This window comes from Vibrio sp. GLN_1 (genome assembly GCF_043106015.1).
GTDB classification, from domain to species: Bacteria; Pseudomonadota; Gammaproteobacteria; order Enterobacterales; family Vibrionaceae; genus Vibrio; species Vibrio parahaemolyticus.
In genome coordinates this window covers 56,521-287,206 of record NZ_JBICMD010000014.1, presented here as the reverse complement: position 1 = coordinate 287,206, position 230,686 = coordinate 56,521, and the positions used below count along the sequence as shown (strand labels likewise).

Below are 230,686 nucleotides of genomic sequence, written 5' to 3'. Positions count from 1 at the left end.
GTGAACCGATATAAATCCAGCTACCCGCGGTCATTTGGCCGTACATCATCAAACCTTGCTTATCAAGCTCGTTGAAGTGTTCCCAGTTTGCCCAATGCGGAACCAAGTTTGAGTTAGCAATGAGCACACGCGGTGCGTTTTTGTGGGTTGGGAAAACACCCACAGGTTTACCTGATTGCACTAAAAGCGTTTGGTCATCTTCGAGTCTTTCCAGTACTTCTACAATCTTGTCGTAACATTCCCAGTTTCGTGCTGCGCGACCAATGCCGCCGTATACCACTAATGAATGTGGATGTTCTGCCACATCAGGATCTAGGTTGTTCATCAGCATACGAAGTGGGGCTTCTGTAAGCCAAGATTTTGCGCGCAGTTTATTTCCGTGAGGTGCACGAATTGTTCTGCTTGTATCAAGTCGTGGATCTTGTCCCTGGCGCTGTGTCATTTTCAGACTCCTTTAGTTTCTCGTGATGACCAAGTGCTTGCTTGGTCTTTTTATTCAAAATTCACTTAGATTTCAAAGTGATGGTTATTTAATAGGTTGAGGTTTATGTTCTTTCTCCGCCATGGCGTTGGCGATGTCCCAACACAAACGGGCAGCTAAGCGAGCGGTTTGACTATCGACATCGTAATTCGGGTTGTACTCTGCGATATCGGCTAACATAAGCTTGTTTTTGTAGTGAAGAATTCGTTCTAAAAAAGGTGCGATTGTGTCGTAACTTACACCTCTAGCCGCAGGAGCACTTACGCCTGGCGCGGTTGCTGCTGGGAATACATCCAAATCAATGGTGAGATAGAGATAGTCACAATCGTCGATAAAGTGTTGCAGTTGGGTTAGGTGGTAGCTGTGATTCAAGTAATTGAGTTGACTATCTTCTACATACCATACGTTCAGCTCGTCCGCTTTTTGGAACAAAGCTTGCGTGTTGCTGCTGCGACTCACCCCCAAACAGGCGTAATGGAAAGCCCAATCATTACGCTGACAAAAATGATGAATTTGGTTGAATGGTGTACCTGAGCTTGGTTTTACATCCGCTAATGAACTTTCGAACGCGCGCAAATCGAAGTGCGCATCGAAGTTAATGATGCCAATTTTTGGCTTTTTCTCTGGATGATGCGTTTTGAAATATTCCGCTAGACCAGAAAACGATGCCCACGCAATTTCGTGTCCGCCCCCCAAAACGATAGTTGGCGTGTGAGGTAGCGCTTCTGAAATGAGGTTTGCACAGCGTGATTGGCTTTCTTCTAACAAGTCATCATCGCAAACGACAGTCCCAAGATCATAAAGCTGGGCATCTTTATGCCAAGCGAGATTCGCTAGCGCTCTACGAATCAAATCTGGTGCTTTTTTTGCTCCAATTCGGCCTTTGTTTCTCGCAACGCCTGCGTCGGTAGCAAAACCCAGAATGGATACGCCTTGAGAGGCTTTCTCTAGCTCGCTTGTTTTTTGATGTTTAACGACGTGGTGAATGCGTTGACCCAATTTGCCATCTTCAGCATCATGACGGCCTTGCCAGTGAAATTTTTGCTGGTGTAAATCTGACTGAGACATATTAAAAGCCTCCGTGTGAAACATATTCACCATTTACTATACGACCTACGAGGCGTTTTGCTCCGACTTGGTAACTTAAATCTGCTGGGTGTTCGATATCCCAGATAGCAAAGTCCGCATCGAAACCTGTTTTTATCACTCCTCGCGAGTTGGTGTAGCCAAGTGCTGTTGCAGCATGTTGCGTTACGCCGCGCAATGCTTCTTGTGGCGTGAGACGAAATAGGGTGCATGCCATATTCATCATTAGAGTCAGGTCGGAAAAGGGAGATGTACCTGGGTTTACATCGGTGGCGATAGCCATTGGCACGTGGTACTTCCTTAGTAGCTCAATCGGTGGTAACTGAGTTTCTCTCAAGAAGTAAAAAGCACCGGGTAGTAGTGTGGCGACGGTATCGGACTTCGAAAGGGCGACCACACCGTCTTCATCGAGATATTCGATATGGTCAGCCGAAAGGCCTTTGTATCGTGCGGTCAATTCAGTGCCACCAAGGTTTGATAGCTGCTCTGTGTGGCCTTTTACGTGTAAGCCATATTGTTTCGCTGTCGCAAATACTTTTTCGGTTTGCTCCAAATTAAAACCGATAGACTCACAAAACACATCCACACTGGTGGCCAAGTTTTCCTCTGCGACGATTGGGATGATTTCCTGACAAACATGTTCGATGTAATCGTCTGCGCGACCTTCAAATTCAGGCGGTAAAGCATGAGCGGCAAGAAGGGTAGTTGTGATCTTGACGTTACGCTCTTGTTCTAAGGCTTTTGCAGCACGCAGCATTTTAAGTTCGTCTTTGAGCGTCAAGCCGTAGCCTGATTTTACTTCAACCGACGTAACCCCACTTGCTAACAAGCCATCTAAACGAGGCAACGCGAGCTCAATTAATTGCTCTTCAGTAGCTGCTCGAGTGGCCTTTACGCTGGAAAGTATACCGCCACCTTGCTTCGCTATTTCCTGATAAGGCACGCCGTTTAAGCGCATCTCAAATTCATTCGCGCGATTCCCCGCGTAAATTAAGTGGGTGTGGCAATCAATGAGTCCCGGCGTCAGAAGTTGACCTTGTAGGTCGATAGTTTGCGAATAGTGCTGAGGAGACAGAAGCGCTTCTATTTGAGGGGTGTCTCTTCCAACTGGATGAGCACTGATAGCCGCGATTTTACCAGCTTGAATACCAACACGGGCTGGCGGCGTTGGTAAGTAACCTGCTTCACCACGTTCCATGCTAACTAGTCGGGCATTCTCAATCAGCAAATCCATTCTCTCATTCCTACTTTGATTTGTATCTTTAAATGTATATACAAATAAATAGGTCAAAAAGAATGCGGTGACAAGCGTGATGTTGCTAAAATGTGATCAAAACGTAGTGGGAAAGGCTGTTTATATGCACCTAGAGCAGAACTTTAGAGCTCAGCTTGTACTTATTACCTGGGTGGTAGAGTAGAGCTGTACTGACCAATTTGTCTTGGCTCCATGTTCTACGATTAAGAAGAAGACAAGGTTCATTGGCCTGCATTTTCAAATCCAGTTTGATGCGATTATCGGGAACAATGGCTTCAACCGTGTGTTCAATCGCGCTCAACGGACAGTTATTAGATAGGTATTGATTAGGAGTAATTTGGGTGAAGTCTTGGTTAAGATAACTCGGGGCGTATTGGCTGTTTACCCAACGCAGTTCTAACTGAATAGGTGTGCTGTCTTCATAGTGGATGATCTCACTGTAAAACACTGTTGTACCAAGCATTACACCAAGTTTTATTGCGATGCCATCGTCCGCTTTTATCGCGACTTGTTGAACTACTTTACTGCTGTATTGGCGTCCTCGGTCACTGACTTCTTCCGCTATATTGCGAATATCTAGTAATGGGGATTCTGATTTCTCACTAGGGTCACAAACGAACGTTCCCAACCTTGGGCGACGTTGTAGTTTCCCTTCATTCACCAAATCTCGTATCGCTTTGTTTACTGTCATTCGGCTTACACCAAACTGTTCAGTCAGCTCGATTTCAGTCGCAATGCGCTGTCCGACCATCCAATCTCCGGAATCAATTTTATCGAGGATAAATTGTTTGATTTGCATGTAGAGTGGCGCAGACATAATGATACCTTTTAAATTGACTATACAAATACTGCTCAATTTAAGTACAAATTGCAAATAGTTATCGAAAAATACGACATTTAGAGACAAATAACGGGCATTTGCTTGCTGAATGATTTGGCTGATTTGATATTTTTTGAATCGATAGTGGAATCAAGCCGTATTCTTGCGGTCTATTGCTTGCAGCTTATAAGGCAATTGTGTAAACAAAGCACAACTAATAAAAACAGTCGCAAAAAAGGAAAGGCATGTTTAAGAAATTAAAAGCATCGTTGGGTATTGGATCTGCAAAAGTGGATACTATTTTGGATGAAATGAGCGTGTTTCAAGGTGCGACGCTGAAGGGACATGTTCATATCAAAGGTGGGGATGTTGAACAGCAGATCGACGCTATCACCATTAAATTGAACACAGAAATGAAAGTTGAAGTGGACGATAGCGTAAGTTATCAAACCTTCACTATCGACCAGCTCAAGGCGGTTGACCCGTTTGTGATTCAACCGAATGAAGAAAAACAAGTGCCTTTCGAGCTAAAACTGCATGATGAAACACCTATCACTGCGGTTAGCGCATTGAAGAACCAGTGCAATGTTTGGGTAGAAACCACTCTGGATATTGATTTTGCTATCGACCCACGAGATCGCGATTACATTGAAGTGAAACCACTACCAGTGGCATCTCGCGTTATTCGAGCGATTGAACAAGCTGGTTTTACTATGGTGAAAGCAGATGTCGAAAAAGGCTTTTTGCGCGGCGGCTCTTTTGCCTCCCGTTCTGGTATCTATCAAGAGCTTGAGTTTCGCAATAGCGGGTTTGTGTCTTCAAAGGAAATTGAGCTGTCTTTCATTTTGGAAGGGCAGGTGATGCACTGTTTGGCTGAAATTGACCGTTCTTTGAGCTTCTCAGGTGATCAGTATCGCTCATTCACATTGCCAATCAATGCCACTGATGCGCAAGTGGCAGCCGCAGTGGCACCAACCTTGAGTCTATAAAAACTCGCTTTCCGAGTCAGATGAAAGTAGGTACCGATATCCAATCGTGAATGCGATATCGGTACTGTTATCCATATTTCTCGCATTCTCTATCGCCATGATTTCAAGGGCAGAGTTGCCCATGAGATAGCGATATCCCATCACAATTTCATTTGACGCATCGGCAAATTCTGCTGGCCCCTCAGTGGAACCTTGATACCAGTGGTATTCAACAATAAAGTGGTGGTTTTCCCAAGGTGCATAACGATATCCACCCGCCATTGCAGCGGTGTTGTGGCGGTAAGGTAAATCGAGAAGAGCACGATCGTCAGAACGAAAAGTCATCCCGAACATTGAATAGAAAGCGTGTGCTCCGTAAAGATAAGAGTAATTGAGTTGCACGCCTTGCTCAAAGTTACTGCCTTTAAAGGTACCGTGCGCGACTTTGTTATAATAGAGGCTTCCTCCTAGCGAAAGACCATGACGTTCATTTTGCAATATTTGGTATTGAACGTACGTCGAGAGGTTGTTCGCGATGGTTTGGCCTTCGAAGCCGTCTTCCAACACATCATATTGCGGCATTGAGATGTAAAAGCGGTTTTTATCAACTTTATCTCGCCCGTTTTGTCCAATTCCAAATAGGTCATGAAAGCTTTCTGTTAAGCCATCCAGATGATTATCCGCAGCAAATACCCAGCGATAATTGAGTTCCCATTGCCATTGAGAACTGACTTGCCACTTAGCTCCAATTTCTAATTGGTTGTGGTAATAATCCAAAGCGTATTCGTCGGTATGAGCCCAAACACTCGCTATTGTCGCCGAGCCATAAGCTTCTATGTACTCTGAAGGCAAGCTAAACCCAGAGCGGAGATGGTTGGTATGACTGACCACTTGCATTGGCGATTGAGCGTAAGATCGAAGTGGTCCGTAAAGGTCGTTAGAGGCAAAAGTGGAAGCAGGCAACCAAAAAGCAAAAGCCAATATTGTAGGTTGCCATCGATTTTTCTTCATGATGAATACCTAAATATAGATTACTCAATAAATTAACTATAGTGTCACTCATTGTTTCGTGCTGGCTATTATACCAATGGTGTTTTTCGCCGAGTAGCTTATTTAGTAGTGAACTTTCAATGACAAACTGAAATCGCGCTTTGCAATCTAAATGTGAGCTAGGTACAATCGCTCTTCCGATAGCGGTCCGGTATTCGTGTTACTGAGCGACCTCTATCGCTTCTCAACTATTTATCAACAAATAGCTTCTAAATTTGAATAACATGTGTTGCTTGGTATGCAACACCACTGTAAAGGACATAGCATGCCTATTATTACTCTTCCTGACGGCAGTCAGCGTCAATTTGACAACCCAGTATCTACAATGGAAGTTGCGCAATCGATCGGTCCCGGTCTTGCAAAAGCAACGATTGCTGGTCGTGTTAACGGTAACCGCGTTGATGCGTGTGATCTAATTGAAGAAGACGCAAGCCTAGAAATCATCACAGTAAAAGATGAAGTTGACGGTCTAGAAATCGTTCGTCACTCTTGTGCTCACCTTCTTGGTCACGCTCTAAAACAGCTATACCCACAAGCTAAAATGGCGATTGGTCCTACCATCGACAATGGCTTCTACTACGACATCGACCTAGACGAGTCTCTAACGCAAGAAGATCTTGAAAAGATCGAAAAGCGTATGAAAGAACTTGCGAAAACCAAGTACGAAGTTGTTAAGAAAAAAGTAAGCTGGCAGGAAGCACGTGATACATTTGAATCACGTGGTGAACCGTACAAAGTGGAAATCCTAGACGAAAACGTATCTCGCGATGATCGCCCGGGCCTATACCACCATGAAGAATACATTGACATGTGTCGTGGTCCTCACGTTCCTAACATGGGCTTCTGTCAACACTTCACTTTATTGAATGTTGCAGGCGCTTACTGGCGTGGTAACAGCGACAACAAAATGCTTCAACGTATCTACGGTACTGCTTTCCACGATAAGAAAGCACTGAAAGCGCACCTAACTCGTCTAGAAGAAGCGGCGAAGCGTGACCACCGTAAAATCGGTAAGCAATTAGACCTATTCCACATGCAACAAGAAGCACCGGGTATGGTGTTCTGGCATCACAATGGTTGGTCTATCTTCCGTGATCTAGAAGTGTTCGTTCGTGACAAACTAAACGAATACGACTACCAAGAAGTGAAAGGCCCACTAATGATGGACCGCGTTCTTTGGGAACGTTCTGGTCACTGGGATAAATACGCAGACGCGATGTTCACAACTTCTTCTGAAAACCGTGAATACGCAATCAAACCAATGAACTGTCCTGGTCACGTTCAGATCTTTAACCAAGGTCTGAAATCGTACCGTGATCTTCCGCTACGTATGGCTGAGTTCGGCTCATGTCACCGTAACGAACCATCTGGCGCACTACACGGCATTATGCGTGTACGTGGCTTTACTCAGGATGACGCTCACATCTTCTGTACTGAGAGTCAAATCCAAGAGGAAGTAACAAGCTGTATTAAGATGGTTTACGATACGTACCAAACATTTGGTTTTGACAACATCGTAGTGAAACTGTCTACTCGTCCAGAAAAACGTGTAGGTTCAGATGAAATCTGGGATCAATCTGAAGAAGCATTGAAACAGTCTCTAGAATCAATGGAAATTCCATACGAGATTCAAGAAGGCGAGGGTGCATTCTACGGTCCTAAGATCGAGTTTACGTTATATGACTGTCTAGACCGTGCATGGCAATGTGGTACAGTTCAGCTAGACTTCAACCTACCAGGTCGCCTAGGTGCAACTTACGTAGGTGAAAACAACGAACGTCTTGTTCCGGTAATGATTCACCGTGCAATTCTAGGTTCTCTAGAACGTTTCATCGGTATCCTTATCGAAGAATATGCTGGTTTCTTCCCAACTTGGTTGGCGCCAGAACAAGCAGTTCTTATGAACATTACTGATAAACAGTCAGGTTATGTTCAAGAAATCGTACAAAAACTACAAAAAAGTGGAATTAGAGCTAAAGCGGACTTGAGAAATGAGAAGATTGGCTTTAAAATCCGCGAACATACTTTGAAGCGTGTACCGTATATGCTTGTTGTTGGTGACCAAGAAATGGAAGCTGGCGAAATTGCAGTACGTACTCGTAAAGGCAAAGATCTTGGTAAATTTAAAGTGGATGACTTCATCGCATACATCCAAGACGAGATCTCTAGCCGTAAGCTCAATCTGGAGGAATAAGCTATTAAAGGCGGAAGACGTGGCCAACAGCCGGTAAAACAAAACCCGCACCGTATCAACGGTGAAATTCGTGGTATTCGTGAAGTTCGACTAACAGGCGCTGACGGTGAATCAGTTGGTGTTGTATCGATTCAAGAAGCCATTGCAGCTGCTGAAGAAGCTGGTATGGATCTCGTTGAGATCAGCCCTAACGCCGAGCCACCAGTTTGTCGTGTGATGGACTATGGTAAGTTCCTCTTCGAGAAGAGCAAATCTGCTAAAGAGCAGAAGAAGAAGCAAAAGCAGGTCCAGATCAAGGAAGTAAAATTCCGTCCTGGAACTGATATTGGAGACTATCAGGTAAAACTACGCAACCTGACGCGTTTCCTTGAAGAAGGCAACAAAGTGAAGGTAACAATTCGCTTCCGTGGCCGAGAGATGGCACACCAAGACATCGGTGTCGACGTTCTAAACCGCTTGAAAGAAGACACTGCAGAAATTGCTGTAGTAGAAGCTTTCCCTAGCCGTATTGAAGGTCGTCAGATGATCATGGTGCTAGCCCCTAAAAAGAAGTAATTAACGGCTCATAAAGTAATTGAAACCCAGCCGTTTCCCTTTGAATAAAAGGTAACGGATGGGTTTTGTTCGCCCTAATTACATTGTTTATTAAACTACTCAATGCGGAGTTATTCATCATGCCTAAGATGAAAACCAACAAAGGTGCTGCTAAGCGTTTTAAGAAAACTGCTGGTGGTATTAAGTACAAGCACGCTACTAAACGTCACATCCTGACTAAGCGTACTACTAAGAACAAGCGTCAACTACGTCCAAATGCAATCCTTCCACGTTGTGAAGTGGCTGCAGTAATCCGTATGTTGCCATACGCTTAATTCTTTTTAGTTATCAATCGTTTAGTTTAGGAGAAGCATAATGCCTCGCGTAAAACGTGGTGTACAAGCTCGTGCACGTCATAAGAAAGTTCTAAAACAAGCTAAAGGTTACTACGGTGCACGTTCACGTGTTTACCGCGTAGCTTTCCAAGCAGTTACTAAAGCTGGTCAATACGCTTACCGTGACCGTCGCGCTAAGAAACGTCAATTCCGTCAACTATGGATTGCACGTATCAACGCGGCATCTCGTCAAAATGGTCTATCTTACAGCCGTTTCATCAACGGTCTTAAGAAAGCATCTATCGAGATCGACCGTAAGATCCTTGCGGACATCGCAGTATTCGACAAAGCTGCATTTGCAGTTCTAGTTGAAAAAGCGAAAGCTGCTCTTTAATTAGCAGTTTAGGTTTAAGGAAAGGAGAGCATTCGCTCTCCTTTTTTATTATCTGTAATTTCTCTTCTGTGTGTTTTCTTACTTGTTTGCATCACTTCTGGTTACACTCCTCTCACATTGAATACTTTCAATAAAGGTACTCACGCACAGCCACTTCTATATAACTTACTAACACTATCCTGATTTCATATTTAAAGGCTTGGTGGTAACGTACTGTACTTACTTCATAGCATTAAGGGCACGACATGATTTACACAACAACAGATACGATTCCAGGCAAGGAAATAGCAGAAGTTAGAGGAGTGGTGACGGGCAACGTTGTTCAATCTAAGCATATCGGCAGAGACCTAATGGCTGGTCTAAAAAGCATTGTTGGTGGAGAGATCCGCGGATACACCGAAATGATGACCGAAGCACGTGACATTGCTATTCAACGTATGGTCGAGCAAGCGAACCAGAAAGGCGCTGATGCGATTGTAGGAATTCGCTTTACTACAAGCTCAATTGTCGATGGTTCATCTGAAATCCTTGCTTTTGGTACCGCTGTAAAGCTCGTGGAATAGAATTGCTTTTGATTGGCGAGGCAACATCGGTTCTTCGCCTTCTTTAGACTCTCCCTTAAGTGGTTTGAGTAAGCCATAGCTTCACTCCTAAATGTTAAAAAACTCAAATTCTAATCCTAGGGTTTTATTGGTATATTTTTTATGAATGTGAATTTTTATTCATTTTATTGGCTGACTTTAAGTAGGGTAAATATTCTAAAACTAGTTATGTGATCTGGTGTTATCTTCTTGTTTTAATTATCTAAGCCATACAAATTGCGATCAGGCAAACTGATTTTATTTCTTTTATTATTAAATGACTTAGATATATATAACCAAGTTCAATGTCTTTTGAGTTATGTCATTTGCGTGTTGAATGGTGTTGTTGGTATATTAATTCAAGAATTTATTATAAAAATATGAACTTATAGCTTGCTAATAAGCTCTAAATTGTTACAAATATTATAAAGCTGTAACATTGCCAAAAGGAATAGTAGATGAGAGATCTGACTCCCGAATATTTGCTAGCCGCTCTACGACAAGCGATTAAAACAAAGGGGCTAACATATCGAGAGCTATCTGAAAAAATGGGCATGCCATTGTCCACTTTTAAGAGACATTTAACCAGTACCAACCTCGCGTTAGATAAACTGCTTGAATACTGTCGTGCGATTGACTGTACATTGGATGAATTGCAAAAGTTAGCCAATCAGTTGCAAGGTGAAGATGAAGATTATTTTAGTCGAACACAAGATGAAGTGTTTTTTCAGTTCCCACATCTTTACGATTTTTATCGTGAACTGAGGATGTTGCGCGGAAAAGATGGATACACAATTTTAAAGAAGAAATACGACTTATCAGAGCAAAGCATGTCTGATTATCTGGGTGCACTAGAGTTGCTAGACCTTGTTTACGTAGATGAAAACAAAAGTATTACGTTGCACGGCCCGCTGTACTACAGCTACGCAGAAAACTCGAAGTTAAACGATAAGTACACCGAGATAATCAAAGAGCAAACAACGACACATGATAAATGCGTTCGTGTTGCTTTGGCGCGAATGAAAATTACGGAAGAACAGTTGCTGGAGCTTGAAGATCAAGTAGCGAAAACGGTGATTGATTTTCACTCGAAGAATGTTGTCGCTGAAAACTTTAATGTTTCCGACTTTACAAACGTAGTTCTACTTGCTGGGCCACATCAACCAGTGACATTCTCTGATGGAATTGTAGAAACAGAATCTCGTTTTATTGACGATATTCGCTACGCAATTGCAGCAGCAGGGGATAAACCAAGCCTTTCAATCTAATCCATTCACTTATCTCTCAGAGCCAATGGCTTGCATCTTAGGTATTGGGAAATATCGAGTTTGTAAGCTCTTGGCTTAACGTCTATCTCTCGCCTAAATCTTCAGCACATCAGTTTGTCTAGCCTTTGTTTTTGCATTTTAATGATAAAACTATAGTTTTTTGTAATTTTTCGTTATGGATAAATTCATACTTGTAATGTTTGTTTTTTGATCTATTATGACGAAGTGTCAATTATGACGGTTCGTCAAAAATGGTGGCGTTCCTGTTTTACATAATCGTGTTACAATTATCAGGAGTGTGTGGGTATACGGATCAAAGGATTATGTTTAACTTTCGCTGTAAAAAGGATGGTAAGCGAGACGGGTGTCGTGTCTCGTCCGGGCTAACCAAAAAGCAACAAGCGATTGCGGATAGAGAAGTTGAGCTTATTCAACTGGCTAAGTCACTCGTCCAAGAGCAGGGGTTTGCGAACCTCACTATGGATAAGCTGACCTCGGCTAGCTCTTATTCTAAGGGCACCATCTACAATCATTTTTGCAGCAAAGAAGACGTAATACTTGCGCTTTGTATCCATTCGTTAAAAAGCGAAGCGATATTTTTCGAGCGCACGGCAAACTTCGATGGCAATACTCGAGAGAAAATTATTGCGATGCATGTAGGCTATCGTATTTACGCTCGAATGGAGCCAGTGCTGTCGACTTGCGCGATTGTAGCTAAAACGCCTTGGGTGTTGGAAAAAGCATCACCTGAACGTTTGAATGAGCTGAATCGGCTAGAAGAAGAAGTGATTTCCGGTGCAGATGCGTTGGTCAATAATGCAGTAGAGTGCGGAGATCTAAAGTTTTCTCCTGCTATAGGTGCGGATGCTATTGTGTTTGCTAACTGGTCTATCGCGTTTGGTTCTAACGCGCTTGCGCAAAACGCATCGAATAGTCGCTGTATACAACGAATCCAAGACCCATTTTCTGTGTTGCACAATGCGAATATGTTATTAGACGGCTTAGGTTGGGCGCCACTTTCTACAGAGTGGGACTATCGTAAAACCTGGCGTCGAGTAGAACAGGAACTCTTTAGCGAAGAGATTGCTTACTTAGAAACAGTGAACCGCTAAATCGGTTACAGAAGCCAATCCAAACGATGATTGGCTTTTTTATCACACTAAAGTGACGAATCGTCAATATTTGACTTAAAAGATGATGCTTAAGGTGAAGAACCTAGAGAGGCATTTGAAAAGTTACGTAAAAACTAGAAAACAGCGCTGGCTGATTTTTTTAGTTTTTAAATTTGACGAAACGTCACAAAGGAGAGTGTGATGCCACACCGTAAAGCTCAGCAACACCAAGGAATTGGTTTGGGGAAGATACCCACCAAATACAGTTTGCTCGTTCTACTAGCAACTATTTTCTTGATTACTGTCGCTACAATAGGAGGTAAAAACCTGTATTTCAGAGGAGATTACGACATTTTCTTTGATGGTACTAACAAGCAACTGCTTGCGTTTGATGAAATCCAAACCACGTTCGCAAAAACGGACAACCTTGCCATCGTCATCGCGCCTGAAGATGGCGACATTTTTACCCCGCAGACCTTGTCTCTTATCCAGAAAATAACAGTCGACGCTTGGCAAGTCCCATACTCGAGCCGTGTTGACTCTATCGCTAACTATCAACACACAGAAGCCTCTGATGATGATCTGTTGGTTGAAGATCTTCTATACAGTGAATACGAACTGACCCCAGAACGAATTTCCAAGGTCAAAAGCATTGCACTCAGCGAACCTGTTTTAAAAAGCGCATTGGTGTCAGAGAAAGGTGATGTCACCGTGGTGAATATTACTGTCCAGTTGCCCGAGATGGATAAGACCGCAGAAGTGGAGGAGGTGGTGTCGAGTATCAATGCCATGATTGACCGCTACCAACGTGCGTATCCTGACGTGACTTTTCATAAAGCGGGCATTATTGCTATGAACCACGCTTTTATGACTGCTGCGCAAGATGACAGCTCGACATTAGTGCCAACCATGCTCGTTGTGATTTTGGTCTTTTTGACTATCATGCTGCGTTCCATTCTAAGTGTGATAGCGACGCTGATTGTCATCATTGGTTCTGTGATGGCGACCATGGGCATTTCTGGTTGGGCTGGAATGTTCTTAAGCACTGCGACGGTAAACGTTCCAACGTTGATCATGACGCTTGCGGTTGCTGACTGTGTTCATGTGATTGCGACCATGCGTCAATCAATGAAAAACGGGTTCACGAAAGTGCAGTCAATCGAGCGCAGTATCGCTTTGAATTTCGTGCCTATTCTGATTACATCCGTAACAACCGCGATTGGCTTCTTGATGATGAATATGTCCGATTCTCCTGTCCTGCGAGACTTCGGTAACTTGTCTGCATTAGGTGTTATGGTCGCCTGTTTTCTTTCCGTTACCTTGTTGCCGGCGTTGCTCAAGTTGCTACCTATCCACGTAAAAATGGAAACGTCACAAGACCAAAAACATGTCATGGATCGCTTAGGTGACTTTGTGGTTTCGCAACGAAGAGCCTTGTTGCCACTTTCGGTTGCTGTCATTGTCGTGTGCGCGAGTCTTATCCCACTTAACAAGGTGAATGACGAATCGGTAGAGTACTTTGGTCAACGTAACGCGTTTCGTCAGGCTGCTGATTTTATGGAAGAGCGAATCAGCGGTATGACCAACATCAGCATTGCGATTAAAACCAACGAGTCTCAAGGTATTGCCGCTCCTGATTTTCTTAACACGATAGGTGAGTTTTCTAGTTGGCTACGAGACCAACCTGAAACAGACCATGTGGCGACATTGGCAGATGTTTATAAGCGTCTCAACAAGAACATGCATGGTGATGATGAGGCGTATTACTTGCTCCCTCAAGAGCGAGAGCTCGCAGCGCAATATCTACTGCTTTACGAAATGTCTTTGCCGTACGGCCTAGACCTCAATAATCAAATTAACGTCGATAAATCCTCGATAAAAATGGTGTTGACCGTGGCAAACCTCGGCAGTGTGGAACTGGTCGATTTAGAAAACAGAATCTATCAATGGTTTGCAGAGCATGCCCCTCAGTATCAAGTGGTTGCATCAAGCCCGTCATTAATGTTCGCCCATATTGGAGAGACGAATATGGCGAGCATGCTGTCCACTTTACCGATCACGCTTGTTTTAATTTCTGCCTTGCTGATTTTTGCACTTCGCTCCGTGAGATTAGGGCTAATTAGTTTGATGCCCAATATTGCGCCAGCGGTCATTGGCTTTGGTTTGTGGGCACTGATATCGGGTGAAATCAACCTCGGCTTATCCGTTGTTGTGACATTGACGCTTGGGATTGTGGTCGATGATGCCGTTCACTTCCTTTCCAAATATCAAAGAGCGCGCCGCGAGGGGCAAACTGCAGAGCAAGCCGTTCGTTACGCGTTTCATACCGTTGGCCGCGCACTGTGGATCACTACGGTGGTTTTAGTGGCAGGTTTTTCTGTATTGGCAATGTCTAGCTTCAGGCTGAATGCGGATATGGGGCAGCTCAGCGCCATTGTTATCTTCATCGCTTTGGTTGTGGACTTCTTATTCCTCCCAACCTTACTAATGCTATTCGATAAAAAAGCGTACTTACAAGAAAGTCCGTCTGATAACGCGCGTTTGAAAGAGTCGTCTACCATCACGGCAACTCAGTCATAACTCAGAATTAAAAGGAATTGAACCATGAAAAAAATGAACCACGTATTACAAGTTTTGATGTTGTCGGTTTCGCTAGTTGCATCGCCATTCACTTATGCGAATGAAGAAAAAGGGCTGGAAATTGCTCAGGAGCGAAAAGCAAGAGATGAAGGTTGGGGCGACTCTATCGCAACCATGGAGATGATTTTAAAGAACGCACAAGGTGAAAGCAGTACGCGTCTTATGCGATTGAAATCTCTCGAAGTTGAAGGGGATGGCGACAAAGGGCTGACCATTTTTGACCAGCCTCGGGATGTCACGGGCACGGCTTTTCTCAACCATTCTCATACCATTGGTGCGGATGACCAATGGTTGTATTTACCTGCCTTAAAGCGAGTAAAGCGAATTTCGTCACGTAATAAGTCGGGCCCGTTTATGGGAAGCGAGTTTGCGTATGAAGACTTGAGTTCATTTGAAATCGAAAAATACCGCTTTAACCACCTCAAGGATGAGAAGTTTAACGGGCAAGACGTATTCGTTCTAGAGCAAATCCCAACGGACGAGAACTCCGGTTATACCAAGCAGGTAGTATGGCTTGACAAGGCGCATTATCGTCCTCTCAAAGTCGAGTTTTACGACCGAAAAGGCGCGTTATTGAAAACTCTAACTTTCGCTAATTATAAGCAGTACCTCGATAGATATTGGCGTGCACATACCATGGCAATGACGAATCACCAAACTGGCAAAAGTACAGAATTGAACACTAGCGATTTGCGCTTTCAAACAGGGTTGGAAGAGAATGACTTCAACAAAAACGTGCTCAAGCGAGTTAAATAAGGGAGTAGTATGCATATGGGCAAAGGAGTAAACCAACTTGGCGGAATACTCGCGATGTTGGTAACGCCCTCGCTGTTCGCATTTGAGCTTGCGGGGCAATTGAATGTTGAGCATCGACAATTTCTCTCTCAAGGGCTGCAAGGGCAGAGTAAAGGCCAAAGCTCTGTTGTAGTTCAGCCTGAACTTTACTGGGACTTCCAAAGCGGAGAGAGTAGCTTCACCTTCACACCGTTTTTTCGAGTCGATAGCCTCGATGATGAAAGAACCCACGGTGACATTAGAGAAGCGCTTTTTCTCACGTATTGGGATGATTACGAGCTTAGAGTTGGGATCAGTAAAGTGTTTTGGGGCGTCACCGAGTCCGCGCATCTGGTTGATGTTGTGAACCAAACAGATGCCGTGGAAGCGGTTGATGGCGAAGATAAACTGGGTCAGCCAATGGTACATTTTACGGCGATTAAAGATTGGGGCGCTTTTCATGCCATGGTACTTCCTTATTTTCGGGAGCGTACTTTTGCTGGTCAAGACGGACGTTTACGTACGGAGCCTGTTATTTCTGACAACGCTATTTATGAATCGAGTAGGGAAGAGAAACACATTGATGTGGCATTTCGATATTCCAAAATGCTAGGTGATTGGGATATTGGTTTGAGCTATTTGTATGGGACCAATCGAGATCCCTATTTTCGATTCGAGCAAGGTGAACTCAAACCATATTATGCGCTGATGAGTCATGTCGGTATTGATGTTCAAGGCATTGTCGGAGATTGGTTATGGAAGCTTGAAAGTGTATATCGAGATAGTTATGACCATCATGTTGGCGTGGTGACGGGTTTCGAATATACCATCGTCGGCGCTTTTGATACGGTTTGGGATGTCGGCCTTATTGGAGAGTACCTCTATGACAGTCGGGGAAATAACGCACAGAACATTGGTCAAAATGATGTGTTTGCAGGTGTCCGCTTTGCCTTAAATGATGAGGATGGAACTGAAATTCTCACTGGGATTACGCAAGATTTGGATAACTCAGATGTTTATAACGCAAAGTTAGAAGCCTCTAGCAGAATATCGAACCATCTGAAGTGGCAAGTTGATGCGTGGTTATTTAAAAATGATACGCCGACAGACTTACTTTATTTTGCTCGATACGACGATTTTATTGAACTCTCTATACAGTATTATTTTTAGATTGGCTGAATTGCTTAGCGAAAATAATCCATCATGGAGATCTTTGTCATTATTTTGACTACTCAGTGAGGCGTTAGAAAACTTTTATCGTTACTATTCCCTATATTTATTGTGGTATTTCAGGTTGCGGCATGGTGACTTGATATAGACTCGTTGATATTGGGAGTAGTAACGTTGAATTCATTTCGTTGGGACATCTATTTTGAAACAGGAATCGAAGATGTTGACGATCAACACCAGTATCTCGTTGAGTTTATTAATAAGTACGGCAAACTTTTGACGCGAAACACGATTTCTATAGCGGATATTCAGAGCGCGTTATTTGAACTCTCTCGTTACGCCGAATTTCACTTCAAAGAAGAGGAAAATTTAATGAGAGAAGTGGGGATTCATCACGAGCATCTCCAAAAGCATATTCAAGTACATCGCACTTTTATGGGCGATATTGTCAGCATGCAGAGTTTTATTAACGAAGATAATCGGCAATCAGCGGAGCAGTTGTTGGATTTTCTCATTCATTGGTTGGCGTACCACATTCTTGGCATCGATCAAAATATGGCGAAACAGATCAAAGCCATCGAACGAGGCGTTTCTCCTTTAGAAGCTTATCGCGAACAAGAGCAACAAGCTAACGCGTCTACCGAGCCATTACTAGAAGCACTCAATGCGCTGTTTTCTCAAGTGTCCGAACGTAATCGTGATCTCTTAAAACTCAATTTGGAATTAGAAGAAAAAGTAGAAGCAAGAACGAACCAGTTGTTAACGGCAAATAAGCAGCTGGAAGCGCTGTCATTAACGGACTCATTAACTCAACTTCCTAATCGACGCAGTGCAATCAAAACGTTGAAAAAGCTTTGGGATGACACGGAGCACAAAACACTGCCTTTGGTTTGTATCATGATTGATGCGGATTATTTTAAACAAGTCAATGATACGTGTGGGCATGAGGCCGGAGACTTGGTGTTAATCGAGCTTGCACAGGCACTTAAATATCATTTTCGTAGCGATGATATCGTGTGCAGATTGGGAGGTGATGAGTTCTTTGTTATTTGTCCAGACACAGGATTGGACGGCGGGTTATATGTTGCGGAAATGGTAAGAAAACAGGTGTCTCAAATGCTCGTTCCAACGTGTTATGAACCGTGGAGAGGGAGCATCAGTGTTGGTGTTGCAGAACGAACAGAAAACATGAGTACGTACACCGATTTGATTCGCGCAGCCGATGAATCCGTTTATTTAGCGAAGCAAGAAGGTAAAAATAGAGTTCGGGCTGTTCAAAAGTACGTAACGCAAGAGCCGGTTTCTGTCCGACAAAACTAATCAGTTCAGAATGATTTGAATGGTGAGATTCTGCTACCAAGTTAATGCATTTTCCCCTTCTATGTTTGTAAGCTTATTTATGAAACTGGTGCTTGTTACACAAGCGCTCGCACACTGTTAAGTTCGATAACAGTGCTTTTTTTACGTTTTTGTGTTCTTTTTATTCAATAACCTCTTCTTTTCATAATTCAATTTGGCATTGGTGTCTGGTTTGGCTACTATGTACAGCTATCAAAAAACCAATCACTCCCTTATGGACACTACCAACAGGTAGATGAGGAAACGATGCAACATCTAGAAGAGATCATTGCTAGCGCGAGCACTGCAATTGAAGCTGCCGAATCGCTAGTCGCACTTGATGAAGTGCGTGTTCAGTATCTGGGTAAAAAAGGTGAGCTAACTGCTCAACTTCAAAGCCTAGGTAAACTACCACCAGAAGAGCGCCGTGAAGCTGGTCAAGAGATCAACAAAGCGAAAGGCGTAGTTCAGCAAGCTATCGCAGCTCGTAAAGACGCACTACAACGTGCAGAGCTTGAAGCGAAACTAGCAGCAGAAACAATCGACGTAACACTGCCAGGTCGTCGTATTGAAAACGGTGGTTTACACCCAGTAACTCGTACTGTAGAGCGTATCGAGAAGTTCTTTGGCGAACTTGGTTTTAACACCGAAGCAGGCCCAGAGATCGAAGATGCATTCCACAACTTCGATGCGCTAAACATCGCCGCTGATCACCCAGCGCGTACTGACCACGATACTTTCTTCTTCAATCCAGATTTGATGCTTCGTACTCATACGTCAGGCGTACAGATCCGTACGATGGAAAATGGTAAACCACCATTCCGTTTCATCGCACCGGGCCGTGTATACCGTAACGACTACGACCAAACTCATACCCCAATGTTCCACCAAGTGGAAGGTATGCTGGTTGATGAGAACGTAAACTTTGCTCAGCTGAAAGGCATTCTGCACGATTTCCTATGTAACTTCTTCGAAGAAGAAGTAGAAGTACGTTTCCGTCCATCTTACTTCCCATTCACTGAGCCTTCAGCAGAAGTAGACGTGAAAGGCAAAAACGGTAAATGGTTAGAAGTACTAGGCTGCGGTATGGTTCACCCGAACGTATTACGTAGCGTAGGCATCGATCCTGAAAAATACTCTGGTTTCGCATTCGGTATGGGTGTTGAGCGTCTAACAATGCTTCGTTACGGCGTGAACGACCTACGTGCGTTCTTCGAGAACGACCTTCGTTTCCTAAAACAGTTCAAGTAATCCAGAGGGTTCATCAACATGAAATTCAGCGAATCATGGCTTCGTGAGTGGGTAAACCCTGCGGTTACTACTGACGAGCTAACTCACCAAATTACAATGGCCGGCCTAGAGGTAGACGACGTTCTTCCTGTTGCTGGTTCTTTTACTGGCGTTAAAGTCGGTCACGTTGTTGAATGTGGTCAACACCCAGATGCAGACAAACTGCGCGTAACTAAAGTTGATGTTGGCGAAGAAGAGCTTCTAGACATCGTTTGTGGCGCGCACAACTGTCGCCAAGGTCTGAAAGTAGCAGTAGCAACAGTTGGTGCTGTTCTTCCTGGTGACTTCAAAATCAAAAAAGCGAAACTACGTGGCCAACCATCTCACGGCATGCTTTGTTCATTCACGGAACTAGGTATCGACGTTGAGTCAGACGGCATCATGGAGCTAGCAGAAGACGCAGTAATCGGTACCGATTTCCGTGAATTCCTAGGTCTAGACGACGTAACTGTAGACGTAGACCTAACAGCAAACCGCGCTGACTGTTTCAGCATTCGTGGTCTAGCTCGTGAAGTCGGCGTACTAAACCGCGCTGACGTGACTGAGCCATCAGTAGAAGCAGTAGCGACTTCAATCGAAGACAAAGTGTCTATCGAAGTGAAAGCGCCAGCTGCGTGTCCACGTTACCTAGGTCGCGTTGTTAAGAACGTAAACGTTCAAGCTGAAACACCACTATGGATGCAAGAGAAACTGCGTCGTTGTGGTATTCGCTCTATCGACCCTGTGGTAGATATCACTAACTACGTTCTTCTAGAGCAAGGCCAACCAATGCACGCATTCGATCTAGCGAAGATCGAAGGTGGCATCGTAGTTCGTATGGCTGAGCAAGGTGAGAAGCTAACACTTCTTGACGGCAGCGAAGCAGAACTAAACGCAGATACACTAGTAGTAGCGGACCACAGCAAAGCACTTGCAATCGCAGGTATCTTTGGTGGTGAAGAGTCTGGTGTAACAACTGAGACTAAAGACGTTCTACTTGAGTGTGCATTCTTCGCGCCTGACCACATCCGTGGTCGTGCACGTAGCTACGGTCTGCACACTGATTCTTCAATGCGTTTCGAGCGTGGTGTGGATTACGCACTACAAGTGAGCGCAATGGAGCGTGCAACTCAGCTTCTAGTTGAGATCTGTGGTGGTGAAGTAGCACCTGTTGTTGCAGTAGAGTCTGAAGCAGACCTACCTAAGCCAAACAAAGTTGCTCTACGTCGTACTAAACTAGACAACCTACTAGGTCACCACATCGCTGATGCTGACGTAGTAGAAATCCTAGAGCGCCTAGGTTTGACTGTTGAAGCTTCTGAAGAAGGTTGGGTGGCAGTAGCGCCAACATGGCGTTTCGATATCGCTATCGAGCAAGACCTGATTGAAGAAGTTGGCCGTATCTACGGTTACGACAACATTCCTAACCAAAACCCAGCAGCAGCACTTAAGATGCACAACCACGTTGAAGCGGATCTTCCACTGAAACGCGTTCGTGATCTTCTTGTTGACCGTGGTTATCACGAAGCAATCACATACAGCTTCGTTGAGCCTGAGCAGCAAAAGCTAGTTGTACCTGGTGTTGAGCCTCTAGTACTTCCAAACCCAATTTCTGCAGACATGTCAGCAATGCGTCTTGGTCTTATCCAAGGTCTGTTGAACACGGTTGTTCACAACCAGAAGCGTCAACAGCCACGCGTTCGTCTATTCGAATACGGCCTACGTTTCATCCCATGTGAATCTGCAGAAAACGGCATGCGCCAAGAGCCTATGCTAGCGGGTGTTATCGCTGGTACTCGCGGTGAAGAACATTGGGATATCGAAACTAACACGGTTGATTTCTTCGACCTTAAAGGCGACCTAGAAGCAGTTCTAGAACTGTCTGCTAACGAAAAAGCGTACTCTTTCGCTGCACTGTCACCTGAAAGCAAAAAAGCTAACCCAGCTCTTCACCCAGGTCAATCTGCGGCAATCATCGTAGATGGCAAAGAAGTGGGCGTGATCGGTACTGTTCACCCTGAGCTTGAGCGTAAGTTCGGTCTAAACGGTCGCACTATCGTATTCGAAATCGAATGGTCTGCAATCAACAGCAAAGTGATCCCAGAAGCGGTAGCGCTTTCTAAGTTCCCTTCAAACCGTCGTGATATCGCAGTAGTCGTGGACGAAGCTGTTGCATCTGGTGACATCGTTAACGCTTGTCTAGAGCAAGGTGGCGAGTTCCTTAAAGATGCGAAGCTGTTCGACGTTTACGTAGGTAAAGGCGTTGAAGAAGGTAAGAAGAGCCTAGCTATCGCTCTGACTCTACAGTCACTTGAGCGTACGCTTGAAGATGCAGACATCGCTGGTGCGGTTGATGCTATCGTTGCTCACGTATCTGAGAAGTTTGGTGCAGCTCTGCGCGACTAATTAACGCAGCGTAACAAACTGTTTAAGAGACTGAAAACCCTGCCAAGTTGGCAGGGTTTTTTTATGCCTATTCCACACATACAACCATAGATTGTGAAACAAGATTACATAGAAAGATTGTGTCGAAAATCCAAACCTTCAGGTTTGCCTACCAACAGCAACGATGGACTCTCAAGGTTCACTTACGCCAACGACAGCGTGTAACTTAGGAGCAATGGCAACGTCAATATGCTAAAGAAGTTCCCAAACAACACCATGGATGCCACTGTCATCGGTTCGATATTCAGTCGCTCTGCAAATAGATAATTCATGACCGCCGGAGGTAGCATGGTGAACAGCACCATCATTTGTAGTTGCATGGTTGGTAAAGGAATAAGCCAATAAATGATTGCAAACGCGATTGCGCCAGTCGTTAACGATTGAACGGTACACAAAACGCCAACTTTTAATCCATCCAGTCTTAGATGACACATTTGTGAGCCAAGAGAAAGCAGCATTACCGGAACAGCGGCTTGCCCTAGTAGTGCTGTTGCTTCATGCAACGGTGTCCACGCGCCAATACCTGATAAGTTCAAACATAATGCGAGCGATGCCGATAAGAAAATTGGCATCTTCATGATTTGTTTCAATGGATTCCCGTTACTTAACAACATCACACCTACGCTGATATGTAAGCAAGCTGATACTACAAACAGCAGTACAGCAGAAGAAAGGGCAACTTCGCCAAATGTATAAGTGAACAACGGTATCGCAAGGTTCCCGCTATTTCGAAACATATGAGGTGGAGCCCAAGCTTTAAATGTTAGCCCAGTGATTTTACAAAGCGGAATCATGAGTAACCCCGGAATTAAAACCGCAATGATGGCGGCTAAGAGTAGGGGGCCTTGTTCAGAGTCGAGCGGCATGCTCACTAATGAGGAAAACACCAGAGCTGGCGTGAATACATCGATATTAATTCGATTGATGGGGCGAAAATCAGGTTTGATATGGCGTCCGACTAGATAGCCCACACCGACAAGGGCGAACACAGGAAAAAGAATATTAATGATCTGATTAATCATGGTCGCCTTAGTGTATATGAGGTAGATGTGCGCTTAGTTGGTTAATCAACTAAGTGGTAATCACAGTATCAAACCTTTATGCATTGCGTCATGGTGAAACAATGAGAACCGTGGATTAAATCAAGCTTTCTCAAAGCACATTAGCTATATGGAGTGGTCGTACCTTTGAACTAATTGTTACGTATCAAGTTACATACAAATCACTGAAATACCGACAAGTTTTATGTCATGTGTCTGTAAAATAGCCAATCTCTGATATTTTTATTAAATAGTGATTAATGTTGTTTTGTTATTATTGTTTAGTCATATTGACTGGATATTTTTTGTAATTAAGCATTCACTAAACAAAAAATATTGAAATGTCGCTATTTAACAATAATTTATACATCGGCATTCCTTTTATTCGCAAAGAAAAAAGTTGGCGAAAATCATAAGCTTGTCATACACTTCCTGATGTAACCCCGATATGTTGTTGAATTGGTAGGGTAAAACTGCTCTGGCGCTACACTAGGTAGCATTGTTTAACATAGCTTTGAGGAAAGTTTTATGGCGCTCACAAAAGCCGAATTGGCAGAAAACCTGTTTGATAAATTAGGATTTAGTAAACGGGACGCCAAGGAAACGGTGGAAGTGTTCTTTGAAGAGATTCGTAAGGCACTGGAAAGTGGCGAACAGGTAAAACTGTCAGGTTTTGGTAACTTTGATCTTCGTGACAAGAATGAACGACCTGGTCGTAACCCGAAAACCGGTGAAGATATTCCAATTACTGCTCGACGTGTAGTTACGTTTCGCCCGGGCCAGAAGTTAAAAGCTCGTGTAGAAAATCTAAAAAAAGAACAGTAAAACCAATCAAATAGATCACGCTTAGTCGTGGTCTTTTGTTATGTATGAAATTTGATGTTTCATACAAACGAAAACCACCGCATTGCGGTGGTTTTGTTGTTTCTCAGGCTGCGTTTTGTTTACGCCGCTTCTAAATGCGTCGTTAAGTAAGGCTGCCATGCTTGTTGGTATAAGTTTTTCGCTTGGCTACGCATATTCTTAATGGAAGCCATTTCAATCTCGCTTAGATTTCGCTTTTCCATTGATGCTTGACGTTCAAGCTTTTGAATTTGCTCATACAGGTCGTGTTCAGGACCATTTTTTACATCCGCAATCGCTTTTAAGTGCAGCTGTACTTCTGCAATCAAATTCGTTTTTGGCAAACGGACTAACAAGTTCAGATCACGGTAGCCAGAAGGGCCAGGTTTCTTAAAGCGGTTTTTGACTTTAACGATAGTTGTTTCGCGCTCTAGCGTTTCGTAAATAGAGACCAAACTTGCCACATCTTCCGCCACAATAGTCGCACGAGCTAAGTCAGTAATGCGTTCTACTTGGCCATCCAGTTCATGTTTGATTTTTTCTTCGGCGCGATGTTTAGATTTTACGCCAGCGAAATATGGCTTAGCATCGTTGAGTAGAGCGGTACTTTTACAAATGGTTTCAAGCTCGAATTGGGCTTGATGCGCTTTGCTGTAAAGAATATCGAAATCTGAATAAGGCTGGGTTGGACGAGAGTCGATGGATTGGATTCCATACAAGCCGCTAAGGCTGTGTTTAAATAGCTTAGAACAAACCTCGTTTTGACTAGGGGAACGATTTTGTTCATTACTTGGGGCATTAGGAAGTGCGGCGAATGCCGGCGCACGGCTTAGTACCAAAAGCATCAATGCTGTAGTACGTAGAAATAAGCTCATTCACTCTCCTTAACTTGCTTGCACTTAGAAAATGGGAACATAAAAGTCGCTAAGACTGGGCAAATTAGGTACTAACTTATTTATGGGGACTTTCCGAAAGATCCCAAGGCTAAAAATTAACCTTTTGGAGGAATCGTGCGTTAGATCACCATTTCTCTCTTCTTTATTCTGCATAGAGAATAAAGAGTTTGTTCTCCAAGGAACGATGACATCCTATCATCGCAGTATTAACCAAAGATGAACGGCATAGACAAATTTAAAAAAATCATTAGTCTTACCCCACAAAACGAAAATCAGCCAACAAGTAGAAAGTAAGAATGAGAGATCAAGAATTTTGGCACAGTAAGTGGGCCAGTAATCAAATCGGTTTTCATTTGGAAGATGTGAACCCTCTATTGCCAGCGTACTGGCACCATGCGAATCCGAAACGTGAAGACAAAGTCTTGGTTCCTTTGTGTGGTAAGTCTGAAGATCTCGTTTGGTTAGCAACGAAACATGATTCTGTGGAAGGGGTTGAGCTGAGCCAAATAGCGGTGCGTTCTTTCTTTGCTGAACACTTTTATACACCAACTGTGACCCCAATTAGTGGTATGCACGAGTTGTATCAGTTTGATGAACTGTCGATTTATACTGGTGATTTCTTTACTGCTCCGGTTTCTCAAGCCGATATTGTTTATGATCGCGCTGCGTTGGTGGCTTTGCCGCAAGATATGCGAGAAGAGTACGTAGCGCGCTTGAAGCAGCTTTTGAATCCGGGCGGTCGTATTTTGCTTGTGACATTGAACTATCCGCAAGAGGAAATGGCTGGTCCTCCATTTAGTGTGCCATTGGAAGAAATTCAACAGTTGTTTGCAGGCTACAAGGTAACATGCTTAAACGTCGATCAAGCTGATGAACATCATCCAAAGATCGCGAAAAAGGGTTTAAGCCGTTTCTCTGAAGAAGTGTACTTAATTGAAGCTCAGTAAGACGATTTCCGTACTAGTGAGTTTATAAATAGAACTCGCAAATAAAAGAAAAGCGCAGCGATATAAAGCTGCGCTTTTTTGGATTGTTGAGAACTCAAAGATTAGTAAACGATTTTTACTTTCTTTGCGTTTTCGACCGCGTCTTGAACCGACTCTTCAATAGTTTTACGGCGAGTTAACACGACACCCAAACGACGACGACCATCGATTTCTGGTTTGCCAAATAAGCGCACTTGAGTTTGAGGTTGCGCTAAAGCCTTCGCAAGGTTGTCGAAACGAATGTCCGTTGATGCGCCTTGACCTAGGATCACCGCTGATGCAGAAGGGCCATACTGAACGATTTTGTTAATCGGCATTTCAGTAAATGCGCGAACATGAAGAGCAAACTCGGAAATCTCTTGAGAGATCATCGTAACCATGCCAGTGTCATGCGGACGAGGAGACACTTCATTGAAAATAACCTTGTCACCTTTAACAAAGAGCTCTACGCCGAAAATACCGTACCCACCTAAAGCGTTTACGACTTTCTCTGCCGTGTACTCTGCTGCTTTGATTGCATTTTCCGACATTGCTTGTGGCTGCCATGATTCACGGTAATCACCATCTTCTTGACGGTGGCCAATTGGCGCACAGAAGTGAACACCGTCCACTGCTCTAACGGTCAACAAAGTAATCTCGTAATCAAAATCGATAAAGCCTTCAACGATGACTCGACCTGCGCCAGTTCGGCCGCCTTCTTGTGCGTAGTCCCATGCTTTTTCAATATCGTCTTCCGTTTTGATGACACTCTGTCCCTTGCCAGATGAACTCATGACAGGTTTGACCACACATGGGATACCTACGTGCTCTACTGCGGCTTTAAAGTCATCGTAGTTGTCTGCAAATCGGTAAGGGGAGGTGGATAGGTCTAGTTCTTCTGCGGCTAAGCGACGAATACCTTCACGGTTCATTGTGAGCTTGGTCGCTTTCGCAGTTGGCACAACATTCAGGCCTTTCTCTTCAAGCTCGACAAGTTTATCGGTCGCGATAGCTTCTATTTCTGGAACAACGTAAGCTGGCTGCTCTTTGTTTATGATCTCTTCTAGAGCCTTACCATCTAACATATCAAGCACGTAGCTACGATGAGCGACTTGCATCGCAGGTGCGTCGGCATAACGGTCACAAGCAATCACTTCTAGACCTAGTCGTTGGCATTCAATTGCCACTTCTTTACCAAGCTCACCAGAGCCTAATAGTAATACACGGGTAGCATTTGCGCTGGTTGCAGTACCGAACATAGTGTTCCCTTACAAAATAAAGTGATGAGACAGAAATTGCAGGGGATCATACTGATTTTTCATTGTGAAGCAAACGTTTGCTTGTGGTTTTTTGCCAATAAAAAAGCTCTACATGTTGTAGAGCTTTTAATGACATATTAGTGAATTTTATACGTTAACAAAACTGACTGGAATATCTGGGTTTAACGCTTCTAACGTAGACTGTGTGTCTGCTAGGTGACTGATTTTCCCCTTAGAGTTTTCCACTAGAGCGGCAGCCTTAATGCTGTCGAAGGTTTCGCCTGCCAACAACACTTGAATCAGTGCTACTTGTAGCGGTGGAAGGCTTGGGTTAAATGCGGCGTTTTCTGCATAAGCACCTTTAAACACACGACCGTTCGCGAGCTCTAATGCCAAACCACTGAGGTTATTGGTATACGGCGCATGGCTCATGTTCATCGCTTCGACGGCTTGTTGAATCAATGCGTCTTCATCATCACACACAAATTGGTGTTTTACTTCGGCCATCAAACCAGACTCAATACCAAGGTCTGCTGGACCGAAAGCTTCTGGTAAGTATTCATGTAATGACTTTTCGTCGCGCTCAGGTAGCTGAACTTTCAACTCTTTAGCAGTCGACAGTTCGTTCATAAACTGGCGGCAGTGACCACAAGGGCTAAAGTTGATGGTGATGTCTTTGACACCGTGTTCGCCTTTCATCCAAGCGTGGCTAATTGCAGATTGTTCTGCGTGAACAGTTTGGCCTAACTGAACACCAAAGAACTCCATGTTTGCACCAAAGTACAGACGGCCAGACAAGCCGCGAACAATTGCACCAACATAGAACTCAGAAATAGGAGCGTAAGAATATGCAGCGGCAAAAGGAAGTAGAGCAACACGCAGCTCTTTATCTGATAGGCTGGTAGCTGAAAGCAATTGCTCAAACTGCTGCGCTGAAAGAGTAGCATCAAAATCGTCGGCTAGGACGATAGGAGCAAGTTGTTTTGAAAGTGCTTCAGGAGCGCTTGCTAGCGCCTGTTCAATGCGACTTTTCATGTTGAATCCTTGTTATTGCATGGACAGTTATTCTATGCAAAGGAGAGAAATGTTCCGTGCTTTGGATCACGTTAAATAATGCAATTGATATTTCTGTTACATAATTAGAGTGAGCTCACACATGTATTCGATTGCAATCGTGTTGAGCGTTAACTTCGTCTCATAAATAACTATATCAATGGATATTCATATACCCAAGTAATGAAAATATGCTAGCAGCGAAAGATAGTGTTTAGTTATGAATCTTGTTGGGACACGTTAGATGGGAAGCGTGCTTTGTAGCGAAAATCGTTTTCAACAGCGTACTACGATGAGAAAAGGAAAGTGACGGCCTGTCGGAAGGAGGACAAACCGTCACAATGACTTATTGATATAGCCAGACTGCTAAACCAAAAAAGCTCGGAGCGAGAATGGAAGTGATGATGCCGCATAGCACCAACGCTAACGATGAAAATGCAGCGTCGCCAGGTTGTTTCTCTGCGCAAGTTGCAGTACCAAGCGCGTGCGATACTGTGCCCATCGTCAAACCGCGAGCAATTGGATGCTTAATGCCGATTAGGTTGTAGATTGGGTACGCCAAAATAGCGCCAAGAAGACCTACGATCAGTACTAAGATTGCAGCGACTGCCGCTTCGCCACCAAGGTGGCTTGAGATTTCCATTGCAATCGGAGTGGTCACTGACTTACCTACTAGGCTCGCGATTAAACTGATGTCAGCTTTAAATGCAACGGCGATGAGGGTTGTGGTTGCCATTGACATAATACTACCGAGCGTACAAGCAAACGTGATGATTCGCCAGTTGGCTTTGATTTGAGGGAGTTGCTCGTACAAAGGGTAAGCCAACGCTACAACAGCTGGTTGTAGTAAAAAGCTGATGCCTTCGTTGTCGGCGTAGTATGTCTCAAACGGTACATTGAGGTACGTTAATAAAGGAATCAGTACTGCAATACTTATCAACAAAGGGTTTGCAAGTGGGCTGTTGATCTTAATTGCGATTTGGCGAGCAATCAGGAAAACGACAATAGTGACAATTAACCACATATTAATGTTTCTCCTTTAGCAAGTAGTCCAGTAGCCAAGCGAGGCTGACCAAGACAATGAGTGAACCACCGACTGCACTAGCTATGATTGGCAATGCATTCGCAAGTAGCATATCGAAGTGCTGCATGAGTCCCACACTGATTGGGACAAAGAGTAAGATCATGTAGCGAATGAATAGCGTTGCGCCCGGTTTGACCCAATCCACTTTGACAAGGCCAAGTGTCATGGAGAAAAACAGTACAAGCATACCGATGACACTTCCGGGAACAGAAACGCCAGTGAATTTTTGAATAGTAATTCCGATTCCAAGTGCTCCCATGATGAGGAAGAGGGAGATGAGCAGTTGGATCAGTTGTAAGAATCGATCTTTTATCATTTTGACAGCATATAAACGACAAGCACACCATAAGGTGCGCTTGGATAAGTAGAAATTAGGAGGCTAGGCTCTCTACATAACGGTAAACGGATTTTAATATTGCAATCTTCTTTTCGTCACTTTCATGTTCGTGAACTAAGTTTTCTAAATTCAGCATATACTCTTCGATTTGGCTTTCAAATACCTCTCGGCAATGAAGTGCCCAGCGTCGTTGCTCTTGCTCATCGAGAGTGCTTGGGAAGTTACGAGCACGGTATCTGAATAGCAGCGGTTTGATGCGTTTATCGTCAAACTCGATATCTAAGGCAGCAAGATTGTTTGGATCGGTTTCGCGGATAATATCCATCGCTGCACGGTCAGCTGGAGAGAAGAACCCATCGTAAAGTTGAGTGTCCACATCATCGCTTTTTTCAAATTGACGTTCGATAGAGAACAAGCCGATTAGTTTTTCTCGAATCTCAGGGTGCTGGCGAAGTAGTGCCAAATTATCGAGACACTTCTGACGATCAATACCGATGTTTTCTGCGTTTTCCGCCGTCAACGTTTTCGCTGGTGCTAAAATAGGGCACTTATTGAGGTGAACCAGTTTCACCGGTACGGGTAGTAGGTCGCCGAGGTCTTCACGCTTGGTGTAGAGACGTTCGTGCAACTCTTCGGTTGAAAGTTCAAGAATTGGCTGCGGATCTTTGGCTAAATCAATCGTAATAACCGCGTTGTTATTCGTTGGATGCCACGCGACAGGCACAATCCAGCTGGTGTATTGGCATTCGCGACCTAACATGCCTGAGACATGCATCAGCGGTGTCATGTTTACAATATCAACCAGTTCATTCAGCTTACGTTTGTGGCGCATAGAGAAGAAGTAATCGAACAGTTTTGGCTGTGCGGCTTTGACTTTCTTTGCCATCTCAATCGTTGCGATAACGTCAGCCATCGCGTCGTGCGCATTACTGTGCTCAATGCCATTTTTAACCGATAAATGTTCTAACTTGAAACTGGTGAAGCCGTCTTCATTCTCGGGCCATTCTACGCCTTCAGGACGCAACGCATGGCATGCACGCAATACATCGAGCAAGTCCCAACGCGAGTTGCCGTTTTGCCAGCTCCACGCGTATGGATCGACAAAGTTGCGGTAACAGGTGTAACGCGTCACTTCGTCATCAAAACGAATGCTGTTGTAGCCTAGGCTGGTGGTTTTGGGTTTCGATAACTCGGCGTGAATCTTAGCAATGAACTCAGGCTCGGATAGACCCTCTTGCATCGCCTTTTGCGGCGTAATACCCGTAATTAATGCGGCTTCCGGAGAAGGTAGATAATCAGCAGGAAGCTGGCAGTACATCACCAGAGGTTCGCCGATGATATTGAAGTTTTCATCTGTGCGAACACCAGCAAATTGGCTTGGACGATCTTTCGCGGGATTTGTACCCCAAGTCTCGTAGTCAAAGAAGAAAAAAGTGGGCTGATTATCTTGGTGCATTCTGCTTACCGTTTACGGAACCGATAAGAGTATTAGACCATTCAACGCCTTGACTAGCAACGAAAGATGCAAGGTGAAGTTGTGAAAATGAAAAAGCCGATGGCGAACCATCGGCTTGAAGTTTTGCATTTGTCTGCTTAGGCAGCAAATAAGGATTAGGCTTTCGTTTCTTCAAGAGCCGTTTCAGCTTCTGAGGACTTCAACACTCGGCTTGCAATGGTGCCTGCCGTCATTGAGCCAGAAACGTTCAGCGCAGTACGAGCCATATCAATCAGAGGTTCAATTGAGATCAAAAGTGCAGCGATCGTTACAGGCAAGCCCATTGCTGGAAGAACAATCAATGCCGCAAATGTTGCACCGCCACCAACGCCCGCAATACCAAACGAGCTGATAGTAATGATCGCAATCAGAGAAAGAATGAAGTTTACGTCTAGTGGGTTAATACCCATTGTTGGGGCAACCATCACAGCTAGCATCGCAGGGTAGATACCCGCACAACCATTCTGACCAATTGTTGCACCGAAAGAAGCAGATAGGTTCGCGATCGCTGGTGGCACATTGAGCTTGGTCACTTGCGCTTCAATATTCAATGGGATGGTTGCCGCCGAACTGCGAGAAGTGAACGCAAACGTCAATACAGGCCAAATTTTCTTGAAGTATTCAACAGGGCTAACGCCAACGAATGAAACCAAAATGCCGTGCACAACAAACATCAAACCAATAGCGACGTATGACGCGACGATAAAACCAAGTAGGTTTAGGATGTCGGATGCATTTGAGGTTGCAACCACTTTCGCCATCAATGCAGCAATACCGTAAGGTGTAAGCGCCATGATCATTTTTACTAAGCGCATAACGATAGATTGAGCCGCTTCAACAAACGTGCGAATTGGTGATTCCAATTCCTCTTTTTCCATCATTACTTTGCGAGCTGCAATACCAGTTAGTACACCAAAAATGACAACAGCAATGATTGAGGTTGAGCGTGCTCCCGTTAAGTCTGCAAATGGGTTTGTCGGAATAAAGCTTACTAGCATTTGTGGAATGGTTAGATCGCTTACTGTACCCGCTCGGCTTTCAAGAACCGCAATTCGAGCCGTTTCACGAGCGCCTTCAGTTAGCCCTTCCGCTGACAGACCAAACGCAGAAGTAACAAGAATACCGATCAAAGCCGAAACTGCTGTGGTGACTAGCAACACAGAAATCGTCAGACCAGAGATTTTGCCAAGTGATCCGCCTTTCTCCAGTTTTACTACCGCAGAAATCATCGAAACCAACACAAGTGGCATGATCACCATTTTTAGCAAGCCGACATAGCCGCTACCAACAATACCAACCCATTCTAGTGTTTTCGAAATGACGTCGCTGCCTTCACCGTGAATAAGCTGAAGAGCCAAGCCAAAAAGAGAGCCAGTAACAAGACCAATTAAAACGAGACGAGAAAGGGTGTTCTGTTTTTGTTGCTGGGTAAAAAGAAAGAATAATATGCCTATAAACACGGCAAGAGAGGCTATCACTGCAAAATCCATAATCTGACCTTATCAATCTGGCGTGAAACGCCGACTGTTTTTTATACGGGGTTATATACTGATGCCGTAAGATAACGCTCAGAATATAACTTTAAAAATGACAAACAGGTATTAGATAGATCTAAAATGAATATAAAAATGAGAGATAAATCTCGTGAACTTACTGTTTAGCGTGATTTTTAAGCAAAATGACTAGTCATAATGATGCAGTAGGTCGAGCATTTCTTTTCTTTGTAGATAAACAACCGAATTTTCCTGATAACTGTAAACTTGATAAATCATCGCTTTGGCCACTTCTTCGGCTTTAATCGGCAGAAAGTTAGACAATTTCCCTATCATAAGTGGGCGAATGACTTTGAATAAAGCTTGAACAAGCTTTTCATCACTTCGCGGGTGATCGCGTTCACCAACTAAAGGGCCTGGACGCACAAACACCACTTCATCAAATCCCATTTTTTCAATGTTCTGCTCCATTTGTCCTTTGCAAGCAAGATAGTGAGAAGGAGAGGAACGGTTGGCACCTAAACTAGACACCACCGCAAGGCGTTTTACGCCGACCATTTTCATTTGCTGTGCGACCGAAGTGACCAGTTCGACATCTACTTTACGTAGGTTTTCTTTACTGCCTGCTTGCTTGAGAGTCATGCCCAAACAAATGAAACCTATATCGGGCGTTGTTTGATTTTCATTCCATTGATGAATAGTGAGCTCTGCATCAATGATTGGAATGATTTTGTTTGTTGGGTCATAAATGTCTTTAAGTGGGCGTCTGGAGAGGGAGTACAAATGAGAAATACCTGACTGAGCAATGAGGTTTTCGACCACTTTGCTGCCGACTAACCCAGTTGCGCCAGCGATGATTACGCAAGTGTTAACATCGTTTGTCATTGTATGCTTCCTCTTTAGAGAACAAGTGCTTAGGCATTAGTAGCTTATGCCAACACGCTGAAAGAGCAAGAATAAGCCGCAACTCACCATCAAATTTGTGCAGTGGCGAGCTCGATATCGCATGTTAAAAAAAGACCCGTTATTTACGGGTCTTAGGCTCAGGAGAGTGATAAGGGAATTGAGCGCCGGGTTTTGCGCTGCGGTTTGGGCTTGCTTCTCTTAGCAGGGCGACGACTTTGATTGGCAAACATAATTCTCTCTCCATTTTATTGGGACAAGTTAATTCAAGCATTTGTTGTGCCAATCGTTGAGTTTATTAGGTGTTAGACATGTTATAAATGCTTGTTTTTAGTTACTTTGGTTTGTTTTTTGGTTATAGATTTCAATGGTTTGCTTGGTTGTATGGGCTTGGTTTTTTGTGCCGGATATCCAGGTGATATGTATTCGTATCACTTTTCTATTTATGTAAAAACAGCCACCTAGAATCATATTCTTGTCAATATGATAGTCAGAATGCTAAAAACATCAGCAAAAAGAGAAAATCAGATGAAATAGAATGAAAGAGGCGTACACTTATTCTCTCATTCGTCGTCAGCCTTTTATCTTGTCTCGTCGTAATGCATACGCAACTGTAGACAACGTTTCTATCGAACGAACACCAATTACTTGAAGGAATACCAAACATGGATTGCTCTTTTTCCGCAGATATTCAAACGCGCATCGATAACAAAACCAAACCCTTAGGTGCTCTAGGGTTGCTAGAAAAAGTCGCATTGCAATTAGCGTTGATTCAAAGCCAAGATCAAGCACAAGCCGTTGAAGAGATTGTTATTCGCAAGCCAACGATGTTGGTGTTTGCTGGCGATCATGGTGTTGCGAAGGAAGGCATTAGCATCGCACCGAGTGAAGTTACCCAGCAAATGGTTGCAAACTTCCTTGCTGGAGGTGCGGCAATTAACTGCTTTTGCGATGTAAACCAAATCGAATTCAAAGTGATTGACTGCGGTATGCTTGCGCCAATCGAAGCCATGGTTCCTGAGTTTAAATCTCATCCGAATTTAATTGAGCAGCGTTTAGGAAATGGCACTGCCAATTTTTCAAAGCAAGCGGCGATGTCTTCTGAACAAGTGGCGCTTGGTTTGGAATATGGTGCAAGAGTGGCGCAAAGCACCATCTATTCAGGATCTAACTTACTGATGTTTGGCGAGATGGGTATTGGAAATACCAGCTCGGCTTCCGCATTATTGGCGGCACTCAGCCCGCTTGAGGTAAACCACTGTGTTGGTCTTGGTACGGGCATCAACTCAGAGCAGTTGAGCCGAAAGTTAAAGTTGGTTGCTCAAGGGGTAAGTCATTGTCGAGGTCTAGACGCCAAAGCCGTATTATCGCAAGTTGGTGGATTTGAAATCGTACAGATGGTTGGGGCGTTCCTTGAGGCGAAGCGTTTGAAAACGCCAGTGCTTGTCGATGGTTTTATTGTCTCTGTCGCGGCGTATGTTGCCACGTTACTAGACGAAGAAACACGTGACTACATGCTGTTTGCACATCGCTCAGAAGAAAACGGACACAAGTTTGTGTTGGAGTCATTAAAAGCCGAACCTTTGCTGGATTTAGGGCTCCGCCTCGGTGAAGGAACAGGTGCTGCGTTGGCATTGCCGCTATTGAAGGCCGCTGCACAGTTCTATAATAAAATGGCCAGTTTTGAGAGTGCGGGAGTAACGGTTTAGTGTCTGAGTCAAAAAGTTCAAGACAAGCAACGCTACGCTATCAAATGGAGCTATTCCTCTTGGCTGTGAGCTTTTTTAGCCGCTTGCCTGTACCGAGTGACTTACCTTACAGCGAAGAGCGTATGAACCAAGCCGGGCGATATTTTGCCTTGGTTGGTGTGATTCTTGGTGTGCTTTGCGCGCTTGTGTTCTGCTTCACTCAACTTATTTTCCCTGATTCTGTTGCTATTGTATTAACCATGGCGTTCAGCCTGTTGCTCACCGGTGCTTTTCACGAAGATGGTTTGACTGATATGGCGGATGGCATTGGCGGCGGTATGACGGTTGAGCGTCGTCTTTCTATCATGAAGGACAGCCGCATCGGGACTTATGGTGCCGCAACATTAGTGATGGCGTTGTTGGCTAAGTTTGTCCTTTGGAGCGAGTTGGTGCATTTGCCTGATTTTTGGCTCGTTATTGTTGTGGCCTACACCACGAGTCGTGCCCTCGCTGCAACGCTAATTTACGACATGCCTTATGTGAGTGACAGTGACACCTCGAAAAGCAAGCCGCTTGCGAACAAGCAGTCCTCGTCTGAAGTTGCCATTTTGCTGTTTACTGCGGGCGTGGTTTCGCTCTTTCTCGGGGTAATGCAGACATCATTTATCGTCATCGTTTTGTTTGCATTTCGATTTGCATTCAAACGTTGGCTGACTAAGCGCATTGGCGGTTTTACTGGCGATTGCTTAGGTGCAGCGCAGCAGCTTTCTGAACTCTTGGTTTACCTTACTCTAATCGCGTTTTATCAAAATATATGAAGCAGTTAATTCTCGGTGGTGCTCGTTCAGGAAAGTCGAAACTTGCTGAACAAACCGCAAGACAGTTATCCAAAAAGCAGAACAAGTCATTACATTATGTCGCTACTGCGTTGCCATTTGATGATGAGATGCGAGAGCGGATTAAGCATCATCAAGCTCAACGTGGGGAAGGGTGGCATGAACACGAATGCCACCTTCGACTTCCTGATTTACTTGCTCATTTTGATGCTAATGACGTTGTATTGGTTGATTGCTTAACGTTGTGGCTGAACAACTGGATTTTTGAGCTAGGTGAAGTCTGCAGTAACGAGTCATTAGAACAAGAGATAGAAAAGCTCATTCAAGCGGTTGAAAATTCTCGCGCGACACTGATTTTTGTCTCTAACGAGGTGGGAATGGGTATCGTGCCGCTGGGTGCTGTGAGCCGCTATTTTGTTGATAATGCAGGGCGCATGAATCAACAACTTGCTCAAGTATGCTCTCGAGTAACGTTTGTTGCGGCAGGGTTGCCATTGGTTCTTAAAGAATAGGATACGAAGGTAATGAAAACGCTCAATATCTATCTTATGCGTCATGGAAAAGTAGACGCCGCGCCTGGCTTACATGGTCAGACTGATCTCAAAGTGAAAGAGGCCGAGCAGCAGCGAATCGCCATGGCTTGGAAAACCAAAGGATACGACGTAGCGGGGATAATATCGTCGCCGCTTTCTCGTTGTCACGATTTGGCGCAAATATTAGCTGAGCAACAATTGTTGCCAATGACCACCGAAGAAGATCTGCAAGAAATGGACTTTGGTGACTTCGACGGCATGCCATTTGATTTGCTTACTGAACATTGGAAAAAACTCGATGCCTTTTGGCAATCACCCGCTCACCATTCGTTGCCTAATGCCGAGAGCTTAAGCACATTTTCTCAGCGCGTTAGTCGCGCTTGGTCTCAAATCATTAACGATATCAATGACAACTTGTTAATTGTCACGCATGGTGGCGTAATTCGAATAATTCTCGCTCATGTTTTGGGCGTGGATTGGCGCAATCCTCAATGGTATTCAACATTGGCGATAGGAAATGCCTCAATAACTCATATAACAATTACTATTGATGACAAAATTTACGCCTCAGTTCGTTCAATAGGCGTGCCCCTTGTAGAAGATTAAAATCAGGCGCTGTTGGCCTTCAACGCGAAACAAATCAAGGAAGAAAAGCAGCCCTAGTCATGGAAGAAATCGGCTTTCTAAATTCTATCTTGTCAGGAGGAAGAGGAAAGACCGATTCGATTACATCAAAAGGAACTCTAAAAAATGACCACTCCTAGTTGGGACTTATCCATCGTTTACAACGACCTTGCCGATCCTCGAATTCAAGACGATATCGCTCTTGTTGAGCAATGTATTGACCTGCTGAATAAGCAATCGCAAGATTGTGAAAATGTTGAAGTGATGCAAAATGCCATTCTGACCAACGAAGCAGCAAGTCGCTTGGCGGGCACGGTCTACAACTTCGCCAATTGCTACTCCTCAGTGAACTCTACTAACGCCGAAGCGAAAGCGCTTTCTGGTCGTATGATGCGTATTTTCTCTGAATTGTCTCAAGCGTTTAGTGCTTTTGAACTTACCTTAACGCATGCAGATGATGAGTTCATTGCTCGCGTTCTCGATCACGAAAATCCAGACATCAGCGGTCAAGCTTTCTCTATTATGGAGTCGAGAAAACTGGCAGATACACGCTTGAGTATGGAAGAAGAAAAGCTTTTAGCTGCGATGAGTGTGGACGGAAAATCCGCGTGGGGCAATTTGTACGACAACTTGACGGGTTCGTTAAAGGTTACGTTAGACCATGCTGATGGCACTACTGAAGAGCTCGGTTTCTCCCAAGCTGCAAGTATCCTTTACGGTTCAGAGTTTGACCGCCAAGAAGCGGCATGGCGTGGCGTCCAAAAAGCAATGGAAACGCACCAAGAGTCTTTCGCCGCGATTTTAAATGCACTTGCAGGCTGGCGTTTAACTGAAAACAAAAAGCGCTCGACTAAGCGAGAGGTACACTTTTTAGATCCAAGTTTGTACGGTAGCCGCATTCAATCTGAAACCTTGGCTGCCATGATGAAAGTAGCGAAGGACAGTCGTGATATTGGTCAAAAAGCCGGTAAATTGATGGCGCAAGTGCACGGTTTGGATGAGATGAAGCCGTGGAACCACCTTGCTGCAATGCCTGCATTAAGCGGTGATGCTAAAGTCTACGATTTCAATGAAGCAATCGATGTGATTTGCGAAGCGTTTGAAACCGTCAACCCAGAGATGTCTGAGTTTGTGCGTTTAATGGTTCAAAACGGTTGGATAGATGCGGCGCCAAATGCCAATAAACGTTTGGGGGCGTACTGCACTAAGCTACCAGCCACGCGCACACCGTTGGTATTCATGACGTGGAGTGGTAGCCGTTCTGATTTGATGACATTGGCTCACGAACTTGGTCATGCCTTCCATAACTGGGTTATTCGAGATCTGCCGCTTTGCCAAACTTACTACCCAATGACACTGGCAGAAACCGCTTCTATTTTTGCAGAGAATATCGTACGCGATCATTTGATATCGAAAGCAGAAAGTGTGGACGACAAACTCGAAATGCTTTGGGAAGAGCTGTCTTCTGCGCTGGCGTTAATGATCAATATTCCTGTTCGATACGAGTTTGAAAAAGCATTCTACGAACGTCGTCAGGAGGGAGAATTAACCGCTCAGGATTTCTGTAATCTGATGTCAGAAACGTGGGAAGATTGGTACGGAGACGTGATGAGTGAAGCTGACCCCTATTTTTGGGCAAGCAAGCTGCACTTCTCGATTGCCGATGTGAGTTTCTATAACTATCCGTATCTATTCGGCTTCTTGTTCAGTAAAGGCATTTATGCGCAACGTGAAGCTAAAGGTGAAAACTTCTACATTGATTACGTTAATTTACTGCGTGATACTGGCAACATGATGGCAGAAGAGGTGGTTGAAAAACATCTATCGATGGACTTAACCAAACCAGACTTCTGGCAACAAAGCGTGGAGCTTGTACGCGACAAAGTCGATGAGTTTGAACGCCTACTCGCGCAGCGTAGCCAATAAGAGGTTGAGTTCTGTTGACCCTAGTCGATGAATCTTGCTCGGATAGGGCTTCAGTTCGAACTATTTGGTGGAACTGGTGGTTTCTTTGGTTCGCATAGCCGCTTGCTCATAGAAGCAGTGACAAAGCAAATGACCATGTGTTGTATAAAGAATCCGCACACCGCCGAAAAAATCGGCTCAAAAGGTTAACAGACACTCAAACTTGATCAAATCATAATGATCTTACAGAAGGCTGTGGTAAAGTTCACAGCCCTAACACTTTGTAATTGTTTAAAAAATAAACGCCTCAATGCTTGATTTGAGTGCATGGCGCAAATGGGTATCGGATTTTTGATAAATTTAGCGGTTTCTACTCATAAGTGAGATCGCAGCAACAAAAATCCTTTGTACAATTTATTAACATACCCGCCGTGCTATTAAGGAGTAACGCATGACGAAGTCTCTCTTTCGCCAATCGTTTTTAACTGACACGTTAGATGTTCATATTGATGTAGCGCCAGCGGAGCAGGTGCTATCAAACGGCGTACAACTCAAACTCTATCAGCGTGGTGTGCTAGAAGTCATTCCTGAAAACCCGACTCAGGAAACGAAGAACATCATCATCTCTTGTGGTATTCACGGGGATGAAACCGCACCGATGGAGCTGGTGGATTCGATCATTAAAGACATCGAATCTGGATTCCAGAAAGTCGATGCACGTTGCCTATTCATTATTGCTCACCCTGAGTCAACTCTGGCGCATACACGATTCCTAGAAGAAAACCTCAATCGTCTATTCGATGAAAAAGAGCACGAACCAACGAAAGAACTGGCGATTGCTGATACGCTGAAACTGTTGGTGCGAGATTTCTATCAAGATACAGATCCAAAAACGCGTTGGCACCTGGATTTGCATTGTGCAATTCGTGGTTCGAAACATTATACGTTTGCGGTAAGCCCAAAAACGCGCCACCCAGTTCGCAGCAAAGCGTTGGTGGATTTTCTCGATAGTGCGCATATTGAAGCTGTGTTGTTATCCAATTCACCATCAAGTACGTTCAGTTGGTACAGTGCAGAGAATTACGGTGCACAAGCGCTAACGATGGAGCTTGGCCGCGTCGCTAGAATTGGTGAAAACGCTCTGGACAGATTAACGGCATTTGACTTGGCTCTGCGTAATTTGATTGCAGAAGCTCAGCCAGAGCACTTATCGAAACCGTGTATTAAATATCGCGTAAGTCGCACTATCGTCCGCTTGCATGATGATTTCGATTTCATGTTTGACGACAACGTGGAGAATTTTACTTCGTTTGTTCATGGTGAAGTCTTTGGTCATGATGGCGACAAGCCTCTGATGGCTAAAAATGACAACGAAGCGATTGTCTTCCCAAATCGTCATGTTGCTATTGGTCAACGTGCCGCACTGATGGTTTGTGAAGTGAAAACGCGTTTTGAAGAGGGTGAGTTGGTTTACGATTAATCCAACATTACTCTCAGAAGTTAATTGCAATCTACCGAGGCTTAACTGTAAGGTTAAGCCTCGTTTGTTTTTATCGGCCACTATGGATTTTCAACAACTTATCTTGAACAAGGAGCGACGCTGGCAGCATAATCTCGTGATTATGTCAGTCGTACTCGTTTTACTCTCTACTATTCATTTGATGGTCGGAGAGGTTTTCCTTTCTCCTTTTCAATCCCTCTCTGTATTTGAGCAAAAGCTATTACTGGATTTGCGTCTGCCAAGATTGGTCGCAGCAGCAATGATAGGAGCTGCATTGGCCGTATCTGGTGCCACACTACAAGTTTTGTTGGGGAATGTGCTGGCAGAGCCGGGCGTGCTTGGCATTTCTGGGGGCGCAAGTTTGGCGATGGTTTTGGTGATGTTTGCATTGCCTGTGCTGCCAACGCCTATGATCTTTATGTTGGCGGCGATAGCTGGCTCGATGTTGTTCACGCTGATATTGGTTGGTATTGCTCGGGCGATGCATCTCACGACAGCGCGTTTACTGTTAGTCGGTGTCGCGTTGGGTATTTTATCCAGTGCCATCGTGACATGGGCTTTTTACTTCAGTGACGATTTAAGTCTACGCCAGCTAATGTACTGGCTTATGGGGAGCATTGGTGGCGCGAGTTGGTATCAGCACACGGTAACATTAGTCATGTTACCTGTTCTAGTTTGGCTATGTTGCCAAGGTAAACCACTCGATAAGTTAATGCTGGGAGAGATTCATGCTACTCAACTCGGTGTCGATGTTCATCAGATGCGCTGGAAGTTGATTTTAGCCATCTCAGTGTTGGTTGGTTGCTCCGTCGCATTAGGTGGCATCATTAGCTTTGTTGGCTTGGTGGTTCCGCATTTGCTGCGATTAGCATTTGGCACAGAAAACCGTTACTTGTTGCCACTGTCGGCGATATTTGGCGCAGCTTTGCTTGTTTTTGCAGATATTGGTGCGCGACTATTGCTGGATTCCGCAGAACTGCCTTTAGGTGTGATGACGACTTCTATCGGTGCGCCTATTTTCATTTGGATGTTGGTGAAGAGTCATGATGCGCGTTAAGCATATAGCGGTTGGAAGTCGTTTACTGCCACTTTCATTTGAATGCAAAGCTGGCGAAGTCGTCCACGTTGTCGGACCAAACGGCTCTGGTAAGAGTACGTTACTCGCAGCGATTTCTGGCACATTAACTGGCAGGGACGGAGCGAGCGGTGAAGTTCATGTGGATGACAAAAACTTGCTCACGTTATCTTTGTCGGAACAAGCTTATGTTCGCGGTTACTTATGTCAGCAATCTAGACCTGCATTTAACGTCGATGTTTTTCAATATCTTGCGTTGTCGTTGCCAAGTGGTGCTGCGATCACTGATGGTAAAGTTCGTGATGCCGTTAATATGGTGGTCGAGCTCGTCCAACTGCAAGATAAGTTGCACCGCAGCATTCAAACGCTATCAGGCGGCGAGTGGCAACGCGTACGCTTAGCGGGTGTATGCCTACAAGTGTGGAGAACGATAAATCCATACTCGCAGTTGTTGATTTTAGATGAGCCAGCCGCTCCGCTCGACATCGCTCAAGAAGGTTTGTTGTATCAGTTAATCAATGCTATCGCGGCACAAGGTATTAGCGTGCTCGTGGCGAACCATGATTTGAATCGGACCCTTAAACATGCCGATAAAGTGTTATTGCTCAGTAATGGTGTGTTGCATGCGTCGGGCAGGGCGGATGACGTGCTCTCCGAGACTGGTCTCGCTGAAGTGTTCAAAACTCAGGTCAGAAAAGTGATGATAGACGAGAGACCGTATTTGATCTTCGATTAGAGCCTAGGTTTGTGCTGATAAAATAAAAACGACCCGTATAAGGTCGTTTTTTTGTTTCTTGAATACTTAACCAAGTATTTATTGAGTTAGCGGTTTTAAGTCCGCTGGACGGTAGTAAACCGACTTGAGCACTTTGCCTTTACGTACGGTTTTGCCTTCAGACACGAAGTCTTGTGCACATTTTGCGATGATGTATTCGCCTTTTTGTACAGCCATCAACTTGATACCTTGCTCTGCGTAGAAGGCTTCGGTCTCAGTATACTCTTGCTCGTTGCGGCATACTTTGCTCATGTTGCTTGAATGAACTTCGTCCCAACAAGGAATAAAGTCGATTCCGCGGTTTACTGCAACGTTCAGTAAAAGATCAATGAGGTAGCTGATCGCTAGGTTATCTTCTACTTTGCTGTGACCAAGGTGAACTAGACGACCCATTAGAACGTAAACGCTGTCTACAATCGCATCGGCTTGTTCAGTTTTACAATCTGCTTCTGCTAGCTCTGTTAGCTCTTCGATCGCCAAAGAGGTGTGTAGTGTGTCTGCTTGTGCATCTAGGCTTGCAGCGTCTGCGACTGGTAGGTCGAACGTACTACGGAACTCGGTGATGTCACGGTATAAGTGATCAAAAATCTCTTGGGTTAGCTTTGACAGTTGCATTCTAATGTCCATTGAATCGATTGAAGGAGCAATGATACCAAACCGCACTTTAATCCCCAAGAGATCAGAATCTAACTGATTAGAAATCGTCTCTTGAGGTTCTAAACTGTGGCTTAACGAAATAGATAAGGGAAGAGCTTTTTACGTTCTTCTTCTGAAAGAGCAGAAACTCGCGCGATGTTTGTGTCAGGAATAGATTCAGGGTCAGGGTAGTGCTTCAACACCTTTTCCATACTCTCTTCTCGAATAAGATGGAAGATTGGGTATGGTGAACGATTGGTTAAGTTCTCGTCATCTTCTGGCGCTGTACCACCGAAGCAATAGTCTGGATGGAAAGTCGCCACTTGGAATATACCTTCCCAATCCTGTTGTTTGATCAGCCCTTCAACCCAATCGATGCAGAAGTTGTAGTCCCAGAAATCTTGCAGCATGTTAGGTACGACGACCAATGTTGTTTCCAGCTTTTCTGGTTCGGTGGTGCTGAGTTCAATAAGTTGCAGCAGAATATCCTCAAGCAACGCTTCTTCTTGTGTTGCTTCGCTGACAAAAATCTTGATTTGTTTGTTACGCTGCGGCTTTGCAGCGAAAGGACACAAATTCAGACCAATCACGACATCATTAAGCCATTGATCGACTTGTTGAGTGATCGCATTAATATCTGTATTCGGTGTTTCTTGTGTTGAGCGCGTTGGCATACGACTTTCTTGCTTTTATGAATTTGGCGCAAGCATAGCAGAGAAGTCGATTAACTTCTTCCCAAGCTTGCTACATCAGTGTTGCTGTCGGTATCTACGCTTTCACAAATGTGTTTTAAGTAGGCAATGGCAGCAAACATCACGGCATACAAAACGCTTCCGCCAAGCAGTACGGTTGACCAACCGCCATGTTGCCAACAGTAGAGCAATAAAAACCCACCTAAACTTCCGCCGACATAGTAGTGCACCAAGTACAAAGCTGTTGCGGTTGCTTTTGCTTGTGTTGCGTTTTGGCCTACCCAGCCGTAAGCCAAAGTATGGGTAAAAAACGCGCCAAAACTAATCAGCAGAAGACCGATAAGCATAGCGGCGAGGCTTTCAAAAGCCGCAATCCACATGCCTGCCATGCTAACCACAGCGCCTAAGAACATACCTAGAATAGAAGAGTAACGTTTGCTCCAATGCCCTGCGCATCGAGAAGAAAAAGTTCCTCCCAGATAACAGATGAATATCAACGATGCCAGACCGACCGGAACGTTATGCGGCGCACTAACTAAGCGAAACCCCATTACGGAGTAAAGATTGACGAACAACGCAAAGTTAAGGCCGCCGATGAGCATTGCAAACCAAACCCGCTGATTTCGGAAGTGACCAATAATGGCGCGATTTTGGTGTCTTAAGCTGCTGGATGACGGTGTGAAGTTACGTTGTTTTGGCAATAAGTAGTGCACGCAGATTACGCCAATCAGTGTTACAACCATCATGACTTCGATGGCGACATCGACACTAAAGTTCTCCGCTAACAAACCGCCGCTAATACGTCCTGCGATACCACCTAATGAGTTTGCTGCAATGTAAGTACCAATGGCCATTGAAAATGCGTGCTTATCAAGTTCTTCTGCCATGTATGCGACGGCAACAGCGGCAAATGCGGCTAAAGCGATTCCGATTAATGCTCGGCATGCCACCAAAAATATAAATGAGTCTCCGAGTAGCATCAACGCAGAAATGGCAGGAATAGAGAATAAGCCAACCATCATGACTGGCTTACGACCAATGGATTCGGACAAGACCGCCATTGGCACCAAACTGAATGAAAGCGCTAACGTTGAGGCAGCAAACAACCAGTTAACCTGCGTTTCTGAAATGGAAAACAGCGTTGCGAAGGTCGGCAGCATAGGTTGTAAAAGGTATAGGTTAGAAAAAACCAAAAAAGAGCCAAGCGCCAGAGATAGCGTAATGCGTTTGTATTCCGGAGTACCAAAGCTGACCATGTTTCCTGCCTGATAGGAGCAATAAGGGAGATTGTGATCAATCTATCAGTTGGATATGGATTAAAAAAATATATTAAAAATATGGATACGATATATTTTTGATCTTATGGAATCGAAACAACTGAAACATTTTCTGGCTGTTGCTGAGCATGGCAATGTCACTCACGCAGCTAAGGCACTTCATATCGCGCAACCAGCGTTAAGCATTTCGATAAAAAAATTCGAACAGTCACTCGGCGTGACGTTGTTTCGTCGTGAAGATAAGAAAATCAGCCTAACGAAAGAGGGGGAAACCTTACTCATTCACGCGCAGCGAGTGATTCAACAACTGCACGATGCGCAATTAGCGATTGATGAACTAAAAGGTTTAGCGAAAGGAGAAGTTCGCCTCGGCACGCCTTCTATGATGGGGAGTTACTTCTTCCCGCGCATCGTGATGGCGTTTAAGAGTCAGTTTCCCGATCTAAAACTGACGCTTGTTGAGGCTGGCACGCAATCTATTCGTCGAATGTTGCTCAATGGACAACTCGATATCGGCGTGATCAGCTGTGACGATGTACCTGAAGATCTAGAAACGGACCATTTGTTCAGCAGCCAAATGGTGGCCGTTGTTGCTCCCGAGCATGAGCTAGCGCAGCGTAAGGCTCTTACGTTTGATGAATTTTTCGAGCATGAATTGGTGATGTTTCAGCACGGATATTTTCATCGAGAATTCTTAGACCATGTCAGTGAAGAGCACGGTTTCAGCATGAAGTCTTCCTTTGAAACCAACTTGCTGCCGCTGATATTGAGCATCGTCAGGCAGGAGTTTGCCATTACGGCCCTGCTCGAGCTTGTTACTCAAAACGAGAAGGGGGTTGTTGGCATTCCGTTTCATCCACCAGTAACGCTCGATTTGGCACTAGCTTGGCGGAAAGAAGGGTATTTATCTATCGCAGATCGGACGTTTATTGATTTTGTGAAACGTTACGTCTGATACAAAAAGAGCTTCTTAATTCAGAAGCTCTTGTCACTATCCATTTATAGGCGATTAACTGCCACTGTACATCTTTTCGAAGTTCTTCGGATTCCAACCGATCATTACTCGGTCACCAATCTTCAATACAGGCACAGAGCGAGCACCAAGTGCATCAAGCTCTTTACGACCACGTTGCATTTTCGCGTTACAAAGGCGGTAATTAATGTTTTTCGAATCAAGATAACGTTGAGCATCTTTGCAGTGAGGGCATTTGTCTTTGACGTAAAGAACGACACGTTTCATTGAATTTCTCTCCATTATCATTGGGAGGCGAAGTCTACTATATGCTTCTTCAACTCTCCAGAACTTGATTTGTTGAGTAAAAGAATGAGGTTTGGAAAGTGAAAGTCATAAAAATGTAATGCCAATAAAGAACGTAAGGTTGGGAAAAAGTACCAAACGCTTTGATTGGTACCTGTAGCAATAGAACTTAAATATCCTTTTATCTACTATCTGAATGCTAATTGTTGCATTGATATGACGTTTTTATGAATTGTTGTAACTAATTCACTTAAACGTCGAGTTTTACTTTAAATTCGGAAGAGAAAATGTCAGGGAAGCGGGTCGCGAAAAATACTCTTTTTCAGATCGTCAAAATGCTAATTACGACCGTAGTTAACCTGTATATGGTACGTGTTTTACTCCATCAACTTGGTGTTGAAGGCTATGGTATTTTCAACCTTATTGCCGGCGTTTTGGCGTTAATGCTGTTTTTAAATGGAGCAATGACAACATCAAGTCAGCGTTATTTGTCTTTTTACAGTACCCAACAGTTAGAAAAAAGAACTAGCGTCTTTGCTACCACAAAATCGCTACATATTGTTGTTGCTATGATTATTTTTTTACTGTTATTTTCACTGCAAACTTTTATTTTTGAAGATTTAATTAACATACCAGTATCAGTTGTTTCTTCCGCTCAATCTTTATACCAGATTATGGCTGTCGGCGTATTAGCATCTGTAGTAACCGTGCCATTTAATGCGCAAATTAATGCCAATGAAGATCTAGGTATTGATGCTGTGTTTAGTGTTTTTGAATCACTGCTTAAGTTGATTTCGGCATTTTTGATTATCCTCTTTGAAAATCAACTAGTCGCTCTGGGAACGTTGTTTGTCTCAGTTTCTTGGACAATGCTTATTGTGAAGGTGGTTTACTGTCGGATTAAATATGAAGAATGTAACCTTCTAAACTTCAAATTAGATATTGCCTTATTTAAAGAAATGATTGGCTTCACTAGTTGGAACTCGTTTGGCGCCATTTGTGGCGTTGCTAGAGTTCAAGGCTTAGCTGTTGTGCTTAATCATTTCTTTGGCGTTTATATCAATGCTGTTTATGCCATTGCTGTTCAAGTAAATGGAAAGCTAAAGGAATTTAGCATTAACATCATGAAAGCATTCAATCCACGAATCGTAAAGGCAGAAAGCAAGGGTAATAGGGAGGAAATGCTCCACTTATCCATGTTAGCAAGCCGTTTTAGCTTGTTGCTTTACTCAGTCATCGCGCTGCCGATCTTTTTTGAAACAAATTTTATGTTGTCGATATGGTTGGGAGATTATCCTGATGGTGTACTGACTTTTATCAAGCTATTTTTAGTACTTGCGTTTGTAAACCTTACGACGGTTGGTCTTCAAACGGCTATACAAGCAACCGGAGACGTAAAGGCTTACCAGTCAACAATTGGGTCAGTGCTGCTGCTAACTGTGCCATTGGCCTATATTTTCCTATCGTTAGGTTATCCCCCTTACACCGTTATCGTTGTTTCCATTTTTATGGAGGTAGTTTCTTGTGGAATGAGGCTCGCTTTTCTCAAGCTCAAAGCCGGGTTATCCATTAAGAAATATATATTGTTTGTAATCAACAAAGCGCTTCAAGTACTAATACCAACGATAGCCGTATTGTTTTCATTAACGATAAGTTTCGAGCAAAGTATTTTAAGGTTTATTTCTACCACTTTGGTTTCATTCGGGATGATTAGCTTTTTAACGTATTGGCTGGTGTTAGGTGTAGAAGAAAAGAAAATGATAAGACTAAAGGTATAAGAGCATGACAGCGAAAAAGTTGGTGATGGTTGGCTATACACATGACACAAACCTTGGTGATCAAGTGATAGCAGATAGTGCAGAATATCTTATAAAGAAGAATATTATAGATAATGAATTCTCTGTTGAAAGGTTTAACCTAAATTATTCAAACGAATTTAATAGTTTTAAAAAATTAAAAAGAAAAGTAATAAATAAAATTTTAAGCAGACTATCTTCTAGCTCATCGTTTGATTATAAAGTTGGCTGTTATAAACGAGATTACAAAAATAAATTTAATGATGCGTCTGCAATTGTATTTGCCGGCGGAGGAATGATTAAGTTTAAGTACCAAGATTGTTGGGCGCATATTTCTGCTTTAGTTGACACGGTTGCGAATAAGCCATGCCCGATTTTTTTCAACGCTGTGGGCGTCGAAGGTTATGACCAAAGCAACTACAAATGTCGATTGTTAAAAGAAAGTCTGAATCATAGTGCTATAAAAATGGTTACGACACGTGATGATTTGAGCTTGCTCAATGATGGCTACATAGAAAACGGGTACGTCAAAACCGCTCAAGTAGCAGATTCAGCAGTTTTCAGCTCAGAAGTTTATGGGATACAGAAAAAATCGCTAGATGTTGTCGGACTTGGATTGGTGCGTGCAAGGATCTTCAAAGATAACGGTATTGAGCTGGATAGAACGCAAGTTATCGAGCTATATGCCTCGCTTATTTCAGAACTGGAAGCTCGCGAGCAATCTTATCAGCTATTTACTAATGGCTTGAAAAGCGACGTAGATATTCTCGAAGATCTGGAGACCTATCTAGGGAAGCAACTAAACGTTATTGAGCCACAAACGCCAAGAGAGCTGGTTGAGCTTATTTCAACATTTAAATGCACAATCGCCGCTCGACTTCATGCCTGCATTATTTCTTATTCGTTGACTGTTCCTGTTGTAGGGCTTGTTTGGAACAACAAAGTCAAAATGTTCGGTGAGTGTATAGGTTATCCAGAACGTTTCTTTTCCCATCAAGATTTTGATGCAAATGAGATCATTGATCGCTTAACCCTGTCTGTCACGGAAGGTTACGAACCTAATCACTATGAACGATATAGAGAGACGGTGAACACTAGCATTAACAAAATGATATCTATGATTTAGGAGTGAATTATGAATGTTGCCTTGATTTTTGCTGGTGGTGTCGGAACCAGAATGCAAAACAGCACTAAACCGAAGCAGTTTTTAGAGCTATATAACAAGCCAGTAATTATATACACACTTGAGAAGTTTGAAGAGAACAAAAACATTGATGCCATTGTTGTAGTTTGCGTTGAACCGTGGATCGATTATTTACGCAAACTGTTGTTCAAATTTGATATTCAGAAAGTGAAGTTTGTTATTCCCGGTGGTGAAACTGGTCAGGAGTCGATATTTAACGGCTTATGTAAGATAGAAGAAGAGTTTGATCATAACTCTGTTGTATTGATTCATGATGGCGTTCGACCTTTAATCAATGACGAAATTATCAACCGAAATATCGAAGCGGTCAAAAGTCACGGTAGTGCGATCACTACTTGTCCTCCAGTAGAGACCTTTGTCCTTGTCGACAATGAAGACGTCGTGAAAGACGTTCACGATCGTTCGTTATCTCGATTAGCGAAAGCGCCACAAAGCTTTTATTTGCGCGATATTCTTAAAGTACATCGTCAAGCGCGTGAGGACTGTTACACCGAAGCGATCGATTCATGTTCGTTGATGACAAAGTACGGATACGATGTTCGCCTAGTCTCTGGCATTTCTGAAAACATTAAAATCACGTCACCCATCGATTTCTTTATTTTTAAGGCAATAATCGATACGCAGGAAAATCTACAGGTTTTTGGTTAATTATATGAAAAATAATCGGATTAATATCATCAGTGATGATAACGAGCAATTGTACTTGAGCCAAAAGTCATGGGATTTGTTGCGAAATAAAACTGTACTTGTTACGGGTGCGACAGGAATGCTTGCAGCTTGTATGGTTCGCTTTTTTGTTTATCTCAATAGAAAAGATCAACTGAACATCAGAGTTTTGCTGTTAGCCCGTAGTGAACAGAAAGTTCAAAACTTATTTGGTGAGCTAACCGGTGAATTTGAATGTTTTTACCAAGATGTTTGCCAGCCGATTGAGTTTGATGACGAAGTCGATTTCGTTATTCATGCGGCGAGTAATGCAAGCCCACATCACATCAAACATGATCCTGTTGGGATTATTCAGGCCAACGTTGTTGGAACCATGAATTTGCTTGAGCTCGTTAAAAACAAACGAGTAAAAAACTTTTTGTTCATGTCCACTCGTGAAGTGTATGGAAACTTAGAGAGTCAAGAGCTGATCCGCGAAAGGGACTTTGGCAGCTTTGACCCATTGGACTCAAGATCTTGCTACCCAGAGAGTAAAAGAATGGCTGAGACATTGTTACAAAGCTACGCCATTCAGCATGACGTTCCTTTCACTGCAGTGCGAATCGCTCATTCTTACGGTCCAGGTATGTTCCTAAATGATGGACGCGTGATGTCAGATTTAGTTGGTTGCGTGATAGATAATCAACCAATAGTGCTGAAAAGCGATGGAAGTGCGCTGCGCTCATTTTGCTATGTCACAGATGCTGTATCAGCAATGCTTTTGGTGTTGTTAAAAGGTGAGGTAAATACTGCGTACAACATTGCCAATGAAACGGAAGAAGTTTCTATATTGCAACTGGCAAACCTTCTTTCGGACCTAGGCGGTGGCATTTCTTCTGTTAAGCATGAAATATCTAACGACAATGCGTATTGTCAATATAAAAGAACCAAGTTGTGTACGGAGAAAATTGGAGCTTTGAGCTGGAAGCCAAGGGTTGATCTGAAATCTGGTCTAGAGAAAACCATCGAGTTTATTAGGTAAGTTAAATTGAAAAAACTAACATTTGAGCAGCTCAGAAGCGTACAGATGTCTATTTTAGATAGAGTGCATCTGTTTTGTGAGCGTCACGATTTGGAGTACTCGCTGGCGGGTGGAACGCTGTTAGGGGCGATACGTCACAAAGGTTACATTCCTTGGGATGATGACATCGATATTATGATGCCAAGGGAAGATTACGAATACCTGTTGCAAAATTTTGCCAAAGAGTATCCTGATTTCACGTTTTTCAACTTGGACACCAAGCACAATCCTTATCCGTTTTTGTTCAGCAAGCTATCTCTGAATGATTCTGTTATTTCGAACGGGCGAATTAAAGGCGTCGGGATCAATATTGATATATTTCCTATTGATAGCCTTGGTAAAGAGAAGGGGGCAGCAAAGTTACGCTTTTCATTAATGAAAGCGATCAACTTTTTCGCTCGTATTCAACGTTCGAGACATGATAGGGCAAACCCAATAGTAAATATCGCATTCCGGTTGTTTCAAAAGTGTTTAAAGCTTTTGCCTAAAAAATGGTTTCTATCAGCAATCAAAGGGTTGTGTTCAACATGCTCAGTTAATGATGATGGCTATGCCGTGAGCATTGGCAGCAGTTACCTTGCTAAAGAGTTTACGGAGTCATCGCTTTATCATGATTATACTTCGTGCCCATTTGAAGATCGTCAATATAAATGCATCGCTAGATACGATGATTACCTATCCATGATTTATGGTGACTACATGCAGTTGCCAAAAGAACAGGATAGAGAAAACCACGATAACGTAGGTTTTATCAAAGAGCACTTGCTTCCTATGTAGTCTCGTTATGCCTAGCTTCTCTACAAGGTTAGGCAATAACACAACAATTTATCCTTGTTAAAGTTGCGTACAGTTGACTGTTATTGGTATTACCGATTGATAAAAGCTAGAATTAGCGCCTTTATTTTGTCATAGCAGACTTAACACTCATGCATCCGTCACTTCGATACATTCAAGGCTATCCTCAGAACATCGTTGAGCAGGTGAGCTCATTGGTCGACAATGGAAAACTGATCCCTTGGTTCGAAAAGCGCTATCCAGATAGACACCAAATCAAAAGCGAGAAGGCTCTCTACGAGTATGCAATAGCGATTAAAAACCGCTATATGAAGAAAGCCTCACCAATCAGTAAAGTAGTCTACGATAAGAAAATTCATGCGGTGAACAACGCGCTGGGGCTTCATAGTGTGATCAGCCGAAATCATGGCGGGAAGCTAAAGTCAAAAAACGAAATTCGCATTGCGAACGTTTTTAAAGATGCGCCGGAGGCATTATTGCGAATGTTAGTGGTGCATGAGCTGGCTCATACTCGCGAGAAGAATCACGATAAAGCGTTTTACCAACTGTGTTGTTACATGGAACCTGAGTATCACCAACTCGAATTTGATGCTCGTCTGTTTATGATTTACCTCGATTTAAAAGCGAATTCGAATGAAGAACAATAGCCACAACGCGAAACAGGCTCCGTCTAAAGCAGCTAAGCCAAAGCATGATAACGACGTTAACAAGGCCAAGCCGAAGCGTGTAAAAAAGAAAGCAGCAGTGAAAGCGAAACTATCGGCAGAAAAGAGTGATGTGGATTTTATCAAGATTGCTAAAAGTGGCTTGCACGAAAGTAATGCGCATCGTGGTCGCTATGATTTCAAAAAGCTAATCGCCAGTGAGCCTGCGCTGGCATCGTTTGTTATCAAGAACCCTAAAGGCGAGGATTCGATCAACTTCTCTGATCCGAATGCAGTGAAAATGCTGAACAAAGCGCTTCTTGCTGCTTATTACGACATTGATTTTTGGGATATTCCTGAGCACTATTTATGTCCACCAATTCCTGGTCGAGCGGACTACATTCACCGGCTGGCAGAACTGCTTGATGGTGAAGTCAAAGGAAAGTACCGCCATCAGAATGTACGCGCGCTGGATGTGGGTGTTGGAGCAAACTGTATTTATCCGATCGTCGGTGTTACTCAATACGGCTGGCACTATACGGGCAGCGATGTTGATCCGAAATCCATAGACTCCGCAGCCAATATCGTTGAGCGCAACGTCGCGTTAAACGGAAAAATTGAACTCGTACAACAAATGAGCGAGTCACACATCTATCGCGGTGTAATTCAGCCAAATGATCGCTTTGATGTGACGACCTGTAACCCGCCGTTTCATCGTTCAGCAGAAGATGCTGCGATGGGCAGTCAGCGTAAACTCGACAACCTAAAAGCAAACCAGCGAAAAAAAGGGGTCAAGTCGCAAAATAGCCCAGTGAAGCAGGGCAAGCCAACGTTGAACTTTGGTGGTCAAAACGCCGAGCTTTGGTGTGAAGGTGGGGAAGCGGCGTTTATTCGTCGAATGGCCAATGAAAGCCAAGCATTTAGCTCTCAAGTGCTGTGGTTTACGACGTTGATTTCGAAAAAAGACAACGTGCGTCCGATGCGTAAGCAGCTAGAAAAGCTGGGAGTTAAAGCGATTCGTGTGGTGGAAATGAGCCAAGGCCAAAAGATCAGTCGTTTTATGGCTTGGTCATTCATGGACAAGCAGCAAAGAAAGACTTGGATTGAGCTGAAATAATTTTATCTAGTTGTATTTGTTCAGCAGAATAGATAAGAAAAGCCCGCAATTTTCAGCGGGCTTTTTGATCAACGTTTGGTGACTGGTTCACAATTCAGTGCTGTTAGTGGCACAAACTGGTCTGTTTTCGCGTGGAACAGCCCGCAGGTTGTACCGCGAATCTGCAATGTGTACTGGTCAGGAAAATCGGTATAGCTACCGTCTAGTAGCACGTTATCCTTGCCTTTAACTCTGCCTTTCTCAATCAACAAGTGCGGAGACGATTCAAATACGTTGCTTGCGATTCTCGGTGCTGGCGTACCTTGAATTTGTGCAATCGCAGCTTGTACTTCCTTTACGGCCTCCGGCGTGGTTTTAGTGCTTAAGGCTTCAACAGGTTCTCGTGACATTGCTTCACACCCCAAAATCGGTAGTGTTAGTCCAAGACAAGCACAAAGTCTTATAGCTGTTGCGCGCCTTGATCTAGTTGATCTCAACATGTATAGCCTCTGTTCTTAGTGGTGAACGGTGATCCTTAAGTGCTGGAGAGTCGCTGTTAAGTGGCATTGTGTTGAAACTCGCAGGCGACACTTGTGGACAAGTTCCTGTATCCATGTAGTTGAGAGCGGCAGATAGCATGCGCTCGGATGTATCGCCTAGCGGCTTCGTTAAGTCGTCATCTACCCAACAACCTTCAACTCGATTATCTAAACCAAGGTTGCTGCTAATTTGGCTCTTAGGTGTTGGAACAAAACCGTCGGCAAAGTCGCCAAATTGTTTTTCGTTCGCAGATTTAAACTGAATGGTGTAGTACATGGTGCCACAGTTCTGCTCGGGTGCGAATCCATAAGGTTTACCCATTGTGGTTGAGCCAATTTGGATAACATTAACATCAATACCGCGCAGTGCATTCATCAGTAATTCACTTGAAGAGGCAGTACCGCCAGAGGTCAGCACATAAACTTGCTGCTTGCCTAGAGTAGGCAACACTTGGTCTGAGAACTTGCCTGCTGCCCAGTCGATGGCTACGTTAGTAAATGGGTATACATTGTCGCCATTAGGTATGGTTTTCATGATCTTATCGTTGTGAATAAGCTCACTAAAGACACGATTTTTATCCGCGCCGCTGAGCATGTATCCCACTTGAGAAGATTGCAGCACTAAACCGCCGCCGTTGTATCGTAAATCGATAACAATTTCATCAACCTGAGCTTCTGCCAATTTATTAAAGGCGTTAATGAGCGGTGTTTGTGCACTTGGCTCGAACGAGTTGTATTGCAGGTAACCGACTTTTTTACCGTTGTGCTCAATGACTTTCGCATTACGAACCGGAGAAGTCGCAACATCTGCAGCTTTCAGTATTACAGACTTTCTGTATCCATCTACAGTTTCAAATGTAAACGAATACTCTTTATTTATTTCTGGACTAAATAGCGTGGTATTAATCGTGTTAATTTCTGTGTTATTTGAAGTATTCACCACATCGATTGAGCCAATCTTTATTAACTTATCTCCACGAACAATACCGTTTAATGCGGCTGGAGAGTTGTCTTCCGTATAAGAAATACGAACGTCTCGAGGCTCTGTCGCTTGAATGAACGACCAATTAAATCCAAACCCAGCAACCAATCCCGATTGTGAGGATTTCATTTCATCTTCATAAGGAATAGCGAAGTGAAAGCGATCTTTCGTTTTTCCCGTTGCGGTTGTTTCAGAAGTCACGAGTGAGTGGAAATAAGCGATGACACTACTGTAAAAGCTTGGGTTTCTATCCGGTACTTCATCGTACCAAAGGTAGGTTTCATTGGTAAAAGCACGTAAAAAGAGTTTTTCTTGCAACGCTGAACCTGCTTTGTCTGGGTATGGTTGGTAACCCGCGTACGGATCTAAGCCCGTTCTTGGCGTTTCACATCGGTTGGCAAATTCGTTAGAGGTTTTACTGTAATCGCCTTGCGTCCATGCCGAATTGGTTGACGTATTGATGGATGGAGAAGCGCCGTCGCCACCACCACAGCCTTGTAATAACGCTAGAGTAACTGCCGTTGCAATAGAATACTGAAATTTCATATTTGTATGTCCCTACAAGTGATGATTTTATAATTATTTAATCTGCTTATTTTTATTTCCTTAGCATTGATGAATGTATAAATTTCAACTGTTTATGCGCAAATTTATATTTAAATATTGTGATAGGTTTAACGGAAGGTAGGTTAGTGTTTTAGCAGTATATTTATATGTGGATATTTAAATGACGTGTTTTAACAGAATTTAATGTCAATTAAATGGATTGGTTTGAACAAGTATACTGACTTGTTCAATTTATTTTAAGTTTGGAATTAATATTGGTATGTGCGATTTAATTTAAATACGTTGATTGAGCTGAGAAACATACTTTAATAAATCCCCATTAATATTGGGTAATCCGTCAGAGAAAAATATTTGTGTTCCTGGAGTGCAACGCATTAAAACGTTAGTCAACTCGCCATCTTGGTTGGAGGTATTGAGCGCATTGAACTTGACCAGCTTATTGTAAACATCATCTTCTAACTGCAATCGCTGCGCTTCGGTCAGACGAATTCGGCCAATACAAATACCGGGGCTGACTTCATGCGAAAGCGATTCTTTCTGAAAACGTTCACGAAATAGAGAGTCGAGATCTGAGCCTTCTTCCATCAAAAATCGGCGGCCGGAACGATAAAACAAACCATCACCAAAATCTTCCACATAACCGAGAATCTCCGCAATGCGGAGATAAAAACGCAGGCTTGTCTCCGTTAGGTTGTACATTTCCGCAATCTTTTTCGGCTCAAGATTTCGAGATGTCACCATATAGATGAAGTCGAGGAGGTAAGGGTGTTCGAGAAAGAGTGCACTTTGTTCATCCGTCAGCATTTGTTCGTTTTCATGCTGGAGTTGGTTGGCTAAATTGGCTAGCTCGATGAGGTCAGTATTTAGGTAGTTTAGGTAGAGGAGAATTTTATCCAATCCGAGAGAGGGATTGTGAAGGTGTCGTTTAATACTCGAGAGAGGAATGCCACTTTTCTCTGATAAAGAGCTGTAACACAGCCCTTCATCTTTTATTTTTTGTCGCAGCGCCGCCAACAGAAATTTAGGTCCAACATTCATCCGTGATTCCCCTAAGTTATCTGTTTAGTTATTTGGGCTCTGTCTTTCTAACAGCAAGTTACGAATAGCTGTACCTGCTTCTAGAATGTGTTTTTTCAACAGATATTTTGCGCCATCAATATCTCTGTTCTGGCACATTTCAAACAAGGTCAAATGTTCTTGTTCCGCTTTTTTAATGCCTGTGGTGAATAACAACTGCATACGAATGTAGCGATCGCATTTGGTATTTAAGTTGTAAATCACATCCATGGTTTCTGGCATGTTGGCAGGAGCGTATAACGCTTTGTGGAATTCGTAGTTATAGTTACTCCATTCTTCCACTTCGTCGCCACTATTTACCACCGCTTCGAAGCGTTCACGAACTTCACGAGCGCGTTCTAGATCTTCATCCGTCATGTTTTGAATCGCACGTTCCAGAATGTGGCATTCCACAACTGCACGCAGTTCAAATAGCTCATCGATTTTATCTGGAGACAGTTCAGTCACTGTCGCGCCTTTATGTGGCTCGAAACTGACTAAACCCTGCGCTTCCAATTGTACTAGTGCTTCACGCACAGGAATTCGGCTGACATTGAACTCTTTTGCTAACGCATCCTGACGTAAAGGCTGACCAGTTTTTAACTCGCCCTTCAGGATCTGAGTTCGAATTGCTTCTTCAACGAGCTGAGTACGCGTCTTAAAAACAGGTTTTTGTGACATTGAAGGCTCCCCTCAAAAATAAATATTGTATCCAATCCATTTAACTCTAGTAGTTTATTGTTTTTCCGGCTTAAGCCAACTACGAAATAAGGTTTTGAGAAGTAGAGTGAATTTAAAGGCACCAACTGGTGCCTTTTTGAACCATTTGGCTAAGTGTATGTTGCCTGTTATGACGTTTTACCGTCGATAGCGCGTTGGATGTTTAACGGGTTAGACGTTTTTAATGAATCGGGCAACAAGCTTTCTGGCAACGCTTGGTAAGCGACCGGGCGTAACCAACGGTGAATGGCCTCTGCTCCGACAGAGGTTGATGCCGCATGGGTCGACGCAGGATACGGCCCACCATGAACCATCGCATAACCAACCTCTACGCCAGTTGGCCAGCCATTGAACACCAGGCGTCCGGCAATTTCTTCCAGGCATGGAATCAACTGTTCAGCGAGTGATGAATCTGCTTCAGTCGCGTGGATGGTAGCGGTGAGCGTGCCGCCCAGTGTTTCACTTAGATCGAGTAAGTCCTCGAAGTCTTTACAGACAACAATCACTGATTGAGGGCCGAAAATCTCTTCTTCCCATTTTGGGCTTGTGCGCCAGTTTTGGCTGTCGGTGACAAACAGCGCAGAGGCGACATTTGGAGAGTCAGCCTGAGAGTAAGTCACGTTAATACCCTGATCAGCGGCTCGCTTTACGACTTCGTTCTCATAGGTTTCTCGGATACCTTGAGTGAGAAGCGTAGAAGGGGACTGTTGACGAATCAAAGCCTGAGCGGTTTCGATAAAGGCTTGTGTTTCTGGAGTATTCAACGCGAACACTACTCCCGGTTTTGTACAAAACTGGCCGCAACCCATGGTCATTGATGCGACAAACTGCTCTGCAAGTGAGGCGTTGTTTTTCATCGCTTCTGGGAGAATAAAGGTTGGGTTAATGGCGCCGAGTTCTCCATAAAAAGGGATCGGCTCCGGTCTCTGTTGAGCAAGGTTGAATAAGGCGCGCCCTCCGCCAACTGAGCCTGTGAAACCAACGGCTTTAATCTTTGGATGTGTCACTAACGCTTGGCCAAGTTCACGTTTGTTACCTTGAAGCAAAGTAAAAATAGCTGAAGGCAGGTCTTCTTTGTTCAGTGCGTTTTCAATACATTCGGCGACGATTTGGCTCGTTCCCGGATGCGCGGTATGACCTTTAACAATAACCGGACAGCCAGCCGCAAGTGCAGATGCGGTATCGCCACCCGCGGCTGAGAATGCTAACGGAAAGTTCGAAGCGCCAAAGACGGCGACAGGGCCAATGGCAATTTGTTGGCGACGAATGTCAGGCTTTGGTAGAGGTTGGCGTTCAGGATTTGGTGTATCGAAGATAGCTTGATGATAACTGCCCGATTTTACAACATCTGCGAACAATCGAAGCTGGTTAGCCGTTCTGCCGACTTCCCCCTCTAAACGTGCCTGTGGAAGCGCTGTTTCTAAATGCGCACACGCGACAATATCTTCACGTCTTGCTTCTAACTCTGACGCAATAGAGCAGAGTAGGTTGGCGCGCTTTTCGTTGCTGAGTCGGCGAAAGCTGCGTGCAACTTTGGCTGCAGCTTCTGCAGCTTGGTTAACTTCTATCTCGCCATGAACGGGAAACGCCGTCGTTAATCGTTCACCGGTAAAGGCGTTGGTGGCGTAAAACACCTGTGAGTTTTGCGAATTCATTGTTCTTCCTTACTGTCCTTATTTCACTTCAAATCCGTACGCGTACGGGTCTTCGTCATCGACCCAAATGGTGTTGTGGCCATAGACTTGTGCCCAACCTTCAATGCTCGGCAAAATCGCCGTTTGCCCGTTTACTTCGGTGATGCCCTCAATACGGCCGTTAAATAGGCTGCCGATGATGCTTTCATGCACGAAATCTTCGCCTGATTTGAGTTTTCCTTTCGCGTGCCATTGCGCCATGCGTGCGCTCGTGCCAGTTCCACATGGCGATCGGTCGAGCGCTTTATCGCCATAAAAAACGGCATTGCGAGCCGTTGCGCCGTCTTGCGTTGGTTTCCCTGTCCAAAGTACATGGGAAACGCCGCAAACCGTGGGATCATTTGGATGGATGCATTCCACTGCATTAGAAACGGCGGTGCGCACTTTGGGGGAGAGCATTAAAATCTCATCAGGGGAGTAGTGTTCGAGTCCCGCATAATTTTCTTGTGGATCAACAATGACGTAGTAGTTGCCGCCATAAGCGACATCTACCGTGATTTCTCCCAAACCTTCGATTTCAACCGTGACATCTTGATGCGCAAGATAAGCTGGAACATTAAAAATCTTTACTGACGTGACCTTGTCACCTTTGGTTTGGTAGTGGACTTCTATTTGGCCGGCTGGCACGTCGAGGATCAAACGGCCTTCTTCTTTCGGCGTAATCAAACGATTTTCGATGGCGGTGGTCACTGTACCAATAGTGCCGTGTCCACACATAGGCAGGCAGCCGCTGGTTTCAATAAAAAGGATGGAAGCATCTGCATTGTCGCTGCAAGGCGGTAAAACAACGGAGCCCGACATCATTGAGTGGCCACGCGGTTCAAACATCAGTGCTTGTCGAATCCAATCATAATGCTCTAAGAAATACTGACGCTTTTCACTCATCGTGTTGCCCTCAAGTGGTGGAACACCACCAGCCACCAATCTTACTGGGTTTCCGCAGGTATGGGCATCGATACAGAAAAAGGTTCCTTGTCTCATTTTTCTCTCCTTGCTGAAGAAATGGGTTGAATCGAACGAGCTTGATGTTATCGTAATGTAAAATATATTGTATACAATCTGCTTTTTCAAATGTGACTTGGAGCATATTCATGTTGAGTAAGGAAGAACTCAGAAATCAAAGCATCGCGGTTATAGGGGCGGGAATCATCGGTTTGTCGATTGGCTTAAAACTGCAACAGCAGGGGTATCGCGTCACCATTTTTGATCCGAATGGAGTGGGCAATGGGTGCTCGAAAGGTAATGCCGGGCACATCGCGACCGAGCAAGTTTTTCCTCTTGCCACGCCGGCCTTGATCCCTCAATTACCTAAGATGTTATTGAGTTCGACAAGTCCAGTTTCTATTCGTTGGCAAGACTTGCCCAATACCGTCGGTTGGATGATACGTTTTTTATTGAAAGCGAAACCTTCAGCGGCAGAAGCTTCCACGCAGGCGATAACAAGCCTTAACACGCGAGCCGTTCAGAGTTGGAATCTGCTATTAGATTCGATCGGAAAAAGTGGGCTGATTAAGATGGATGGTTCACTGCTGACGTTTGAAAGCGAAAGCTTGTTTGAAGGTTATCAAAGTACGCTTGATGCGTTAGCGGAACAAGGTGTTCGGTACGAACTTTGGACGCAAAACGAAATCCGACGTCGGCTTCCTGAACTCAGCAAAAAGGTTCGGTTTGGCGTCTTTTTTCCAGAAACAGGACATACAATAAACCCTTATGAACTCTGCGTTGATCTAAGTAATGCATTTGAAAAACTCGGAGGTTCACTTGTCCATGAAGAAGTAGACGCAGTAAGTAAAAACGGCGATGTCTTGGTCAATACTCAGCGAATGTCTTTTGACAAAATTGTGGTCGCAGCGGGTGTTCATTCTAAAGCTTTGGTTCGCCAGTTAACCGGTGTGAATGTCCCGATACAAGCTGAGCGAGGCTACCATCTCATGATGAATGACAAGCGTGAGTCATTGCCGTTTCCTATCAGTTCTGCGGACAGAAAGTTCATTATGACGCCCATGTTTGAAGGCTTACGTTTGGCGGGAACGGTCGAGTATGCCGATGTGAAATCGCCACCAAACATGAAGCGCGCAGAGATGTTGTATCAGCAGGGGAACGCGATGTTTGAGTCCGGTTTAAATCCGTTGAAACAGCAGGAAAAGTGGATGGGAAATCGACCTTCAACAATCGACTCGTTGCCGGTAATCGACCAGTGTTTTAATGGCAAGGTATTACTGGCATTTGGTCATCAGCACTTGGGATTGACTCAAGCGGCGATCACTGCAGACCTAATCTCTGAGCTCGTTGCAGATAAGCCAACATCGGTGAATATTGCGCCGTTCACACTACAGCGATTTGCCTAAAAAATTTTAAAATTAAATATTGTATAAAATATATTTAATGCTAATGTTAACGAAAATTTAACAAATGTGGTGTCCAACAGCCGTAACGGATACCTCCAGAAAAACAACCAAAGGAGTAAACCATGTCACGAATGACGAAAACACCACTGGTGATGTTGATTTCGGGAATGCTGTTGGGTACCTCGGCATACGCTGAAGATAAACTAACGGTCGTCTCATGGGGTGGCGCGTTCACCAAAAGCCAAGTAGAGGCTTACCACAAACCATTCGTCCAAAAGACTGGTGTTGAGATCGTATCGGAGGATTTCAGTGGCGGTTTGGCTGAGATAAAAGCGCAAGTAGAAGCAAACAACGTGCGTTGGGATTTGGTCTCGCTGGATAAACCAGACATTGTTCGAGGCTGCGCGGAAGGGCTTTTGGAACCTGTCAACCCCAGTATTCTGCCTCCCGGCGCTGACGGGACACCAGCAAAAGAGGATTTCATCGATGGGGCGATCCACGAGTGTGCGATTAACACCATTGTCGTATCGACCGTCTTAGCGGTGAACGAGGATGCTTTCAAAGGCAAAACGGCTCCAACCAAGTTGACGGACCTTTTTGATTTAACAAACTTTCCCGGTCGACGAGCACTACAAAAGCAACCTCAAGGTAACCTTGAATGGGCATTATTGGCCGATGGCGTTAAACCTGACGAAGTTTACCGCCTACTAGAAACTGAAGAGGGGCGAGCACGCGCCTTTGCCAAACTCGACACCATCAAACCGCAAGTGCTTTGGTGGACGACAGGTGCGCAGCCACCACAAATGTTGGCAGATAAAGAAGTGGTAATCGCGTCTGCTTTCAATGGCCGGATACACAACGCGCGTAAAGATGAAGGCCAACCATTTCGCATCATTTGGGATCACCAAATGGGTTATATGAACGGCTGGGCTATTCCTAAAGGAAGCGCGAATACCAAACTTGCCCTCGATTTCATTGCTTTTTCTTCGGGTACTAAGCCTTTGGCAGATCAAGCTAAATACGTCGCGTATGGCCCAACTCGTAAGTCTTCTTCCGCAGAAGTAAGCCCAGAGATTCTGGCGAACCTGCCGACCGCGCCTCAGAACTTTAAAACGGCGTTTTTGATTAACGACGAATGGTGGTCTGATTATGCCGATGAGTTGAATGAAGAGTTCAATACTTGGCTGCTTAATTAGGCGTTAACTGTAGGGGTTTATTTATCGATTGATGAGTTAAACCCCAAATTGGAACTCAACGTACCTATTTTGGAGAAGTGATGAAAGTCATCGATGCACAGCAAGTCGCGCGAAGTTTGAGTATGCACTCTTTGATTGAAACCATGCGAGACATCTATGCACAGCCTGCCACGATTCCGCAGCGCAGAGTGATGTCATTAGAAGAGGGGAAGTATGAAGCTTTTGCTTTACTGCCTGCATGGAACCAAGAACTGATTGCCGTTAAGGCATTTACTTACTTTCCTGAGAATCCCCTGCAAGGTAAAGATACTTTGGCATCTAAGTTGTTGGTCTTCAAACGCGGAGATGGTGAACCTATCGCGCTGGTGGACGGCAAAGTCTTAACTTTTTGGCGTACAGCTGCCGCATCTGCTTTAGCCGCCGATTACTTAGCGCGCAAAAACGCCTCCCGCTTGTTGATTTGTGGTACTGGCAACTTAGCCCCTTATTTTGCGTGGGCTTACGCAGCGATTCGACCACTCAAACAAGTTTATGTTTGGGGACGAAACCCAGAAAAGGCTGCCTCAACGGTGGATCAGATTCTGTCTTCCTCTGAATATCAATCACTGCCAGAAGAGCGCCAGTTCTCTGTGTCTGTGGTCGAAAACGTTGAGCAAGTGATTGATCAAGTCGACATCATCAGTTGCATTACTGCGTCTGCTCAGCCTTTGTTTAATGGCTCTGATGTGCAGCCGGGAACACACATTGATCTGGTCGGTAATCACGACTTAGACAAGCGTGAATGTGATTCTGTCTCGGTACAACGAGCGAATGTGTATGTCGACAGTCGCATCAATGTGTTGGCGGAAGCGGGAGATCTGCTGATCCCAATTCAAGAGGGTGTATTCACACCTGAAGGCATTTATGGGGAGTTGCCTGAGCTTTGCGCTCAGCAAGTGCAAGGGCGTCAAAGTGACGAGGTGATTACCTTATATAAATCGGTTGGCAGTGCCTTGGCTGATTTAGCCGCAGTAAAAGCGGTGTTGTTAAAACATGGCGTTGAAAGCCAAATTTGAGCATTTTCGCTCGTCTTTATAAATTGCATACAATATACATAAAGGAAAGGAAGTTCATGAAAGTAGATTGGAAAGGTGTTTATCCGGCAGTCAGTACGCAGTTTCGTCAAGATCAATCCATTGACCTAGACGCAACACAAACCGTTATCGATAACCAAATTAAAGATGGTGTGAACGGCATTATTTGCCTTGGTACGGTAGGTGAGAACTGCGCGCTATATCCGGAAGAAAAGCGTCAGGTGCTACAAGCTGCCAAAGAAGTGGTTAATGGTCGTGTTCCTCTTATTGCTGGTACGGCAGAGTCAATTACCACTGCGGCTATCGATTACATGCAAGACGCGCATAAAATTGGTATCGACGGGTGTATGGTGATGCCTGCGATGGTTTACCGCACGTCTGAAAGCGAAACATATGATTACTACCGCACGCTGGCAGAAGCGACACCAGAGATGCCTATCATGATTTACAACAACCCTGTTGCGTACGGCGTCGATGTAAATCTCGATATCATGGCGAAGCTGGCTGAGTTTGACAGCATTGTTGCAATCAAAGAGTCGACTACCGACACGCGTCGTATCACTGAGCTTTACAACAAGTTCGATGATCGTTTTATCGTGTTCAGCGGTGTTGATGACATTGCGCTTGAGTCGCTGATGTTAGGAGCGACAGGTTGGATTTCTGGCTTAACCAATGCGTTCCCAGAAGAATCCGTTGCAATTTACAAGCTGGCGAGCCAAGGCCGGTATGCAGAAGCGTTAGAAATTTACCGTTGGTTCTTACCTCTGCTGCGTCTCGACACCATTCCTACGCTGGTTCAATGCATTAAGCTTGCTGAACAAGTGTGTGGCCGTGGTTCAGAGCAAGTTCGTGCACCGCGCCAACTGCTTAAAGGTGAGGAGCGTCAACAAGTGATCCAGATGGTGGAGCACGCGCTTGCTACCCGCTTAGACCTATCAAAATACAATCTGTAATTGAGCTAGTGAGTAGGGCGCTTTGTGGCGCTCTACTTATTTTCGCTATACAAAAATGAACGGAGGGATGCCATGAGCACAGCAAACAAGGATTATGTGAGCTTTCAACATGTTAAGAAAACCTACGACGGTGCAAACTTGGTGGTTAAAGACTTCAACTTAGACATCGCACCCGGAGAGTTTGTCACCATGTTGGGGCCTTCTGGATCAGGCAAAACAACGTGTCTGATGATGCTGGCGGGTTTTGAAACGGCAACAGGCGGGGAGATTTACATTGATGGCGTTCCGGTAAACAATCTCGCGCCACATAAACGCGACATCGGAATGGTATTTCAAAACTACGCGCTGTTTCCTCACATGACGATTGCGGAGAATCTCGCTTTTCCTCTAAAAGTGCGCAAGCTCGATAATCAAACCATTCAAAATAAAGTACAGAGCGCACTGGACATGGTCGAGTTAGGGCACGTTGCCAGTCGTTATCCCAAGCAGTTATCTGGCGGGCAGCAACAACGTGTCGCGTTAGCGAGGGCGCTTGTGTTTGAACCGAAACTCGTCCTGATGGATGAGCCTTTGGGCGCGTTGGACAAGCAACTTCGTGAGCAAATGCAGATGGAGATTAAACACCTGCACGAAAAGCTCGGTATTACGATTTTATATGTCACGCATGACCAAGATGAAGCGCTCACTATGTCTGACCGAATCGCAGTTTTTAATCAAGGCGAAGTGCAGCAACTTGCCCCGCCAACGGAACTGTATGAATCTCCGAGTAACGCGTTCGTCGCTCAGTTTATTGGTGAAAATAATCAGCTTTCGGGTGTGGTAAAAGAGTGGCAATCAGAGCGATGCCAAGTCCAGGTCGGCCCCGCTCACTTCGTTGCCAAACCGGTTCGAGTGACCCAAAACGGCGAGCACACCACCTTGTCTATTCGACCAGAGAAAATTTCCATCCAACCTGATGACGAATCGTGTGATAACCAAATTGAAGGCGTGCTGCGTGAGCTAATTTATCACGGAGATCATTATCGTCTAGTGGTCGACGTTGAACTGGTTGGTCAGTTTGTTGTGAAAGTGCCGAACGACAACCGAACGCATCTGAACCTTATTCCGGGAACGGTTTGTCGAATTGGGTGGCAAAGTACAGATTGCCATGCGCTAGATGCGATTCAACCAGAAACCGAAGAGGTGGCGGCATGAGTCGAGAGCTAACCTCGTTAGATTCGGTGCTGGAAATCGAACGACATGTGAATCACCAACAGAGCGATCTCAGAGCCCAACTGCAAAAAGCGGAGCGCAATAAAAACCTACGCTCAATCATGCTGACGTTGCCGTTGGTATGCTTTATTTTGCTCACATTTGCGTTTCCTATTTTAGAAATGCTTTATCGCAGTGTCGACAACCGAGATATTCCGCAGGCCTTGCCGAAAACAATCCTAGCGTTAGCGCATTGGGATTATCAAGGATTGCCAGATTCCGAAGTGGTAGAAGCATTTTCGGTTGAGCTGCTGGCACTGTATGAGGCCAAAGCTCTTCCTAAAATCGCCAATCGCATGAACATAGAAGTCTCTGGCATGCGCAGTTTGATGATGAAAACGGGACGAAAATTGTCTCGTTTAGAAGTGCTTCCTACGTCAATAAAAGAACTGAGTAGGCTCGATAAACGCTGGGCGGATGCAAAATATTGGGTTGCTTTTAAGAACCTGAGCGGTGCGATAACCGTCAACCATTACCTTGCGGCATTGGATATGCAGGTGAACGAAATGGGCGAGATTGAAGCGCAACCAGAAAAACGGCAGATCTACGTTGACCTTTTCTTTAAAACCTTTTGGATGTCGATCTTAATTACCGTGATTTGTTTGTTGATGGCTTATCCCGTTGCGTATCTGTTAGCAAACTTGCCAGACAAACGCGCCAACTTGCTGTTGATTGTGGTGCTACTGCCTTTTTGGACGTCACTATTGGTCCGTACGACCTCTTGGATTGTGTTGTTGCAAAATCAGGGGGTGATTAATGATTTACTGATTTGGTCTGGTTTAACGTCTGAGCGAATTCAGATGATACACAATACCTTTGGTACGGTTGTTTCTATGGTACACATCTTATTGCCTTTTATGATTCTGCCGCTCTACAGTGTAATGAAAGGCATCAGTCCAACGTATTTCCGCGCTGCTCGTTCCTTAGGGGCGTCCCCTCTTGTTGCATTCGTCAAAGTCTACATGCCGCTTACTTTACCGGGGATTGGCGCTGGAGCGTTGCTCACGTTCATTCTTTCGATTGGTTTTTACATTACGCCGGCACTCGTGGGTGGAAGGAGTGGGCAAATGATCTCCAATATGATTGCGTACCACATGCAAACCTCGCTCAACTGGGGAATGGCGGGGGCGTTAGGTGGGCTGCTTTTGTTTGTCGTGCTCGCGCTGTTTTATGTGTTTAACCGTGTGGTTGGCATAAATAACATTAAGGTAGGAGGATAACCATGGCACTACCAAACTACGCTTCAAAAAGTGAGAGAATGGCTTACGCAGGCTACTTGGTATTTTGTGGACTGGTGCTGTTCTTTCTCATTGCGCCTATTCTGACAATCATCCCCTTGTCGTTTAATGCCACCCCTTATTTTACGTTTACAGAAGGTATGCTGAACTTGGACGCAGACGCCTATTCTGTACGCTGGTATCAAGAAATGTTCACCAATGAGCAGTGGTTATTAGCACTCAAAAACAGCACGTTTATTGCGCTCATGGCTACTTTGATCGCGACGGGTCTGGGTACGTTAGCCGCATTGGGGCTAGCCAACAGCAATTTGCCGTTTAGAAATGCCATTATGGCGTTGCTGATTTCTCCAATGATTGTGCCTGTGATTATTTCTGCCGCTGCGATGTATTTTTTCTACACTCGGTTGGGTTTATCTCAGACGTATTTTGGCATTATCTTAGCGCATGCCGCGCTAGGTACGCCTTTTGTTGTGATCACTGTGAGCGCGACGCTGAGTGGTTTTGATCAAAGCCTCGTCAAAGCGGCGGCCAGTTTGGGCGCAAATCCGGTTTACACCTTTAGGCACGTAACTTTTCCGTTGATCCGTCCCGGTATGATTTCCGGTGGATTGTTTGCGTTTGGCACGTCGTTTGATGAAGTGGTCGTGGCGTTGTTTTTAACGGGCGCAGAACAAAAAACCGTCCCAAGGCAGATGTGGTCAGGGATCCGAGAACAAATCAGCCCGACAATTTTGGCTGTTGCAACCTTGCTGATTTTTATGTCCGTGTGTTTGCTCGTGACGTTGGAGATCTTACGCAGACGCAATGTCCGTATTCGTGGGATTCAAGAATAAATAAGCCTTTTTCGGTTGCTCAGAGCTTTCTCGTCCAGGAATTACTCACCCTTTGACCGAACGCGCCTCCTTGTGGCGCTTTTTTACGTCTGCGGCTCGATAGGGGGGCTATTTGATTTGTTGAATTTCTATTCCCGCTTGCTCAAAACGGGCGAATACTGGCCTGTGATGCTGCTGATACCAGCTCGCTGGCATGTTAGGTTTAAGCTGTAGCTTCTCCTGTTTGCTGATCACCACATAGTGCAAAAACGCGTTAAGCGTAGCCGTCATTACATCAAACGTCATCTCTCCATCTTTACTGATGGCTTTGAGCAAACCAACCACGGTTTCTTCAGGAACTAAAGGCTCAATAACCGCCTGTTTACGAGTTTTAAGGCTGATAGAGGCTGGCAATGCATCACGGGCGGTTTCCCAACAAACCTTGTTGTTTTTATTTACTAAATTGTTTTTATAGCAGTAGTAACTGAATAAAAAACGGGACACGTTTTGCCAGCGTTGCGTTTGGATTTCTAACCACAGGTGCTGAAGTTCGATATCGGCATCGGTCATAGATTTCATTCTAAATATGTTGGGAGAGCGATAGTGTAGCTTGGTTTTTTCATAACGCCAAAATCCTTCGTTGTGGCGTCTTTAAGTGCTAGTTCATCAAAGTCTATTGAGCAAATCGATTTTAATAAAGTTCGTCGTGTGGCGAATTGGGTACTAAAAAGTGATACCGCTAAATTTGTTTGTTAATGAATTGTTTATTTTAAAGCTCAATCAGATTTATATGAGGATGCTCTTTGTTGTGAAAAGAGCACGAAGTGATGTCACGTGGTATCGGCATTTAAGGAACACATTATATAGAAGAACAAAGATGGAACTGAAAACCCTCAGCGTCGCGATTGCGGCAACCTTGAGCAGCACTGCTGCGTTCGCAATGAGCGAGCCAGTAGCGCAAGTCACAGAGAAAGTTGAACATCATCAGCACGAACACGGTGTAGAAACGGCGCAGCCTGAGTATGCACCGACAGAATTGTTACCACAGCTACCAAAACAGACGTTACGTACGCGGGCTATCCAATCGGTTGAAGCGTCAAGCGTGGTTTGTGACGTAGAATCGTTCACAACCACCAACAGCAACGACTTGATCAGCGCGATAAAAACTCAAGGTGCAAGTTGCATCAACGAGCTGTTCTCTGCTCAAAGCCGAGTGCAAGAAGCGGCGTTTGATTCTGACCACATGTATAACGTGGCAAAGCATACGGTGACTTTGGCGAAGGCCTATACTGGCGGTGGTAGTGATGAGCTTGAAGCCTTGTACTTGTATTTGCGCGCTGGCTATTACGCCGAGTTTTACAACAACAATATCTCGTTTGTTTCTTGGGTCACGCCCGCAGTGCAAGAGGCGGTAGACGCGTTTGTAAACAACGCTAATTTTTACGAAAACAGCGACCCGCACGGCAAGGTATTAAGTGAAGTGATCATCACGATGGACAGTGCGGGGCTGCAACACGCTTATTTACCGCAAGTGACGGAGTGGCTGATGCGCTGGAATGACCAATACGCTCAAAACTGGTACATGCGCAACGCGGTGAATGGGGTGTTCACCATCTTATTTGGTGGTCAGTGGAACGACCAATATTTGCAAACCATCGGTAACCAAACCGAACTTGCAAAAGCATTGGGTGACTTCGCGTTGAGAGAGTCCTCGATAGGAGCGAGCGACGAGTTTATGGTGGCAAATGCGGGTCGTGAATTGGGGCGTCTGACCAAATATTCGGGCAGCGCTGCCACAACGGTGAGTAGCAAGTTAAAAGATATTTTTGCTCGCTATGAGATGTACGGAAAAGGGGATGCCGTTTGGCTTGCTGCTGCGGATACGGTCTCCTACTACGCCGAATGCAGCGAGTACGGAATTTGTGATTTCGAAACCAAGCTCAAAGGTTTGGTGTTATCGCAAACCTACACTTGTAGTCCAACCATCCGTATTTTGTCGCAAAACATGACGCAAGAGCAGCATGTGGCCGCTTGTAGCAAAATGGGTTACGAAGAAGGGTATTTTCATCAATCTTTGGAAACTGGCGAACAGCCAGTCGCTGATGATCATAATACACAGCTTCAAGTGAATATTTTTGATTCCAGTGACGACTACGGTAAATACGCGGGGCCAATCTTTGATATCAGTACCAACAACGGCGGCATGTACCTTGAGGGTGACCCGTCCAAGCCGGGCAATATTCCTAACTTTGTCGCTTATGAAGCGTCTTATGCTAACCCTGACCATTTTGTTTGGAACTTAGAACATGAATACGTGCATTACCTAGATGGCCGATTCGACCTTTATGGCGGTTTTGGTCATCCAACTGAAAAGGTAGTGTGGTGGAGTGAAGGCATTGCAGAATACATCGCAAACGAAAAAGACAATCAAGCGGCGTTAGATACGATTCAAGACGGCTCAACTTACACCTTGAGCGAGGTTTTTGAAACCACATACGATGGTTTTGATGTTGACCGAATTTATCGCTGGGGCTATCTGGCCGTTCGATTTATGTTCGAGCGACATAAAGATGATGTAAACCAAATGCTGGTGGAAACACGCCAAGGTAATTGGAGCAGTTACAAGGCGACCATCAATCAATGGGCAAACCTATACCAGAGCGAGTTTGAACAGTGGCAACAGTCATTGGTTTCAGGTGGCGCTCCTAATGCAGTAATAACCGCAAACAATGAGGGAAAAGTCGGTGAAAGCATTACATTCAGCAGTGAGAACAGTACGGATACAGACGGGCAAATCGTCAGTGTGTTGTGGGACTTCGGTGATGGCACGACCAGCACACAAACCCAGCCGACGCACCAATATGGGAGTGAAGGTCAGTACACGGTCAGTTTAACAGTGACAGATAATGACGGTTTGACAGCTACCGCGACCCACAATGTGACGGTTTCGGCGACTGGCGGTAGTAGTACGCTTCCGCAAAATTGCGCGGTACAAAGCAAAGTGAGTGGTGGTCGTTTAAATGCTGGCGAGCCTGTCTGTTTGTCAAATCAGCAAACCATTTGGCTGAGTGTGCCGGCAGTTAATGAACATGCGAATATTGCTATCTCAACTGGCAATGGCACGGGTGACCTCAAAATTGAATACAGCAATCTAGGCTGGCCAGATGGTTCAAACCTACATGGTTTGTCAGACAATGCTGGTAACAAAGAGTGCATAACCGTTTCAAACCAAGCCAATTATTGGGGCTACATAAAAGTCTCTGGCAGTTTTGAAAATGCCGCGATTGTTGTAGATTTTGACGCGGAAGCTTGCCGAGAGTAACGCGCATTTTGACACAAATAAACGCCCTGTCATATTGGCAGGGCGTTTTTGTATCTGGTCATCGGCGGAGCGTATTTAGTGTTTTCTGTGACGACTAATGAGCGTTAATCATTGGCATTTATTTGTGCAAAGAAAAGCTTTCAGCAACAAGAAGAGGTGCGCACATAGGCGGACAAAAAAGCCAGCCCGAAGGCTGGCAATCAAACAGGGAGTTTGAAATGAAAATGAAATCGGGAGATAGGGCAGTTTGTCTAAAGCTCTACAAACTGAGTTGCGCGCTGAAGCCAAGCTTTGTCGTGCTCATCAAGAGATGGGCTGAGTGCTTGGTAGACGCGAGAATGGTATTGATTTAGCCAGTTAATTTCATCATGGCTTAGCAAAGAGACATCAAGCATGTTCGTGGCGATTGGTGCCAGCGTAATGGTCTCGAAGCCATAAAAAATACCGAACTCATTTTGCTCGACTTCAACCACTTTCATGATGTTTTCGATCCGAACACCGTATTCACCTTCACGGTAAACACCGGGTTCATTGGTGATCACCATGCCAGGTTTTAGCTCAACTTCGCGGTGGCTTTGCGAGAAGTTTTGTGGCCCTTCATGGACATTCAAACAAATACCCACACCATGTCCTGTACCGCATTTGTAATCAATACCATGTTGCCACAGCACACCTCGCGCCATGATGTCGAGATTGGCACCCGTAGAGCCTTTCATAAATCGAGTCTGAGTCAGTCGGATGACCGCTTTCAGCACTAACGTGTAGTCTTTGCGCTGTTTAATGGTCGGTGACCCGAAGTGGAAAGTACGGGTGATGTCTGTTGTGCCGCCAAGGTATTGGCCGCCTGAATCTACAAGGAAGAAATTGCTTTCATTGACAACGGCATTGCTTTCTTCATCGGCGGCGTAGTGCATTTTCGCGCCATGTGCGGCGAAGCCTGCAATCGTGCGGAAACTGTCGCTCACATAATGGCGAGTTTGACGGCGATAGCTTTTCAATTGAGCCTCGGCTGACAGCTCAGTAACAAGCCCGCTTGGGACTTGGTCTTCTAACCAGCTCATGAACTTCACGACAGCCACACCATCGTCCGTCAATGACTGTTCGAGATTGGCTAACTCGGTCTGATTTTTGATGGCTTTCATGTCGGTGACGGGGCAAGCCATTGGCTTTAATGAAAGGTTCTGCTCAATGGAGTTAACCAACAAACTGTCGGTATAAACCGGGCTAAAAGCAAGCGACAAGCCTTCACATTGCTGATTCAAATACTGGCTGACGTACTCGTAGTGACGAACGCTCACACCTTGCGTAGTCAGATTCTTCTCTATCTCGGCTGGTAACTTTTGTTTATCGATGAACGCCGTCGCGCGGTCTCGCTCGACAATAAGGTAGGATTCTGAAACCGGGCAGTAAAGCGTGTCACCGCCACGAATATTCAGTGTCCACATCACATCGTCAAGGGTTGAAACCAATAAACAGTCCGCATGGTTTTCATTGAGCCATTTACGAATATCTGCGAGTTTTTGTTTGGTTTCTACACCAGAAAATGCAACCGGATGGTCAAAAATTCCTGCGCTCGGTCTGCTCGGGCGGTCAGTCCAGATTGGCGTTATCAGATCGAGGTCGAGAACAATCTCGATGTTCTTTGGCTCAAGCGTTTGTTTAAGTTCTTGGTAAAATGCGTAGCTGATCGAGCGTCCATCCACGGCAATCGCGCTGTTTTCGTCGAGGGTATTCGCAAGCCATTTAGGAATGGTGGGGGTTTCCGGCTGACGCGCTTTGAAAAGGTCTAACCCTGTTCCATGCAATTGTTCTTCTGCTTGAATGTAGTAGCGACCATCTGTCCACAATCCACCGCCTTGTTGAGTTATGACGACATTACCAGCCGAGCCAGTAAAGCCAGAAATCCACGTGCGTCCAGCCCAGTGGTCAGCGGAATACTCACTATTGTGGGGATCATTGTTTGTGACGATGTAGGCCGAAACCTTGTAGTTTGCCATTGCGTCGCGTAGCGATGAAAGGCGTTGGTTAACCGAGTTTGTTGTATTCATGAAAACGTCCTAAATCATGTTTGAACAGTAAATATGATGTTGCTCAGTGCCTGTTTTGACTGGGCTTTGCTGCCCACATAGTTCCGTAGCTTCTGGGCATCGGGTTCTAAAAACACAACCGCTGGGTGGGTTGAGCGGAGAAGGGAGGTCTCCGGGCAACAATTGGATGTCGCGGTTGCGTGCAAGTTGCGGATTGGCAATCGGTACCGCAGAAAGCAATGCTTTTGTGTAGGGATGCTGAGCATCGTCGAACACTTGGTCGTAGCGTCCCACTTCCATTGGTTTGCCAAGGTACATCACCATCACTCGGTCGCTGATATGGCGCACAACGCTTAGGTCATGAGCGATCATCACCAGTGTCAGTCCCATTTCTTGTTTAAGGTCGTTGAGCAAATTAATGACCTGCGCTTGAATCGAGACATCCAATGCGCTGACGGGTTCATCACACACCACCAAATCCGGATTGAGGATTAAGGCGCGCGCGATGCCAACACGTTGGCACTGACCGCCAGAAAACTCATGCGGATATCGGTTACGTTGGCTTGCCAACAGACCCACTTTGTCCATCATCGCAATGACGCGTTGTTCGACTTCGGCGCGTTTGAGTTGAGGTTGGTGTGTGAGTAACGGCTCTGCGATACATTCTGAAATCGTTAATCTCGGATTGAGGCTCGCCGATGGGTCTTGGAATATCATCTGAAACTCTTGGCGACGACGCGCTAACTTGTTTTTGCTGAAGCCACGCATGTCTTCACCTTTCCAAGTGAGCTTACCGTGCGTGGGTTCAACTAAGCGCAGCAGAGCACGCGCTAAGGTGGATTTTCCGCAGCCTGATTCGCCAACAATGCCGAGCGTTTCGCCTCGATAAACATCCAAATCGATGCCGTTGACGGCTTGTACGATCTTTCTTCGGCTCGGAATGAGGTGTCGCGAAACAGGAAAATGCACTTGCAAGTCGCGAGCGGACAATAACACTTCTTTCTGATTCATAACGTTTCCTTAAGCCGACTGGTGGATGAGTGAAATGCTGCTTTGGGCTTTGACATGGCAGGCGATGGATTGACGACCATTGAGCGGCATAAACTTCGGCGCTTCGGCGTGGCAGCGAGCGAGTCGGTAATCACAGCGATCTCTAAACGGGCAGCCTTGGTGGTTAATCAAGGCGCTCGGTGGGTTGCCAGGGATGGTTGGCAAACGAGGCATGTCTTCGGTGATCGAAGGAATTGCTCTCAGTAAGCCTTGGGTATAAGGGTGTGCGGGCTGAGCAAAGAGGGTGTCCGTATCCGCTTGTTCCATTTTTTGTCCGCCGTACATCACCAACACGCGGTCACACATTTCGGCGACAACGCCCATGTCGTGCGTGATCAGCAATATCGCGGTATTAAACTCTTTTTGTAACTCACGTAACAACGTCAGGATTTGCGCTTGTACTGTCACATCGAGTGCGGTTGTGGGCTCATCAGCAATAAGCAGTTCCGGTTTACATAACAACGCCATGGCAATCATCACACGTTGGCGCATACCGCCAGAAAGCTCGTGTGGATATTGGTTCATGCGTGTTTCCGGAGAAGGAATCCGCACCGCATCCAACATCTGAATGGATTCCGCAATGGCTTGCTTGCGACTCATGCCTTTGTGCACCATCAACACTTCGCTTAGCTGTTTACCTATCTTCATAAATGGATTCAGAGAGGTCATGGGATCTTGGAAGATCATGCCGATTTTCTCTGCGCGAATACGGTTGAGCTGTTTCTTGGACATTGAGAGTAAGTTCTCGCCATGAAATAAGGCTTCACCGGAGACATTACCGTTGTCGGCGGTGAGCCCCATCAGCGCAAATACCGATTGGCTTTTACCAGAGCCTGATTCACCCACAATGCCGAGCGTTTCTCCTGCTTTAATCGAGTAGGAAAGGTTACTGACCGCTTGGACTTGTCCGTCTGGCGTATCGAAGCGCACGTTCATGTTTTCAATAGATAGCATGGAGTTGTCCTTATCGATCTTTTGGGTCAAGAGCGTCGCGTAAGCCATCGCCGATGAAGTTGAAACAGAATAGGGTTGTGACCAAGAACAGGGATGGAAAAAGCAGCATCCACAAGGCAACGTCAATGGTTTTTGCACCTTCGGAAATCAGTATTCCCCAACTGGTGTCTGGCGGTTGAACACCTAAGCCTAAAAAGCTCAAGAAGGATTCAAACATGATGAAGCCGGGCACCATGAGCGATGAATAGACCATTACAATTCCCAATACGTTCGGCAGCACGTGACGACGAACAATGGTGAACTTTGACACGCCAATGGAATGTGCCGCTTCGATGAACTCGCGCTTTTTAATTCCGAAGGTCACGCCGCGTACCACGCGAGCGATTCCCAGCCATGACACCATGCCAATTACGATAAAAATCAGATAGATGTTGTTGCCAAAGAGGGTGACGAAAAGGATGACCATGAACATAAATGGTACTGAATCCAACACTTCGATGATGCGCATCATCACGCTATCTACAACGCCGCCTAGGTAGCCTGAAATGCTGCCCCAAATCGTTCCGATAACGACGGCGACTAACGCGCCGACAAAGCCAACTAAAATCGAAAGGCGACCGCCTTGCATGGTGCGGGCAAACAGGTCTTGGCCGAGATCGTCGGTACCAAAGTAATGGCCGCTGCTAAGTGATGGCTTTCCTAGTTCGTATGGGTCGGCGAGTACGTCCCAATCAATCTCATCGTGTCCAAAGGCCGCAATCGAGGGGCCAAACGTGATGCACAAAGTGATGAGCGTGAGCACATAAACCGATGTCATCGCGGCGCGGTTTTTTCGAAAACGAGCCCAGGCGTCTTGCCACAAACTACGACCTTCCACCGCTTCGATATTGTCTACGACTTGGTCTTGTAAGGATTGAGTATCCAGTTTCTTAATCGATAACATGTTTGACTCCTAAACTCGGATACGTGGGTCGATCACCGTGTACAACAAATCGACCACAAGATTAAAGAAGATGGTGAGTGAGGCGACAATTAAGGTGATGCCCATGACTAAGCCGTAGTCGCGATTCAGTGCACCAGAGACAAAGTGCTGGCCCATACCACCAGTGCCGAAAAAGATGTCGATGATGACAGAGCCCGTCACGACAGAGACAAACGCTGGCCCGAGCATGGCGACGACGGGGATCAATGACGGACGCAGTGCATGGTGGAACAAGATGTAGGCGGTCGATAATCCCTTCGCTTTTGCGGTGCGAATGTAAGGCTGATTGAGGGTTTCAATCATCGCGCCGCGCATGACACGCGCGATGCTAGCGACTGATCCAATGGCCAGACTTAATACCGGCAAAACAAGAAAAGCTAATTGCCCACCTTCCCAGCCACCAGCGGGGAGCCAACCAAGCTGAATCGCAAAAATGGTGACAAGCACGGGAGCCAAAACAAAAGCAGGAACAACCACGCCCGTCATCGAGAGTGTCATTAATCCGTAATCCAAACGGCTATTGCGCTTTAACGCGGCAATAGTGCCGAGCAGCATCCCAAGTGGGACTGAGATGCTAAAAGAGAGCACCCCAAGCATTGCCGATACGGGCCAAGATTGCGCAACCAACTGAGTGACAGAGAAGTCTTGGTAAACAAAGCTTGGGCCTAAATCACCCTGCACAAAGTTTGTAATGTAAATCCAAAACTGAACCAGAAACGGTTCATCAAGGTGGAATTTTGCTTCGATGTTGGCGCGTACGATTTCCGGCATTGGGCGTTCCATATCAAACGGGCCACCCGGTGCGATGTGCATCAACCAGAAAGAAACCAGTGCAATAAGCAGTAAGGTTGGAACGGCGATGGCTAGCCGTCTCAGAATGTACCAAATCATGATCCATCATCCTTTGGTAAAACGACGCCACATCCTGCCGCGTCGAATAAAAGGTGAAAAAAATTGGCCTGTGCTCATTACCGAGGAAAGAGAGGTTCGAGAAGGTATGCCATGTATTGGCAATGTCAGTGCTAGTTACCTTATCGACACAGGCCGAAACATGCCTTTAGTGGACTTTCACATAGACATTCTTGCGGTAGTACGAGGACTCGGGGTTAGTGCGCTCGTAGCCACCGACATAAGGCTTGATCAGGTATTGATCGTTGCCGGGACGGTAAACTGGAATGATCGCCATATCATCAATCAACATGCTTTCTGCTTGTAGATATAGCTCAGATGGGTCGCTCATGGTCTTAGATTGCGACATCAACTCATCGTATTTCGGGTTGTGGTAACGTGAATCGTTGTACTCACCATTTGAGACGAAGATATCTAACCAAGTCGAGGCCTCGTTGTAGTCGGCAGTCCAACCGCCGCGCGTAATTTCTGTGGGTTCTTTCAAGGCATAGAAGACTTTAGGTTCCAACTGCTTGATAGTGACTTGTGCGCCTAAACGGCTCTTCCACATGCCCGCCATGGCTGTCGCCATTTTTACATCCATCGAGAAAGTTGGGACGGTAAACGTCAACTTAAGTGGGTTACTTTGGTTGTAGCCTGCCTCTGCTAACAAACGCTTTGCTTCGTCAATTCGTTGGATTTGGTCCCACTTTGAATATTCCGGTGTGTGCGATTGAAACCCATCGGTTTGCGGTGGTACTAGCGTGAACATCGGAATGCCACCATTTCTTAAAATCGAATCAGTCAGTAGATTGCGATCAATGGCATAGGAGAGGGCTTGGCGAACTCGACGATCTTTGGTCGGCCCTTCTTGCGTATTTAGGTAGTAAAAAGTCGAACCTAGCGAAGCACTTGTATCAGCCACATCTTGAGGCAGTTTGCTTATTAGTTTCCTTTTTTGTGCGGCAGGAATCGACATGACCTGATCAATTTCGCCTGCTAGGTAGCGATTTAGCACGACATTCGCATCACCGATCGGCAGCCAAGTGATTTTATCTAAGACGACGTTGTTTGCATCCCAATAGTGCGGGTTTTTCTTCATTACCATCTTCTCGTTTACCTTCCACTCCGAAACGGTAAACGCGCCGTTGGTTACGATGTTCTCAGGTTGTGTCCAGTTACTGCCGTGTTCCTCTACCGTTGTTCGATGAACCGGAGCAAGAACGGGGTGGCTCAGGAGTTTTATGAAGAACGGAATTGGCTGCTCCAAAGTGACTTGGAAGGTTTTTTCATCCAACGCTTTCACGCCCAATGAAGCAGGTTTTGCTTCGCCTTTCATAATGGCTTGCGAGTTTAGGATATTCGGTATGGCGGCAAACCAAGCGTAAGGTGATGCCGTGTTAGGGTCGAGCAATCGTTGCCAACTGTAGACAAAATCTTGAGCGGTCACTGTGTCGCCGTTTGACCATTTCGCATCGCGCAAGTGGAAGGTGTAAACGGTATTGTTGTCATTCACCGTCCAAGATTCTGCAATCCCAGGAATCGTTTTGCCTTGTTTGTCCTGAATGGTTAAGCCTTCAAACAAGTCTCGACCAAGGTTGAACGCAGGCTCCGCGGCTTGTTTTGCAGGATCGATAGAGGTGACTTCCGCCCCGTTGTTGAGCGTAATTTCTTGCGTCTCTGCAAGCGTCACACCAGCCGGATACGGCACTGCGTAGCTCGGTGTAGCCAGTATCGGACTCATTATCGATGCTAGCAAAAGTAGTTTAGGTAATTTCATCCTTGTCTCACTCTATTCATCCTGAAAGGTGCTCAAAATGTATATTGTATAAATTGTCTGTACAATCGAGTTTTAACATGGTTGTAACAAGGTGCTAAAAGCCGGGCTGTTCGGTCTCAAAAAGTGAGCTAGTAGAATTTTTATCGCGGTTGATTACCAAGTTGGCATTAAGGGAAGAATGTTTATGGAGGGCAAAAATAAAAATCCCCTTCGCGCAGGGCGAGAAGGGGATGAAAGTCGGAAGTTAATCTAAATATCTGAGCGAGGCTACTTCACCAAAAAATGCTTAACGAACTCAGAGATTTTTACCATATCGTCAACGGCGATGAACTCTTCCGTGGTGTGTACTTTAGCCATACCCGTAGATAGATTCACGGTTGTCAGACCTTTCTTGTTGAAGTTGTTCGCATCGCTGCCGCCGCCAGTGCCTTTCGTGAACGCTTCGATACCCATATCTGCAAACGCCGCTTTGATTGCGGTTACGTGCGCGTTGTCTTCTTCGATAACAAAGGCGTCGTACGCGCGGCTAGATTCGATTTCGACTTCTGCGCCATGTTTTTCACATACCGACTCAAATGTTGAAATCATGTGGTTGACTTGGGCTTCTAGTTTCTCTCCATTTAGAGAGCGAGCTTCAGCAACGATTTTAAGCTCTGGCATCACAATGTTGGTTGCCTGACCACCGTTGACCATGCCGATGTTCGCTGTGGTTTCTTCGTCGATGCGAAGCAGTTTCATTTGGTTGATTGCGTCTGCCGCAACCATGATCGCGCTGATGCCTTCTTCCGGCGCAAGACCTGCATGTGCAGGGCGGCCTTTGATGGTTGCGACGATCTTTTGTTGGCCCGGAGCAGCCGTTACGATAGTTCCAATTGGGCCACCTGTGTCCAGTACGATCGCTTCTGTTGAGGTTACGTGAGACATATCGAAGTATTCAGAACCGAACAGGCCACCTTCTTCATGTACGGTGAACGCCAATTCGAGCGTTTTGTGTTCTAGGTTTTCAGCTTGGATGCAGCGCACTGCTTCCATGATGGCAGCGATGCCAGATTTATCGTCACCGCCAAGAATGGTGTTGCCTTTCGAGCGGATGATACCGTCTTCGATGATCGGCTCGATACCAATGCCCGGCGTTACCGTATCCATGTGACAGCTCATTAGGATTGAGCCTTCTTTTTTCCCTTCTAAACGTGCGTACACGTTGAAGCCATTAGAAATGTGTTCTGGTACAGGAAGTTTGTGAACAGTAAAACCTAACTCGCCCAGTTGCTCAGCCAGCGTTTCTGCAATTTGTTTTTCATTCATAGATTCGCTGTCGATGCGAACCAGTTGGCAGAAATGTTCAACTAGACGTTCTTGATTAATTTGTGTCATTTGGGTGTCTCTTTCTTTTGGGGTCGAGGGCGATACCGAGAAACGATGTGAATTCGAAATCAATGGCACGGACTCTAAAGGGAACAGAACCTCTCTTATTGCACAGCTTTATGTAGGTGAAGCTGCGTTGAATCAAAGAAAATCACTGCCTGACACGATTCTGACCGAGGATAATGCCAGAAGTGACGACGCAATCACGAAAGTGGTTTAGCAAGTGACAATTTGGTAATTGAGAACGGAGACAGTAATGCACTATGGCTCGAAGCAAATATGTAACTGATGAAAGCAGTCAATAATTGCTGCAAGGTGCACTGTAAATAAGTAGGGTGTATTTGAAGCAAAATCACATTTGTGGATTAATGACGTCTCTGTTTACTCATATCCTCGCACTGCCAACTGGATAGGCCAAGTTCAATAAGAACTTGGCCGCTTTTTACGTGCGCTTTGTTGTCTTGAAACTCTCGCTTGTTTCACTCTTTCCAACCTCTCTTTAAATGAAACCAAAGACTTATCTAAAGTCGCTAGGTGCCAATAAAAATCGCCATGGTAACAAGTTGTTTACATTTGGCAGTGTGGCGTAAATCGAAAAATATCAACCTAATTGATTGAAATTCAATTTAATTTTGGTTTCTTTTTAACCGGGCACATTGATGGCTTTGTGGTGTAACATTAATTTTACATTTCTCCGTAAGACCCATCGAAATAGAGATTTCGGCCGATGTATTCCAATTTCTCTCTACCTGCGCCAAGTTAGAAAAATCAGTTCAAACAGCTCAGTGAGGCTGTAAACAAATTAGTGACGCAAGGAGAAAGTCATGGTGGACACATACAACCCATTAGGTACAGACGGATTTGAGTTTGTTGAATACACAGCTGCTGACAGCAAAGGCATTGAACAACTAAAAGCGTTATTTACATCGCTAGGCTTTGCTGAAATAGCCAAACATCGTTCGAAAGAAGCATGGTTGTATCGACAAGGTGACATCAGCTTTATCGTGAACGCCCAGCCTCATAGCCAGGCGGAGGAATTTGCTAAAGTTCACGGCCCATCTGTATGTGGTATGGCGTTTCGTGTGAAAGACGCGACGGTTGCGCTTGAACATGCTATTCAAAACGGCGGCACAGAATACAAAACTGAAATTGGTCCGATGGAACTGAGTATCCCTGCCATTTACGGTATTGGTGAAAGCTTGCTTTATTTCGTTGATCGTTATGGCAAGCAGAGCATCTACGACGTCGATTTCCGTTTTTATGACGATGCAGACGATCGCTTAGCTAAATCAGACGTTGGCTTGTATGAGATAGACCATCTCACGCACAACGTTAAGCAAGGTAATATGGATGTATGGTCTGGTTTTTATGAGCGCATCGGGAACTTCCGAGAAATTCGATACTTCGATATCGAAGGTAAACTGACCGGCCTTGTCAGCCGCGCAATGACGGCGCCGTGTGGCAAAATCCGCATTCCAATCAATGAATCCTCGGATGACAAATCGCAGATTGAAGAGTTTATCCGCGAATACAACGGGGAAGGCATTCAGCATATCGCACTGACAACGGATGACATCTATCAAACGGTGCAAACGTTACGTGACCGCGGTATGGACTTTATGCCAACGCCAGACACCTACTACGAGAAAGTCGATGAGCGCGTTGAAGGCCATACTGAGGATGTCAGCAAACTTCGTGATTTGCAGATCTTGATTGATGGCGCGCCAATGAAAGACGGAATCTTGCTGCAAATTTTTACTCAGACTGTTATTGGCCCTGTGTTCTTTGAAATCATTCAGCGCAAAGGCAATGAAGGCTTTGGTGAAGGTAACTTCAAAGCGTTATTTGAATCGATTGAAGAAGATCAAATTCGCCGAGGAGTACTAAGCGATGCATAAATGGATCACATTTCCGCATCGGGAAGGAGTGTGCTCTAAACAAGCACATGCGGATTTCCCGGATGAGGCAATTTATGAACGTGAAGCTGGCCGAAGTGGATTCTTCGGCCCTGCGGCACATTTTCATCATCAACATGCGCCAACCGGTTGGTGTGAGTGGGAAGGTGACTTACGCCCACGCGCTTTTGACTTCACCTTAGTGGATAAAGCCAGTCAAATCTCTCCTTGGTCAGTATCGCACCTACTGCACAACGCTAACTGTAAAATACGTGTATGGCGCATGGATGAAAAGATGGATTTCTTGGTAAGAAATGCAGATGGCGACGAGCTGCTGTTCATCCACCAAGGTACGGCAGATCTTTACTGTGACTATGGTCATCTGAAAGTGAGCGAAGGGGATTACGTCATGATCCCGCGCTCAACGAGTTGGCGTTTAGAGCCGAGTGAGTCAATGTTCATTCTCATGATTGAAAACACCGATGCAGCGTACTCCTTACCTGAAAAGGGCATGGTAGGGAATCACGCGGTATTTGACCCAGCGGTGTTGGAAGTTCCGTCTATCAATGATGAGTTTCGTGCGCAATATTCTGAAAACCGCACCGAGGTTCAGGTAAAACGCCATGATAAAGTCAGCGTGATTACCTATCCGTTCAATCCTTTAGACGCGATTGGTTGGCATGGCGACTTAGCAGTAGTGAAAGTGAATTGGCGTGATATACGTCCCCTTATGTCACATCGCTACCACTTACCACCGTCGGCGCATACTACATTTGTAGGAGCGGGATTTGTAGTGTGTACGTTTGTTCCTCGTCCAATTGAGAGCGACCCGGGAGCACTTAAAGTACCGTTCTACCATAACAATGATGACTATGACGAAGTGTTGTTCTACCACGCAGGTGACTTCTTTAGTCGCGATAACATTGAAGCGGGTATGGTGACGTTTCATCCGGCAGGCTTTACTCATGGTCCGCATCCAAAAGCGTTTAAAGCGGGTCGAGAATATAAGAAGAAGTTTACGGATGAGGTCGCAGTCATGATCGATACCCGTCATGCACTCCAGTTCTCGGATGAACTGGATAAAGTAGAAAACAAAGAATACGTCTATAGCTGGCAAGAGAAGTAAGGGGCAAGGATGAAATTAGCAACCAAGAAAAATGGGACTCGTGACGGCCTGTTGATGGTCGTGAGCAAAGACTTAACGCGCTGCGTGCCCGCAACAGAAGTTTTCCACCCGAGAAATCTAGCACCGACTATGCAAGTCGCACTTGATAATTGGGAAGCTGTTGCACCACAGTTGGAAGAAATTTACACCGCGCTGAACAACGGCACGGTCGCAGGGTTTGAAGAGTTTGAGGCGCATTACTGTGAGTCTCCGTTACCTCGCGCTTATCAGTGGGCGGATGGCAGTGCTTATGTCAACCATGTCGAGTTGGTTCGTAAAGCGCGCGGCGCAGAAATGCCAGAGAGTTTTTGGACTGATCCTCTGATGTATCAAGGTGGTTCAGATGCGTTTATTGGCCCTTGCGACAATATTGAGTTTGCCAGCGACGAATGGGGTATCGATTTTGAAGGCGAAGTTGCCGTTGTAACTGGCGATGTTCCGATGGGCGCAAGTATTGCTGAGGCGCAAGAGTCTATTCGTCTCATTATGTTGGTGAACGACGTCTCGCTGCGTGGTTTGATTCCTGCGGAGCTCGCAAAAGGGTTTGGTTTCTTCCAATCTAAACCGTCTTCGGCGTTTTCTCCTGTAGCGGTTACCCCTGATGAATTGGGCGATGCATGGTATGAAAACAAAGTTCATTTACCATTGGTTTCCACCTACAACCACAAGCCGTTTGGTCGCCCTAACGCTGGCGTTGATATGACTTTTGACTTTGCAGACTTAATCGTTCATGCCACAAAAACGCGCCCACTATCGGCTGGCGCAATCATCGGTTCTGGCACGGTGTCCAACAAGCAAGGCACTGACCATGGCACTTCGATTGAGGAAGGTGGCGTTGGTTATTCATGTATCGCGGAAGTCCGCATGATCGAAACCATTCGTGATGGCAAGCCAACGACAAACTTTATGTCGTTTGGTGATTCGATCAAACTTGAGATGTTTGATGTTGAAGGTAATACTATTTTTGGTGCTATTGATCAGCAAGTTAGTCAATACTTGAAACATTAAACAGCAAAATAGGGACAAGCCATGGGCGATGACATCATTCTTTACGGATATTGGCGATCTTCGGCGGCATATCGAGTGCGTATATGCTTGAATTTAAAGCAACTGGCGTATGATTCAGTGTCTGTTCACTTAGTTCGCAATGGCGGTGAACAGCACAATGAGCAATACCACGATCTTAACGCCTCAGAGCTGGTACCTGTGCTGGTGGATGGCGACTTACGCTTAAACCAGTCACTCGCGATCATTCAATATCTTGAAGAAAACTACCCAGATGTATCGGTCATTCCTGAACAAACGCCATTACGTTATCAAGCGTTGGCGATGGCGCAGGACATCGCCATGGAAATTCATCCTTTAAACAATCTGCGTGTCTTGCAGTATCTGGAAGGAACACTAGGTTGTGAACAAGCGCAGAAAGAGGAGTGGATTCATCACTGGATCAAACAAGGCTTTGCTGCGTTAGAAGAGAAACTGGCCAAATATCGAGAAGAGCATGGAAACTGTAAATACAGTGTGACTGACTCGCCATGCATCGTTGATATTTGCCTTGTGCCTCAAGTCTACAACGCGCAACGTTTTGGAGTTGATATGTCGCCTTATCCGGTTATCAACGCAATTGTAGATGCTTGCAACCAACTGCCAACTTTCATTGATGCCATGCCAGACAATCAACCAGATGCTAACGCTTAATGATTGTTAATCAGGCACAACGTACAAGAGCCAATCCCTAGAAAGATTGGCTTGTTTTTGTTTATCCTCCGCGAACTTTTCTTCATTGCTTATGTCATCGCACCTCAAAATTGATAGGTTTTGTTGCTCTGTATAGCATTTCCATTTACGCTTTGAGCAACTAGTTGTTTTGGGCGCACTTTATCTATGACCAACATCTTTATCATTGTTGTTCTTCTGGTTGTATTCTTCTTTATTATTCAAAAGTACGTGATTAAGCACGACGACACGCGTGACTATCCATATCGTGCGAAAGGTCCGTTACTAAGAGGGCAAGAAGGTGCTTTTTTCAATGCGCTAAGAGCTGCAGTTGGAGAGCATGCTGTCGTGTTTGCCAAGGTGAACATGTCTACTTTGGTTGCTCCGAAAGACATCAAGAATAAAAAGCAGTTTTTCGTGGCCAATAATCGCATCTCGCGCAGTTATTTCGACTACGTAATTTGTGACCCAAGAACGTTAGAACCGCGCGTGATTATCGAGTTTGATAACGGGCAGCAATTGAATAAAGGTAAGGTGGAGCGTCAGAAGTTGCTGATGCACGTATGTAAATCTGCCAACTTGCCTCTGATCGGGACTTCTGTAAAACACAGTTATCAAGTGGGGCGTTTACGTCGTTTGTTGGCGGCGCATATTGATTTGATCGAGCCTGAGAAAGAAGTGCGTTTTTGTAAGAAATGCGGCAGTCCGATGATCATCAAAACTGCCAGCCAAGGTGAATTTAAAGGACGACGATTTTTCACCTGCAGTCGTCAACCTAATTGTACTTATACTGAAAACTACAATGTGGTGTTTGAGTCTGACGACTAATACAACCAATAAAACGATAAACCTAAAGGCTTTGATTTGTGTAGATCAAAGCCTTTTTTGTATCGCCCAATACGCCAAGACCTATACTTTGAGAAAGAAAGCGGAATAGGGAAGTCGTATGCGATATGGATGGATATTTGCACTGTTGCTGCTAGCTCCACATGTGCAAGGAATGCAGAGCTTAAAGCCGCTGGAGTGCAAACTGACAGAAACGCCACAAGACCACTTTTTGTTTTATCGTGAACAGATGGTTTATCACAGCGAGCAGTTTGTGATTTTCCAAAACTTTAAAGGCAGAGTAAGTACTCAAGTTGATGTCAAAACGGGTAAACTGATCCGCACTACCTACATTGGTGAGCCATTTGAGCCTAAATATCAAATTCTTTTTGGTTTTTGCCCTGATATTTCCCAGACATTACAAATTTGGATGTTAAGTGAAGTGCCTTACGACAATTGAACAAAGTCGTAAAAGTTATATAGATCACACTTTTATCCCCGATAGACGAAGGGCTTGCCGATAAAATCATCTGAAAACGGGTGTTGAGTTTACATTTTCACCAAACGATTCAAAGTTGATGAATTTATGCTTGCACCCCTGATCGGATATAGCTAATATCCTTCTCGTTCCAGAGATATGCGTCCGTAGCTCAGCTGGTTAGAGTATCGCCTTGACATGGCGGGGGTCGGTGGTTCGAGTCCACTCGGACGCACCATTCTGAATTGAATGATCAGGAATGAAAAATTTGGGTCCGTAGCTCAGTTGGTTAGAGTACTACCTTGACATGGTAGGGGTCGGCGATTCGAGTTCGCCCGGACCCACCAAATTTTAGAAAAAGCCCACCTTTATGGTGGGCTTTTTTATATCTGTAATTTATTGATATTTAAGTAAAATTCCTTCTTTTGTCCTTTTTCTCCCCTTGTTATTACTCTGCGTTAGTACTGAGTAAAGTTCGAGAGGGTGGTAAAAGGGTGGTAAAATACAGTAGTTTGTACAGCGCTTGAAATGGGCTATATTGCGACGCTTATGGCTGGTACTTCATGCCATTCTACGTCGAGACTATCAGTGGTTCTATCACTGGCATGTGCCATGCGTTGGCGAGGATTTACACCCTTTTCATCGATGAGATTTGTTGACTTATGTGAATGACCTAAAGTCAGTAACCAATGTCTAAAATCAAAAATAATGTAAGCAAAAAAGGAGACCAGTACCACATACTCGCATGCCATTGACGGACGATGAACACTTGATAGAACAAAGCTGCAAACAAAACCAATTCAAAAAATAATTGAAAAGGAAATATCAGCAGCGCATAAACTATTCCATACCCAGGAGCTTGACCTGCTGTGCTCGCATTATTCATTACACCTTCGATAAAATTCTCAAAATATAAGTAAATAAAATGGTTCAGCGTCAATGCGACTAAAACAACCCTCACGATACTTATGCTCCAAATGTTCCGTTTGAAGCAGTATTTAGATTAGGTCTGCTACTGTCGAGCATCAAATATTAATAAAATCGACGCTAATCTCAGTTTGGTTTATTTAACGCCGCATTAGGATGTGAGTAACGCTACCGACAAATTGTGCCATAAATACGAAGCTCAACTTTGGAACTAAAATGCAAAGTGTTAGGAATCCATCTTGAATGTTGTGTTATGCGCCGCAATCGTTATTTAGTTCTGTCTTCTATTTCGTCGAATGCTTCAACCGAAACACGTTTTGCAATTTTACGCATCTGTTGCATCTTTTCTGGGTTACGATTTCCCCTAAATAACTCCCAGTCTTCACGTGTGTTCCACTTAGCAATGGTCAGAACTTTTTCAGGTGTATCATAGGAGCGCAACATAACGCTACCGAGCGCACCTTCAACTGAATGATGAATTGATTCTGTCGCCGAGCGCCAGACATTTTGAAACTCATCCATTTTCTCAACCGACACATGCCATTCATAGACAACTCTAAACATAAAACTCCCTTTATTTTTGGTCTGAAAATGTATCTAATTTTCAGGTTAGTGCTTTTTGACCAATTTGAATTTTTGGCTCTATACCGGCTTTACGGTACAAACCCAAAGCGGATTTATTAAAGGAATATACCTCTAACCACAATTCTTCTCCGCCGTCAGAAATGGCTTTTGCCTCGAACGCCTTTATTAGCGCTAATCCAACCCCTTGATTCCTATAGCATGAGTCCACTACAATCTGTTCAACGCTTGCGATTTTTCGCTGTTTTAACGTCCAAGACTTACGAACCCATAGCTCACCAAAAACAAAACCAATTACCTTCCCTTCGCTTTCAGCAACGAGAAAAATTGAGCTATCACTTTCGATAATTTTGTGTAAATCGATTTTCTGTTCAATTTCTTCCGGTGTTAGGAAGTCATCTGGAAGATTAGCTTGATGGTATTCATTAAGTTGAAACTGCAGCCTCTTCAGAGTCGTTATATCTTCTATACAAGCTTGACGAATATTTAGCATATAAATCCTTTTAACTTACCGTTGCTGCCTGGCCGCCTATCCAACAGTTGTCAGCAATGGTTATTGGCTTCGCAAATTCTAAACCGCAATTCCTTTCCTGCAGGTTTAGCATATGTGCTGCGGTATAAATTCCAACTTGAGCAGTTATGACCAAATTTGATTTTCGCATCCAAAATCACACAGCCGAAGTTAGCGATCACTGATAGCGACTTTACCTGCTAGTCCAATAAGCAAAACGCCCGATACACCTTCTAGCGCACGCGAATAGCGTTGAGAATTTGAACGACTAAATACCCAACTCCCGACTGAAGCATACAAGACGTTACACATTGTCGCTAATGCACTGAATAGCAAGCCAAGGACTAATAGTTGTGTTGATGCGGAGCCTGTCGAAGTGTCGATAAATTGAGGTAGGAAAGAAAGGAAGAATAGCGCTACTTTCGGATTCAAAACACTAACAATGACACCTTGTACAAATACGTTTTTGTTGCTTCCAATGCTTTCGCTGACCACGAGTTTGCTCTTACCACGCCACATGGAAAGTAGCGCTTGGACACCTAAATAGACCAAGTAGGCTGCTCCTAGCCATTTTACTGCTGTAAAAGCTACCGCAGAGCTGAGAATTATTGCGGATAAACCCAAACACGCTGCTAATGTATGAATAAAGTAACCAATGCCGAGCCCAATCGCTGCCTTCATTCCACTGGCCAGTTTACCTTTCATTGTGTTTGAAACAATGTAGATTACATCTGGTCCGGGTATCATATTGATGGCTAGGCAAGCGATGACAAACAACACTAGTGAATTTAAATCCATTTGTTTTCCTCCATATTGAATACACTATTATGAGATTTTCAAAGGCTTAGCTAGTAAGCCATAGATTGCGGAATCCGACACAACGCCATTAACTTCCCATCGTTGTCTCAGATAACCTTCTTTTACAAACCCTAATCTCTCCAAAGTCTTACCTGAAGCGATGTTGTCTGGATCGATTTCAGCTTCGATGCGGCGCAATTTTAGAGTATGAAATGCGTGCTCAATTAGTGCTGAACCAGCCTCAAGAACAATACCTTTTCCCCAGAAATCACGGCTGACGCCAAAACCGATTTCTGCACGTCTAGACTCTTTGGCAAAGCTAAATAGAATTATCTTACCTAGAAGTTGCCCTGTGCTTTTTAAGTAGATACCTAGAATCACTTCTGTATTGCTATCCATAGCTCGAGCACTATTAGTTATAAATGTTTTAGCCTCATCAACAGACACCCAAGGTTCAGTATTCCAATATTTCATGACTTCATTGTCTGAGAATATACTAAACAAGTCTCCCGCATCTTCTGCGACTAAAGCTCGTAGTATTAATCGTTCTGTTTCAATTTTTGTGGTTAACATCGAAAGGTCTACTTCTTCATTTACTATTGACGTATAACGCCTTGCTGAGGGGAGAGGGGGTAAGCAATACTATTGCTACTACATGCCTCTTCAATTACTAGAATCATTTGGTAAAAATCCCAAGCTTGGGAAGTTACTCTTAAACGCTTTGTTGCATACGTACTAAAGGTACACCACGGATTCCACATTATTACCCTCGGGATCAATCAAAAACGCTGCGTAGTAATTTGGAGCGTAGTGACTTCGTAAACCAGGTTTCCCGTTACATTTGCCTCCAGCAGACAAACCCGCTTCGTGAAATGCTGTAACTTGTCGTTTGTCTAATGCAGAAAAAGCGATGTGGCATGTTGAATTACTGACACCTTTTTCAATGAGAAATCTTACATTTGGCTCGCTCGAAAGCCCGAAACCAGCAGCATTTTCATCTGACCATTTGAGTTCAATGCCCAATGGTTCGAGCGCATTCATGTAAAATGCACGACATTCTTCGAATGCCGCTACCTTAATTTCAAAATGATCTATCACTCTTTGTCCTTTAGAGTCAGTTACAATTTCCCTTGAAGTGCACAACTCCAATGATGGGGTGAGGCATGTCATATCGGTGCTTTTATACAATTTAGCGATTTAACCAGCGCATAGCTCACGCAAGATCTGCTTCTGTAAAGTTAGTTTTAAATGTGAAAGCAAAGGGCGTATCTCCGTTATCGCGCAAATGTTGAAGGCGGAATAAAGCTTCTTGTGGTGTTGGTATATGGCCATCTTCAACCCACCATAGAACATAGCTATCTTCTGTTAATCGATGAAACCATTCGCTTTTTCGGCGCATGAAATCTCTATGGTCAGTACGGAACATAAAGTTTTTGAGTGCGTCAGTACTTTCCCAGACAGACATGTTTACAATCATGTTTGGGTCTTCAAACAATTTAATGCTGGTGGCATCACCGGAGTCGTCTTTTAAACGCCAAACAAAGCCTTCACTTTCTTCAGCAATACCATTAACTAAGTCTAAATTGTCTACAAATTCTTTAATTTCAGGTGCATCCAGAGGATATTTGGCAAGCGCAATATTTAACTGTGCTAATTTCATTTCAGACCCTCCTTGGTCGGTAAGTTAGTGCAATAGCGGTAAACGGCTTCTTATGATGCAATGTATTGCTTATGCCTTCAAAGATAAATTAGAAAGTTAGTGATTTTGACTGCCAATTACATTGTAAAAATCGGTTTGGTACATTGGTCTTGTTGAATTCAAGACGGTACTGATAACGAGAGATTTCTTAGAGACAAACCATCCCATTTGTGCGAGAGTATTTTTAGTCGATTTTACTATTTATTTGATTTTTAATTTATATTTCGAGTTACTATGAATTAATTGCGCAAGTATCACTCGGCGTGTTCAGTTCAAGACGAGCAATACTTAAAGGAGTCGCTATGTATTTTTGGGATGTACAAAGTCTGAAGAACGATATTCGAGCCAACAAACTGTCGGAAAAAGATAAGTTCTTGTATATGTTTTTAAGCATAGCGTTTGTGACTATTGGTATTGAGCTTATTTCCATCTCGCCACTCGAACCACAAAATGTATGGGATGCTGTCGAATCTGTGTCTTATATTCTGATTGTCTTGTTTGGTACGTACTGGGCGTATAAGGCCAATGGTTCCGAACATGGTACGGATTTCCTTGGGCGTTACTTTAGTATTAGCTTTGTTGTGTCAGTGCGGTTTTGTACGTTATTGATTCCGATATCTGTATTTTTGCTTGCCTACTACATGACGGTGATGCCTGAGGATGGCATTGTGGTGAGCTCGTCCGTCGATGTTCTGCCATTCATCGTTTGGTATGCCTTACTTTACGCCAGTATCATCAAGCATATTAAAGCAGTGCAGGTTTAGTTGAGATTCTGCCTGTTTCCGCTTCGGATGTTTCGCCAAACTAAAAAGCCCTGCTCATTGGTGAGCAGGGCTTTGCTTTTAGGGCTAATCTTAACCGATGATGAAGAAGAAAATCGCGGTTGCAACAATACCAATCAGTGCATAAGGGAACTGTGTCGTCGCGTGTTGCATGGACGTACAACCAGAGCCTTGTGCAGACAACACGGTAGAGTCACTAAAGAAACAAGAGTGGCTACCGGCCGCTGATGCCGAAAGTAGAGCCGCAACGGTTAAGTGTAGTGGCACGCCAAGCTGTTCACCCAAAGGCAGAACGATTGGCATCGCTACCGCGAATGTTCCCCAAGAAGATGCCGTAGCAAAGACCAACGCACCAGTAATCATAAAGATAATCGCAGGGAAGTAAGACGCCGATAAGTAAGGGCTTACGGTCTCAATCACGTATTGCGTGACACCTAGCGAGTCATTGACGGATTTCAGCATGAAGCCGCCAATTACGGTTGCAAGCGGCAGTAGCATGACTTTAATGCCATCATAAACAGCTTCGAACATATCGTTCATCGAAATCAGTTTTTGTGCGCCGTAGAAGCTAATGGTGAAGATCAGTGCGACGAAAACCCCCGCCAGTAGGTCGATACCAAAGTACCAGCTGGCAGCAACGAGGACGATCATCGGTAAAAGGAAGTTGATCAAACCCATTGTCGGATTGGTGTGCGCAGAAACTTCAGAACCAAAGTCCACATCGGTTGCGCCGTCTGGACGAACTTGACCATTCTTCGCACGCTCTTCTGCTTTTTTCATTGCGCCGAGGTCAGGGATTTTTTCCATCGCAACCAGCAGAACAATCACCAAAGTTACCCAGCCGTAAGCCATGTAAGGAATTGCTTGCATGTACGTCTGAATACCTTGGCCTGCTTCAGCGACGCCGTTTGCTTCTAGCAGTGAGCTAAAGAAGATAGCCCAAGTTGAAATTGGCACCAGAATACAGATAGGCGCTGCGGTTGAATCCACTAGATAAGAGAGCTTTTCACGAGAGATCTTGTAGCCGTCAGTGACTTTTTTCATCGATGATGAAATTGCAATTGCGTTTAAGTAGTCATCAATAAAGATCAGTATACCCAGAGCAAATGTCATCAACATCGATTGCTTGCGGCTTTTGACCTTGGTGACAAGCATATCGGAGAAGCTCAAAATACTGCCGCCTTTCTCCAACACGGCAATTAGACCGCCCATCAAACCACATACGAGGATGATCCATGCGATGGTTTCATCCATCATCACACTCATCGAAATATCGACAATTTGCTCGACCGCTTCGGTTGGATTGAGCAAAAGTACCCCAGCAATTGCGCCACTAAAAAGGGCTTCCACAGTTCGGTGTGTCGTGAGGGCAAAGACCAAAACCAACGCGGTTGGCAGAAGACTCATCCATCCGTAGGCTTCGCCTTCCTCATGATTTAATCCGATAGTGGTAAAAAAGATAAACGTCGCAACTGAGATTAAAGAAACAATAATATGTTGAGTATTGATTTTAAGCGGCGCATCCAGCGCCTTGGTTTGCGTTGTCATAAAGTGCATTTCCTTTGTTTATGCCGAGTGCAACATCCAGTCGATTTCCAATGGAGTAATCGCTCGCTCAAATTCTGCGAGTTCACTCCGCTTGCAAGCTAGATACAAGTCAATAAAGTCTTGTGAGATGTATTGAGCTAACTCGCTGTGCTCCAGTCGCTCTAGCGCTTCTGACATACGCAGCGGCAGTTCAACAGCATCGTCACTTAAGGTTGGCGGACATTGGTCTTTGGTGTAGTTATCACTCGCTAATACTGCGGAAAGTACTACTGCAGCGAGAATGTAAGGGTTAACGTCAGCGCCAGCGATACGATGCTCAATACGACGGTTTTTACTGTCGCTAATCGGCACACGCAGCGCCACGCCTCGGTGGTTTTCTCCCCAGTCAGCTTTTGTTGGCACATATGCACCCGGTAAAAAGCGGCGGAAGGAGTTAACGTTCGGACAAATCAAACCCATGGCATCGGAGGTTTGTGACAACATGGCTGCCATGGTTTGATAGAAGAAGGGGCTAGCTTGACCATCGGTTTGACTAAAGTGGTTGTTACCATCTTTATCAACCAAGCTGAGGTGAATGTGCATGCCATTACCCGCTTGTTCACTAAAAGGTTTCGCCATAAATGTGGCATCAAAACCGTGCTGGTGAGCCACTTGGCGAATCAAACGTTTTGCAATGATGATTTCATCACACGCTCGCAGTGCATCTTTGGAATGGTTGAAGTTGATTTCGAACTGTCCCGGTGCAGACTCAGAAAGAGCACCGGACGTATTCAACCCTTGTTCTAATGCGATTCGATTAAGATCGGTCAAGAAATCCGCGTAGTCATCTAATCCATCAAGGTCGTAAACCTCGGTGTCTTTTTCTCGTGTTTTCTTCGTTGGATTAATTGCCGTTAATGGTTCGCCATTTTCCCCGCGAGTTTTGTCGATTAAATAGAATTCTAGCTCTAGCGCGACACATGGGTACTGATCTTTGGCATGCAGCGTTTGCAACATAGACGCGAGAATGTTGCGGATGAACAGTGGGTTAGGGTGTTGCCCGGTTTCATCCATCATACTAAGCAGTAGTTGGCCAACTTGTTCCTTTGCCGTTGGCATCAAGGTACCGCTGATTGGGTAACAGAGGTGATCTGGCTCTCCGAGATCTTCGCCCAAGCCTGCAGTTTCGACGACGTTACCTTTAGTATCGAGGGTGATGGTCGAGAGGGGGAGTGCTACCCCTTTATCAAGCTTCTCTAGTGCGTCTATCGGGATGCGCTTTCCTCTTGGAGTGGCATTGATATCGGTAAAGATAAGGTCGATAAACTCTATATCGGGCCATTTTTGTTTAAAATTTTGTACTTCCTGTAGATACGATTCCATTTTCTTCTCCAAATAGCCTGACGAGTAGAAATTAGAAATAACCAAATTAACAAATAAATTACAGCGTTTTAATTAAATTGTTTGTTTTTCAGGTTATTTTTAATTTAAACATGCACTTATACTGTGCTTTTGGTGTTTAACGGCTGGTTTTTATGTCTTTCTGTTAACTATTTTGTAACAGTTGGTTTTGTTTTGTTCAATATAATGAGCATAAATATTCAATTTAGTGGCCTAAATAGTGCGTTAGATCACGTTGTGACGATAATAACGAATATCCGTGTTGATAATTTTGTACATGGTTTGTAGGGTAAATGTTAAATAAATCGAACACGGAAATATCATGTCAGGAACACGCAAACCCATCATTGGTGTGGTTAGCTGCACTAAAGAGTTAGGTGGCTATCAGATACAAGCGGTCAACGACTTTTACTTACGCGCCGTTAAGGATTTTGGAGGGCTACCGATTATGTTAGCTCCAGAAATGTCGGGAGATGACGTAGCCACCATATTAGACATGTGTGATGGCTTCCTATTTCCTGGTAGTCATTCGAATGTTGCTCCGCATCGATACAATGCAACACATGAAGAAAGCCATAAAGATGAAGCGCGTGATGAACTATCACTGACGTTAATTCGTCACGCGGTAGACCAAAACATTCCGTGCCTTGGTATCTGTCGCGGTTTCCAAGAGATGAATGTTGCACTAGGCGGCTCATTAAACCCAGTCGTTCACGACTCAGGCTTTAATGATCATCGCGAAGCGACTGTTGAAGATTTCGAACAAAAATACGCGCCCGCTCATGCGGTATTAGTGCAAAAGCAGAGTTTGTTTGAACAATGGTTGGTACAAAATCACTGGGAAAATACCACCTTTTTTGAAGTGAACACGCTGCACAATCAAGGCGTCGATCAGCTTGCTCCTGAACTGCAAGTTGAAGCTAAAGCCCCGGATGGCCTAGTAGAAGCATTTAGTCTTCCGCAACAAAAATTTTTCGTTGGCGTGCAGTGGCACCCAGAATGGAAAGCAAAAAACAATCATTTCTCTCAAATTTTATTCAATGAATTTATGATGGCAGCCTCTCGTTAAACGTTTGGAGCTGCATGAATGGACAATCATGAGATTGGTAAAAATATTGTTCAGTTACGTAAAAAACATGGATTGTCACAAAGGGAATTAGCCGAACGCGCTGGTATTACCCACAGTGCAATCTCGTCCATTGAAAATGGCAAAGTGAGCCCGTCGGTCAGCTCACTACAAAAAATCGTCAATGTATTTTCTTTATCACTGTCGGAGTTTTTCATTTTTGAACAATCTTCGAATGATGAAGTGAAAGTGGTCTTCAAACCGTCAGATCTCGTGGAAATTGGGAGCGAGACGGTATCCATGAAACTAGTGACGAATGGCGACAAAGATCAAGTTATTGGATTCTTGATCGAAGAATACGCACCACATGGAACAACAGGTGCGGCGGAAATCAGACACGAAGGCGAAGAGGTCGGCACGATTTTAGAGGGAGAAATCACTCTAGAGTACAAAGGCCACTCCTACGTCCTCACAGCCGGCGAGTCGTACATTATTGATACGACGAAGCCACATCGATTTACGAATCACACAGACAAGGCTTGTCGATTGATAAGTGCGCATACGCCAACCACATTTTAGTGGGGGCTTGCCTTGTGTGATCACAAGGAGAGCGTATGAAAACCCAAGAGCAATGGATTGAGCTAAAAAACAATCTAAACATCGAAAACAGGGCGTACATTAACGGTGAATACAGTGCCGCTTTAACAGGGCAAACCATCCCGGTAGTTAACCCAGCAACAGGCGAGATATTCACCGAAATCGCCCGTTGCCAAAGTGAAGATGTCGACCTCGCGGTATCATACGCTCGCCAAGCATTTCAATCTGGTATCTGGAGTGAAAGCAGCCCAGCTCATCGTAAAGCAGTGCTTAAACAGTTTGCTGACCTGATTGATCAACACCAAGAAGAGTTAGCACTATTAGAAACTCTCGATACTGGTAAACCTATCTCTCACAGCTTCTCTACCGATATTCCTGGCGCAGCAAACTCTTTACGCTGGTACGCCGAATCGATCGACAAAGTGTACGGTGAAGTTGCCCCAACAGAAAAAGACGTACACGCTTTTATTTCTCATCAGCCAATTGGCGTGGTTGCCGCGGTTGTGCCGTGGAACTTCCCACTTTGGCTCGCGTGTTGGAAGCTTGGCCCTGCTTTAGCAGCTGGTAACAGCGTGATCTTAAAACCTTCAGAGAAGTCATCACTGACCGCGATATTCTTAGGCCAGCTTGCATCTCAAGCGGGCTTGCCAACAGGCGTTTTCCAAGTCGTGACGGGTTTTGGTCATGAAGCTGGCGACGCGCTGGCGAAACACCAAGATGTAGACTGCATCGCCTTCACTGGCTCAACGCGCATTGCAGGTCAACTGATGGTCAGCTCGGGTGAGAGCAATCTAAAGCGCGTGTTTGCAGAAGCGGGCGGCAAGAACGCGAACATCGTGTTTGAAGATTGTGATGATTTAGACCGCGCAGCAGCAGAAACCGCCGCTGGGTGTTTCTACAACCAAGGTGAGGTGTGCGTCGCGGCAACCCGTCTGCTTGTTCACGAAAGCATCAAAGATCAGTTCATAGAAAAAGTTATTCAAGCGTCGAAAGCGTTCACTCCAAAAGACCCAATGGACCCAAGTTCATCCATGGGCGCGCTTATCGACCAAGATCATAAATCAAAAGTGTTGGAATACATCTCGTTAGGTGAATCAGAAGGTGCAAACGTACGTTGTGGCGGCGATGTTGATGGGCTGGGTGCATTTGTTTCCCCAACCATTTTAGACAACGTCGACAACAAGATGCGTGTCGCCCAAGAGGAAATTTTTGGTCCGGTGCTGTGTGTCATTCCATTCAAAGATGAAGCGCAAGCAATTGAGATCGCTAACGATTCGAAGTACGGCTTAGGTGCTGCACTTTGGAGTAGCAATATCAACCGTGTTCATCGCGTAGCAAAACGACTGCAAGCCGGCTCGGTTTGGGTCAACAACTACAACGAAGGTGACATGACGGTCCCATTTGGCGGATTCAAAATGAGCGGAAATGGTCGAGACAAGTCTCTCCACGCGATTGAAAAATTCACCGAAACCAAAACCACTTGGATTCGCCTCCATCCTTAAGCCTGCTGACGATTACGATAAATAAAGGAATAGTTCTATGAACAAGCATACGGATTCGTTCTACGCGCACTCTGTGCCAAACATGCCGGAATACCCACAATTGCAAGACAACATCGAGTGCGATGTGTGTGTAGTCGGTGCGGGATTCTCTGGTCTTTCTTCTGCGCTGCACCTAGCCGAAAAGGGTTTTAAAGTTGTTGTGTTAGAGAGCGCAAAAGTGGGCTTTGGAGCAACTGGTCGTAACGGTGGCCAAATCGTTAACAGCTACAGCCGAGATGTTGACGTGATTGAAAGCCGTTACGACCAAAACCAAGCCAAAGCTCTGTGCGATATGATTTTTGAAGGCGGCGATATCATCCGTGGCCTGATAGACAAATACGACATCAACTGCGATTACAAGCAAGGCGGCTTGTTCACGGCACTGAATAGTAAACAACTCAAAGGGCTAGAAGAACATAAAAAGAACTGGGAGCGTTACGGCAACGACCAACTGACTCTGCTTGACGCAGGAGAGGTAGAACAAGCGGTAGGTACGAAAGTGTACACTGGCGGTTTGCTGGATATGCGCGGTGGTCATATTCACCCGCTTAAACTGGCATTAGGTGAAGCCGCTGCGTTCATTTCTCTAGGTGGTCAAATCTTTGAGCAGTCGGCGGTCGTGTCGATTGATAAAGGGATGAACCCAGTAGTTAAAACTGCGCAAGGCAGCGTGAAGAGCAAGTACGTGGTACTGGCAGGTAACGCCTACCTTGGTGGTTTGGCACCAAACATCAGCAACAAAGCGATCCCGTGCGGCACACAAGTGGTGGCGACTCAGCCTTTGAGTGATGAGCAGTTAAAACAAGTGCTGACCAGTGACTACTGCGTTGAAGACTGTAACTACTTGCTGGACTACTTCCGCTTAACTGCCGACAAGCGTTTGTTATTTGGAGGTGGCGTGGTTTACGGCGCACGTGACCCAGAAAACATCGAAGCACTGATCCGTCCGAAGATGGAGAAAGTCTTCCCACAATTGAAAGGCATCAAGATTGATTACACCTGGACGGGTAACTTCTTACTGACTTACTCACGCATGCCGCAATTTGGCTCGTTTGCAGACAACATTTACTACCTACAAGGCTACAGCGGTCACGGCGTAACGTGTACTCACCTAGCAGGTAAGTTGTTGGCTGAAACCTTGACTGGACACGCAGAACGTTTTGACGCGTTTGCGGCTCTGAAACATTACTCCTTCCCGGGTGGCCGCCACTTCCAAATTCCGTTTACGGCAATGGGCGCGGCTTACTACAACCTACGTGACAAACTGGCGATTTAAGAGATAAGGAATATCCAATGAGCAAAGTAGTGAAATTTGCAGCCCTTCAACTGACGAAAAGCTGGGATCTGGAAGAAAATCTAGCTAAAGCCAAAAAGGCGATTCGTGAAGCAGCACAAAACGGTGCGAACGTGATTCTTCCTCAAGAGCTGTTCGCCGCGCCTTACTTCTGCAAAAAACAAGAAGCGAAGTATTTCGAGCTCGCAGAAGAGACGGCAAATAGCCACCTTATTCAGGAAATGAGCGCACTGGCGAAAGAACTCGGCGTGGTTATTCCTGTTAGCTACTTTGAAAAAGCGGGCAACACGTTTTTTAACTCGCTAGTGATGATAGATGCCGATGGCACGGTATTAGATAACTACCGCAAGTCACACATTCCTGATGGCCCAGGCTACAGCGAAAAGTACTATTTTAGCCCTGGCGATACCGGTTTCAAAGTGTGGCAAACCAAGTTCGGTAAGTTCGGTGCTGGCATTTGCTGGGACCAATGGTTTCCAGAGCTTGCTCGCAGTTTGGCTCTACACGGCGCGGAAGCGATTTTCTATCCAACCGCAATCGGGTCTGAGCCTCAAGATCCAACACTGGACTCGCGTGATCACTGGCAACGTACAATGCAAGGTCACTCGGCAGCAAACCTCGTTCCAGTGATTGCGTCAAACCGAGTGGGCACTGAGGTCGATGATGGTATCGAGACCACGTTCTACGGCTCTTCTTTTATCACTGACCACACTGGTGCAAAAATTGCCGAAGCACCACGTGAAGGTGAAACCATCATTTACGCAGAAATCGATCTCGCTGCGACAGCGAAAGCGCGTCACGCGTGGGGCTTGTTCCGCGACCGTCGTCCAGACCTTTACACCAGTGTTGGCAAACTAGCTGTTTAAAGAGGCGTTAAAATGAAGTTATCGACAACACCAGCGCAAGATGGCTTCTATTTTCCGGCTGAGTTTCAGCCGGTTAGTGAAGTTTGGCTAGCGTGGCCAGAAAGGAAAGACAACTGGCGTGATGACGCATTACCCGCGCAAGAAACCTTTGCCAGAATCGCGAACTTAATCGCGGAAGTGACCAAGGTGTGTGTGGCGGTATGCTCGCACAACTTTGACCGAGCGCGTCAAATGCTCCACTCAGACGTACGTTTGGTGGAAATCCCATTTAACGATGCGTGGATGCGCGATATTGGACCGACCGTGCTCGTGAATCAGGCGGGCGAGCGCCGTGGGATTAGTTGGCAATTTAACGCGTGGGGCGGCGAATACAACGGGCTTTACGATAACTGGCAGCAGGACGATCTTGTCGCTGGCTCGGTGTGCGACATCATAGGTATAGATTATTACCGCGCACCGTTTGTACTTGAAGGTGGGGCGATTCACACCGATGGTGAAGGCACCCTTTACACCACAGAAGAGTGCTTGCTTAGTCCGGGGCGAAATCCGCAATTGAGCAAAGCGCAAATCGAAGAGCAGTTAAAGGTGTATCTCGGCATCGAAAAAGTCATTTGGTTGCCAAATGGTTTATTCAATGACGAAACAGACGGCCATGTTGACAACCTGATGCACGTTATCGCACCGGGTAAGGTGGTACTGAGTTGGACCGATGACTCAAGTGATCCGCAATACGCGTTGTCTCGTCAAGCGGAACAAGTACTGAAATCTCAGCACGATGCGAAAGGGCGCGAGATTGAAATTGTCCGTTTGCCATTACCAGGTCCGTTGCATTACAGCGAGCGCGAAGCCAATGGCATTGACGCCAGTTCAGGAATGAGCCGACAAGCTGGCGAACGCCTAAGTGCCTCTTATGCGAACTTTCTTATCGTCAACGGCCATGTGTTCTTACCGATGTTGGATGAAGACACCGACGCCATTGCGATCGATATTTTGCAAAACGCGATGCCGGAATACCAAATCATCGCGATACCGTCGAGAGAGGTTCTACTCGGCGGAGGGAACATTCACTGCATTACGCAGCAGATCCCCGCTTAAACACAAGCTCGCCGCTGGCTCAGCGGCGATGATGAGTTGTCAAAAGGAATGACCATGCAACAGATACAAAACCAAAGCCTTGTTTCGTTTATGGTAGCGAACCCACAACAGGGCATTGCAGTGACTAATCCAGCGACCGGAGAGCTTCTCGGGTACGCACCTGTCTCAACTGAGAACGATATTTTAAATAGCATTGAACGTGCCCATGTCGCGCAGAAAGAATGGGCGGCACTGCCAGCAAAAACGCGTGCTGGCATGCTCAATCGTTGGTTCCAACTCCTGTTAGAAAACAAAGCCGACCTTGGCCGTTTGATGACGTTGGAGCAAGGTAAGCCGCTGGCTGAAGCTCAAGGTGAAGTGCTTTACGGCGCGAGCTTTATCGAATGGTTTGCTGAAGAAGCGAAACGTACCTACGGTGAGACGATTCCTGCGCCAAGTGCAGACAAGCGTTTGGTGACCATCAAACAGCCAATTGGTGTTGCCTGTGCGATTACGCCTTGGAACTTCCCAATTGCGATGATCACGCGCAAAGCAGGGCCAGCTTTAGCGGCAGGCTGTAGCTTTGTCGTAAAACCATCTGAATCCACGCCGCTGTCAGCGTTTGCGGTTGCAGAACTTGCCTACCAAGCAGGCATCCCGCGCGATGTGCTGCAAGTGGTTCTAGGTGAAAATTCCCGTCAGGTAGGTGCTATCTTCACTTCACACCCGTTGATTCGTAAGTTGTCTTTCACTGGCTCTACTCAAGTCGGTAGAGTGCTGATGCAGCAAAGCGCGGCTGACATCAAACGTACCTCAATGGAGTTAGGTGGCAACGCGCCATTTATCGTATTCGATGATGCGGATATTGATGCAGCTGTGGCAGGCGCGATGGCGTCGAAATTCCGTAACGCAGGTCAAACGTGTGTGTGTGCGAACCGTTTCTACGTACACAGCAAAGTGTATGACGAGTTCGTTGCTAAGTTCGACGCTGCGGTTCAGCAGCTCAACGTCGGTAACGGCTTAGAAGAGGGCGTAAACATCGGTCCTGTGATCAGCGAATCGGCAAAGCAAAACATTCAAGCGCTTATCGACGGTGCTATTGAGCAAGGCGCGAAGCCAGTTTCAGAACTCAAAAAGCTCGATGGTCTATTTATGCAGCCAGTGATACTCAAAGACGTTACTCACGACATGAAGATTGTCTCTGAGGAAATCTTTGGCCCTGTCGCGCCAGTGATTCGTTTTGACAGTGACGCACAGCTGATCGAAATGGCGAACGACACCATCTACGGTCTTGCGTCGTACTTCTACAGCCAAAACATCCACCGTGTTTGGAAAATCGCAGAAGCGCTCGAATACGGCATGGTCGGCATTAACGAAGGCATGATTTCTACTGAAGTCGCTCCTTTCGGTGGTGTTAAGCAGTCCGGCATCGGACGCGAAGGAGCAAAACAAGGTATCGATGAATACATGGACGTGAAATATCTCTGCTTTGGCGGCAACTAATTAAGGACAAGACAATGACAAACCAACAACTACACGCAAGAAGAAGCCAAGTTATCGCTCAAGGCATGGGCGCACTGTACCCGCTTTACGTCGAGAAAGCTGAAAACGCTTACGTATGGGATATCGAAGGCAACAAATACATCGACTTTGCAGCGGGCATCGCAGTAACCAATACCGGGCATTCTCACAAACGTATCAGTGAAGCGGTAAAAGCTCAGTTGGATAACTTCTCGCACACGTGTGCGATGGTTACGCCGTATGCGTCATTCGTTGAGCTGGCAGAAAAGCTGACAGAACTTGCACCAGGTGAGACTAAGAAGAAAGCGATCTTTCTAACCACTGGCGCCGAGGCGGTCGAAAACGCAGTGAAAGTAGCGCGCGCTCATACGGGTCGTAGCGGCGTGATAGCATTTAAAGGCGGCTTTCACGGTCGTACTAACATGACGATGGGGTTAACTGGTAAAGTTGCGCCGTACAAAGCGGGCTTTGGTCCTTTCCCGAACGAAATCTACCACGCGCCGTACCCAAATGCGTTCCACGGCATCAGTGTGGAGCAAAGCTTACAAGCGATCGACGATCTATTTGCTTGCGATATCGAACCTTCACGCGTTGCGGCGATCATCTTCGAGCCAGTGCAAGGTGAGGGCGGCTTCTACAAAGCACCGGAAGCGTTTGCACAAGGCTTGCGTCAGCTGTGTGATAAGCACGGTATCATGCTGATTGCCGATGAAATCCAAACAGGGTTTGCTCGTACCGGTAAAATGTTTGCCACAGAATACCTAGGCATTGAACCAGACCTAATGACAATGGCGAAAGGCATTGCTGGTGGCTTCCCAATCTCAGCGGTAGTTGGGAAAGCGGATGTGATGGACTCTGCACTGCCTGGTGGTTTAGGTGGCACTTATGCGGGCTCGCCACTTGGCTGTGTTGCTGGTCTTGAAGTACTGAAAATCATCGAAGAAGAAGACTTGTGTGCTAAAGCAATGGGCATCGGTGAAGTGGTCAATGCTCGTATGACGAAACTGCAACAGTCAGTGCCTGCTATCGGTGAAATCCGTACTACAGGTGCGATGATGGCGATTGAATTTACTGATCCAGAATCAGGCAAACCACTGCAAGAGATGACCAAAGCGGTGATTTCTAAAGCGCAAGAAAACGGCCTTATCCTGCTTTCTTGTGGAGTAAAAGCGAACGTGATTCGTCTGTTGCCGCCGCTGACCATTGAGCCTGAAGTGCTTAGTGAAGGCTTAGATAAGTTGGAAAAAGTGATTCTTGAAGTGGCGTAATTCACGCGCTTTTAAATAGAAATAACAAGTAAAGGAAACGATTGGCACCAATCGTTTCCTTTTTGTTTTTGGAAAATCGTCCTTCGCTTGTCTAAATGTCCTGTTTAAGTTGTAAGCGGAATCGATAAAAAAGTGTGTATCGACTCGAAAAACGTTTGCGATTCCAAGAATATCGGGTGAATTGGCAACTCGAAAAAATTACATTTGAATCAATGGTCTATGCAGTACCAATAGTAACTTACCACTCACCATTAAGGACTCAAATGAAACGTTCACTACTTGGATTAACCATGATTGCCTCTTTCAGCTGTTTGGCTGAGGGCGCTTTGGATCTCACCACGCTTTCAAACAATAATACCGACAACCTTGTATGGGTTGGACATTTGAGCCCAGACACCGATAGTGCCGTTTCCGTTATCCTTGCGTCACACATCTACGGCGGAGAAGCAGTGCTAACTGGCGAAGCGAACCCAGAAAGTAAGTTTGTGTTTGAATTTTGTGGCATGGACGCGCCAAAAGTGAAGGTGGATTTCTCTTCTCACCACATTGGTTTGGTGGATTTCAACCAATCGACTCAACTTGCAAAATCGGTTGATCCAACTTCCATCGTGGCAATCATCGACCACCACGCGATGGGCAGTTCGCCAATCAGCATGCCGCAAATCGTCACGATGGACATTCGTGCTTGGGGTTCTGCAGCAACAATTCTTACGGCAAATGCCGAGAAGTTAAACGTAAAACTGCCTAAGAATATTGCGTGTGCAGGTTTAGGGGCTATTTTGTCGGACACGGTTGTGTTCCAATCTTCGACTACCACTGAATATGACAAACAGTACGCGCAAAAGCTGGCGGACATTGCAGGCATCAAAGACATCAAAGGTTTTGGTGAACAAATGTTGTTGGCGAAATCGGATCTGAGCCATTTCTCAGCAGAGACGATTTTGACGATGGACTACAAAAACTTTGAATTCGCAGGTAAAAAGGTAGGCATCGGCGTAGCTGAAACGCTCAACGCGCAGCAGTTGATTGACCGCAAACAGGACTTCAACGAAGCCATTCAAGCGTATAAGAAAGCTCAGAATCTTGATTACTTGTTCTTCTCGATCACAGATACCAAGCACAAACGTGCAAACATGCTTTGGGCGGATGATGCAGATAAGAAAGTGCTATCAAAAGCCTTTGATGTGAAAATTGACAATGACATGTTGGTATTGGATGGCGTGACGTCTCGCAAGCGTCAAATTGGTCCTGCAATTCAACAAGCGATTGAATCACTCTAGTGACTAAGCCACACTGAAAATAATCAAAAAACCACCGTTAAAGGTGGTTTTTTCGTTTTTGGCAAGACAGAGTTGGAAATTTAGATTCCACGTAAAAGAGCAGAAGAAAACAGTCTCCCGCTTGCGATAAGCCATTGCGTATATAATAAAGGTCAATTGCTATCATTCTTAGCTCATAATCTCATGCGAGAGAGTTGTAAAAGCCAATGTGCAGCAGTAGTCTCAGCAAATAATTGCCGCTCAATCACTTATTCTTTGCGATTGAGAGTCCATCCCCACTTTTCCACTTATTAAAGTGAGATAGTGAACCTGCTTACTGAAAATTGTTCGTGGCAGAACATTAGGAGGAGTTTTGGCTAATAAGACAATAAGAAATGCCATCTTAATAGGGCTAGTCCCCATCATTATTTTTGCTGTCGCTTTTAATGCCTTGTCAAATTTATATGTTGGGCATATCAAAGAGGCGAAAATCGAAACATTTGTTGAATACTTAAATCAAAGATCCACGTTTTTAGAGAGTGCCATTACCAAGCAGATCGCCCAGCTCGACTTCAACTGTCAATCTGATGATATGAAAGTGCTGCGTGATCCTCGCTACTACAACCGCTACATTCGGTTTATTGGCATGACCACGGAAGATGGCGACTCGTGCTCAAGCGTAGGGATGCCTGTCTCCAAAGTTACGTCATCTGAACGGGTTCAATTAGATACCAACTTCTATATTTCCTTGATTTTGCCGGAATACAAAGACCAAGCAGAATGGATGGTAATTTATGACAATCAGCACGTTGAGGTGTTTTGGGTTCTCGATAACAGTTGGGTAAAACAGCTTATTGCTGAGCCGTGTGAAGAGTGCTTATTCGTAAAATTTGAATATCACGAACCTATGTTTGGTGACCTTTCAATCAGTCGCGGCATGCCAAACATTATTGATGAAGACAATGCGCTATCGAGCGAGTTTTTCTTCTCTGACGAATCTCAGGCCAACATGCTCATCAAGATTTACAGTGGTGAAGCCTTGGCTGCGTACGCGAATCAGCGTCTTTTCGTGTGGGGTGTGCCTGCTACTTTGATTCTTGGGATTGTGTTTGCGCTGTTTTATATCTCAAGTAAAAGCCTAAGAAAGTCTATCAAAGGGCTGATTCAAAACGGTATCAATAACGGCGAATTTATCCCTTACTATCAAGCTATTGTGGATAGCAGAGATGGCCAAACTGTAGGTTATGAAGCGTTGGTGCGTTGGTCAAGACGCGATGGTTTGGTGCCACCTAATATGTTTATTGGCGCCGCAGAAGAGAGCGGATTGATTGTTCCGATGACGAACCAGATGATTCGCAAAATCATCCAAGATCTTGAGTCACTGCCTGAGTCGATTTGGGTGAGTGTCAATATTGTCTCTTCTCATCTAGAAACCGGTTCGTTAACCAAACTTCTGGCAGATTTGAATTGGCCGTGTGCAAACCGAATTCATTTTGAGCTAACAGAAAGAATTCCGGTTAAAGACGTAGAAGCCGCGAAAAAAGAGATTCTCTACCTCACCAACAAAGGTTACAAGTTCAAAATTGATGACTTTGGAACAGGTTATGGTGGCTTTTCTTACTTGCAGGACTTGGGTATTCGCTGCTTGAAAGTGGACAAAATGTTCGTTGATCCAATTGGCTCAGACGACCAAAAACTCAAAGTGTTGGATTCTATTGTGTCTGCGGCGATGAAAGCGGAATGTGAAATGATTGCTGAAGGTGTAGAAAACAGAAAGCAGATTGAGTATTTGGCTACGCACAATATCTACTTGATCCAAGGTTATGTGTACGCAAAGCCAGAGCCAATCGAGAATATTGCTGAACCAAATCCGGAGGCGTAACTTCTGTTCGTTGATTTTAAAGGTGTCCAATGTGGCACCTTTTTTCTTGCCTATTGTTTACCAGAAAATAGGGAAGTCATTAAAAGTGACTCCCAACTTTAAATCGAAAACTTGAGCTGATTTTTATATCACGATGAGACGATTTTGATATTTGGCATATTGTCGAATTGAGCACTTCCCATTACATTTTTTTGCCATCTCATAGATGGTCGTCGAAGTAAATAAACAGAATGTAATTTCTAAATTTATGTATTGTGAGAATCACGATGAGTGAACATGAGTTCGTGTGCTCGTTTGACGAGCAATTAGCGATGGCCAAAAGTGAATTAATTTCAGCAATTACCCGTTATCGAGAAAACATCTTGATGAGAGATACTAAAAACATAGCTGAGTTGGAGGTTGAATTAGAGAAAAAGTTTCATACATACGAAGCGCTAACCAGTCAGCGGTATTGCTGAGTTGTTTGTATTCATAATTTGAATTTTTAATGTCGTCTAATAATAAAAGTTTGAATGTTTGACTCTATGATAAGCAAAAATACTTTTAATAAGATCGCAATGCTATTACTCGTCTCGAGTCTGTTTGGTTGTAATAGCGACAGTGGAAGCAGCACTAGCCAACCACCAATGAGCTTGCCAGAAGAAGTATTACCTGACGAGCCAGAAATTGAAGCACCAATACCGGAACTGCCAGTGCCTGAGTTTCCTGATGTTTCCAAACCGGAAGTTCCTGAAACGCCAGAGGTGACGCCGCCGGAGCTTTCTGATCCCGTTATTCCCGAGCCGCCAGTACCAGACAAAGTGGTGTCTCGTATTGCGCTAAACCAAAGCCGTGTGTCGCTTGCAGAGGGTGAGCTGACGCAGGTGAAAGTCATCGGCTTTTATAACGATAGCACTCAAGACGACCTTACATCACAAGTTGTTTGGAACGTTGAAAATGCTGACATTGTTAACATCGACGAACGCGGTGTGATTACAGCGCTTAAAACAGGTGTTTCGGTCATTCGCGCAGACCTAGATGAGTTCAGTAGCGAAATGACCGTACAGGTTGTGGACGCGAAGTTGACCAACATTTACTTCGATCTGCCACATAAGGCGATTGCCAAAGGGCTAAGCTTTCAAGCGAAAGCTTACGGTGAATATACTGACAAACAAACCCGTGATATTAGCCATCTCGTAGAGTGGGATTCCACAGATTGTAGCGTTGTCATGCCAGGCACAAATGGCATTTTCACCGCACAAGATGAGGGTGACGCGGATATCTATGCCGAGCTTGATGGCTTAACCAGTACGCATGGTTCTATTACTGTCACGCCTGCGGTATTAGTGAGTATGGACATTTCGTCAACCGCACTGGAAATGCCATTGGGCACACATAAGTCTTTGGTGGTCATGGGAACGTTGAGCGATGGTGAACAAGTCGACCTCACCCGAGGTATCATTTGGCACGTCGATAACGATGTGGTTGAGATTGTCGACAACGTTGTGAAAGCCAAACATAAAGGAACAGCGTTGGTGACGGCTGCGTTAGATGGTGTGCAAAGCGAACCAATACAAGTGCAGGTAACCGATGCAATCCTAACAAATATTGAAGTGACAACGAATGCGTCGAGCGTGGCAAAAGGCAACTCGACCCTGCTGTCTGCACAAGGAGTCTATAGCGATGAAAGCCGCGTTGAGTTGACCGAACAGGTTGCTTGGTGGGTTGATAATCAAGATGTCCTACAACTAGAAGGCGATCGCGTTAAAGGTCTTGCGGTAGGGCAGGCAATGGTTTACGCCACCAAAGATGCGATCACCAGTGCACCATTGCAAATTCAAGTAACGAATGCGGTGTTAGAAAAAATCCATGTTCATCCTAGTGAAATCACTCTAGAGAAAAAGAACGTCCAGCGATTTTATGCCTACGGTGAATATAGCGATGAAACCACTCAGGATGTAACGCATCGAGTGACATGGCGAAGCAGTAATAAAGCGGTTTTAGATTTGATTGCTGGTGGACTCTCAAATAGTGCTCAGCTTGGTTCGGTCACCATTTCAGCTTCCTTTGGGGAGTTAAAAGGCATCTCTGAGGTCAAGGTTGTAGAGGCGGAAGAAAAAGAGTCTGCCATCTCTATTTGCCCACAACCTCGTTCAGGAGAAGGAAGCGCGGAAGCGTGTTTGATGGTAGCGAGTGATGAAGATGGTCGCCTATTTACCGCACCACCATCAGTGAAGCTCATGAACAAACTAGGCTATGAGCTTGTTAAACCTTTGAGCTACGACGCGACAAAACCAAAAACTTACGTTGGCATCAAAACGGAAGACGGTACACGCGGCCCTGTGGGTGACTTTGCGATGTTCAACCAATACGGACGTGATCGCGCAGGCTTAACCAGCCAATACGCAAACTGGTGTCATGATTTGTCTGTAAGAAACTTTGCTGGCCGTGACAATTGGCGTCGTGCCACTCGCAATGAGTTGTTTAGCTTGTATCGTGCATCACGAGGCAGTGTTTGGGACGGGACTGAAAGCATCTATGAAGAAGACAAAGATGGCGGAGGTTTTGGTTGGCCAGCGAATTCGGAATATTGGTCTACTTCGCTAATGGATTTACCGCATCATGAGGGCGTCGTGTATGACATCATTAACCTGCATCGAGGTCGAGCGCAGTTGGTGATGGATGCTCGAGACCCGGCTTATGCTTCCTGCGTGTCTGACGCGCCTGGCGTTCCTCTTAAGTAATTGAAAGTTAGTGAAAGTAAGTGAATAGGCTCCTTCGGGAGCTTATTTTTTATCTCATCAGCATCGCTTAACTTCACTTATTAGCCGCGTAGCATCGATGTACGTCAATATTATGTGCAAAGGAAGGCCATATGACCGTCAAGGTATTTTGGAAAAACCCTTACCAAACAGAACTCACCTCCACGGTAACTCGAATTTCGGACAAAGAAGTCGAGTTATCCCACACTATTTTTTATGCTGAATCCGGCGGACAAGAGAGCGATGCAGGTACGATCGACGGGATTCCTGTCGTCGGTGCAATTAAGTCTGGCTCACGCATTGTTTACACTCTAGAACGTCAACCCACGTTTCGAGTTGGCGACCAAGTGATCACTCAAATTGACTGGCAAAGGCGTTATGCGTTGATGAAGCTCCACTTTGCGGCGGAAGTTATACTTGAACTGTTCACGCAAAAATTTGCAAACATTCAGAAGGTTGGCGCACATATCTCCGCAGATAAAAGCCGAATTGATTTTGAATGGCCTGAAAGCATCACGCCACTGCTGGCGGAGTTTCAACAACGAGCTCAGGCAGTTATCGATTCGGACGCTGAGATTGAGAGCGCATTCTCTGGCGAAGGCCAAGAAAGGCGCTATTGGAAAGTGGAAGGCTTCGCTCAAGTGCCTTGCGGTGGTACACACCTTAAGCGCACCTCTGAAGTCGGCCGCATTGCCTTAAAACGTAAAAACGTTGGTAAAGGAAAAGAAAGAGTCGAAATTACTCTGGTTAGCTAACCGATTTCAGCGTTCAGTATTTCTGAACGCTGATTAAAAAAATTCAAATTGACTCTCTGACTGCGAGAACTAACATTCACGCACTTTGTTCATATCGTTTCAAGATAGCGTTGACACTCATTTTGGAAATGTAAATGAAGGCTTTGATTGAGGTTCTTGACGGGCAGGTGCAACACTGTCCGATAAATCAAAAGTTTGATATTAGCTCGACGGATTTTTACATTGTCTTAAACCATAACTGTGCTTTGGAGTTATGTGATTCTAAAGGCATTAAACAGTTTATCGAACCACCTTGTTTGGTCGCTATTGGCGCGGATTTCAAAGGGCAAATCGCCATCAATTCGTTCGTAGAAAATGCCAATATTTCGGGTTTCAGACTGGCAGCGTGTTTCATTGAAAAACTCAATCAACAGTTGAACTTCCGCGAGCTTTGCGATGGCGTGTTCTCGGGGAATGTGGCGGTGAGTTTCACTTTACGTCCGGGAATCGTGGATATTTACTCAGCATTAAAAGCAATGGTGAAAAAGGGCTGTGGTAACCGTTCAAATGATGAATTGCTCGATATCAACAGCATGCTTTTGTATTTGTTGATGCACTTTGAGCAGAGCGCCAGTCAGGCAGAAACTCGTTCATATTCTTCGTTGTCTTCACGTATTCGCGCGCTGATTTCTAAAGATCTAACGAAGCCGTGGACGCTCAAAGAAATTGCGAAACTGGTTTACATGAGTGAGTCGACGGTAAAAAGAAAGTTGAACAAGGAAGGGACGACGTTTACTGACGTGCTGCAGGCTGCACGACTAGATACAGCACAAAAAATGGTGTGCAATAGCGATGCGAGTGTCAGTGCAATAGCTGAGCTATGTGGTTTTAAGCATGCCTCTTATTTTGGTGCCTGTTTCAGAAAAGAATATGGTGTCACACCGCTTGCTTATCGAAAACAAGCCCAGCTCAGAGCGAATTGAATAACAAAACGCCCGATACAGAATCGGGCGTTCTCTTGAATATGATGGGGGATGATTACTTAAACCGTTATTACTTCTTTTCTTGCGCGCAACGACGTTAAAATTTGAGGCAGTAAAGACATCACAATCATGCCCACCATCAAGCTGTATTGGAGTGGAGTAAAGTTTTCACCCAACAGCAATAACCCAGAGACGATCCCTGCAATCGGGTTGGCAATGCCACCAAACGTAAAGTCGACCACAGACATGCGTTGCAACAACCACACATACATGCCGTAGCCTAGCGCGGTGTTGAGCACAATGACCCACAGCAGCCCGAGTGTGTTGGTCATATCGATATTCTGTAAGGCATGCACATAAGGCTGCGGATTGATGGTAGCTAACACAGCCGCGGCGATAGACAGCAATACACCACCCAAAATCAACTGCCACGTGAGTACCGTCCACCAATGCATTTTTGTGCCGAGTGATTTGGTTACGCTACTGCCAATCACGATGCACATGATGGCCGCCAGCATCGCCCCTAAACCGATAGGGTTCAGCGAGATTGAGCTTGGATCGAACAAGAACCACGCTAACGCAATCAACACTGCGCCGCTAATACCTTGTATTGCGCTAGGCTGACGTTTGTAAACCGCCCAACCAAACAGCATGGCAAAGACGGGGACTGAAATCATGCCGACACCGGAAATTGCAGAAGGTAGGGTCAACGCCATCACAAAAATGAGGCCAAAGAAGAAGGCGATGTTAATCGTGCCCAATACCAATAACACTTTCCATTCGTGCTTTTTAGGCAGCGAAGGTTTGATTGCCAGTAGTAGCAGTCCGGCTGGCAGTGCCCGCAGTGCTCCCAGCAACACAGGCGGCCAGTCTGGAAGAGTGAACTGCGTAACGGCATAAGTTGTGCCCCAGAAAAATGCGGGGATCATTGCGAGTAATATGTTCATGTAAAATATCTTTACGTTGAGATAATTAATTGTAAAGGTACGCGCTAGATTGCTTTTTGTAAAGTATCTTTATGTTAAAATAAATCGTCAGACCGAATTCGTATTGGAGAAAGAAAACTCGTGGACGCAATTGATAGAGTAGTAACGCAGTGGGCGAAGGAAAAACCAGATCTTGATACCGAACCAATGGCTATCATGGGTAGGCTAATGCGCATTGCTAAGCATATGGAGTGTCGAGTCGCTGATCTGCACAAACAATATGACCTGAAAATGGGCGAATTTGATGTGTTAGCCACGCTGCGCCGTGCCGGAGCGCCTTACCGTCTCACCCCATCAGAGTTGATTGCGTCGATGATGCTCACGTCCGGAGCGATGACCAACCGCTTAGACAAGCTAGAAAAGAAAGGCTTTATTGCCAGAGAGCACAGTAAAGAAGACCGACGCAGTGTTACTGTTGAGCTAACGACTGAAGGCTTGGCATTGATTGAGTCGTTGATCCAAGAGCATGTGGATGTACAACATAGTTTGATTAGTGGATTGTCGGCGGATGAAAAGTCACAAGTGAATCAGGCGTTAAAGTTACTACTGCCTCAATTTGAATAGCGAATCTCGTCGCAAAAAAGCTAAGGAATGAGCATGAATATCAAAGAATTGGAATCGTATTTAGAGACATTTATGTGCGCCGAAAGTGACTTCCCCTTTGGCCCTGACGCGCTTGTGTTCAAAGTAAAAGGCAAAATGTTCGCGATAATCGCGGAGCGTGGTGGTCGAGAATACGTCAGTGTTAAAGTGAAACCGGAAGATGGAGAAGTGCTAACGTCCCAGTTTACCGACATCACACCGGGCTACCACCTTAACAAACGCCATTGGGTCACAGTGTATTTCAATGGTGATGCCGAAGATGGTCTCATTCAAGACTTGTGCGAGTGCTCCTACGATTTGGTTGTAGCGAAACTGCCTAAAGCGCAACGTACATTGCTTGGACACTGAAGCCAAATAGTATTTCAGGAAAGCGTTTAGGCAATAACGAAAACCATCAATTGCTCGCTGAAAAACTCGCACCTTTTTTGAGCTCGGACTATATAAAAAGAAGTTGCGTAAAAAGGGAAGTGATATGCGAGCACTATCTGACTGGTTAGAAGCCTACGGTGAAAGCCATCAAAACCCAATTAATCAAAAAATTCACAAAATTGCCGTACCGGGTATTTATCTTTCTGTGGTTGGGCTTATTTGGTCCATTCCTCAACTTTCAATCTTAGGTTTTCAGCTCAACTGGGTTTGGTTCGCTGTTATTCCGGTTTGGGTCTTTTATTTCCGTTTATCTCTCAGTGTGTTCATGATGATGCTCGGTTACACGTTAGCGTGCATTGGTTTGATTTGGTCGTTGGAGATTCTAGATCTACCCGTCTTACACATTTCTATGCTGCTGTTTGGCGCTTTGTGGATTCTTCAGTTCATAGGGCACAAAATCGAGGGCAAAAAGCCATCCTTTTTTGAGGACCTACAGTTCCTATTAATCGGCCCAATCTGGGTGTTTCGAAAGCACTAAATACGCAAGCTGAGTGTGTTGCCACAACACGATTAAGATTTTGAGTGTAGTATTCGGCTCCTTTCGAAGTTTATGTAGTAGAGGCGAGTGGTGAGTGACGCGCATTTCCAAGGGCAGTTTGAAGTCGAGTTAAAGTATCGAGTAAAAAATCTTGATGCATTTTTAAACACGCTCAAACAGATTGAGCATGAAGTCATGTTCGAAAACAACCAAGAGTCAGATTGGTTTTACGATACCCCACAACGCACGATGACTCAGCAGGGCAAGAGTTTAGTGCTCAGAGAAATTCAGCCTGCCGGTATCAAACTGTGGATTGTAAAAGGGCCAGAGGCTGACCGTTGTGAAGCAACAAATATCACTAAGTTAGATTCTGCTCAAAGTATGCTCGAAAACATGGGCTACGAAGTGATTCAACGCAGCAAGAAAATCAGAAGTATCTTCTTTGTCGGCGAGTTCCATATCACCTTAGATTTTCTCGATGGTTTTGGTCACTTTGCGGAGTTCGCTATTATGACCGACGACGAAACTGCATTGGCTCGCTATCGCGAGCGGTTAGTCGCACTTGCGCAGCAGTTTCATCTGAGCGACGCGGATAGAGAGCATCGCTCATACAAAGAGATTTTATCAGCATAGTCGCTATTTCTTTCCTTTCTAAAACGCGAAGCGAATTCTTCTCAAAACACAATGTCATTTTTGTGTTCTTCTCATTGGTTTGACAGGCAACTCCTAGTAAACAGCACTATGATTACCATAGTGCTGATGCACTGAACCCACACTATTACTTAATGAGTGACGCTGTCACTTTGTGGAGGAGTAATGTATAACCGAGAACATAAGTATGTTTATTGGCGAGAGGAGAGAAAGAAAGGAAAATGGCACTACATCATGAAATCGTTTTTTATGATTTGTTGTGCGTTGTTGGTGGGTAAAATTATCGGTTTGTTCATCTTTGGAGAGCTTCACACTTTTCAGGACGTGACGGAGCAGTTTCCGGCAGATTTCTTCATCATGATGTTAGTTGGTTTCCCGATTAGTGTTGTGGGTTGGTATCACGAAGAGTCCAAGTTCTTCCGTGCTCTAAAACGTAAAGATAAGCAGCTAAAGATGAAGCGAGAAAAAGCAAAGCAAAACAATTCATCAGTGAGTTAATTTCATTTTGTGCGATGGCGCAACTTCCTGTTTTTTCGTGCAGTAATCCGCAAGGTTTCTATGATTTTTTGCAAATTTTGTTCATGCAAGGTCTGCTAGTTTCTACAAGACATACTCCGGTCTGTCTACTGTGATTGGTTATTGTAAGACCGAAGGTAATAGAACGTTAAATGAGATGGATACATGGACCGACAATCAATGCTGCATAGTCAGAAGATTTATTTTTGTACTGACGAAGAACTCGCAAAACAGCAAACGCAATGCCTAGAGATTCTCTATGACTACAACCAAACGCGACCTTCAGAGGGCGAAAAACGTGGTGAAATTCTTCAGCGTTTACTTGGGGCTGTGGGCGATAACTGTTATTTAGAGCCACCGCTTCGAGCAAACTGGGGGCGTCATACTTATCTGGGTGATAATGTGTACGCCAACTTCAATCTTACACTTGTCGATGACACCTATATTTATATCGGCAATTCCGTGATGATTGGCCCGAATGTGACGATTGCGACAGCAGGACATCCTATAGAGCCAGATTTACGTCGGGAAGTTGCTCAGTTCAATATTCCTGTTCATATCGAAGACAATGTTTGGATTGGCGCAAACTCAGTGGTGTTACCGGGTGTGACGATTGGTGAAAACTCGGTTATTGGTGCAGGGAGCGTTGTGACCAAAGATATTCCAAGTAATGTCGTTGCGGTGGGAAACCCTTGTCGTGTGCTACGTGAAATCGGCGAGCATGACCGAGAGTTTTACTTCAAGGAGCGTAAAGTCGAGGGCAATGTCTATAGCGACCAAGAAGAGGCTTAACGCTGGGCACATGAAGCGATAGATAGAAACAAGAAAAGGCAGATTGGACCATCCAATCTGCCTTTGTTTGTATTGAGTAGCTAAAAGACGAAATTCAACATTACCGTGTAGAGGTTGGCATTGGTATCGGCTGGTGGGAGAGAAAACGCGCCAGAGTCGTTGTTGAAGGCTTTAAAGTGTTGCCATTCGGCATTCACTGACACGTTGTAATCCACGTCAAACCTTAACCCTGTAAGGACGCTGTCACCGGTCTTCTTTTCGTTGTCGTCAAACTGCTGGCCATAAACCACGTAAGGGGTGAACTTGTTTAGGTTGTAGCTGGCTGCGGCGTACCACGAGGTCGAGATATCGCTGGTTTGTCCTTCTGCTGTGACGGTTATACGGTCAAACTCATATTTTGCACCCAGTGAAAACAGCTGGATGTGTTGGTCTTCATCTTTCAGCCGTATTGTTCCCGCCGCGCTGCCTTGGCCAGGTATGGGCTGCATGGCGTTAGAAAGTACGGTGGTTTGATCGTACTCGGCATTCAAATACGCAAAGTTCCAACGGTAGTTATCACCGCTTAACGTCAAGTTAAGCCCTGCTGAGTAGTTGGTGTCTATACTAATGTCCGTATCTTCACTGATGGTAACGTCGCTGCTGTAACCGTAGCCCACAAACGGCATTGCCGTGATCATCACATTCTCATTAAGGTCGTAGTTCCATCTAACGGATAGGCCATCATACGCCGTAATCCCGAGAATGCTGTCATACACTTCGTTCGGCGGTCTGGCGGTGGTAAACGCTTGTCCCACATAGTTGTATTCAGAAATAAGGAATACAGGCAAACGCAATCGACCACCACGAATTTCGACGTTGTTATAGGTGTAAGCTAGGTAAGCCCATTCTACTTTGGGTTCACTCCAATGATCTTGCGGTCGCTTGACGACTTGAACAGAAGCACGAAAAGCTTGATAGAAGTAATCAAGTTGGAGGCCGAATGTGGTGTCGCAATCGAAACAGCTGTCATCATCAATAAATCGATTCACGAGCAATGAAGTTTCGTTGTCGGACTGCGCCCAAGCAATGGAGCCAAACCCGCTAAGCGATAAGTTATCGGTCAGTTCTACTGTTGCTAAGCTCGGAAAAGCGACACTGCTAATAAGTACTGCGAGGAGCGATCTCTTCATTTCATTTCTCCGAACTGACGACATAAAGAACATGAGCATCCGACGGCAACGAGTCGACGGGGGCATAGCCAATGCGATTAGGTTGTTCTCGCATCCACGCTAACAAGATTTCAATACTGGGTTGATCAATTACTTTGGGTGGACGCGCCTTGCCTGAAAACGAAAGGCTGGCCCAATGCGCATTCATTTGAGCCAAGTTTTTATTAAGCAGGTAGCGATAGAACTCCGTTCGTTCAACGGACGTCTCTGGCCAATCAGAGAGTTCAATTCGTTGGCCTTGTAATAGTCTGGTTTTGCCTCGGTAGAGCTTCCTCGCTTTATTAATGGTCAACGCGTCAAACTGAGCGTTAAGTGAGAAAATGGCGTAACTTTCTGCGGCAAATGCCTGATGGCTCCAAGGCAACAAAAATATAAGCAGCAAACAAGCGGAGACCAGTAGTCGCAGCGCTCGTTGATTATGAGGGGGGAGAATCATGCTCATGTGTGGCTCGCCTACATTACGTTTTCGATTTGATGCAACAGTTTCTCCTTTCTCACTGGTTTAGGCACATAAGCGTCCATCCCGGAGTCAAAACAGCGTTGAATATCGTCGTCGACCACACTGGCTGTTAGCGCGATGATCGGCGTTTTTTCGAGTCCTAAGCTTGCTTCATAAGCGCGGATCTGTTTCGTTGCTTCGAAACCATCCATCACTGGCATCATGCAGTCCATTAAAATGATGTCGAAGCCACCATCGCGCTGGAACATCTCCACTGCGATCTGGCCATTTTCCGCGACTTCAAACTGATAGCCAGCCTTGCTTAAAAGTAAAGAAGCAACTTTTTGATTCACTCGGTTATCTTCCACCAATAGAATCCGTTCACGTCGCATTGGCGCAGCACTTAACGCCTCACCAACGCGTTGTTTAAATTCGGGTTCTTCAAAAGCGGGCAAGTTTGATTGGTTGAGCTTTGTCGACGCAGTTACGGGAAGTCGCAACCCAACGGCTTTATCAAGTTTCTCTTTAAGCAAATCTGCCTTAAACGGTTTTGGTACGTAGTCGTCCATGCCGACGTCAAAACACTTTTGAATATCGTCATCAACAACGCTTGCTGTTAACGCGATGATAGGAATGCGGAACGTTCGATTTTCTTTCAGCTCTATTTGTCGGATCTGTTTTGTTGCCTCAAACCCATCCATCACCGGCATCATGCAGTCCATCAAAATCAGACAGTATTGGGATGTTCTGAACATGTCGACCGCTTCCTCACCATTCGCAGCGACATCAAAACTAAAGCCGGCTTTGGTGACATGCAACCCAGCAATTTTTTGGTTCACAGTATTGTCGTCTACAACGAGCACTTTGGGTAATGTTTCAAGTCGGGTTGCAGGCTGAACGACGGAAATAGATTGAGTAAATCGTTCAGCACAGCTTTCAAGCGCTTTGAGTAGACGTTGTCCTAGCAAAGGTTGAGTAATGATCGCTGCGACACGGTGACCGAAATCAAGCTGTTGGCTGTGTAGATGTTTGATTAGGCAAACTTGTACATGTTGATGTTCCAAATTTCGTATCAAATCTGTGTTCTTCACTGCGGCATCTGGCGTCGTTTCAACATAAAGAATGATGATGCGTTCTTTGTCGTTAATCCATGTTGGAAGAGCACTAAGATCATGAACAGATTGATGCACTTGAATTTGATAGAAGCTCAACTCATTACGTAGTTTTGTTTCTAGGTCACTGTCGTCACAGACGAGCCAGATTTGATTATTCACGGTATGTCGAGCACGAAAATGGGCTTGAGAAATCGGCGCTGTGAGTTGGAAGTAGAAACGGCTTCCGCGGCCTTTTTCAGATTCAAGTTGTATGCTTCCGCCCATGAGTTCGACAAGTTGCGTACTGATGGCAAGGCCTAAACCTGTTCCTCCAAATTGGCGAGTGGTGGAGTCGTCCTCCTGAGCGAATGGTGCGAAGATTCGTTTCTGTTGCTGCTCATCGATGCCGATGCCTGAGTCTTGCACGGAAAACTCGATGGCGGCTTCCGATTGATTACTTTCAAGCGTGGTAATCGAAAGCTCTACACTGCCTCGTTCCGTAAATTTAACGGCATTGGACATGAAGTTCATGATCACCTGACGCAAGCGGTGATCGTCAATGACGATGTGATAAGGCGTGTTCGGACTAATGCTGACGGTTAATTCGATGCCTTTCTCTTTTGCTTTTGGGGATACGATTGAGGCGATGTCATAAATTGATTCTCGCACGCAGGTTGAATGAGGACTTATCAGCAACATGCCGGACTCAATTTTGGAAAAATCTAACACGTCGTTAATCAGGCTGAGCAGCAATTGGGAAGACGTCTCTATTGTGTCGACGTAATCTCGCTGTGTAGCCGTCAACGGGGTGTCTGCCAGCACTTCAGAAATACCTATCACACCGTTGAGCGGAGTACGAATCTCGTGCGACATGTTCGCTAGGAAGCTACTTTTCGCTTTGCTGGCTTCAATCGCGTCGTCTTTGGCGCGCTCGGCATCTTCTTTGGCTTTGGTGAGTTTCTGCTTTGCTTGTTCTCTCTCATGACTGAGTTTTTCCACTTCTTGAGCAAACTTGCTTAACTCATCTTTGCCTTTGATGAGCTCAGAAAGTGGTGAGTCTTCGCTGTAATTTTCGCGGCTTAAAAACTCAAGAACAAGATGCAGGTTGTTGGTCACTTTACGCACCAAGCGAATGGTTAAACTGATAACAAGAATCGTCACCAACGACATGATAACAATGAATACCAACCGCTGTTGCGTGGTTGCTTTAATGGTTTGTGCGAGCTTCGTTTGCAGCTCATGTTCCATCGTATCGTCGATGTCATGAAGTAGCGCCAGTCGCGTGTTCAGCGCAGCAAGTCCAGCTCCCGTTTTAAGAGGAGATAACGCTTGTAGTTCCTCTTGGTTAAGTAACTGATCACGAAATTCTTGGCTAGTTTGAAATACCTTGTTGCTAAAGGTTTCTATCAGCAATTGGACTTGGTTCTGGTTGGCATTGAGCGCGACGAAGCGCTCTACAAGCAGCTGTTGGTTTTGAATCAGAGACTGAATCTCATCACGAACAGCCTCGTCGTAATGAAGACGCTTATTGGCTGAATAAATGAGATATTCACTCAATCGACGCTCTTCCGTCGACCAAAACATTAACCATTCCAATTGCATTAAGGAGGAAAGATGGCGATCGGTTTCGTAACTGACGTTACTAAAATAGACCTTGTCGAGATTAAGTAGGATTTGCTCAAAAGTATCTGCTCGCCATTCTGCAATATCCAGTTTTTCTTCGATATCGATTGTTGTGAACATCGAGAGGCTGGCTTCTTCAAAACTCGCAAGTAGAGGCAAAACCTCAGAATTGTCGCCAAAAACGCGGGGGGTCGTTTCTTTTAATTCTTGAATGAGCTGCGCTGTTTTGTCAGCTTTATTCGGGATGGATAGGTTATTGGGTAAATTAAACAGGTAAGAGACTTTGTCGATGTAAACAGAGAATAATTGAGCTTTTTGTAAATCTTGAGCTTGAGTCGAAAGATTATGAACGTGTTGTCCCGCCAGAAAAAACAACAAAATGATTGGCAGTAAGACAAGGCCAAACAGTTTGTGTTTTACTGACAGGTTATTCCACGAAAAAATTCCGACCACAGCGCATTTCCATATCCAAAGGGTTGATATGAAAAGTGTAGTTTATCTATTTGGGTTGTTAGCGCTGTGAGTGCAATCGGGTTTAAAAGGGGATAAAAATGTGACGTGTTTTGCAGAAAGCTTCTCATAACGCCAAGCAAGAAGCAGAGCGTTATGAGCTTTTCATGCCAGTTTTTAACCTACGATGGAAGAGGCATTGTGCTTCATTGCTTGGCTGGTGTTTTCCAGTTCTAGGAGCTGCGCCGCTGGAACAGGCTTGCCTAAGAAAAAGCCTTGTGCCACATCGCAATTTAGACGCTCGATCAGCGCCAGTTGTGTTTGGGTTTCTATACCTTCTGCCACAACTTTCATTCCGAGGTTGTGAGCCATTGAAATGATGGCGCGTACCAGAGAGTCATCTTTGTTGTCTTGCTGGGTTTGTGCGATAAACGAGCGATCGATTTTAAGCCCATCAAAGTTAACTTGTTGAAGATAGGACAGGGCAGAATAGCCAGTACCAAAATCATCTAACCAGACTTCAATACCAGTGGCTTGCAGTTTGCGCAAAACGAAGTGGGCTTTTTCTATGTCGTCCATCAAAAGTGACTCCGTCACTTCTACGTGAATGTCTGTTGCGGATACATTGTATTGCGATAAAAAGTGCTCAAATATGAGGCTAAGATCCTGACGGTAGATTTGTCGTGGGGACAAGTTCAACGCGATATGAAAATCATGGTCAAATGCTTCTGCCCATTCCGCTCTTTGCTTGATCGCGGTTTCGATCAAATGCTCACCAAGATCGAGAATCAAGTCGTTTTGTTCTGCAATCGGAATAAACTGTTCAGGGCCAATGTAACCTTTCTCGGGATGATTCCATCGCACTAAAGCTTCAACCCCAACCAACTGGTAGGTCTTAAGGTCAAATTTAGGTTGATACCAAAGCTCAAACTGAGATAAGTCGTGGATGGAGCGACTCAGTTCTCTTTCGATATAGAGTCGTTGTTTCACCGTCGCATCGAATGCGGGATCGTAAACGGACATAATGTCTTTGCCGCGACGTTTTGATTCTTGTGCGGCAAGGGATGAAAGTTGCAGCAACGAATCTGCGTTACAGCCAAACTCTGGATATACCGCAACACCAAGGCTGGTGGTTAAGCGGATATTGTGACTGTCGAGCCTCAATGGCGATAGCACTTGTCTATGAATTTGGTTGGCAATCTCGCGCGCTTCTAAGCTGTTGTTGCAAGGGAATACGACGACAAACTCATCCGCTCCAACGCGACTTGCGAGTATCCATGGTCGATAATCTGGTTCGATATAAATTGGCAGTTCCTTTCTCAATAGTGCCGAAAGGTGTACCAGTAATTTGTCCCCAACATTGTGGCCGTAGTTGTCGTTGATGTGCTTAAAATCATCCAAATCGACAAATAGGACGGCAAGCGCTGGCGTTCGCTTGGCGCTGATTTGTTCTTGAAGATCAATCAGCAGCTTTTCACGATTAGAAAGCGAAGTCAGAATGTCGTGATAGGCCATGAACTCAACACGGGTTGTGTAGGTGTTTACCTTGTTAGACATCTTGTTATAGGCAGTAATCAGCTCACCAATTTCATCTTTGCGTTGAATATCGGTAACTGGAAGTGCTTGGGTATCAAATTCCGAAAACTGTTCACTCAACTGTTTGATTGGTTTCACCAACGAGCGACCTACGGCAAACGCGAATAAGCTACCCATGAAGATAGAAATAATGCTGATTGCCAGCAGCAAAATAAACATGTTGTGTTTATCTTTAGACGTTATCGCTGCAACTTGTGCAATGTTTTGCTCTTTTTCTTCTAATAAATGGGCAAGGTTGAGCTCCAAATATACGGCTCCAAGCGTCACATCTGATTGGTGAATAGGCGCGGCAATTTCCAGTTGTTCTCTAGATAGAGCGACTTGGACACGTTCTTGTTCAATTGCCTTAAGAATAAAGTCTGAGCGGTAGTGGGGCTGAGCAAACATGGCAAGCTGAGGTGTACCATCGTGGAATACAAGTCCATCGTTATCTACAACATGGATTTTTGATACGTCCGGTTGGCTTAAGGTTGCCGTAATCTGTCCATAGACTTGGCTGATGTTATCGTTGTAAAGCGGATCAAACAGCTGCTTAGACAACAACTCCGCGTACACTAATCCTTTTTGTTTGACGTAGGATTCCGTCTTATCTTGAGAATTTTGCGTAATCTGCTGCGCGAGATTGTTTGAGTATGTGTCGTAGCCATGCATGTAAAGTACAAGGTTGACCACAACCACCAAAACAACGACGGAGATGGTCGCGAAAATGTATTTGGTTTCTAGCGAAAGTTTGTTCAGCATCAGTTTGCCTTTGGTAGCAAGTTAACAGACTTTCGAACCGTGTCGAGAGACGCTGCCATATCTGGCGTGAGTGCTGATATGCGCTTGGTATTTTGGAATACATCCAAGGCATGCAAACCTTCTGGTGAGGCATCCATTTTCAATAAAATCGATGTAATTTCATTTTGGGTCGATTGGCTCAAAGTAGGCGACGCTAAAACCAAATCACGCGGGATCTCAACCGAGTTATGGAAAATGGTCAGTTTTTCCTTCATGTTTTCTGGCAAATCTTTTGGGTTGTTCCAGTTGAAATTACTGAACGCCCCGGCGGCAACGCGCTGTTTATACACCCAAACGGATAGGTTGATTTCGTTGGATTGTTCCAAATGTTCATCCAAAAACAAATAGCCGATACGGTCTTTCGTTGGGTGATCATCTATAGAGCGAAGGTATTCTAATTTTTCGCCTTGGTTGAGCAATGTAATGGCAGGTAAGTAAAAGCTGCTGGTGGAGTTGCGACTCTCGAAAATGAGCGTTTTGCCGCGCAGATCGGCCAAGGAATGAATGCCACTGTCTTGATGGGTGAAAAATACAGAGTGGTATTTTTCGAGTCCCTTTTTCCACCTTACGGCGAGCACTTGGCTGTTAGATTCTCGTTCTAGGGTTACGGCGTTAAACGGTGTAGCTGTTGCAATTTGAACGCTGCCATTTTTGAGAGCAACTGCAAGTTGTCCATAGTTGTTGAAGACTTGTACCGACCCAGAGGTATAACCGAGGTGATTCAGTCTTCCGGATACATATTGAGCAAAGGGTGTCGCTTTTTTGATTTTACTTTTTGCTTTGTCGGAAACGATACCTACGGTAAATACGAGGTCATTGACGGGTTGAGCACTAGCAAGAAAGGGGGAGCTTAAAGAAGCAAGCAGTAAGAGTGTGCAGGCAGGTTTCATCCGGCGTCAACATCCTTGGGTATGTGTTCTTGAACGACAAGATTCATAATAAAAGCAAATTGCACTTCAACGAAGCACACAATCATTCAGTAATTATTGAGTTAGAACTCAAAAAGTGACTCGGTCACGTATCTTTCAAATAGTACCGATTTTGAATGTTAAGTACAGGAGTAATGTCGCTCTTTCAGTGACTGAAACACAAGTGAAACAGGGGATTTGTCGGCGTTCTGAGAAACAAGGCTCACTTAACTTGAACGGTGTAAGTGAGCCTGAAAATAAAATGAGAGGTTAAGCAAAGACTTATGCTGTTTGGGCTATCAGTGTGGCTAGTTATGACATGCGTTCTAACTGTTTTACGTATTTTTGCTCTAGCGCTTCATTTCCTGCCGCACGTTCTAACTCGATCATAAGTTGCAGTGACGGTTTTTTCACACCGTACATTTGATTAAATCGCATCAGTCGAATTCTTGCATCGGTAAAGTTGCCACTTTCTATTTCGAGTTTAGCCAGTTGGAGAATCGATTTTGGGCGGTGTGGGTCGTGATCGATAGCTCGCGTAAAGTAGTACTTTGCTTTGTCTTTATCTTGTGATTTCAATGCGCAGAAAGCGGCGTTTTCGTAGCTTGCAGGGATGAGGTAGTAATAAGGTTGTTCAATTGCGCGGTTAAACATTTGGTCGGCTTGTTGGAAATCACCTCGTTTACATAGAAATGTTCCGTAGTTATTGAGTACGTTGCCGTTTTTGGTGTGTTGGCGTAAAGAGCGTTTGTACATGTCTTCTGCTTTCGCATCTTCACCAACAGTTTCGTAGTAGTGTGCCATAGAAAGCTGTGCGCGGTAGTATTGTGGGGCGTGGCTCAAGGCTTGTTGCAAGTTGTCGTGCGCTCGGATCATATTGCCACCTTCGAGATAACCAAGCCCAAGAGCAATGCGAGATTCTGCCATAGCAACAGGATCGGCTTTCACGATAGGAGCGCCGTTTTCTTTTACGGTAACACAGCCTACGAGTGCAAACTGAGTCATCAACATTAGTGCACTGAGCGTTACGGTTTTCATTCTTCTTCCCCACATCCCTGAATCTGACAGCATGATATGAATTACGTAGCAAAAGCCCATTGAGGAAAAAGCACTATGCGATCAGGTTTGCAAACTGATATGAAAAAGCCGCCAGATGGCGGCTCGGTTCACAAACTTAATTCGTTGATTTAATCGTCTTTAGTGAAAGCATCTTCGCTGAAGTGATCCAGATCGTAAGGCGTTTGTTGGTATACGCAGTAGTTGAGCCAGTTCAAGAACAGCAAGTGTCCGTGGCTTCGCCAACTCGCAATGGGAGGGTTATCTGGGTTGTTGTTCGGGTAGTAATTGACCGGAATTGCCGGCTCCATCCCTTCACCCAAATCCCGAATGTACTCATTGTGAAGAGTGTGCGAGTCATACTCTGGATGGCCGGTAACAAAAACGTTTCGCTTGTCTTTGGTCGTTGCCAGATATACGCCCGCCACATCGGATGTGGCGAGAATATCTAAGTCAGTATGTTCTTCTAAAAAGTGTGGCGAAAAATCGGCATAACGCGAATGGGGCGCTAAAAACGTATCATCAAACCCGCGCAAAATAGGGTGGAATGGATTATGAATCTGGTGATGATATACACCGGAAAGCTTTTCTTTACGCGTTTTTTTCGGCAAGTCATACAACAACTTTAAGCCAGCTTGCGCCGCCCAACACACATACAACGTCGAGGTAACATGGTCTTTTGCCCATTCCATGATGGTTTTTAAATGATCCCAATAGATCACATCTTCAAATTGCACCAGACCAAGTGGCGCACCAGTGATGATAAGACCGTCGAAATTCTTCCCTTTTACCATCTCAAACTGACGGTAAAACGTATCTAAATGCTCGGTTGGTGTGTTTTTGCTTGGTCGATTATCTATGCGCAGTAGCTCGACGTTTACTTGCAATGGACTGTTTGAAAGGAGGCGAAGAAACTGCGTTTCTGTTTCGATTTTCTTGGGCATCAAATTCAGAATCAGTACTCGCAAAGGACGTATTTCTTGACTCGCGGCACGAGTTTCGCTCATTACAAAGATGTTCTCTGTCCTTAGTACATCTGAAGCAGGTAGTTGATCTGGAATTCTAATTGGCACGACTTTCTCTCCCTAAGCTTAGTCAATCTAGACGTCTATACTTCTAAAGCTAACTTAAATTAAAATGGATGTCGATACGAAATGTGACTTTAGCAAATGTTATTTCAAAACGCTGATAGCAGAAGATGGCGACGCCTATTAGATAGTATGGGAAAGGCACAGCAATGCAGCCAGCAATTGTGATTAAAACAGGGTTTCTGATGAGACGAGGTTGAAACGAGGTGACTATTATTTGATGCGCATTATGCGATCAAGTTAGTATACAAACGTGACTTGAATGTAACTTAGTCTCTAAATCGTGAGCCATACTAAAAACTATTCGCTCGCTCAACCCACGTTGTGTGCGGTATTTGGAGACATCGTCAGTGGAGGACATTATGTTCGGTATTTTTAAGAAAAAAACGAAAATTCAGAGCATTGCTCAAGAGGTTCCAAGCGTGTTGTTGCGTTCGTTTGGCGATAAAAACACTTACGTTCCCGATGAAATTGATCAGGCACTTCAAGAGCTTGGCTATGACAAACAAAAAGATCTAAATCATCATAATTACGCGTATGGCATGTTCGCAAGCGAATCATGTTACGAGCAACTAGGCCTAACCGATGAGCTTGGGAACTACGGCCATTTTCAGCGCGAAGTCGGCAAAATGCTTTTGAACACACCTGAGCCAATAGACATGCATATCTACTTCGAAATTTCTCAGCAATACCAAAGAGAAGGCAAAGGAAATACCCACTAGAGCGCGTGGGATTGCAAGCATGCTTTGCATGATTTTTAGACAAAATATGTAAAAACAAAAAGCCGCGACAGGTAACTGCCGCGGCTTTATTCTATTGCGTATTTCGGAAAAATTAGCTTGCTAAAGCTTCGATTAGTTGAGCTTGCGAGCGAACTTTTCGATTGCGATACATCACCGCCGCGATAGCTGGCAAACTGAATGCGATGAACCCCAATATGAGTGCATACGCGCCCGTTTCTGCGCTGATACCTGCTGGTACGTCGAACGACACCACGATAGTGATCATACAGCTAATTAATCCTAAACCTGCCACCAAGCTCATTCCCACTTTGCCGCCAGGGACACGAAATGGTCGTTCGATGTCTGCGTGTTTGCGTCGTGACACCAAAAAGCTAATAAAGATACACACGTACATCACCATGTATAACTGAGTCATTAAGATGTTCAGCAGCCACATACCTTGATTAACGTTTGGAACCAAAATAAACACTAAGGACAACACGCTAACGATAGCCCCTTGCAATAAGAGTAGGGCGACAGGTGCTTGGTTTTGATTTTCTTTCGACAGTGCGATTGGCATAAACTGGTCTTTCGCCGCCACATGCAGGCTCTTTGTCGGTGCAATAATCCAGTTGTTCAAGCTTGCTAGCGTGCCAAACACAATCGCCAAAGCTATCACAGGCAGCATGAACGAGAGGTTCAAATCATCAAAGAAGGTTTTGAACGCCAAGATCACACCTTCGCTTAAGCTGGCGTGATCGCTTGATACCACCGATGAAATTGACAGCGAGCAAGCTGTTAAAGAAACCAAAATCAGCGCCGTAGAAGCCAAGAGTGCTTTTGGATACGCCTTTTGTGGATTTTCTACTTCACTCGCATATGAGGTGGTAATTTCTAAACCAGTCAATGAAAGCACGACTGCGGTGAAACCTGCCCCAATTCCATCTTGAGAGAAATCGGGTAGCCAGTCAGAGACATGACTAAGGGAGATATGAGACTCACCCGGATTGGTATATGCCCAGTAACCACCCAAGCCAATGATCAGCAAAATTGGGAAAATGAGCCCTAGAGTGCCAAACACGTTTGTGATCATCGATGACAAACGTAAGCCGAATATATTTACCAATGTTAGCGCCCAAAAAATCACATTAATCATGATTAACATGAAAATATTATTCTGCGCCAGTTCTGGGAAAAATGGGTAGGCACCTGTAGCGACAATGAAAGAGATCAGAGGCGGGTAATAAACGATATTTTCCGCATATTGATACCAAACGGTCGCAAAGCCGAAGTTAGGTCCAATCGTTTCTTTTCCCCAAAGATAGACGCCACCCTGTTGAGGGTAAGTCGTGCTTAGCTCGGCACACACTAAAGCTGTGGGAATGAAAAAGCATAAACCAGCAAGTAAAAAGAAAGAGATGGCATGACTACCAAATAAGGCGGCACCCGGTATGTTTCTGATGCTATCAACGGATGTAACCGTAATCATGATCACAGAGAAAACACTGAGTTTAACAGCGGACTTGGCGATATTGCTCATTCGATACCTTTAATAAACGAGCCACGAATTCATGGTTGGAAAACCCGCGTGCTACAAGTAAGACGCGCGTATTGTAGGGTTGTTATAAACGGCGGGTATATAGCGAAAAATGGTATGTATTTACCCAAAAATGAACCGAAAACTCAGTGATTTATTTGTAAGCAATATAAACGTTTGCGTTGGTGTATTGGCGCGCAAAAAGTAAAAGAGACACACAACAAACTGCCTCAGGTTGACCTTCACCCAAGGGTAAGCGTTAAGTTAAAGGGAACGAAGATCGTTAAGGAGAAGTCAAATGGGATGTTGTAATCAAGCGCCAAAAGGTGGAACAGGCAAGCTATCATACTTAATGTTAGTTATCGCTGGATTGTTTGCGGCTATTTTTCTGATCGCCGTTCTTTGGGGGTAATACGCAATCCAAGGTATTGTAAATACACGGTTATGTTTATCCAAACTTTATGAAAGGCGGGTGGATTCATTTCATCAGTAGATGTTAATGTCCGAGCTCGTCTTTGGTGTTTTTGCACGCCCAACATATTCTTGTAAAGTTCTTATTGTGTAGTGTGTCGAAGAACCATAGAATCCGCGCGCTTTAATTTATGTTATTAGCGTTATCAATGATAAAAGTGCTTTTTATTATCATTGTTTCTCCCACTTATAGATGCTCGCATCTGACATTTCATACATGAATAAATACAAAAAGCCTGAATTTAAGGCTAAATTTCTTTTACCTCGTTATTGGGGTACGTTAATTCTCATCGGCGTGATGTACTCATTGAGCCTTCTTCCTTTCAATGTTCAATTAGCGCTAGGACGCGGTATTGGCCGTTTAGCCATGCGAATAATGAAAAAGCGTCAAGTGACGATACGGCGCAATCTTGAGCTTTGTTTTCCTCACATGGGCGAATCTCAACGCGAGGCGATTTTAAAAGATAATATCGACAACTCCGGTATCGCACTCTTCGAAACAGCGATGGCATGGTTTTGGTCAGATAAAAGAGTCAGTAAGCACGTTACGATTAAAGGTATGGAGCATTTAGAAGCGTTAGAAAAGTCCGGTAAGGGGGCCTTAATGTTGGCCGTCCATTCAATGAACTTGGAATTAGGTGCTCGCGCATTTGGTATTCAAAAATCCGGGACGGGTGTCTATCGACCAAACAACAATCCGTGTTTCGACTATTTCCAATACAAAGGTCGTTCTCGTTCTAACCGTACGTTGATCGATCGTAAAAATGTCAAAGCCATGCTTGAAGCACTCAACTCTGGCGAGCGTGTTTGGTATGCGCCGGATCATGATTACGGAAACAGACGTTCGACGTTTGCTCCGTTGTTCGCGGTTAAAAATGCCTGTACAACAACGGGCACTAGCTTGCTAGTCGATAATACAAATTGCGCAATTGTCCCATTTACGATGGTCAGAGGCGAAGATGGGCATTATACCTTGACGATTGATGCGCCAGTGGAAGGTTTTCCAAAAGACGATCCCGATAGTGCTGCGGCTTTCGTTAATAAAATCGTTGAAACATCTATCATGGCAAGCCCAAGCCAATACATGTGGCTCCACCGACGTTTTAAAACCAGGCCAGAAGGTGAAGACTGCTTGTATAAACCAAGACTTGTCCCTGCAATGGATATCAGTATTTAAAAAGAAAAATGCCCAAGGAGCTACGTTCTTTGGGCATTGACTTTCTTGAGTCTTAACTCGTGGGTCTTAACGTTATATTAAGTTCAGCAGTTATAGGTAACGACTTTTTAAGTGGGCTTGGAAGTGTTGAGCATTAAGCGTTTCACCTGTTGCTTGTTTTACGAGCTCATCGGTTGTTAACAAGCTGCCTTTGCTCCAGATATTGTCTGATAACCAAGTAAAGATAGGTGAAAGGTCACCACTTTGAATTACACCATCAACGTCGATAGTCTTCTTCATCGCTGCCATAAACTGTGCCGCGTACATGGCTCCTAGTGTGTACGATGGGAAATAACCAAAAGAGCCGTCTGCATACTGAACACTGATACTTTTTAAAAAAGTATTTATTGACATAGGCTTATCGAACAGTCATAACTATACAGTCACCTCATGGATAGGTTATTTAGATGAAGTTGGAACATTTTTCTCATACTGAACCCCAGATTTATTCTTACAGCAGATTTTCGAATATTAGACAAGAAAAAGGCCGCTCATTAGCGAGGCAAAAGAAATTTATTGATGAGGTTTCAGCGAAGTTTAACTTAAAAATCAATAAAGACTTGGTGATGACAGATAGAGGTCTTTCTGCATTTCATGGTCACCATAAAACAAAAGGAGCTTTAGGAGTCTTTTTAGCTGCTGTTGAAAAACAGTTAATTAAGCCTGGCTCAGTGCTGATTGTAGAATCACTTGATCGTTTAAGTCGAGAACAACCATATATTGCACAAGCAACCCTAGCTTCGCTAGTAAATGCAGACATAGTTGTAGTTACTGCTGCGGATGAAAAAATTTACTCTAAGGAAACTATGGCAAAAGACCCTCTTGGAACGATGATTTTATCAGTACTTGAGATGGTTAGAGCGCACAAAGAATCCTTAAGAAAGACAGAGGCCTCGATTGACTTTCTCCATGGTCAAATAGCAACACATGAAGAAGGAGGGGTTTCGGATTTAGCTGGTCCTCTTCCGTTTTGGATAAGTAGAAAGCAACGACCTCACCCCAAAATAAAGACTGGTTTTGAACTCAATGAGCATGAGGAAATTATTCGATTAATTGTTGATATGCATTTTAAGCAAGGGATGGGACTTCGGCCTATTAGTGTAGAGCTGCTAAACCGTGGCATTAAGCCACCATCACAATTAAAACATTCTCCTGCTAATTCAAGGAAACCAAAGAATGATGTATGGGGTGTATCAACTTTATCACACATTGTTTCTAATCAAGCTCTTTGTGGTAGATATGTGGTTAACCTCAACTATCAGAAGGATGGGAAGAAGCATGTAGAAGACTATGTGTTAAGGTCATACTACCCAGCAATTATGTCTGAAGAGGAATTTGACACCTTTCAAGCGATAAAAAAACGCCGATATGGTTCGAATAAAGGCGACAAAAGCAAGAGAAATGGCTTGGTATATTTATTGACTGATTATGGAAATAAGTCAGTATGTGTAAAGTGTGGCAGAAGTATTGGCTCTCAGCCACAGAAGCAAAAGCATGGAATTAGACGAAGATTACATTGTTCAAAGCACAAGGAAACAGCTAACTGTTGTAAAAGCATCATTCAAGACTATATTGAAGACGCATTTCTTATCTCGGTAGCGAGGCATATAGATTATAATTTAATAAATACTCAAGTTAAGCCAGCTGACATAATTCGCAACTCTGATCGCTTAGAAGAAATTGATTTAGAAATGGCTAATGTCATAGATATGCGTCGTACAGTTAAAGATGAAAAAATTAAATTAAAGTTAAAATTCGACTATGAAACTTTAGAAAATGAAAAGGAGGAATTGATTAAGCAGAAACTTGAATTTAAACAATTTAAGATTGCACCTGACGATATTAAAAAATTCATTCGAACAGTAAATGATGCTCGAAATTATAACAATAATGAAGCGAGGACTTTTGTTAAGAGTATTTTGATGCAATGTATACGCAAAATCGAAGTGCACATGGAAAAAAAGAAGTTAGAATGTTATGGATATCCAAATCTTTTTGAGAATGCAATTGTAAATGTTGTTGACGTGGAATTTTATACGGACAAGAAACTATCAATTTTTGTGAGTGCTGAAACAAACGCACTTTTATTTTCAAAGATAAGTGACGAGTTTGCAGATGAATCATTGGGAAGTTTCACGGAGGAACAACTGAAAGCATGGAACGATGTAGGTTTTGATAACTTCCAGAATCTAGGTGAAAGAGGCACATTAGTTAACGAAAATGAAAATAGTACAGAGAACCTTTGGTTTGCGTCGGATCTTGCTGAAGCCTTTATGAATGAAATGATAAATCAACCTGAAGATGAAAGTTAATAGTTATTTAAGGGTATAAATGACTTTGTTGCTGAATCAAGCTTACGAGCGCACGCTAGCTAAATCGTTCGTCCTTTAAGCGAAATACTGAGTTTTGGGCATACCTATCCAAGTGAACTTATTGAGTGCATTAATCATGGCATAACTGTCCCCAATTTATGCATTGTCATTACTAATGAGTGAGTGATACTCCAAGTAACACATTCACGCGATACATTGCGTTTTCAGACAGTGAACGTCTATGGTAACCATATACTTTTGTTTGACCCATAGAGTCTCTGGCAGCGAACTACAGATTGCATAGATGCCGCTTTTCAGAGAAGGTTGCTTAGGCACTTGGAGGCATCATTTTCTTAACTCTAATCACCTTGTGGTACTCCCTGGTTTCGTAAGCAACGACTCCCGAGATTTCCTTGATTGCTTAAGTGTTTAGGGGAGTACTTCTACACCTGTCCCGCCTGATAGTGTCAGCTAAACTGTGATAATTTCATGAGTATCGGTATCAACAGCAAGATGTGGTTTGCGCCAGGCTCGAAGCTTACCAGTGGTTCCATGCTTTTTCTCTTTCCATTCGCCCTCACCGTATACCTCGAGTCCAGTTGCACCAATGGTTAAGTGCTGAATAGCGCCTCGTGAAGAGGTTTTAAAGCAAACCTCAACATCCTTAGCTCGGCGACTTATATAGGTATAGGGACAAACCAACAGAACATTTGCCAATCTAAAAACGGAGTCGATAGAGCCTTGCAATGCCCTTAAAGGCAAGGTAAACACGCGCTTTACCATGAGAGCAGTCGTGATAGATAGATCACTAAACAACCGTAGTCTACCATGCCTATCCTGCTTAGGTTGTTCCATTCAGTTATCGCAGCTTCGTCAACCCAAAACGTGAGTTAAGCTCGGTAGATTCGTGAGCTATTGTACTTGCGCCAGCTCGTGGTGTTGTACTGAAGCTTCGGAATGAAATTAAAGTAAGTGAATAAGTGTCCCTGAACTGATCGTAAGATTCTGATTTAGTTCATTCGATTTCTACAACAAACCCAGAATCTATAACAAAGATAAAATCTACTTTTATTCAATATAGATTAGTTATTAATTTACAGTAAGTAATAATGATTTAAATTTTACATGCTAATAATTACGGACTGATTATTCCACGAAAATAATATGTCATGACTTCTTAATGATTAAGTAAATTAGACTTATCTTCTACTTATATTGTAAGTAGCTAAAACGTTCCAAGTTAATCAAGGCATATTATCATTATGATTTATATATTCTTTTTCAAGAGTGATGTTTTATTTAAATATTTAGTGCTATTTAAGGTTAAATAAATATTGAAAATATTATTATTTAATTTAATAATATAAGAAATAAGTTTTGAAGCAAGCTGTGTCTGCGCGTTTATTTGTCCCAAATAAAAACGCCGACAAATACTCCGCCCATTCTGGTTGGTTGCTCTAACCCCCTTCGGTGTTAGCGCTGGTTTATCATATGTTGTTAGTCTTAAATCTTAATAGCTATATCTAATTATTTGAGAGGTGAGTATAGATACAATAAAAGGTAATAATTATGAAACACGATATGTTAGACATTTTAAGAAGTGTAGGTGCAAAAGATTTTAGAGCTATTGAAACCGCCATTAAGACAGTAAAAAAAGAGAAATACAAACCTCGTAAAGAACCTGGTGATTTGCAGATTAAATCAGTAAAGACAAATCTCACTGAAAAAGAATATCAAGAACTAGTTAAAAAGCAATGTATGGCTGGTTATTCAAAGCTTTCAGCATTTACTCGTGACGTCATCAATAATGCTGTAAAAGTCAAACCCATCATTCTAGAGGCATCTAAAGAGTTCTTTACAGAAACTTCAGAACTCAGTGATCAAATTAAAACAATTGCCACCGATATTGAGAATAGTAAAGCTCTCACAAGAGATGAAATAGAAAGTACTCTTGTAATATTAGCGGGACTATTAAGAGAGTTTCAGGCAACTCGTCACTTGCTAGTAAATAGCTTTACTCAAGAAGCGGCTTATGAAATAGCAAAACAGCATTTAAGTGAAGACAAGCTTGTTCAGGCACTGAAAGAATTCAGAGGGTCAAGTCATGATCTATAAGGAACCTGCACAAAAAGGCGGTGAGCACACTGAGCAGACCGTAGACGCTCTCATAAAGTATGTGGCTGGTGACGATGAACGAGTGGCTAAATATTTAGTAAATTATGGTGCAGGAATCACTAAAAGCGCTGATGCAGTAACAGAATTTATTTATGCAAATAATATTATACATATCCCTGTAAATGCTAAAAACGCACCAGGGGAGATGTTAGATATGGCACTTGCGATAAGGGAGATGCAGGAGTCTATAAGGCTTAATCCAACCGCCAAACAGCAATTTAAGCACATGATTGTAAGCTTAGATACTAATGAGAGTTTAACTAATTTCCAATGGTGCAAAACAGCTAAAAAGTTGATGAATCATTTGGGTTACGCAAATTGCCGATATATTGCTTTTAAACATAATGATACCGATGAACAACATATACATGTAGTCACATCTACTATCGATATAGTAACAAGAAAACGCATCAAAGACTCTTATAGCAAGATACGAGCACAAGAAGTAATGAGGGAGCTAGAGATAGAGTTTGGTCTGCGACAATTAGTAAGTAGTAATAAGATTGGTTACGATTCCTATGCTGATATTAATGACGCTAAAATATTTAACAAAAAGGCTCAAATAGCTCGTCTGGTAAAAACTGGTATCAATAAGTTAAAGCCACGCTCTAATCTTGCAGAGTTTGTCACTGCTGTTGAATCAACACATTCAAGCCTCAAAGTTGAGCTACAAACAAAGAAGGGGGTTGCGGTGGGGATCGTATTTAATCTCGACGGAGTTCGAATGTCTGCCTCCCAGTTAGGTGGAAATCGAAAATATACACTCGGAAAGCTTATTGGAAACGGTATTCTACATGACGCCTGTAAGGACCTGAGTAACTATGAAGAAGAACTAGAAAGAGCGGCTGCGCACGCTCAAGAACAATCAGATAATGCGCTTAGAGTTTACGAAAGTAAGCAAGATCAAGATATGAGGAGTTATCTTGTGATGCTTTCTGTGAATGTTAGATATCGCAAAGAAGTAGAACAATTCATAGATGACATGAAATGGAATCTGAGAGCACGTAAAAGATTAAAAGGCGCTTCTGATGTCGTGTATGTCGTTGAGATGATTTCTATGCTTAAAGATGTCGAAATGGGTTTTGAAACAGTTATTGAAGCGCTATTTTTGGATACTCTTGATAAAGCATTTAGCTGTATCACTAAGCGAAAAACAATGGAAAATGTATTTGAAAATTTAAGCACAAAACAGATTTCTGAGAGTGACTATAAGACTTTTATTGCTACTGCTCATGTTGATATCTTACACAAGAATGATAAACCACAACGAAGTTCGGTGAACAAACTATTAGAAAGTATCATTAGCCAGGATCACTAAGGTATAAATAATTAGCCTAATATTTATAGCTATCATTAAATGTAATTATATCACTTTCTATATATAATTCACTAGTCATTATTTTTTAATTCCTCACTAATTATTAAAAATCAATGATTCGTCATAGTTAATAAATATTTTATTAAATTTACCCGTCAATAATAATTAAAATTAGTTTATTCGTAATAGATAAATTTTACGAATCAACCTGTTAAAATTATATTTTTTGTAAATTCCAGTTTGTTTACTTATATAAAGTTAACTGGTATCTTGTATTAAAAGATAAGAATAAATTGTAAGGTTTAAGTTATGGCTAATTATGCAGATGCAATGAATGTCGCGATTGATAAGAAAAGAAATAATATACTTGATGATGGTAAGAACTTCACTCCGTATCGACATAGGAAAGGAATGACTCTTTATCTTCGACTAAATATTAAAAGATGTGATGAAGAAGTAAGAAATGGCTGTCCTAAGAATAAGGTTGTCATTGTTGCCAAAAAACGTATTGATGACATTCCAAAGTATACATTTGAAGAGTTTCTAGAAAACGATGTAACTGAATGTGTAAAGTCAGGGGAGTATAATGTTACCAAAGGGGCTTACGACAAGTTTATAGCTAAACACAAATCTTATTATAGAATATATCATGAAGCAAAAGTGAATGAATGCCGTGGTTATTTCGATATTGATAGAGCTGGAATTAAGAAAGAGGCGGCAAAGATATCAAAGCCAATCCATGATGTTGCAGATATTGTTGAAAAGCTTGCTTTAGATGGTCTTTTGACTGCTGTAGAAGCACAAGATCTGTATCAGTCAATGTACAGAATTAAACAAGTATTAGACGCATACGTTATGCCTGATATTCTTTTTCAGAATATGCTTTTCTATGATAAAAAATTAACTGATAAAATTAAGACTTACAATCATTTATCTAACTTCAAAATTTCAAGTAAAGCAAATGCTGATCGTTTTGTTAAACACATGAGTAAAATAGACAGTTTTGAGACTGGTAATAGAGTTAAAAAATTAAGCACTGAAAGAAAGGTGTTAGAGTCTTTGTGTTCCAGTCTTTAATAAAACCTCATTGATATCTGCCAGATCAAAGATCTGGCTTTTCATATTATATTCAAGTGTCCATTTTTAAACATAATGGATGAATAGTATTGTTTTACTGAACATCATGGATTAGTATTCATCATATTCTGCTACCAACATGTAATAGGGATGATTATGAATGATGATATTCATGAGCAGCTTGGCGTCAATAAGTCATTTCTTAACGAAACATTTGCAATGATCCGTATATCAAAAAATGGTGAAGTTTGGGTGCAATACCAAGATAAGATGGATATACCATCAGGCTCTAAAGCAATTAATATTACAGCTGATGTTCTTAAAATTATTGCGCTTTATAAAAGTAGTGAGTAATAATAGTGCGGTTTAATGAAATTAGATTTAGATAATAAGGTTTGAGAAGTCGACTGTAATTTATCATTATTATCACTGTTTTCTCTTTCCATTAAAGGGAAGTATTATATTTTATAGATATGGACAGACTATGAAAGCTCGAATTGGAATAGCCGATGAAGAACTAGTTCGTAAGTATATGTTGGATGTTTCAGCTGGTAAATTAAACCATGTAGAAAATTTTCCTCATTTGTGGTTTACATCATTAACGGAGCTGGCCCAGGTTTTAACTAACGAAAATATTAAGCTTTTGTATATGATTTCTCGTGATAGAGCAAATAATGTAAGGAAGTTATCTGAGATAACAGGTCGCAGTGTCGAAGAACTTTCGATTTCTATTGACGACCTTGCATCTAAAGGTTTTGTTCGTATTGATAGGTGTGGAAACGAAGAGTGTCTTACAGCAATTTATACATCTTTTGAGGTCCTCATGGGTAAAGAACTGGAAGATCTGCTTCTATAGCTCATCAATTTTTAATACATGGAGTTGGTGCGCAGACGTGAGACTGGCGTTATATCGATGAGGTGTATTCGATCCCTGAAACGTGTGCAGAGAGCAATCGTTTACGTTACTAAATTGTAAAAATATGGCGACTTGCTTGAAAAACAACGTAAACGCGATCGAAATCACCGAAATACGAATCTCCCGTTTCTAAAGGGGGAGCTAAAATTAGTTGTGCAAGAACATCAAATCTAGTTCAGGGTTACTTCTTCTTGTAATCGCAAACAGAACGGGTTCATCTCAGAAAGAATGAATTCTTCAAACCAAATATTTACATCATCAAGTAACTTCAACCCTTTCTTGGCCGTATATACCGAAAGTAAGTCAAGCTCTTCAAGGTCGATCATCTCTTCAAGAGGTGAAGACCTTACTAAGTTATGAATCGATCTATTTCGCTCTTTACGCCACGAGTCCACATCACGCTTAAGATTCTTGGGTAAAAACTCATCACACAGTTCTGTGAGCTTTGCAAAGCTCTTTGTCCCTGCTTTTTGCCCTTTCAAGTACAAAACCAACGATAAACGGTCTGAAATGCAACTTTCTTCAAGAGCGATTGCTTCGAGATAAAATTCTTGGTTTATGGCCTCGTTGATACGCTCAACAATGTGCTTAGAGCGCTCTTCTTTCTTGATGATCGTTGAATAAGCAGAAAACTCTTCATCTGGGATGTGTCTTGAGATGTGCAAATTCATCACCATAGGCCTAAAGCTTGGCATAGAATCCAAGATCTCGGTGAATTGTTTCATAAAGGTATCAAGATATGTGTATGTATAGACGTTCTCACGCTTTAACCACCAAGAATAAAGCATATCCTTTTCGGTTCTTGGGATTTGAATAACTCGCTCTCCGATATGGGAAATATAATTGTGTATATTATGAAGAAAGAATGTGCAATGGAATAGAATCGTTTTCCCTTCTGGATACATTGCGTAGGCTTCTGGGGTCATATCATTAATATGAGTTTCAAAGACTTTCTTTTGTTCTACATGCTCATTTTCAATGAGTAAACACAGTGCATTGAGCAGATCTGTAGGGTTCTTTACATCAAAACCATCTAACCATAGTGATTCGAACAGCCCAAAAGCAAAGCTATAACCATCAATGTAACCATCTTTGAAGAATGTGTAGTGTTTGCGACTTTCGAGTTGAGCTTGTTGCTCTTCCAATGAGATATTCACTAGGTTCTTGTTCATTTCACTTCCTGATAATACGCCGAGATATCAAAATCAGACATTAGAAAATCTTAGTCTAGATGAACACGTTAGTTTAGTGAAGAACATCTACCCTAAGTCGAAGTAGGGCACTTTTTAGTTACAAAGTGCCAACTATGCCAACTATTAAGGTTCTGGACAATTCCGAGTTTGGATTTTTAAGAGATAACGAACACTCGAAGAAGATCAGATTGGGCAAAAACAAAACCTGATCCCATTTTCACATTTCTATACTTCTAGTGCTTTATCAAGAGCATCAAGTGATGAAACAATTGTTCCGACTGTTCCATTCTCAAACTCGACTCGATCTGTTTCTTCGTGTGTGCCCTTGTTCAAGTAGACCCAGTGTGGATCTTGACCGCCAACTCCAAGTAAAGAATCTAATGCAACAACAATATCTGCTTTATTTGGTATAGCTGCTTTGGACTTGTTTAATTTAGAGCGCAAGTTATCAGCTAAAGCTCTTAAGTCCCAAGGTGCATGGGGAGTACGCCTAGAAACACTGATTGGTTTATCTGTATTGTCACAATGCTTTCCATAGTGTAGCCATGCCTTTTCACAAAGGTGTTCCAAAGCTCTACGAGATGACATTAAAGCATCTCGATATTCAGCTTGCGCATATAACTCAGAAGCTGCCAAAACATAGTTTTTAGGGCGCTGAAGAGAAAGCACTTGAACGTGTCGTTCACCTTTTTGAGGCATAAAGATGTAGGATTCCGCGCTTTTAGCTGCTTTTGAACCTATCGTTTGATGTGTATCTTTAAAAAACTCCTCACCATGGCACGCCATAATAATTTGCTTGGCATTGAAGAACTCATCTTTAAATAAAGTTTCTCTGATTGCTTGTCTATGTTCGTCATCGATTGCATTAACTGGATCATCGAAGATCAACAGCGGACAATCCGTTTTGATGTTTTTGGCAAGCAATATCGCTAAACCTAAACAGCGAATGTGACCTTCACTGAGTACATGTAAAGCGTCGAAGTGTTTCTCAGGCTCTGCTTGGAAAGAAATCTTCAAGCGTTGGTTTTGTCCAAGTGGTAACTGAACTGCCGCTAGCTTATCGTTTGGAGAATCATAGCGATTGAATGCATTGTATAGCTCCGTTACTTTTTCACTCAAATCAGCAACTAGCTTAACTGGCAAAGCATTTTTATACGCATTAAGCTTCTCTACAAAGGATGCGTAGGCACTAACGATTTCCTTATTTCGTGCAACCACATGTTTTTCACCCTCAACACTAGAGATTAACTCTGCATTCTCCTGATCAAAACTAGCAATTGCTTGAGTTGCTTTTTCAAATGTTGTTTGAGCTGTTTGGCGGCGTGTTTGTAATACAGTTATGCTCTTCGCAAAACCACGTAGTCTATTCAGTTCCTGCTGCTTCGCCGTTCTAACTTGGACTTGTTGTTCAATTGCGGTATCGCTTTGCTCCAATTGTTGTACTTGCGCTTCCAGATGTTGCCAAGCCGTATAACCACCTTGCGACGGTTGAAGCATTGAGTTAAACCACTTAATTGTAGGCTGGATGTTAGAGGCAAGTCTAAACTTATGAAGAGGGTTAGCTGTTAAACGATCACAGGAAACATTAATGACTTGTGATAGTTCCGCCAATGACTGATTAAGGCTCTGATAGTATTCTTGGGATTTAGCTTGTAAAACTGCAAGATGCTGTAGCTTTTGCAGCTCTTCGTCTGCATGTGCATAAGGATTCAGGGCTGTCTGTGTCAATGGAGTTTTACAGGCTGGGCACTTATCAGGGCTATTCGCTTGTAATTTAGATACTGATTCATACAACTGCTTAAATGATACTTGCTGACTGGCATTAACCAATTCTTGTTGGCTAGCATTGTAGTTAGCAAGGTTTGTATTGATTTCACTTCGAATAATAGCAAGCCTAGCTTGGGTCAAGCCGCTTTTCGCATATACTGGCTGTTGCAAATCAGTTTCCAATTTACTAATTAGCCCAGGGTTTTGATCGTCACCGTTTAGCTCTATCATCATTTGATTATAAGTACAGCCTAGACGATATTGTTGTGCCAGCGCAGCCTCTTCACCACCAAGCTGCTTCAAGTTGGTGTTGTTTTGTTCTATTTGTTGTTGATGTCCAACAAGAGTCTGTCGCTTAAGGTTCAACTGAACTGATTTTTCACCAACTAAATCAATATACTTACCATCGATTTCTGGTGAAAAGTTTTTTACGAATTCATTAAATGAATCTAACCCAAACAGTGTTGATATCAGCTCCATTTGTTTAGCTGGTGCCTGCGCTGCAATGCGAGAAAAGCTATCAATTCTGTTCTTTTCTACAAAACAGAAGCGATATAAAGATTCGTCAGGTTGGAGTACTACATCATTTCCTTGATGATCAACACCCAAGATCTGTGGTGGACTAAATGAGTTGGTATGAGCATTTTTCAGGTAATCATCCTGATTACGGAACCGCTTATTTTGCGCTTCTTCAACAGCACCTAGCAAACCATACTCTAACGCCTCGCAGAAACTTGATTTACCTGTACCATTTGGCCCGTAAATCAAAACAAGCAGACTGTGTAGGCTCAAAGACTCTTTTTTGGCAAAACCACGAAAAGGACCAATTTCAATAGACTTTAGCTGCTTGAACATTTTGCCAGCGTTACCAGTCTCGTATGTAACTTCTGCAATGGCATCTGAAAGGTTAGCCCACTGATTTGATGCTAGGCTAGCAACTTTCTTGACTCGTTTGCCTTGTGTCGTGCCTAATGGATAAACCTCTTCAAAGTGCGCAAAAACAAGATTTGCAACTTTTCGTACGCCTGCTGACACCTCCTCGGCATTCAATGTTTGCAAAAAGCGCAAATATTCATTTTTTATCATTACTATTCCCTACCAAACCAATCACAGGTTAGCTATTTTTAGTTTTAAATCTGTTCTAACTGCTCCAAAGTTCACTAACGTTGCAATCAAACAGGGAGGGGGCAGGTCTTGCCTTTGCCTCGATCATAAATTTTATTTATGCGATTATGAGCTAAGAATGAATGCTGTTCTCTCGAGCGTAACACAGTTTGGGCACTTCTGTGTTAAGAAGTGCCAACTGTGAAAGTGCTGGACATTTCTTTGTTATATGTCTTGTTATATTAGTAATCAATGATTTAACTTAGATATGGGAAACTCGTTTAGTTGAGTGTCCAGTCTGGCTGGAGCAGATCCTCCCTCAGCACGGTTCTGGATAAAAAGCATCAAAAGTTGCTTAACTTAGAGTCCAGTATTGATCAGCACCACAAAACCTATTCATTCGACTCCTGCGGCGCGAGCCGCTCATAATCAGCACTGCTTTCGCAGTGCATCAATCGATGTTTAATTCATAGTCAACAAACCATCTTTACCCTTTATAGAGGGTAGTCTGTCGTTTACCCCCGATAAGGGGTAAGACCGTTCCTTTTCAAGGATTTCGTTTTTCTTTTTATATATAAATGAAGTCAAAAGTAAATACTTTATGTTACTTAAGTTATTGTATTTTATAGTAATAATTCATTGACATAATGCTTTTGGTGAGTTCTAATGAAAATGAATGCTCTCTATCTCAATTTGCATAAAGATTGAGTTAAATAAACTAAATAATATCAAATAATTCATCACCTTAGAGGTGAAGGGAGGACTTTACTAGTATATAAATGGAGAAATAAAAATGGTTAAACAAAAAAACAAACTTATCCGTGATCTATGTGACTCAGCAAAACCTATAGTTGCGAATAAAACTGATCAGCGCATCACTGATGATGTGAAAGAGGGCGTAAGAGAAATCGTATCGAACTCTAATAACGACTTTATTGACACAGTAAAGTTGGCTTCAAGTCCCATTGATAGAGAAGATATTGATACAGAAAGAGTTAAGATTATTACTCACTTTCAAGAGGCTTTTCCCTGGGATTATGGAGACGGATTTAACGCCATTGTAACAGCTAGTATACAGAGTGAAGAGCATCAGTGGTCTGGTGACCTATTTGTTCAATTATACGATGGAGAATTCTCATCTGATTGCCAAGTTTCAGCCCTAGATTTAGATCACCAGAATTGTTTAATTTCTGACTATGATAACCTTACAGTATTCAGTTCATATACTGAAGAAACAATGACAGAGTTCTTTGAAAAAGTTATAGAAGCAGCAGAGATGGGGTTTTCTGAGGAGTATACTTTTGAAGCATTGCTTGAGGAGAGAACGGGCCTTGACGTTGAGGATTATGATTTCCAGGTAGCGGGTTGCGGTGTAGGCAATGACATCCGTTTAGAAAACTATAAAGCTGTCAATGGAGAACAAATTGTTTTAGTGGCTGTTGATAATCGAGCAAGAGCAGAGTTACGAATTAACCGCTTCAAACTTTTCGCGAGTAACGACGACTATAATGAATTTCTAGATGAGTGTATGAATCTAAACGGTAAACGATTGCAATGGAATGATTGGAATTATGCTCTAAACATATACCAACACATGGATAAACCAGATAATGATTGGTGATTTTCTAAAAGAGCATGTTTAGAAGTATATAATTAGTTACTATCAGTACTAGTAATAAAGCTAAAGTCATTCACTATGAATTGAATCAAACCAGGATTCATATACTGCTAAAAGCTAGCACCTATTCTTCGGTAAATCGACCCTGCGGGGTCGTAAATTGCGGCGATATCATCTGACGCCGCATTGCCTACTTCGGCGATAACCCTTGTGCTGTTAGGCATACAGTCTCAGTCCCCAAATCCGTTGTTTCATCCTTTTCTCATCCTAGAGTTCAAGAGCTACGCCGTGATACATATGGTGCGCAGGCCAAAGCACGAAGCACCATATCATTGTTTCGGTCAAAGCTATCCTTTAAGCAGCCATAACGAATAGTTTGCCCCCGTGATTGACGACCTTTAAGAGTGCCTTAAGTCACAGCCAAGCAAATCGGTCATTTGTAATCTGCGGCGAGAGCCGCTTCCCGTGAACGAGCACTGTTTACACAGTGCATTGGTCAATAATTGAATAGTTTTAATCAAACCAAAGTTTATAGTGCAATTTACCCCCTCTAGAGGGTAAGTCGGCTTTTACCCCCGATAGGGGGTAAAGAGGTTTCCTCCCACTAGTCCATGTTTCTTATTAGATATAAACAAGCTTAAAAGTAAATGTAAGTCATTGTTTTTAATGCAAATAGTGGTTGACTGGGCAGTTTTTATTGGTTTTAATATACCTGAAAACTCTCTATCTCTACTTGCGTAAAGATTGAGTTAAACAAATGAAACTATATTAAAAACATTCGTCACCCTAGCGGTGAGAAGGAGGGTATTACTAGTCAATAAATGGAGTAAATATTATGAATTTCAATGTAATTAAAAAGAACAGAAAGTACTTTGCTGCGACAACAGACAATAATAAATCTTGTAAGATTTTGATCGACGAGTGCTCAAAAGACTTAGAGTTAGGTGAGCATTTTCTTGCTGTTATAGATATCTCAGTTCGCTCAAAGTATGGGACTGATCTGATTTATAAGTTAGCAGCAAACGTAGAAGAACAAACTAAATTAGGCATTTGTTCTTTAAAATCAGCATATAACACACTGTTGATTGAAGAGTGCCGTAAACTCGGCGGTACTTGGGATAAATCTCAGGGCGCTTGGATATTTTCAAGTATTGTAGAAAAAGAAGTTGAAGAACTCGATCAAACCTTCAATAGCGATCTCATTACGATTGAGATTGAGGCTATCGAGGAAATACAAGAGCATGGCAAGGCGATAGAGTTTCTTGGGTATCCTGTTTGTAAAGCATTTAGTCGTGATTCAGGTGCTCGAATTGAAACTGGGATTGCATTACTATCGGGCTATTGTACTTCGGGTGGCTCAAAAAAACGATGGACAACCGTCTTGAGTGAAGGCGCGACTTTAAGGCTAAAGATCCCAGTGGATTTACTCAATATTTATGAAGACAAAAAATTTCAAGTTAAAACCATATAAATGATTCATAAATAAGAGTAAAAATAATGTCAAATCGCATAATAAATATTATCGAATTTAAAACTGAAGATCTTGCTCATGCAAGTTCCATTATTGAGTGCATTAGTAATGAAAATAATGAGTTAGATTTTAATAGGTTAATTCCTAGCCCTGAGTATCTGAAGGTTTTGGAAGGAAAGAATAGTTCTTGTCATGTTGAGCAAGACAGTGATTGGAATTATAAACATTGGTACTCAAAATGGAACGCTTGGCACAGTGAATTCAAGCTTGAGGAAAAATATGAATATGTTTACGGTAGAATTAGCTTTATTTCCTTTAATAATATGCCATACCCAATATTCATCGCGCTATCAGAGAAGTACCGTGAAATCCGCTTTAAAGTAAAATTTGCTGACCAATATGCTTTTGGTTGTGATTGTGGATTTCTAGTCTTCCAGAATGGACTGGAAATTGACTGTCATGTGTCACCTAATGAGTTTGAGTCAGATGAGCAATACTCGTATTGGCTAGATATCGCAATGAGTGTTTAATAATTTTTCAGCTCAATCGTTAGAGAGCAAGCTACCTCCCTCAAAGTCTAGACGCAGCTTGCTTTTTTAGCGACCCTGTAAATAATTCTGTGTAACTGTCAGGGTTACATGTATTCAGTGAGTCGGTCTTCGAACATAATCATAAAGCGATTTAGAGCTTGTCGCCAGTTTCTAATCGGCATCGTCCACTTCTTGGAAGCATCTCGGATAGCCAGGTAGATCACCTTCCTAGCTGATTCATCCGTTGGAAAGAGCTTGCGCTTCTTAATCGCTTTTCTAATAACGCTGTTGAGAGATTCAATGACGTTAGTCGTGTAAATGGCTCGGCGAATATCCTCTGGGTAGTTAAACAGGGTGTTGAGGTTGTCCCAATGCGCCGTCCAAGAGCGACTGATTTGAGGATATTTACTATCCCATCGGTCAGAGAAGTGCTCTAGAGCAAGCAGAGCCTCATCTTCGGTGGCTGATTGGTAGATTTTCTTCAGGTCAGTCGTCACCGCTTTGTAGTCTTTCCAAGGGACGTACTTGACCGAGTTTCGCACCATGTGGACGATACAGAGCTGTATTTGCGTCTCTGGGAACGCAGTGTTGATAGCGTCAGGAAAGCCCTTGAGTCCGTCAACGCAAGCGATAAGGATGTCTTTTACCCCACGGTTTTGAAGCTCAGTCAGCACGTTGAGCCAGAACTTGGCACCTTCCGTTTCAGAGAGCCACATACCGAGCAGTTCTTTTTGGCCTTCCATGTTGACCCCTAACGCAAGATAGACCGCTTTGTTGATGACTTGCTTGTCTTGGCGCACCTTAACCACGATGCAATCGAGATAGACGATAGGGTAAATTTCGTCGAGAGGTCGCGACTGCCATTCAATCACTTGCTCAAGCACCGAGTCGGTTACTTTTGATATCAGCGTTGGCGAAACATCAGCATCATACATTTCCTTGAACGTTGCGACGATTTCACGTGTGGTCATGCCTTTCGCGTACAGGCTCAATATCTTGTCGTCCATGGATTGGAATCGAGTTTGGTGCTTGCGGACGAGTTGAGGTTCAAAGCTAGCTTCACGGTCGCGAGGGACGTCGATATCGACCTCTCCATCATCGGTGATGATTGACTTGGCCGAGTAGCCATTGCGGGAGTTGGAGCTGGTTCTGGATTGGTGTTTTTGATATCCAAGGTGCTCATCGAGTTCAGCGTTTAACGCTGTTTCAACGGTCACCTTGGTTAACATTTTTCGGAAGTCATCCAGGTCAGATTCTGTCTTAATTGACTTCGCCGCTTCACGAGCAAAAGCTTCGAGTGCTTTCTTATCCATATTGTCTATCCTTAGCCTTTAAGGCTTAAGTTTAGACAGTTACACAGAATTCAGGACACTCTCTTTTTAGCTAGATCAAAGTTTTACTTTGTGCAATCCAGCCTTTCCTTGACCACCAAAAAATCAACCCACCATCATTTGTGATATAAAATGTGCCTTTCTCCTTTTTGCTCATTTGTATGACAGTGTTGCCTTCAACGCCATGATCCAACAAAATCGATAAGCTAAGATCTGATCCACTATGTTTATCCAATAACTTAGCCTAATGCCGAAACCTCGCTACAAAACCACTAATTGGAATCAATACAATCTATCGCTTATTAATAGTGGTTCTCTGACATTCTGGATGGATGAAGAAGCTATTCACAAGTGGAAGCAGAGTAAACAAGGTAAACGTGGTAGACCTCGTCAGTTCGGCGACTTAGCCATTACCACTGCGCTTATGATGAAACGAGTTTTCTCAATGTCGTTGAGAGCATTGCAAGGGTTTATCGATTCTGTTTTTTCATTGGCTAACGTTCCTATAGTCTGTCCACATTACAGTTGTATCAGTCGAAGAACTAAGCAAGTCGAGGTTTTATTTAAACCAAAGACTAGAGTGGTAATACACAGCATCTAGCCATCGATGCAACAGGCCTCAGGTTTATGGCGAAGGTGAATTGAAGGTCAAGAAGCATGGTACTGACGGGAAGCGTAGAGTCTGGAGAAAGTTGCATTTAGCGGTAGACACCAGCACTCACGAAATCGTCGCGGCAGAACTGAGTTTATCTAATGTTACCGATGTAGAAGTCTTTTCTAACTTGCTCAAGCAAACACGCCGAAGAATTATTGAGATATCTGGTGATTGCGCTTATGACACAAGGGATTGCCACGATGCCATACGGATCAAGCGAGCTGTTCCACGAATCCCACCAAGAGAAAAGGCAGCCTTCTGGGAGAATGGTCACCCTAGGAATTTAGCGGTAGGTTGCCAGAAGCTCTACGGAGCCAACAGTAAGTGGAAAAAGTGGTACGGCTATCATAAATGCTCACTATAAGAGACAGCAATGTATCGAGTGAAGCAGTTGTTAGGTGGCCGGTTAAGCCTGAGAAACTACAATGCTCATACGCTATGATTAAAGCGCTGAACAAACTTACAGGGCTTGGTATACTTGAAACGCAGTGTGTTAATTGCTCAATTTCAGGCAGTTTGGTTCTCTGACCGAATTACGCAACAAAGCCCACAACATCATCAAAAACTGACTTTAGATACTCTGGATCTACTAAAAAATCATCTTATGATGAAATGATATTGTCAGTGTGGAAAGCGTTATAGAAACAATTATTAATTTAAGTTTGTTCTTTCGAATATGCCCCTCTAATCAAAGAGGGGCTTGAAAAATATTTTATGTTTTTACTCATTCAAGAAAGGCATCAAGAGCTTGAGTAGGCTGGCGCGTATTTGGATCCCATGCACCCAACGTATAACCTTGCCAACTATATGCCTGTGGCTCCCAATAGAAAATCCCAATGCCTTTATCTTGATTAACATTACGTACTTTTTGGATCATATCGGCAACGATAGTCTTTGCTTGAGGCTCATCCCAAGGCACGCCAATTTCAGTGATCATCACTTCCGTTCCGTAGCGTTCGACCATGTCATTGAGATTAGAGAGGCATTGATTGTTTGCTTCTTGCCAAGTAAGGCCAGTAGCATTCTTGGGATAGGACGATGCGCCAATAACATCCCACCAAGCACTGTTGGATTGTAAGCCATCAAGAATCCATCGGAAATTAGCATTGTCGTGACAGTTTGCTAAATGGACAATGACCTTGGCATCTGGGAATACTTCTTTGGCTGCGTTGCGTCCGCTATTAAACAACCATGCATAGTTACGCATGTTGCTTGAAGCCATTCCTTCATTCCATAGCATTCCGTTGTTGGTTTCATTACCGACTTGAATCCATTTTGGTGTGATACCTGCAGCTTTTAAGGTGTTGAGTGAGTCTCTAGTGTAAGACCATACTTGTCCCATTAAATCTTCGAAGCTCAGTTGTTGCCATGCTGCGGGTTTCCACTGGTTACCTGGATCGGCCCAAGTGTCGCTATAGTGGAAGTCAATCATCACATCCATATTCGCGTCTTTGGCCCACTGCGCTTTGACAATTACATCATTCAGTGAGCTGTAATAACCATCACTGGGGTTAACCCAGACACGAAGACGCACTGCGTTCATGCCATGGTCTCGTAATATTGAAAGGACATCTTGTCGATAGCCCCAATCGTTGTAGAACTCGTAGCCACTGTCTTCCATCTGAGTTATCCAACTAATATCCGCACCTTTAATAAAAGCGTGAGAATAGTTTGAGGCCACTAATGAGCCGAAGATGGCTAGTGTTTTTAGGGTATTGTTCATCGTTTCACCGTTTTTATATATTCACGTTTTAATTGTTTTTAAACGTAAATAATATAGCAAAGGATTTTAGTGTTGAGGTGATGTATAAAAGTGTTAGTGATTATTTTTATAAGGTGATTTATGTAGTTGTGATTGTGGGTAAATTATCTAAGTAAATTTACTTAGATAATTGTGATTATGATCCATCTACAAATTTATTAAGTCAATTTTATCATCCGTGATGTTAAAGAATCATAAATTAGCGCGCAGTTAGTTAATTTTAAAACTGTCTCGCCATATAAACTCATGACCAAATAAAACCGTTTTTTTGTATTTTCTGCCTTCCATTTTTTCAATAAACATATCTATTGCTACTTCTCCCATTTCAAACGGGAACAGTCGCATTGTAGTAAGGCTTGGACTCATATGTCGGGCTGACGAGATATCATTGGTGCCGATGACTTGTATATCGGTTGGAATGGTTAACCCTGCCTCATAAATGGCTCGATAAACACCAACGGCCACCATGTCTGTCGCGGCGTAGACCACGTCGGGAAGCTCATCGAGTTGTAGCATTTCTTTCATTGCTTGATACCCCGACTCGATGCAATACTCTTTACTTACTTTACATAGCGCATCGTGATACAAGCCGTTTTCTTTGGTAACTTTACGAAAAGTATGTAACCGCTCCTCGTTATTGCCAATAAAAGCAGGTCGTTTACAACGGCTTTTTAGTACATTTTGCATAACGTCATTGGACAACGCCAACCGGTCAATTAAGACTGCATCGGTTTTGCTACCTAAAGGGTTAGAATCAACAAATATGATATTGTGGTTAGCTTGATATAAGGTATCTACAATATGTTTGGAGAAATGTCCGACTGCAATGACGGCTGGAGCGTTTTCTATTAGATTTATATTAGTATCGATCTGGTCTAAATGGAGTGTTCTTAAATCGACTCCTTTTTCTAAGCATCGATTTTGAATGCCAGCACGAATAGAAGTGAAATACGGGTCGTCTATTTCCTGTGTCGGCGTTAAAAAGTTCAACATAACAACATCACGTACGCCAAATGGCTCATTCGTTTTGGTTACTTCATGATGAACAAACTGTTTTTTACTGCGTTTAGGGGATTGATAGCCAAGAGACTCTACTGCCTCCAAAATGGCCCGTTTTTTGTCTTCACTTACAGACAAAGTAGGGTCTTCGTTAAGAAAGCGAGAAATAGTGGAAGTAGAAATCTTCGCTCTTTGTGCAATGTCTTTAAGTGTAGCCAAAAGATTACCCTATATTGTTTTTATCGGACGGTCCTAGCATGCCAAAGAGCATTCTGAATGCTCTTTGGCACTAAAGCGCTAATGTGTTGATTGTACAGAATCAAATTTAATGACGTTTCCATCAGGTTCAAAAATGTGTAAATGGGAAGGTGATGTAAATAGCGAAATTGACTCACCAGGCTGTACTTGTGTGTCCCCATGATGAAGGTATTTGAAGTCATCCACGCCGCCACATTGGCCAAAGATGTAAGTCATGCCTCCCAGTCTCTCGACCACTTCACATTGGAATGCAAGTGTGATCATATCTGGATTTGTCGTGAGGTGTTCTGGTCTAATACCTAACGTTAGATTTTTACCTATTTCAACCTGAGCTGTTTTTATCGGTAAAGTGATTGAATGACCCACATCTAGACTCACTGTTAAGCTCGTTTCATCCCAAGCTTCAACGGTACAAGGAAGAAAATTCATTTTAGGCGAGCCAATAAATCCGGCAACAAATCTGTTAACAGGGTTATGGTAGAGATCCATTGGTGAGCCAACTTGCTCAACTTTACCATCACGAAGCACGACGATTTTATCTGCTAATGTCATGGCTTCGACTTGGTCGTGCGTTACGTAGATCATGGTTGACTTAAGTTCTTGATGTAGCTTTGCAATATGTAGACGCATATCCACACGTAATTCTGCATCAAGGTTTGATAGAGGCTCATCGAATAAAAACACTTTAGGATCTCTCACGATAGCACGACCGATAGCAACGCGCTGACGTTGCCCGCCTGACAGTTGGGCTGGTTTACGATCAAGTAGATGTTCTAACTGTAGTGCTTTACCAACCAGCTGTACTTTTTTATCTCGCTCTTCTTTTGGAACTTTGTTTACTTTTAGTGAGTAACCCATATTTTCTGCAACAGTCATATGCGGGTATAGAGCATAAGACTGGAATACCATAGCAACCCCTCGTTCTGATGGTGGAGTGTCGTTAACGACATTTCCCGAAATAGATATTGCTCCATCACTGATGTTTTCTAGGCCTGCAATCATACGCAAGAGCGTTGATTTTCCGCAGCCAGATGGACCAACAAACACCACAAACTCACCTTCTTCTATCGACAAGTTTACGTTGTGAATGGTTTGGGTATCGTCAAAACGTTTTACGACATTGGATAACTGGATCGAAGACATTTTAATTCCTCTTAAATGATAATAAATAAAGTATGTGATCTAATTCGATTTTTATTTAGTAAATTTTATTCTCACTTGTCTGATTAATCACAATAACTGCTAGCTTTAGTGATTTAAATCACATCAATGAATAGCCTGTATGGAAAAAATAACACAAAGGAGCATATTTGCACCATAAATTATTTTTACCAAAACGAAAAGGCGTGAAACTTTATGGATAATAATAAATTTAGTAAAAAACTATCTGCTCTTGCAGTTACCGCTCTATTTTGTTCGCCAATGGCGTTAGCGCAGCAGTCCTTATTAGTCTGGGAAGACATTCAAAAGTCTTTGGGTAATGAAGAGGCGGTCGCAGCGTTTGAAAAGAAACATGATGTGAAAGTGAATGTGCTTGAAATGCCATATGGCGGTCAGGTCGAATCTCTGCGCATGGATGGCCCAGCAGGTACTGGCCCTGACGTCGTCTTGATCCCACATGATCAGATCGGTGGGGCGGTTATCCAAGGTTTACTTGCTCCAATTCAGGTCGATAAAGCCGTTACCGATACATTTAGTCAATCTTCTATTAACGCATTGACTTACAATGGCGTGCTATACGGCTTGCCAAAATCCGTTGAAACCGTATTTATGGTTTACAACAAAGATCTTATTGCTGAGCTACCAGAAACGATGGACGAAATATTTGAGCTGTCTAAGAAGTTTCGCGAAGAAAATAAATACGGTTTGCTAGCAAAATGGGATGAGCTTTATTACACCTACGGAATTTTAAACGGTATGGGTGGTGATGTTTTCGCTAAAAAAGACGACGGTTCGTATGATCCTAATAAAATATTATTGAATACTCCAGGGGCAGTAGAAGGCGCGAAATTCATTCAGAAGTTCTATGACTCTAAAGTATTCCCTACAGGCATCATTGGTAATAACGGGCTTAATGCTATCGATTCACTATTCACGTCGGGCAAAGCAGCGATTGTTCAAACTGGTCCTTGGGCGCTCCAGCCTTACAAAGAAGCAGGGATCAACTATGGTGTAGCCCCACTTCCAAAATTGCCATCTGGTGAGCAAATGGGGTCATTTATGGGCGTGAAGAGTTACAGCATTTCCACTTTCTCGAAAAACAAACCATTAGCGCAAGAGTTTATTACGTTCGTCAATAACTATGACAATGCGAAGCGCCGTTTTGAATTAACTGGAGAGGTTCCGGCAGTGACAAAATTGGTAGACGATCCTGTTATCAAGAATGACCCAGGTGCAAGTGCAGTGGCGATGCAATCCATTCACGCTACGTCTATGCCTTCCATTCCTGAAATGAACGAAGTGTGGGGCCCTGCGAACAGCGCACTTCAGTTGATTGCAACGAATAAACAAGATGCGAAAAGTGCACTCGACTCTGCAGTAGACAGCATCAATATGCAAATAGAAGCTAACCACGCAATGATGGGCCAATAATTTAAAGATATTGTTCTGGCGAAAGCAATTGTCGGCCCTATATAACCATCTTGGGCTGGGGCTGACAGACGCCAGAAGTTTTCCGAAATGGAGTTGTAAGTGATGTCTGACATGAGTGAACATTTTGAGCATAACTCGGGGCTGTATCGATCCCAACGGTTTACTGCCTCTTTATTTTCAGTAATTCCTGGCTTTGGCCAGTTTTATAATCGACAGTTTGTAAAAGGCATGATGTTCTTCATCTTGCTAACAAGTTTTTATGCAGTAACTCGTGATTTTATTTCCCACGGTATGTGGGGGCTTGTCACACTTGGCGAAAACCTACCAGAGGACAACTCAGTTTTCCTACTCGCAGAAGGCATTATTGCTTCGCTAGTGGTGGTATTTGGTTTAGCGGTTTATGTACTCAGCATTAATGACGCCTACAAAAACGGTCAACTGCTTGATGAAGGCCGCCCACTGAACTCACTTCGTGTTCAGTATCGCAATGTCATCAATGCTGGCTTCCCGTATCTGATGATAAGTCCGGGTTTTATCCTTTTAGTCTTTGTTGTTGTGTTTCCGATCATCTTTGGTTTTGCGATTGGTTTTACTAACTACAACCTTTACAACTCACCGCCTGCGAAGCTGGTGGACTGGGTTGGATTGAAGAACTTCTTCAACATTTTCCAAATTAACTTGTGGCGTAACACCTTTATCGATGTGTTGCAGTGGACGGTCGTTTGGACATTAGTTGCATCAACATTGCAATGTACAGTCGGGGTTCTTTTGGCGATTCTGGTTAACCAAAAAGACCTTAAATTTAAGCCTCTGATCCGTACTATCTTTATTCTTCCTTGGGCGGTACCGGGCTTTGTTACCATCCTTATTTTTACCGGGATGTTTAACGACAGCTTTGGTGTCATCAACAACGTGATTCTCGACTTCTTTGGTATTGAGCCTAAAGCTTGGCTGACAGACCCATTCTGGACGAAAGTCGCGCTCATCATGATCCAAACCTGGTTAGGTTTCCCATTTGTATTCGCCATGACAACGGGGGTTCTACAGGCGATCCCTAATGATCTTTATGAAGCTGCGACGATGGACGGTGCAAGTAAACTCCAGCAGTTAAGAACCATCACTTTACCGCTGGTTCTGTACTCAATCGCTCCAATTTTGATTACTCAATATACGTTTAACTTTAACAACTTCAATATTATTTATCTGTTTAACAATGGTGGTCCTGCTGTCATTGGTAGTAACGCGGGCGGCACCGATATCTTGGTGTCATGGATTTATAAACTGACGATGTCCTCATCGCAATACGGTATTGCATCTGCAATCACTTTATTACTGTCGATTTTTGTTGTGGGCATTGCTCTTTGGCAATTCCGTATGACCAAGTCATTCAAAGAAGAAGCGAGATAAAAATATGAGTATTAAACGTAGTAATCGCATCCGATTGACATTGAGTTACGGCCTAATTTTGTTGGTATCAGTGATCATTATTTACCCGTTAGTGTGGACGGTTGGAGCGTCATTCTATCCAGGTAACAGTATCATGGGTGAGTCCATATTCCCGGATAACCCGACTCTGAGTCATTATGCCACTTTGTTTGCTAATGACAAAGTAGCTTACCTGACCTGGTTCTGGAATAGTTTGAAAATCAGCTTTTTGACCATGGTACTAACGCTGATCAGTGTGTCATGTACGTCATATGCGTTTTCACGCTTTCGCTTTAAAGGAAGGAAAAATGGTCTAATGCTGTTCCTTCTGTTGCAGATGATCCCGCAATTCTCCGCCCTAATTGCGATATTTGTCTTAGCTCAGATGTTGGGATTGATTAATAGCCATCTTGCATTAGTACTGGTTTATGTTGGTGGCATGATCCCGATGAACACGTATTTAATGAAAGGTTACTTGGACGCGATACCGAAAGACCTGGATGAATCAGCAAAAATGGATGGTGCGAGTAATATCCGTATTTTTTTGGAAATCATACTGCCTATTTCAAAACCAATTATTGCAGTAGTAGCCTTATTCTCTTTCACGGGTCCTCTAGGCGATTTTATTCTCGCTACAACTATTCTAAGAACACCTGAAAATTATACGTTACCTATCGGTTTATATAATTTGGTCGTAGAAAAAATGGGGGCGAGTTATACCACATATGCAGCGGGTGCTGTGCTTATTTCAATACCTGTAGCGCTTCTTTATCTATCACTACAAAAATACTTTGTATCTGGCTTAACAGCAGGTAGTACAAAAGGCTAATACTAGAGAGAAAAATATGAATACAAAATTTAAGGTTGCACTTATTAGTGCGGCAGTGGCTTTGGCTGGCTGTCAATCTGTAAATACTTCAAATAATAACAGCTCTGATATTAATGCTGATGTGGATAATACTGTTATAACTGCTCCTGTTATAACTGCTCCAACACTGAGAGCTGATTTTATTCGTGGTATGGATATCTCCATGTTGCCTGAAATAGAAAAATTGGGTGGGAAATATTACCAAGTTGGCAATGAAAAAGATCTGATTAAAATATTAAAAGATAGTGGAGTTAATTCTATTCGCGCACGTTTGTGGGTAGACCCAATGTCAGCCACTGGTGATGTATTTGGTGGCGGTAATAACACGTTAGAGCGTTCCATTGAGCTTGGTAAACGCGCACAAGAAAACGGTATGTCATTCCTGCTTGATATCCATTACAGCGACTTTTGGGCTGACCCTAAAAAGCAACAAAAGCCAAAAGAGTGGGAGCAACTTACGTTTGAGAACCTAACACAGAAAGTCTACGACTATACAGCAGAGGTGATGAAAGCACACCAAGCTGCGGGTGTCGTGCCAGACATGGTTCAAGTTGGTAACGAACTGAATGGTGGCATGCTTTGGCCGGAGGGTAAGAGTTGGGGTCAAGATGGTAAGGAGTTCGACCGCCTGTCACTGCTTTTAAAAACCGGCATCCAAGCGGTTCACGACAACGACAGTGGTAAAGACATTCAAATCATGTTGCACCTCGCTGAAGCCGGTGATAACGGTCTTTTCCGTTGGTGGTTTGATGAAATCACCCAGCGTGGTGTCGATTTTGATGTGATTGGTATGTCTTACTACCCGTGGTGGCACGGCCCAATTGACAAAGTAAAAGCCAATATGAATGACGTCATCAGTCGCTACAACAAGCCTGTTGTCTTGGTCGAAACGTCTTTCCCGTTTACCACTGAGAATGGTGATTCGTTAGGTAATAGCTACTCCGAGGCGGGGCCGATTGAGGGCTACAGTGTGTCAATTGAGGGCCAGGCGCAATACCTGGCTGACATCATGACGCTGTTGAATGAACTGCCTAACGAACTAGGTTTAGGGATTTATTACTGGGAACCCGCATGGTTACCAATCGATGGGGCAACCTGGTCAACAGGCGCTGGCATGGACTATAGCGGGGACAAATGGGACATGGGCAATTCATGGGAGAACCAAGCACTGTTTGATTTTGAAGGTAACGCACTACCGTCATTGAAAGTATTTAAAGGTCAATAATGAACAATAAAAAACACATCATTCCAAAGATAAAAGGCTTGCTCCATGGAGCAGATTACAACCCTGAGCAATGGTTAGACAGACCTGATATTTTAGCGAAAGATATTGAACTGATGAAGCAGACGAATTGTAACGTTATGTCTGTCGGTATCTTCAGTTGGTCTGCTCTTGAGCCTGTTGAAGGTGAGTTTCAGTTTGAATGGCTCGATAACGTACTGGATAACTTGGCAGACAATGGGATTTCTGTATTCCTGGCGACACCGAGTGGCGCGCGTCCTGCCTGGTTGTCTGAACGATACCCTGACGTCCTTCGAGTCAACAGCGCACGTATTAAACAACTGCATGGAGAACGTCATAACCATTGTTACAGCTCACCGAATTACCGTGAGAAAGTGAGCATCATGAACGCTAAATTGGCTGAACGTTACAGTCAACATCCTGCGGTGATAGGCTGGCACGTTTCAAACGAATATGGCGGCGATTGTCACTGTAATTACTGCCAAGAAGAGTTTCGTTTGTGGCTGAAAAACAAATACGGCTCCCTATACAATCTTAATAAGCTGTGGTGGAGTGCGTTCTGGAGTCATACTTACACCAGTTGGGAACAAATTGAATCACCATCTCCCGTTGGTGAGAACTCCGTTCACGCACTGAAGTTAGATTGGAAACGATTCTGTACTGACCGCGTCTCGAACTTCTGTGAGCACGAGATTGCACCGCTCAAGTCGATTAATCCTGATCTGCCTACGACGGCAAACTTCATGGAGTACTTTTACGACTACAACTATTGGGAATTGGCAAAGTCAATTGATGTTGTTTCTTGGGACAGCTATCCGCTTTGGCACCGTGACGGCGATGAAGTTGCGCTCGCTTGCTATACCGGGATGTACCATGATTTGATGCGCACACTGAAAAACCAGCCATTTTTACTCATGGAATCAACCCCAAGCCAAACTAACTGGCAGCCAATCACTAAGCTCAAAAAAGACGGTGTCCATCTGCTTTCCTCATTGCAAGCAGTCGCTCATGGCTCTGATTCTGTTCAGTACTTCCAGTGGCGAAAAAGCCGCGGCTCTGTAGAGAAGTTCCATGGTGCGGTGATCGACCACGTTGGTCATGCAAATACTCGCACTGGTCGAGAAGTGACAGCCGTTGGTGAGTATCTTAAACAAATTAATGATGTGGCGGGAACGAACACGCAGGCCGAAGTGGCGATCATTTTTGATTGGGAAAACCGTTGGGCAATGGATGATGCTTCAGGTCCTCGCAATGAAGGCATGCACTACGAGCAAACCGTGTGTGACCATTATCGAGGTTTTTGGCAGCAAGGTATTAGCTGCGACATTATAGAGCAGCTATGTGATTTTACTCCTTACAAGATCATTGTTGCACCTATGCTGTACTTAATAAAACCTGGCGTAGCAGAACGTCTGGAAGCATTTGTGGAGCAGGGTGGGACGTTAGTCGCGACTTATTGGAGTGGCATCGTTGATCAGAATGACCTGTGCTTCTTGGGAGGTTTCCCTGGTGGAGAAGGCAGCCCATTGCGCCGCACGTTGGGTATTTGGACTGAAGAGATTGACTCACTCTATGACCATGAACGCGTATTGTTTGAAATGGAAACGCACTCTGGTTTTGGCTTCAGTGGTGAATTTAAGGCCAAGCACTTAATGGAACATATTCATTTAGAGACGGCAGACGCTCTGGCTTATTACCGTGAGGATCTATTTGATGCTTGTCCGGTCATTACTAAGAACCAGCTTGGTAAAGGTTGTGCTTATTACATCGCTGCACGTACAGAGACAGAGTTTAACGAGTTATTTTACATCTCTCTTGCTAATTTACATGGAATCCGCAAGCCAATTGAAAACGTGCCTTACGGGGTGTCAGTGACAACTCGTGAAGATGAACAGTCTCGCTATTTGTTCATTATGAACTTTTTGAATGATCCGCGAGATTTGAAAGTTCCGCACGGGAATTGGATAAATGCAAGTACAGGTGACGATATTCAGGAGAATATTAAACTTCAACCCTATCAAGTCATCGTTATCAGAAATTATAAATAGCTATCCCGCCTGATTATTTAGGCGGGCAATGAATAACAATATTTAAAAATAAGATGAAATTCATCTTACGGGTAAGTATTGCCTAAACAAAGGATATGGCGATATTTACCCAGCCAATAACTCAAAAGTAATACAAAAGGAAATTAAAATGAAAAAAGCAACATTGACAGTCGCTATTTTAGGTTCTTTATTCGCCACTCAAGTTTCAGCAGTCGATTTCTACGGTTACGTACGTGCTGGTTTGGGAGCCAGTGCTGATGGAGGCGGTACCAAAGGAGGAGATGAGTTTTATAAAACGACATTGGGTCGCTTGGGTAATGAGTTTGATACTTATTCGGAAATTGGATTAGGCCAAGAGTTATTTAATGCAGATGGTCGTTCAATGTACTTTGAAAGTATGTTTGAAATGTCATCGGAGGGGAACCTAGAGTCTGAAAATAGTAAAGATGACAGTGCCAACTTTGGTATTAAGCAGTTAAATGTTCAAGCTAAAGGCTATATCCCATCTTCTCCTGATGCCGTTATCTGGGCTGGTAAACGCTTTTATCAACGTCATGATATCCACATTATAGACACTAAATACTGGAATATTTCTGGCTACGGTGTGGGTATCGAAAACATCAAGTTAAATACCGGTGCGATTTCAGCAGCGGTTATCCGAGCCGATAATGAGTTGGCCGAGTGGGATGATACTGGCAATAAAACGAGTTACGGAGATTTGAATACTTACTTCTTAGATTTACGTTACGCTGGCTTTAGCCCATGGGAAGGCTCCTGGACTGAATTCGGTGTTGACTATGCAATGGTTAACCCAACGGATGAGCAAGAAGACGCCGCTGAGAACTTCGATAACGGTTTAATGTTAACTGCTGAACTTAGCCAGAGTTTTTCATTGGGGTATAACAAGTTTGTGCTCCAATATATGGACAAAGGACTTGCACAGAACGCTATCTCACAAGGGGGGGGCTGGTATGACATCTGGAGTGGTGATGTCAGCGATGCAAAAGGGTTCCGCTTTATCAGTACTGGTGATTTGAACTTAGGCGAGAATGTCGTGATCAACCATGTTCTAACTTACGGTAACGTGAAAGATCATGGGGACTGGTTAGATAAGGAAGAGTTGTTCTCATTTGTAGCTCGTCCAACTTACAACTGGTCGCCATACAATAAGACTATGTTAGAGGTCGGCTACTTTGACCAAGAAAAAACTTGGGATTCAGGCTCCGAAGACAAGTTTAGTGGCACAAAATTCACTATCGCACACGCCATCTCAACGGGAGAGTCTTTCTTCGCTCGTCCAGAAATCCGATTCTTTGCGACTTATTTGAAAGACAATGAGGGCGACTCATTTGACAACAATAAGAGCAACGACACCATCAACTACGGTGTACAAATTGAGGCTTGGTGGTAATAAATAGAAATTGCCATTTTACTACTTAGATAGGCCTGTTTAGCTCCATTCTGGCCTATCACATCGAAATCCTTTGCCATTTGCTCTTGAATTGGGTCGTATTCAGCCGGAGGGGGCGGAAAATATGTCTATATTTCCATTTCAAGAGCCTTTTTACATGGACTGATGTATGAAACCACTGTCGTTAAAAAATAAGATTATAATCTTATTTGGAATATCATTAATAATTACTATCGTAACTGCTTACTTTAGTGTTAAATATATTATTGGTGATTACATCAATAACTCATACGACAGTCGTATGGTTAGCAATGTAAGATTGATTAGCAGTGAAATTAAACAGTCAATCGAACGCGATATATCGGTGATAGAGAGCCTTGATTTTGGCGTAATTGGTATTCGTGATACTAAGCAAAAACTAGGTTATGAACAAGTTGTCAAGCTTGTCAATAAGACTGCATTAAGTGATAAAGGAAGCTTAGATAAAGAGCAATCCCAATATTATATCGATTTGGCTCGTGACCATCAAGAAGGCATAAAAATAACACAAATTTTTTCTGAAAGTGGTCAGGCAAAAGTAATTATTTCGAAAAAGAAACATAGTGTAGTAGATTTTTTCACTATCAACTTGAGTTTGATTGGGGAACTTATACAGCGCTATAGTGTTCCAGGCGTTTACTTTGAACTACTCGATGAACAAAGCAATTCTATTTATTCAACTGGAAAGTTAAATTTAGAATTAAAGCAAACTGATGTTGTTACTGTTGCTGGTTCAAATTGGTATTTACGCTCGTATATTGACTACAGATATATCAAAAAGATTATCGATGGTATAAACCAAGATATTACAAAGTATATGTCACTTTGCGCTTTTATTATGCTGGTTATTAGTTTGATAATTCTTAATTTTCAATTAAACCCGCTATCTAAGTTAAAGAATTTAGTGGAGAATTTGGCAGGTCATGATGCGGACTTAACCCAACGAATTAATATTAATCGCCAAGATGAAATAGGCCATATCTCTAACTCAGTGAATTGTTTTATAGATAATCTACAGGCTTTATTTAAAAAAATATCCAGGTCAAACGTCGCTTTAAACGGCGCCAGAGAAGAACTTGATGTTCAAATTGGACGGAATGTTTCTACTGTCTCCCGTTACAGCAAGCAAAGTGAGAGTCTGTCTGATGCTATAAATGATATTCGACTGTCATCATTAGATATTCAGCAACAAACTCAACAAGCAATGGAGTTAGCGCAGCAAGTAAGTAGTCGGGTGAGTGAAGCGGTCGTTAAAGGCAATATTGCTGAAAATATTGTGATCACCTTAGGTGAGAACACTGACAAAATATCTTCCTCAATCGGCGTGATGGATACTGTCTCTCAGGGGATCAGTAGCATTCTAAGTTCTATTCAGAAAATTGCCGATCAAACTGATTTATTAGCGTTAAATGCTTCCATTGAGGCTGCAAGAGCTGGTGAGTCAGGAAAGGGTTTTGCTGTTGTCGCTGAAGAAGTTCGAATGCTCGCGTCGAAAACTCGAAGCAGCACCATTGAGATTGATGAATTTCTTGTTCAGTTTTCCGACTCGTCGGAGCAACTTATTGGACAAATGTCTCAAGTTCTAAAAAGCAGCGAGCTAAGTCGAAATCGTACGTTAGAAGTTATTGATCAAATTCAACTGGTTGAGAGTGCCGTTAGTGAAATCAATACCATCAATTCTGGCATTTCCCAAGCGTCAGATATTCAGTGTGAAATGATGAAGAAGCTGAACTCGGAGATTGAGCTGTCTAAATCTTTGAGCGATGAAATTACTCACAGTGCAAATGCTATCGCGAGTGTTCATGGAGATATCAGCCGAGTTTCTTCAGCACTAACGAAAGACGTGGCGGTTTTCAAAGTTTAACTACGAAACTAACTAATTTGAAATTATTCAAGGAGAAGCAAAAGTGAAAATTCTTGTTACAGGTGGTCTGGGCTACATCGGCAGTCACACATGCGTGCAGATGATTGAAGCGGGAATGGATCCAATCATCATTGACAACTTGTGCAATGCCAAGGTCGAAGTTCTCAGCAGAATTGAAGCGTTAACAGGCAAGCAACCTACGTTTTATCGAGGCGACGTTCGGGATGAAGACTTCCTGGATTCGGTATTTACGAAACACGAAATCCAAGCTGTGATTCACTTTGCTGGCTTAAAAGCGGTGGGCGAGTCGGTCGTTAAACCATTGGAATATTATGACAACAACGTCAATGGCTCACTGGTATTGGCACGCAGCATGCGTAAAGCGGCCGTAAAAAGTATTGTGTTTAGTTCATCTGCAACGGTTTACGGCGACCCGGACATCGTACCTATCACTGAAGATTCGCCAACTGGCACAACTACCAATCCATATGGCCGCAGTAAATACATGGTGGAAGAGTGTCTGCGTGATCTGTTCAATGCTGAAAATGATTGGAGTATCACTTGGCTGCGTTACTTTAATCCAGTTGGTGCTCATCCGTCTGGCACTATGGGAGAAGATCCACAAGGTATTCCAAACAACCTGATGCCATTTATTGCCCAAGTTGCCGTTGGTCGTCGTGAAAAACTGTCTGTTTTTGGAAACGATTACCCAACACCGGATGGTACGGGAGTTCGTGACTATATCCACGTTATGGACTTAGCTGATGGCCACATTGCTGCACTCAAATCCGTAGGCGCAAAGTCAGGACTACACATTTATAACCTCGGTACAGGTAAAGGCTCAAGCGTGCTCGAAATGGTTGAGGCATTTGGCGTGGCTTGTGGTAATCCAGTTTCTTACGAGCTTTGCCAGCGCAGACCCGGTGATATCGCTGAGTGTTGGGCGAGCACTGAAAAGGCAGAGCGAGACCTTGGCTGGAAAGCAACACGTAGTGTTACGGAAATGACGGCGGATACCTGGTTATGGCAATCAAATAATCCTCAAGGTTATTCCGCTGAGTAATTTAAGCCGATCTGCAGATCCAGTCTCATCGAGATGTGCAGTGAAAAGAACGTATTTTGAAAGTTGAGTAAATAAGATGTCGAATGTTGAATTTAATCCAGTGGATCATCCACACCGTCGTTACAACCCGTTGACTGGTCAATGGGTTTTGGTATCACCACACCGGGCAAAACGTCCATGGAGTGGTGCTGATGAAAAGCCTGCGATGGACGAACTGCCGACTTACGACGGCAAGTGTTTCCTTTGTCCGACCAACGAACGTATTTCAGGTGACGTGAACCCTGATTACCAAGGAACCTATGTGTTCAATAACGATTTTGCGGCTCTGATGGTGGATTCACCAGATGCACCTGAGTCGGACAACCCATTATTCAAAACTCAGGGGGTACGTGGTTTGAGCCGAGTAATCTGCTTCTCACCGGATCACAGCAAAACGTTGCCAGAACTACCAGTGAATAAAATTCGGGATGTGATTGATACATGGAATGAGCAAATTGAAGAGTTAGGTAAAGATTTCATCTGGGTTCAAGCTTTTGAAAACAAGGGTGAGACCATGGGGTGTTCTCAACCACACCCACACGGGCAGATTTGGGCGAACAGCTTTTTACCTAATGAGATCGAACGTAAAGAGCATAACCTAAAAGCGTATTACCAAGAGAAAGGAAGCAACCTACTGGTTGATTACGTTCAGGCTGAGTTAAAAGACGGCTCACGAATTGTTGTTGAAACCGAACACTGGGTTGCGGTTGTACCTTACTGGGCGGCCTGGCCATTCGAAACCATGTTGCTTCCAAAAACACACATTCGCCGCATGTGTGAGTTGAACGATGAGCAACGAGATGATCTCGCTATGGCTATCAAAAAGTTGACCAGCCGTTACGACAACTTGTTCCAGTGCTCTTTCCCTTACTCGATGGGCTGGCATTACGCGCCGTTCTTCGAAGAAGGCACAGATGTTGACCATTGGCAGCTGCATGCGCTGTTTTACCCGCCACTATTACGCAGCTCGACAATTCGTAAATTTATGGTGGGTTATGAAATGTTGGCAGAAAGCCAACGAGATTTAACTGCAGAGCAAGCGTCACAGCGTCTGCGTGATTTAAGTTACGTTCACTACAAAGAGCAGTGATTTAGTAGGTTCTAGGATCCTAGAACCTAAAAAACAGAAAATCAAACAAGTGGTTCACGAGCGCGAATGAACAAAGGGTTCGGGGATCTAAATACAATTTGAAACCGAGATTTAACTATGTCAGATCTAATCCAAAATGTGAAAGCTTCTTTTGAGCAAGTATTGGGCTATGCACCAAGCCATATCATCCAAGCGCCGGGTCGCGTCAATCTGATTGGTGAGCACACTGACTACAATGACGGTTTTGTCCTGCCGTGTGCTATTAACTACCAAACTGTCGTTGCTGCCGCAAAGCGTGACGACAATCTAGTCCGTGTGGTGTCTTTTGATTACGGCAATGCTGTGGATGAATTCGATATTAGCCAGGATATCACTTTTCAAGCAGACAAAATGTGGGTGAACTATATTCGTGGTGTGGTGAAGTGCTTGCTTGATCGTGGTTACTATTTCACTGGCGCTGATATATCAGTCAGCGGAAATGTACCGCAAGGTGCGGGTTTAAGCTCGTCTGCGGCGCTTGAAGTTGTCATCGGTCAAACGTTTAAAGTGTTATTCAATCTGGAAATCAGCCAGACGGAAATCGCGCTTAATGGCCAACAAGCAGAGAACGAATTTGTCGGTTGTAATTGCGGTATCATGGATCAAATGATTTCCGCGGAAGGTCTTGAAAACCACGCAATGCTTTTGGACTGCCGTAGCCTTGAAACGGAGCTAGTATCAATGCCAGCAGATATGGCGGTCGTGATCATCAACTCGAATAAAAAGCGTGGTCTGGTTGATAGTGAATACAACACGCGTCGTCAGCAATGTGAAGAGGCGGCACGTACTTTTGGAGTTAAGGCACTGCGAGATGTGACTATTGAGCAGTTCAACGAAAAAGTCTATGAGCTAAATGAAATAGTAGCAAAACGTGCGCGTCACGTGATCACTGAAAACAATCGCACAGTCGAAGCGGCAAAAGCGCTCCGTTCGCATAATATTAAACGCATGAGTGAACTTATGGCTCAGTCACATGCTTCGATGCGTGATGATTTCGATATTACAGTCAAAGAGATTGACACTCTGGTTGAAATGGTTAAAAACGTGATTGGCGAGCAGGGCGGCGTACGTATGACTGGTGGTGGTTTCGGCGGTTGTGTAGTGGCATTGGTTCCGCAAACGCTGGTTGACGAAGTGAAAGCAACCGTTGAATCTAAGTATGAAGCTGCGACGGGCCTGAAAGAATCAATTTACGTTTGTCAGGCAAAAGAAGGCGCTGGTCTTGTTGAAGTCTATAAGTGAAACAGGTAAGTTACTAAGTAAAGCCAGCTTGCAAACGCTGGCATAGTTCAATCTGGGAAAAGAACAACAAAGAGAAATGTTCACGATTTTATGAAGTTCGATTAGGCTGAACGTGATTTAGCCAGTCGTTAATTGAGAAGGAACAACAGAAACCATCTATTTCGGAGTTGTTATCAACATCATCAAAAAGATAAAGTTGAAGTTGCCCATTATCAGTTATATTTCTAAAGTGAGATTTATTGAGAGCAAACACTACGTTTAAAATGTCTTCCTCACTTTCAATCTGACATAGAAGCATGCTTGAAAAGGTTGCCATAATAGCAGAACCATCATTCAATTTTACATACGAAAGGAGTACTAGCTCCATAGATTGTGCAAAAGTAAGGCACAGGTCTAGTGGCGAAGTGATATGTAACTTTCTGCCGTTTAAACGAATGTCATGACTAGTGAATAGAGGGCGGTTAATCAAAGAAATTTGATTATTTGACTGTTCTTGATAGCTCTTCAAATTTTGCATAATAAATCCTTAATAAACTTACCCCAAAAACTTCGTTTATTGTAGATTTATTAAGTGACACGCGGGGTGTTTAACACGTCTGTTTTTAAATTATAACTGATGATGATTAAAGTCAATTAAATTCTATAAAAAGTGAAGGTTTATTATTTTAATTATTTAATCATCACAATAGAGTTCTTCGTAATCGATAAGATGCATGTTTCTATCAATCCGTTTTAAATCTTCAAAAGCAAAAAATTTCTTAGCTAATCGAATGGCGTAATAAGGTTCGGTCGTATTTGAAAGTATTAACTCTCGACTATGAGGAACATGGACAAACTCAATACTGCCAAATCTAGTCTTATAAAAGCCCGATTCACCCGTTGTGCCGAGAATTAAAATCATCGGGATCTGAGAGATAACACTCCATCTTGAAAGGGCATCTTCGAAAGATATATAACACAGTTCGCCTTCTCGCAGTGACAAAGCTAGTTTGTCAAAGAAATCAGGCGGCAATGTCGAACGCAAGTAAACAAATCGCTCAAAATCAATACTGACGATGTAGTCGTTTTTTGCAATGATCTGCTCAATATCATCACTTCTAAAGATTGAGCAGATCTCATCACGTCTATAGATAAACTTTTCTTTACGCCGATACTGCATTTCGAAAATCATTTTCATAGATTAAAAGGTAGAATTGCTTAAAACCGAACAGAATGATTACATAATAGCTTGTTTTATATCAAGTGAAGTTTCATAATAATCATGTTTATTGAGTATCGATGGATACGCGTGTGAATTTAACCAGATGTTATACTTTCTATAATTCCCGTTTGTTTTATGATCAACTTCAGTGTCAAACCCGAGTTTAGAAAGAAAATCATTTATTGCCCGTGTTTTATAGCCTTCAGAATGTGACTGTGAAGTGATGGGCTTCAACATAGTATTCATCGAACTCAGTTTTTTACAGAGTGCGGAATTACCATTTAATAACTGGTTGATGATATCATAAGCTTCATAATAACTGGATTTAGGGATAGAATGCTTCTGGTCAATACGTTCAATAGATATGTTTAAAGTTTTAAAAAGAACATTCATCAGATTAAAAAGGGGCTGGTCTGATGTTTTAGTCTGGCGCCACTCAGTATATTCTTGCAAATGTTCTAATAACGAAGCTTTGTTTCTAGAAAATGAGATTGCGTCGTCAGTCAAATAATCAATTTGAATATGCAACCTTTCTGAAATCACTCTCTTTTCAGCAGCACTCAGTTGCAAGTTGTTTGCTTGGCCTGATTGAATGACTTCATTAGCTTCATCCAGGTCAGTGACATGTTCAGGCGCGTTATAAATCGATTCGTTAACTGAGGCCCTGTATACTTCTTCAAGCTGCTTTTGCAGCAGAGATTCATTGGCATCTTGTTTTGCGTAGTATTCTTCAGCGTTAACTCGAAAACCTAACGCTGTCGCGGTGCGCTTTAAAGATAAAGGCATATTATGGCGCGTATGCGTCGAGATATGATGGATAACGTGCTGCATGTGTTCGAAAGTAAACGAACTATTGATTGGTTTACCAGAAGAATCTATGTTTTTGTACTCATAGGGGATAACGTTGTCGGTTTGAATACCGTAAGTAATTTCCTTTGCTTGGCGAAACCTTCTCCCCATCTGAATGAGTCCCTTAGGTGTGAGTATGCTATGTGATATAACTAAAACCTTATCTGTGTAATTGGTTTCGATACTGACTGCTGAATCGATGTAGGGCGAGTATAAGATTTGCTTGTACAAGAAACATGAAACGTTTGGGGTAGCTAGATATTTACGTACAGCATCAGTATTACAAGTATCACGGGTAACCACTAGATACCCAGCTTCCAGTGCTTTTTCAGCACAGCCTTTACCTGAAGATTTAAGGCCGATCGAAAACAAATATTGGTACAAAGCTTCTTTCTTATCGAAAGCAATCACCTGATAAGCGTTATCTTCGTTCCTGATTGCGTTCAGTACGGTATCTCTATTCACGAGGTTGATGTTGATGTCAGAATATTTTCCGCCCTCGACTTTATAGAACTGATAATCGTGAATTCCTGTAGACTTAACTAATTCAGCCGTGATGCAGTTAGTGCTGTCAGCATCCATCATGATAACTTGCTTCGCGTAGGTGATGACCGTTTTTAAAGCGTTAAATGATTTTGCTTTCAGTCGTTCATTTTTATAATGATTACCGTCGAGTGATAAGAAGCCTTTTTCGCTCTCATCGAAGATAACTAAATCGCAGCCGAGTACATACTGCAGCATGTTAGGCAGTGAGTTTGTGGTTGAAACGATGATTTGTGCCTCTTCAAGCTTTCTTAATGACTTAGTGTTGTGATTTGCTTCCTTCGCATTGGGTAGCAGCGTTGAGATCTTATAATTTATGTTATTATTGATTTCGTTTTTATGAGCAATGATGGCAACTCTTAAGTTCGAATCCTTTTTCAGAAGATCACGAAGATAATTATCAATGACATACGTTGTTTTCCCCGTCCCTGTTTCAGCAGAGATAACATTAACTCGGTTTAACGATAAGTCGATGTTGTTTAAACAGGAAACCGTCTTTGCTTCTGAAAAGTTCAGGGACAGAGTGATCGCTTCATTCTCCTTTAGCCTGACGGAGCGTAAACGCTGATTGATCTCATCGTCACTGATTTCAAAGAATGTTGAAGCAAAAGACTTCACAAAATCAATAGATGCAGAAGACGTTTGCACAGCTTTTCTGAGCAGCTTGAACGCATGCTCTATTAACTCATCACTGTTGATGTCTAGCTTACATGCCTGAGACGTTAAGTAGACTTCTTGAAATATAGGGAGCATATCGATCAAATCTATCGGGTGGCCTGAGATGAGCAACTCCTTTTTAAATCGGATGGCTGTGGCTATGGCATCGATGATTTCGTGTAAATCAGTCGATGCGTAAATACAGATTGAACTCACACAACGGTTGTAGACGTGGTTATTAATGAGTACTTCACTCGGAGATCGTATAGCTAAGTCATCACGTGCTTCGGTATCTTTTATAACATCCTTTTCATTCTTAGTAATGTGAAGTCTAATATTTTTGTTTTTTAAAGGTGTAGCTGTGCTGATATTTTTATAATAATATTCCATGATTTAATCTCGATTAATTAGTTTTTAAAATTCTAATTAATAAATAACGACAAAATCAATCTATTTTTTAATATTTTTTATAATGTCTATTTATTCTTTGTATTTCAATGATTTAATTGTTATTGGTTTTTATATTTTAATTTTAATATTCGATGATATTAAAATTAAAATATAAAGGCTAAATGAGTTCTTACGTTGTTAATAATATTATTTAAATAATATTACTCCCATGTATAACGAACTGTTCAGGTTGTAACTTAGTGTATTTAAGTTTAGAAATATGACTTACTTTGACTTATGATCGTATAACAATGTGTCCATTTCTGTATTGTATATATAATAGAGAAATGTAGATGTGGACACTGAGAGCCTGTATTCCTAAACATAAACTCTTAATTGTCATTGAATTATTGAAATATGCATGCGGTAGCATGCTAAATTTGCTGGTTGTTCATTTTGAGTAAAAGTTAACCTTTGAATGGCTATCGACCTATGTGTCCACATTCTCAAATGTATATATAATAATAAATGGAGAAGTGGACACTCAAAATTAAGCATTAAATCTATATGCCACTTGCGAGGTACTATGCATCAGTAGGTAGACTCGCTCTTTGAGCGAGAGTTTCAATAGATGAGTACGTGATCATAACTCCAGTAAACGAATGGTGATACTTAATGATATTTAGACTTAAACTCTTAAACTAAAGGTTGTCATCCTCAACGATTTCATCGGTTTTAAAGTCTTTCTTAGTCAGTTTTGTACCATTTTCACTATTGTATCTTTCAATTGCTGCCGCCAGTTCACGTGATGCTTTACCTTGGGATCTTTCTTTAAAAACATCTTCTCCTACTTTAAATTTAACAAGTGGTGCTGGTTTTCGCTTCGTTGCGGTAGAAGACTTTGAACCTGTTAAAATTTTATACTTTTTTTCGAGTTCGTGAGGGATTTCAAAGTCAATTACTTGTAAAGCGTGTATGGCTGCTTCAACAGCCTTCACTTCTTGCGCAGTATTAAGCTCATCTATAACGTGGCTAACTCTATCACGGATTGCTTCTAACTCTCCCAGAGATAGTTCTAAGCCTCGGATATTATTGCGACTATTAAATATTTCTATGGCTGCTTCTTGTTTTTCAGTCAATGTCATTAGTTTTATTCCTATTAGATGTACAATTGCCAATACTCCAATTTTAAACCAAACTTAAAAAGTGTGGAAGTTTTTAATGATTAAAAAATTTTTGTTTGATTTATATTTTTGTTTTTATATTTACAATGGTTTTTAAATGTGGTTTATTAAAAGGGCATTAAGCATCTTATTGATTTAAAGGTTACCAAAATGAATCGTCGTAAATATGTATATAAAAACCCAAAACTAAACCTTGTTAAAAGTCGTTTAAATGATGGTTTAAACCCCAGTGTTGATTTAAATCCTTTTGATGATTATTTAATCTCAGATTGCGAAGCATTACTTAAAGCGAACAGTTTAACTGTTGAAGAACAGCAGCAGCATAGAATTAAACCAAACGCATCATTCTCCAATAAAAAATCGGCTAACTGTATGTTGTCGAGTCAATACCATATTAAAACGGATAGACTCCAATCAGCGCAAAGCAACCAAACACAGAAAGAATCTCGTGTCCCTGGACTCTATGGTTGCAATCGTTACAAATCAAAACGAAAAGAGCAAGTCAAAGAAAGTGAAATGTTTTGTTTCTTTTAATGTGAATCGGGATAGATATTATGACGAAGCAGCATCAATGTGAACAAATGCCTGAGGAAGTTCAAGTGTACTATACAGATCACTACACAACTGAAGAACAATGGTTTTTGTTTGTCTCTGAAACCGCAACAGAAATGGATCTAGAATTAAGTCATGAACTTAATGAGGTAGGAGAGTTGCTGTGGCAAACTGCTTTTAACATCATTCATTGTCCGTATTGCGGCTTGAAATTTGAAAAAACTACACAGAAGGTTACTGCTCATTTTCATAAAGCTGTTAACTATAAACTGATTTAGTCGCTTTACTTTTGTATTTGTCATGCTTATCAGCATGACTAAAACCCTAATTTTGAGAAGCGGTTAGGCCTTGTTTGAGCTTTGATAGAACCGCTCATAGCAATCTATGATCACAGAAATCTATGCTCTCGGTAAACTCAGCTTAGCCCCAAAATGCGTTAGGTCAACACAATATTGAAATTAATATAGATAACGTAAAATATGCTCAATTTTTGAATTTGACCTTTGTAAATGTCTAAAGTAAGTGAAATCCCATATCTTTTAATCTTGTTTTATCAGCATCATTTAAAGTTTTCACAGCCCATATTAAACAGTGTTTAGGCCTTGATGAGGCAACATATGCGAACCTAGCAGCTTCACTGCTTTGACTATCAATCCAACTGCGCCAATGAGAACCAGGCTGCCCGCCCGCGCGTGCCGTTGAAATTAACATGGTGACATCGTGTGTTTCGCCTTTCGCTCCATGAATTGTAGTCTTTCGGTGCAATGTTGTTGTTTTAGTTGTTTGTCCTAAAAATGTGTCAACTTGGTTGCCTGCTTGACCAGAGGGCGATGCCAAATTTACATTATTTAGTGGGGATATGACTTGGGCAATCTCTTGTATGATGAACTTTTGACTTGATAGGTTTCGAACTAATGTTTTAGCACTACGTACCCAATTTGACCAAGAACCTGTCATTTGTTTTAGGTTATTATTGGTGAAATACTTAAGTGATGAACATAAAAACCTTCTCCATGCTAGGTTTGAGTCTATGCTTTGTGGACAATTGAAACTGTTTGGTTTAATGCACTCTTGTAGATGGTGGCGAATAAACTCCGATAATAGTGTCATGGATTTTTCTAATGCATCCATGTCATCGGGGTCAAATAGCTTTATTGCTAATGCTAGCTTCTGGACGTTGTTTAGCTTCGAAGCAGAAGTTTGAAATTTTTGTAGGATTGAGTGCCCTCTAGAGATAATAGTGTTGTTTTTATAACCGTTACATAGTTTTTCAAATGTACTAATCAGTTCCGTTGGGCAGCTATCATACTGGGCAATGAAACACTTTGGTTCCAACCACGTAACTTGCCCAATAATATCTCTACGACCTGTTAGTTTTTCACATAAGTTGATGATATTTTGACAACTTCGGAAATTGCTAGTTAGCTCAAGTGAAACGAAATCGTTGTTTCCTACAAATTTACTGATCTCCTCGGGGTCAACGTCTCTAAATCCATATATAGCTTGGTGAAGGTCGCCAACAAAATGCAGTTTAATACCAACATCTGAGAGACATTGTAGAATCATAAGCTGCTCAAAAGAAAGATCTTGGCACTCATCGACAATTATTAACGGATATTTTTTTGCGAATAGTTGAACAAATTTTTCAAATTTCTCTTCGGTAAGTGCTTTCAGTGCTAAATACTCAATGTCTCTATAAGTTGCGTAGCCAGCAGCAAGCATTCGATTTTTGGTTTCTTTTAGATCTCTTTCTTGCCAGCTTTCAAGGGTAACCGCATTTAGTTCTCGATCTTTGATTGAATCCCCAGTATCGAAGATATATCCACCTTTTTTCAAGTCCATAGAATAGTGATGTGCATGTATATTGCCGCGACGAGCTATGCCCCACCTTGTTCTAAAACCTAAAGTTGAAGTTCCTTCAATGATGCGAATTGTACAATCACCAGCTTGCCCGCTAAATCCAGTCAACTGAGTTGCTAAAGGGTTAACAATATTCTTGTAGATAAAACTATCGAACGTCCCCAAAAAGTGAGGAAAGAGACTGCGTCCAATTGGCAAATATTTCGTAACTCTATTTTTTAATTCGTCAGTTGCACTATTTGCAAAAGATAATACAGCCATACCTCCTGGATACTTACGCCATCTTTTGGCTTCTGTAGCTACTTTTGCTGCTACTACTTCAGTCTTTCCGCTACCTGGGCAAGCTTCTAAAAAAACGTGTCTATTAATATCTGATTCGATATAAGCCTGTTGCTCTTCAGTGAACTCGAACATTACTCTTGCTCCTCTGTTTTCTCCAGAGAACAAGACCAAAGAATGGCATCTTCAATGTATTTAGGAACGCTAATGTTTAGTTTTTCTTTTTCAATTTTATCGGTGAAAACTTGAGCAAAAATACCTTTGCCAACTTTAACGTCATCAATGCGCTTCAGAATTTCGTGGGCAGATACGGATTTTTCCTCAGACGTTTTCGTTGTCCATTCTTGGCCAGCAATCTGATTGAGAGTATCTATTACATCGCTATTCCCTGTTTTAGGTTTTGGCCAAAGCGAAGCGACAACCTCAGCCATTATTGCTACGTTATTACCTTCCATAGCCAAATCGTACTCTAGCGTCTTATACTTACTGACAAACAAGCGAGCGTGTTCAGATGAGTTGATTGAATCAACTAATTTAATAGCATGGTTCATGCCTTCAAGTAGATGTGAATCGTGTGGAATAAAGTCGATTTCTTTATCAATAGTTTCATCTTCATTTTCTTCGCTAGCGACTTGGATAGTTTGTTTCTTTGGAGGGTCTAGATCTGTAACGCCAGCACAGCGAACTGGTATATTTACGCCTTCTTGATCTTCTTCATCTTCGAGGCCTGTTAAATTGCAATATAGTCTTATGAAATGCTTAAAATAAATGCCATTAAGGTTGATGGTTGAAACTCCCAGATCTTCTAAATTCTTTTTCCCGTCACTTTGCTCTTTTAGAACCTCCTTCGCCAGAATGGGAAACAACATTTGTTCTGCAATTCCCTCAACAAGAATGAGACCACTTGCGAACAACAAGTTTGACTTAGTTACATCCAACCATCGGTTGATAAACTGTATACTTCCGTCAGGAAGTCCACATGAACGCAACGGTGTGGCTGTTGGTGAACTAGATTTAGATAGGTGTATTATTGAGTCGATTTCCACAGAAGAAGCCAAGACGGTTGAGTGACTGGTGACTATGACTTGAACATTGTTATTTTTATCTGCAACTGACTTTAGATAATTTAGAAGCCTAATCTGCAATTGAGGGTGTAAGTGAGCTTCTGGCTCTTCAATTAGCAATAATTTAAACAGGGGTTGTTCGTCTTCTCCATCATCGTCATTAAGGGTTAGCTCTGCAAGGATTGATGCTATGTATAGTAGGTTGTTATATCCAAGGCTATTTTGATTTAAGCTTCGGAATAAATCTTGGTCATCCGCTGACATGTCAGGGAAAAATAGGAGCGTCAAACTTTCGGCTATTTTGGTAAAGTCGCTTTCAGCAAACTGAATTCGAGTTTTCTGTCCAAAATGATGACCTATTGCGTTGACTAAGTGTTCAGTAATAAGTTCGTTTGCTCCTTTAATGCTCAAGCTTTCATCTGTAACCAGAGTGTCGTTAAAGTTTTTGAATTGCTCCTCTAAAGGGTGAGGAGTATTGTTTTTTTTACATTCTTTTAATTCTTTGCGGTTAATTGCCTTGAGTAATTTAGATAAGCGTGATTGCCTACCATTGGTGAGTTTAGATTCAGCATCTCTCAATGGTGGCAAGTAAATGCATTGAATTAAGTCGAGTAACTCAGGATCGAATTGTGTGCTTCGAGAGGAGCCTCCCCAAACTAGCTTTTTGTATCTTCCTCTGACTTCTCTATTCTCTGCTTGTAGGTTTAGGACAGCAGTGTCTGTACCACCACTCCAAGGTAGCAATGCAACTTTTTCATCTGAGTCTAAACCTTTGAAATGAGCTTTGATTGAGAAAGATGGAGCTATTGGAGAGCCTTGGGTGAATGCAGAGTAAAAGTCATCCTGGCTAATACTATATCGCCCAGACTCTGAGTCCTGGAACAATTGCCGAATTGCACTAATTATAGCGGTTTTGCCTGCACCATTTTCACCTACGATAACATTCAAACCAGGCGAGAAAGGAATTTTGAACTCTTCATCAAAACAACGAAAGCCTTTTACTCGCAACTCATCTAAGTACATACATTCCTCACAAATTACTCCAATAATTACTATGCGCATACTAACATTCTTTAGTACTGATTTTTGTGAGGTGGACAAAACATAACAACGGTATTTAATTGAAAATGTTGAATAATTTTTGGAATTTCCTTCAAATTAAGGTGCTAATATTTTTGCGGGTTACGAGAGAATACTTAGGTTGTGGCATCCAAATAGTGTTTGCGAATATCACTAACAATGAGCGGATCAGGTCTTGCGTTTGCCTTGTCACTTTACTGATACTATTCCTAATCCAAACTATCCGAGCTATAACAAAACCTCTAGCTTATTTATGTCAAAAAGTGAGTCCAGCAATCAGGTTATGTGATCAGGTAATTATATTTTTATTGGCATAAGCCTATCACTTGACCTATACAGGCACCTTAATGGTAGCGGCACATTATTCATTCAAGGATTATGTTTCGGAAAATGACGCTAATGATGCATCAGAAACCCAGTATGAGAGCGAATTTATAACTATATTGAAGAAAATTGCCAGAACCTATTAATCGTAAGGTCTGAACTTAAGCAGGATCTGGCGGAGATCGTCGGTGATTACAAAATTGATCTCGACGGAGAGTTCTAGAAAACTTACCTTATCCGCTTAGTCAATAACATACGAGTATTTGTTTCTCATCTCAAATTGCCACACACTCCGTGGCGATTCTCAAAGTTTGTCGTAGAGAATAGTGTCGTTAACGATGTCGGTATATCCGCGACAAGTGTGAGAACACTCGATCACACCATATGTACCTTTCGACCTATAGTTGTTACTGTCCAAAAATTTTTTACAAACTGATCGGTTAGAGCTTTATTTTGTCTAGGATTCTAAGCGAATTGCTGGCAATGGAATCTATGATTTGAGCAGGAAAGCCGTTAGGTAGCTGGTTAACTACTTGTTCAATGGCGTTAGGAAATGTGACAACAAACTCGTCAAGTATCTCTTGCATTCGAACTGTGCAGAAACCAACAGTTTCTGCTGTTGCAATAAAGTGACGCGGATAGATTTTTTCTAAATGCCACTTATTGCCGCTTGAAGTGGATTTGAGAGCCATCGCTAGTTTTAGTTTACGTGTGTTAATGCCTCTGCCACTTGATGTGGGGAAGGCTGACATAATGTCGTAGAAGGGGGTTAGTCTATAAGCACCATTGGCCTCAATAAAAATTGAAAAGTTTTTTGCATGCCCGTCGGTTGCACCGATCAACCATTGAAATACTTGAAAGCGCATAAAATCGTCGCAGTCGTTGTCTGCGCATCTAGAACGACTCAGTAGTTGCATGATTTCTTTAATACCAACGCCACTATCACTCTGATATTTCAATTGTGAGGGAAGCGAGAATACTTGGCACATGTCTTCTTGAGTCAATCGAATAAGTGCGTTGCCATCTTGTGAGCAGTGTCTATCGAAACGATCAATAACTAGAGCTTTCATTCCTTCAACTTTTAAGATCTCAATCTTTGGAACTTGGAAGCCCATTGCTTCTGCAAGTTTTATACAGAAATACTCATTTTCAACGCTCCCCGTCATATCAAGTGTTGCCGCTGGCTGCTGAATAAAGCCGATCGGAAATTTGAGAATGTGAGTGCTTGGGTAATCCAAACTGGGTAAAAACCAATCATTTTTGATTTTAAGAAGCGCAGTTTTCTCTTGCGCCCCAGATATTGTGAAGCGGAAGTCGTGCTTATTGGACATGCCAAGAGGGAACTGATACTCATGAGCCGTAACTATATCGTGTAAATTACGAACTGAAAGTGGTTCCAGCCGCGTTGAAGCACGACCATTATGTATTTCATTTGCTGGCAGCAATGAGAGTGAGCCAACGCAATCGTGACCGATTGCATGCAATAAATCAAACACGTCTGTTGAGTCGGTGCTATGGCGACGCTGTATGTTCTGACGTGTTGAAGTTAAATCTGGCAACAGATTATCAAAATAATTTGCTACAGGGTCACCTATGTGCGGTTGACTTTGAAGTGGAAGAGATAGTGAAATTGGGTAGGCATTCGGCTCATCTAACCAATTATCGTCATAGCAAAATTGCAGACTGCCGTCGTCAAGTCTGGTTAGATGGCCAACTTTGGTGTTGTTGATGTGTGCGACTAAGAGGCTCTTCATACTGCTTTTGTTTTTCCATAACTATAAACGATCGCTGAAATCCATGAAATGATTCTAGGAAATTCCTAAACCCGTATACTACTTGTGAAAACTAATTTAACCCAAATAGCGAGATTTAAGATGGTTCTTAAAGTGCTCAGGATTTAATACTTCACCTGTAGCCGCTTTAACCAGTTCATCGGTTGTCAGCAAGCTTCCCTTACTCCAGATATTTTTACTTAACCAAGCGAAGATAGGACTTAAATTACCACTGCGGATTGCATCATCCACATCGATTGTTTTGCGCATCGCAGCCATAAATTGAGCTGCGTACATAGCTCCTAAAGTATAACTTGGGAAGTACCCAAAGCTCCCATCACACCAATGAATGTCTTGCATGCAACCATCTCTATAGTTGTAGTTGTTTGCTCTTTTCCCTTTTTTTTCAGTGAGTTGTCTTTTTGTGATGAGTGTTCGATTACCATCTGTCCAATGGATGTCTTGCATACAACCATTTTTGAAGTTGCCCTCTGTAGATAGACCCAGATACGCTTTCATTTTCTCGTTCCACAATTCAGGGACGTCAGTGTGTTTAATCACACCGTTCATGAGATCTCGTTCAATTTCGTAGCGAAGGATAACGTGCGCAGGGTAGGTCAGTTCATCTGCATCAACTCGGATGAAGCCTTTTTCTACTCGCGTGTATATCTTCGCTAGATTGTCCTTCGCGAACTCGTTGCCAGAGAAATGATTTGAAGCCAAGCGAGCAAGATGATCGATAAAGGCGTTGTTGCGGCCAATTTGCATTTCGAAGAATAGAGATTGTGATTCATGAATGCCCATCGATCGCGCTTCACCCGCTGGTGTGCCAGCCAATTCCTTAGGTAAGCCTTGTTCATAACGAGCGTGACCAGTTTCGTGCACGATTCCCATTAATGATTGCATAAACTCACTCTCATCGTAACGAGTTGTGATACGCACATCGGTAGGAACGCCGCCACAGAACGGGTGGACACTCTCATCGAGTCGACCATGCTCGAAATCGAACTGAAGCAGCTTCATCACTTGCAAGCCCAGTGCTTTTTGTTTTTCAGCAGGGTAATGGCCGTTAGGAAGCAGAATGTTATTTGATTTTTGCTTTTCAATTGCTTCGTCAATTAAAGAAGGCAACCATGTTTTGACGTCAGAAAACAGTGTATCTAAAGAAGCCGACGTCGTGCCTGGCTCGTAAACATTCAGCATCGCATCGTATGGCGTTGTGCCATTTGCGTCTGCACGAATTTGAGCCTCTTCTTGGGATAGCTTTACAACTTCTGCCCAGTTCTTCTCAAAACCGGCCCAGTCATTATTAGAACGCTGTGTGCGCCAAGCGTGCTCACACTTCGAACCGGCAAGAGAACTTGCTTGAACTAATGATTCTGGAAGAAGGTTTGCAAGCTGCCATTCGCGTTTCATTTCACGTAACATGGCTCGCTCTTGCGTGGCGAGGGTTTCTTCTTCTGCTTGTGCAAATAGATCCTCAAGATGCGGCTGAGTCATGAGTGAGTGGATATGTACTTCAAGTTCAGCCATTGCGTTGGAGCGTGCTTCAGCACCGCCTGATGGCATCACAGCAGCTTGATCCCAGCCTACAATTTCTAATAAATGGCCAAAGTTGGCGACTTTTTTTGAATGTTCGACGAGTTTTGTAAATGCATTCATTGTGACTACTCTTATTTTTGTTCTTTCCCTAAACACCCGAAAAGGGTCCTTCACATCAAGTCGCGCTAAGCAACTGAAGTTAATTTACTAATAATTAACATTTAATGACGTCTCATTGTCCACAAATTCATCCGGTTGTATAGCGCTCTTAAAAAAGAAGCTTGCGAATCGAGTTGATTGGCGGTATTGATGACGCATTACCCATTAATTATCACAACAATATGGACATACTAAATTTTGAAGCGTTTCTTATCGCTATCACGATTTTAACGCTGACGCCGGGGCTGGATACCGCATTAGTTCTTCGTAATACAAGTCGTTCGGGCTTAAAAGATGGGTGTACAACAAGTTTAGGCATTTGTTTTGGCTTGTTTGTACATGCGTTTTTCTCTGCCGTGGGCATTTCTGCCATCCTTGCACAATCCGCTGAGCTATTCCAAATCGTTAAAATGATTGGAGCCGCGTACCTCATTTGGCTTGGTATCAGCAGTTTGAAAGCGCTAATGGCTTCAGACGGAGGCATTACTGTCGCTGAACAAATTCAGCAGGTATACAGTGGAAAACGTTCGTTTAGAGAGGGCTTTCTCTCAAATGTACTAAACCCCAAAACGGCAGTGTTTTACTTGGCATTTTTACCGCAATTCGTTAATCCGGAAGGCTCGCCATTGTTGCAATCTATGACGATGGCCGCTATCCATTTTGCTATCGCAATGGTTTGGCAATGTGGCTTGGCAGGGGCTTTAAACTCAGCAAAGAACTTGCTCAAAAATGCCAGCTTTATGAAATGGATGGAAGGAGTAACAGGTGCTGTGCTTGTTGCGCTAGGAATTAAGTTACTGATTGAAGAACCACTTTAAATGCGCAATTTATACCGACTTGCTTTAATGTTGACGCTGTTTTTGTTGGGGTTTGCGAGTGCTGTTGCTTGGATGACATTACCACAAATCAAGTTTTCACCTCGGGGGATGGAGTGGGGGTGGCACTGGGCGCACTTTGAGCCGTTTTCTAATGGTATCCAAAAGGCGCGAACGCACGACACCAAACAGCTCTTGTTAAGACGAGTTTACCTTGACGATGCGATCGTCGTTTTTGTATCTACGACGTTAGACAACAAGTTTGAAATCGATGTTGTGCAGGAGAAAACTTGCAAACCGAACGCCACAACTTGGGCATCCGTATCAGTGAATCGCCAGCGAATGGCGCATGTGCCAATGGTGTGTGATAGCGTCGGACAGAGTTATTTTTACCGTTACATAGGTAAGCATTTAGATTCGCTGGAATTTGGTGTTGATGAGTCTTTCATTACGGAAGATTTTGCCCATTGGCCAATCGCGGATATTAAAGTTGATCAGTTCAAACAGCAAAACGCTAAGTTTTTTGAACAGCGTGGAGAGAAGGTTGAACATCAGTGGTTACGTGATTAACGTTGTCATCTGAATCTAGATAAAAATAAAGCCCGCTAAACATGAGCGGGCTTTGTGTTTTAAGGTTTCTAACTCGTTTAAGTGCAGGCTTAACGGTTCTTTGTAGAGCTATGCTTTTACCGCATCAAGATCATCAGATTGAACTGAAGGGTTAAAGAACAATTTAGTTTCTGCCAGTACAACATGACGAAGCGCAATCAAACCAATAAGGTTAGGGATCGCCATCAAACCGTTTACGATATCTGCCAGAATCCAAATCATGTCTAGGTGCAGGAACGCGCCTGAAGCCACTAGAGCAAGGAAGATAATCTTGTAAGGTAGAACCGCTTTTGTGCCCATTAGGAACACCACACAACGCTCACCGTAGTAGTTCCAACCAAGGATCGTTGTAAACGCAAAGAACATCAGACCGATAGACACCAGCATTGGGCCGAATGTTTCTGCGTTGAGACCAACAGCAAAGGCATGTGTTGTCATCGCGGCACCTGAAAAGTCACTTTGCCAAGCGCCAGTTAGGATCAGGGCTAGACCTGTCATGGTACAAATGATGATGGTATCGAAGAAGGTACCTGTCATCGAAATCAAACCTTGTTTAACACAAGAGTCTGTTTTCGCTGCTGCTGCGGCCATTGGCGCGCTACCCAAACCAGATTCGTTTGAGAATACACCACGCGCAATACCAGATTGGATTGCCAACATGATGCTAGCACCTAGGAAACCGCCCGTTGCTGCGGTAGACGTGAAAGCAGATACCAACACAAGTTCAACAGCATTTAGTAGTTGATCTGCGTTCATGATGATCACGCTAAGACACGCCAACACATAAAACAGCGCCATTGCTGGAACCACTTTACCTGCGACACTTGCGATAGATTTGATGCCACCTAGAGTTACAAATGCAACCAAAAGCGTCAGGATGAAAGCTGCAAGCTCACGGTTTACACCTAGAGAGATTTCACTTGCATCAAGAATCGCATTTACTTGCGGGAACGTACCGATACCAAAACAAGCAACCCCAAGTGAGAATACCGCAAACATGATGGCTAGTGCTTTAGAGCCAACACCATATTGTAGGTAGTACATTGGGCCACCAATCATTTGGCCATTGTCGTCAACGCGTCGGTATTTGACAGCAAGCAGACACTCAGCGTATTTCGTCGCCATTCCGAATAGGGCAGCAAGCCACATCCAGAATAGGGCGCCAGGGCCACCAAGTTTGATTGCGGTTGCAACGCCGACAATGTTACCAGTACCGATAGTTGCAGAAAGTGCAGTACAAAGTGCTGCGAAGCTAGAAACGTCACCCTGTTTATCAGATGACTTATCTTTACTGAATACCATCGCTAACGCGGTTGGTAGGTGTTTAAACTGGATCAAGCCTAAGCTAAAAGTGAAGTAAACACCGGTTCCCACAAGCAAAATAAGCAGTGGTGGACCCCAGACAAAGTTATCAATGGTTTGTAGTAAAGATTGTAGGTCGTTCATGATTTCCCCTTAATAAAACAACTAATAAGGAGAAGAGGGAAAGGACGAGATCAAGGATCTCTAATAGAACTAAGCTATTTAAAGAAGGCGGGAACGCCAAATAGTTAGGTTGTAACTTTCCACTCCTCTGTCCTTTTGCCTGAGAGTTTCACCCCGCACACATGTGCAGGACTTGCTCCTTCGGCGACCGATTTAACGGTTCTCTCCAGAGGTTCCTCCAACTACAGTCCCCGCTACCAAGGTAGCACCTGAAATAGTTAATTCTTCGGCGAGTTAATCCAACCAAATGTTAAAGTTTGGTTAATAACCACTCTCCTGCAGTCTTCATCGGAACATTTACTCAATCAAATGAGTAAAGGTTAGTTAATGATGCTGGTCACCATTAACGTGTGAACTCTATCATGTTTCTTGACCATTTCAACACCCTTGGACGATTTATTTTCAACACATTTTTGAACAAAAGGTATTTTTATGGCGTACTGGATATAGGTTTGTTGAGTAGCGTAGGGAATTGATACTATTTCTATTGGTAATATTCTCACTTACCAACATAATCTTTGGTAATGCATCGCCAGTGGGCCTTAGGTAAGTTATTCAATTAAGAGCACAAAATTGATCCAATCTAGCGCACGCGGATGAAAATCTACGCTAAGTTGACCTTGCGTAACGTAGAAATGAGTTACAATAAACTTTTGTGAAACTGTCTCAGGAGTTAGTCAGTTTTACGCGATTGGACAAGGAGGCTGTATGACCAGATTGTTAGCCATTGCGGTATTGATAGTTGTAGCGTTTGTGCTATTCCGTTATCGAACCAATGAAAAAGTCCAAAAAGCGACCGTCATAACATTGATTGGCGCATTCCTGATTTATACCGCATCCATTGTGATTGCGGAACTGATTCGCTAGCAAGATAGAAGAGTCCTTGGAGTAATATACGGTGACTTCTCAAAAAAATATTGAAGAACAAGATGAAGTGGTTGTCATTGAGGAACGTGACAAACGCACACACATATATATCGCAATTGCAGCGGTACTAGGCTTGGCATTTGGGGGCTTGGCTGGCTCTGTTTTGACGGCGAATAAATGGGAATCTACTTATCAAGTTTTAGAAGATAAATATCAAGCGCTTGCGCAAGATAAAACCGCGTTAGTTTCTCAAGTTAAAACTCGTGAAGAGTCGCTAGACAAAGAAATCCAAGAGAAAGTGGATGCACTGCTCGCAGAAAAGGACGCCGCACATCAGAAAGCGCTGAAAAAATTGCAAACTCAGCTTACCGAGGTCGAGAAGGTTAACTTGTCGTTGGAATCTCAAGTAAAGCAACAGAATGACAAGTTGAGCTCGAGCAAGACAGAGAATGAAAAGCTCACTCGCCAAGCGGATATGCAAGCAACCATGTTTGAACGCTCTCGTGAAGTATTCCAGAAAGAACTCAAAATCTCGCAAGATCTAGAAGCGTTAGAGAAAGAGCGAGAGAAGCTACTGCCGAAAATCGACAAGCTGAAGAAAGAGTGTGATGTGTTCTTGGAAGGGAAGTCGTGGGATGTAAAATCCGATGCTTGCGATAAGCACGATGAAGCAAATTCTCGACTTAGCCAAATCGATCAACTAATTGAAGTCTACAAAATGGATCTCAAACAGATTAAAGAAATTACATCGGATATGGGTTTATAAGCTCAAAAATACACTCGATTGTTCATACAAAAAGGAGCTCACTGAGCTCCTTTCCTTTTACCTATGTTAAGCTAAAACTCGTTAGATACGAGAGGCATCATAACCTGATGCAAGCAAAAGTTCTCGTTCATACCTAATGAGTTGAGCACGATCTTCAATTAATTCGTTCAAAGCTTGAGATGGCTTTCCTGCGAGAGTTTTGAAAGCAGCAAACGTTTCTGCACTGTCGATCTCATCAATCATACTGCTAATGACATTGCGCGCTTCACACGGATTGTTATCTGTAGTGAAGTATTCCACTTGTTTAGCTGCAGCTTTCATTTCTGTTAATAGCTCAAGCGGGCTCGTGTCTTTTGCTACCGCCATGTAGTTGTCTAACACGCGCTTAGCATAAAGCAGTTCTTTTAGTGGGATATCACGTCCACTTTCAATTAGGGATTCGCTAAGGATCATACTTGAGCTCATGGGCATTCCTTTAGTTATATACAACGCAGCTTATAAGTGTCCCCTGAGTCTAATTTATTGAAGCCTAGTTGGGAATGGTAAAAAGCATTTTTAACGCATTTTTATTCACTAATGAACACGCGAATGCGATGCTTATCAGGATCGGTCGCTACAAAATTTACCCCATACACCGAGGTCATTGGTGGCTGAATAAAGTCTACGCCCATCTCTTTCCACTTGTTGTAAACCAGCTCCAGTTGATGTCCGTCTGCTACAGACAACGATAACTCGGCTCCTCCACCTTTCACCATGCTGACTGGAGTAAGCACGTCACTTTGTTTGAGCGTAAGTTTGACGCTATGGGAAAGTGGCATAGAAGCAAACGTAGGAGATAAAAGCGTGACCTCGCAATCAAACAGTTTCGAGTAAAATGTTTGGCTCACGTGAATGTTTTCTACATAGAGAACGAATGAATTGATAGTCAGCATGGATTATTCCTCAACTTTGTTAAATAGATGAGGCTGAATTTACCGAAAGAGCATGACAGGTGCTGTCAGTAGTGAATTTTCACGTTAAAATCTAGTCGCTCTAAAACAAAGAAAAGGAGCCATTTGGCTCCTTTTTTCCTAACTGAATCAACGAGTACTAGTTAGCACGTTTCGAAGAGTACCAGTTGTTTTGATACGCTTTAGATGCAAACAACGCGTTTGCTTTTGCGCGGTCAATAACGGATTCATCGACCTCTAGCGGCTTCATCGTTTGGCTTTCAAAGTCGTATTCCATGGTCGACACTTTTTCGCCAGGAGAAAGTACAACCAAGTTATCTCGGGTTAAGTAACCGAAGTTTTTGTCGTACTGCATCATTGCGCGTTCATCTTCGCGAGCCAGTGGCTTAGTTAAGTCACGGCCAATCATCGGTGTTTTTGCGTCCACACCAATAAGAGACAGCAGCGTTGGCGGCATATCAATGTTGTTGGCGATGCGGTCATCTTTACGTGGTTGAATGTCTTTACCAATGATCAAAGCAGGGATGTGGAAGTGCTTAACAGGAACAAGGTTTGCGCCAAATACACGAGCATCGTGGTCCGCAATTACGATGAAAATCGTGTCATCCCAGTATGATGATTTTTTCGCTTTGTCGAAGAACGTACCCAAAGCGTAATCTGAGTATTTCACCGCGTTGTTACGCGTCATGTGCTCAGAATCGTATTGTTCGATTTTACCTTCTGGGTACTCATAAGGACTGTGGTTGCTTGATGTGAACACAAGGCTGAAGAAAGGTTTGTCGCCTTTTGAAAGGCGCTCAAACTCTTCATCTGCTTTATTGTAAAGATCTTCGTCACTCACTCCCCAAGAGCCAACAAAGCCTGGGTTCGTATAGTTTTTCTCTTCAACAATTTGGTCGAAGCCATTGCCGAAGAAGAAGGTCTTCATGTTATCGAAGTTTGCTTCACCGCCGTAAATGAACTGTGTGTGGTAGCCTTGTTCTTTCAGCAAATCAGCAATAGTAAAGAAACCCGTTTGGCTCTTACTCAGTTTAACAACCGCGCGAGAAGGCGATGGCGGGAAGCCTGTTGTTACCGCTTCGATACCACGAACTGAACGAGTGCCCGTTGCGTACATTTGTGTGAACTGCCAGCCTTCTTGCATTAGTTCATCAAGGTTTGGTGTAAGAGGCAGACCACCCAAAGAGCCCACAAACTGTGCGCCCAAGCTCTCTTGTAACAAGATAACCAAGTTTTTACGCTTGCCTTGGTACGTCGCTGGGTTGCTGTTCATGGTTGGTAGCAATGTAGGATCAAAGTCGACCTTCGTTGATGAAGCGCGAACGAGATCCAACATTTTTTGATTGTCCATCTTGCCGTAGAACTGCTCTGCGCTCTTTTCTGACTTCATATTGTTGACAGCAAATAGCAATGAGTAAGACGAATTCAGTGCTAAGTCGTTAAGCAGTGGATCGTTCGAAAACGCCACCATAGCAGGGTTGAGCGGACGGTGACCCAAAGACGAACGAGCGCCTGCAACACAAAGAAGCACAACGAAAATCGCCAAAAGAGGGCGCCATTTCCAATTGATTTGTTGCGCGCTATCGGTCAGTTTTTTGCTCCATTTCCAGCCTAAAACTAGCGTCAAAGCGGTGCCGATTGCACCAATAAACAGTTCTAGTTTGTAGCCAGTCCAAAGCATGCTCATCACTTCTTTCGGGTAGATGAGGTATTCAACAAACAGGCGGTTCGGACGCAGGTCATATTCTTGAATGAATGGCGCCGTTGCCAGCTCCATGTACACAAGAATCCATAGCCCAGCGACCATCCACAAGCGCAATACCCATTTCCAGCATTCTCCGACCTTGCCTTTTAGTGGCATGAAAGAAGAAAGCAGAGCAGGGAGGATGAACAACCAGCATAACGTTGCGATATCAACACGCACGCCTTGGCCTAGGATGTAAAGGAAGTCGTTGAAGGATTCAATACGATCAAACTGCCAAAAGGCGAGTAAAATGCGTGATATGGACAAAAATGCAAGTGAAAACAAAGAAAAAACAGCGAGAGGCTGCAATGGCCCAAACATGGGTCTCTTAGACGAACTTTTCATATTTATTTTGTGATGGACTTAGTCGTGATGTTGTGTCGTTTCTAGCAAAGCGAGCGTGAAATAAACGTGAATTATAATGAAAATCTATGGACTGAATTGTAAGTATTCGTATGTCTATGTAAGAGTGGGAGGCGTCTCATGCTTGGTGCGAAACAAGGCGATAGAAGTGTGCTCCATATCGCCTTTTTAGTCGTCTTTTTTTGCTAGTACTTTGGGAATGCGACGACAAACGTGTTCTTGCCATTTTCTCTCGTAATCAGCTCTATCGTTGCGCTGTGTAGCGTGGCTATATCTTTGCAAATAGACATGCCCAACCCCGCACCATCGCCTTTTTCTGAGTGACCTCGGTAGAATTGTTCAAAGATCCTTTCTCGCGTTTCTTGTGGAATCTCCGGGCCAGTGTCGGAAACCAAGATTTTGATGGCATTTCTATTTTCTTGCACACTAACTTGGATTTCGCTGTGTGCGCCTGAATAGCGAATGGCGTTGTCTACAAGGTTACGGAACAACACTTCTAACAACATTTTGTCGCCAGAAAGCGCGACTTCCGCTGGTGAGAGGCTGATGTCTTGATCTTGTCTTAAAGCAAGTGGCGCTAAATCGGCGACGACGGTTTGCAGCAATGGGGTTAGTTCGACGTTGTCAAAGACACGTTCAGATAAACTGTCTACTTTAGCAAGTGTAAGCAGTTGGTGGATGAGACGGTCGGTTCTTTCAATGCCTTGAAGGATGTTGTGTAAGTCTCCGCGTAACTGTTCTGGGTCATTACTTTCAAGAGCGTTTTCTACGTTTAGGCGCAGGATTGTCAGCGGCGTTTTGAGTTCGTGTGCGGCGGCTCGCGTAAAGCGCTTCTCTCTCTGCCACGCTTGTTCAAGTTCAGAAAGCAATGAATTGAGTGCTTCCACCAACGGAGCAAGCTCGGTTGTGTTGTCGGTAACATAAATGCGGTCTAAGCGGTGCACGTTTCGTTGCGTGATAGCTGTGCGCAGATCGTTAATTGGTCTGAAATATCTGTCAATCAGCCAGAACAGCAACAGCAGCAAAGTCGGCAATAGTAGTAACTGTTCGATGGACGTCGACAGAGCGATTTCATGGATGATCTCTTTACGTATTTTCTGCTTTTCAGCAACGACAACGTATTCGTTCTCATGCTCGGTCTGTGGTAATGAGAGTTGGAAAGTGCGCCACTGCACGCCGTCTTTGGTAATGTCGGCGTAGCCGTTGTTATCAAAAGAAGAAGAAAGAGAACGCAGATTCGGAGTGGAACTCCAGATCAACTTGTTGTCACGGTAGAATTGAAAAACGAGATTCTGTTCGTAGGGGTGACCAAATTTGGTGGCTTTGTCTTCTTCGCTCTTTGCCAAAGAATCGATGTTCTTCATCCACTGGTCGAATAGCTCTCTGTGGTTGGCGAGAGTGTCCGTTTCGGTTGAAATGGACAGCGTCAGTAGCATCAGCTTAGCGGATTGCCCAAGTCTAGCGTCATAAACCTCTTCGACTTCGTGTTTGGCTGATTGAAAGCTGAAGTACAAAGAAATAAGCAAAAGCGCACTGACTAACAAGCCAACCGAGAGCGTCAGTTGGCGTTTAATGGAGTAAGGTTTTTTATTTTTCAAGAATGTACCCCACACCACGAATGTTTTTGATGGCGACGTTGGGGGCTTTTTTACGTAGGTTATGAATGTGAACTTCTATCGCGTTATCGCTTGAACCTTCATCCCAGCCGTGTAGCGATTGTTGCAATTGCTCCTTACTTTGCACGCGTCCGGCGTTCGTCATCAAGCTGGTGAGGATTTTAAATTCATTGCGTGTGAGTTTAAGCGGCGCGTCATCATAGCGAATGCTTTGTTCCGATAAGGATAAAGACAACTGCCCAACCTGAATGATTTCTTCTGCACTGCCAGATTGACGGCGAATCAACACACGCAAGCGAGCGAGCAACTCTTCGAGTGCAAACGGTTTTCCGAGGTAATCATCTGCGCCGCCATCAAGGCCTTGAACGCGATCGCGAATGTCGTCTCGTGCGGTAAGTATCATCACTGGGAGCTTAAATCCGCCTTTGCGAATATTACGCAGAACTTCCAATCCATCGATATCGGGTAGAGTGAGATCCAAAATTACGGCAGTGAACGCTTCTGTTTTGAGTGCGCTAGTCACGCCAGACCCTTTTTCCACCCAATCCACGGTGTACCCATGGCGACTTAATGAAGTCACCATGGATTGACCGAGTAGTTTGTCATCTTCTACGAGTAATAAGCGCATAGATTATTTCAATCTCCCAAGAGTCGCTTCAATTTCCAGTTTTCGACCTTTGTCAGCTAAAGGTCGGTCAGGGCGAGGTGTCGCCTGCATTGCGCGAGTCAAATACACTTTCGCTTCTTTGTCTCGACCTTCTTCTGCAAGGAAGTCTCCATAAAAATAGTTCGGATCGATGCCTTTTGGATTGATCTCTAACGCTTTTTTCAACATTTCTTCGGCTTTATCGTCATCACCAAAGCCAATTGGCCACCCCGGAACTTTGTAATACAAAGAACCTAAACTTGTGTATGCTGAGCCATCAAGCGTTTGCGGTGACGTTGCAATTACCCCTTCGAGTAAAGATTTGGCTTCTTTGGCGAGTGATAGTGCACCTAAGCCACCTTGAGCACCAGCCAGCGATGCTTTATTGATTGCCAGCCAAACAGTGAGTTCGGGATTGCCGGGTTCTCTGTCGAGATAAATACTGGTTTTGGCAATCGCACGATGGAAGCATTGTTCCTTTTCGTCACCATCGGGCGTGCTGTACTGACATTCCGCCCATTTCTTTTGAACCTGTTGCAGTGGAGCATTACCTGCCAACGCAGCGGTCGAAGCTAACGTTGAACAAACCGTCAAAGCGCAAAGTAGTTGTTTGGTATTCATCGTCCATGTCCTCTTCAATGACTGACTCGGTTTACGTATTGGTGAATGGTTTCTTGTTGCTTACGAATCGCAGAAGAAACCACGCTTGGAAGCAGTTGATTGATGCGAGCAAAAAGTTTTTCTGGCCAACCAATCCATTTCGCGGAAATTTCTTTTTCCAACATGGTGACAACGTGATTGGCAACAACTTGCGGCGAGTCCGTTTTGTTACCCAGTTGTCGATTCATTTCATTGACGGCATCGCTATTGAGTGAGGTTTCTGTCGCTCTTGGTGCCAAATACAGCGCACGGATTCCGGTTGCGAACAGCTCTCTGTCGAGCGATTCGGTAAACCGGTGCAATCCCGCTTTTGCCGCGCAATAGGAGGTATAGCCAGGGTAGCCAATTGAGCCGAATGTTGAACCAATATTGAGAATCACCCCAGGCTGTTTTAACCATGTCAACGCCGATTGGCACAGCAGCATCGGCGCAACGAGATTGAGTTGGATTTCGTCTGCAATCTGCGTTGGTCGTTTGTGGCTTAACAACGAGAAATCGTTGCTGCCCGCATTGTTAATCAGTGCGTCCACTTTTTGATGTTGGCGCGCTCGATCTTTAATCGCTGTTAATCCTTCTGATGAGGTGATGTCTGCAACGACTACGTCATGACGTTCTGGATTTGACAGTTCACGCTGTAGTGTTTGCAAGCTCTCTTCGTTTCGCCCAACAAGAATGAGGCTAGCACCGCGTTTTGCTAACTCTTGCGCGATGGCTCGCCCAATTCCGCCCGTTGCGCCTGTCAGGAGAATGGTGCTGTTGTTAATGATCATGCTTCACCTCACGCCGCTTGTTGGGTTGAGAAGGAAGGCAAAGAGCGCAGCATTTGTCCGTACAATGCGAACACCATTTTTGCGGAGTCGATGATGACTTGTTGATCTTCCACTTTGGTGATTTTGTTCATCAGTGATTCAAAAAATTGCAGATGATCTTGGTCTAACACGCTGTGTGAAACTAGGTAAGTCATTGCTGAAGGCGGTAGGCTTAACGTTGACTGGATTTTTTCTGCCATTTGGCCACCAATACCGACGCTGGTGCCTTCTAATACCCACACCATGCCAAACAGCGCGAGTGGGTTGTGGCGGTCAATGTTGTGGTAAAGGTAGGAAACCATCAATTCAATCGGCGCACCGACTTGACCTACATCTTTGTTGTTGCGCACTGCTTCGGCATCACCGCCACATGCTTTAATGTCATTTAAAATCCATTCTTGATGGCCTTTCTCTTCCTCGATGTATTCGGCAATGGCGTCTCGTACCCATTCGTATTCGCCAGATAGTCGGCCTCCACACGCCATCAGCAAGGGAACGGTGTGCTTAACGTGATGGTAAGCTTGGGTTAGAAAGGCGATATACATATCTTTGGAAATGTTGCCTTGTTGAACGTCTGCGATGACTGGCGCAGTTAACATTGCTTGTTGAGCAGCGGCAGTGCTTTTTTTGAGTTGTTCGAAAAATAAAGTCATAACCTTCTCCTTAAGAAGCCGTTAACTAAGATGCAGTTTGGAAAGACGTAATGTGTTGCTGAAAGGGCAAATCGATGCGTTGGATCTTTTGTGCTTGCAGCGTTAATTCAGACGTTGTGCTCGCTAATAACTGAGCCACATCATGTTCGATTTGATTTCGTTTGAGCTTGCCGTTATCCGTGTACCAACCAGAGATGGCTCGTGGGTTGTCCAGCAGCAATAAGGTTCGGATTTGAGCGTAATCGGGTAGGGTTCGGTTTAATGCATGAACCTTTGCTTCGACGTCTTCGCTATTGGCAATGACAGCACATAATGTTTGTTGGCTATCACCTGTAACGATCAGTGGCGTCATCGGCAAAAACGCCAACGCTTCTGATTCAATCCACTCCGGTGAGACATTTCTGCCGTATGCGGTGACGATAAGGTTCTTCTTGCGTCCTGAGAGAGTGACAAAACCTTGCGCGTCAATTTGGGCTAAGTCGCCAGTCGCTAACCATTCTTGAGTAAACGGCTCATTCAAATAGCCAAGAGCAACGTTGCCTTTGACGAGCAGTTCACCATCTTCTGCGATACGAATCTGTGCGTGGGGAAGTGGTTTGCCACACGTTCCTGCTTTAAATGTGGCTGGTGTATTCAAACAAACAACAGAGCCACATTCAGACAAGCCATAACCTTCAAACGCAGGGATGTTCAGCGCATGCGCGGTATTAATCAGTTGCGACGACACTCTTGCGCCGCCAACGGCGACAAATTTTAGAGAACCCACAAGAGAGGGCTGCTGTTTCGCGATATGAATGAGCGCAAGCAATAAAGCCGGTGTTAGCACTAAGCTTTCTGGTTTGATGGTCGCTAATGCTTGTGCAAACAGACGCGGTTCGAATTGGCTTGAACCGAGTAAGCCAGTTTGCTCTCCGGGTAAAATATATGACGTCACGCCCAACATGAGTGGAACATAAACGCCGGTTATGTTCTCGAGAAGCGTCGATAACGGAAGCAGCACTAAGTGTGAGTGCGCCGTGCCGTTTACTGCGTCGGCGAGCGATTTCGCCACCAAACACAAATGATCATTGCTTAAACAGACGCCTTTAGGCTGACCAGTCGAGCCCGACGTAAATGTGATTTTTCCGGTTTTTGGTAGATAAGCTGCCTGTGTATCTTCATCTCCCAACTGGTTACGACGCAGCAAAGGCAAATTTGCAATGGAAAACGGATGGTCTTGCTGGTTAAAGCTTTGCTTAGGATGAGAAGCCAACCATGCTTGCCAATCGCCAACTAAAGCATCGACGCTTGATTGCTCTAACGTATGTTCAACTTGTGCATCAGAGAAAAAAGTCGGAATAGGCACGACGACTATGTCTGCCGTCATCGCCGCCAAATCAACAATGGCCCAATCAATGCTGTTTTCTGCGCGTAGCGCGAGTGCTTTGATGTTCTGTGTAATAAGCTCGGCGGCAACGAGTTCGATCTTGTTTAACAATTCAGAGTAAGTCAGTTCAACCGTTTGATTCGCTTCGTAGCCGACAAGTGCTACTCGATCTGGTGTCGTTTTTGCCCATTTTGTAATGGCATCGAGGAGAATATTCATACATCACCTATATTCTGCGTTGTGTTTAACCAAGTTGTTGTGGTTGTGTTTGCGTTTTTAACGACGTTTACTTTTCTATCTAGGCTTGTTTGCGTTTTCTTTCTTGGACTAATCGAAGACGCTCTAGTCCTTTTTGCAAATTGCCAGCTAACACACGCGGTTGATGTTCGTAGTACGACCCCCAAGTGGACTCGGCATCGGGGACTTTGTTTTGATCGGCCTGCGCGATGATATGAGGCTCCAATCCTAGGCGTGCCATCATGGCGTGAAGTGGGTCTGTCGCGGTGAAGATGCACCATTCAAAACCGAGGTTGACCAGCATTTCTGCGATGAGGTAGAAGTGCAGAGATGACATGCCCTTAGCGAAAGATGCCAAGTGACCGAATTCCACTAAGTTCGAACGTTTTACGTCGCAGTTAAATACGTTAGAAACCAGCTTTTGGGCGTCGTCTTCTAAATACTGTTCAAGGAACAAGGGCTCATCTTCGGCGATGCGAAAGCCGCATACGGAAATAATTTGGCCGCCTTCAATGAGGGTTAAATACGCCGGCATAAATTGTTTTAGCTCGGCAAAGAATGCTTCTTGATAACGCTGAGAAACATGCTCGATAACTTGGCTCCAAAGCGGATGCATTGGATAAACGATGTCTAAAGTAAAGCCATCTGCAGAAGTTTGTGCATGGTGTTTCATGAGCGCTTCCTTTGTTTGAGTAGTTATCAACAAAATAAAACGCGAAACTTAAGAAATTCTTAAGGAATGAAATTTTGATAAATTATTTAACGACAGGAAGGCTTAAATGGCAGTGCCTTTTGGGGTTTTGTGCTGGTATGTGCTTGATATTAATACGATGTTTTCTTGAGTAATCTAAATAAAAAAGCCAGTCTAAATAATAGACTGGCTTTTCATTTTCTCACTGAGGAACTAAAGATACGCTAAAGCTTTAGCGGTTTCTTAAGGTTTTTGGGCGTTACATTGCCGCTTTCTTCGCTTCTTCAATCCAACCATCAAAGGTTGTTTGGTTGGCTTTAATCCAGCCATTTACGTGCGCTTCGATGTCTGCCGCGCTATTTTTACCTTGGCTCATCATCATGTTTTGAGCGCTGACATCATTGATATTCAGTTTGATGATTTCGAACAGTTTCGCTGCCGATGGGTTCTTCTCTGTGAACTCTTTGTTCGCGACGATGCGCATAGAGTTCATTTCAAAACCGTAGTTTTTGCCGTTTTTCAGTGTGGTGTCGATGTCTTTACGTTCACCAGGAAGAGACGAGAACGGCACCTCTAGCCACACGACGTCTTTACCCGGAACAAGTACGCCACTTACCCAATACGGTGTCCATGTGTAGTAAAGAATTGGGTCACCTTTTTTGTAGCGGGAGATTGTATCAGCAATGATTGCGGCGTAATTACCTTGGTTGTGAGTGACGGTGTCACGAAGTTTGAACGCGTCCAACTGATGCTCAACCACCATTTCACAACCCCAACCTGGGTTACAGCCGGTAAGATCGGCTTTGCCATCACCATTCGCGTCGAATAGTTTCGCCAATTTTGGATCTTTTAACTGACCAATGTTCGTAATGCCGTATTTCTCGGCGGTTTTCTTATCGATGAGGTAGCCTTGCGCTGCGCCACTGACGTATTGGCCTTCTCGGAAAAACTTATCATCACCACCTGACATGGTGTATTTGTCTGCATGAAGCGGAAACCAGCCAACCGCTAAGAACGTTGCGTCACCTTTTGCTATCGAGGTGTAACCGACGTTGTAATCCACTTCTTTGGTTGGTTGGACATCGTAACCCAAAGCTTCCAGAGCACGATTTACGATTAACGTTTGGAACGTCTCTTCAGCGACAGTGGACTGTACAGGTTGAACCGCGACGCCTGCACCCGGTAACTCTCCAGCAATACCGTAAGTCGAAAATGCGATTGTGCTTAGCGCGCCGACAGACAGCGCTTTCTTCCATGAATTATTCATTCGTATTTCTCCTAAGTTTTAGGTCGTTTTGGTTCTTGTTGGTTTTAAATTTGAGCAGATAAGAGATAGGGCCGGTATGGTACCAGCGAAGTTTGGTATTGCCGGCGTTGACGCCAAGCTCTTGTGTAATGCGATCCAACAAAATAGCGAGGATCACAATGCCTAAACCGCCGACAGCGGCCAGACCCATGTCCAGTCGTCCGATGCCTCGTAACACCATCTGACCCAAACCGCCCACGGCGATCATCGAGGCGATAACCACCATCGACAGAGAAAGCATTAAGGTTTGGTTGACGCCCGCCATGATCGTTGGCAGCGCAAGTGGCAATTGAATGCGATACAGCATTTGCTTTTTGTTTGCGCCAAAAGAGTGACCCGCTTCGATAAGCTCTTCCGGTACTTGTTGAATCCCAAGAATGGTCAATCGAACCACTGGCGGTAGCGCGAAAATGATCGTTACGACAACGCCCGGTACGTTACCAATACCAAACAGCATCACTATCGGAACAAGGTAGACGAACGCCGGGGTGGTCTGCATCGCATCCAATATTGGTCTTACAAACTTGGCGGCGGTTTGGCTTCTGGCTAGCCAGATCCCCATGGGTAAGCCAATCAACAAGCAGAAAAACACCGATGTGAGCACCAAGGCGAGCGTGGTCATGGCTTGAGACCAAGCGCCGATCAAGCCAATGAACACTAACGATACTAGCGTTGATAAACCAAGTTTGAAGTTAGAAAACTGCCACGCGAGTAAAAATAGGATCAGCACCATAATTGGTGACGGCGTAGAGACTAACGCGGTTTCGAATGAGGACAAGATAAAATCGATCGGAACTCGTATGGCTTGAAAAACAGGGCGACCATGTTCAACGAGCCAATTCAACCCAGATTCTACCCAATTATCGAGTGGGAGAACGGCATCTTGAAATGGGTTCATGATATCGAAAGGTGTCTCTTGCACGGCTTCGCTGTTCAACCAATCGTTGTTAGTTGCGGCCTCACTACCTTGTGACCACGGGTCTTCTTGTGTTGGTGCGGCTTGCGACCAAGGATCGTTATTTGTTTGCTCTGTAGACATCGTTTAATCCTTATCGAGTGTTTGCAGAAGACGCGACTTCGTCACGACACCAAAATAGGTTCCTTGCTCATCGACTACTGGCACAGCATAAGGAACGCTCGCCACGACGCCGAGAATGTCATTCACAGACTGGTCCGGCTGAAGGGTCACGTCATCTTCTAATTGAGCGCTGGCCAAGGAGCGATTTTCCTTGTGGGCTAAGCGTAAGGAGTCGAGAGAAACGATGCCGGAATATCGGCTAGATTTATCGACGACGATGCCGTAATCGCGGTCGTGATCCATCAAGATTTGCATGGCAGAGCCAGGGCCGTCGTGTTCGGATTTCTTGAATACCGCAGCGGGCTTCTTGCGCGCAATATCTTTGACGGTTAGCACGCTGGCGACATTAACGCCGCGGAAAAACGCCTCGACATAATCATTGGCGGGGTTATGAAGAATTTCATCTGGTGTGCCGACTTGCACAACTTCGCCGTTTTGCATGATGGCAATTCGGTCACCGATGCGCATGGCTTCGTCCAAGTCGTGCGAAATGAATACGATGGTGCGTTTATCGTCATTTTGCAGACGAATCAATTCATCCTGCATTTCAGAACGAATCAAAGGATCGAGCGCTGAGAACGCTTCATCCATCAGCAAAATATCGGGGTCGCAAGCTAGGGCGCGGGCAAGACCGACACGCTGCTTCATACCACCTGATAGTTCATCAGGAAACGATTCAGCGTAGGTATCTAATCCAACTCTCTGCAACGCTGATAATGCACTTTCGTGGCGAGCAGTCACATCGACGCCTGCGAGTTCCAGGCCGAAAGCGGCATTTTCTATCACCGACATGTGGGGCATGAGCGCAAAATTTTGAAAAACCATTGAAATGTTGTTCCGACGAACTTCGCGCAGTTCTTCTTCGGAGATGTGAGCAATGTCTTTCCCTTTGAGGTAAACACTGCCTTTGGTGGGTTCAATGAGTCTATTGAGAAGTCGAACGAGAGTGGATTTTCCTGAGCCAGAGAGACCCATAATGACAAAAATCTCGCCTTCATTGATGGTCAGAGATACATCGTTGACGCCAACGGTTAAGCCAGTTTGTTCAAAAATATCGTCTTTATCAACGCCTTTTTCGATGAGTGAGAATGCTCGCTCCGGAGCTTCTCCAAACACTTTATAAAGTCCCTTAACTTCCAGTATGGGATCCATGTTAATTGTCCTTTGTTATGTGTTTATCACGAGTTAATGTTTTGTACTCTAATTAAATTGATAAGAGTTTTCAAATGATTGGCTTGGCTTATTGGTGTTCTGTGATCATATTTTTCGTAGTAATGAACTTTCGTTGTTTTATTAATAAATCTTTTTAAAACATCTAGTTATGAATGTTTTTGTTTGTGTTTTTAGGCGATAAACACGACGTTGAATTTATTTTTAAGTTTTTAATACATGTTGGTACAGTAGGGTTGCATATTTATTGCTCAGTGTTTATAGGCGGAAAGAACAGTGAAATGATTAGAGTTCAAATCTGTATTTGGAAGAAGCAAACATAACATGATGAGGTAAGCAGAAGTCTTAGCGTTATCTGTTGCTTATGCGAAATCGAGATGATATTGATCTGGTTACTTTAGGCAACGCATGGAATAAAGAATGGAAGCCGAGCAGTTAGAAGTACTCAATTTCATTAGCCAACATCCTCCTTTCGATGAACTGCCAGAAGAGCAGTTAAAAAAAATCGCCATTCATGCAGAAGTGGCGTATTTCCGTCAAGGTACCGACATCCTCAAATTTGGTGATACGATTCGCGACTTGTATATGGTTCGCAGTGGAGCGGTAGAGATTTATCGACGCAAAGGTGAACTTTATAACCGTATTGATGCTGGTGGCCTGTTCGGGCAAATGGGGTTGCTCATGAACAACCGCGTTCGTATGCCAGCAAAAGCGATAGAAGACACCTTGGTGTATTGCATTCCTGAGAACATCTTCAACGAACTTTGCGATGAGTTTGAAAACTTCGCGGATTTTATGGAGCTCGAAGATAGCGCTCGGCTTCGCAATGCGATTTCTAGTCGCTCCGACGGCAATGATTTAACAACCGCAAAAGCGCGTAAAATCCTGACTCGTGACCCTGTGACACTCGAAGCGACCGCTTCTATTCAAGAAGCTGCAAGCCTAATGGCAGAAGAGAACGTCACCGCCTTGCTCATCGTCCGCCCAACTGAAGAACTGACCGAAGAGGATGATGACCAACTGCTTGGCATTCTTACTGACCGCGATTTATGTATACGGGTTTTGGCGCAGGGGATTGATACCAATATATCGGTGAGCGAGGTCATGAGTTACGACGTGGTATCGCTCGATTACAACGCGTATGTGTTTGAAGCGATGCTGACCATGCTTCGCTACAACGTGCATCATCTGCCGATTCTCAAAGACAAAAAGCCAATAGGCATCATCGGTATGACGGACATTGTCCGTTACGAATCTCAAAACAGCTTGTTGCTGGTGAGCTCGATTTTCCAACAGACCAGTGTGGAGGATCTCAAACAAGTTTCCCTACAAGTGAAAGATTGTTTTGTTCGAATGGTCAATGAAGACGCCAACGCACACATGATTGGACGAGCGATGTCGGTGATTGGCAGCAGCTTTAAGCAACGATTAGCGGAACTCGCCGAGCAAGAGCTTGGTCCTGCTCCAATTCCATACTGTCTGGTTGCGATGGGATCGATGGCGCGAGATGAGCAGCTCATCGTCACCGACCAAGATAACGCGCTGATTCTTGATGACAGTTACGATCCTGACAAGCACGGCGAATATTTCGCGCAGTTTGCGAAATTTGTATGTGATGGATTGGCGGCATGCGGCTATACCTATTGTACGGGCGACATTATGGCTACCAATCCTGAATGGCGAAAAACCAAATCGCAATGGGAAGAGTGCTTTGGCGATTGGATCGATCATCCGACCCCAGAGAGGTTGCTAAACAGTAATATTTTCTTCGATTTGCTAGGGATTCATGGCCGGGTGAAATGGGCAGAGCAACTGAGCAGCTTTATTGTCAGACGAGCCAAAAAGAACAATCGATTTTTGGCTTGTATGGCTTACAACGCAATTCGAAGGACGCCGCCGTTAGGATTTTTTAAAGATTTCGTGATGGAGAAAGATGGGCGTCATCGCAACTCTATCAACCTTAAACGACGCGGTACCGCGCCGCTGGCAGATTTGATTCGAGTGCATGCGTTGGCGATTGGTTCGCGCTCGCAAAACTCGTTTGATCGATTAGACGACATCAATGACGCCGGGATTCTGCCAAAAGGGCGAGGAATGGACTTGCGAGATGCGATGGAGCTTATCTATATGGTTCGAATCCGTCACCAAGCCTTGGATATTGAAAATGGCGACGAGCCGGATAACAACATCGAGCCAGAAAATATGTCCGATTTCGAACGGCGTAATCTAAAAGCGGCATTCCAAATTCTAAGCAATGCGCAGAACTTCATTAAGTTCCGCTATCAAAGAAGCAGTAAATGATGTGGTTGGCAAAAAGTAAGGCGAGTACACCGCTGCTCGATACTTCGCAAACGCCGGAGTGGTCAGTATTGTTTGAGCAGTTGGCAGAGCAAGCGCAAGATCAACGGTTGAAGCGATACTATTCGACTCCTATGGTGAATGGGGATACGCCATTAAAAGAGGTGCCGTTTGTCTCGGTAGATTTTGAAACGACGGGCTTAAATGCAGAAGAGGATGCCATTCTTACCATTGGTCTTGTGCCGTTTACGATTGACCGAGTGCAGTGCGTTGGTTCAGCGCATTGGATTGTAAATCCGAACCGAGAGCTTAATGAGGAGTCTGTCGTTATTCATGGCATTACGGATTCTGAAGTGAAAAACGCGCCCCAATTAACGCAAATACTAGGTGAGATTTTGGATGCACTCGCTGGCAAGGTGGTGCTGGTGCACTACAAGAATATCGAGCGGCAGTTTTTTTATAATGCGCTTTTAAACACCATTGGCGAAGGGATTCAGTTTCCCGTCGTCGATACATTGGATATCGAGTACGCACTTCAACGCCGAGAATGTTCAGGCATTTGGAATAAGTTAAAAGGTAAGAAGCCAGGGTCAGTGAGGTTAGGGCATGCTCGGGAACGATATGGTCTGCCTGCTTATCAACCGCATCACGCATTAACGGATGCATTGGCGACGGCAGAGTTGTTTCAAGCTCAGTTGCAATATCACTTTAACCGAGACATGCCAATTTCTGCTATTTGGCAATAAAGGTTATTTACCTTAAACACAAAAACATCAAATGATCGATGGAGGTGTTTCCTTTTAAGATGCTAATGAGAGCTACTACTTTAAGAAAATACATATACTTAAACTTGTGCTTGGTGATGTGAACTAATCATCACTCAAACTCCTACAAAGTATTTAAATTTGGTCACGTATTGTTAAGGAGATTATTCGTGAGCACCGACAATAATGGTGGGATTAAACGTCCCGATGGAAAGGTAAACGCGATAGATACTGACTATCAGATTGGTCAGGATAACGTCGCGTTAAAAGTCGGCCCATTCGGCTTAGACATTCACAACCGAGTTTTCGCAATTTCTGGGATGGCTATCGTCCTCTTTGTTGTGGCAACGCTAACTTTTCGCCAACAAGTTGAACCCTTTTTCGCTGGCTTACGTGCTTGGCTAGTATCCAATCTTGACTGGTTCTTTCTTGCTTCTGGCAACGTATTTGTCATTGTCTGCTTGGTCTTGATTGTGACACCGCTTGGCCGAGTTCGAATTGGTGGTACTGAAGCGACACCAGATTACTCTTATGCAGGCTGGCTAGCGATGTTGTTCGCAGCCGGTATGGGCATCGGATTAGTGTTTTTTGGTGTGTCTGAGCCAATGTCGCACTTCAGCTCTGCACTTGGCGGCGTGAACATTGAAAATGGTGTGCGCACCGACTGGGCACCACTTGGTGGTGCGGTTGGTGATACAGATGCTGCATCTGCGCTTGGTATGGCTGCGACCATTTACCACTGGGCACTTCACCCTTGGTCGATTTATGCGTTGTTGGCCCTTGGCTTAGCGATTTTTTCGTTCAACAAAGGGTTGCCACTGACCATGCGTTCCATCTTCTACCCGCTGTTTGGCGAACGAGTTTGGGGCTGGGTAGGGCACATTATCGACATTCTTGCGGTTGTTGCGACGGTATTTGGTCTGGCGACATCGCTCGGCTATGGCGCTTCACAAGCAGCAACAGGTTTGAACTTCTTGTTTGGTGTGCCAATGACCGACACAACTCAAGTCGTGTTGATTGTAGTGATCACTGCATTGGCGCTGATCTCGGTGGTTGCAGGCCTTGATAGTGGGGTAAAACGTCTGTCTGAAATCAACATGATTCTGGCGGCGATGTTGCTGTTCTTTGTGATCATCGTTGGCCCAACAATGGCGATTCTGACTGGCTTTTTCGACAACATCGCGTCGTACATCACTAACATTCCCGCATTGTCTATGCCGTTTGAACGTGAAGACGTAAATTACTCTCAAGGTTGGACTGCGTTCTACTGGGCTTGGTGGATTTCTTGGTCACCATTCGTGGGCATGTTTATCGCACGTGTTTCACGTGGACGTTCGGTTCGTGAATTTATCATCTGCGTTATTTTGATTCCTTCGACGGTTTGTGTGCTTTGGATGACCGCTTTTGGTGGCACAGCGATCAGCCAGTACGTGAATGACGGTTACGAAGCCGTATTCAATGCTGAGCTGCCGCTTAAACTGTTCGCCATGTTAGACGTAATGCCGTTTGCAGAAATCACATCGGTAGTAGGTATCATTCTGGTGGTTGTGTTCTTTATCACGTCGTCGGACTCAGGTTCTCTTGTGATCGATACGATTGCGGCTGGTGGTAAAGTCGATGCGCCAACACCACAACGTGTTTTCTGGTGTACGTTTGAAGGCTTAGTCGCCATCGCACTGATGCTCGGTGGCGGGCTGGCAGCGGCTCAAGCGATGGCAGTAACTACAGGCTTACCATTTACCATCGTATTGCTTGTTGCGACAGTTTCTTTGATTAAAGGTCTAATGGATGAGCCTCGTCCAAGTACCAAGGCAGTCAAAAAAGATAAATAGCCACGACGACAAAACTAACCTTAAAACGGCATGCGAAAGTGTGCCGTTTTTTTATGTAAAAAACCTTAAGTCCTCTCTTTGAAACCCCGCTGCATTCTGACTCATGTTGAGTTGTTTCGTATTAAATGATGCTTTAATAAATTAGAGTTCAAACTATTTTAAATTTAGGTTAAATGTTGCTTTAGTGTGACTTGAGTCACATCAATCTAGATTAAAACGCCGATTATTTGATTTTTAACCGTAAAGAATGTCCATAATAAATACGAAATTTAATTAGACGTCAAAGGATATGTATTTCAAAATGATCACATCAGCACCTTGGGTGCTTTATCCAGAAATTGGAGAAGACCCAAGCAAAAAATGGATTTTTCGTGAACCTAAAATCTCTGATGGTGACGGCATTTACAGCTTAATTGCAGATTGTCCTCCGTTGGACATGAACTCTTCTTACTGCAATTTTCTACAGTCAACGCATTTCAGCAAAACCAGCATTTTGGTTGAGCACAAAGGCGACATCGCTGGCTTCATCTCGGGTTATCAGAAACCTGACGAACAAGACGTATTATTCATTTGGCAAGTCGCTGTATCACCTCGATTCAGAGGTAACGGTTTAGCATTTCGTATGCTCAAGGAGCTTCTCGAAAGGGAAGCGCTGAGCGAGGTTAAATCGGTAGAAACGACCATCACGGAAGATAACCAAGCCTCTTGGGCGTTGTTCAAAAAGTTAGATTCGATGAACGGCAGTCATGGCCAAGTCAGCACTTTTTTGGATGAAAAAGCCCATTTTAAAGGCAAGCACGATACAGAGTTTTTGTATCGCATTCCTCTCAAATAATCCTCAAACAATAGGAATCAAAAACGGTCTCATCATGGATATTTTCAAAAAGCAGGAATCCAACGTACGCTCATATTCAAACAATTTTCCAGTGGTATTTCGCAAAGCGAAAGGTTGCTGGCTAGAAACAGAACAAGGTGAACGCTACTTAGACTTCCTCGCTGGAGCGGGATCCCTAAATTATGGCCATAACAATCCTGTATTGAAGCAAGCACTACTTGAATACATCGAAATGGATGGCATCACTCACGGTTTGGATATGCATTCAGAAGCGAAAGCGGGCTTTCTCGCTGCGCTGGATAACTACATCTTAAAACCAAGAAAACTGGACTATAAAGTTCAATTCACCGGCCCAACTGGTACGAATGCGGTGGAAGCAGCACTTAAGTTGGCGAAAAAAGTGAAAGGCAGAAGCAGCGTTGTTGCATTCACTAACGGTTTCCACGGTTGTACCGCAGGTGCGTTGGCGGCTACAGGTAATCAGCATCACCGACAAGGTAACGGCTCAAGCCTTACAAATGTAACGCGCATTCCGTTTGAAGGTTATGCAGGCGTTGATGGTTTGGCACTGTTCGAAACTATGCTGAATGACAACTCTGCAGGTATGGACAAGCCAGCAGCCGTATTGCTGGAAACCGTACAAGGCGAGGGTGGTTTAAACGCCGCCTCTAATGAGTGGCTACAGCGCCTGAGTAAAATATGTAAAGCAAACGACATTCTATTGATTGTCGATGACATTCAAGCTGGTTGTGGCCGAACTGGGACATTCTTCAGTTTTGAGCCATCAGGTATTGAACCCGATATTGTGACGCTATCGAAATCGATCGGTGGGTACGGTCTGCCAATGGCGGTTGTACTGCTGAAACCAGAACTTGACCAATGGAAACCAGGCGAGCATAACGGCACGTTCCGTGGTAACAACCACGCATTTATTACTGCGGCAAAAGCACTAGAAATCTACTGGTCAAATGACGATTTCGAAACGCACATTAAGCAATGTTCGCAAAATGTGAGTGAAGTGATTGATCGCTGCGTGCGTCGTTTCCCGCAAATGTTTGTTCAGAAAAAGGGACGCGGCATGATGATTGGCATCGAGTGTATTCACGGTGACTTGGCAGCAGAAATCGCTAAAGCATGTTTTGACGACGGCATGGTGATTGAAACCGCAGGCCCAGATGATGAGGTGGTGAAGTTTTTCTGTCCATTGACTATCAGTGAATCTGAGCTGAACCAAGGACTAAGCATCTTTGAACGTGCAGTAGAAACGATTGCTGCAAAACACTTCAAACAAGCATCTTAATAAGGATTATTAATTATGATCGTAAGAACACTTGACGAGTGTCGAAATAGTGAACGTCGCGTAGTCGCGGATAACTGGGAAAGCGTACGTATGTTGTTGAAAGATGACAACATGGGATTTTCTTTCCACATCACCACGATTTATGAAGGAACGGAAACGCATATTCATTACCAAAATCACCTAGAGTCCGTTTTCTGCATGAGCGGCGAAGGTGAAATCGAAGTGGTGGGGGGCGAAACTTACCCAATCAAACCGGGCACATTGTACATTCTGGACAAGCACGACGAGCATTACCTAAGAGCATACAAAAACAAAGAAATGGTCATGGCGTGCGTTTTCAATCCCCCAATTACAGGTGCCGAAGTGCACGATGAAAACGGCGTTTATCCGCTCGTTGACTAAAAGCTAAGTGTGAGGCGCACGTCGCCTCACATTTCTACGCGCTTTCTTTTTCTCTATTTCACTTAACGTTACCAATCAAAAAAGGCTTATCATGACTTTTACCGTAGAAAAAATCGGCGGTACTTCAATGACAGCATTTGATGCTGTTCTCGACAATATTATTCTTCGTCCTAAAACGCCATACAACCGCATTTTTGTTGTGTCAGCATACGGTGGCATGACCGACGCGCTATTAGAATGTAAAAAAACCAGCAAAGCAGGCGTCTATCAGTTAATTGCGAAACGTGACGATCAATGGCAAGACGCCTTAGCGTATGTGGAAAGCCGCATGTTGCTTACTAACGAAAACATCTTTGCGGATCCAATGAATCGCATTCGAGCGGATAAGTTCATTCGTTCACGCATTGCAGAGGCGAAAAATTGTATCGCTAATATTCTAGAAACCTGCCAATACGGACAGTTTTCTCTGCGTCACTATCTGCCACAAATTCGCGAGTTTCTATCGTCGATTGGTGAAGCGCACAGTGCGTACAATACAGCGCTTAAGCTGAAAAACATGGGCATCAATGCGAGGTTTGTGGATCTCTCTGGTTGGGATAATCAGGAACCAAGAAATCTCGATGATTCCATTCGCGACGCGTTTGCTGATATCGATGTGACCAAAGAACTGCCTATCGTCACGGGTTATGCATACTGCAAAGAAGGTTTGATGCACACTTATGACCGAGGCTACAGTGAAATGACGTTCAGTCGTATTGCCGCTATCACCAAAGCAGACCTAGCCATCATCCATAAAGAATACCATTTGAGCTCAGCGGACCCGCGCGTGGTCGGCCCAGAGAAAGTGTTGCCAATTGGAAGCACGAACTACGATGTAGCGGATCAACTTGCTAATTTGGGCATGGAGGCGATTCATCCCAATGCTGCCGCTGGTTTGCGCGAAAGTGGGATTGAGCTGCAAATCAAAAACACGTTTGAGCCAGAACATGAAGGTACGTTGATATCTTCAGGGTATCGCCCAGAAGAAGACAAAGTGGAAATTATCGCCGGTAAAGAAAAGGTCTTCGCACTGCACTTGTTCGATCAAGCGATAGTCGGCAAGGTTGACAACGTGAGTTACGAATTGATGGAAATCATCTCTGATGCACGCGTCAGCTTGATCGGTAAAGAGATGAACGCTAACTCGATTACGTATTATCTTGGCGGTAGCTCGGACAGCTTAAACAAAGTGTTATACAAGGCCGAAAAACGTTACCCGAATGCTTCCATTAAAGGGCGAATGGTTGCGCTAATTTCAGCCATCGGTTCTCACATCGACACTAACAAAACGTTAGCGAAAGGCGTACTTTCTCTCATGAACAGCGGTGTCACCCCGGTGGCGTTGCACTCGTCACTGCGTAATGTAAACGTGCAATTTGTCGTCAGTGACAAAGAATATCAACGCGCCATTTGTGCATTACACGATGAGTTTTTTACGCCTGTCGAAGGCTCGAACGCAATGGAGCATGTGGCTTAATTGATTCATCGATTTAGACGTTACAAAAGGAGCCTCTCGGCTCCTTTGTTCTGTTTAGTGCCAACTAAATTTTAAATATTTGGCCTTGCGGTTTCATGAGTTGATGGTGGTAAGTGAGGCAAGGTGACTTGTGGTTGCTCACCTGTCAGAGAACGTAAGAATTCAGTGATTTTGGTGGACTCTTCTTTTGTTAGCTTTTGACCAAGTTGCAGATCGGCCATCATTTCTACCGCTTCTTGAAGATCCCAAACAGACCCGTCATGGAAGTACGGGTAGGTCAATTCTACGTTACGTAAGGTTGGGACTTTGAAGACGAACTTATCGAAATCACTTCCGGTAATGGCTTTGCGGCCAACATCTGGGTTGTCTGTCGCAAATGGCTTCACTAACCCCATTTTTTGATACATTTGTCCGCCCGCTAATGGCCCGCTGTGACAAGCAGTACAGCCTTTGTCTTTAAACAGTTGATAGCCTTCCACTTGTGCAGTAGTGAGTGCGTCGTCGTTACCTTTCAACCATAAATCGAATGGAGAGTTTGGCGTACGCAGCGTTTGTTCAAATGTTGCGATAGCATCGGTCACGTTATCAATGGTGATGTTGTCGCTGCCATAAGCTTGTTGAAACCACTCGCGGTATTGAGGGATAGATTGAAGAGTGTCGACCGCGAGTTGGTGGGTAAATGCCATTTCCAATGGGTTTTCGATAGGGCCTGCGGCTTGCTCTTGCAGATCTTTCGCTCGCCCATTCCAAAATTGAACGAAATTCAAATCTGAATTAAACACCGTAGGTGAGTTGATTGGGCCAATTGACCATTTGTGACCAATTGAGCTTGGTAAGTTATCAACGCCACCTTTAGCGATGTTATGGCAAGAATTACAAGAAATGGTGTTCGACGCCGACAGTCTCGGTTCAAACCACAGCGTTTTACCCAATTCAATCTTTTTACTGTCGAGCCCAGAAATGGGTTCGATGACCTTGATGGGTTCGTTGGATTGACGTTCAGCATGGGCACCGAAAGACAATATAGATAAAACACTCACTGCGATAAGAGTTTTCATAATAACTTCCTTTTGACGTGATTTTCGACTCTCACTAGAGCGGCGCACTTCTTGTGAAACCGCTGATAAAACAGTCGTTGGTGCGCTCGAAAATTACGGTATAGGAAAGGTGTTATTCGATAAAATGCAAAAATTCGATGGTTTTTATGGCAAAAAACGATGTTAAAAGTGATGAATTTTTGTACGTCAAGCTGGAGCAGGCCATTGTGAGTGTTGGTTACAAATTTGTCACAAATGTTTAAAGTTATTTATCGGACGAATCCTTGATTAAAGTCAATTTCAATCTGAGGTTGTGAGGCGTTCAAATACAACAAAGGGGGCGATAGTTCGCCCCCTTCGTTGTTCATCTGGTCATGGAATTGTGATTTCTGTCAACTTATCTCTTTGAGCTGCAGAGAAAAATTAACTTAGGCTTTCGGTAACAACGGGTTTGTTGTTACGTTTTGCTATCCAATACGCCACGCCACCCCATAGCGCAACAAGCAACCACAATGCTGTCCAATGTTTGGCAACTTGCTGCCATGTCGCGCCCATTTGGTTGAGCGCCAAGAAGCCTTTTATTGCCCAAGTACTCGGGCTCAAATCGGCTATCCAAAGCAGTGGAGCAGGTATCGATTCAACTGGCCAAATGAAGCCCGCTAAAAAAATGAGAGGCATTGAACTGACTAGAACCACCAAGGTGACCAGTTCTCTTCTTGGTAGTAGATAGCCAAGCCAAAAGCCTAGCCCACAACAACCCAGCAAGAACGGGAAGAGCATGGTTAAGAGCTCACCTGCTTTGGCAATGTGATTCACACTCAGACGTTCGAAGCTAAAACCAAAGTAATACGCGCTCAGTAAGTAATAAATGGCAATAAACACCAACGTTCTTACCAATAACAATGACCCGGTTGATACCTGAGACCAGTAGCCTCGGCCATGACGCTGTGAACCGGTTTGCAAGCCAACTGCCATAATAAGTGTCTGCTGCAAAATCAGCACAAAGACAGCAGGAACCACGTATTCGATATAGCCCATCGTTGGGTTGAAGGTCGGTTTCATGTTCAGCTTGATAGCAGAGTAATTGTGGCTCGCCAAACTAAGGGGTACGCCTTCAATCACCATTTTGCTGACTTTAACTTGTGCGCCTAATGTACCGCCTGCTTGAGCTAAACCTTCAACGACCGTGCCGTAAACCAAGAAGTAAGAGGCGTCTGCGGCGTATGCAAGAGTCGGGCTTTTACCTAACATTACGTCTTTGTAGAAGTGCTCAGGGATCACTAAGAACCCCGTAATTTTGCGATTCAAAAACGCTTGTTTTGCATCCTCAATTGTATGTAAACGCGAGACGATTTTGACTTGAGGTGTCGCATCGACCATACGCTCTAGCTTTAGGCTGGTTTGGCTTCCGTCTAGGTTTACGACCGCAATTGGCTGCTCTCTAGGGGTTTGTTGAGCGTATGGCAGCGGATACAAAAACGAATAAAAAACCACGCCACCAAAAACAGTTAATGTGACGACGGGGTTGGTCAGCACAGAGCGAATCTCTGCTTTAATCAGTTGCCAGAGTGTCATGCTGCCTCCCTTTGCTGAGTCGACACTGCTGCCGCTCGGTTTTTATGAATGAATGCGGCTGTCAGTAAGAGTGGCACCACATACCAGATCATTGGCCACAAAGCACTAAACGATTGAGCGGCTGAGGCTCCGTAGCTTGCCTGACCAACCTGAACTTCGATGTAATGGGTGATAGGTAATAGTGAGCGCCAAGCATGAGCGAGCGTGTTCATGTCAGAAACTGGAAACGTAATCCCCATAAAAGCAAAACTTGGCGCAGTAAATGCACCAGCAAAACTCATTGCGCGGGCAGGGTCCATCGATAAAAAGAAAAACAGTGCGCCCATAATGATACAGGCAACAACGGTGACCAATTGAGCCAGTAACATGACTACGAGACTGCCTTCCATCGGCCATTCCAATAACACATAAAACCAGTAGAGGAACAAGGCACCTTGCAACATAAACACTGGGATGTATTGGCTCAAAATTGCGCTGAGTTTTGTGTATGGTTTATTACCCAAAAACTCAAAGCCATTTTTGCCCCCATAAATGCGAAAGTGCGCCGCAAGGATCAAAATCGTACTCACAACGATACAAATTTGCCAAATCGCGGGCACGATAGCGGTGACCAAAAACTGCGCGTAGTTAGTGTTGCGATTAAACAGCGCGGTGATTTGGGTCGACACTGGCACAGCTTGGCCGAGCGCGGACAACGTCGTTGTATTGCCTTTGGCGAGATTGCCCATCACTTGCACCTGAGCATCAAAGTACCCTTGAGCTTGTGCCACAGCTGAATTAATTAACTTTGCCACCAAAATATATTGGCTGTTAAAAAACACTGAAAGCTGCGGTTGGCGATGCAGCAAAATGTCTTGGTCAAACTTAGATGGAATGACGGCAAAAGCGTAAATATCGCCTTCAATCATGGCATTCTTGGCTTCATTCGCACTGGTGTAGTGATAATCCACAGACAGTGTTGAAGAGGCATCTAACGTTTGGATCAGCTTACGAGAGAGCTGCGAATGTTGTAAATCGACCACGCCAATCGGCAGGTCTCTCGCAATCCCCGCGGAAAACACGCCCCAAATGGTAAGCGAAAGCAAAATAGGCACCCAAGTTAAGCACGACAGTAGCCACTTGTCGCGCCGTAACACATGCCGTTGTGAAATCTTAATCGTCATAGACTTTTTACCTTGAGCGATTACAGCTCAACCACAACGCTCATACCCATGCGCAGTTCTGGTTCTGGTTGAGTAGGGCGAGCTTCTACTTCAAAGGTACGCAGATCGAAACCTTGTGCTGCATCGGTCGCTCGCCAAGTTGCGAAATCGCCCATTACTGCAACGTGCGTGACTTTAAACTCGACACTTTTATCTAGTGCTGGCAGGTATGCGTTAAATGTGGTGTCTTTAGTGAAGTGTTTAAGCAGATCCTCGCGCACGTTCAGTGTTACCCACGCATCTTCAGTGTCGATGACGGTCACGACTGGGAAGCCCTGCGGTGCAAGCTCGCCGCTTTGTAAAAGTACTTGAGATACTTCACCGTCAAACCAACTGTAGATTTGAGTATCTTTCGCATAGGCTTCCACTTCAGCAACTGCGCCAGACGCCATACGAGCTTTCTCCGCCGCGGCCACTTTGGTTTCGCTACGAGCCCCTTCTTTCGCCATCTCATACATCTGGAAAGCTGCACTTTCGGTGTATTTAGAAGCTTGCCATTGGGTTAACGCTTCATCGCGTTTTTGCTCGGCAACCACACCATCTTTATACAGGTTGTTCACGCGGTTATAGGTTTTTTCCATCAAATCCGCTGCGGCTTTCGCTTTTAGCCATTGGTCTTTCGCGGCTTGAATTTGTTGCTCACGTGCACCTTTCTCTGCTTCTTGCGCTAGTGCATCTGCCGCTTTTTCACCAGCTTTTGCTTGTTCAAGTTTCGCTTCGATTTCTGGGCTGTGAAGCGTAAAAATTAACTGGCCTTTTTCAACATCATCGCCTTTGCGAACCATCACTTCGTCGATGCGACCCGGGACTTTCGATGAAATGCTGTATTGCTGAGCTTCAATCAAACCTTGCAAGCGAACGGGTTCTGGCTGATAAGCTTGGTAAAACTGATAGCCAACCCAAGAAGCCACACCCAAGGCGCAAAGTGAAAGTAGAACGGGTTTTAAAGATTTTGCTGCCATGACTTATTTAACCTCTTTGGATATTTTCGCTGGGGCGTAAGCGGTATTTTGATATTGTTCGAAGCTGTTCATTTCACTGCTTAATGCTAATAGTTTGGTTAGTGAAATCAGATAGCGGAAGCGCGCCGCCGAACGTTGAGTTTCTATACTGGCGACATAAAGCTGAGCGTCAACCACATCGAGAGAAGAAGAAAGACCTTGAGTGAATGCCTTCTCTCGCAGAAGCAGGTTTTCATTGGCTAGTGCGATGCTGGATTCTAAGCCTTGCACTTCATCAATCGCTTGCTGCGCTTCTAGATACGTTTTCTGCACAAGTAAAGACAAGTCTTGTTTGGCTTGAGATTTAAGAGCATCAACTTGAGATACAACGCTTTGTGCTGCTTTAACTTTTTCGCTTCGACCTGTGGATTCAATCAATGGAATGTTAACGCCAACCCCTACGAGCCAATCCGGTTTCATTTGGCTGGCCAACGAATCGTCTTCATACAGGCTGTAATCGCCATATAAGTAAACTTCTGGGTAGTATTTGCCTTTCTCAGCCTTAATTAAGCTCGATGCCTGTTTGTGCTTGGCATCCAAAATGTCGAGCCCAGGGTAGGTGAGCAAGGTCTGATCGATAAATGCACTCAGTGGTGGCAGGTTATCGTTAATGAACAAGGTTTCTGCTGGTTCAACAGAATCCTCTTGCGCGAGAAGTTTTCCAAGAGCAGCTTGTGCAATACTCAAGTCACTGGCGGCTTTGCGTGTTTCTACTTTGGCTTTGTCTAATGAGGCTTCAGCTTGTAGGCGTTCAACGCGAGCGATCTGTCCTTGCTCTTCCAGCTTGATGGCAAAATCTCGGTGCTTTTTCAAACCTTGTTCTACTGCTTGGCGCGTAGCGAGCACTTCTTTGGCAAGTACAACTGAGAAGTAGTATTTAGAAAGGTCTTCAAAGCGAGCCTGTTGCTCCATGGCTAACTGACTTTTCGCTTCATCGGTTTTACCCGCCGCGGCAGATTGCGCAGCTGAGATTCGGCCACCAGTAAAGATAGGCCAAATCGCACGGATAGAAGAAGAGAAAATATCGCGCTCAGTAATGGTTGAGGTGGTGTTCGCTAAGGCACCAAAAATGGGTTGAAAAGCAGGTGGCACATTAATGTGTGTTCCAGTGCTATCTAGGATCTGCTTTCCTGAAAGAGTAACGTCGGTGTCCAAGCGTGTGTAGTTAGCACCAATGCTTACTTGAGGTAGATTAAGGTTGCTGGTTGCGCTTTCTTGATATTGATAGTTTTCAACATTTGCACGTTGAGCTTTAAGAGAATAGTTGTTTTCTAGTAACAACTGCCACGCAGTGTCAAACGTGATCGGTGCTGAATGGCAGGCAAGAGAAATGGAGCTACTAATAAGGCCCAATACCCAAAACTTTCCAGTTTGTTTCATAATGGCTACTTTGTTGTAGAGTATTGGCTCTAATATAAAGTAATCAACTCACGCTGTTAAGTGGTTGAAAGGAAGAATTAAGGGTAAATCAGTGCTCAGCATCGCCAATCACTGAGCGCGAGGTTGTTAAGAGTTTATTTCATACGAGGGCAGTGGAATTCCGCTCGCCATTCTAGTTGGCGAGAACCACGCATCGTGTTCAACAAATCTTTACCGCTCATTTGAGGAAACGAGAGTAACACCTTGAGATCCGAAGCATTACCTCCGTTTTTTTCATAAGCCCTGACGTGTGTAAAAGTTGAATACATATTCTCTGACAGCATAGCCTTATTCAGGCAAATTCCAAATGTATCGCGTTCCATGTTTGGTGTTCCTTCTAAACTATAAATTCACCTCTGTTTATAGTTTTCCAGTTTGCAGATGGTGTCTAAGTGTTTGTCATATAGTCAGTATTTGTATTTTTATTAAGTTATTTCCAAATTGCCTGACTTCAATGTTGAGCTAATAATAGACTTCCAGCTTCACTGCTTTCTTATAAGATGCTCTTTGTGGCTTCTTGACTAAAAATTATACGATGGAAAGTCTAAATGTGCCTCAAAAACCGCTAAATTTGGTGTGATCGTAATCATGCTTTAAAGGGCAATTTATGTATGCCATTGAATATCAGCAAGGAATGTTGTGCCTGATGAATGGATGTAATTTTATGTTTCACGCCGCCTATTAATTCACCATAAAAGTCACGCTTTGTTTGCCGTGTTCACAGATTTATCATCTGATCTAAGCCTTGCTGTTAACTCGATGTTAACTTAGAACAACACCACAGTGACGTGGAAGTGGGTTAACGGTAAGGATGTACCATGAGTTGGAGAACCATCAGCTTTAGAAAGCGCATGCTGGTCATTATGACGCTCTCGGGCTTGATCGAGTTACTTCTGCTCGTCGCCGCAGGTTTTACCTACCTCAAAGTCAATCAAGAACACGAAATGGGTGAAAAGGCACTCGGTGTTGCCCGTTTCCTTGCAGAGTCTGAAATCGTCATTGAGATGGTGGAAGCTCAGCAGCCAGAACCTTATCAAGAGTCCTTTCGTGCGCTCACCAAAGCGATTGGTGCAGCCTTTATTGTGATTGGGGATAACCAAGGCGTGCGCTTAATTCATCCGGTAGATGAGCGAATTGGTAAGCCAATGAAAGGGGGCGACAACCAACGAGCTCTGGTCGAAGGTCAATCCTATGTGTCTACAGCGCGTGGTTCTTTGGGCTATTCCGTCCGCGGTAAAGCGGCGATATTCGACACACAAGGTAACATCATTGGTGTGGTGTCGGTGGGGTATTTGCTCGACAGGCTCCAAGATCGCATTGAGCCATTCCTCGCTTTTTTAATTTTGATGGTTGTCGTCGTAGTGGTGGCAAATGCCGTGGTGTCCAATTACGCGTCTCGAAAATTCCAGCGCGCGATTTTAGGCTTCGAACCAGAAGAGATCGGCCGTCTGTATGGTGAACTGGAAGTCACCATGAGTACTATCAAAGAAGGTGTACTCAGCATTGACGCACAAGGTGTGCTTCGTTCCATCAACCGCAGTGCTTGCCAGATTCTCGGCATTGATAGAGATAATGCGCTCAACAAACCGCTTACGGATACATTACGCGACAGCGACTTATATACCGTTCTTGAAACGGGTCAAGAAGATCACGACATTGAAATTTTCCTTAATCATAAGCGGTTAATTGCGAACCGCTCACCCATCTTTGTGGAAGGAAAGATTGTCGGGGCAGTATCAAGTTTTCGTTTGCGCGACGAGATCAATGAGCTTACGGAGCAGCTCTCGCAAACCAAAGAATATGCAGACTTGTTGCGTTCTCAAACTCACGAGCATAGAAACAAGCTCAATACGATCAGTGGCTTAGTACAAATGGGTGAGCTTGAGGCTGTACAAAAGCTCATCGGGCAAGAAACCGCCCATTATCAAGCCATGATTGAGTTTTTGCGAGATACCATAAAAGATCCGCTTATTGCGGGTATGTTGTTGGGCAAAACAGAGCGAGCACGAGAACTGGGTTTGCAGCTGGTGGTTGAGGAGGGCAGTCGCTTGGAGCCGCTTTCTGAATGGTTAAATTCGGAAGATCTGGTCACCATTTTAGGCAACTTGATCGACAATGCGTTTGATGCGACTTTGAGCGTTATTCGCAATGAATCCAACGTTGCATCAGAGCGTCGAAACATCGAAGTCTCGGTTAGCGATTACGGCAACGAAGTGATTTTAGAAGTCAGCGATCACGGATGTGGGTTGCCAGAGAACATTGAACCTCAAACCCTTTTCAAAAAAGGCATTTCGACAAAATCTCGACAAAATAGAGGGGTAGGTTTGCACCTAGTGAACCAATTAGCGACCCGCTATCACGGGCATGTTGAAATGCTACCAAACACAGAATATGGAACGCGAATAACCGTGTATTTGCCAAAGGAAGAACAAGTATGAACATGGCAACGCGAGTGATGATCATTGAAGATGACATTGCCATTGCTGAATTACACCACAAATACCTGAGCCAATTGGCAGGGTTGGATGTGGTTGGCATTGCAACGACGCGATTAGAAGCGGAAATGCAGCTCGAAGTGCTCAAGCCAGATCTGCTTTTGATGGATGTTTATCTGCCGGATGGTACAGGGTTAGAGATACTAAATACGCTGCGCTCAAACAATCAAACTTGTGATGTAATTTTGATTACCGCGGCTCGGGATGTCGACACACTACAGCAAGCGATGCGCGGAGGTGTGGTGGATTATCTGTTAAAACCCGTCATGTTCCCACGCTTGGAAGCGGCACTTAAAAAATACATCACTCAGCGCCAACAGCTGGATGTCGCGAAAAGCCTCGATCAAGGTTTGGTTGACCGCATGTTGCAATCAAATACAGGGACGGACAGTTGCCCTAAACGCTTGCCTAAAGGGATAGATAGCGTAACGCTCGATAAAATTCGCGACTTGTTTGTTGGGGAAGCCGCGCTAACGGCTGATGAAGCGGGAGAAAAGATTGGCGCTAGCCGAACCACGGCAAGACGTTATTTGGAATATTTGATCAGCTCGGGTGAACTAGAAGCGGATCTAAACTACGGCACGGTTGGGCGTCCGGAACGTTGTTATAAAAAAGTGATACGGTAACAAAGCGTGAGCCCAGATCGTATTTTGAGCGTATAAAACAGTTAAAGCGGTGATTTTTAGTCACCGCTTTTTTGTATCAGCTAAAAATAATCTTTAAAAGAAAAGGTTGATGAAGTTGTTTTTGACAGATGAGGGCGTAGTAGTGATTCGTCCCATGAAAACAAATCGGATTAACACATTTGCACAGAGGAAATAGATTTGGTTTATTTCACACTTATTATGTAATGGATCGCAAGTGTGGGTGATTTTTGTTCGAATTAGAGTTTTTGCTTAAATTTTAACTAACTTAAGTGTTACTTTTTTTATCCATAAAATACAAACATTTATGACGTTTTAAGTAAGTTATTTAAACGTTTGCACAGCCAAGTGTTGATGTAAATCAAATAGTCGTAGACAATACTGCCCCGTGTCGGACTTTCCTCCACTGAGCGCAAGGTTGTGCTCTTAAGACATAAGTGACCTAAATGGCCTCAAAACGTCGTGTTTCTGATGATTAGGAGCGCAACTTCTTGAGGTTCTTTGGGCCTATAGACTTTACCTATCAACGTAATAGGTAAGACCAATTTTCTATTTTTGAGTGTCATTGATAGGGTTGGCTCATCCTTTAGCCGTATCCGGGCACACAATAAGTACCTCGTTTTTAAGGGAAAGATGATGGTAATACCAGAAAACAGCAGCATCGTTATTTTTGGTGCTTCAGGTGACCTTACATATCGTAAGCTCATTCCTGCTTTATACCACCTTTATGCGAACAAGCAGCTTCCAGAGAGTTTTGCCATTCTTGGCGTAAGTCGTACTGAATACAGTGACGAGTCCTACCGCGAGAAGCTGAAAAAATCGCTTCAAGAAATGGAAGAAACCGAGCCAGAAACGCTTGATGCATTTATCAACCATCTGCATTACCAAGCAATTAACACTTCTGACACGCAAGATTACAGCAAGCTGGCAACACGTTTAGACCAACTTGCCGACGAATATCAATTCGAACAACGTAATACGCTTTTCTACCTAGCTACACCTCCAAGCCTATACAGTGTGATCCCTGCAAGCCTTGCAGCACATGGTTTGAACAACGAGGAAGATGGCTGGAAACGTCTGATCATCGAGAAACCGTTCGGTTACGACCTTGAGTCAGCACGCACGTTGGATAAAGAGATTCACGAGCACTTCCAAGAACATCAAATCTACCGTATCGACCATTATCTAGGTAAAGAGACGGTTCAAAACCTACTTGTTTTCCGTTTCTCTAACGCGATGTTTGAACCGCTTTGGAATCGTAACTTCATTGATTACGTGGAAATCACAGGCGCTGAATTCCTAGGCGTAGAAGAGCGTGGTGGTTACTACGACAACTCTGGCGCTGTACGCGACATGTTCCAAAACCACTTGCTACAAGTATTGGCAATGGTCGGTATGGAACCACCAGCACAAATCAACGCAGATTCAATGCGTGATGAAGTGGTGAAAGTGCTTCAATGCCTAAAACCACTGGATGAAACAGCACTACGTAACGATCTTGTACTTGGTCAGTACACTGCATCAGACGTGCGTGGCCAACACCTTCCGGGTTACCGTGAAGAAAACGGCGTAGCGGACGATTCTCGTACTGAGACGTACATTGGGCTAAAAGCTTACATCAACAACTGGCGTTGGAATGGTGTACCTTTCTATGTACGCACTGGCAAGCGTCTTCCGACTCGCGTTACTGAAGTGGTTATTCACTTTAAACAAACACCGCACCCAGTGTTTGGCCAAAATGCGCCAGAAAACAAACTGATCATTCGGATTCAGCCAGACGAAGGCATCCAGATGAGCTTCGGTTTGAAAGAACCAGGCGCAGGCTTTAAAGCGAAGGAAGTGAAAATGAACTTCCACTACGCAGACCTGCAAGAGACTCAAATGCTAACTGCATACGAGCGTCTTCTACTTGATGCTCTAAATGGCGACGCTACGCTATTTGCACGTAGCGATGCAGTTGAAGCATGTTGGCAGTACGTTCAGCCAATTTTAGACTTCAAACAAGATCCTCAATCACTCTTCGGATACGCATGTGGTACATGGGGTCCTAAAGAGTCTGATGACTTGCTTCAGCGTGACAACCGCGCTTGGCGTTTCCCATGTAAAAACCTAACAGATACGGACTACTGTGAACTATGATCAACCATAAGATCTATCAAACTGCGGAGCAGGTAGTAGAAAGCCTAGCTAACGACATGAAAGCGTTCAGCGAAATGGGCCGACCTGTTCACATCTCTCTTTCTGGCGGCAGCACTCCTAAAATGCTGTTTAAACTGTTGGCTTCTGAGGCTTACGCAACTTCGATTCAGTGGCAAAACCTTCACTTCTGGTGGGGTGATGAACGCTGCGTGGCACCTGATGATGCAGAAAGTAACTACGGTGAAGCAAACACATTGCTGTTTAGCCAAGTAAATATTCCTGCGGAAAACATTCACCGTATCCGCGGCGAAGATGAGCCTAAAGCAGAAGCAGAGCGCTTTGCAAAAGAGATGGCAGAGGTGATCCCGACTGAAAACGGAACACCTGTGTTTGACTGGATCTTATTAGGCGTTGGTGCAGATGGTCACACAGCTTCTCTGTTCCCTGGCCAAACGAATTATGATGATGCGAACCTGTCTCTTGTAGCTGCGCATCCTGAGTCGGGCCAACTTCGTGTGTCGAAAACCGCACGCGTATTAGAAGCAGCGAAACGCATTAGTTATTTAGTACTTGGCGCGGGTAAAGCGGACATTGTTGAAGAAATCAACAGTTCACCAGCTAACGTACTTCCATATCCGGCGGCGAAGATCCATGCAAAAGCGGGTCTGACGGAATGGTATTTAGATTTGGACGCAGCAGCAAAAATCGCTTAATGCGCTTGCTCGTCAATGAAAGACAATTGGAGAGAAACAATGAAAGGTGATATCGGTGTAATTGGCCTAGCAGTAATGGGTCAAAACCTTATCCTAAACATGAACGACCACGGTTTTAAAGTGGTAGCTCACAACCGTACTGCTGCCAAAGTAGACGAGTTTCTGGAAGGACCAGCGAAAGGCACGAACATCATCGGTGCATACTCTCTAGAAGAACTAGTAGAGAAGCTAGAAACGCCACGTAAAGTGATGCTAATGGTTCGCGCAGGTGACGTTGTCGATAAATTCATCGACGCTCTAGTCCCTCTACTAGACAAAGGCGACATCATCATCGACGGTGGTAACACGAACTACCCAGATACAAACCGTCGCGTTGCAGCACTACGCGAAAAAGGCATCCACTTCATCGGTACCGGCGTATCTGGTGGTGAAGAAGGTGCACGTTTTGGCCCATCTATCATGCCTGGCGGCGCTCCAGAAGCTTGGGAGGCAGTTAAGCCTATCTTCCAAGGCATTTCTGCAAAAACTGACGCTGGCGAGCCTTGTTGTGATTGGGTTGGTAACGATGGTGCAGGTCACTTCGTGAAGATGGTTCACAACGGCATCGAATATGGCGACATGCAGCTGATCACTGAAGCTTACCAGTTCATGAAAGACGGTCTTGGTATGTCTGCAGATGAAATGCAAGCGGTATTCGCTGAGTGGAACAACACTGAGCTAAATAGCTACCTAGTTGAAATCACGGCTGACATCCTTGGCTACAAAGACGAAGATGGTGAACCTCTAGTTGAAAAAATCCTAGACACTGCTGGCCAAAAAGGTACAGGTAAATGGACGGGTATCAACGCACTAGACCTAGGTATTCCACTAACGCTTATCTCTGAGTCAGTATTCTCTCGTTGCCTATCTGCACTAAAAGATCAACGTGTTGAAGCTGAGAAACTGTTCGGTAAGACAATCACGCCAGTAGAAGGTGACAAGCAAGAGTGGGTTGACGCACTACGTCAAGCGCTACTAGCGTCTAAGATCATCTCTTACGCTCAAGGCTTTATGCTAATGCGCGAAGCATCAAACGAGAACGGCTGGGACCTAAACTACGGTAACGTTGCTCTTATGTGGCGTGGTGGTTGTATCATCCGTTCTGCGTTCCTAGGCAACATCCGTGATGCATACGAAGCAAACCCAGATCTAGCATTCCTAGGCTCTGATGATTACTTCAAAGGTATCCTACAAAACAGCCTAGTAGCATGGCGCAAAGTTGCAGCTAAGTCTCTGGAAGCAGGCATCCCAATGCCATGTACGACTTCTGCACTAACGTTCCTAGACGGCTACACAACAGCTCGTCTACCTGCGAACCTACTGCAAGCTCAACGTGACTACTTCGGTGCTCACACTTACGAGCGTATCGACCGTGAGCGTGGTGAATTCTTCCACACTAACTGGACGGGTACAGGCGGCAACACAGCGTCTACAACTTACGACGTGTAATTGTTTTAAGTAGACCGACTGAATATAAAAGGATGCCTAAGTGGCATCCTTTTTTGTGTTTGGCTTTAGGAAACATAAAGAGCGCCTAGGCGCTCTTTTCTGTGGTCGTTTTCTTGTTTTGATAGAATCTGTCTTTGAGGTAGAGAATTGCGCTGACCACAAGAGCCACTACAGAAACAGTGAATAGGGCATACATGCTGAGAATCCATGCGAATGTGGCCGTCAAAAACGCAATGAAGGAAAACATTCTGCTGAAAGACATCACATGGCCAAGTTTGTTACTTTTCATAAACGCCTCCCAAAGCTGAGTGGGGATAGACAAGTGTGGTTATATTCCACACTTAAATTGTCTTCCTTTCTTGGCATTTTCACCCAAAAAAGTGGCTAAAGATTTCTCAAAAAAGGTGAAATATTGAACTAGTAGACAAATTTGTGGATGAAGTTGCAGAGATATGAGCTTATTTGATTATCACGTCAAAAGAATTTTACTTCACAGGCTAGTGACTGTTTTGCATGAATTTGTAATTTGAAACGTCGCCTACCTTAATTTTATAAGGTGCATGGGAAGTGCTTCTCATCCTGTTGATTTATAGAATCAAAAATCACTTTTCTTTGTTTAACAATACTTTATTTAATATGTGTGATTACATCAGTTTTGAGAATGAAACTAAGGTTGCAAGAAAGGCGACAAAGAGTGCTAGGTAAGCCTTTGAACTACGCCTATAATTAGCGCCCACATGGAGGATGTTTAATAAATGAACATCCTTTATTTTTTGAAACCAGCAACAAGGATCCAGTAAAACGTGTTTTTCTGGTGTTGTTTATGTTGACCAAGAAGGTGATTAACACAACAAATTGAGGTTCTAAGATGACTCTTAACAAGTACTTTGTTTTCATTCCGGCAGAATTGGATCAGGAAATACACAAGGACAACCAAGTGATCTCTGAGAAGGAAACTCAACGTCAGGCATTAGTAAAACAGGCGCAGCAACAAGGCGGCCTGTAAGCTAGGTTTCAAATAGAAAGAGCACCGCAAAGGTGCTCTTTTTGTATCTGAGGTTATGGATTAACCCAATATGCCGAGGCTTTTCAGCTTTCTATAAATCGTATTTCGACTCACGCCAAGCATACGAGAGGTTTTACTGATGTTGCCCTGATTTGCTTGATATGTTTTAAGCAGTTTGTCTTCGACGGTTGCACGCAGTTTTAATGTTGGCTCTGCAGCGGTTGTTACGTCTTGAGCTTGGCTGAGCTTCTTACTCAGGTGAGTCGGTACGTGAGCGAGCTCCAACGTTTCTTCACCTTGCGCCATTAACGCGGATACTTTGATTAAACTATCGAGTTCTCGCAGGTTTCCTGGCCAAGAGTAAGAAAGCAGCAGAGAAAGTAGGTGAGGACAGAGTTGTTGTTCAGATTCAGCATGACGTCGATGGATATTCGCGATCAGTTGTTGCTTATCATCTCGTTCTTCAAAGCGAGGCAATTCGATGATCAAACCATTGAGGCGATAGTATAAATCTTGACGGAACAATCCTTCGCTAACCAAGCTATCGAGATCCTTATGCGTGGCCGCGATGATTTGCGTATCGACTTGAACACTTTGGTTTGAACCAACGGGAAGTACAGTCTTATCTTGAAGCACATGAAGCAAGCGGCTTTGAGCTTCTAACGGTAAGTCGGCGATTTCATCCAGAAATAAAATCCCTTTATGAGCCTGACGAATTTTCCCCTGATAGCCTTTGCTGTTTGCGCCAGTAAATGCACCAGCTACGTAGCCAAACAATTCGGACTCAACCAAATCTTTCGGTAGTGCGCCACAGTTGACGGAAACCAAAGGGCCAGTTTTTCTCTGGCTGTTTTTATGTAGCGCTTTTACAAACTCATTTTTACCAACCCCAGTTTCTCCGAGAATCAGTAAACTGATGTCTTTATCGATAACTCGATTGGCTTGTTGCCAGCAATGCTCGACAGTGGAATCACCATAATGCAGATCATTGGAAGCGGTAACGGAACGAGACTTCACTTTTTTGTCGGTCAGCGGCTTTGTTTTGAACACGAAAGGATGGTCGGCACTCTGGATAGAAAGAATGTCGTCGAGCGATTGCCCGATGACGTTTTGTTGCGAGAGGAGCTGAGAAGCAACTTGGTTGTGCGCAAGAATCTGTCCATCTTCATTGGCGATGATAATCCCTTGCCACCCACTGTTCAGTAAGCCTTTCTCACACGCCAAATCCACACGAATATGCCCTTGTGGAATCAAGTTAAGCAATTGATTTTCAACCTGCTGCACCATGTTTTGTACCAGCACCTGCGTTGAGAAGTCATGTTTCTTTTGCTCGCTGGTGATATCTAATACGCCAATCAAATGACCAAGATGATCGAAAATAGGATTGGCCGAGCAGCTAATAAAACGATGGTGTTGGATAAAGTGTTGATCGCCGATGACAGAGACCGGTTTTGCTTCAATTATCGCAGTCCCAATCGCGTTGGTGCCTTTGACCTTTTCTTGCCAACACGCCCCCGAACTAAGCGCTATTTCGGTCAACTTTTCGCGGAACTTAGGTTGCCCCCAACTGCCGATGATGACGCCGTCGGCATCCGTCAGAATTAAGCGGCTGTCACTGTGAGCAAAAAGCTGATTAAACAACGGGAGAGCAAACTGGGTGACGGTTTCCAATAAGAAGTTGAGTTGGTGACGCCTATCTTGAAGTGTCGCTGGTGTCACTCGAATATCTTCAGGGCGTCGACGCTGTTTTAAACCCGCCTGTTCACTTCGGATCCATGACGTAGAAAGCCAGTTGTTATCGCTAATGTGTTGAAGTTCCATGACTGTACCATTTTGTCACAGTGAGGGTGTTCCATTTTGGAACACTTGAACATTGGTGTTCACACCATACATCCGCTCAAACATCGCTCACTTGGTTTGTTATCGCTTGGTAATCATAGTTTTACATTTAATTAACAACAAGTGTGGCGTAGTTGGCGTGTGACTTGCGTAATGCTCTTTGTGAACAGTGCGATACGACACTGTCGTTAATGAACGAGAAACAAAAGGAAGAGTTATGATCTATGCACAGCCAGGTAGTGAAAATGCCATCGTTAATTTCAAATCGTATTACGATAATTTTATCGGTGGGGAATGGGTAAAACCAACGGGTGGTGAGTACTTTGACAATATCTCACCAATCAACGGGCAAGCGTATTGTAAAGTTGCCCGTTCTGGCGAGGCAGATATCAACTTAGCATTGGATGCAGCACACAACATCAAAGCAAAGTGGGCGAAAACCAGTGTGACCGAACGTTCGAACATCTTGCTGAAAATCGCAGACCGTATTGAACAGCATTTAGAAGAACTTGCGGTTGCAGAAACATGGGAAAACGGCAAACCAGTTCGTGAAACCTTGGCGGCGGACTTGCCTTTAGTGGTGGATCATTTCCGTTACTTTGCGGGTTGTATTCGCGCACAAGAAGGCAGTGCAGCGGAGCTGGATGAGCACACGGCAAGCTATCACTTCCCAGAGCCGATTGGCGTAGTTGGTCAAATCATCCCTTGGAACTTCCCAATGCTCATGGCGGCTTGGAAACTGGCACCGGCACTTGCGGCGGGTTGTTGTGTGGTATTGAAGCCAGCAGAGCAAACGCCAACGTCGATTTTGGTTTTGATGGAAAAAATCGGAGATCTACTTCCTCCGGGCGTCATCAACGTTGTAAACGGCTTTGGTTCAGAAGCAGGCCAAGCGTTAGCAACCAGCAACCGCATTGCAAAACTCGCGTTTACGGGCTCAACACAAGTTGGCAATCACATTCTAAAATGTGCGGCAGACAACTTGATCCCATCGACAGTTGAGTTGGGTGGTAAATCTCCAAACATCTACTTCTCAGATATTTTCGACTACGAAGATGAGTATCTCGATAAGTGTATTGAAGGTACGTTACTTGGTTTCTTCAACCAAGGCGAAGTTTGTACCTGTCCATCTCGTGTGCTGGTTCATGAAGCGATTTACGATAAGTTCGTAGAGAAATTGACGGAACGTGCGCAGTTAATCAAGCAAGGTAACCCGCTCGATACCGATACTCAAGTTGGTGCTCAGGCTTCTCAAGAACAGTTTGATAAGATTTTAAGTTACCTAGAAATCGGCCGTGAAGAAGGCGCAAGAGTGGTTTTTGGTGGCGGTGTATCAGAACAGCCAGAGTCAATCAGTCAAGGGTACTACATTCAGCCAACAATGCTGGAAGGCCACAACAAGATGCGAATCTTCCAAGAAGAAATCTTTGGCCCAGTGATTGCTATCACTAAGTTCAAAGATGAAGCGGAAGCACTGGAAATTGCGAACGACACGGAGTATGGCTTAGGTGCAGGTGTTTGGACGCGTGATGCAAACGTGGCATATCGCATGGGCCGTAATATTGAAGCTGGTCGAATTTGGATCAACTGTTATCACGCTTACCCTGCACACGCAGCGTTTGGTGGCTACAAGAAATCGGGGATCGGGCGTGAAACGCACAAGATGATGCTGGATCACTACCAGAATACTAAGAACTTACTGATTAGCTACAGCATTGACCCGTTAGGCTTTTTCTAAGCTTGATATCTTAAGTTAAATACGAACTCAAAACCCCGAATTGTCGGGGTTTTTTATTGGCATTCATTAAACCACAGAAGGGAGTGTGCGTGAGTGATAACTTGTGTTTACTTTTCGCTTCGAGCAATCACATCTATCTTTCGCTCAAAAAGCTTTTCGATAGCAGCGCTTTGCTTCTCAAATCCAGTTGGCTTTTCAAAATCCAACACTTGATTGCAAGATTCAAGGCTCGCGAACTGGTTTAAACATTCGCTCAGTTCTCGCTTTGAGCTCATGCGTGCCTGTTTGTTTTCTGATGAAGAGAGTAGGGTCACTTTGCGACCTTGAAACGTTCCTTGTGGCACAAGTTCACGTTGTTCTACTTGCTCCAATCCGTGAATGGGTTGGCTGTTGCGTGCAGATTGGATGTCATTGGACATAAGACACCTAAACTCTCAAATCTAAACTTTGAGGCATAGCAGGCGTCTCTTCGGCCACTACGTGAGCAGATAGCAACGATTCCCATGACTCGCTTTGCGTCAACAATTCCGCCAACGCATTTTCAAAATATTCATAATCCAATTGCTCGATGCCAATCAGTTTATTCAAACACAGTACGTGCCTATGATTATCTAAACTGAAAAATAATTGGTGTTCTGGCCAATGGTAATTGAACGCCAAAAAAGAACGATAAAGATCAGAATTGACAATTTGTAATCCAACAATTTCCGCTTCCAGCTGCAGCGTATTCGTTTCTGGATGAAAGATGAAATGAACCTTCAAGTGATCATCAAAAGCTAAGCTTAGTTCATTGTCCGTCAAATGCAGTTCAGGCAAGCCTATTTGATGAGCAAACTTCTGTAAAACCTCATCGATAGTTTGGCGTGCTGACATAGAAACAGTCCTTTTGAGAATTTTATCGGGAAACATATTCGATATCGTGGGATGTGTTTATCAATTTTGGTTGTTAGTTATTATATTTTGGCCGGAAACCCAGAATTGACACCTTGCTTCTAATCTTACAAATGAGTGCTGGTGCATATAAAGATTAACGGTTATTAAATTCTATTATGGTGAGATTTTGGTTTATATCGACAAGCGATGAAGAATTAGAATTGTGTTATCTTAAAAATTAAATACTATGTTAATTACGTGTTGTACGTGGAACGTTATTGCTGTCCATCTGTAGAATAAATATAAGCCGAAAATTTAAACGTACACATAAGAAGTTGTGTAAAAATAAATCATAATAAGACGATAAAAATAATTTATGGGAGCCTAAATGAAAAGCAGTAAGTGGGCCGGTCTTATCGGTTTAATGTTATTGACTGGATGCGCTCAATCCGTGGGGACTGCACAGCCATTTTCCGTTCAGAGTCAAGCGAATGTATATGGGTGGATTTCTGTCGAAGGATACCATCCTCCAGTTTCGACCTATATAGAGGTGGAGATGTGTCAGGCTTTTGAAAATCAATGCTTTACTGTTGCTTCTCAGCAATATCAAGGTGTTCAGTTACCAGTTCAATATTCTTTTCTTATTGCGCCAATTCAAGCTGGGAAAGGAGAAATGAAAGTGATAGGGAAACTCTATTCTCAAGGTCAAATTATCGCCCAAAATGAGCAGAAATATATATTCAGAGAAGGAAGTCAGAAAGTGGATTTAAGACTTTTTCCTATAGAAATAGAAACAAAAAAGTAATCGGTTACATTTAATTAGCGCTATCTAATTTATTAAATGTGAATAGAAATAGCCAATTCAATGTGAAAGAATTGTTGAGCGTTTTTATAAATAAAATTGCGAAAAATGAGTCATCGGGACAGTTGGAAATTATATTAATAACTATTGCCACAAGCGTGTGATTTATGATTATATCCTACGCCTTGAACACGTTGGCTTGGCGTTTTGGATTAAAAAACAAACAATTTGAAGGTTTTGGAAATGTGGTTTTCCTAATTTTCATTATCATATTAGTAATTTAATTTATTCTAATATAAAAACAAAGTCAGAGTTTAAATAGCATAACGTTATTTAATAAAAATAGACTTGTAAGAAAGTAAAAGCGCTATCTGAAAATAAAAAAACTACTCATTCAGAAGCCTGTATTTGAGCTTAGGCTGCTTAATTCCTCGAAGGAATGGCAGTTTCTGAGCTATTCGCTATTTATTTCGGGGGGTATGGTAAGTGATATGAACTTCTATGCTCTTTTCTTTGCTTCTTTAATTGAAATTGTACTGCTTAGGAAATAACAACAAACAAAGTAGTGCTTTGACAGTTTCTCTTTTACACACGAGAGAAATTAAAAATTATGAAGGGTAGAAAATGGATGTGTCAGGCCAACTAAACACAGAAACGGTCGGCTCTAGCTTGCGAAAAATTCGCAGTTTTTCTCACTACGAAAAACATGACGAAGTATTTCACTCAGACCAATCTCATATTGTTGTCGTTCACAATGGTCAATTACGAGTTCAAACTGGCGATTGCACCATAGATGTCGTTGCCGGGAGTGGGGTATTTCTCTCTCAAGGTGACTACTTGTTAGAGTACTCACCACAGGGTGGGAATTATCACTCATCTATCATTGAATTCGACAATGAGCTAGTAAGCCAATTACTGCAAAAACACAGCGATCTTCTCATGACGTTGCCAAAAGTGGACAAACTCAACTCGGGTTTGTTTTCTTTTGGTTTGAACATTCTCATTGAGCAAGTGCTTTCCGGCATGAAAACGCTGGAGGAGCAGTCGTACCCAGACGCCATCATGCGTTTGAAGTACGAAGAAATGCTGATTCTATTGCTGCACAGTCAAGGGGGTGAAGTCCTCTATGCCTTGCTATCGCAGCAAACTAACCGAACCTCAGACCGCTTACGCCGCTTTATGGAACAGCACTATTTGAAAGAGTGGAAACTGACGGATTATGCTCAAGAATTTGGTGCCAGTCTCACAACCTTTAAAGAGCTTTTTAATGAGCACTATGGCATCTCTCCAAGAGCTTGGATCAGTGAGCGTCGCTTATTGCACGCACACAAGCTTTTGCTGACGAGCAAAATGAGCATTGTCGACGTGGCAATGGAAGCGGGATTTTCCAGCCAATCTTACTTTACTCAAAGTTATCGACGTCGCTTTGGCACTACGCCAAGTAAGGTCCGTTCCGGTGATGAGCAAGTCGCCATCGCGAATTGAAATGACTTATGACTAAAATTTTCTGACTAATTTTGAAAGTCACCGACGGACATAAAATTCTATTATGTTCAGCGTAAGAACGAATAATTCAAATTTATTACATCCCTTTCATTCTGGAGTGTTCGAAAGGGATGCGGAGAAGAACACAAATGAAAAAGCAGCATTGGCGACGCCGTTCGCTTTTTCCTGACAGCATTGTGACGCAAAGGAAAGTCACTGTTTTGCAAAGAGGAGCACGATATGAGAGTGCGTCTCAGCCATCACAGGATCTCAATGTTGTCCACGTGAATCACCGACAGCTGTTGAGTGAAGGTGTGCTGAATGACGACCAGTTATCGTTGTTGCAACGCTTGTTGGACAGAAGTGTGGTGGACAGTTTGTGCGCCAGCCAATTGGTGAAAACGTATTTGAGACTAGGCACATCGATTGACCGTTTTGCCATGCGTCTGTTTTTAGAAATTGGCGCTCAGTTAAGTGACAATCAACGAGTGGCGACCTTTGAGCAGAGGCTCGAATACATCAACTCTCGATTGGGTTTTCGTTTTAATTTGGCCACGCCAAAAACGCTGATCCTTTGTTGTTACTTGGCGTTGACCGAGTGGATTCATCGACAAACCGACCAAAGTGCGTTGCACGCCTCGGTCAAAGTGGAACAACTGATGAATCAGCTGGATATTCAAAAAGAGTACTGGTCGAAGTTATCGGGTGAAGACTCCAGCGCGATTTTTGTCGAACAACAACTTGCGTTGATTGAGAGCCAGCAAACGCAGTTAAAAGCGCAGCTAAATACACTGAACGAGCAGCAGTCACAAGTAATTGAATCTCATAAAGTGTTGGTCGATAAGTGGCAACCATCGTTAAGCAACTTGAAAGAACTGGCGGACTACCCTTCAACGACGGATATGTTCATCTCTGATTGGAAAACGTGGTGCTCTGAGGCTCGTTTACAAGCACCGGATCTCAATGAAGTCTGGGATGCATGTGACGTGGTTTATAACGACCTCAATGCCGTTGCTAAAGTGTGGCAATGGTTTAAAGACATGCAGATCGTTGGCGATGTTGATCACTACTATTTTGATATTCAAAGTGGCCAATGCGGTCAGGCTTGTAACCATCTCAGCCAGATTTAAATAGGGCAGTATATGTTAGATAAAATGATGAAATCTCTAGCGGAAACGCTAGGGATAGGGCCTTTTATTGCCGGAGAAAATGGCGCTTACACCATCGAAGTAGACCAGTTAACACTGACAATCAAACAGCACTCATCATGGATCTTATGGGAAACTGCCTTACCACTTCGATTCAATGAACATCTCGATTACCAGAAAGAACAAGCATTAAAACGTTGTATGCAGCTATCACTAAAAACGCTTCGAGATACGCCAAGCGTGCTCACCACAAACGCTGATCAACAATTGATTTTGCAAGGCAAAGCGATGATAGAAAACACTTCAAATGAGCAGTTTGCAGAACTTCTTGCGCAACATGCCAACGTGTGTGAACGCTACATGGAATTGCTTGAACACGAGCGTGTTAATCACACCATCAGTCATCATGTGTGGTTACCGTAATGCGAACTCTCATGCCAAAAATAGGGCGCATTGCCGCCAAAATGACATTGTGCGCACTGTGTGTCGTTCCGATGTTTTCTGTACAAGCGACAGAGCTCAATTGGCCAGAACAACCGTTTCGTTACTATGCCGATAACGATTCGCTGAAAGATCTGCTTAACAACTTTGGTGCCAACTACCGAGTATCGGTGTCGGTGAGCGACAAAGTAAATGACCGAGTGAGTGGTCGATTCACGCCAGAAGATCCAGCGGAGTTTCTCGACTACCTAGCGCAAGTTTATAACTTGATGTGGTACTTCGATGGCGCAGTACTGCACGTTTACAAAGCGACAGAAACGCGCTCCCGATTGCTGCAATTGGAACTGCTTACAGCGCGCGAGCTTCGCAGTACCTTGATTTCAACCGGTGTTTGGGATGCTCGTTATGGTTGGCGCGCTGCCGAAAATAAAGGGCTGGTCTATCTAGCTGGGCCGCCACGTTACGTTGAGTTGGTGGTGCAAACCGCAGAAGCGTTAGAGAGCCGATTGCTGCAAAAGTCCAACTCGACGGATGAGCTGTTTGTGGAACTCATTCCGCTTAAATATGCCTCAGCAACGGACAGAAGTATCTCGTATCGCGACCAAAGCATTACCGTTCCGGGGATTGCTTCGGTATTGAGCCGTGTGGTTGGCGGTGTTCAAACTCAAATTACAGATTCTGCGTCTGTACAAACATCGTCTGTAAATGGATTACCCGCAGAAGCAGCGAAACCTCGTGGCAAAACTGCGTCTGTGCACGGCGGTGCAACCGTAGAAGCGGAGCCGGGGCTGAATGCGATCATCATTCGCGATACCCAAGCAAGACTGCCGTTATATCGCAAGCTGGTCGCTCAACTCGATCAGCCACAATCTCGTATCGAGGTTGCGTTATCTATTGTGGACATCAGCGCAAACGATTTACGTCAGCTCGGTGTGGATTGGCGTGCGGGTGTATCGGTTGGAAACAACCGCATTGTCGACATCAAAACAACCGGCGACGTTGATAACGGCGATGTCACATTGGGCAGTGGTCAGAGTTTCAAGTCCTTGTTGGATTCGACCAACTTGAACTACTTGTTGGCACAAATTCGTTTATTGGAATCGAAAGGCAGTGCGCAAGTCGTTTCCAGACCAACGCTGCTCACGCAAGAAAACGTCGAAGCGGTGCTAAACAACAGCAGCACGTTTTACGTCAAATTGGTTGGCAAAGAGACGGCGGCTTTGGAAGAAGTGACGTATGGCACCTTGTTGCGCATTGTGCCTCGTATCGTCGGCGACAGATTCGCGACGCGACCAGAGGTCAACTTGAGCCTTCACTTAGAAGATGGCGCAAAGATCCCAGATGGTGGTGTGGATGACCTCCCATCGGTACGTAAAACCGAAATCAGTACGTTAGCGACGGTAAAACAAGGGCAAAGCTTACTCATTGGTGGCGTATACCGAGACGAAGTTAGCCATCAGCTACGTAAAGTCCCACTGTTGGGCGATATTCCTTATCTAGGTGCTTTGTTCCGCAGTAATACCAACACAACGCGCCGAACAGTTCGCATGTTCATTATCGAGCCGAGAATCGTGGTTGATGGCATTGGCGACAGCGTGCTGATAGGTAATGAGCATGATTTGCGCCCGAGTATTGGCCAGCTCAACAATATCTCGAACAATAGCGCAGAATTTAAATCGGTTGTTGAAGTATTCAGCTGTACGTCAAAAACGCAGGCAGAACGTTACCAGCAAGACTTACTGTCACAGCAAAAGTCCTCGCTGCTAACTCAATGTCAATTGCCATCAGGGCAAGTAGGCTGGCGAGTAAAAGTGGCGGAATGTGACCTTTCACAGGCCGAATGTGTTCGCCCTTCAGAGGAGCCATAACCGAAATGCAGCAATGGAAAATTCGTATTTTATCCGGCGTGCATTCCGGGGTTGAAGTCACACTGCCAGAAGGCGCATTGGTTTTAGGTAGCGACGACTTTATCGCAGACCTTGTGTTATCGGATGCTGGCGTAGAAGCCAATCACTTCACTTTAGTGTGTGACAGTGAATCGGTGATGTTGCGTGGATGTCAGGACGTAACCATCAACGGTGAAAACCGAGCGGTTGGTGAATCGGGCATCGAGCTAGAGCGCCACGCGGTGATCTCTGTTGGCGTGGTGAAATTTGCACTGGGTTACGTTGAAGACGAGCTGATCGTCACCAACGTTACGGATGCTCAAACCAAACAAGATGCACCAGTCGTTACTGCGCAAA

General features: G+C 43.9%; 199 protein-coding genes, 2 tRNA genes, 5 pseudogenes and 1 riboswitch (2 of these 207 running past the window's edge). Of the genes and pseudogenes, 116 read left to right on the top strand and 90 right to left on the bottom strand.

Translation table 11 applies throughout. The features are described from left to right. From hutU to hutC, 4 genes are all read right to left on the bottom strand, one after another. A protein-coding gene (gene hutU, locus ACF8OV_RS06245) for a urocanate hydratase (protein ID WP_005462647.1) crosses the window boundary here: on the bottom strand, nt 1–442 show its 5' portion. It extends 1,256 nt beyond the left edge of the window; 442 of the gene's 1,698 nt are visible here — the first part of the coding sequence; its start codon is at nt 440–442; the stop codon falls past the left edge of the window. 84 nt (nt 443–526) lie between these two features. Next, entirely contained in the window at nt 527–1,549 is a 1,023-nt protein-coding gene (gene hutG, locus ACF8OV_RS06240) for a formimidoylglutamase (RefSeq protein WP_140363867.1), read from the bottom strand. Nucleotide 1,550: 1 nt separating this feature from the next. Next, a complete protein-coding gene (gene hutI / locus ACF8OV_RS06235) occupies nt 1,551–2,801 on the bottom strand; it encodes an imidazolonepropionase (RefSeq protein ID WP_031845570.1) in 1,251 nt (416 codons plus the stop codon). 130 nt (nt 2,802–2,931) lie between these two features. Beyond that, nucleotides 2,932–3,639 carry a histidine utilization repressor gene (gene hutC, locus ACF8OV_RS06230; protein WP_020840466.1) on the bottom strand — a complete coding sequence of 236 codons (708 nt, stop codon included), beginning with the start codon at nt 3,637–3,639 and terminating at the stop codon, nt 2,932–2,934. A 248-nt stretch (nt 3,640–3,887) separates the two neighbouring features. Between hutC and ACF8OV_RS06225 the strand changes: the two genes are divergently transcribed. Next, a complete protein-coding gene (locus tag ACF8OV_RS06225; RefSeq protein ID WP_005462606.1) occupies nt 3,888–4,631 on the top strand; it encodes a sporulation protein in 744 nt (247 codons plus the stop codon). On the opposite strand, the gene ACF8OV_RS06220 is transcribed toward ACF8OV_RS06225, so the two are convergent. Continuing rightward, nucleotides 4,626–5,621, bottom strand: a complete 996-nt coding sequence (locus ACF8OV_RS06220) for a DUF3187 family protein (protein ID WP_086590609.1) — start codon at nt 5,619–5,621, stop codon at nt 4,626–4,628. The two genes, ACF8OV_RS06225 and ACF8OV_RS06220, sit on opposite strands and share 6 nt — an antisense overlap. A 304-nt stretch (nt 5,622–5,925) precedes the next feature. Between ACF8OV_RS06220 and thrS the strand changes: the two genes are divergently transcribed. The 13 genes from thrS to pheT all read left to right on the top strand — a co-directional run bounded on the left by thrS (nt 5,926) and on the right by pheT (nt 21,675). Continuing rightward, complete coding sequence (gene thrS, locus ACF8OV_RS06215; RefSeq protein ID WP_005490070.1) at nt 5,926–7,854, top strand: threonine--tRNA ligase; 1,929 nt, start codon at nt 5,926–5,928, stop codon at nt 7,852–7,854. 3 nt (nt 7,855–7,857) lie between these two features. Continuing rightward, complete coding sequence (gene infC, locus ACF8OV_RS06210; RefSeq protein ID WP_071651979.1) at nt 7,858–8,409, top strand: translation initiation factor IF-3; 552 nt, start codon at nt 7,858–7,860, stop codon at nt 8,407–8,409. Nucleotides 8,410–8,528: 119 nt separating this feature from the next. Continuing rightward, nucleotides 8,529–8,723, top strand: coding sequence for a 50S ribosomal protein L35 (gene rpmI / locus ACF8OV_RS06205; RefSeq protein WP_005462620.1), 195 nt, complete (start codon nt 8,529–8,531; stop codon nt 8,721–8,723). A 40-nt stretch (nt 8,724–8,763) separates the two neighbouring features. After that, nucleotides 8,764–9,117, top strand: a complete 354-nt coding sequence (gene rplT, locus ACF8OV_RS06200; protein ID WP_004727974.1) for a 50S ribosomal protein L20 — start codon at nt 8,764–8,766, stop codon at nt 9,115–9,117. Between the two features lie 245 nt (nt 9,118–9,362). After that, complete coding sequence (locus tag ACF8OV_RS06195; protein WP_005462608.1) at nt 9,363–9,680, top strand: heavy metal-binding domain-containing protein; 318 nt, start codon at nt 9,363–9,365, stop codon at nt 9,678–9,680. A 476-nt stretch (nt 9,681–10,156) separates the two neighbouring features. After that, entirely contained in the window at nt 10,157–10,966 is an 810-nt protein-coding gene (locus ACF8OV_RS06190) for a helix-turn-helix transcriptional regulator (protein WP_005462617.1), read from the top strand. A 323-nt stretch (nt 10,967–11,289) separates the two neighbouring features. Next, entirely contained in the window at nt 11,290–12,078 is a 789-nt protein-coding gene (locus ACF8OV_RS06185) for a TetR/AcrR family transcriptional regulator (protein WP_005462636.1), read from the top strand. Nucleotides 12,079–12,279: 201 nt separating this feature from the next. Further along, nucleotides 12,280–14,658: an RND family transporter gene (locus ACF8OV_RS06180; RefSeq protein ID WP_203502731.1), complete on the top strand. Its 2,379-nt coding sequence runs from the start codon at nt 12,280–12,282 to the stop codon at nt 14,656–14,658. 24 nt (nt 14,659–14,682) lie between these two features. Then, nucleotides 14,683–15,474, top strand: coding sequence for an outer membrane lipoprotein-sorting protein (locus ACF8OV_RS06175; RefSeq protein WP_031855915.1), 792 nt, complete (start codon nt 14,683–14,685; stop codon nt 15,472–15,474). A gap of 15 nt (nt 15,475–15,489) precedes the next feature. Further along, nucleotides 15,490–16,662, top strand: a complete 1,173-nt coding sequence (locus ACF8OV_RS06170) for a hypothetical protein (RefSeq protein WP_203502936.1) — start codon at nt 15,490–15,492, stop codon at nt 16,660–16,662. Nucleotides 16,663–16,836: 174 nt separating this feature from the next. Next, the gene (locus ACF8OV_RS06165; RefSeq protein ID WP_025505207.1) at nt 16,837–17,982 is read left to right on the top strand and encodes a GGDEF domain-containing protein; all 1,146 of its coding nucleotides are present in this window, start codon (nt 16,837–16,839) and stop codon (nt 17,980–17,982) included. 285 nt (nt 17,983–18,267) lie between these two features. After that, nucleotides 18,268–19,251 (top strand): phenylalanine--tRNA ligase subunit alpha, encoded by a 984-nt coding sequence (pheS, locus tag ACF8OV_RS06160; protein ID WP_005385470.1) that lies wholly within the window; start codon nt 18,268–18,270, stop codon nt 19,249–19,251. An 18-nt stretch (nt 19,252–19,269) separates the two neighbouring features. After that, on the top strand, nt 19,270–21,675 hold the full coding sequence (gene pheT / locus ACF8OV_RS06155) for a phenylalanine--tRNA ligase subunit beta (protein ID WP_045587713.1): 2,406 nt from the start codon (nt 19,270–19,272) through the stop codon (nt 21,673–21,675). A gap of 182 nt (nt 21,676–21,857) precedes the next feature. On the opposite strand, the gene ACF8OV_RS06150 is transcribed toward pheT, so the two are convergent. Continuing rightward, nucleotides 21,858–22,736 carry an AEC family transporter gene (locus tag ACF8OV_RS06150; protein ID WP_203502724.1) on the bottom strand — a complete coding sequence of 293 codons (879 nt, stop codon included), beginning with the start codon at nt 22,734–22,736 and terminating at the stop codon, nt 21,858–21,860. A gap of 546 nt (nt 22,737–23,282) precedes the next feature. On the opposite strand from ACF8OV_RS06150, the gene ihfA reads away from it, so the two are divergent. Next, nucleotides 23,283–23,579 carry an integration host factor subunit alpha gene (ihfA, locus tag ACF8OV_RS06145; protein WP_005462650.1) on the top strand — a complete coding sequence of 99 codons (297 nt, stop codon included), beginning with the start codon at nt 23,283–23,285 and terminating at the stop codon, nt 23,577–23,579. A 119-nt stretch (nt 23,580–23,698) separates the two neighbouring features. Here the strand turns inward: ihfA and ACF8OV_RS06140 are convergent, their stop codons facing one another. After that, complete coding sequence (locus ACF8OV_RS06140; RefSeq protein ID WP_193239765.1) at nt 23,699–24,472, bottom strand: phosphoribosylglycinamide formyltransferase; 774 nt, start codon at nt 24,470–24,472, stop codon at nt 23,699–23,701. Nucleotides 24,473–24,789: 317 nt separating this feature from the next. Between ACF8OV_RS06140 and ACF8OV_RS06135 the strand changes: the two genes are divergently transcribed. After that, nucleotides 24,790–25,440 (top strand): thiopurine S-methyltransferase, encoded by a 651-nt coding sequence (locus tag ACF8OV_RS06135; RefSeq protein WP_005480776.1) that lies wholly within the window; start codon nt 24,790–24,792, stop codon nt 25,438–25,440. Between the two features lie 101 nt (nt 25,441–25,541). On the opposite strand, the gene purT is transcribed toward ACF8OV_RS06135, so the two are convergent. The 7 genes from purT to ACF8OV_RS06100 all read right to left on the bottom strand — a co-directional run bounded on the left by purT (nt 25,542) and on the right by ACF8OV_RS06100 (nt 33,064). After that, nucleotides 25,542–26,717 (bottom strand): formate-dependent phosphoribosylglycinamide formyltransferase, encoded by a 1,176-nt coding sequence (purT, locus tag ACF8OV_RS06130; RefSeq protein ID WP_203502722.1) that lies wholly within the window; start codon nt 26,715–26,717, stop codon nt 25,542–25,544. Between the two features lie 147 nt (nt 26,718–26,864). Further along, the gene (cdd, locus tag ACF8OV_RS06125) at nt 26,865–27,752 is read right to left on the bottom strand and encodes a cytidine deaminase (protein ID WP_015296604.1); all 888 of its coding nucleotides are present in this window, start codon (nt 27,750–27,752) and stop codon (nt 26,865–26,867) included. 364 nt (nt 27,753–28,116) lie between these two features. After that, nucleotides 28,117–28,794: an LrgB family protein gene (locus ACF8OV_RS06120; RefSeq protein WP_005454891.1), complete on the bottom strand. Its 678-nt coding sequence runs from the start codon at nt 28,792–28,794 to the stop codon at nt 28,117–28,119. 1 nt (nt 28,795) lies between these two features. Continuing rightward, the gene (locus ACF8OV_RS06115) at nt 28,796–29,170 is read right to left on the bottom strand and encodes a CidA/LrgA family protein (RefSeq protein WP_005455074.1); all 375 of its coding nucleotides are present in this window, start codon (nt 29,168–29,170) and stop codon (nt 28,796–28,798) included. Nucleotides 29,171–29,225: 55 nt separating this feature from the next. Beyond that, a complete protein-coding gene (sbcB, locus tag ACF8OV_RS06110) occupies nt 29,226–30,647 on the bottom strand; it encodes an exodeoxyribonuclease I (protein WP_317676145.1) in 1,422 nt (473 codons plus the stop codon). A gap of 155 nt (nt 30,648–30,802) precedes the next feature. Then, the gene (locus ACF8OV_RS06105; RefSeq protein ID WP_317676146.1) at nt 30,803–32,176 is read right to left on the bottom strand and encodes an L-cystine transporter; all 1,374 of its coding nucleotides are present in this window, start codon (nt 32,174–32,176) and stop codon (nt 30,803–30,805) included. Nucleotides 32,177–32,368: 192 nt separating this feature from the next. Next, nucleotides 32,369–33,064, bottom strand: a complete 696-nt coding sequence (locus ACF8OV_RS06100) for an NAD(P)H-binding protein (RefSeq protein ID WP_317676147.1) — start codon at nt 33,062–33,064, stop codon at nt 32,369–32,371. A gap of 683 nt (nt 33,065–33,747) precedes the next feature. Here ACF8OV_RS06100 and cobT point away from each other — a divergent pair. The 8 genes from cobT to btuD all read left to right on the top strand — a co-directional run bounded on the left by cobT (nt 33,748) and on the right by btuD (nt 41,980). Continuing rightward, complete coding sequence (gene cobT / locus ACF8OV_RS06095) at nt 33,748–34,791, top strand: nicotinate-nucleotide--dimethylbenzimidazole phosphoribosyltransferase (RefSeq protein ID WP_317676148.1); 1,044 nt, start codon at nt 33,748–33,750, stop codon at nt 34,789–34,791. Between the two features lie 44 nt (nt 34,792–34,835). Further along, complete coding sequence (locus tag ACF8OV_RS06090) at nt 34,836–35,588, top strand: adenosylcobinamide-GDP ribazoletransferase (protein ID WP_317676186.1); 753 nt, start codon at nt 34,836–34,838, stop codon at nt 35,586–35,588. Beyond that, nucleotides 35,585–36,118 carry a bifunctional adenosylcobinamide kinase/adenosylcobinamide-phosphate guanylyltransferase gene (gene cobU, locus ACF8OV_RS06085; protein ID WP_317676149.1) on the top strand — a complete coding sequence of 178 codons (534 nt, stop codon included), beginning with the start codon at nt 35,585–35,587 and terminating at the stop codon, nt 36,116–36,118. The genes ACF8OV_RS06090 and cobU overlap by 4 nt, the downstream gene beginning before the upstream one ends. Before the next feature lie 12 nt (nt 36,119–36,130). Continuing rightward, nucleotides 36,131–36,745: an alpha-ribazole phosphatase gene (cobC, locus tag ACF8OV_RS06080; RefSeq protein ID WP_317676150.1), complete on the top strand. Its 615-nt coding sequence runs from the start codon at nt 36,131–36,133 to the stop codon at nt 36,743–36,745. A 144-nt stretch (nt 36,746–36,889) separates the two neighbouring features. Next, nucleotides 36,890–38,689 (top strand): M3 family oligoendopeptidase, encoded by a 1,800-nt coding sequence (locus tag ACF8OV_RS06075; protein WP_042763580.1) that lies wholly within the window; start codon nt 36,890–36,892, stop codon nt 38,687–38,689. Between the two features lie 430 nt (nt 38,690–39,119). Further along, entirely contained in the window at nt 39,120–40,148 is a 1,029-nt protein-coding gene (locus ACF8OV_RS06070) for a succinylglutamate desuccinylase (RefSeq protein ID WP_005486687.1), read from the top strand. An 82-nt stretch (nt 40,149–40,230) separates the two neighbouring features. Then, entirely contained in the window at nt 40,231–41,226 is a 996-nt protein-coding gene (gene btuC / locus ACF8OV_RS06065; protein WP_203502716.1) for a vitamin B12 ABC transporter permease BtuC, read from the top strand. Next, the gene (gene btuD, locus ACF8OV_RS06060; protein ID WP_079857877.1) at nt 41,213–41,980 is read left to right on the top strand and encodes a vitamin B12 ABC transporter ATP-binding protein BtuD; all 768 of its coding nucleotides are present in this window, start codon (nt 41,213–41,215) and stop codon (nt 41,978–41,980) included. The genes btuC and btuD overlap by 14 nt, the downstream gene beginning before the upstream one ends. Before the next feature lie 78 nt (nt 41,981–42,058). Here the strand turns inward: btuD and ACF8OV_RS06055 are convergent, their stop codons facing one another. From ACF8OV_RS06055 to ACF8OV_RS06045, 3 genes are all read right to left on the bottom strand, one after another. Then, entirely contained in the window at nt 42,059–42,634 is a 576-nt protein-coding gene (locus tag ACF8OV_RS06055; protein ID WP_005454856.1) for a nucleoside triphosphate pyrophosphohydrolase family protein, read from the bottom strand. Between the two features lie 113 nt (nt 42,635–42,747). Beyond that, entirely contained in the window at nt 42,748–43,329 is a 582-nt protein-coding gene (locus tag ACF8OV_RS06050) for a DUF1415 domain-containing protein (protein WP_140352298.1), read from the bottom strand. Nucleotides 43,330–43,379: 50 nt separating this feature from the next. After that, nucleotides 43,380–44,603 (bottom strand): MFS transporter, encoded by a 1,224-nt coding sequence (locus ACF8OV_RS06045; protein WP_317676151.1) that lies wholly within the window; start codon nt 44,601–44,603, stop codon nt 43,380–43,382. A gap of 106 nt (nt 44,604–44,709) precedes the next feature. Here ACF8OV_RS06045 and ACF8OV_RS06040 point away from each other — a divergent pair, with 106 nt between their 5' ends. Next, nucleotides 44,710–45,579: a LysR family transcriptional regulator gene (locus tag ACF8OV_RS06040; RefSeq protein WP_025507775.1), complete on the top strand. Its 870-nt coding sequence runs from the start codon at nt 44,710–44,712 to the stop codon at nt 45,577–45,579. A 54-nt stretch (nt 45,580–45,633) separates the two neighbouring features. On the opposite strand, the gene ACF8OV_RS06035 is transcribed toward ACF8OV_RS06040, so the two are convergent. Beyond that, nucleotides 45,634–45,864 carry a glutaredoxin family protein gene (locus tag ACF8OV_RS06035; RefSeq protein WP_005454961.1) on the bottom strand — a complete coding sequence of 77 codons (231 nt, stop codon included), beginning with the start codon at nt 45,862–45,864 and terminating at the stop codon, nt 45,634–45,636. Between the two features lie 305 nt (nt 45,865–46,169). Between ACF8OV_RS06035 and ACF8OV_RS06030 the strand changes: the two genes are divergently transcribed. From ACF8OV_RS06030 to rlmF, 7 genes are all read left to right on the top strand, one after another. After that, the gene (locus ACF8OV_RS06030) at nt 46,170–47,660 is read left to right on the top strand and encodes a flippase (protein ID WP_025789233.1); all 1,491 of its coding nucleotides are present in this window, start codon (nt 46,170–46,172) and stop codon (nt 47,658–47,660) included. 4 nt (nt 47,661–47,664) lie between these two features. Continuing rightward, nucleotides 47,665–48,804, top strand: a complete 1,140-nt coding sequence (locus tag ACF8OV_RS06025; RefSeq protein WP_203502714.1) for a polysaccharide pyruvyl transferase family protein — start codon at nt 47,665–47,667, stop codon at nt 48,802–48,804. Nucleotides 48,805–48,813: 9 nt separating this feature from the next. Next, entirely contained in the window at nt 48,814–49,530 is a 717-nt protein-coding gene (locus ACF8OV_RS06020) for an IspD/TarI family cytidylyltransferase (protein WP_005454982.1), read from the top strand. Further along, nucleotides 49,523–50,569, top strand: coding sequence for an NAD(P)-dependent oxidoreductase (locus tag ACF8OV_RS06015; RefSeq protein ID WP_079399878.1), 1,047 nt, complete (start codon nt 49,523–49,525; stop codon nt 50,567–50,569). Before ACF8OV_RS06020 ends, ACF8OV_RS06015 begins: the two co-directional genes overlap by 8 nt. 6 nt (nt 50,570–50,575) lie before the next feature. Then, complete coding sequence (locus ACF8OV_RS06010; protein ID WP_005455037.1) at nt 50,576–51,385, top strand: phosphorylcholine transferase LicD; 810 nt, start codon at nt 50,576–50,578, stop codon at nt 51,383–51,385. A 149-nt stretch (nt 51,386–51,534) separates the two neighbouring features. After that, nucleotides 51,535–52,050: a M48 family metallopeptidase gene (locus tag ACF8OV_RS06005; protein WP_005454903.1), complete on the top strand. Its 516-nt coding sequence runs from the start codon at nt 51,535–51,537 to the stop codon at nt 52,048–52,050. After that, nucleotides 52,037–53,164: a 23S rRNA (adenine(1618)-N(6))-methyltransferase RlmF gene (rlmF, locus tag ACF8OV_RS06000; protein WP_029855840.1), complete on the top strand. Its 1,128-nt coding sequence runs from the start codon at nt 52,037–52,039 to the stop codon at nt 53,162–53,164. The genes ACF8OV_RS06005 and rlmF overlap by 14 nt, the downstream gene beginning before the upstream one ends. A gap of 68 nt (nt 53,165–53,232) precedes the next feature. On the opposite strand, the gene ACF8OV_RS05995 is transcribed toward rlmF, so the two are convergent. The 6 genes from ACF8OV_RS05995 to ACF8OV_RS05970 form a co-directional block, all read right to left on the bottom strand. Further along, nucleotides 53,233–53,553, bottom strand: a complete 321-nt coding sequence (locus ACF8OV_RS05995; protein ID WP_021449184.1) for a hypothetical protein — start codon at nt 53,551–53,553, stop codon at nt 53,233–53,235. Nucleotides 53,554–53,626: 73 nt separating this feature from the next. Continuing rightward, nucleotides 53,627–55,210, bottom strand: coding sequence for a S41 family peptidase (locus ACF8OV_RS05990; RefSeq protein ID WP_069523449.1), 1,584 nt, complete (start codon nt 55,208–55,210; stop codon nt 53,627–53,629). 294 nt (nt 55,211–55,504) lie between these two features. Next, a complete protein-coding gene (locus ACF8OV_RS05985) occupies nt 55,505–56,269 on the bottom strand; it encodes a hypothetical protein (protein WP_029841598.1) in 765 nt (254 codons plus the stop codon). 24 nt (nt 56,270–56,293) lie between these two features. After that, on the bottom strand, nt 56,294–56,968 hold the full coding sequence (locus tag ACF8OV_RS05980) for a GntR family transcriptional regulator (RefSeq protein WP_005480641.1): 675 nt from the start codon (nt 56,966–56,968) through the stop codon (nt 56,294–56,296). A gap of 167 nt (nt 56,969–57,135) precedes the next feature. Beyond that, the gene (locus ACF8OV_RS05975) at nt 57,136–58,662 is read right to left on the bottom strand and encodes an aldehyde dehydrogenase (NADP(+)) (RefSeq protein ID WP_203502712.1); all 1,527 of its coding nucleotides are present in this window, start codon (nt 58,660–58,662) and stop codon (nt 57,136–57,138) included. A gap of 18 nt (nt 58,663–58,680) precedes the next feature. Further along, nucleotides 58,681–59,682: a 4-hydroxyproline epimerase gene (locus ACF8OV_RS05970; RefSeq protein WP_020903878.1), complete on the bottom strand. Its 1,002-nt coding sequence runs from the start codon at nt 59,680–59,682 to the stop codon at nt 58,681–58,683. A gap of 110 nt (nt 59,683–59,792) precedes the next feature. Between ACF8OV_RS05970 and ACF8OV_RS05965 the strand changes: the two genes are divergently transcribed. The 7 genes from ACF8OV_RS05965 (at nt 59,793) to ACF8OV_RS05935 (ending at nt 67,593) form a co-directional block, all read left to right on the top strand. Beyond that, nucleotides 59,793–61,049 (top strand): FAD-binding oxidoreductase, encoded by a 1,257-nt coding sequence (locus ACF8OV_RS05965; protein ID WP_317676152.1) that lies wholly within the window; start codon nt 59,793–59,795, stop codon nt 61,047–61,049. Nucleotides 61,050–61,171: 122 nt separating this feature from the next. Beyond that, nucleotides 61,172–62,245, top strand: coding sequence for a polyamine ABC transporter substrate-binding protein (locus ACF8OV_RS05960; RefSeq protein WP_140362257.1), 1,074 nt, complete (start codon nt 61,172–61,174; stop codon nt 62,243–62,245). Between the two features lie 80 nt (nt 62,246–62,325). Continuing rightward, nucleotides 62,326–63,300: an ornithine cyclodeaminase family protein gene (locus ACF8OV_RS05955; RefSeq protein ID WP_025540293.1), complete on the top strand. Its 975-nt coding sequence runs from the start codon at nt 62,326–62,328 to the stop codon at nt 63,298–63,300. A 56-nt stretch (nt 63,301–63,356) separates the two neighbouring features. Further along, nucleotides 63,357–64,271, top strand: a complete 915-nt coding sequence (locus ACF8OV_RS05950; RefSeq protein ID WP_020840505.1) for a dihydrodipicolinate synthase family protein — start codon at nt 63,357–63,359, stop codon at nt 64,269–64,271. A 72-nt stretch (nt 64,272–64,343) separates the two neighbouring features. Next, complete coding sequence (locus ACF8OV_RS05945) at nt 64,344–65,465, top strand: ABC transporter ATP-binding protein (RefSeq protein ID WP_025522365.1); 1,122 nt, start codon at nt 64,344–64,346, stop codon at nt 65,463–65,465. After that, the gene (locus ACF8OV_RS05940) at nt 65,462–66,742 is read left to right on the top strand and encodes an ABC transporter permease (RefSeq protein WP_323230280.1); all 1,281 of its coding nucleotides are present in this window, start codon (nt 65,462–65,464) and stop codon (nt 66,740–66,742) included. Before ACF8OV_RS05945 ends, ACF8OV_RS05940 begins: the two co-directional genes overlap by 4 nt. Before the next feature lie 2 nt (nt 66,743–66,744). After that, entirely contained in the window at nt 66,745–67,593 is an 849-nt protein-coding gene (locus tag ACF8OV_RS05935; RefSeq protein ID WP_005455010.1) for an ABC transporter permease, read from the top strand. 108 nt (nt 67,594–67,701) lie between these two features. Here ACF8OV_RS05935 and ACF8OV_RS05930 read toward each other — a convergent pair whose 3' ends face one another. Further along, the gene (locus ACF8OV_RS05930; RefSeq protein WP_005495452.1) at nt 67,702–68,142 is read right to left on the bottom strand and encodes a hypothetical protein; all 441 of its coding nucleotides are present in this window, start codon (nt 68,140–68,142) and stop codon (nt 67,702–67,704) included. A gap of 307 nt (nt 68,143–68,449) precedes the next feature. On the opposite strand from ACF8OV_RS05930, the gene ACF8OV_RS05925 reads away from it, so the two are divergent. Continuing rightward, the gene (locus tag ACF8OV_RS05925) at nt 68,450–70,894 is read left to right on the top strand and encodes a collagenase (RefSeq protein WP_392404337.1); all 2,445 of its coding nucleotides are present in this window, start codon (nt 68,450–68,452) and stop codon (nt 70,892–70,894) included. A gap of 251 nt (nt 70,895–71,145) precedes the next feature. Here ACF8OV_RS05925 and ACF8OV_RS05920 read toward each other — a convergent pair whose 3' ends face one another. The 7 genes from ACF8OV_RS05920 to ACF8OV_RS05890 form a co-directional block, all read right to left on the bottom strand. After that, complete coding sequence (locus ACF8OV_RS05920) at nt 71,146–72,942, bottom strand: aminopeptidase P family protein (RefSeq protein ID WP_203502686.1); 1,797 nt, start codon at nt 72,940–72,942, stop codon at nt 71,146–71,148. A 9-nt stretch (nt 72,943–72,951) separates the two neighbouring features. Continuing rightward, nucleotides 72,952–73,932, bottom strand: a complete 981-nt coding sequence (locus tag ACF8OV_RS05915; protein WP_203502685.1) for an ABC transporter ATP-binding protein — start codon at nt 73,930–73,932, stop codon at nt 72,952–72,954. Between the two features lie 9 nt (nt 73,933–73,941). Further along, complete coding sequence (locus ACF8OV_RS05910; RefSeq protein WP_071651997.1) at nt 73,942–74,925, bottom strand: ABC transporter ATP-binding protein; 984 nt, start codon at nt 74,923–74,925, stop codon at nt 73,942–73,944. Nucleotides 74,926–74,935: 10 nt separating this feature from the next. Further along, nucleotides 74,936–75,868, bottom strand: a complete 933-nt coding sequence (locus ACF8OV_RS05905; protein WP_020903869.1) for an ABC transporter permease subunit — start codon at nt 75,866–75,868, stop codon at nt 74,936–74,938. Nucleotides 75,869–75,877: 9 nt separating this feature from the next. Then, nucleotides 75,878–76,798 carry an oligopeptide ABC transporter permease OppB gene (oppB, locus tag ACF8OV_RS05900; RefSeq protein ID WP_029999537.1) on the bottom strand — a complete coding sequence of 307 codons (921 nt, stop codon included), beginning with the start codon at nt 76,796–76,798 and terminating at the stop codon, nt 75,878–75,880. A gap of 166 nt (nt 76,799–76,964) precedes the next feature. Further along, entirely contained in the window at nt 76,965–78,575 is a 1,611-nt protein-coding gene (locus ACF8OV_RS05895; protein ID WP_258496070.1) for a peptide ABC transporter substrate-binding protein, read from the bottom strand. Between the two features lie 267 nt (nt 78,576–78,842). After that, nucleotides 78,843–79,949, bottom strand: a complete 1,107-nt coding sequence (locus tag ACF8OV_RS05890) for a M20/M25/M40 family metallo-hydrolase (protein WP_025516695.1) — start codon at nt 79,947–79,949, stop codon at nt 78,843–78,845. Between the two features lie 815 nt (nt 79,950–80,764). Here ACF8OV_RS05890 and hppD point away from each other — a divergent pair. The 8 genes from hppD (at nt 80,765) to ACF8OV_RS05850 (ending at nt 86,366) form a co-directional block, all read left to right on the top strand. Beyond that, complete coding sequence (gene hppD, locus ACF8OV_RS05885) at nt 80,765–81,838, top strand: 4-hydroxyphenylpyruvate dioxygenase (RefSeq protein ID WP_017448597.1); 1,074 nt, start codon at nt 80,765–80,767, stop codon at nt 81,836–81,838. Beyond that, nucleotides 81,831–82,961: a homogentisate 1,2-dioxygenase gene (locus ACF8OV_RS05880; protein ID WP_203502651.1), complete on the top strand. Its 1,131-nt coding sequence runs from the start codon at nt 81,831–81,833 to the stop codon at nt 82,959–82,961. Before hppD ends, ACF8OV_RS05880 begins: the two co-directional genes overlap by 8 nt. A gap of 9 nt (nt 82,962–82,970) precedes the next feature. Further along, nucleotides 82,971–84,008 (top strand): fumarylacetoacetate hydrolase family protein, encoded by a 1,038-nt coding sequence (locus tag ACF8OV_RS05875; protein WP_025636594.1) that lies wholly within the window; start codon nt 82,971–82,973, stop codon nt 84,006–84,008. Between the two features lie 21 nt (nt 84,009–84,029). Further along, nucleotides 84,030–84,698, top strand: coding sequence for a maleylacetoacetate isomerase (gene maiA, locus ACF8OV_RS05870; protein ID WP_017448594.1), 669 nt, complete (start codon nt 84,030–84,032; stop codon nt 84,696–84,698). Between the two features lie 186 nt (nt 84,699–84,884). Beyond that, complete coding sequence (locus tag ACF8OV_RS05865; protein WP_025516687.1) at nt 84,885–85,544, top strand: DUF2726 domain-containing protein; 660 nt, start codon at nt 84,885–84,887, stop codon at nt 85,542–85,544. A gap of 118 nt (nt 85,545–85,662) precedes the next feature. Then, on the top strand, nt 85,663–86,001 hold the full coding sequence (locus tag ACF8OV_RS05860; RefSeq protein WP_005495432.1) for a hypothetical protein: 339 nt from the start codon (nt 85,663–85,665) through the stop codon (nt 85,999–86,001). A gap of 179 nt (nt 86,002–86,180) precedes the next feature. Further along, nucleotides 86,181–86,257, top strand: a tRNA-Val gene (locus ACF8OV_RS05855). Nucleotides 86,258–86,289: 32 nt separating this feature from the next. Further along, nucleotides 86,290–86,366: transfer RNA gene (locus ACF8OV_RS05850), tRNA-Val, on the top strand. A gap of 847 nt (nt 86,367–87,213) precedes the next feature. Here ACF8OV_RS05850 and ACF8OV_RS05845 read toward each other — a convergent pair. The 7 genes and pseudogenes from ACF8OV_RS05845 to ACF8OV_RS05815 form a co-directional block, all read right to left on the bottom strand. After that, the gene (locus tag ACF8OV_RS05845) at nt 87,214–87,510 is read right to left on the bottom strand and encodes an antibiotic biosynthesis monooxygenase (RefSeq protein ID WP_203502648.1); all 297 of its coding nucleotides are present in this window, start codon (nt 87,508–87,510) and stop codon (nt 87,214–87,216) included. Between the two features lie 40 nt (nt 87,511–87,550). Continuing rightward, a complete protein-coding gene (locus ACF8OV_RS05840) occupies nt 87,551–88,021 on the bottom strand; it encodes a GNAT family N-acetyltransferase (protein WP_140059945.1) in 471 nt (156 codons plus the stop codon). 25 nt (nt 88,022–88,046) lie between these two features. Continuing rightward, nucleotides 88,047–88,215, bottom strand: a pseudogene (locus tag ACF8OV_RS05835) (maltose O-acetyltransferase); the annotation flags it as partial. Continuing rightward, a complete protein-coding gene (locus ACF8OV_RS05830) occupies nt 88,211–88,837 on the bottom strand; it encodes a LysE family translocator (RefSeq protein WP_021486436.1) in 627 nt (208 codons plus the stop codon). The gene ACF8OV_RS05830 and the pseudogene ACF8OV_RS05835, both read right to left, overlap by 5 nt. A 27-nt stretch (nt 88,838–88,864) precedes the next feature. Further along, nucleotides 88,865–89,410: a GNAT family N-acetyltransferase gene (locus tag ACF8OV_RS05825; protein ID WP_020838913.1), complete on the bottom strand. Its 546-nt coding sequence runs from the start codon at nt 89,408–89,410 to the stop codon at nt 88,865–88,867. A gap of 162 nt (nt 89,411–89,572) precedes the next feature. Continuing rightward, nucleotides 89,573–89,935: a VOC family protein gene (locus tag ACF8OV_RS05820; protein ID WP_025441962.1), complete on the bottom strand. Its 363-nt coding sequence runs from the start codon at nt 89,933–89,935 to the stop codon at nt 89,573–89,575. Between the two features lie 115 nt (nt 89,936–90,050). Then, entirely contained in the window at nt 90,051–90,497 is a 447-nt protein-coding gene (locus ACF8OV_RS05815) for a DUF3291 domain-containing protein (protein ID WP_005500348.1), read from the bottom strand. Nucleotides 90,498–90,838: 341 nt separating this feature from the next. Here ACF8OV_RS05815 and ACF8OV_RS05810 point away from each other — a divergent pair, with 341 nt between their 5' ends. Then, nucleotides 90,839–91,300, top strand: coding sequence for a hypothetical protein (locus tag ACF8OV_RS05810; protein WP_005500350.1), 462 nt, complete (start codon nt 90,839–90,841; stop codon nt 91,298–91,300). A 90-nt stretch (nt 91,301–91,390) separates the two neighbouring features. Here the strand turns inward: ACF8OV_RS05810 and ACF8OV_RS05805 are convergent, their stop codons facing one another. Both ACF8OV_RS05805 and ACF8OV_RS05800 read right to left on the bottom strand, forming a co-directional pair. Continuing rightward, nucleotides 91,391–92,866 (bottom strand): Na+/H+ antiporter NhaC family protein, encoded by a 1,476-nt coding sequence (locus ACF8OV_RS05805; RefSeq protein WP_021449153.1) that lies wholly within the window; start codon nt 92,864–92,866, stop codon nt 91,391–91,393. Between the two features lie 18 nt (nt 92,867–92,884). Next, complete coding sequence (locus ACF8OV_RS05800; protein ID WP_203502645.1) at nt 92,885–94,228, bottom strand: glutamine synthetase family protein; 1,344 nt, start codon at nt 94,226–94,228, stop codon at nt 92,885–92,887. A 340-nt stretch (nt 94,229–94,568) separates the two neighbouring features. Here ACF8OV_RS05800 and ACF8OV_RS05795 point away from each other — a divergent pair, with 340 nt between their 5' ends. From ACF8OV_RS05795 to ACF8OV_RS05735, 13 genes are all read left to right on the top strand, one after another. Beyond that, nucleotides 94,569–95,315, top strand: a complete 747-nt coding sequence (locus ACF8OV_RS05795; protein ID WP_203502643.1) for a gamma-glutamyl-gamma-aminobutyrate hydrolase family protein — start codon at nt 94,569–94,571, stop codon at nt 95,313–95,315. Between the two features lie 18 nt (nt 95,316–95,333). Then, entirely contained in the window at nt 95,334–95,891 is a 558-nt protein-coding gene (gene puuR / locus ACF8OV_RS05790; protein WP_005464588.1) for an HTH-type transcriptional regulator PuuR, read from the top strand. A 35-nt stretch (nt 95,892–95,926) separates the two neighbouring features. After that, nucleotides 95,927–97,411, top strand: coding sequence for an aldehyde dehydrogenase (locus tag ACF8OV_RS05785; protein ID WP_317676155.1), 1,485 nt, complete (start codon nt 95,927–95,929; stop codon nt 97,409–97,411). 37 nt (nt 97,412–97,448) lie between these two features. Then, a complete protein-coding gene (locus ACF8OV_RS05780; protein WP_005464517.1) occupies nt 97,449–98,726 on the top strand; it encodes an FAD-binding oxidoreductase in 1,278 nt (425 codons plus the stop codon). Nucleotides 98,727–98,743: 17 nt separating this feature from the next. After that, on the top strand, nt 98,744–99,610 hold the full coding sequence (gene aguB / locus ACF8OV_RS05775; protein WP_005485617.1) for an N-carbamoylputrescine amidase: 867 nt from the start codon (nt 98,744–98,746) through the stop codon (nt 99,608–99,610). A 12-nt stretch (nt 99,611–99,622) separates the two neighbouring features. Beyond that, on the top strand, nt 99,623–100,705 hold the full coding sequence (gene aguA / locus ACF8OV_RS05770) for an agmatine deiminase (RefSeq protein WP_023584246.1): 1,083 nt from the start codon (nt 99,623–99,625) through the stop codon (nt 100,703–100,705). A 54-nt stretch (nt 100,706–100,759) separates the two neighbouring features. Continuing rightward, nucleotides 100,760–102,187, top strand: coding sequence for an NAD-dependent succinate-semialdehyde dehydrogenase (locus ACF8OV_RS05765; RefSeq protein ID WP_203502639.1), 1,428 nt, complete (start codon nt 100,760–100,762; stop codon nt 102,185–102,187). Nucleotides 102,188–102,201: 14 nt separating this feature from the next. Continuing rightward, entirely contained in the window at nt 102,202–103,473 is a 1,272-nt protein-coding gene (gene gabT / locus ACF8OV_RS05760; RefSeq protein ID WP_025522863.1) for a 4-aminobutyrate--2-oxoglutarate transaminase, read from the top strand. A 263-nt stretch (nt 103,474–103,736) separates the two neighbouring features. Further along, nucleotides 103,737–104,753, top strand: coding sequence for a manganese-dependent inorganic pyrophosphatase (locus ACF8OV_RS05755; protein ID WP_203502637.1), 1,017 nt, complete (start codon nt 103,737–103,739; stop codon nt 104,751–104,753). A gap of 352 nt (nt 104,754–105,105) precedes the next feature. Then, on the top strand, nt 105,106–106,614 hold the full coding sequence (locus ACF8OV_RS05750; protein ID WP_140169748.1) for an EAL domain-containing protein: 1,509 nt from the start codon (nt 105,106–105,108) through the stop codon (nt 106,612–106,614). A 557-nt stretch (nt 106,615–107,171) separates the two neighbouring features. Continuing rightward, nucleotides 107,172–109,337, top strand: a complete 2,166-nt coding sequence (locus ACF8OV_RS05745) for an Ig-like domain-containing protein (RefSeq protein ID WP_258496069.1) — start codon at nt 107,172–107,174, stop codon at nt 109,335–109,337. Between the two features lie 131 nt (nt 109,338–109,468). Beyond that, the gene (locus ACF8OV_RS05740; RefSeq protein WP_140372677.1) at nt 109,469–110,110 is read left to right on the top strand and encodes an alanyl-tRNA editing protein; all 642 of its coding nucleotides are present in this window, start codon (nt 109,469–109,471) and stop codon (nt 110,108–110,110) included. A gap of 134 nt (nt 110,111–110,244) precedes the next feature. Then, nucleotides 110,245–111,072, top strand: coding sequence for a helix-turn-helix transcriptional regulator (locus ACF8OV_RS05735; protein ID WP_025540620.1), 828 nt, complete (start codon nt 110,245–110,247; stop codon nt 111,070–111,072). 59 nt (nt 111,073–111,131) lie between these two features. Here ACF8OV_RS05735 and ACF8OV_RS05730 read toward each other — a convergent pair whose 3' ends face one another. Continuing rightward, entirely contained in the window at nt 111,132–112,019 is an 888-nt protein-coding gene (locus tag ACF8OV_RS05730) for a DMT family transporter (protein ID WP_317676156.1), read from the bottom strand. A 120-nt stretch (nt 112,020–112,139) separates the two neighbouring features. On the opposite strand from ACF8OV_RS05730, the gene ACF8OV_RS05725 reads away from it, so the two are divergent. The 6 genes from ACF8OV_RS05725 (at nt 112,140) to ACF8OV_RS05700 (ending at nt 115,527) form a co-directional block, all read left to right on the top strand. Then, nucleotides 112,140–112,622 carry a MarR family winged helix-turn-helix transcriptional regulator gene (locus tag ACF8OV_RS05725; RefSeq protein ID WP_005464470.1) on the top strand — a complete coding sequence of 161 codons (483 nt, stop codon included), beginning with the start codon at nt 112,140–112,142 and terminating at the stop codon, nt 112,620–112,622. Nucleotides 112,623–112,655: 33 nt separating this feature from the next. Further along, the gene (locus ACF8OV_RS05720; protein WP_258496068.1) at nt 112,656–113,009 is read left to right on the top strand and encodes an MmcQ/YjbR family DNA-binding protein; all 354 of its coding nucleotides are present in this window, start codon (nt 112,656–112,658) and stop codon (nt 113,007–113,009) included. 124 nt (nt 113,010–113,133) lie between these two features. Continuing rightward, a complete protein-coding gene (locus ACF8OV_RS05715) occupies nt 113,134–113,568 on the top strand; it encodes a DUF962 domain-containing protein (protein WP_025542533.1) in 435 nt (144 codons plus the stop codon). A gap of 87 nt (nt 113,569–113,655) precedes the next feature. Then, a complete protein-coding gene (gene cyaB / locus ACF8OV_RS05710; RefSeq protein ID WP_053805755.1) occupies nt 113,656–114,201 on the top strand; it encodes a class IV adenylate cyclase in 546 nt (181 codons plus the stop codon). Nucleotides 114,202–114,384: 183 nt separating this feature from the next. Beyond that, the gene (locus ACF8OV_RS05705; protein ID WP_005464576.1) at nt 114,385–114,717 is read left to right on the top strand and encodes a hypothetical protein; all 333 of its coding nucleotides are present in this window, start codon (nt 114,385–114,387) and stop codon (nt 114,715–114,717) included. Between the two features lie 183 nt (nt 114,718–114,900). Then, the gene (locus ACF8OV_RS05700; protein ID WP_025633213.1) at nt 114,901–115,527 is read left to right on the top strand and encodes a sugar O-acetyltransferase; all 627 of its coding nucleotides are present in this window, start codon (nt 114,901–114,903) and stop codon (nt 115,525–115,527) included. An 80-nt stretch (nt 115,528–115,607) separates the two neighbouring features. Here the strand turns inward: ACF8OV_RS05700 and ACF8OV_RS05695 are convergent, their stop codons facing one another. The 7 genes from ACF8OV_RS05695 to metA form a co-directional block, all read right to left on the bottom strand. Next, entirely contained in the window at nt 115,608–116,696 is a 1,089-nt protein-coding gene (locus ACF8OV_RS05695; RefSeq protein ID WP_025541686.1) for a hypothetical protein, read from the bottom strand. Nucleotide 116,697: 1 nt separating this feature from the next. After that, the gene (locus tag ACF8OV_RS05690) at nt 116,698–117,177 is read right to left on the bottom strand and encodes a hypothetical protein (protein ID WP_005485695.1); all 480 of its coding nucleotides are present in this window, start codon (nt 117,175–117,177) and stop codon (nt 116,698–116,700) included. Nucleotides 117,178–117,188: 11 nt separating this feature from the next. Further along, on the bottom strand, nt 117,189–120,344 hold the full coding sequence (locus tag ACF8OV_RS05685; RefSeq protein ID WP_317676158.1) for a response regulator: 3,156 nt from the start codon (nt 120,342–120,344) through the stop codon (nt 117,189–117,191). A gap of 174 nt (nt 120,345–120,518) precedes the next feature. Continuing rightward, entirely contained in the window at nt 120,519–122,678 is a 2,160-nt protein-coding gene (locus tag ACF8OV_RS05680; RefSeq protein WP_069536645.1) for a GGDEF domain-containing phosphodiesterase, read from the bottom strand. Beyond that, a complete protein-coding gene (locus tag ACF8OV_RS05675) occupies nt 122,678–123,607 on the bottom strand; it encodes a phosphate/phosphite/phosphonate ABC transporter substrate-binding protein (RefSeq protein WP_053314242.1) in 930 nt (309 codons plus the stop codon). The genes ACF8OV_RS05680 and ACF8OV_RS05675 overlap by 1 nt, the downstream gene beginning before the upstream one ends. A 330-nt stretch (nt 123,608–123,937) precedes the next feature. Next, the gene (pilW, locus tag ACF8OV_RS05670) at nt 123,938–124,663 is read right to left on the bottom strand and encodes a type IV pilus biogenesis/stability protein PilW (RefSeq protein WP_005477819.1); all 726 of its coding nucleotides are present in this window, start codon (nt 124,661–124,663) and stop codon (nt 123,938–123,940) included. A 149-nt stretch (nt 124,664–124,812) separates the two neighbouring features. Continuing rightward, a complete protein-coding gene (gene metA / locus ACF8OV_RS05665; RefSeq protein ID WP_005464332.1) occupies nt 124,813–125,754 on the bottom strand; it encodes a homoserine O-succinyltransferase in 942 nt (313 codons plus the stop codon). Between the two features lie 377 nt (nt 125,755–126,131). On the opposite strand from metA, the gene ACF8OV_RS05660 reads away from it, so the two are divergent. Continuing rightward, nucleotides 126,132–126,491, top strand: coding sequence for a hypothetical protein (locus tag ACF8OV_RS05660; protein WP_317676159.1), 360 nt, complete (start codon nt 126,132–126,134; stop codon nt 126,489–126,491). Nucleotides 126,492–126,603: 112 nt separating this feature from the next. Here the strand turns inward: ACF8OV_RS05660 and ACF8OV_RS05655 are convergent, their stop codons facing one another. Then, nucleotides 126,604–128,031: an APC family permease gene (locus ACF8OV_RS05655; RefSeq protein WP_025504372.1), complete on the bottom strand. Its 1,428-nt coding sequence runs from the start codon at nt 128,029–128,031 to the stop codon at nt 126,604–126,606. A gap of 685 nt (nt 128,032–128,716) precedes the next feature. Between ACF8OV_RS05655 and ACF8OV_RS05650 the strand changes: the two genes are divergently transcribed. Next, entirely contained in the window at nt 128,717–129,676 is a 960-nt protein-coding gene (locus ACF8OV_RS05650; RefSeq protein WP_069536696.1) for an LpxL/LpxP family Kdo(2)-lipid IV(A) lauroyl/palmitoleoyl acyltransferase, read from the top strand. Between the two features lie 90 nt (nt 129,677–129,766). Here ACF8OV_RS05650 and ACF8OV_RS05645 read toward each other — a convergent pair. Next, nucleotides 129,767–130,036, bottom strand: a pseudogene (locus ACF8OV_RS05645) (carboxypeptidase M32); the annotation flags it as partial. An 86-nt stretch (nt 130,037–130,122) separates the two neighbouring features. Between ACF8OV_RS05645 and ACF8OV_RS05640 the strand changes: the two are divergent. Continuing rightward, complete coding sequence (locus ACF8OV_RS05640) at nt 130,123–132,027, top strand: recombinase family protein (RefSeq protein ID WP_069500128.1); 1,905 nt, start codon at nt 130,123–130,125, stop codon at nt 132,025–132,027. A 75-nt stretch (nt 132,028–132,102) separates the two neighbouring features. Here ACF8OV_RS05640 and ACF8OV_RS05635 read toward each other — a convergent pair. Further along, nucleotides 132,103–132,986, bottom strand: a pseudogene (locus tag ACF8OV_RS05635) (IS5 family transposase). Nucleotides 132,987–133,596: 610 nt separating this feature from the next. On the opposite strand from ACF8OV_RS05635, the gene ACF8OV_RS05630 reads away from it, so the two are divergent. The 5 genes from ACF8OV_RS05630 (at nt 133,597) to ACF8OV_RS05610 (ending at nt 137,453) form a co-directional block, all read left to right on the top strand. Then, nucleotides 133,597–134,142, top strand: coding sequence for a hypothetical protein (locus ACF8OV_RS05630; RefSeq protein WP_025538535.1), 546 nt, complete (start codon nt 133,597–133,599; stop codon nt 134,140–134,142). Next, nucleotides 134,132–135,520, top strand: coding sequence for a relaxase/mobilization nuclease domain-containing protein (locus tag ACF8OV_RS05625; RefSeq protein WP_025794811.1), 1,389 nt, complete (start codon nt 134,132–134,134; stop codon nt 135,518–135,520). Before ACF8OV_RS05630 ends, ACF8OV_RS05625 begins: the two co-directional genes overlap by 11 nt. A 309-nt stretch (nt 135,521–135,829) precedes the next feature. Beyond that, nucleotides 135,830–136,597, top strand: a complete 768-nt coding sequence (locus ACF8OV_RS05620) for a hypothetical protein (RefSeq protein WP_025794814.1) — start codon at nt 135,830–135,832, stop codon at nt 136,595–136,597. 156 nt (nt 136,598–136,753) lie between these two features. Next, nucleotides 136,754–136,951: a hypothetical protein gene (locus tag ACF8OV_RS05615; protein WP_005376117.1), complete on the top strand. Its 198-nt coding sequence runs from the start codon at nt 136,754–136,756 to the stop codon at nt 136,949–136,951. 130 nt (nt 136,952–137,081) lie between these two features. Further along, nucleotides 137,082–137,453: a transcriptional regulator gene (locus ACF8OV_RS05610; protein ID WP_025789592.1), complete on the top strand. Its 372-nt coding sequence runs from the start codon at nt 137,082–137,084 to the stop codon at nt 137,451–137,453. Between the two features lie 230 nt (nt 137,454–137,683). On the opposite strand, the gene ACF8OV_RS05605 is transcribed toward ACF8OV_RS05610, so the two are convergent. Next, nucleotides 137,684–138,658, bottom strand: a complete 975-nt coding sequence (locus ACF8OV_RS05605) for a hypothetical protein (RefSeq protein WP_224723971.1) — start codon at nt 138,656–138,658, stop codon at nt 137,684–137,686. A gap of 273 nt (nt 138,659–138,931) precedes the next feature. Continuing rightward, nucleotides 138,932–141,559, bottom strand: a complete 2,628-nt coding sequence (locus ACF8OV_RS05600; RefSeq protein ID WP_025789590.1) for an AAA family ATPase — start codon at nt 141,557–141,559, stop codon at nt 138,932–138,934. 811 nt (nt 141,560–142,370) lie between these two features. On the opposite strand from ACF8OV_RS05600, the gene ACF8OV_RS05595 reads away from it, so the two are divergent. From ACF8OV_RS05595 to ACF8OV_RS05585, 3 genes are all read left to right on the top strand, one after another. Next, nucleotides 142,371–143,198 carry a hypothetical protein gene (locus ACF8OV_RS05595; protein WP_025789589.1) on the top strand — a complete coding sequence of 276 codons (828 nt, stop codon included), beginning with the start codon at nt 142,371–142,373 and terminating at the stop codon, nt 143,196–143,198. A gap of 832 nt (nt 143,199–144,030) precedes the next feature. Continuing rightward, nucleotides 144,031–144,666: a hypothetical protein gene (locus ACF8OV_RS05590; RefSeq protein WP_025789588.1), complete on the top strand. Its 636-nt coding sequence runs from the start codon at nt 144,031–144,033 to the stop codon at nt 144,664–144,666. Nucleotides 144,667–144,692: 26 nt separating this feature from the next. After that, a complete protein-coding gene (locus ACF8OV_RS05585) occupies nt 144,693–145,196 on the top strand; it encodes a hypothetical protein (RefSeq protein ID WP_025789587.1) in 504 nt (167 codons plus the stop codon). A 104-nt stretch (nt 145,197–145,300) separates the two neighbouring features. On the opposite strand, the gene ACF8OV_RS05580 is transcribed toward ACF8OV_RS05585, so the two are convergent. Then, nucleotides 145,301–146,509, bottom strand: coding sequence for an IS256 family transposase (locus tag ACF8OV_RS05580; protein WP_025789586.1), 1,209 nt, complete (start codon nt 146,507–146,509; stop codon nt 145,301–145,303). Between the two features lie 265 nt (nt 146,510–146,774). On the opposite strand from ACF8OV_RS05580, the pseudogene ACF8OV_RS05575 reads away from it, so the two are divergent. Continuing rightward, nucleotides 146,775–147,710 (top strand): annotated as a pseudogene (locus ACF8OV_RS05575) (IS5 family transposase). Nucleotides 147,711–147,906: 196 nt separating this feature from the next. Here ACF8OV_RS05575 and ACF8OV_RS05570 read toward each other — a convergent pair. The 3 genes from ACF8OV_RS05570 to ACF8OV_RS05560 form a co-directional block, all read right to left on the bottom strand. Continuing rightward, on the bottom strand, nt 147,907–148,905 hold the full coding sequence (locus ACF8OV_RS05570; RefSeq protein ID WP_025789585.1) for a glycosyl hydrolase 53 family protein: 999 nt from the start codon (nt 148,903–148,905) through the stop codon (nt 147,907–147,909). 249 nt (nt 148,906–149,154) lie between these two features. Beyond that, nucleotides 149,155–150,162 (bottom strand): LacI family DNA-binding transcriptional regulator, encoded by a 1,008-nt coding sequence (locus ACF8OV_RS05565; RefSeq protein ID WP_025789584.1) that lies wholly within the window; start codon nt 150,160–150,162, stop codon nt 149,155–149,157. 78 nt (nt 150,163–150,240) lie between these two features. After that, entirely contained in the window at nt 150,241–151,344 is a 1,104-nt protein-coding gene (locus ACF8OV_RS05560) for an ABC transporter ATP-binding protein (RefSeq protein WP_025789583.1), read from the bottom strand. Nucleotides 151,345–151,557: 213 nt separating this feature from the next. Between ACF8OV_RS05560 and ACF8OV_RS05555 the strand changes: the two genes are divergently transcribed. From ACF8OV_RS05555 to galK, 10 genes are all read left to right on the top strand, one after another. Then, a complete protein-coding gene (locus ACF8OV_RS05555) occupies nt 151,558–152,793 on the top strand; it encodes an extracellular solute-binding protein (protein ID WP_025789582.1) in 1,236 nt (411 codons plus the stop codon). A 102-nt stretch (nt 152,794–152,895) separates the two neighbouring features. Further along, nucleotides 152,896–154,200, top strand: a complete 1,305-nt coding sequence (locus tag ACF8OV_RS05550; protein ID WP_025789581.1) for a sugar ABC transporter permease — start codon at nt 152,896–152,898, stop codon at nt 154,198–154,200. Nucleotides 154,201–154,333: 133 nt separating this feature from the next. Then, on the top strand, nt 154,334–155,047 hold the full coding sequence (locus ACF8OV_RS05545; RefSeq protein ID WP_269465938.1) for a sugar ABC transporter permease: 714 nt from the start codon (nt 154,334–154,336) through the stop codon (nt 155,045–155,047). A gap of 16 nt (nt 155,048–155,063) precedes the next feature. Further along, entirely contained in the window at nt 155,064–156,311 is a 1,248-nt protein-coding gene (locus ACF8OV_RS05540; protein ID WP_025789579.1) for a glycosyl hydrolase 53 family protein, read from the top strand. Beyond that, on the top strand, nt 156,311–158,377 hold the full coding sequence (locus ACF8OV_RS05535) for a beta-galactosidase (protein WP_025789578.1): 2,067 nt from the start codon (nt 156,311–156,313) through the stop codon (nt 158,375–158,377). The genes ACF8OV_RS05540 and ACF8OV_RS05535 overlap by 1 nt, the downstream gene beginning before the upstream one ends. Nucleotides 158,378–158,525: 148 nt before the next feature. Beyond that, nucleotides 158,526–159,788: a maltoporin gene (locus tag ACF8OV_RS05530; protein ID WP_031501606.1), complete on the top strand. Its 1,263-nt coding sequence runs from the start codon at nt 158,526–158,528 to the stop codon at nt 159,786–159,788. A 169-nt stretch (nt 159,789–159,957) separates the two neighbouring features. Continuing rightward, the gene (locus ACF8OV_RS05525) at nt 159,958–161,691 is read left to right on the top strand and encodes a methyl-accepting chemotaxis protein (protein ID WP_025789576.1); all 1,734 of its coding nucleotides are present in this window, start codon (nt 159,958–159,960) and stop codon (nt 161,689–161,691) included. 43 nt (nt 161,692–161,734) lie between these two features. Next, nucleotides 161,735–162,754, top strand: a complete 1,020-nt coding sequence (galE, locus tag ACF8OV_RS05520) for a UDP-glucose 4-epimerase GalE (RefSeq protein ID WP_025789575.1) — start codon at nt 161,735–161,737, stop codon at nt 162,752–162,754. Nucleotides 162,755–162,830: 76 nt separating this feature from the next. Beyond that, a complete protein-coding gene (locus ACF8OV_RS05515; protein ID WP_025789574.1) occupies nt 162,831–163,883 on the top strand; it encodes a UDP-glucose--hexose-1-phosphate uridylyltransferase in 1,053 nt (350 codons plus the stop codon). A 117-nt stretch (nt 163,884–164,000) separates the two neighbouring features. After that, nucleotides 164,001–165,164 (top strand): galactokinase, encoded by a 1,164-nt coding sequence (gene galK, locus ACF8OV_RS05510; RefSeq protein ID WP_025789573.1) that lies wholly within the window; start codon nt 164,001–164,003, stop codon nt 165,162–165,164. A gap of 88 nt (nt 165,165–165,252) precedes the next feature. Here galK and ACF8OV_RS05505 read toward each other — a convergent pair whose 3' ends face one another. The 4 genes from ACF8OV_RS05505 to ACF8OV_RS05490 all read right to left on the bottom strand — a co-directional run bounded on the left by ACF8OV_RS05505 (nt 165,253) and on the right by ACF8OV_RS05490 (nt 169,949). Further along, complete coding sequence (locus ACF8OV_RS05505) at nt 165,253–165,681, bottom strand: hypothetical protein (RefSeq protein ID WP_025789572.1); 429 nt, start codon at nt 165,679–165,681, stop codon at nt 165,253–165,255. 156 nt (nt 165,682–165,837) lie between these two features. Then, the gene (locus ACF8OV_RS05500) at nt 165,838–166,323 is read right to left on the bottom strand and encodes a hypothetical protein (RefSeq protein ID WP_033007198.1); all 486 of its coding nucleotides are present in this window, start codon (nt 166,321–166,323) and stop codon (nt 165,838–165,840) included. Nucleotides 166,324–166,380: 57 nt separating this feature from the next. Beyond that, complete coding sequence (locus tag ACF8OV_RS05495; RefSeq protein ID WP_025789570.1) at nt 166,381–168,804, bottom strand: DEAD/DEAH box helicase family protein; 2,424 nt, start codon at nt 168,802–168,804, stop codon at nt 166,381–166,383. A gap of 701 nt (nt 168,805–169,505) precedes the next feature. Continuing rightward, the gene (locus tag ACF8OV_RS05490; RefSeq protein ID WP_025789569.1) at nt 169,506–169,949 is read right to left on the bottom strand and encodes a hypothetical protein; all 444 of its coding nucleotides are present in this window, start codon (nt 169,947–169,949) and stop codon (nt 169,506–169,508) included. 189 nt (nt 169,950–170,138) lie between these two features. On the opposite strand from ACF8OV_RS05490, the gene ACF8OV_RS05485 reads away from it, so the two are divergent. Both ACF8OV_RS05485 and ACF8OV_RS05480 read left to right on the top strand, forming a co-directional pair. Next, on the top strand, nt 170,139–170,522 hold the full coding sequence (locus ACF8OV_RS05485) for a hypothetical protein (protein ID WP_025789568.1): 384 nt from the start codon (nt 170,139–170,141) through the stop codon (nt 170,520–170,522). Nucleotides 170,523–170,542: 20 nt separating this feature from the next. Further along, entirely contained in the window at nt 170,543–170,818 is a 276-nt protein-coding gene (locus tag ACF8OV_RS05480; protein WP_006071685.1) for a hypothetical protein, read from the top strand. 235 nt (nt 170,819–171,053) lie between these two features. On the opposite strand, the gene ACF8OV_RS05475 is transcribed toward ACF8OV_RS05480, so the two are convergent. From ACF8OV_RS05475 to ACF8OV_RS05460, 4 genes are all read right to left on the bottom strand, one after another. Continuing rightward, a complete protein-coding gene (locus tag ACF8OV_RS05475; RefSeq protein ID WP_025789567.1) occupies nt 171,054–172,814 on the bottom strand; it encodes a UvrD-helicase domain-containing protein in 1,761 nt (586 codons plus the stop codon). Further along, complete coding sequence (locus ACF8OV_RS05470) at nt 172,814–174,805, bottom strand: ATP-dependent endonuclease (RefSeq protein WP_228490434.1); 1,992 nt, start codon at nt 174,803–174,805, stop codon at nt 172,814–172,816. The genes ACF8OV_RS05475 and ACF8OV_RS05470 overlap by 1 nt, the downstream gene beginning before the upstream one ends. A 782-nt stretch (nt 174,806–175,587) precedes the next feature. Further along, on the bottom strand, nt 175,588–176,901 hold the full coding sequence (locus ACF8OV_RS05465; protein ID WP_069500127.1) for a type II toxin-antitoxin system HipA family toxin: 1,314 nt from the start codon (nt 176,899–176,901) through the stop codon (nt 175,588–175,590). A 96-nt stretch (nt 176,902–176,997) separates the two neighbouring features. Continuing rightward, a complete protein-coding gene (locus tag ACF8OV_RS05460) occupies nt 176,998–178,581 on the bottom strand; it encodes a carboxypeptidase M32 (RefSeq protein ID WP_392404336.1) in 1,584 nt (527 codons plus the stop codon). Between the two features lie 221 nt (nt 178,582–178,802). Here ACF8OV_RS05460 and ACF8OV_RS05455 point away from each other — a divergent pair, with 221 nt between their 5' ends. Further along, nucleotides 178,803–179,438, top strand: a complete 636-nt coding sequence (locus ACF8OV_RS05455; RefSeq protein WP_203502620.1) for a LysE family translocator — start codon at nt 178,803–178,805, stop codon at nt 179,436–179,438. Then, on the top strand, nt 179,439–180,005 hold the full coding sequence (locus ACF8OV_RS05450; protein WP_005477711.1) for a hypothetical protein: 567 nt from the start codon (nt 179,439–179,441) through the stop codon (nt 180,003–180,005). A 108-nt stretch (nt 180,006–180,113) separates the two neighbouring features. Here the strand turns inward: ACF8OV_RS05450 and ACF8OV_RS05445 are convergent, their stop codons facing one another. Further along, nucleotides 180,114–181,490, bottom strand: coding sequence for a sodium:alanine symporter family protein (locus ACF8OV_RS05445; protein WP_005500406.1), 1,377 nt, complete (start codon nt 181,488–181,490; stop codon nt 180,114–180,116). A 117-nt stretch (nt 181,491–181,607) separates the two neighbouring features. Beyond that, nucleotides 181,608–181,709: riboswitch (glycine riboswitch) on the bottom strand. 528 nt (nt 181,710–182,237) lie between these two features. Here ACF8OV_RS05445 and ACF8OV_RS05440 point away from each other — a divergent pair. After that, nucleotides 182,238–182,396, top strand: coding sequence for a hypothetical protein (locus ACF8OV_RS05440; RefSeq protein WP_005477734.1), 159 nt, complete (start codon nt 182,238–182,240; stop codon nt 182,394–182,396). Between the two features lie 31 nt (nt 182,397–182,427). Then, complete coding sequence (locus tag ACF8OV_RS05435; RefSeq protein WP_005477843.1) at nt 182,428–183,162, top strand: hypothetical protein; 735 nt, start codon at nt 182,428–182,430, stop codon at nt 183,160–183,162. 81 nt (nt 183,163–183,243) lie between these two features. On the opposite strand, the gene ACF8OV_RS05430 is transcribed toward ACF8OV_RS05435, so the two are convergent. The 13 genes from ACF8OV_RS05430 to proV all read right to left on the bottom strand — a co-directional run bounded on the left by ACF8OV_RS05430 (nt 183,244) and on the right by proV (nt 196,433). Further along, on the bottom strand, nt 183,244–183,627 hold the full coding sequence (locus tag ACF8OV_RS05430; protein ID WP_005464338.1) for a hypothetical protein: 384 nt from the start codon (nt 183,625–183,627) through the stop codon (nt 183,244–183,246). Nucleotides 183,628–183,728: 101 nt separating this feature from the next. After that, nucleotides 183,729–184,094: a VOC family protein gene (locus ACF8OV_RS05425; protein ID WP_258496066.1), complete on the bottom strand. Its 366-nt coding sequence runs from the start codon at nt 184,092–184,094 to the stop codon at nt 183,729–183,731. Nucleotides 184,095–184,251: 157 nt separating this feature from the next. Further along, entirely contained in the window at nt 184,252–186,201 is a 1,950-nt protein-coding gene (locus ACF8OV_RS05420; RefSeq protein ID WP_025524696.1) for an LTA synthase family protein, read from the bottom strand. Between the two features lie 203 nt (nt 186,202–186,404). Continuing rightward, on the bottom strand, nt 186,405–187,817 hold the full coding sequence (locus ACF8OV_RS05415; RefSeq protein WP_258496065.1) for an ATP-binding protein: 1,413 nt from the start codon (nt 187,815–187,817) through the stop codon (nt 186,405–186,407). Next, nucleotides 187,807–188,463: a response regulator gene (locus ACF8OV_RS05410; protein ID WP_005464355.1), complete on the bottom strand. Its 657-nt coding sequence runs from the start codon at nt 188,461–188,463 to the stop codon at nt 187,807–187,809. Before ACF8OV_RS05410 ends, ACF8OV_RS05415 begins: the two co-directional genes overlap by 11 nt. A 3-nt stretch (nt 188,464–188,466) precedes the next feature. Continuing rightward, a complete protein-coding gene (locus ACF8OV_RS05405) occupies nt 188,467–189,102 on the bottom strand; it encodes a tetratricopeptide repeat protein (protein ID WP_025540268.1) in 636 nt (211 codons plus the stop codon). 14 nt (nt 189,103–189,116) lie between these two features. After that, nucleotides 189,117–189,911 carry an SDR family oxidoreductase gene (locus tag ACF8OV_RS05400; protein ID WP_025507752.1) on the bottom strand — a complete coding sequence of 265 codons (795 nt, stop codon included), beginning with the start codon at nt 189,909–189,911 and terminating at the stop codon, nt 189,117–189,119. A gap of 8 nt (nt 189,912–189,919) precedes the next feature. Further along, on the bottom strand, nt 189,920–190,603 hold the full coding sequence (locus tag ACF8OV_RS05395) for a TenA family transcriptional regulator (RefSeq protein ID WP_025524691.1): 684 nt from the start codon (nt 190,601–190,603) through the stop codon (nt 189,920–189,922). Between the two features lie 25 nt (nt 190,604–190,628). Continuing rightward, on the bottom strand, nt 190,629–192,188 hold the full coding sequence (locus ACF8OV_RS05390) for an AMP-binding protein (protein ID WP_147724390.1): 1,560 nt from the start codon (nt 192,186–192,188) through the stop codon (nt 190,629–190,631). A 79-nt stretch (nt 192,189–192,267) separates the two neighbouring features. Continuing rightward, the gene (locus ACF8OV_RS05385; protein ID WP_015296838.1) at nt 192,268–192,879 is read right to left on the bottom strand and encodes a thermostable hemolysin; all 612 of its coding nucleotides are present in this window, start codon (nt 192,877–192,879) and stop codon (nt 192,268–192,270) included. Nucleotides 192,880–193,156: 277 nt separating this feature from the next. Then, nucleotides 193,157–194,164, bottom strand: a complete 1,008-nt coding sequence (gene proX / locus ACF8OV_RS05380; protein ID WP_029795784.1) for a glycine betaine/L-proline ABC transporter substrate-binding protein ProX — start codon at nt 194,162–194,164, stop codon at nt 193,157–193,159. After that, a complete protein-coding gene (gene proW / locus ACF8OV_RS05375) occupies nt 194,157–195,242 on the bottom strand; it encodes a glycine betaine/L-proline ABC transporter permease ProW (RefSeq protein WP_020838946.1) in 1,086 nt (361 codons plus the stop codon). The genes proX and proW overlap by 8 nt, the downstream gene beginning before the upstream one ends. Nucleotides 195,243–195,245: 3 nt before the next feature. Then, nucleotides 195,246–196,433, bottom strand: a complete 1,188-nt coding sequence (gene proV / locus ACF8OV_RS05370) for a glycine betaine/L-proline ABC transporter ATP-binding protein ProV (RefSeq protein ID WP_005500435.1) — start codon at nt 196,431–196,433, stop codon at nt 195,246–195,248. A 438-nt stretch (nt 196,434–196,871) separates the two neighbouring features. Between proV and ACF8OV_RS05365 the strand changes: the two genes are divergently transcribed. The 7 genes from ACF8OV_RS05365 to ACF8OV_RS05335 all read left to right on the top strand — a co-directional run bounded on the left by ACF8OV_RS05365 (nt 196,872) and on the right by ACF8OV_RS05335 (nt 205,398). Continuing rightward, nucleotides 196,872–198,752, top strand: a complete 1,881-nt coding sequence (locus ACF8OV_RS05365; protein ID WP_005485718.1) for a DUF294 nucleotidyltransferase-like domain-containing protein — start codon at nt 196,872–196,874, stop codon at nt 198,750–198,752. After that, the gene (locus tag ACF8OV_RS05360) at nt 198,749–199,495 is read left to right on the top strand and encodes a 3'-5' exonuclease (RefSeq protein WP_020838948.1); all 747 of its coding nucleotides are present in this window, start codon (nt 198,749–198,751) and stop codon (nt 199,493–199,495) included. Before ACF8OV_RS05365 ends, ACF8OV_RS05360 begins: the two co-directional genes overlap by 4 nt. A gap of 188 nt (nt 199,496–199,683) precedes the next feature. Continuing rightward, the gene (locus ACF8OV_RS05355; RefSeq protein ID WP_020838949.1) at nt 199,684–201,345 is read left to right on the top strand and encodes a BCCT family transporter; all 1,662 of its coding nucleotides are present in this window, start codon (nt 199,684–199,686) and stop codon (nt 201,343–201,345) included. Nucleotides 201,346–201,646: 301 nt separating this feature from the next. Beyond that, nucleotides 201,647–202,180 (top strand): diaminobutyrate acetyltransferase, encoded by a 534-nt coding sequence (gene ectA / locus ACF8OV_RS05350; protein ID WP_169615730.1) that lies wholly within the window; start codon nt 201,647–201,649, stop codon nt 202,178–202,180. Between the two features lie 34 nt (nt 202,181–202,214). Next, nucleotides 202,215–203,480: a diaminobutyrate--2-oxoglutarate transaminase gene (gene ectB, locus ACF8OV_RS05345; RefSeq protein WP_005464458.1), complete on the top strand. Its 1,266-nt coding sequence runs from the start codon at nt 202,215–202,217 to the stop codon at nt 203,478–203,480. Nucleotides 203,481–203,495: 15 nt separating this feature from the next. Continuing rightward, on the top strand, nt 203,496–203,882 hold the full coding sequence (locus ACF8OV_RS05340; RefSeq protein ID WP_005464385.1) for an ectoine synthase: 387 nt from the start codon (nt 203,496–203,498) through the stop codon (nt 203,880–203,882). A 91-nt stretch (nt 203,883–203,973) separates the two neighbouring features. Then, nucleotides 203,974–205,398 (top strand): aspartate kinase, encoded by a 1,425-nt coding sequence (locus ACF8OV_RS05335; protein WP_017448940.1) that lies wholly within the window; start codon nt 203,974–203,976, stop codon nt 205,396–205,398. A gap of 71 nt (nt 205,399–205,469) precedes the next feature. Here ACF8OV_RS05335 and ACF8OV_RS05330 read toward each other — a convergent pair whose 3' ends face one another. From ACF8OV_RS05330 to ACF8OV_RS05305, 6 genes are all read right to left on the bottom strand, one after another. Next, nucleotides 205,470–206,456 carry a cytochrome-c peroxidase gene (locus ACF8OV_RS05330; protein WP_020838951.1) on the bottom strand — a complete coding sequence of 329 codons (987 nt, stop codon included), beginning with the start codon at nt 206,454–206,456 and terminating at the stop codon, nt 205,470–205,472. Nucleotides 206,457–206,858: 402 nt separating this feature from the next. Then, nucleotides 206,859–208,010, bottom strand: a complete 1,152-nt coding sequence (locus ACF8OV_RS05325) for an ABC transporter permease (protein ID WP_025593360.1) — start codon at nt 208,008–208,010, stop codon at nt 206,859–206,861. Then, nucleotides 208,007–209,173: an ABC transporter permease gene (locus tag ACF8OV_RS05320; protein ID WP_025628801.1), complete on the bottom strand. Its 1,167-nt coding sequence runs from the start codon at nt 209,171–209,173 to the stop codon at nt 208,007–208,009. The genes ACF8OV_RS05325 and ACF8OV_RS05320 overlap by 4 nt, the downstream gene beginning before the upstream one ends. 20 nt (nt 209,174–209,193) lie before the next feature. After that, nucleotides 209,194–210,174, bottom strand: a complete 981-nt coding sequence (locus ACF8OV_RS05315) for an HlyD family secretion protein (protein WP_025532531.1) — start codon at nt 210,172–210,174, stop codon at nt 209,194–209,196. 3 nt (nt 210,175–210,177) lie between these two features. Continuing rightward, nucleotides 210,178–211,593 carry a TolC family protein gene (locus ACF8OV_RS05310; protein WP_005500452.1) on the bottom strand — a complete coding sequence of 472 codons (1,416 nt, stop codon included), beginning with the start codon at nt 211,591–211,593 and terminating at the stop codon, nt 210,178–210,180. A 134-nt stretch (nt 211,594–211,727) separates the two neighbouring features. After that, nucleotides 211,728–211,955 (bottom strand): hypothetical protein, encoded by a 228-nt coding sequence (locus ACF8OV_RS05305; RefSeq protein ID WP_005500455.1) that lies wholly within the window; start codon nt 211,953–211,955, stop codon nt 211,728–211,730. Nucleotides 211,956–212,450: 495 nt separating this feature from the next. On the opposite strand from ACF8OV_RS05305, the gene ACF8OV_RS05300 reads away from it, so the two are divergent. The 5 genes from ACF8OV_RS05300 to gnd all read left to right on the top strand — a co-directional run bounded on the left by ACF8OV_RS05300 (nt 212,451) and on the right by gnd (nt 219,111). Then, nucleotides 212,451–214,070, top strand: a complete 1,620-nt coding sequence (locus ACF8OV_RS05300; protein ID WP_203502590.1) for a sensor histidine kinase — start codon at nt 212,451–212,453, stop codon at nt 214,068–214,070. Further along, complete coding sequence (locus tag ACF8OV_RS05295) at nt 214,067–214,753, top strand: response regulator (protein WP_017448947.1); 687 nt, start codon at nt 214,067–214,069, stop codon at nt 214,751–214,753. Before ACF8OV_RS05300 ends, ACF8OV_RS05295 begins: the two co-directional genes overlap by 4 nt. A gap of 654 nt (nt 214,754–215,407) precedes the next feature. Further along, nucleotides 215,408–216,910 carry a glucose-6-phosphate dehydrogenase gene (gene zwf, locus ACF8OV_RS05290; RefSeq protein WP_203502932.1) on the top strand — a complete coding sequence of 501 codons (1,503 nt, stop codon included), beginning with the start codon at nt 215,408–215,410 and terminating at the stop codon, nt 216,908–216,910. Then, nucleotides 216,907–217,623: a 6-phosphogluconolactonase gene (pgl, locus tag ACF8OV_RS05285; protein WP_017448949.1), complete on the top strand. Its 717-nt coding sequence runs from the start codon at nt 216,907–216,909 to the stop codon at nt 217,621–217,623. The genes zwf and pgl overlap by 4 nt, the downstream gene beginning before the upstream one ends. 39 nt (nt 217,624–217,662) lie before the next feature. Further along, nucleotides 217,663–219,111, top strand: coding sequence for a decarboxylating NADP(+)-dependent phosphogluconate dehydrogenase (gnd, locus tag ACF8OV_RS05280; protein WP_020840555.1), 1,449 nt, complete (start codon nt 217,663–217,665; stop codon nt 219,109–219,111). Nucleotides 219,112–219,196: 85 nt separating this feature from the next. On the opposite strand, the gene ACF8OV_RS05275 is transcribed toward gnd, so the two are convergent. After that, complete coding sequence (locus ACF8OV_RS05275) at nt 219,197–219,400, bottom strand: hypothetical protein (RefSeq protein WP_005464314.1); 204 nt, start codon at nt 219,398–219,400, stop codon at nt 219,197–219,199. Nucleotides 219,401–219,979: 579 nt separating this feature from the next. Between ACF8OV_RS05275 and ACF8OV_RS05270 the strand changes: the two genes are divergently transcribed. Continuing rightward, nucleotides 219,980–220,117, top strand: a complete 138-nt coding sequence (locus ACF8OV_RS05270; protein WP_005464410.1) for a hypothetical protein — start codon at nt 219,980–219,982, stop codon at nt 220,115–220,117. A 60-nt stretch (nt 220,118–220,177) separates the two neighbouring features. Here ACF8OV_RS05270 and ACF8OV_RS05265 read toward each other — a convergent pair whose 3' ends face one another. After that, the gene (locus ACF8OV_RS05265; protein WP_069544048.1) at nt 220,178–221,938 is read right to left on the bottom strand and encodes a sigma-54-dependent Fis family transcriptional regulator; all 1,761 of its coding nucleotides are present in this window, start codon (nt 221,936–221,938) and stop codon (nt 220,178–220,180) included. 235 nt (nt 221,939–222,173) lie between these two features. On the opposite strand from ACF8OV_RS05265, the gene ACF8OV_RS05260 reads away from it, so the two are divergent. Beyond that, nucleotides 222,174–223,694, top strand: coding sequence for an aldehyde dehydrogenase family protein (locus ACF8OV_RS05260; protein ID WP_203502588.1), 1,521 nt, complete (start codon nt 222,174–222,176; stop codon nt 223,692–223,694). 107 nt (nt 223,695–223,801) lie between these two features. Here ACF8OV_RS05260 and exsE2 read toward each other — a convergent pair whose 3' ends face one another. Continuing rightward, a complete protein-coding gene (gene exsE2 / locus ACF8OV_RS05255) occupies nt 223,802–224,113 on the bottom strand; it encodes a T3SS regulon translocated regulator ExsE2 (protein WP_017448952.1) in 312 nt (103 codons plus the stop codon). 7 nt (nt 224,114–224,120) lie between these two features. Beyond that, the gene (gene exsC / locus ACF8OV_RS05250) at nt 224,121–224,567 is read right to left on the bottom strand and encodes a type III secretion system regulatory chaperone ExsC (RefSeq protein WP_005464682.1); all 447 of its coding nucleotides are present in this window, start codon (nt 224,565–224,567) and stop codon (nt 224,121–224,123) included. A gap of 388 nt (nt 224,568–224,955) precedes the next feature. Here exsC and ACF8OV_RS05245 point away from each other — a divergent pair, with 388 nt between their 5' ends. From ACF8OV_RS05245 to vscD, 6 genes and pseudogenes are all read left to right on the top strand, one after another. Continuing rightward, nucleotides 224,956–225,372: a YscW family type III secretion system pilotin gene (locus tag ACF8OV_RS05245; protein ID WP_025570191.1), complete on the top strand. Its 417-nt coding sequence runs from the start codon at nt 224,956–224,958 to the stop codon at nt 225,370–225,372. 621 nt (nt 225,373–225,993) lie between these two features. Further along, complete coding sequence (gene exsA / locus ACF8OV_RS05240) at nt 225,994–226,854, top strand: type III secretion system transcriptional regulator ExsA (RefSeq protein WP_005464548.1); 861 nt, start codon at nt 225,994–225,996, stop codon at nt 226,852–226,854. Between the two features lie 131 nt (nt 226,855–226,985). Continuing rightward, complete coding sequence (gene esxD, locus ACF8OV_RS05235) at nt 226,986–227,984, top strand: type III secretion system regulon anti-activator ExsD (RefSeq protein ID WP_203502578.1); 999 nt, start codon at nt 226,986–226,988, stop codon at nt 227,982–227,984. 12 nt (nt 227,985–227,996) lie between these two features. Then, complete coding sequence (vscB, locus tag ACF8OV_RS05230) at nt 227,997–228,425, top strand: YscB family type III secretion system chaperone VscB (protein ID WP_025499828.1); 429 nt, start codon at nt 227,997–227,999, stop codon at nt 228,423–228,425. 92 nt (nt 228,426–228,517) lie between these two features. Further along, nucleotides 228,518–230,311: pseudogene (vscC, locus tag ACF8OV_RS05225) on the top strand (SctC family type III secretion system outer membrane ring subunit VscC); the annotation flags it as partial. Between the two features lie 5 nt (nt 230,312–230,316). Beyond that, nucleotides 230,317–230,686: the 5' end (the start) of a SctD family type III secretion system inner membrane ring subunit VscD gene (gene vscD, locus ACF8OV_RS05220; protein ID WP_005477850.1), read on the top strand. 932 nt of this gene lie beyond the right edge of the window; only the first 370 of its 1,302 coding nucleotides appear in the window; it begins with the start codon at nt 230,317–230,319; the stop codon falls past the right edge of the window.

Coding starts and splice junctions, on each gene's coding strand:
- thrS (WP_005490070.1), top strand. CDS start 5,926: ATGCCTATTATTACTCTTCCTGACGGCAGTCAGCGTCAATTTGACAAC.
- exsC (WP_005464682.1), bottom strand. CDS start 224,567: ATGTCAGCACGCCAAACTATCGATGAGGTTTTACAGAAGTTTGCTCAT.
- ACF8OV_RS05465 (WP_069500127.1), bottom strand. CDS start 176,901: ATGAAGAGCCTCTTAGTCGCACACATCAACAACACCAAAGTTGGCCAT.
- ACF8OV_RS05500 (WP_033007198.1), bottom strand. CDS start 166,323: ATGCAGTATCGGCGTAAAGAAAAGTTTATCTATAGACGTGATGAGATC.
- ACF8OV_RS05270 (WP_005464410.1), top strand. CDS start 219,980: ATGACTCTTAACAAGTACTTTGTTTTCATTCCGGCAGAATTGGATCAG.
- ACF8OV_RS05555 (WP_025789582.1), top strand. CDS start 151,558: ATGGATAATAATAAATTTAGTAAAAAACTATCTGCTCTTGCAGTTACC.
- ACF8OV_RS05480 (WP_006071685.1), top strand. CDS start 170,543: ATGACGAAGCAGCATCAATGTGAACAAATGCCTGAGGAAGTTCAAGTG.
- ACF8OV_RS05675 (WP_053314242.1), bottom strand. CDS start 123,607: ATGAAACCTGCCTGCACACTCTTACTGCTTGCTTCTTTAAGCTCCCCC.
- ACF8OV_RS05430 (WP_005464338.1), bottom strand. CDS start 183,627: ATGAGCTCAAGTATGATCCTTAGCGAATCCCTAATTGAAAGTGGACGT.
- ACF8OV_RS05305 (WP_005500455.1), bottom strand. CDS start 211,955: ATGGAACGCGATACATTTGGAATTTGCCTGAATAAGGCTATGCTGTCA.
- ACF8OV_RS06040 (WP_025507775.1), top strand. CDS start 44,710: ATGGAATCGAAACAACTGAAACATTTTCTGGCTGTTGCTGAGCATGGC.
- ACF8OV_RS05925 (WP_392404337.1), top strand. CDS start 68,450: ATGGAACTGAAAACCCTCAGCGTCGCGATTGCGGCAACCTTGAGCAGC.
- ACF8OV_RS05660 (WP_317676159.1), top strand. CDS start 126,132: ATGTTCGGTATTTTTAAGAAAAAAACGAAAATTCAGAGCATTGCTCAA.
- ACF8OV_RS05455 (WP_203502620.1), top strand. CDS start 178,803: ATGGACATACTAAATTTTGAAGCGTTTCTTATCGCTATCACGATTTTA.
- puuR (WP_005464588.1), top strand. CDS start 95,334: ATGGACAATCATGAGATTGGTAAAAATATTGTTCAGTTACGTAAAAAA.
- zwf (WP_203502932.1), top strand. CDS start 215,408: ATGGTAATACCAGAAAACAGCAGCATCGTTATTTTTGGTGCTTCAGGT.
- ACF8OV_RS05720 (WP_258496068.1), top strand. CDS start 112,656: ATGAATATCAAAGAATTGGAATCGTATTTAGAGACATTTATGTGCGCC.
- ACF8OV_RS05560 (WP_025789583.1), bottom strand. CDS start 151,344: ATGTCTTCGATCCAGTTATCCAATGTCGTAAAACGTTTTGACGATACC.
- ACF8OV_RS05960 (WP_140362257.1), top strand. CDS start 61,172: ATGTCACGAATGACGAAAACACCACTGGTGATGTTGATTTCGGGAATG.
- ACF8OV_RS05470 (WP_228490434.1), bottom strand. CDS start 174,805: ATGCGCATAGTAATTATTGGAGTAATTTGTGAGGAATGTATGTACTTA.
- ACF8OV_RS06175 (WP_031855915.1), top strand. CDS start 14,683: ATGAAAAAAATGAACCACGTATTACAAGTTTTGATGTTGTCGGTTTCG.
- ACF8OV_RS05585 (WP_025789587.1), top strand. CDS start 144,693: ATGTCAAATCGCATAATAAATATTATCGAATTTAAAACTGAAGATCTT.
- esxD (WP_203502578.1), top strand. CDS start 226,986: ATGCGGAGAAGAACACAAATGAAAAAGCAGCATTGGCGACGCCGTTCG.
- ACF8OV_RS05995 (WP_021449184.1), bottom strand. CDS start 53,553: ATGTCACGAGAACCTGTTGAAGCCTTAAGCACTAAAACCACGCCGGAG.
- ACF8OV_RS05950 (WP_020840505.1), top strand. CDS start 63,357: ATGAAAGTAGATTGGAAAGGTGTTTATCCGGCAGTCAGTACGCAGTTT.
- ACF8OV_RS06120 (WP_005454891.1), bottom strand. CDS start 28,794: ATGTGGTTAATTGTCACTATTGTCGTTTTCCTGATTGCTCGCCAAATC.
- hutI (WP_031845570.1), bottom strand. CDS start 2,801: ATGGATTTGCTGATTGAGAATGCCCGACTAGTTAGCATGGAACGTGGT.
- ACF8OV_RS05390 (WP_147724390.1), bottom strand. CDS start 192,188: ATGAATATTCTCCTCGATGCCATTACAAAATGGGCAAAAACGACACCA.
- cdd (WP_015296604.1), bottom strand. CDS start 27,752: ATGAAAAGTCGCATTGAACAGGCGCTAGCAAGCGCTCCTGAAGCACTT.
- ACF8OV_RS05630 (WP_025538535.1), top strand. CDS start 133,597: ATGAAACACGATATGTTAGACATTTTAAGAAGTGTAGGTGCAAAAGAT.
- ACF8OV_RS05505 (WP_025789572.1), bottom strand. CDS start 165,681: ATGCAAAATTTGAAGAGCTATCAAGAACAGTCAAATAATCAAATTTCT.
- ACF8OV_RS06055 (WP_005454856.1), bottom strand. CDS start 42,634: ATGCAACTGTCAAAGCTAACCCAAGAGATTTTTGATCACTTATACCGT.
- ACF8OV_RS05530 (WP_031501606.1), top strand. CDS start 158,526: ATGAAAAAAGCAACATTGACAGTCGCTATTTTAGGTTCTTTATTCGCC.
- ACF8OV_RS05655 (WP_025504372.1), bottom strand. CDS start 128,031: ATGAGCAATATCGCCAAGTCCGCTGTTAAACTCAGTGTTTTCTCTGTG.
- ACF8OV_RS05495 (WP_025789570.1), bottom strand. CDS start 168,804: ATGGAATATTATTATAAAAATATCAGCACAGCTACACCTTTAAAAAAC.
- ACF8OV_RS05815 (WP_005500348.1), bottom strand. CDS start 90,497: ATGAAATTAGCACAGTTAAATATTGCGCTTGCCAAATATCCTCTGGAT.
- ACF8OV_RS06005 (WP_005454903.1), top strand. CDS start 51,535: ATGCATCCGTCACTTCGATACATTCAAGGCTATCCTCAGAACATCGTT.
- ACF8OV_RS05970 (WP_020903878.1), bottom strand. CDS start 59,682: ATGAGACAAGGAACCTTTTTCTGTATCGATGCCCATACCTGCGGAAAC.
- ACF8OV_RS05405 (WP_025540268.1), bottom strand. CDS start 189,102: ATGAATACCAAACAACTACTTTGCGCTTTGACGGTTTGTTCAACGTTA.
- ACF8OV_RS06190 (WP_005462617.1), top strand. CDS start 10,157: ATGAGAGATCTGACTCCCGAATATTTGCTAGCCGCTCTACGACAAGCG.
- hutG (WP_140363867.1), bottom strand. CDS start 1,549: ATGTCTCAGTCAGATTTACACCAGCAAAAATTTCACTGGCAAGGCCGT.
- ACF8OV_RS05895 (WP_258496070.1), bottom strand. CDS start 78,575: ATGAAATTACCTAAACTACTTTTGCTAGCATCGATAATGAGTCCGATA.
- hppD (WP_017448597.1), top strand. CDS start 80,765: ATGGTGGACACATACAACCCATTAGGTACAGACGGATTTGAGTTTGTT.
- ACF8OV_RS05800 (WP_203502645.1), bottom strand. CDS start 94,228: ATGGAATCGTATCTACAGGAAGTACAAAATTTTAAACAAAAATGGCCC.
- ACF8OV_RS05735 (WP_025540620.1), top strand. CDS start 110,245: ATGAAGGCTTTGATTGAGGTTCTTGACGGGCAGGTGCAACACTGTCCG.
- cobT (WP_317676148.1), top strand. CDS start 33,748: ATGGATTGCTCTTTTTCCGCAGATATTCAAACGCGCATCGATAACAAA.
- ACF8OV_RS05515 (WP_025789574.1), top strand. CDS start 162,831: ATGTCGAATGTTGAATTTAATCCAGTGGATCATCCACACCGTCGTTAC.
- ACF8OV_RS05535 (WP_025789578.1), top strand. CDS start 156,311: ATGAACAATAAAAAACACATCATTCCAAAGATAAAAGGCTTGCTCCAT.
- ACF8OV_RS05845 (WP_203502648.1), bottom strand. CDS start 87,510: ATGTTTAGAGTTGTCTATGAATGGCATGTGTCGGTTGAGAAAATGGAT.
- pheS (WP_005385470.1), top strand. CDS start 18,268: ATGCAACATCTAGAAGAGATCATTGCTAGCGCGAGCACTGCAATTGAA.
- ACF8OV_RS05340 (WP_005464385.1), top strand. CDS start 203,496: ATGATCGTAAGAACACTTGACGAGTGTCGAAATAGTGAACGTCGCGTA.
- ACF8OV_RS05360 (WP_020838948.1), top strand. CDS start 198,749: ATGATGTGGTTGGCAAAAAGTAAGGCGAGTACACCGCTGCTCGATACT.
- ACF8OV_RS06105 (WP_317676146.1), bottom strand. CDS start 32,176: ATGGATTTTGCAGTGATAGCCTCTCTTGCCGTGTTTATAGGCATATTA.
- ACF8OV_RS05830 (WP_021486436.1), bottom strand. CDS start 88,837: ATGGATTTAAATTCACTAGTGTTGTTTGTCATCGCTTGCCTAGCCATC.
- proV (WP_005500435.1), bottom strand. CDS start 196,433: ATGGATCCCATACTGGAAGTTAAGGGACTTTATAAAGTGTTTGGAGAA.
- ACF8OV_RS05890 (WP_025516695.1), bottom strand. CDS start 79,949: ATGACACAAATTAATCAAGAACGTCTAGTTGAACATTTCTGCCAACTG.
- ACF8OV_RS06225 (WP_005462606.1), top strand. CDS start 3,888: ATGTTTAAGAAATTAAAAGCATCGTTGGGTATTGGATCTGCAAAAGTG.
- ACF8OV_RS05335 (WP_017448940.1), top strand. CDS start 203,974: ATGACTTTTACCGTAGAAAAAATCGGCGGTACTTCAATGACAGCATTT.
- ACF8OV_RS06045 (WP_317676151.1), bottom strand. CDS start 44,603: ATGGTCAGCTTTGGTACTCCGGAATACAAACGCATTACGCTATCTCTG.
- ACF8OV_RS05860 (WP_005495432.1), top strand. CDS start 85,663: ATGCGATATGGATGGATATTTGCACTGTTGCTGCTAGCTCCACATGTG.
- ACF8OV_RS06050 (WP_140352298.1), bottom strand. CDS start 43,329: ATGCCAACGCGCTCAACACAAGAAACACCGAATACAGATATTAATGCG.
- ACF8OV_RS05425 (WP_258496066.1), bottom strand. CDS start 184,094: ATGCTGACTATCAATTCATTCGTTCTCTATGTAGAAAACATTCACGTG.
- ACF8OV_RS05715 (WP_025542533.1), top strand. CDS start 113,134: ATGCGAGCACTATCTGACTGGTTAGAAGCCTACGGTGAAAGCCATCAA.
- ihfA (WP_005462650.1), top strand. CDS start 23,283: ATGGCGCTCACAAAAGCCGAATTGGCAGAAAACCTGTTTGATAAATTA.
- oppB (WP_029999537.1), bottom strand. CDS start 76,798: ATGATTTGGTACATTCTGAGACGGCTAGCCATCGCCGTTCCAACCTTA.
- vscB (WP_025499828.1), top strand. CDS start 227,997: ATGTTAGATAAAATGATGAAATCTCTAGCGGAAACGCTAGGGATAGGG.
- ACF8OV_RS05310 (WP_005500452.1), bottom strand. CDS start 211,593: ATGAAACAAACTGGAAAGTTTTGGGTATTGGGCCTTATTAGTAGCTCC.
- ectA (WP_169615730.1), top strand. CDS start 201,647: ATGATCACATCAGCACCTTGGGTGCTTTATCCAGAAATTGGAGAAGAC.
- ACF8OV_RS05730 (WP_317676156.1), bottom strand. CDS start 112,019: ATGAACATATTACTCGCAATGATCCCCGCATTTTTCTGGGGCACAACT.
- ACF8OV_RS06195 (WP_005462608.1), top strand. CDS start 9,363: ATGATTTACACAACAACAGATACGATTCCAGGCAAGGAAATAGCAGAA.
- ACF8OV_RS05330 (WP_020838951.1), bottom strand. CDS start 206,456: ATGAAAACTCTTATCGCAGTGAGTGTTTTATCTATATTGTCTTTCGGT.
- ACF8OV_RS05315 (WP_025532531.1), bottom strand. CDS start 210,174: ATGGCAGCAAAATCTTTAAAACCCGTTCTACTTTCACTTTGCGCCTTG.
- purT (WP_203502722.1), bottom strand. CDS start 26,717: ATGTTCGGTACTGCAACCAGCGCAAATGCTACCCGTGTATTACTATTA.
- ACF8OV_RS05640 (WP_069500128.1), top strand. CDS start 130,123: ATGAAGTTGGAACATTTTTCTCATACTGAACCCCAGATTTATTCTTAC.
- ACF8OV_RS06220 (WP_086590609.1), bottom strand. CDS start 5,621: ATGAAGAAAAATCGATGGCAACCTACAATATTGGCTTTTGCTTTTTGG.
- ACF8OV_RS05595 (WP_025789589.1), top strand. CDS start 142,371: ATGGTTAAACAAAAAAACAAACTTATCCGTGATCTATGTGACTCAGCA.
- ACF8OV_RS05460 (WP_392404336.1), bottom strand. CDS start 178,581: ATGAATGCATTTACAAAACTCGTCGAACATTCAAAAAAAGTCGCCAAC.
- ACF8OV_RS05810 (WP_005500350.1), top strand. CDS start 90,839: ATGTATTTTTGGGATGTACAAAGTCTGAAGAACGATATTCGAGCCAAC.
- btuD (WP_079857877.1), top strand. CDS start 41,213: ATGATGCGCGTTAAGCATATAGCGGTTGGAAGTCGTTTACTGCCACTT.
- ACF8OV_RS05825 (WP_020838913.1), bottom strand. CDS start 89,410: ATGTTAACCACAAAAATTGAAACAGAACGATTAATACTACGAGCTTTA.
- hutC (WP_020840466.1), bottom strand. CDS start 3,639: ATGTCTGCGCCACTCTACATGCAAATCAAACAATTTATCCTCGATAAA.
- ACF8OV_RS05990 (WP_069523449.1), bottom strand. CDS start 55,210: ATGAAATTTCAGTATTCTATTGCAACGGCAGTTACTCTAGCGTTATTA.
- aguB (WP_005485617.1), top strand. CDS start 98,744: ATGAGCAAAGTAGTGAAATTTGCAGCCCTTCAACTGACGAAAAGCTGG.
- rpmI (WP_005462620.1), top strand. CDS start 8,529: ATGCCTAAGATGAAAACCAACAAAGGTGCTGCTAAGCGTTTTAAGAAA.
- galK (WP_025789573.1), top strand. CDS start 164,001: ATGTCAGATCTAATCCAAAATGTGAAAGCTTCTTTTGAGCAAGTATTG.
- ACF8OV_RS05590 (WP_025789588.1), top strand. CDS start 144,031: ATGAATTTCAATGTAATTAAAAAGAACAGAAAGTACTTTGCTGCGACA.
- ACF8OV_RS05620 (WP_025794814.1), top strand. CDS start 135,830: ATGGCTAATTATGCAGATGCAATGAATGTCGCGATTGATAAGAAAAGA.
- ACF8OV_RS06075 (WP_042763580.1), top strand. CDS start 36,890: ATGACCACTCCTAGTTGGGACTTATCCATCGTTTACAACGACCTTGCC.
- ACF8OV_RS05625 (WP_025794811.1), top strand. CDS start 134,132: ATGATCTATAAGGAACCTGCACAAAAAGGCGGTGAGCACACTGAGCAG.
- ACF8OV_RS05745 (WP_258496069.1), top strand. CDS start 107,172: ATGCTATTACTCGTCTCGAGTCTGTTTGGTTGTAATAGCGACAGTGGA.
- ACF8OV_RS05540 (WP_025789579.1), top strand. CDS start 155,064: ATGAATACAAAATTTAAGGTTGCACTTATTAGTGCGGCAGTGGCTTTG.
- ACF8OV_RS05930 (WP_005495452.1), bottom strand. CDS start 68,142: ATGACCGATGCCGATATCGAACTTCAGCACCTGTGGTTAGAAATCCAA.
- ACF8OV_RS05275 (WP_005464314.1), bottom strand. CDS start 219,400: ATGAAAAGTAACAAACTTGGCCATGTGATGTCTTTCAGCAGAATGTTT.
- ACF8OV_RS05400 (WP_025507752.1), bottom strand. CDS start 189,911: ATGATCATTAACAACAGCACCATTCTCCTGACAGGCGCAACGGGCGGA.
- ACF8OV_RS05260 (WP_203502588.1), top strand. CDS start 222,174: ATGATCTATGCACAGCCAGGTAGTGAAAATGCCATCGTTAATTTCAAA.
- ACF8OV_RS05265 (WP_069544048.1), bottom strand. CDS start 221,938: ATGGAACTTCAACACATTAGCGATAACAACTGGCTTTCTACGTCATGG.
- ACF8OV_RS05805 (WP_021449153.1), bottom strand. CDS start 92,866: ATGACAACGCAAACCAAGGCGCTGGATGCGCCGCTTAAAATCAATACT.
- ACF8OV_RS05765 (WP_203502639.1), top strand. CDS start 100,760: ATGCAACAGATACAAAACCAAAGCCTTGTTTCGTTTATGGTAGCGAAC.
- ACF8OV_RS05940 (WP_323230280.1), top strand. CDS start 65,462: ATGAGTCGAGAGCTAACCTCGTTAGATTCGGTGCTGGAAATCGAACGA.
- ACF8OV_RS05245 (WP_025570191.1), top strand. CDS start 224,956: ATGAAAAGCAGTAAGTGGGCCGGTCTTATCGGTTTAATGTTATTGACT.
- ACF8OV_RS05935 (WP_005455010.1), top strand. CDS start 66,745: ATGGCACTACCAAACTACGCTTCAAAAAGTGAGAGAATGGCTTACGCA.
- sbcB (WP_317676145.1), bottom strand. CDS start 30,647: ATGCACCAAGATAATCAGCCCACTTTTTTCTTCTTTGACTACGAGACT.
- ACF8OV_RS05915 (WP_203502685.1), bottom strand. CDS start 73,932: ATGAATCAGAAAGAAGTGTTATTGTCCGCTCGCGACTTGCAAGTGCAT.
- ACF8OV_RS06025 (WP_203502714.1), top strand. CDS start 47,665: ATGACAGCGAAAAAGTTGGTGATGGTTGGCTATACACATGACACAAAC.
- ACF8OV_RS05975 (WP_203502712.1), bottom strand. CDS start 58,662: ATGAATTCGCAAAACTCACAGGTGTTTTACGCCACCAACGCCTTTACC.
- ACF8OV_RS05965 (WP_317676152.1), top strand. CDS start 59,793: ATGTTGAGTAAGGAAGAACTCAGAAATCAAAGCATCGCGGTTATAGGG.
- ACF8OV_RS06180 (WP_203502731.1), top strand. CDS start 12,280: ATGCCACACCGTAAAGCTCAGCAACACCAAGGAATTGGTTTGGGGAAG.
- rlmF (WP_029855840.1), top strand. CDS start 52,037: ATGAAGAACAATAGCCACAACGCGAAACAGGCTCCGTCTAAAGCAGCT.
- ACF8OV_RS06030 (WP_025789233.1), top strand. CDS start 46,170: ATGTCAGGGAAGCGGGTCGCGAAAAATACTCTTTTTCAGATCGTCAAA.
- ACF8OV_RS05690 (WP_005485695.1), bottom strand. CDS start 117,177: ATGAGCATGATTCTCCCCCCTCATAATCAACGAGCGCTGCGACTACTG.
- ACF8OV_RS06140 (WP_193239765.1), bottom strand. CDS start 24,472: ATGAGCTTATTTCTACGTACTACAGCATTGATGCTTTTGGTACTAAGC.
- ACF8OV_RS05615 (WP_005376117.1), top strand. CDS start 136,754: ATGAATGATGATATTCATGAGCAGCTTGGCGTCAATAAGTCATTTCTT.
- ACF8OV_RS05490 (WP_025789569.1), bottom strand. CDS start 169,949: ATGACATTGACTGAAAAACAAGAAGCAGCCATAGAAATATTTAATAGT.
- ACF8OV_RS05580 (WP_025789586.1), bottom strand. CDS start 146,509: ATGGATAAGAAAGCACTCGAAGCTTTTGCTCGTGAAGCGGCGAAGTCA.
- ACF8OV_RS05795 (WP_203502643.1), top strand. CDS start 94,569: ATGTCAGGAACACGCAAACCCATCATTGGTGTGGTTAGCTGCACTAAA.
- ACF8OV_RS06090 (WP_317676186.1), top strand. CDS start 34,836: ATGGAGCTATTCCTCTTGGCTGTGAGCTTTTTTAGCCGCTTGCCTGTA.
- ACF8OV_RS05445 (WP_005500406.1), bottom strand. CDS start 181,490: ATGAACGACCTACAATCTTTACTACAAACCATTGATAACTTTGTCTGG.
- ACF8OV_RS05325 (WP_025593360.1), bottom strand. CDS start 208,010: ATGACACTCTGGCAACTGATTAAAGCAGAGATTCGCTCTGTGCTGACC.
- ACF8OV_RS06020 (WP_005454982.1), top strand. CDS start 48,814: ATGAATGTTGCCTTGATTTTTGCTGGTGGTGTCGGAACCAGAATGCAA.
- ACF8OV_RS05740 (WP_140372677.1), top strand. CDS start 109,469: ATGACCGTCAAGGTATTTTGGAAAAACCCTTACCAAACAGAACTCACC.
- ACF8OV_RS06135 (WP_005480776.1), top strand. CDS start 24,790: ATGAGAGATCAAGAATTTTGGCACAGTAAGTGGGCCAGTAATCAAATC.
- btuC (WP_203502716.1), top strand. CDS start 40,231: ATGGATTTTCAACAACTTATCTTGAACAAGGAGCGACGCTGGCAGCAT.
- ACF8OV_RS06100 (WP_317676147.1), bottom strand. CDS start 33,064: ATGACAAACGATGTTAACACTTGCGTAATCATCGCTGGCGCAACTGGG.
- ACF8OV_RS06115 (WP_005455074.1), bottom strand. CDS start 29,170: ATGATAAAAGATCGATTCTTACAACTGATCCAACTGCTCATCTCCCTC.
- ACF8OV_RS05700 (WP_025633213.1), top strand. CDS start 114,901: ATGGACCGACAATCAATGCTGCATAGTCAGAAGATTTATTTTTGTACT.
- ACF8OV_RS05395 (WP_025524691.1), bottom strand. CDS start 190,603: ATGACTTTATTTTTCGAACAACTCAAAAAAAGCACTGCCGCTGCTCAA.
- ACF8OV_RS05550 (WP_025789581.1), top strand. CDS start 152,896: ATGTCTGACATGAGTGAACATTTTGAGCATAACTCGGGGCTGTATCGA.
- ectB (WP_005464458.1), top strand. CDS start 202,215: ATGGATATTTTCAAAAAGCAGGAATCCAACGTACGCTCATATTCAAAC.
- ACF8OV_RS05600 (WP_025789590.1), bottom strand. CDS start 141,559: ATGATAAAAAATGAATATTTGCGCTTTTTGCAAACATTGAATGCCGAG.
- ACF8OV_RS05875 (WP_025636594.1), top strand. CDS start 82,971: ATGAAATTAGCAACCAAGAAAAATGGGACTCGTGACGGCCTGTTGATG.
- exsA (WP_005464548.1), top strand. CDS start 225,994: ATGGATGTGTCAGGCCAACTAAACACAGAAACGGTCGGCTCTAGCTTG.
- rplT (WP_004727974.1), top strand. CDS start 8,764: ATGCCTCGCGTAAAACGTGGTGTACAAGCTCGTGCACGTCATAAGAAA.
- ACF8OV_RS05695 (WP_025541686.1), bottom strand. CDS start 116,696: ATGAAGAGATCGCTCCTCGCAGTACTTATTAGCAGTGTCGCTTTTCCG.
- ACF8OV_RS05910 (WP_071651997.1), bottom strand. CDS start 74,925: ATGCTATCTATTGAAAACATGAACGTGCGCTTCGATACGCCAGACGGA.
- ACF8OV_RS05525 (WP_025789576.1), top strand. CDS start 159,958: ATGAAACCACTGTCGTTAAAAAATAAGATTATAATCTTATTTGGAATA.
- ACF8OV_RS05485 (WP_025789568.1), top strand. CDS start 170,139: ATGAATCGTCGTAAATATGTATATAAAAACCCAAAACTAAACCTTGTT.
- ACF8OV_RS05610 (WP_025789592.1), top strand. CDS start 137,082: ATGAAAGCTCGAATTGGAATAGCCGATGAAGAACTAGTTCGTAAGTAT.
- ACF8OV_RS05300 (WP_203502590.1), top strand. CDS start 212,451: ATGAGTTGGAGAACCATCAGCTTTAGAAAGCGCATGCTGGTCATTATG.
- ACF8OV_RS05570 (WP_025789585.1), bottom strand. CDS start 148,905: ATGAACAATACCCTAAAAACACTAGCCATCTTCGGCTCATTAGTGGCC.
- cobC (WP_317676150.1), top strand. CDS start 36,131: ATGAAAACGCTCAATATCTATCTTATGCGTCATGGAAAAGTAGACGCC.
- ACF8OV_RS06070 (WP_005486687.1), top strand. CDS start 39,120: ATGACGAAGTCTCTCTTTCGCCAATCGTTTTTAACTGACACGTTAGAT.
- ACF8OV_RS05440 (WP_005477734.1), top strand. CDS start 182,238: ATGACCAGATTGTTAGCCATTGCGGTATTGATAGTTGTAGCGTTTGTG.
- gnd (WP_020840555.1), top strand. CDS start 217,663: ATGAAAGGTGATATCGGTGTAATTGGCCTAGCAGTAATGGGTCAAAAC.
- ACF8OV_RS06185 (WP_005462636.1), top strand. CDS start 11,290: ATGTTTAACTTTCGCTGTAAAAAGGATGGTAAGCGAGACGGGTGTCGT.
- ACF8OV_RS05385 (WP_015296838.1), bottom strand. CDS start 192,879: ATGAAACACCATGCACAAACTTCTGCAGATGGCTTTACTTTAGACATC.
- ACF8OV_RS05410 (WP_005464355.1), bottom strand. CDS start 188,463: ATGCGCTTATTACTCGTAGAAGATGACAAACTACTCGGTCAATCCATG.
- ACF8OV_RS05780 (WP_005464517.1), top strand. CDS start 97,449: ATGAACAAGCATACGGATTCGTTCTACGCGCACTCTGTGCCAAACATG.
- ACF8OV_RS05295 (WP_017448947.1), top strand. CDS start 214,067: ATGAACATGGCAACGCGAGTGATGATCATTGAAGATGACATTGCCATT.
- ACF8OV_RS05365 (WP_005485718.1), top strand. CDS start 196,872: ATGGAAGCCGAGCAGTTAGAAGTACTCAATTTCATTAGCCAACATCCT.
- maiA (WP_017448594.1), top strand. CDS start 84,030: ATGGGCGATGACATCATTCTTTACGGATATTGGCGATCTTCGGCGGCA.
- ACF8OV_RS05955 (WP_025540293.1), top strand. CDS start 62,326: ATGAAAGTCATCGATGCACAGCAAGTCGCGCGAAGTTTGAGTATGCAC.
- ACF8OV_RS06035 (WP_005454961.1), bottom strand. CDS start 45,864: ATGAAACGTGTCGTTCTTTACGTCAAAGACAAATGCCCTCACTGCAAA.
- ACF8OV_RS05545 (WP_269465938.1), top strand. CDS start 154,334: ATGGGTGAGTCCATATTCCCGGATAACCCGACTCTGAGTCATTATGCC.
- proX (WP_029795784.1), bottom strand. CDS start 194,164: ATGAATAATTCATGGAAGAAAGCGCTGTCTGTCGGCGCGCTAAGCACA.
- ACF8OV_RS06170 (WP_203502936.1), top strand. CDS start 15,490: ATGGGCAAAGGAGTAAACCAACTTGGCGGAATACTCGCGATGTTGGTA.
- aguA (WP_023584246.1), top strand. CDS start 99,623: ATGAAGTTATCGACAACACCAGCGCAAGATGGCTTCTATTTTCCGGCT.
- ACF8OV_RS05705 (WP_005464576.1), top strand. CDS start 114,385: ATGTATAACCGAGAACATAAGTATGTTTATTGGCGAGAGGAGAGAAAG.
- ACF8OV_RS05450 (WP_005477711.1), top strand. CDS start 179,439: ATGCGCAATTTATACCGACTTGCTTTAATGTTGACGCTGTTTTTGTTG.
- pilW (WP_005477819.1), bottom strand. CDS start 124,663: ATGAAAACCGTAACGCTCAGTGCACTAATGTTGATGACTCAGTTTGCA.
- ACF8OV_RS05865 (WP_025516687.1), top strand. CDS start 84,885: ATGACCAACATCTTTATCATTGTTGTTCTTCTGGTTGTATTCTTCTTT.
- ACF8OV_RS05945 (WP_025522365.1), top strand. CDS start 64,344: ATGAGCACAGCAAACAAGGATTATGTGAGCTTTCAACATGTTAAGAAA.
- exsE2 (WP_017448952.1), bottom strand. CDS start 224,113: ATGTCCAATGACATCCAATCTGCACGCAACAGCCAACCCATTCACGGA.
- gabT (WP_025522863.1), top strand. CDS start 102,202: ATGACAAACCAACAACTACACGCAAGAAGAAGCCAAGTTATCGCTCAA.
- ACF8OV_RS05920 (WP_203502686.1), bottom strand. CDS start 72,942: ATGAATACAACAAACTCGGTTAACCAACGCCTTTCATCGCTACGCGAC.
- ACF8OV_RS06150 (WP_203502724.1), bottom strand. CDS start 22,736: ATGATTAATCAGATCATTAATATTCTTTTTCCTGTGTTCGCCCTTGTC.
- pheT (WP_045587713.1), top strand. CDS start 19,270: ATGAAATTCAGCGAATCATGGCTTCGTGAGTGGGTAAACCCTGCGGTT.
- ACF8OV_RS05905 (WP_020903869.1), bottom strand. CDS start 75,868: ATGTTATCGATTAAGAAACTGGATACTCAATCCTTACAAGACCAAGTC.
- proW (WP_020838946.1), bottom strand. CDS start 195,242: ATGTCTACAGAGCAAACAAATAACGATCCTTGGTCGCAAGCCGCACCA.
- ACF8OV_RS05650 (WP_069536696.1), top strand. CDS start 128,717: ATGAATAAATACAAAAAGCCTGAATTTAAGGCTAAATTTCTTTTACCT.
- ACF8OV_RS05680 (WP_069536645.1), bottom strand. CDS start 122,678: ATGCTGAACAAACTTTCGCTAGAAACCAAATACATTTTCGCGACCATC.
- ACF8OV_RS05420 (WP_025524696.1), bottom strand. CDS start 186,201: ATGAAAAGTTCGTCTAAGAGACCCATGTTTGGGCCATTGCAGCCTCTC.
- ACF8OV_RS05320 (WP_025628801.1), bottom strand. CDS start 209,173: ATGACGATTAAGATTTCACAACGGCATGTGTTACGGCGCGACAAGTGG.
- ACF8OV_RS05980 (WP_005480641.1), bottom strand. CDS start 56,968: ATGTCACAAAAACCTGTTTTTAAGACGCGTACTCAGCTCGTTGAAGAA.
- pgl (WP_017448949.1), top strand. CDS start 216,907: ATGATCAACCATAAGATCTATCAAACTGCGGAGCAGGTAGTAGAAAGC.
- ACF8OV_RS05785 (WP_317676155.1), top strand. CDS start 95,927: ATGAAAACCCAAGAGCAATGGATTGAGCTAAAAAACAATCTAAACATC.
- ACF8OV_RS05755 (WP_203502637.1), top strand. CDS start 103,737: ATGAAACGTTCACTACTTGGATTAACCATGATTGCCTCTTTCAGCTGT.
- ACF8OV_RS05840 (WP_140059945.1), bottom strand. CDS start 88,021: ATGCTAAATATTCGTCAAGCTTGTATAGAAGATATAACGACTCTGAAG.
- ACF8OV_RS05475 (WP_025789567.1), bottom strand. CDS start 172,814: ATGTTCGAGTTCACTGAAGAGCAACAGGCTTATATCGAATCAGATATT.
- ACF8OV_RS05880 (WP_203502651.1), top strand. CDS start 81,831: ATGCATAAATGGATCACATTTCCGCATCGGGAAGGAGTGTGCTCTAAA.
- ACF8OV_RS05985 (WP_029841598.1), bottom strand. CDS start 56,269: ATGAATGTTGGACCTAAATTTCTGTTGGCGGCGCTGCGACAAAAAATA.
- cobU (WP_317676149.1), top strand. CDS start 35,585: ATGAAGCAGTTAATTCTCGGTGGTGCTCGTTCAGGAAAGTCGAAACTT.